Source organism: Nocardioides xinjiangensis, from assembly GCF_017916455.1.
Classification (GTDB): Bacteria; Actinomycetota; Actinomycetes; order Propionibacteriales; family Nocardioidaceae; genus Nocardioides; species Nocardioides xinjiangensis.
The window spans coordinates 967,170-1,192,636 of the sequence record NZ_JAFMSY010000001.1; the positions used below are offsets into that span (position 1 = coordinate 967,170).

General features: G+C 72.6%; 213 protein-coding genes, 2 tRNA genes, 1 pseudogene and 1 riboswitch (2 of these 217 cut by a window edge). Of the genes and pseudogenes, 91 read left to right on the top strand and 125 right to left on the bottom strand.

All coding sequences use genetic code 11. The annotated features are described in order from the left end of the window. The 3 genes from J3P38_RS04585 to J3P38_RS04595 all read right to left on the bottom strand — a co-directional run. Positions 1-76, bottom strand: partial view of a MoxR family ATPase gene (locus J3P38_RS04585; protein WP_210502813.1) — the beginning only. The gene continues 1,322 nt to the left of window position 1, outside the view; 76 of the gene's 1,398 nt are visible here — the first part of the coding sequence; its start codon is at positions 74-76; its stop codon lies beyond the left edge, outside the window. 75 nt (positions 77-151) lie between these two features. Continuing rightward, complete coding sequence (locus J3P38_RS04590) at positions 152-679, bottom strand: DinB family protein (RefSeq protein WP_210502814.1); 528 nt, start codon at positions 677-679, stop codon at positions 152-154. 23 nt (positions 680-702) lie between these two features. Next, entirely contained in the window at positions 703-1,311 is a 609-nt protein-coding gene (locus J3P38_RS04595; RefSeq protein WP_282595332.1) for a hypothetical protein, read from the bottom strand. A gap of 71 nt (positions 1,312-1,382) precedes the next feature. Between J3P38_RS04595 and J3P38_RS04600 the strand changes: the two genes are divergently transcribed. Continuing rightward, complete coding sequence (locus J3P38_RS04600) at positions 1,383-1,748, top strand: YchJ family protein (RefSeq protein WP_307807712.1); 366 nt, start codon at positions 1,383-1,385, stop codon at positions 1,746-1,748. Here the strand turns inward: J3P38_RS04600 and J3P38_RS04605 are convergent. From J3P38_RS04605 to J3P38_RS04625, 5 genes are read right to left on the bottom strand one after another with little or no spacing between them, the layout of a single operon-like run. Next, a complete protein-coding gene (locus J3P38_RS04605) occupies positions 1,745-2,380 on the bottom strand; it encodes a YigZ family protein (protein ID WP_210502815.1) in 636 nt (211 codons plus the stop codon). The two genes, J3P38_RS04600 and J3P38_RS04605, sit on opposite strands and share 4 nt — an antisense overlap. Next, positions 2,377-3,408: a YihY/virulence factor BrkB family protein gene (locus J3P38_RS04610; RefSeq protein WP_307807713.1), complete on the bottom strand. Its 1,032-nt coding sequence runs from the start codon at positions 3,406-3,408 to the stop codon at positions 2,377-2,379. Before J3P38_RS04610 ends, J3P38_RS04605 begins: the two co-directional genes overlap by 4 nt. Before the next feature lie 45 nt (positions 3,409-3,453). Further along, the gene (locus J3P38_RS04615) at positions 3,454-4,233 is read right to left on the bottom strand and encodes a TSUP family transporter (protein WP_210438664.1); all 780 of its coding nucleotides are present in this window, start codon (positions 4,231-4,233) and stop codon (positions 3,454-3,456) included. Between the two features lie 3 nt (positions 4,234-4,236). Next, positions 4,237-4,704, bottom strand: coding sequence for a hypothetical protein (locus tag J3P38_RS04620; RefSeq protein WP_210502816.1), 468 nt, complete (start codon positions 4,702-4,704; stop codon positions 4,237-4,239). After that, a complete protein-coding gene (locus J3P38_RS04625; RefSeq protein ID WP_210502817.1) occupies positions 4,701-6,095 on the bottom strand; it encodes a cystathionine beta-synthase in 1,395 nt (464 codons plus the stop codon). Before J3P38_RS04625 ends, J3P38_RS04620 begins: the two co-directional genes overlap by 4 nt. A gap of 40 nt (positions 6,096-6,135) precedes the next feature. Between J3P38_RS04625 and J3P38_RS04630 the strand changes: the two genes are divergently transcribed. Beyond that, complete coding sequence (locus J3P38_RS04630; RefSeq protein WP_210438667.1) at positions 6,136-7,161, top strand: SGNH/GDSL hydrolase family protein; 1,026 nt, start codon at positions 6,136-6,138, stop codon at positions 7,159-7,161. 259 nt (positions 7,162-7,420) lie between these two features. On the opposite strand, the gene J3P38_RS04635 is transcribed toward J3P38_RS04630, so the two are convergent. After that, a complete protein-coding gene (locus tag J3P38_RS04635) occupies positions 7,421-8,287 on the bottom strand; it encodes a Bax inhibitor-1/YccA family protein (protein WP_210502818.1) in 867 nt (288 codons plus the stop codon). A gap of 212 nt (positions 8,288-8,499) precedes the next feature. Between J3P38_RS04635 and J3P38_RS04640 the strand changes: the two genes are divergently transcribed. Then, positions 8,500-8,652, top strand: coding sequence for a hypothetical protein (locus J3P38_RS04640; protein ID WP_210502819.1), 153 nt, complete (start codon positions 8,500-8,502; stop codon positions 8,650-8,652). A gap of 55 nt (positions 8,653-8,707) precedes the next feature. On the opposite strand, the gene J3P38_RS04645 is transcribed toward J3P38_RS04640, so the two are convergent. The 8 genes from J3P38_RS04645 to eno all read right to left on the bottom strand — a co-directional run bounded on the left by J3P38_RS04645 (position 8,708) and on the right by eno (position 14,173). Then, positions 8,708-8,781: transfer RNA gene (locus tag J3P38_RS04645), tRNA-Leu, on the bottom strand. Between the two features lie 25 nt (positions 8,782-8,806). Beyond that, complete coding sequence (def, locus tag J3P38_RS04650) at positions 8,807-9,364, bottom strand: peptide deformylase (protein WP_210502820.1); 558 nt, start codon at positions 9,362-9,364, stop codon at positions 8,807-8,809. A gap of 11 nt (positions 9,365-9,375) precedes the next feature. After that, positions 9,376-9,894 (bottom strand): glycine cleavage system protein R, encoded by a 519-nt coding sequence (locus J3P38_RS04655; RefSeq protein WP_210502821.1) that lies wholly within the window; start codon positions 9,892-9,894, stop codon positions 9,376-9,378. Continuing rightward, positions 9,891-10,715, bottom strand: coding sequence for a uracil-DNA glycosylase (locus tag J3P38_RS04660; protein WP_210502822.1), 825 nt, complete (start codon positions 10,713-10,715; stop codon positions 9,891-9,893). Before J3P38_RS04660 ends, J3P38_RS04655 begins: the two co-directional genes overlap by 4 nt. 7 nt (positions 10,716-10,722) lie before the next feature. Beyond that, complete coding sequence (locus J3P38_RS04665; protein ID WP_210502823.1) at positions 10,723-11,670, bottom strand: Ppx/GppA phosphatase family protein; 948 nt, start codon at positions 11,668-11,670, stop codon at positions 10,723-10,725. 16 nt (positions 11,671-11,686) lie between these two features. Continuing rightward, positions 11,687-12,220 carry a DUF501 domain-containing protein gene (locus J3P38_RS04670; protein ID WP_307807714.1) on the bottom strand — a complete coding sequence of 178 codons (534 nt, stop codon included), beginning with the start codon at positions 12,218-12,220 and terminating at the stop codon, positions 11,687-11,689. Beyond that, a complete protein-coding gene (locus tag J3P38_RS04675) occupies positions 12,217-12,696 on the bottom strand; it encodes an FtsB family cell division protein (protein ID WP_307807715.1) in 480 nt (159 codons plus the stop codon). Before J3P38_RS04675 ends, J3P38_RS04670 begins: the two co-directional genes overlap by 4 nt. Before the next feature lie 199 nt (positions 12,697-12,895). Beyond that, positions 12,896-14,173 (bottom strand): phosphopyruvate hydratase, encoded by a 1,278-nt coding sequence (eno, locus tag J3P38_RS04680; protein ID WP_210502825.1) that lies wholly within the window; start codon positions 14,171-14,173, stop codon positions 12,896-12,898. A gap of 125 nt (positions 14,174-14,298) precedes the next feature. On the opposite strand from eno, the gene J3P38_RS04685 reads away from it, so the two are divergent. Beyond that, positions 14,299-15,102, top strand: a complete 804-nt coding sequence (locus tag J3P38_RS04685; protein WP_210502826.1) for a helix-turn-helix domain-containing protein — start codon at positions 14,299-14,301, stop codon at positions 15,100-15,102. A gap of 37 nt (positions 15,103-15,139) precedes the next feature. Here J3P38_RS04685 and J3P38_RS04690 read toward each other — a convergent pair whose 3' ends face one another. The 3 genes from J3P38_RS04690 to mfd are packed head-to-tail and all read right to left on the bottom strand — an operon-like array spanning position 15,140 to position 19,767. Then, positions 15,140-15,535 carry a MazG nucleotide pyrophosphohydrolase domain-containing protein gene (locus J3P38_RS04690; RefSeq protein WP_246849873.1) on the bottom strand — a complete coding sequence of 132 codons (396 nt, stop codon included), beginning with the start codon at positions 15,533-15,535 and terminating at the stop codon, positions 15,140-15,142. A 9-nt stretch (positions 15,536-15,544) separates the two neighbouring features. Next, on the bottom strand, positions 15,545-16,213 hold the full coding sequence (locus tag J3P38_RS04695; RefSeq protein ID WP_210438677.1) for a hypothetical protein: 669 nt from the start codon (positions 16,211-16,213) through the stop codon (positions 15,545-15,547). 5 nt (positions 16,214-16,218) lie between these two features. Then, on the bottom strand, positions 16,219-19,767 hold the full coding sequence (gene mfd / locus J3P38_RS04700) for a transcription-repair coupling factor (RefSeq protein WP_374222506.1): 3,549 nt from the start codon (positions 19,765-19,767) through the stop codon (positions 16,219-16,221). A 217-nt stretch (positions 19,768-19,984) separates the two neighbouring features. On the opposite strand from mfd, the gene J3P38_RS04705 reads away from it, so the two are divergent. The 3 genes from J3P38_RS04705 to J3P38_RS04715 all read left to right on the top strand — a co-directional run bounded on the left by J3P38_RS04705 (position 19,985) and on the right by J3P38_RS04715 (position 22,502). Continuing rightward, positions 19,985-20,707 carry a hypothetical protein gene (locus J3P38_RS04705; protein ID WP_210502827.1) on the top strand — a complete coding sequence of 241 codons (723 nt, stop codon included), beginning with the start codon at positions 19,985-19,987 and terminating at the stop codon, positions 20,705-20,707. Between the two features lie 84 nt (positions 20,708-20,791). Continuing rightward, positions 20,792-21,460 carry a hypothetical protein gene (locus J3P38_RS04710; RefSeq protein WP_210438679.1) on the top strand — a complete coding sequence of 223 codons (669 nt, stop codon included), beginning with the start codon at positions 20,792-20,794 and terminating at the stop codon, positions 21,458-21,460. 67 nt (positions 21,461-21,527) lie between these two features. Then, positions 21,528-22,502, top strand: coding sequence for a lytic transglycosylase domain-containing protein (locus tag J3P38_RS04715; RefSeq protein WP_210502828.1), 975 nt, complete (start codon positions 21,528-21,530; stop codon positions 22,500-22,502). A 4-nt stretch (positions 22,503-22,506) separates the two neighbouring features. On the opposite strand, the gene J3P38_RS04720 is transcribed toward J3P38_RS04715, so the two are convergent. Next, complete coding sequence (locus J3P38_RS04720) at positions 22,507-22,911, bottom strand: VOC family protein (protein WP_210502829.1); 405 nt, start codon at positions 22,909-22,911, stop codon at positions 22,507-22,509. 87 nt (positions 22,912-22,998) lie between these two features. Continuing rightward, positions 22,999-23,065: riboswitch (guanidine-III (ykkC-III) riboswitch) on the top strand. Between the two features lie 11 nt (positions 23,066-23,076). Between J3P38_RS04720 and J3P38_RS04725 the strand changes: the two genes are divergently transcribed. Beyond that, on the top strand, positions 23,077-23,391 hold the full coding sequence (locus J3P38_RS04725) for a DMT family transporter (RefSeq protein WP_210502830.1): 315 nt from the start codon (positions 23,077-23,079) through the stop codon (positions 23,389-23,391). A gap of 12 nt (positions 23,392-23,403) precedes the next feature. On the opposite strand, the gene J3P38_RS04730 is transcribed toward J3P38_RS04725, so the two are convergent. Together J3P38_RS04730 and J3P38_RS18275 are read right to left on the bottom strand one after the other, a co-directional pair. Further along, complete coding sequence (locus J3P38_RS04730) at positions 23,404-24,174, bottom strand: 3'(2'),5'-bisphosphate nucleotidase CysQ (RefSeq protein WP_210438683.1); 771 nt, start codon at positions 24,172-24,174, stop codon at positions 23,404-23,406. 38 nt (positions 24,175-24,212) lie between these two features. Then, positions 24,213-24,833: a helix-turn-helix transcriptional regulator gene (locus J3P38_RS18275; RefSeq protein WP_210502831.1), complete on the bottom strand. Its 621-nt coding sequence runs from the start codon at positions 24,831-24,833 to the stop codon at positions 24,213-24,215. Between the two features lie 543 nt (positions 24,834-25,376). Between J3P38_RS18275 and J3P38_RS18280 the strand changes: the two genes are divergently transcribed. The 5 genes from J3P38_RS18280 (at position 25,377) to J3P38_RS04760 (ending at position 33,281) form a co-directional block, all read left to right on the top strand. Beyond that, on the top strand, positions 25,377-26,825 hold the full coding sequence (locus J3P38_RS18280) for a sensor histidine kinase (RefSeq protein WP_210438685.1): 1,449 nt from the start codon (positions 25,377-25,379) through the stop codon (positions 26,823-26,825). Then, positions 26,822-27,505 carry a LuxR C-terminal-related transcriptional regulator gene (locus tag J3P38_RS04745; RefSeq protein ID WP_210502832.1) on the top strand — a complete coding sequence of 228 codons (684 nt, stop codon included), beginning with the start codon at positions 26,822-26,824 and terminating at the stop codon, positions 27,503-27,505. The genes J3P38_RS18280 and J3P38_RS04745 overlap by 4 nt, the downstream gene beginning before the upstream one ends. 13 nt (positions 27,506-27,518) lie before the next feature. After that, positions 27,519-29,342 (top strand): asparagine synthase (glutamine-hydrolyzing), encoded by a 1,824-nt coding sequence (gene asnB, locus J3P38_RS04750; RefSeq protein ID WP_210438687.1) that lies wholly within the window; start codon positions 27,519-27,521, stop codon positions 29,340-29,342. Between the two features lie 374 nt (positions 29,343-29,716). After that, positions 29,717-31,240, top strand: a complete 1,524-nt coding sequence (locus J3P38_RS04755) for an exopolysaccharide biosynthesis polyprenyl glycosylphosphotransferase (protein WP_210502833.1) — start codon at positions 29,717-29,719, stop codon at positions 31,238-31,240. 160 nt (positions 31,241-31,400) lie between these two features. Continuing rightward, the gene (locus J3P38_RS04760; protein ID WP_210502834.1) at positions 31,401-33,281 is read left to right on the top strand and encodes an ABC transporter ATP-binding protein; all 1,881 of its coding nucleotides are present in this window, start codon (positions 31,401-31,403) and stop codon (positions 33,279-33,281) included. Positions 33,282-33,305: 24 nt separating this feature from the next. Here J3P38_RS04760 and nadE read toward each other — a convergent pair whose 3' ends face one another. From nadE to J3P38_RS04815, 11 genes are all read right to left on the bottom strand, one after another. Continuing rightward, the gene (nadE, locus tag J3P38_RS04765; RefSeq protein WP_210438690.1) at positions 33,306-34,295 is read right to left on the bottom strand and encodes an NAD(+) synthase; all 990 of its coding nucleotides are present in this window, start codon (positions 34,293-34,295) and stop codon (positions 33,306-33,308) included. After that, complete coding sequence (gene asnB, locus J3P38_RS04770; protein WP_210438691.1) at positions 34,286-36,286, bottom strand: asparagine synthase (glutamine-hydrolyzing); 2,001 nt, start codon at positions 36,284-36,286, stop codon at positions 34,286-34,288. Before asnB (J3P38_RS04770) ends, nadE begins: the two co-directional genes overlap by 10 nt. After that, positions 36,286-36,495 (bottom strand): hypothetical protein, encoded by a 210-nt coding sequence (locus J3P38_RS04775; protein ID WP_210438692.1) that lies wholly within the window; start codon positions 36,493-36,495, stop codon positions 36,286-36,288. Before J3P38_RS04775 ends, asnB (J3P38_RS04770) begins: the two co-directional genes overlap by 1 nt. Positions 36,496-36,497: 2 nt before the next feature. Continuing rightward, the gene (locus J3P38_RS04780) at positions 36,498-37,526 is read right to left on the bottom strand and encodes a phosphoenolpyruvate carboxykinase (ATP) (protein ID WP_210502835.1); all 1,029 of its coding nucleotides are present in this window, start codon (positions 37,524-37,526) and stop codon (positions 36,498-36,500) included. Further along, on the bottom strand, positions 37,526-37,960 hold the full coding sequence (locus J3P38_RS04785; RefSeq protein WP_210438694.1) for a lasso peptide biosynthesis B2 protein: 435 nt from the start codon (positions 37,958-37,960) through the stop codon (positions 37,526-37,528). Before J3P38_RS04785 ends, J3P38_RS04780 begins: the two co-directional genes overlap by 1 nt. After that, positions 37,957-39,144, bottom strand: a complete 1,188-nt coding sequence (locus tag J3P38_RS04790; protein ID WP_210438695.1) for an asparagine synthase-related protein — start codon at positions 39,142-39,144, stop codon at positions 37,957-37,959. The genes J3P38_RS04785 and J3P38_RS04790 overlap by 4 nt, the downstream gene beginning before the upstream one ends. Positions 39,145-39,246: 102 nt before the next feature. Further along, entirely contained in the window at positions 39,247-39,420 is a 174-nt protein-coding gene (locus J3P38_RS04795) for a lasso RiPP family leader peptide-containing protein (RefSeq protein ID WP_374222507.1), read from the bottom strand. Between the two features lie 137 nt (positions 39,421-39,557). Next, complete coding sequence (locus J3P38_RS04800; protein ID WP_210438697.1) at positions 39,558-39,809, bottom strand: PqqD family protein; 252 nt, start codon at positions 39,807-39,809, stop codon at positions 39,558-39,560. Beyond that, positions 39,806-40,264: a holo-ACP synthase gene (locus tag J3P38_RS04805; RefSeq protein WP_210502836.1), complete on the bottom strand. Its 459-nt coding sequence runs from the start codon at positions 40,262-40,264 to the stop codon at positions 39,806-39,808. The genes J3P38_RS04800 and J3P38_RS04805 overlap by 4 nt, the downstream gene beginning before the upstream one ends. A 31-nt stretch (positions 40,265-40,295) precedes the next feature. After that, the gene (locus J3P38_RS04810) at positions 40,296-41,129 is read right to left on the bottom strand and encodes a hypothetical protein (protein ID WP_210438699.1); all 834 of its coding nucleotides are present in this window, start codon (positions 41,127-41,129) and stop codon (positions 40,296-40,298) included. Beyond that, positions 41,122-42,675 (bottom strand): class I adenylate-forming enzyme family protein, encoded by a 1,554-nt coding sequence (locus J3P38_RS04815; protein ID WP_246855627.1) that lies wholly within the window; start codon positions 42,673-42,675, stop codon positions 41,122-41,124. The genes J3P38_RS04810 and J3P38_RS04815 overlap by 8 nt, the downstream gene beginning before the upstream one ends. A 97-nt stretch (positions 42,676-42,772) precedes the next feature. Here J3P38_RS04815 and J3P38_RS04820 point away from each other — a divergent pair, with 97 nt between their 5' ends. From J3P38_RS04820 to J3P38_RS04835, 4 genes are all read left to right on the top strand, one after another. Next, complete coding sequence (locus J3P38_RS04820; protein WP_210438700.1) at positions 42,773-43,066, top strand: acyl carrier protein; 294 nt, start codon at positions 42,773-42,775, stop codon at positions 43,064-43,066. Positions 43,067-43,068: 2 nt separating this feature from the next. Beyond that, positions 43,069-43,737, top strand: coding sequence for a CatB-related O-acetyltransferase (locus tag J3P38_RS04825; protein ID WP_210502837.1), 669 nt, complete (start codon positions 43,069-43,071; stop codon positions 43,735-43,737). A gap of 104 nt (positions 43,738-43,841) precedes the next feature. After that, entirely contained in the window at positions 43,842-46,022 is a 2,181-nt protein-coding gene (locus J3P38_RS04830) for a fibronectin type III domain-containing protein (RefSeq protein ID WP_307807717.1), read from the top strand. A 59-nt stretch (positions 46,023-46,081) separates the two neighbouring features. After that, a complete protein-coding gene (locus J3P38_RS04835; RefSeq protein WP_210438702.1) occupies positions 46,082-47,167 on the top strand; it encodes a hypothetical protein in 1,086 nt (361 codons plus the stop codon). On the opposite strand, the gene J3P38_RS04840 is transcribed toward J3P38_RS04835, so the two are convergent. Then, positions 47,164-48,435: an O-antigen ligase family protein gene (locus J3P38_RS04840; RefSeq protein ID WP_210502838.1), complete on the bottom strand. Its 1,272-nt coding sequence runs from the start codon at positions 48,433-48,435 to the stop codon at positions 47,164-47,166. The two genes, J3P38_RS04835 and J3P38_RS04840, sit on opposite strands and share 4 nt — an antisense overlap. 227 nt (positions 48,436-48,662) lie before the next feature. Then, positions 48,663-49,547 carry a YveK family protein gene (locus tag J3P38_RS04845; RefSeq protein WP_210502839.1) on the bottom strand — a complete coding sequence of 295 codons (885 nt, stop codon included), beginning with the start codon at positions 49,545-49,547 and terminating at the stop codon, positions 48,663-48,665. A gap of 206 nt (positions 49,548-49,753) precedes the next feature. Between J3P38_RS04845 and J3P38_RS04850 the strand changes: the two genes are divergently transcribed. From J3P38_RS04850 to J3P38_RS04870, 5 genes are read left to right on the top strand one after another with little or no spacing between them, the layout of a single operon-like run. Next, a complete protein-coding gene (locus J3P38_RS04850; RefSeq protein ID WP_210438705.1) occupies positions 49,754-51,079 on the top strand; it encodes a polysaccharide pyruvyl transferase family protein in 1,326 nt (441 codons plus the stop codon). Beyond that, positions 51,072-52,316: a Coenzyme F420 hydrogenase/dehydrogenase, beta subunit C-terminal domain gene (locus J3P38_RS04855; protein ID WP_210438706.1), complete on the top strand. Its 1,245-nt coding sequence runs from the start codon at positions 51,072-51,074 to the stop codon at positions 52,314-52,316. The genes J3P38_RS04850 and J3P38_RS04855 overlap by 8 nt, the downstream gene beginning before the upstream one ends. A 1-nt stretch (position 52,317) precedes the next feature. Beyond that, positions 52,318-53,163 (top strand): glycosyltransferase, encoded by an 846-nt coding sequence (locus tag J3P38_RS04860; RefSeq protein ID WP_307807719.1) that lies wholly within the window; start codon positions 52,318-52,320, stop codon positions 53,161-53,163. Beyond that, on the top strand, positions 53,157-54,191 hold the full coding sequence (locus J3P38_RS04865) for a glycosyltransferase family 2 protein (RefSeq protein WP_210502840.1): 1,035 nt from the start codon (positions 53,157-53,159) through the stop codon (positions 54,189-54,191). The genes J3P38_RS04860 and J3P38_RS04865 overlap by 7 nt, the downstream gene beginning before the upstream one ends. Beyond that, positions 54,188-55,351, top strand: a complete 1,164-nt coding sequence (locus J3P38_RS04870) for a glycosyltransferase family 4 protein (RefSeq protein WP_210438708.1) — start codon at positions 54,188-54,190, stop codon at positions 55,349-55,351. The genes J3P38_RS04865 and J3P38_RS04870 overlap by 4 nt, the downstream gene beginning before the upstream one ends. A gap of 6 nt (positions 55,352-55,357) precedes the next feature. On the opposite strand, the gene J3P38_RS04875 is transcribed toward J3P38_RS04870, so the two are convergent. The 10 genes from J3P38_RS04875 to J3P38_RS04920 form a co-directional block, all read right to left on the bottom strand. Then, positions 55,358-56,401 (bottom strand): phosphotransferase enzyme family protein, encoded by a 1,044-nt coding sequence (locus J3P38_RS04875; protein ID WP_210438709.1) that lies wholly within the window; start codon positions 56,399-56,401, stop codon positions 55,358-55,360. Further along, positions 56,401-58,254, bottom strand: a complete 1,854-nt coding sequence (locus tag J3P38_RS04880) for an ABC transporter ATP-binding protein (RefSeq protein WP_307807721.1) — start codon at positions 58,252-58,254, stop codon at positions 56,401-56,403. Before J3P38_RS04880 ends, J3P38_RS04875 begins: the two co-directional genes overlap by 1 nt. A 115-nt stretch (positions 58,255-58,369) precedes the next feature. Further along, on the bottom strand, positions 58,370-59,551 hold the full coding sequence (locus tag J3P38_RS04885) for a nucleotidyltransferase domain-containing protein (protein ID WP_210502841.1): 1,182 nt from the start codon (positions 59,549-59,551) through the stop codon (positions 58,370-58,372). 70 nt (positions 59,552-59,621) lie between these two features. Next, the gene (locus J3P38_RS04890) at positions 59,622-60,338 is read right to left on the bottom strand and encodes a right-handed parallel beta-helix repeat-containing protein (RefSeq protein WP_210438711.1); all 717 of its coding nucleotides are present in this window, start codon (positions 60,336-60,338) and stop codon (positions 59,622-59,624) included. 395 nt (positions 60,339-60,733) lie between these two features. Continuing rightward, a complete protein-coding gene (locus tag J3P38_RS04895; RefSeq protein WP_210438712.1) occupies positions 60,734-62,041 on the bottom strand; it encodes a right-handed parallel beta-helix repeat-containing protein in 1,308 nt (435 codons plus the stop codon). Between the two features lie 499 nt (positions 62,042-62,540). Further along, the gene (locus J3P38_RS18285) at positions 62,541-63,521 is read right to left on the bottom strand and encodes a glycosyltransferase (protein WP_210438713.1); all 981 of its coding nucleotides are present in this window, start codon (positions 63,519-63,521) and stop codon (positions 62,541-62,543) included. Further along, positions 63,518-64,393: a glycosyltransferase gene (locus J3P38_RS04905; RefSeq protein ID WP_210502842.1), complete on the bottom strand. Its 876-nt coding sequence runs from the start codon at positions 64,391-64,393 to the stop codon at positions 63,518-63,520. Before J3P38_RS04905 ends, J3P38_RS18285 begins: the two co-directional genes overlap by 4 nt. 160 nt (positions 64,394-64,553) lie before the next feature. Next, entirely contained in the window at positions 64,554-65,231 is a 678-nt protein-coding gene (locus tag J3P38_RS04910) for a hypothetical protein (protein ID WP_210502843.1), read from the bottom strand. A gap of 129 nt (positions 65,232-65,360) precedes the next feature. After that, on the bottom strand, positions 65,361-65,963 hold the full coding sequence (pth, locus tag J3P38_RS04915) for an aminoacyl-tRNA hydrolase (protein WP_210502844.1): 603 nt from the start codon (positions 65,961-65,963) through the stop codon (positions 65,361-65,363). A gap of 127 nt (positions 65,964-66,090) precedes the next feature. Next, a complete protein-coding gene (locus J3P38_RS04920) occupies positions 66,091-66,750 on the bottom strand; it encodes a 50S ribosomal protein L25/general stress protein Ctc (protein ID WP_210438717.1) in 660 nt (219 codons plus the stop codon). 270 nt (positions 66,751-67,020) lie between these two features. Here J3P38_RS04920 and pepN point away from each other — a divergent pair, with 270 nt between their 5' ends. Further along, positions 67,021-69,432 carry an aminopeptidase N gene (gene pepN, locus J3P38_RS04925; protein ID WP_246855807.1) on the top strand — a complete coding sequence of 804 codons (2,412 nt, stop codon included), beginning with the start codon at positions 67,021-67,023 and terminating at the stop codon, positions 69,430-69,432. Between the two features lie 138 nt (positions 69,433-69,570). Here pepN and J3P38_RS04930 read toward each other — a convergent pair whose 3' ends face one another. The 3 genes from J3P38_RS04930 to glmU all read right to left on the bottom strand — a co-directional run bounded on the left by J3P38_RS04930 (position 69,571) and on the right by glmU (position 73,092). Continuing rightward, the gene (locus J3P38_RS04930; RefSeq protein ID WP_210438719.1) at positions 69,571-70,542 is read right to left on the bottom strand and encodes a ribose-phosphate diphosphokinase; all 972 of its coding nucleotides are present in this window, start codon (positions 70,540-70,542) and stop codon (positions 69,571-69,573) included. A 164-nt stretch (positions 70,543-70,706) separates the two neighbouring features. Continuing rightward, positions 70,707-71,537, bottom strand: coding sequence for an FkbM family methyltransferase (locus J3P38_RS04935; protein ID WP_210502846.1), 831 nt, complete (start codon positions 71,535-71,537; stop codon positions 70,707-70,709). A 118-nt stretch (positions 71,538-71,655) separates the two neighbouring features. After that, positions 71,656-73,092 carry a bifunctional UDP-N-acetylglucosamine diphosphorylase/glucosamine-1-phosphate N-acetyltransferase GlmU gene (gene glmU / locus J3P38_RS04940; RefSeq protein WP_210502847.1) on the bottom strand — a complete coding sequence of 479 codons (1,437 nt, stop codon included), beginning with the start codon at positions 73,090-73,092 and terminating at the stop codon, positions 71,656-71,658. A gap of 41 nt (positions 73,093-73,133) precedes the next feature. Between glmU and J3P38_RS04945 the strand changes: the two genes are divergently transcribed. The 4 genes and pseudogenes from J3P38_RS04945 to J3P38_RS18510 all read left to right on the top strand — a co-directional run. Beyond that, on the top strand, positions 73,134-73,760 hold the full coding sequence (locus J3P38_RS04945; RefSeq protein ID WP_210438722.1) for a TetR/AcrR family transcriptional regulator: 627 nt from the start codon (positions 73,134-73,136) through the stop codon (positions 73,758-73,760). Positions 73,761-73,836: 76 nt separating this feature from the next. Next, positions 73,837-75,354 (top strand): flavin-containing monooxygenase, encoded by a 1,518-nt coding sequence (locus tag J3P38_RS04950; protein WP_210502848.1) that lies wholly within the window; start codon positions 73,837-73,839, stop codon positions 75,352-75,354. Continuing rightward, on the top strand, positions 75,351-76,190 hold the full coding sequence (locus J3P38_RS04955) for an SDR family NAD(P)-dependent oxidoreductase (RefSeq protein ID WP_210502849.1): 840 nt from the start codon (positions 75,351-75,353) through the stop codon (positions 76,188-76,190). The genes J3P38_RS04950 and J3P38_RS04955 overlap by 4 nt, the downstream gene beginning before the upstream one ends. 191 nt (positions 76,191-76,381) lie before the next feature. Continuing rightward, positions 76,382-76,975: pseudogene (locus J3P38_RS18510) on the top strand (alpha/beta fold hydrolase); the annotation flags it as partial. A gap of 164 nt (positions 76,976-77,139) precedes the next feature. Here the strand turns inward: J3P38_RS18510 and J3P38_RS04965 are convergent. Then, positions 77,140-77,221: transfer RNA gene (locus J3P38_RS04965), tRNA-Gln, on the bottom strand. A 307-nt stretch (positions 77,222-77,528) separates the two neighbouring features. Here J3P38_RS04965 and J3P38_RS04970 point away from each other — a divergent pair. The 6 genes from J3P38_RS04970 to J3P38_RS04995 are packed head-to-tail and all read left to right on the top strand — an operon-like array spanning position 77,529 to position 82,753. Next, on the top strand, positions 77,529-78,488 hold the full coding sequence (locus J3P38_RS04970) for an ABC transporter ATP-binding protein (protein ID WP_307807723.1): 960 nt from the start codon (positions 77,529-77,531) through the stop codon (positions 78,486-78,488). Then, positions 78,481-79,377 carry an ABC transporter permease gene (locus tag J3P38_RS04975; RefSeq protein WP_210502850.1) on the top strand — a complete coding sequence of 299 codons (897 nt, stop codon included), beginning with the start codon at positions 78,481-78,483 and terminating at the stop codon, positions 79,375-79,377. The genes J3P38_RS04970 and J3P38_RS04975 overlap by 8 nt, the downstream gene beginning before the upstream one ends. Continuing rightward, positions 79,374-80,288 carry an ABC transporter ATP-binding protein gene (locus J3P38_RS04980; RefSeq protein ID WP_210438726.1) on the top strand — a complete coding sequence of 305 codons (915 nt, stop codon included), beginning with the start codon at positions 79,374-79,376 and terminating at the stop codon, positions 80,286-80,288. The genes J3P38_RS04975 and J3P38_RS04980 overlap by 4 nt, the downstream gene beginning before the upstream one ends. A 13-nt stretch (positions 80,289-80,301) precedes the next feature. Continuing rightward, the gene (locus J3P38_RS04985; RefSeq protein WP_210502852.1) at positions 80,302-81,000 is read left to right on the top strand and encodes an ABC transporter permease; all 699 of its coding nucleotides are present in this window, start codon (positions 80,302-80,304) and stop codon (positions 80,998-81,000) included. Between the two features lie 41 nt (positions 81,001-81,041). Next, positions 81,042-82,163, top strand: a complete 1,122-nt coding sequence (locus tag J3P38_RS04990; RefSeq protein ID WP_210438728.1) for an ATP-dependent DNA ligase — start codon at positions 81,042-81,044, stop codon at positions 82,161-82,163. Beyond that, positions 82,160-82,753: a hypothetical protein gene (locus J3P38_RS04995; protein WP_210438729.1), complete on the top strand. Its 594-nt coding sequence runs from the start codon at positions 82,160-82,162 to the stop codon at positions 82,751-82,753. Before J3P38_RS04990 ends, J3P38_RS04995 begins: the two co-directional genes overlap by 4 nt. Here the strand turns inward: J3P38_RS04995 and J3P38_RS05000 are convergent. Then, positions 82,740-83,849 carry a sulfotransferase family protein gene (locus tag J3P38_RS05000; protein ID WP_210502854.1) on the bottom strand — a complete coding sequence of 370 codons (1,110 nt, stop codon included), beginning with the start codon at positions 83,847-83,849 and terminating at the stop codon, positions 82,740-82,742. The genes J3P38_RS04995 and J3P38_RS05000 overlap by 14 nt on opposite strands. 98 nt (positions 83,850-83,947) lie before the next feature. Here J3P38_RS05000 and J3P38_RS05005 point away from each other — a divergent pair, with 98 nt between their 5' ends. Beyond that, positions 83,948-86,728 (top strand): stealth conserved region 3 domain-containing protein, encoded by a 2,781-nt coding sequence (locus J3P38_RS05005; RefSeq protein ID WP_210502855.1) that lies wholly within the window; start codon positions 83,948-83,950, stop codon positions 86,726-86,728. A gap of 436 nt (positions 86,729-87,164) precedes the next feature. Here J3P38_RS05005 and J3P38_RS05010 read toward each other — a convergent pair whose 3' ends face one another. Then, positions 87,165-88,247 carry a DNA polymerase domain-containing protein gene (locus J3P38_RS05010; RefSeq protein WP_210438732.1) on the bottom strand — a complete coding sequence of 361 codons (1,083 nt, stop codon included), beginning with the start codon at positions 88,245-88,247 and terminating at the stop codon, positions 87,165-87,167. Between the two features lie 51 nt (positions 88,248-88,298). Here J3P38_RS05010 and msrB point away from each other — a divergent pair, with 51 nt between their 5' ends. Then, complete coding sequence (msrB, locus tag J3P38_RS05015; RefSeq protein ID WP_210438733.1) at positions 88,299-88,694, top strand: peptide-methionine (R)-S-oxide reductase MsrB; 396 nt, start codon at positions 88,299-88,301, stop codon at positions 88,692-88,694. 3 nt (positions 88,695-88,697) lie between these two features. Here msrB and J3P38_RS05020 read toward each other — a convergent pair whose 3' ends face one another. From J3P38_RS05020 to hemG, 3 genes are read right to left on the bottom strand one after another with little or no spacing between them, the layout of a single operon-like run. After that, entirely contained in the window at positions 88,698-89,561 is an 864-nt protein-coding gene (locus J3P38_RS05020; protein WP_210502856.1) for a hypothetical protein, read from the bottom strand. 54 nt (positions 89,562-89,615) lie between these two features. After that, complete coding sequence (gene hemQ / locus J3P38_RS05025; RefSeq protein WP_210502858.1) at positions 89,616-90,332, bottom strand: hydrogen peroxide-dependent heme synthase; 717 nt, start codon at positions 90,330-90,332, stop codon at positions 89,616-89,618. 4 nt (positions 90,333-90,336) lie between these two features. Then, positions 90,337-91,695, bottom strand: coding sequence for a protoporphyrinogen oxidase (gene hemG, locus J3P38_RS05030; protein ID WP_307807724.1), 1,359 nt, complete (start codon positions 91,693-91,695; stop codon positions 90,337-90,339). Positions 91,696-91,718: 23 nt separating this feature from the next. Between hemG and J3P38_RS05035 the strand changes: the two genes are divergently transcribed. Beyond that, positions 91,719-92,531, top strand: coding sequence for an NYN domain-containing protein (locus J3P38_RS05035; RefSeq protein WP_210502860.1), 813 nt, complete (start codon positions 91,719-91,721; stop codon positions 92,529-92,531). A gap of 90 nt (positions 92,532-92,621) precedes the next feature. On the opposite strand, the gene J3P38_RS05040 is transcribed toward J3P38_RS05035, so the two are convergent. The 6 genes from J3P38_RS05040 to J3P38_RS05065 form a co-directional block, all read right to left on the bottom strand. Continuing rightward, positions 92,622-93,962, bottom strand: a complete 1,341-nt coding sequence (locus J3P38_RS05040; RefSeq protein ID WP_210502861.1) for an MFS transporter — start codon at positions 93,960-93,962, stop codon at positions 92,622-92,624. Beyond that, on the bottom strand, positions 93,959-94,591 hold the full coding sequence (locus tag J3P38_RS05045) for a flavin reductase family protein (RefSeq protein WP_210502862.1): 633 nt from the start codon (positions 94,589-94,591) through the stop codon (positions 93,959-93,961). The genes J3P38_RS05040 and J3P38_RS05045 overlap by 4 nt, the downstream gene beginning before the upstream one ends. Continuing rightward, a complete protein-coding gene (locus J3P38_RS05050) occupies positions 94,588-95,118 on the bottom strand; it encodes an NADPH-dependent FMN reductase (RefSeq protein ID WP_210502863.1) in 531 nt (176 codons plus the stop codon). The genes J3P38_RS05045 and J3P38_RS05050 overlap by 4 nt, the downstream gene beginning before the upstream one ends. Next, the gene (locus J3P38_RS05055; protein WP_210502865.1) at positions 95,115-96,257 is read right to left on the bottom strand and encodes an LLM class flavin-dependent oxidoreductase; all 1,143 of its coding nucleotides are present in this window, start codon (positions 96,255-96,257) and stop codon (positions 95,115-95,117) included. The genes J3P38_RS05050 and J3P38_RS05055 overlap by 4 nt, the downstream gene beginning before the upstream one ends. Beyond that, complete coding sequence (locus J3P38_RS05060) at positions 96,254-96,481, bottom strand: hypothetical protein (protein WP_210502867.1); 228 nt, start codon at positions 96,479-96,481, stop codon at positions 96,254-96,256. The genes J3P38_RS05055 and J3P38_RS05060 overlap by 4 nt, the downstream gene beginning before the upstream one ends. A 182-nt stretch (positions 96,482-96,663) precedes the next feature. After that, positions 96,664-98,010, bottom strand: coding sequence for an acyl-CoA dehydrogenase family protein (locus J3P38_RS05065; RefSeq protein WP_210502868.1), 1,347 nt, complete (start codon positions 98,008-98,010; stop codon positions 96,664-96,666). A gap of 163 nt (positions 98,011-98,173) precedes the next feature. Here J3P38_RS05065 and J3P38_RS05070 point away from each other — a divergent pair, with 163 nt between their 5' ends. Then, the gene (locus J3P38_RS05070; RefSeq protein WP_210502869.1) at positions 98,174-99,157 is read left to right on the top strand and encodes a LysR family transcriptional regulator; all 984 of its coding nucleotides are present in this window, start codon (positions 98,174-98,176) and stop codon (positions 99,155-99,157) included. Here J3P38_RS05070 and hemE read toward each other — a convergent pair. Beyond that, positions 99,123-100,169, bottom strand: coding sequence for a uroporphyrinogen decarboxylase (gene hemE / locus J3P38_RS05075; protein WP_307807725.1), 1,047 nt, complete (start codon positions 100,167-100,169; stop codon positions 99,123-99,125). The two genes, J3P38_RS05070 and hemE, sit on opposite strands and share 35 nt — an antisense overlap. A gap of 71 nt (positions 100,170-100,240) precedes the next feature. On the opposite strand from hemE, the gene J3P38_RS05080 reads away from it, so the two are divergent. Next, positions 100,241-100,861 carry a DUF3000 domain-containing protein gene (locus tag J3P38_RS05080; protein WP_210502870.1) on the top strand — a complete coding sequence of 207 codons (621 nt, stop codon included), beginning with the start codon at positions 100,241-100,243 and terminating at the stop codon, positions 100,859-100,861. A gap of 4 nt (positions 100,862-100,865) precedes the next feature. Further along, positions 100,866-102,134 carry an HRDC domain-containing protein gene (locus J3P38_RS05085; RefSeq protein WP_210502871.1) on the top strand — a complete coding sequence of 423 codons (1,269 nt, stop codon included), beginning with the start codon at positions 100,866-100,868 and terminating at the stop codon, positions 102,132-102,134. Positions 102,135-102,517: 383 nt separating this feature from the next. Here J3P38_RS05085 and J3P38_RS05090 read toward each other — a convergent pair whose 3' ends face one another. From J3P38_RS05090 to J3P38_RS05105, 4 genes are all read right to left on the bottom strand, one after another. Beyond that, positions 102,518-103,957, bottom strand: coding sequence for an extracellular solute-binding protein (locus tag J3P38_RS05090; protein ID WP_210502872.1), 1,440 nt, complete (start codon positions 103,955-103,957; stop codon positions 102,518-102,520). A gap of 211 nt (positions 103,958-104,168) precedes the next feature. After that, positions 104,169-104,762, bottom strand: coding sequence for a hypothetical protein (locus tag J3P38_RS05095; protein ID WP_307807727.1), 594 nt, complete (start codon positions 104,760-104,762; stop codon positions 104,169-104,171). A gap of 9 nt (positions 104,763-104,771) precedes the next feature. Next, positions 104,772-108,647, bottom strand: coding sequence for an ATP-dependent RNA helicase HrpA (gene hrpA / locus J3P38_RS05100; RefSeq protein WP_210502873.1), 3,876 nt, complete (start codon positions 108,645-108,647; stop codon positions 104,772-104,774). Positions 108,648-108,719: 72 nt separating this feature from the next. Next, positions 108,720-109,148, bottom strand: coding sequence for a hypothetical protein (locus J3P38_RS05105; RefSeq protein WP_210438747.1), 429 nt, complete (start codon positions 109,146-109,148; stop codon positions 108,720-108,722). 163 nt (positions 109,149-109,311) lie between these two features. On the opposite strand from J3P38_RS05105, the gene J3P38_RS05110 reads away from it, so the two are divergent. From J3P38_RS05110 to J3P38_RS05130, 5 genes are all read left to right on the top strand, one after another. Next, complete coding sequence (locus J3P38_RS05110; RefSeq protein WP_210438748.1) at positions 109,312-109,716, top strand: YciI family protein; 405 nt, start codon at positions 109,312-109,314, stop codon at positions 109,714-109,716. A gap of 11 nt (positions 109,717-109,727) precedes the next feature. After that, positions 109,728-110,885 carry an RNA polymerase sigma factor gene (locus J3P38_RS05115; protein WP_210502874.1) on the top strand — a complete coding sequence of 386 codons (1,158 nt, stop codon included), beginning with the start codon at positions 109,728-109,730 and terminating at the stop codon, positions 110,883-110,885. 168 nt (positions 110,886-111,053) lie between these two features. Next, positions 111,054-111,773: a response regulator transcription factor gene (locus J3P38_RS05120; protein WP_210502875.1), complete on the top strand. Its 720-nt coding sequence runs from the start codon at positions 111,054-111,056 to the stop codon at positions 111,771-111,773. Then, entirely contained in the window at positions 111,770-113,206 is a 1,437-nt protein-coding gene (locus J3P38_RS05125) for a sensor histidine kinase (RefSeq protein ID WP_210502876.1), read from the top strand. Before J3P38_RS05120 ends, J3P38_RS05125 begins: the two co-directional genes overlap by 4 nt. 380 nt (positions 113,207-113,586) lie before the next feature. Beyond that, a complete protein-coding gene (locus J3P38_RS05130; protein ID WP_210502877.1) occupies positions 113,587-114,153 on the top strand; it encodes a DUF402 domain-containing protein in 567 nt (188 codons plus the stop codon). Here J3P38_RS05130 and J3P38_RS05135 read toward each other — a convergent pair. Further along, entirely contained in the window at positions 114,131-115,531 is a 1,401-nt protein-coding gene (locus J3P38_RS05135; protein WP_307807729.1) for a threonine/serine exporter family protein, read from the bottom strand. The two genes, J3P38_RS05130 and J3P38_RS05135, sit on opposite strands and share 23 nt — an antisense overlap. A gap of 79 nt (positions 115,532-115,610) precedes the next feature. Between J3P38_RS05135 and J3P38_RS05140 the strand changes: the two genes are divergently transcribed. Continuing rightward, positions 115,611-116,744, top strand: a complete 1,134-nt coding sequence (locus J3P38_RS05140; protein ID WP_210502878.1) for a glutamate--cysteine ligase — start codon at positions 115,611-115,613, stop codon at positions 116,742-116,744. Between the two features lie 74 nt (positions 116,745-116,818). Here the strand turns inward: J3P38_RS05140 and J3P38_RS05145 are convergent, their stop codons facing one another. Continuing rightward, positions 116,819-118,078, bottom strand: coding sequence for a site-specific DNA-methyltransferase (locus J3P38_RS05145; protein ID WP_307807730.1), 1,260 nt, complete (start codon positions 118,076-118,078; stop codon positions 116,819-116,821). 101 nt (positions 118,079-118,179) lie between these two features. Between J3P38_RS05145 and J3P38_RS05150 the strand changes: the two genes are divergently transcribed. Then, a complete protein-coding gene (locus J3P38_RS05150) occupies positions 118,180-119,544 on the top strand; it encodes a phosphodiester glycosidase family protein (protein ID WP_210502879.1) in 1,365 nt (454 codons plus the stop codon). Between the two features lie 56 nt (positions 119,545-119,600). Here the strand turns inward: J3P38_RS05150 and J3P38_RS05155 are convergent, their stop codons facing one another. Continuing rightward, entirely contained in the window at positions 119,601-120,242 is a 642-nt protein-coding gene (locus J3P38_RS05155; RefSeq protein ID WP_210502880.1) for a hypothetical protein, read from the bottom strand. A 99-nt stretch (positions 120,243-120,341) separates the two neighbouring features. Between J3P38_RS05155 and J3P38_RS05160 the strand changes: the two genes are divergently transcribed. Both J3P38_RS05160 and J3P38_RS05165 read left to right on the top strand, forming a co-directional pair. Continuing rightward, entirely contained in the window at positions 120,342-121,349 is a 1,008-nt protein-coding gene (locus tag J3P38_RS05160) for a GTP pyrophosphokinase (protein WP_307807731.1), read from the top strand. A 24-nt stretch (positions 121,350-121,373) separates the two neighbouring features. Continuing rightward, entirely contained in the window at positions 121,374-122,510 is a 1,137-nt protein-coding gene (locus J3P38_RS05165) for a calcium:proton antiporter (RefSeq protein ID WP_210502882.1), read from the top strand. A gap of 80 nt (positions 122,511-122,590) precedes the next feature. On the opposite strand, the gene J3P38_RS05170 is transcribed toward J3P38_RS05165, so the two are convergent. The 8 genes from J3P38_RS05170 to J3P38_RS05205 form a co-directional block, all read right to left on the bottom strand. Beyond that, on the bottom strand, positions 122,591-123,406 hold the full coding sequence (locus J3P38_RS05170) for an ABC transporter substrate-binding protein (protein WP_210502883.1): 816 nt from the start codon (positions 123,404-123,406) through the stop codon (positions 122,591-122,593). Positions 123,407-123,410: 4 nt separating this feature from the next. Continuing rightward, a complete protein-coding gene (locus J3P38_RS05175; protein WP_056906137.1) occupies positions 123,411-124,007 on the bottom strand; it encodes a GTP-binding protein in 597 nt (198 codons plus the stop codon). Then, on the bottom strand, positions 123,988-124,356 hold the full coding sequence (locus tag J3P38_RS05180) for a DUF742 domain-containing protein (protein WP_210438758.1): 369 nt from the start codon (positions 124,354-124,356) through the stop codon (positions 123,988-123,990). Before J3P38_RS05180 ends, J3P38_RS05175 begins: the two co-directional genes overlap by 20 nt. A gap of 13 nt (positions 124,357-124,369) precedes the next feature. Then, complete coding sequence (locus J3P38_RS05185; protein WP_210438759.1) at positions 124,370-124,801, bottom strand: roadblock/LC7 domain-containing protein; 432 nt, start codon at positions 124,799-124,801, stop codon at positions 124,370-124,372. After that, the gene (locus tag J3P38_RS05190) at positions 124,798-128,151 is read right to left on the bottom strand and encodes a sensor histidine kinase (protein ID WP_210502884.1); all 3,354 of its coding nucleotides are present in this window, start codon (positions 128,149-128,151) and stop codon (positions 124,798-124,800) included. The genes J3P38_RS05185 and J3P38_RS05190 overlap by 4 nt, the downstream gene beginning before the upstream one ends. A 305-nt stretch (positions 128,152-128,456) precedes the next feature. Then, positions 128,457-129,140, bottom strand: coding sequence for an AIM24 family protein (locus tag J3P38_RS05195; protein WP_210438761.1), 684 nt, complete (start codon positions 129,138-129,140; stop codon positions 128,457-128,459). Between the two features lie 73 nt (positions 129,141-129,213). Continuing rightward, positions 129,214-129,426: a hypervirulence associated TUDOR domain-containing protein gene (locus J3P38_RS05200; protein WP_210438762.1), complete on the bottom strand. Its 213-nt coding sequence runs from the start codon at positions 129,424-129,426 to the stop codon at positions 129,214-129,216. Positions 129,427-129,467: 41 nt separating this feature from the next. Continuing rightward, positions 129,468-130,028: a helix-turn-helix domain-containing protein gene (locus J3P38_RS05205; protein ID WP_210502885.1), complete on the bottom strand. Its 561-nt coding sequence runs from the start codon at positions 130,026-130,028 to the stop codon at positions 129,468-129,470. A gap of 66 nt (positions 130,029-130,094) precedes the next feature. Between J3P38_RS05205 and J3P38_RS05210 the strand changes: the two genes are divergently transcribed. Together J3P38_RS05210 and J3P38_RS05215 are read left to right on the top strand one after the other, a co-directional pair. After that, positions 130,095-131,663 (top strand): bifunctional NAD(P)/FAD-dependent oxidoreductase/class I SAM-dependent methyltransferase, encoded by a 1,569-nt coding sequence (locus J3P38_RS05210; RefSeq protein WP_210502886.1) that lies wholly within the window; start codon positions 130,095-130,097, stop codon positions 131,661-131,663. Between the two features lie 39 nt (positions 131,664-131,702). Beyond that, complete coding sequence (locus J3P38_RS05215) at positions 131,703-132,191, top strand: TspO/MBR family protein (protein WP_307807734.1); 489 nt, start codon at positions 131,703-131,705, stop codon at positions 132,189-132,191. 444 nt (positions 132,192-132,635) lie between these two features. Here J3P38_RS05215 and J3P38_RS05220 read toward each other — a convergent pair whose 3' ends face one another. The 7 genes from J3P38_RS05220 to J3P38_RS05250 all read right to left on the bottom strand — a co-directional run bounded on the left by J3P38_RS05220 (position 132,636) and on the right by J3P38_RS05250 (position 137,931). Next, entirely contained in the window at positions 132,636-133,154 is a 519-nt protein-coding gene (locus tag J3P38_RS05220) for a gluconokinase (RefSeq protein WP_210438765.1), read from the bottom strand. After that, on the bottom strand, positions 133,151-134,518 hold the full coding sequence (locus J3P38_RS05225) for a GntP family permease (RefSeq protein ID WP_246850652.1): 1,368 nt from the start codon (positions 134,516-134,518) through the stop codon (positions 133,151-133,153). Before J3P38_RS05225 ends, J3P38_RS05220 begins: the two co-directional genes overlap by 4 nt. Before the next feature lie 214 nt (positions 134,519-134,732). Next, the gene (locus tag J3P38_RS05230; protein WP_210438767.1) at positions 134,733-135,263 is read right to left on the bottom strand and encodes a Dps family protein; all 531 of its coding nucleotides are present in this window, start codon (positions 135,261-135,263) and stop codon (positions 134,733-134,735) included. A gap of 96 nt (positions 135,264-135,359) precedes the next feature. Then, a complete protein-coding gene (locus J3P38_RS05235) occupies positions 135,360-136,835 on the bottom strand; it encodes a cryptochrome/photolyase family protein (protein ID WP_210502887.1) in 1,476 nt (491 codons plus the stop codon). A 43-nt stretch (positions 136,836-136,878) separates the two neighbouring features. Beyond that, the gene (locus tag J3P38_RS05240; RefSeq protein ID WP_210502888.1) at positions 136,879-137,379 is read right to left on the bottom strand and encodes a mycothiol transferase; all 501 of its coding nucleotides are present in this window, start codon (positions 137,377-137,379) and stop codon (positions 136,879-136,881) included. A gap of 4 nt (positions 137,380-137,383) precedes the next feature. After that, the gene (locus tag J3P38_RS05245) at positions 137,384-137,623 is read right to left on the bottom strand and encodes a hypothetical protein (protein ID WP_210438770.1); all 240 of its coding nucleotides are present in this window, start codon (positions 137,621-137,623) and stop codon (positions 137,384-137,386) included. A gap of 86 nt (positions 137,624-137,709) precedes the next feature. Continuing rightward, entirely contained in the window at positions 137,710-137,931 is a 222-nt protein-coding gene (locus J3P38_RS05250) for a hypothetical protein (protein ID WP_210502889.1), read from the bottom strand. Between the two features lie 160 nt (positions 137,932-138,091). On the opposite strand from J3P38_RS05250, the gene J3P38_RS05255 reads away from it, so the two are divergent. The 3 genes from J3P38_RS05255 (at position 138,092) to J3P38_RS05265 (ending at position 143,484) form a co-directional block, all read left to right on the top strand. Further along, positions 138,092-139,921, top strand: coding sequence for a glycosyltransferase family 2 protein (locus J3P38_RS05255; protein WP_210502890.1), 1,830 nt, complete (start codon positions 138,092-138,094; stop codon positions 139,919-139,921). A 263-nt stretch (positions 139,922-140,184) separates the two neighbouring features. After that, complete coding sequence (locus tag J3P38_RS05260; RefSeq protein ID WP_210438773.1) at positions 140,185-143,103, top strand: HYR domain-containing protein; 2,919 nt, start codon at positions 140,185-140,187, stop codon at positions 143,101-143,103. Positions 143,104-143,190: 87 nt separating this feature from the next. Then, entirely contained in the window at positions 143,191-143,484 is a 294-nt protein-coding gene (locus J3P38_RS05265; RefSeq protein WP_210438774.1) for a DUF6907 domain-containing protein, read from the top strand. On the opposite strand, the gene J3P38_RS05270 is transcribed toward J3P38_RS05265, so the two are convergent. After that, positions 143,462-144,106 carry a response regulator gene (locus J3P38_RS05270; protein ID WP_210438775.1) on the bottom strand — a complete coding sequence of 215 codons (645 nt, stop codon included), beginning with the start codon at positions 144,104-144,106 and terminating at the stop codon, positions 143,462-143,464. The two genes, J3P38_RS05265 and J3P38_RS05270, sit on opposite strands and share 23 nt — an antisense overlap. Beyond that, complete coding sequence (locus tag J3P38_RS05275; protein ID WP_210502891.1) at positions 144,103-145,545, bottom strand: sensor histidine kinase; 1,443 nt, start codon at positions 145,543-145,545, stop codon at positions 144,103-144,105. Before J3P38_RS05275 ends, J3P38_RS05270 begins: the two co-directional genes overlap by 4 nt. 170 nt (positions 145,546-145,715) lie before the next feature. On the opposite strand from J3P38_RS05275, the gene J3P38_RS05280 reads away from it, so the two are divergent. Beyond that, positions 145,716-146,903 (top strand): zinc-dependent alcohol dehydrogenase, encoded by a 1,188-nt coding sequence (locus J3P38_RS05280; RefSeq protein ID WP_210438777.1) that lies wholly within the window; start codon positions 145,716-145,718, stop codon positions 146,901-146,903. Between the two features lie 37 nt (positions 146,904-146,940). Here J3P38_RS05280 and J3P38_RS05285 read toward each other — a convergent pair whose 3' ends face one another. From J3P38_RS05285 to J3P38_RS05305, 5 genes are all read right to left on the bottom strand, one after another. After that, positions 146,941-147,480, bottom strand: a complete 540-nt coding sequence (locus J3P38_RS05285; protein WP_210438778.1) for a DUF488 domain-containing protein — start codon at positions 147,478-147,480, stop codon at positions 146,941-146,943. Positions 147,481-147,529: 49 nt separating this feature from the next. Continuing rightward, complete coding sequence (locus tag J3P38_RS05290; RefSeq protein WP_210502892.1) at positions 147,530-148,306, bottom strand: DeoR/GlpR family DNA-binding transcription regulator; 777 nt, start codon at positions 148,304-148,306, stop codon at positions 147,530-147,532. 26 nt (positions 148,307-148,332) lie between these two features. Beyond that, positions 148,333-149,370 (bottom strand): 4-hydroxythreonine-4-phosphate dehydrogenase PdxA, encoded by a 1,038-nt coding sequence (gene pdxA / locus J3P38_RS05295; RefSeq protein WP_210438780.1) that lies wholly within the window; start codon positions 149,368-149,370, stop codon positions 148,333-148,335. A 93-nt stretch (positions 149,371-149,463) separates the two neighbouring features. Further along, positions 149,464-150,783: a four-carbon acid sugar kinase family protein gene (locus J3P38_RS05300; protein ID WP_210502893.1), complete on the bottom strand. Its 1,320-nt coding sequence runs from the start codon at positions 150,781-150,783 to the stop codon at positions 149,464-149,466. A 1-nt stretch (position 150,784) separates the two neighbouring features. Then, positions 150,785-152,269 carry a GntP family permease gene (locus J3P38_RS05305; protein ID WP_210438782.1) on the bottom strand — a complete coding sequence of 495 codons (1,485 nt, stop codon included), beginning with the start codon at positions 152,267-152,269 and terminating at the stop codon, positions 150,785-150,787. Between the two features lie 319 nt (positions 152,270-152,588). Between J3P38_RS05305 and J3P38_RS18290 the strand changes: the two genes are divergently transcribed. The 10 genes from J3P38_RS18290 (at position 152,589) to J3P38_RS05355 (ending at position 161,866) form a co-directional block, all read left to right on the top strand. Further along, complete coding sequence (locus tag J3P38_RS18290; protein WP_210438783.1) at positions 152,589-153,134, top strand: TasA family protein; 546 nt, start codon at positions 152,589-152,591, stop codon at positions 153,132-153,134. A gap of 103 nt (positions 153,135-153,237) precedes the next feature. Continuing rightward, entirely contained in the window at positions 153,238-153,867 is a 630-nt protein-coding gene (locus tag J3P38_RS05315; RefSeq protein ID WP_210438784.1) for a signal peptidase I, read from the top strand. A 184-nt stretch (positions 153,868-154,051) separates the two neighbouring features. After that, complete coding sequence (locus J3P38_RS05320) at positions 154,052-155,866, top strand: Ig-like domain-containing protein (protein WP_210502894.1); 1,815 nt, start codon at positions 154,052-154,054, stop codon at positions 155,864-155,866. Then, the gene (locus J3P38_RS05325) at positions 155,866-156,258 is read left to right on the top strand and encodes a hypothetical protein (protein WP_210502895.1); all 393 of its coding nucleotides are present in this window, start codon (positions 155,866-155,868) and stop codon (positions 156,256-156,258) included. The genes J3P38_RS05320 and J3P38_RS05325 overlap by 1 nt, the downstream gene beginning before the upstream one ends. 1 nt (position 156,259) lies before the next feature. Continuing rightward, the gene (locus tag J3P38_RS05330) at positions 156,260-157,090 is read left to right on the top strand and encodes a response regulator transcription factor (protein WP_246849889.1); all 831 of its coding nucleotides are present in this window, start codon (positions 156,260-156,262) and stop codon (positions 157,088-157,090) included. A gap of 56 nt (positions 157,091-157,146) precedes the next feature. Beyond that, positions 157,147-158,403, top strand: a complete 1,257-nt coding sequence (locus J3P38_RS05335) for a sensor histidine kinase (RefSeq protein WP_210502896.1) — start codon at positions 157,147-157,149, stop codon at positions 158,401-158,403. Positions 158,404-158,440: 37 nt separating this feature from the next. Next, a complete protein-coding gene (locus J3P38_RS05340; RefSeq protein WP_210438789.1) occupies positions 158,441-159,640 on the top strand; it encodes a sensor histidine kinase in 1,200 nt (399 codons plus the stop codon). A gap of 227 nt (positions 159,641-159,867) precedes the next feature. Continuing rightward, positions 159,868-160,413, top strand: coding sequence for a TasA family protein (locus J3P38_RS05345; protein WP_210438783.1), 546 nt, complete (start codon positions 159,868-159,870; stop codon positions 160,411-160,413). Between the two features lie 198 nt (positions 160,414-160,611). After that, complete coding sequence (locus J3P38_RS05350; RefSeq protein ID WP_210438790.1) at positions 160,612-161,001, top strand: DUF2237 family protein; 390 nt, start codon at positions 160,612-160,614, stop codon at positions 160,999-161,001. Positions 161,002-161,032: 31 nt separating this feature from the next. After that, positions 161,033-161,866 (top strand): alpha/beta hydrolase, encoded by an 834-nt coding sequence (locus tag J3P38_RS05355; protein ID WP_210438791.1) that lies wholly within the window; start codon positions 161,033-161,035, stop codon positions 161,864-161,866. A gap of 16 nt (positions 161,867-161,882) precedes the next feature. Here J3P38_RS05355 and J3P38_RS05360 read toward each other — a convergent pair whose 3' ends face one another. From J3P38_RS05360 to J3P38_RS05375, 4 genes are all read right to left on the bottom strand, one after another. Continuing rightward, entirely contained in the window at positions 161,883-162,653 is a 771-nt protein-coding gene (locus tag J3P38_RS05360) for a hypothetical protein (protein ID WP_210502897.1), read from the bottom strand. Positions 162,654-162,714: 61 nt separating this feature from the next. Then, a complete protein-coding gene (locus tag J3P38_RS05365; protein ID WP_210502898.1) occupies positions 162,715-163,887 on the bottom strand; it encodes a hypothetical protein in 1,173 nt (390 codons plus the stop codon). Continuing rightward, complete coding sequence (locus J3P38_RS05370; protein WP_210502899.1) at positions 163,877-164,167, bottom strand: hypothetical protein; 291 nt, start codon at positions 164,165-164,167, stop codon at positions 163,877-163,879. Before J3P38_RS05370 ends, J3P38_RS05365 begins: the two co-directional genes overlap by 11 nt. Next, positions 164,160-164,399 carry an SAV_915 family protein gene (locus J3P38_RS05375; protein ID WP_210502900.1) on the bottom strand — a complete coding sequence of 80 codons (240 nt, stop codon included), beginning with the start codon at positions 164,397-164,399 and terminating at the stop codon, positions 164,160-164,162. Before J3P38_RS05375 ends, J3P38_RS05370 begins: the two co-directional genes overlap by 8 nt. Positions 164,400-164,609: 210 nt before the next feature. On the opposite strand from J3P38_RS05375, the gene J3P38_RS05380 reads away from it, so the two are divergent. Next, a complete protein-coding gene (locus J3P38_RS05380; RefSeq protein ID WP_210502901.1) occupies positions 164,610-165,260 on the top strand; it encodes a nucleoside/nucleotide kinase family protein in 651 nt (216 codons plus the stop codon). A gap of 81 nt (positions 165,261-165,341) precedes the next feature. On the opposite strand, the gene J3P38_RS05385 is transcribed toward J3P38_RS05380, so the two are convergent. The 3 genes from J3P38_RS05385 to J3P38_RS05395 all read right to left on the bottom strand — a co-directional run bounded on the left by J3P38_RS05385 (position 165,342) and on the right by J3P38_RS05395 (position 170,099). After that, positions 165,342-166,709: an FAD-binding oxidoreductase gene (locus tag J3P38_RS05385; protein WP_210438797.1), complete on the bottom strand. Its 1,368-nt coding sequence runs from the start codon at positions 166,707-166,709 to the stop codon at positions 165,342-165,344. A 90-nt stretch (positions 166,710-166,799) separates the two neighbouring features. Then, the gene (locus J3P38_RS05390; protein ID WP_210438798.1) at positions 166,800-168,203 is read right to left on the bottom strand and encodes an FAD-dependent oxidoreductase; all 1,404 of its coding nucleotides are present in this window, start codon (positions 168,201-168,203) and stop codon (positions 166,800-166,802) included. Positions 168,204-168,212: 9 nt separating this feature from the next. Further along, positions 168,213-170,099 (bottom strand): BTAD domain-containing putative transcriptional regulator, encoded by a 1,887-nt coding sequence (locus J3P38_RS05395; RefSeq protein WP_210502902.1) that lies wholly within the window; start codon positions 170,097-170,099, stop codon positions 168,213-168,215. A 157-nt stretch (positions 170,100-170,256) separates the two neighbouring features. On the opposite strand from J3P38_RS05395, the gene J3P38_RS05400 reads away from it, so the two are divergent. From J3P38_RS05400 to J3P38_RS05410, 3 genes are all read left to right on the top strand, one after another. After that, the gene (locus J3P38_RS05400; protein ID WP_210502903.1) at positions 170,257-170,661 is read left to right on the top strand and encodes a hypothetical protein; all 405 of its coding nucleotides are present in this window, start codon (positions 170,257-170,259) and stop codon (positions 170,659-170,661) included. Between the two features lie 80 nt (positions 170,662-170,741). Then, complete coding sequence (locus J3P38_RS05405; RefSeq protein WP_210502904.1) at positions 170,742-171,152, top strand: (deoxy)nucleoside triphosphate pyrophosphohydrolase; 411 nt, start codon at positions 170,742-170,744, stop codon at positions 171,150-171,152. After that, a complete protein-coding gene (locus J3P38_RS05410) occupies positions 171,149-174,040 on the top strand; it encodes a DUF3427 domain-containing protein (RefSeq protein ID WP_210502905.1) in 2,892 nt (963 codons plus the stop codon). Before J3P38_RS05405 ends, J3P38_RS05410 begins: the two co-directional genes overlap by 4 nt. A gap of 262 nt (positions 174,041-174,302) precedes the next feature. On the opposite strand, the gene J3P38_RS05415 is transcribed toward J3P38_RS05410, so the two are convergent. Next, the gene (locus J3P38_RS05415) at positions 174,303-177,227 is read right to left on the bottom strand and encodes a vitamin B12-dependent ribonucleotide reductase (protein ID WP_210438816.1); all 2,925 of its coding nucleotides are present in this window, start codon (positions 177,225-177,227) and stop codon (positions 174,303-174,305) included. Positions 177,228-177,363: 136 nt separating this feature from the next. Further along, entirely contained in the window at positions 177,364-177,849 is a 486-nt protein-coding gene (gene nrdR, locus J3P38_RS05420) for a transcriptional regulator NrdR (protein WP_210502906.1), read from the bottom strand. 345 nt (positions 177,850-178,194) lie between these two features. Between nrdR and J3P38_RS05425 the strand changes: the two genes are divergently transcribed. Continuing rightward, complete coding sequence (locus tag J3P38_RS05425; RefSeq protein WP_210502907.1) at positions 178,195-178,527, top strand: hypothetical protein; 333 nt, start codon at positions 178,195-178,197, stop codon at positions 178,525-178,527. Positions 178,528-178,611: 84 nt separating this feature from the next. Here the strand turns inward: J3P38_RS05425 and J3P38_RS05430 are convergent, their stop codons facing one another. The 3 genes from J3P38_RS05430 to J3P38_RS05440 all read right to left on the bottom strand — a co-directional run bounded on the left by J3P38_RS05430 (position 178,612) and on the right by J3P38_RS05440 (position 180,456). Continuing rightward, positions 178,612-179,202: a hypothetical protein gene (locus J3P38_RS05430; RefSeq protein ID WP_210502908.1), complete on the bottom strand. Its 591-nt coding sequence runs from the start codon at positions 179,200-179,202 to the stop codon at positions 178,612-178,614. Between the two features lie 185 nt (positions 179,203-179,387). Next, a complete protein-coding gene (locus tag J3P38_RS05435; protein ID WP_210502909.1) occupies positions 179,388-179,891 on the bottom strand; it encodes a hypothetical protein in 504 nt (167 codons plus the stop codon). Between the two features lie 205 nt (positions 179,892-180,096). Then, positions 180,097-180,456 (bottom strand): LysM peptidoglycan-binding domain-containing protein, encoded by a 360-nt coding sequence (locus J3P38_RS05440; RefSeq protein ID WP_210502910.1) that lies wholly within the window; start codon positions 180,454-180,456, stop codon positions 180,097-180,099. 353 nt (positions 180,457-180,809) lie between these two features. Here J3P38_RS05440 and lexA point away from each other — a divergent pair, with 353 nt between their 5' ends. Together lexA and J3P38_RS05450 are read left to right on the top strand one after the other, a co-directional pair. Then, positions 180,810-181,532 carry a transcriptional repressor LexA gene (gene lexA / locus J3P38_RS05445; protein ID WP_210438822.1) on the top strand — a complete coding sequence of 241 codons (723 nt, stop codon included), beginning with the start codon at positions 180,810-180,812 and terminating at the stop codon, positions 181,530-181,532. 67 nt (positions 181,533-181,599) lie between these two features. Further along, positions 181,600-182,319 (top strand): sulfotransferase family 2 domain-containing protein, encoded by a 720-nt coding sequence (locus J3P38_RS05450; RefSeq protein ID WP_210502911.1) that lies wholly within the window; start codon positions 181,600-181,602, stop codon positions 182,317-182,319. Between the two features lie 5 nt (positions 182,320-182,324). Here J3P38_RS05450 and J3P38_RS05455 read toward each other — a convergent pair whose 3' ends face one another. The 10 genes from J3P38_RS05455 to miaA all read right to left on the bottom strand — a co-directional run bounded on the left by J3P38_RS05455 (position 182,325) and on the right by miaA (position 194,604). After that, on the bottom strand, positions 182,325-184,331 hold the full coding sequence (locus J3P38_RS05455; RefSeq protein ID WP_307807735.1) for an ATP-dependent DNA helicase: 2,007 nt from the start codon (positions 184,329-184,331) through the stop codon (positions 182,325-182,327). A gap of 56 nt (positions 184,332-184,387) precedes the next feature. Continuing rightward, a complete protein-coding gene (locus J3P38_RS18010) occupies positions 184,388-184,519 on the bottom strand; it encodes a hypothetical protein (RefSeq protein WP_282595333.1) in 132 nt (43 codons plus the stop codon). Between the two features lie 113 nt (positions 184,520-184,632). Beyond that, entirely contained in the window at positions 184,633-186,918 is a 2,286-nt protein-coding gene (secD, locus tag J3P38_RS05460) for a protein translocase subunit SecD (RefSeq protein WP_210438824.1), read from the bottom strand. A 93-nt stretch (positions 186,919-187,011) separates the two neighbouring features. After that, positions 187,012-188,541 (bottom strand): GTPase HflX, encoded by a 1,530-nt coding sequence (gene hflX, locus J3P38_RS05465; RefSeq protein WP_246855632.1) that lies wholly within the window; start codon positions 188,539-188,541, stop codon positions 187,012-187,014. Between the two features lie 79 nt (positions 188,542-188,620). Then, positions 188,621-189,253 carry an NYN domain-containing protein gene (locus J3P38_RS05470; RefSeq protein WP_210438825.1) on the bottom strand — a complete coding sequence of 211 codons (633 nt, stop codon included), beginning with the start codon at positions 189,251-189,253 and terminating at the stop codon, positions 188,621-188,623. A gap of 209 nt (positions 189,254-189,462) precedes the next feature. Further along, a complete protein-coding gene (locus J3P38_RS05475; RefSeq protein ID WP_210438826.1) occupies positions 189,463-190,239 on the bottom strand; it encodes an SDR family oxidoreductase in 777 nt (258 codons plus the stop codon). A gap of 80 nt (positions 190,240-190,319) precedes the next feature. Next, positions 190,320-191,117, bottom strand: a complete 798-nt coding sequence (gene dapF, locus J3P38_RS05480) for a diaminopimelate epimerase (RefSeq protein ID WP_210502912.1) — start codon at positions 191,115-191,117, stop codon at positions 190,320-190,322. 37 nt (positions 191,118-191,154) lie between these two features. Next, entirely contained in the window at positions 191,155-192,996 is a 1,842-nt protein-coding gene (ggt, locus tag J3P38_RS05485) for a gamma-glutamyltransferase (RefSeq protein WP_210502913.1), read from the bottom strand. A 91-nt stretch (positions 192,997-193,087) separates the two neighbouring features. Next, complete coding sequence (locus J3P38_RS05490; RefSeq protein ID WP_210438829.1) at positions 193,088-193,606, bottom strand: dihydrofolate reductase family protein; 519 nt, start codon at positions 193,604-193,606, stop codon at positions 193,088-193,090. 68 nt (positions 193,607-193,674) lie between these two features. After that, a complete protein-coding gene (gene miaA, locus J3P38_RS05495; protein ID WP_210502914.1) occupies positions 193,675-194,604 on the bottom strand; it encodes a tRNA (adenosine(37)-N6)-dimethylallyltransferase MiaA in 930 nt (309 codons plus the stop codon). Between the two features lie 87 nt (positions 194,605-194,691). Here miaA and J3P38_RS05500 point away from each other — a divergent pair, with 87 nt between their 5' ends. The 3 genes from J3P38_RS05500 to J3P38_RS05510 are packed head-to-tail and all read left to right on the top strand — an operon-like array spanning position 194,692 to position 195,752. Further along, on the top strand, positions 194,692-194,910 hold the full coding sequence (locus J3P38_RS05500; RefSeq protein ID WP_210502915.1) for an antitoxin: 219 nt from the start codon (positions 194,692-194,694) through the stop codon (positions 194,908-194,910). A gap of 21 nt (positions 194,911-194,931) precedes the next feature. Beyond that, positions 194,932-195,462: an NUDIX domain-containing protein gene (locus J3P38_RS05505; protein ID WP_210438831.1), complete on the top strand. Its 531-nt coding sequence runs from the start codon at positions 194,932-194,934 to the stop codon at positions 195,460-195,462. Beyond that, positions 195,459-195,752 (top strand): hypothetical protein, encoded by a 294-nt coding sequence (locus J3P38_RS05510; RefSeq protein WP_210438832.1) that lies wholly within the window; start codon positions 195,459-195,461, stop codon positions 195,750-195,752. Before J3P38_RS05505 ends, J3P38_RS05510 begins: the two co-directional genes overlap by 4 nt. Before the next feature lie 80 nt (positions 195,753-195,832). Here the strand turns inward: J3P38_RS05510 and J3P38_RS05515 are convergent, their stop codons facing one another. Both J3P38_RS05515 and J3P38_RS05520 read right to left on the bottom strand, forming a co-directional pair. Then, entirely contained in the window at positions 195,833-196,912 is a 1,080-nt protein-coding gene (locus J3P38_RS05515) for a glycerate kinase (protein WP_210438833.1), read from the bottom strand. After that, positions 196,909-197,943 (bottom strand): LacI family DNA-binding transcriptional regulator, encoded by a 1,035-nt coding sequence (locus J3P38_RS05520; protein ID WP_210438834.1) that lies wholly within the window; start codon positions 197,941-197,943, stop codon positions 196,909-196,911. The genes J3P38_RS05515 and J3P38_RS05520 overlap by 4 nt, the downstream gene beginning before the upstream one ends. Positions 197,944-198,080: 137 nt before the next feature. On the opposite strand from J3P38_RS05520, the gene J3P38_RS05525 reads away from it, so the two are divergent. From J3P38_RS05525 to J3P38_RS05570, 10 genes are all read left to right on the top strand, one after another. Further along, positions 198,081-199,310 carry an amino acid ABC transporter substrate-binding protein gene (locus tag J3P38_RS05525; protein WP_210438835.1) on the top strand — a complete coding sequence of 410 codons (1,230 nt, stop codon included), beginning with the start codon at positions 198,081-198,083 and terminating at the stop codon, positions 199,308-199,310. An 83-nt stretch (positions 199,311-199,393) separates the two neighbouring features. Next, positions 199,394-200,272 carry a branched-chain amino acid ABC transporter permease gene (locus J3P38_RS05530; protein ID WP_210438836.1) on the top strand — a complete coding sequence of 293 codons (879 nt, stop codon included), beginning with the start codon at positions 199,394-199,396 and terminating at the stop codon, positions 200,270-200,272. A gap of 4 nt (positions 200,273-200,276) precedes the next feature. Next, on the top strand, positions 200,277-201,413 hold the full coding sequence (locus tag J3P38_RS05535) for a branched-chain amino acid ABC transporter permease (protein WP_307807737.1): 1,137 nt from the start codon (positions 200,277-200,279) through the stop codon (positions 201,411-201,413). Then, positions 201,410-202,177 (top strand): ABC transporter ATP-binding protein, encoded by a 768-nt coding sequence (locus J3P38_RS05540; protein WP_210438837.1) that lies wholly within the window; start codon positions 201,410-201,412, stop codon positions 202,175-202,177. The genes J3P38_RS05535 and J3P38_RS05540 overlap by 4 nt, the downstream gene beginning before the upstream one ends. Continuing rightward, positions 202,167-202,937 carry an ABC transporter ATP-binding protein gene (locus tag J3P38_RS05545; RefSeq protein ID WP_210438838.1) on the top strand — a complete coding sequence of 257 codons (771 nt, stop codon included), beginning with the start codon at positions 202,167-202,169 and terminating at the stop codon, positions 202,935-202,937. Before J3P38_RS05540 ends, J3P38_RS05545 begins: the two co-directional genes overlap by 11 nt. Before the next feature lie 39 nt (positions 202,938-202,976). After that, on the top strand, positions 202,977-204,116 hold the full coding sequence (locus tag J3P38_RS05550) for a Gfo/Idh/MocA family protein (RefSeq protein WP_210438839.1): 1,140 nt from the start codon (positions 202,977-202,979) through the stop codon (positions 204,114-204,116). Then, positions 204,113-205,276 (top strand): dihydrodipicolinate synthase family protein, encoded by a 1,164-nt coding sequence (locus J3P38_RS05555; protein ID WP_210502916.1) that lies wholly within the window; start codon positions 204,113-204,115, stop codon positions 205,274-205,276. The genes J3P38_RS05550 and J3P38_RS05555 overlap by 4 nt, the downstream gene beginning before the upstream one ends. Continuing rightward, positions 205,273-206,178 (top strand): sugar phosphate isomerase/epimerase family protein, encoded by a 906-nt coding sequence (locus J3P38_RS05560; protein ID WP_210438841.1) that lies wholly within the window; start codon positions 205,273-205,275, stop codon positions 206,176-206,178. Before J3P38_RS05555 ends, J3P38_RS05560 begins: the two co-directional genes overlap by 4 nt. Positions 206,179-206,213: 35 nt before the next feature. Then, a complete protein-coding gene (locus J3P38_RS05565) occupies positions 206,214-206,921 on the top strand; it encodes a hypothetical protein (protein ID WP_210502917.1) in 708 nt (235 codons plus the stop codon). Positions 206,922-207,045: 124 nt separating this feature from the next. Continuing rightward, a complete protein-coding gene (locus tag J3P38_RS05570) occupies positions 207,046-209,337 on the top strand; it encodes a PQQ-dependent sugar dehydrogenase (RefSeq protein WP_210502918.1) in 2,292 nt (763 codons plus the stop codon). A 148-nt stretch (positions 209,338-209,485) separates the two neighbouring features. Here the strand turns inward: J3P38_RS05570 and miaB are convergent, their stop codons facing one another. Then, complete coding sequence (miaB, locus tag J3P38_RS05575) at positions 209,486-210,991, bottom strand: tRNA (N6-isopentenyl adenosine(37)-C2)-methylthiotransferase MiaB (RefSeq protein ID WP_210502919.1); 1,506 nt, start codon at positions 210,989-210,991, stop codon at positions 209,486-209,488. A 270-nt stretch (positions 210,992-211,261) separates the two neighbouring features. Between miaB and J3P38_RS05580 the strand changes: the two genes are divergently transcribed. From J3P38_RS05580 to J3P38_RS05605, 6 genes are all read left to right on the top strand, one after another. Continuing rightward, positions 211,262-212,503 (top strand): glycoside hydrolase family 16 protein, encoded by a 1,242-nt coding sequence (locus J3P38_RS05580; RefSeq protein ID WP_210502920.1) that lies wholly within the window; start codon positions 211,262-211,264, stop codon positions 212,501-212,503. Between the two features lie 48 nt (positions 212,504-212,551). Next, positions 212,552-213,049 (top strand): hypothetical protein, encoded by a 498-nt coding sequence (locus J3P38_RS05585; protein WP_210502921.1) that lies wholly within the window; start codon positions 212,552-212,554, stop codon positions 213,047-213,049. A gap of 100 nt (positions 213,050-213,149) precedes the next feature. Beyond that, on the top strand, positions 213,150-213,926 hold the full coding sequence (locus J3P38_RS05590) for an amino acid ABC transporter ATP-binding protein (RefSeq protein ID WP_210438847.1): 777 nt from the start codon (positions 213,150-213,152) through the stop codon (positions 213,924-213,926). A 48-nt stretch (positions 213,927-213,974) separates the two neighbouring features. Next, a complete protein-coding gene (locus tag J3P38_RS05595) occupies positions 213,975-214,865 on the top strand; it encodes a glutamate ABC transporter substrate-binding protein (RefSeq protein ID WP_210502922.1) in 891 nt (296 codons plus the stop codon). 80 nt (positions 214,866-214,945) lie between these two features. Beyond that, positions 214,946-215,635 carry an amino acid ABC transporter permease gene (locus J3P38_RS05600; protein WP_210502923.1) on the top strand — a complete coding sequence of 230 codons (690 nt, stop codon included), beginning with the start codon at positions 214,946-214,948 and terminating at the stop codon, positions 215,633-215,635. Further along, positions 215,632-216,486 (top strand): amino acid ABC transporter permease, encoded by an 855-nt coding sequence (locus J3P38_RS05605; protein WP_210438850.1) that lies wholly within the window; start codon positions 215,632-215,634, stop codon positions 216,484-216,486. The genes J3P38_RS05600 and J3P38_RS05605 overlap by 4 nt, the downstream gene beginning before the upstream one ends. Positions 216,487-216,520: 34 nt before the next feature. Here J3P38_RS05605 and J3P38_RS05610 read toward each other — a convergent pair whose 3' ends face one another. From J3P38_RS05610 to J3P38_RS05620, 3 genes are all read right to left on the bottom strand, one after another. Further along, on the bottom strand, positions 216,521-216,997 hold the full coding sequence (locus tag J3P38_RS05610; RefSeq protein ID WP_210438851.1) for a hotdog fold domain-containing protein: 477 nt from the start codon (positions 216,995-216,997) through the stop codon (positions 216,521-216,523). A gap of 119 nt (positions 216,998-217,116) precedes the next feature. Continuing rightward, positions 217,117-217,503: a VOC family protein gene (locus J3P38_RS05615; RefSeq protein WP_210502924.1), complete on the bottom strand. Its 387-nt coding sequence runs from the start codon at positions 217,501-217,503 to the stop codon at positions 217,117-217,119. Beyond that, entirely contained in the window at positions 217,500-218,303 is an 804-nt protein-coding gene (locus J3P38_RS05620; RefSeq protein ID WP_210502925.1) for a trans-aconitate 2-methyltransferase, read from the bottom strand. Before J3P38_RS05620 ends, J3P38_RS05615 begins: the two co-directional genes overlap by 4 nt. A 172-nt stretch (positions 218,304-218,475) precedes the next feature. Here J3P38_RS05620 and J3P38_RS05625 point away from each other — a divergent pair, with 172 nt between their 5' ends. Next, complete coding sequence (locus tag J3P38_RS05625; RefSeq protein ID WP_210438853.1) at positions 218,476-218,961, top strand: MarR family winged helix-turn-helix transcriptional regulator; 486 nt, start codon at positions 218,476-218,478, stop codon at positions 218,959-218,961. 13 nt (positions 218,962-218,974) lie between these two features. On the opposite strand, the gene J3P38_RS05630 is transcribed toward J3P38_RS05625, so the two are convergent. The 6 genes from J3P38_RS05630 to rsmI all read right to left on the bottom strand — a co-directional run. Then, positions 218,975-220,822, bottom strand: a complete 1,848-nt coding sequence (locus J3P38_RS05630; RefSeq protein ID WP_210502926.1) for an ABC-F family ATP-binding cassette domain-containing protein — start codon at positions 220,820-220,822, stop codon at positions 218,975-218,977. Further along, a complete protein-coding gene (locus tag J3P38_RS05635) occupies positions 220,822-221,712 on the bottom strand; it encodes a 4-(cytidine 5'-diphospho)-2-C-methyl-D-erythritol kinase (RefSeq protein WP_210502927.1) in 891 nt (296 codons plus the stop codon). The genes J3P38_RS05630 and J3P38_RS05635 overlap by 1 nt, the downstream gene beginning before the upstream one ends. Then, positions 221,709-222,578, bottom strand: coding sequence for a 16S rRNA (adenine(1518)-N(6)/adenine(1519)-N(6))-dimethyltransferase RsmA (gene rsmA, locus J3P38_RS05640; protein WP_210502928.1), 870 nt, complete (start codon positions 222,576-222,578; stop codon positions 221,709-221,711). Before rsmA ends, J3P38_RS05635 begins: the two co-directional genes overlap by 4 nt. An 80-nt stretch (positions 222,579-222,658) precedes the next feature. Further along, positions 222,659-223,798: a transglycosylase family protein gene (locus tag J3P38_RS18015; RefSeq protein WP_307807738.1), complete on the bottom strand. Its 1,140-nt coding sequence runs from the start codon at positions 223,796-223,798 to the stop codon at positions 222,659-222,661. Positions 223,799-224,074: 276 nt separating this feature from the next. Then, positions 224,075-224,980 (bottom strand): TatD family hydrolase, encoded by a 906-nt coding sequence (locus J3P38_RS05650; protein WP_210502929.1) that lies wholly within the window; start codon positions 224,978-224,980, stop codon positions 224,075-224,077. Further along, positions 224,967-225,467 carry the 3' portion of a 16S rRNA (cytidine(1402)-2'-O)-methyltransferase gene (gene rsmI / locus J3P38_RS05655; protein ID WP_210502930.1) on the bottom strand. 330 nt of this gene lie beyond the right edge of the window, so 501 of the gene's 831 nt are visible here — the last part of the coding sequence; its start codon lies beyond the right edge, outside the window; the stop codon is at positions 224,967-224,969. Before rsmI ends, J3P38_RS05650 begins: the two co-directional genes overlap by 14 nt.

The following is a 225,467-nucleotide window of genomic DNA, read 5'->3' on the forward strand; positions in this document are numbered from 1 at the left end:
GCGTCTTGAGCTGGTGCCCGCTGTCCCGGAGCTGGCCGAGGGTGCTGGGCGCGGGGTGCTGGGTCGGGTCCGTCACGTCCTCCACGCTAGACCGGCGGGTCAACGTGGAGCGCGCTCGAAGGCCGTCGGCGGCGGCGTGACGACGGGCGCGCTACAGGTCCGTCGCACCGTCGACGGACTCCCGGACGAGGTCGGCGTGACCGCAGTGGCGGGCGTACTCCTCGATCATGTGGACCAGGATCCACCGCAGGCTGGCGACGCTCCCGTCGCCCCGCGGACGCGCGGCGAGCCGGTCGAGGCCGCCGTCGGCGAGGGCCTCGTCGATCGCGGCGTCGGCGCGCGCGATCTCCTCGGCCAGCAGGGCGTGCAGCTCCTCGGGGCTGTCGTCGGCGGCGCTGTGCCAGTCCCAGTCGGCGTCGGCCTCCCAGTCGACGTCGGCCCACACCCCGGCCGCCGGGCGGCCGTGCAGCACCTCGGTGAACCACCACTCCTCGACGTAGGCCAGGTGCTTGAGCAGCCCGCCGAGGGTCACGGTCGACGGGGGCAGGGCCTGTGCCAGCTGCGCGGCGTCGAGGCCCTGGGCCTGGCGACGCAGGGTCGCGCGGAAGTAGTCGAGGAACGAGCGCAGCGTCGTGACCTCGTCGGCGGTGTACGGCGGCGGGGTGCGGTCGATCGTCATGCGGGTCAACCTAGCCGCGGGCGTCAGAGGGCCGGGCCCTCCGCGCGCAGCTTGTCGACCTCGGCCATCGCGTCGCGCAGCTGCCCGAGCCACTCCTCGGCGTGCTCGCCGACGAGCCGGACCGACCACGCGAGCGCGTCGGAGCGCGACCGGGCGACACCGGCGTCGACGAGGGTGTCGAGCACCTGCCGCTCGGGCTGGCGCAGCCGGGTCATGACCGGCGCGGCGACGTGGGTGAACAGCGCCTCGGTCACGCCGAGCCGCACACCCCACGACACCTTCCGCTGGTAGCGCGCCTGCGCCTCGAGCGCGATCTCGATCCGCTCGGCCTTGGTCTCGGAGCGGAACCTGTTGATGCGCCCCTCCGTCTCGGCGCCCGCGGCCGTCTGGTCGGCCAGGGTGCCCAGCACCGTGATCTCCTCGCGGTCGGTGCGCACCTCGATGTCGCTGAACCACCCCTCGGGCAGCCTCCCGCGGAACCAGTCGCCGGCGTCGTCGGCGGGCGGCAGGTCGGCCACCTGCCAGCCGCCGCGGCGCCCACGGCCCTCCCCCGGCGCCGCCCGGCGGCCACCGCGCCGCGTGGACTCGCGACGGCGACCTTCGTCCTCGTCTGGAGCATCCTGTTGTGTCATCGCTGACCTCCTATCAGTGCTTACATGATTACACCGCATGCAAAACGATCGCGGCCGGCTAAGCTGTGCCCGTGGACTCACTGCGCGCGCCGTGCCCGTGCGGCACCGGGGCGGCGTACGACGCGTGCTGCGGACCGTTGCTGGCCAACACCGCGCAGGCCGGCTCGCCCGAGCAGCTCATGCGCTCGCGCTACACCGCCTTCGTCACCCAGAACGCCGACCACCTGTTCCGCACCTGGCACCCTCGGACCCGCCCTGACGACGTCAGCCCCGATGCCACCACTTCGTGGACGGGCCTGCGGATCCTGGCCGCCGCCGGGGACACCGTCGAGTTCGTCGCCACGTGGGAGGGCGGCAGCATGCACGAGGTGAGCCGCTTCGAGCAGCGGGCCGGGCGGTGGGTGTACGTCGACGGGGACGTCACCCCTCGCGGCTAGCCCGCCGGGCCGTCCACCCAGCGCTCCCCCACCGCCCGCGGCCGCGACCGGCCCGACGTGGCGGCAGCGACCACGTCGCCCACCCGCTGGACCTCGTCGGGGGCGGCTGCGAGCACCATCCGCACCCGGGCGTCGTAGGCCACGTCCAGCACGGTGACGCCGCGCGTGCGCAGCTCGCCCTCGACTCGGCCGGCGTCGGCGTGGTCGAGGTCGACGGCCAGCTCCGTGAGCAGCGAGCGGCGGAGCGTCCCGGCCTCGGCGAGCCCGGCGCGGACGGCGTCGCCGTAGGCGCGCACCAGCCCTCCGGCGCCCAGCAGCGTGCCGCCGAACCAGCGCGTCACGACCGCCGCCACGTCGCTGACGCCCGCTCCCCTGAGCACGTCGAGCATCGGCGCGCCGGCGGTGCCGGCGGGCTCGCCGTCGTCGGAGGAGCGCTGCAGCTCGCCGCGCGGGCCCAGGACGGCGGCGAAGCAGTGGTGACGGGCCTCCGGGTGCGCGCGGCGAAGCGCGGCGACCACGGCGCGGGCCTCGTCCTCGCCCTCGACGCGTCGCAGCGTGCACCGGAAGCGGGAGCCCCGGTCCTCCACCTCGGCGGTGGCCGGTCGCGCGACGGTGAGGTACGTCGTCGTCACCCGGGGGTCCCGGGCGCGGGCCGGTCGGGCTCCGACGCGGCAGGCTCGCGCTCAGCGGGTCCCGGCTCCCACACCACCGACACCTGCTCGAAGCCCTTGTGCCGCTGCATCCGGGCGTACAGCGCGTACGCCTCGCGGTCGGCGTCGGTGAGCTCGACGTTGTCGGTGAACGGCGTGAGCAGCGCGCGCGGCCACAGCCGGCGGGCCGCGACGACGTTGATCTCCATCGCCAGCACGGCCATCACCGCGCCGATCCACAGGAAGCCGATGAGGCCCAGGACCAGGCCGAAGGTCTTGGTCATCGAGGAGGTGTCGACCAGCACGTTGTCGACGTAGGCCGCTCCGCCGAGCTGCAGCACCTGCCACATGACCGCCAGGGAGTAGCCACCCGGTGCCGCGCGCCGGAAGGAGTGCTGGCCCGTGGCGGCGAAGCGGAACAGCAGGGTGAGGCAGGAGCCGACCACGAGGATCGTGAGCACAGGGAGGAACAGCTGGAGCGACTCGCCGAGCACCTCGGTGAACACGTCGGTCGTGCTGGCCACGGTCGACACGATCGACACGGCGAGCAGCGAGAACCCCGCAGTCACCAGCAGGATCAGCGTCTTGAGGCGCGCGTAGAAGGGGTTCGGCCGGCTGTTGCGGGGCACCGACCAGGCGACGTGCTGGGTGTTCTGCAGGGCCTGACCGAGGCCCATGGCCCCGTAGAGGGCGGCGATGCCGCCGACCGCGACACCGGCGACCGATCCCTGCAACCCCTCGGGCCGGCCGAGCTCGTCGCCGATGATCGGGAACTGGGCCAGCGCGGAGTCGAGGATCGCCTCCTGCCAGTTGGGCTCCCCCCGCAGGATCAGGCCCAGGATGGAGGTGCCGAGCAGCATCAGCGGGAAGATCGCGATGAAGGCGTAGTAGGTCAGCGCCGAGGCGAGGTAGGGGCCCTGGTCGTCGAAGTACTTGTAGACGACCGCCAGCGGGAATCCCAGGACGGGATGGCGGCGCTGGAACGCGTCCACTGATCCCACGGCTCCCACGACGGGGAGGCTACCGGGCGCTCCCGCCCCGGCACGGGAGCCTCGTCACCACCAGCCGAGGAGCTGCCCGCCGAGGCGCACGACGAACCCGGACACCACGACCAGGAAGAAGGCCCGGACGAAGCGGGCTCCGCGCGCCATCGCCAGCCGCGCGCCGAGGTAGCCGCCCGTGACGTTGGCCGCGGCCATCACCAGTGCGAGGTCCCAGATCACCGCGCCCTGCGGCACGAAGACCACCAGCGCGGCCAGGTTGGTCGCCCAGTTGGCGAGCTTGGCCTTGGCCGAGGCCTCGAGGAAGTTGTAGCCCAGCACGCCGACGAGGGCGAAGACGAGGAACGAGCCGGTGCCGGGTCCGATCGCTCCGTCGTAGAAGCCGATCGTCACGCCGGTGAGCACGACGGCGGTGAGGTGCTGCCCGCCCTGGAAGCGCAGGCTGGTCAGCTCGCCGACGCTCGGCCGGAACCAGACGTAGCCGCCGACGAGCACCAGCACCGCCAGGATGATCGGGTCGAACGCGCTGCGCGGGAGCAGCGAGGCCACGAGCGCGCCGCCCGCCGACCCGAGGAACGCCGCGAGCATCAGCGGCAGGAAGGTGCGGGGATCGGGGCGGATGCGCCGGACGTACGTCGCCGCGCTGATCGACGTGCCGCAGAAGGACGCCAGCTTGTTGGTGGCCGCGATCTGCACCACGGACGCACCGGGGAGGCCGACGAGCAGGGCGGGCAGCTGCACCAGGCCCCCGCCGCCGACCACGGCGTCCACGAACCCGGCCACCAGCGCCGCGAGGACCAGGAAGACGACGACCTCGGCGGAGAGGTCACCCATCGCTCAGCCGGAGCCGGTGTCGGCGCCGGAGGCCCCGTCGCGGACGAACTCCCGCACCACCACGGCGTCGTAGTCGGCGGGCATGGTGGCGCTGAGGCCCGGGCAGACGAGCTGCTGCGACTGGCCCTCGACCATCTCGGCGGCCGAGCAGTTGAGCGTCGCGACGGCGTCGCCGCCGGAGGAGAACACCATCTGGAAGATCGCGGAGCGCGTCTCGTCGGACTCGTTGGTGATCGTGCCCCTGACCTCCGGCGTGACCACCTGCTCCATGTTCGCCGAGCGCTCGATGCCGTTGAGCTCCCAGCCCTTGTCGACGACGAAGGCGTTCCACTCGAAGGACTCGCCGACCTCGACCTCGACGGGCTCGGCGCTGGTGTCGACCTCCTCACCGCCACCGCCACCGCACGCGCCGAGCGTGCCGAGGCAGGCGAGGACGCCGACCGCGCCGGCGAGGCGCCTGACGCGCCTCACGATGCCGCCACGAAGGTCAGCAGGTCCTGGCGGGTCAGCACGCCGATGGGCTTGCCGTCCTCGTGCACCAGCACCGCGTCGGCCTTCTCCAGCAGCGTCACGGCGTCGGCCGCGGGCTCCGTCGAGCCGACGGTCGGCAGGGGCGGCGACATGTGGTCCTCGACCGCGTCGTTGAGCCGCGCGGTGCCCGTGTAGAGGGCGTCGAGCAGGGCGGACACCGACACCGACCCGGCGACCTCGGCGGCCACGATCGGGGGCTCGGCCCGCACGACCGGCATCTGGCTCACGCCGTACTCCTGGAAGATGTGGACCGCCTCGGCGATGGTCTCGCCGGGGTGGGTGTGGACGAGGTCGGGCAGCTGGCCGGACTTGCCGCGCAGCACCTCGCCCACGGTGCGGGCGTCGGCCTGCGCGCCGGTGGCGAAGCCGTACTGGCCGAGCCAGTCGTCGTTGAAGACCTTGGTGAGGTAGCCGCGGCCGGAGTCGGGCAGCAGCACCACGACCACGGCGTCCGTGCGCCCCTCGGCAGCGAGCTCGTGCGCGACCTGGCGCGCGGCGAAGGCCGCCATGCCGGCCGAGCCGCCGACCAGCATCGCCTCCTCGCGCGCGAGGCGGCGGGTGAAGGCGAACGAGTCGGCGTCGGTGACCTCGATGACGCGGTCGGCGACGGTGCGGTCGTAGGTCTCGGGCCAGAAGTCCTCGCCGACGCCCTCGACCAGGTAGGGGCGTCCCGTGCCGCCGGAGTAGACCGAGCCCGCCGGGTCGGCGCCGATGACCTGCACGTCGGGGTTCTGCTCCTTGAGGTAGCGCCCCACGCCGCTGATGGTGCCGCCGGTGCCCATGCCGGTCACGAAGTGGGTGATCCGGCCCTCGGTCTGCTCCCAGATCTCCGGGCCCGTGGTCTCGTAGTGCGAGCGCGGGTTGTGCGGGTTGGAGTACTGGTCGGGCTTCCATGCGCCCGGCTGGGCGGCGAGGCGGTCGCTCACGTTGTAGTAGGAGTCGGGGTGCTCCGGCGCCACGGCGGTCGGGCACACCACGACCTCGGCGCCGTAGGCCTTGAGCACGTTGCGCTTGTCCTCGCTGACCTTGTCGGGGCAGACGAACACGCACCTGTAGCCCTTCTGCTGGGCCACCATCGCCAGGCCGACGCCGGTGTTGCCCGAGGTCGGCTCGACGATCGTGCCACCCGGCTGGAGCTCGCCGGAGGCCTCGGCCGCCTCGATCATCCGGCTCGCGATCCGGTCCTTCACCGAGCCGCCGGGATTGAGGTACTCCACCTTGGCGAGGACCAGTGGGCCCTCGCCGGACCCGTCAGGGAGGTCGAGGGTGCGACCCAGCCTGACGAGCGGGGTGTTGCCGATGAGGTCGAGGAGCGAGTTCACGTACTGCACCCCATCAATCTACCGACCCACCGATCCGTAGCATGAGGCCGTGGGGGCAACAGGAGCAGCACGCAAGCTGGCATCGGCCGCCGCCCTCGGCGGGGGCGGCCTCTCGGTGCTCGGCGCCGGGCTCTACGGGGTGCTGGTCGCCGAGGCGAAGATCGCCCGCAAGGTGATCGGCACGACGAGCGCCGTACCGCCCGACGCGACGGGCTGGTACGGGCGCGGACGCCCCGCGCCGGCGATCAGGATCGCGCTGCTCGGCGACTCGAGCGCCGCCGGCTACGGGGTCGACCGCGTCGAGGAGACCCCCGGCGCGCATCTCGCCACCGGCATGGCGGCACAGGCGGACCGGCGCGTGCACCTGCGGTCGTTCGCGGTCGTCGGCGCCCAGTCCAGCGCGCTGGCCCAGCAGGTCGACGCCGCCCTCGGCACCCACCCCGACCTCGCCGTCGTCCTCATCGGCGCCAACGACGTGACGCACACCGTGCTGCCCTCGGCGTCGGTGCGCCACCTCGCCGAGGGCGTACGCCGGCTGCGCGAGGCGGGCGTCGAGGTCGTGGTCGGCACCTGTCCCGACCTCGGCACGATCCGGCCGATCCCCCCGCCGCTCAAGCAGGTGGCGCGTGAGTGGTCGCGCCGGCTGGCCGCCGCGCAGACCATCACCGTGGTGGAGAACGGCGGCCGATCGGTCTCCCTCGGCGACGTCCTCGGCCCCGAGTTCGACGCCGCGCCGGCCGTGCTGTTCGGCCCCGACCGGTTCCACCCGTCGGCCGACGGCTACAAGCAGCTGGCGGCGGTGCTCGTCCCGTCCTGCCTGGCCGCCCTCGACCTGCTCCCCGAGGACGAGGCGCTGCCGGAGCCGCGACGCCGCGAGGGCATCCTGCCGGTCGCGGCCGCCGCCGTGCGCGCGGCTCGCACGCCCGGCACCGAGGTCGACGGCACCGAGGTCGCCGGCAACCAGCGCGGCCTGCGCGGCCGCTGGGTCGAGCTGCGCCACCGCCGGCGCCGCCCCTCCACGGCCGCGGAGTCGCCGGACGAGCACGAGGAGGCGCCGGTCGCGGTGCCGGAGTAGGGGGTCGGTGCTTGTTTCGAATCCCCCGCTTAAGCGGGGGATTGCGAACTTCGGGGGGCATGCAGACCCCCGGAAGTTCGGACAAGCCCCGGGAAGTCCGCCTCGGGCGCCGCCGCGGCCCGGGCCCCGGCCGGACGCCGACGCGGGCGCCTCGTCGGCCGCGCGTCGTACGCCGTACGCCGTCCGGCCCCGGCGCGCGAAACGACGTCGGCCCGCCCGAGCTGAGCTCGAGCGGGCCGACGATCAGTGGTTCAGCGGGTCACTCGCTGCGCAGGATCGCCAGGATCCGCAGCAGGTTGGTGTAGATCCACACCAGGCTGACGGTCAGGCCGAAGGCGGCCCGCCACGACTCGCGCTCCGGGAGACCGGCGGCGACGCCGTTCTCGACGAAGTCGAAGTCGAGGATCAGCATGAGGACACCCAGCACGAGACCGGCGAGGGCGAACACGAAGCCGAGGCCGCCCATGCCGTAGAGGCCGGTGTTGATGCCGAAGAAGCTCAGCACCAGCGACAGCAGTCCCAGGCCCACCATGCCGAACATGGCGGCCACGACACCGCGTCGGAACTTGTCGCCGACCCGGATGTTGAGGAACTTGTACGCGGCGAGCGTGCCCACGAGGGCACCGAAGGTACCGATCACCGCGCTCGTCACGACGCCCTCGAACTGGGCCTCGAACACCTTGCTGACAGCCCCCAGCGCGACGCCCTCGGCGGCGGCGAACGCCAGCACCAGCGCCGGGCTGATGACCCGCTTGAAGGAGTTCACCAGCGAGAGGAGGAAGGCCGCTCCCGCGCCCAGGCCGGCCAGCGTGAGTGCACGGGACGCAGCGGCGTTCGCCTCGGCGTCGGTGCCGGTGAAGTCGCCGATCCACCACCAGGTGACGATGGCAGTCGCGAAGATGACGGCGACGGAGATCGCCGTCTTCTGGATGACCGAGTCGACCGTCATCCGCCCCTGGTCCACCTGGCCGGGGGTGCCGGTGCCCCAGGTCGACGGGTCGCTCGAGCCGTCACCGTAGCCGGGGTAGGCCGCGCCGCCAGCGGCGTACGTCTGGTTCCCGTAGGCGTTCGACGAGGCCCGGTTGAACTCCTCGGAACGGTTGAAAACAGGATTGTTGCTTCTCATGGTCTCTCCTTGGAGGCCACCTCCGGAGCTTCCGGAGGGTGCGACGCCGTCGCGGTGACGGCGCCTGTCGTGTCACTCCACTGTAGCCGGGGTGACATCTGTTCAAACGCGCGTGGAGGGGATGCTGTTCCCGTCACAGCAACTTCGCAGGTTGCGCGCATCCGCAGGTCCCCCGCGGGTACCGCGCCGGTTAGACCTGAGGAGGCGAGGCGATGAGCACCCACCCGAACGACCCCGACAAGGGACCGGAGGGCGAGGACGCGACCGGGCAGGAGCAGGACCCGGTCGGCGTGGAGATCGGCATCACCGACGGCGAGGGCAGCACCTTCGAGCCCGAGGAGGACCCCGAGGCCCAGGGCACCTGAGCCCTGCGGCCATCACCCAGCGGGCGGCGGCGGGCGCCTCCGCTGGACGACGCGGTGCCCCGGCTGGGGTTCGAACCCAGACTGTGCGGTTTTTAAGACCGCTTCCTCTACCGGTTGGGATACCGGGGCGGGTCCCTGACGGCCGCGAGCGGCGTCAGAGGTAGGTCTTGCGAGCGTAGACGGCGTGCGCGCCGGCCGCCCGGTCGAGGAAGAGCAGGCCGTCGCAGTGGTCGATCTCGTGCTGCAGGGCCCGCGCCTCGAACGCCTCGGCCTCGAGCTCGACGTCCTCCCCGGTGCCGGGCAGCTGGCCGCGTACGACGATCCGACTCGGCCGCTTGACGTCACCGGTGAAGTCGGGGACCGACATGCAGCCCTCGCGGGCCTTCTCGTTGCGGCTGCCCGAGACGACCTCGGCGTTGCACAGCACGAACGTCCCGTGGTGGTCGCGGGTCTTGGGGTGCGCGGAGACGTCGACGCAGAAGACCTTCGCCCCCACGCCGACCTGAGGTGCGGCGAGCCCGACGCAGCCGGGCGAGACGCGCATGGTGGCGACGAGGTCCGCAGCGAGGCGCACGACGTCCGGCGACGTCGGGTCAACGGTGTCGCCGACCGTCGACAGCACGGGCGCGGGCGCGCGTACGACCTCGCGCAGCGTCCCGGCCACGCCGAGGTCGGACTCGGTCCACTCCAGGACCCGGGTGTTCACGGTCATCGGCCGGGTGCTCAGAGCTCGTCGGTCTCGGCGGCGCGCAGGCTGACGCCCACGCCGAGCTCGGCAGCCACCGAGGCCAGCTCGCGCTCCACGGCGGCGACGTCGGCGGCCGGGGGCAGGTCCACCTCGGCGACCAGCAGGTAGAGGTCGCCGGCGAGCCGGGTCGTGAGGTCGGTGATGTTGCCTCCCACGCCGGCGACGACCCCGACGACGGCGGAGACGATGCCCGGCCGGTCGCCGCCGTGGACCGAGAGGATCCACGACGTGCCCTCAGCGGCCTGCGTCTCCTCGGTGGGCACCTCACGGACCGTGACGGTGAGGCTGCCGTCGGCGGTGAGCGGCGCGAGCGCCGACTCGATCTCGGAGTCGGCGGCGTCGCCCTCGCAGACGAGCATCATGGCGAAGTGACCGCGCAGCAGCGTCATGGTGGAGTCCTCGAGGTTGAGGCCCAGCCCGGCCAGCTTGCCGGTGGTCTCGGCGATGATGCCGGGACGGTCGTGGCCGAGGACGGTGATCGCGTGGAGGGTCACCTGCCCCATTCTGTCAGCGCGCGCGCCCGCTCGAAGACCTCGTCCGTCATCTCGCGCGTGAGCCGCCGGGTGTAGGTGTTGTGCGGCGAGGGGTGGTAACAGCCGACCACCGTGACGCCGCCGAGCACCACCTCCGCGCCGTGGGCGAACTTCGGCCGGCGGGCCGGGGCCTCCGCGCCCGCCGCCACCAGCGAGCGGACCGCGCCGTCCCAGCCGAACGACCCGAGCGCGACGACCACGCGGACCGTCGGCAGCAGCCCGAGCTCGGCGGCGATCCACGGCGCGCAGGTGTCGCGCTCGGCCGGCGTCGGCTTGTTGTCCGGCGGTGCGCAGCGCACGGTCGCGACCATGCGCGCGCCGACGAGCCGCTGGCCGTCGCCGGCGTGCTCGCTCGTGGTCTGCGCGGCCCAGCCGGTGCGGTGCAGGCTCGCGAACAGCCAGTCGGCGCTCGGGTCGCCGGTGAAGATGCGCCCGGTGCGGTTGCCGCCGTTGGCCGCCGGCGCCAGGCCGACGACGAGCAGCGACGGCTCGGGGTCACCCCAGCCGGGGATCGGCCGGCCCCAGTAGGGCTGGTCGGCGAACGACGCCCGCTTCTGAACCGCGACGTCCTCGCGCCAGGCCACCAGCCGCGGGCAGGCGGCGCACACGCTGACCCGGGCCTCGAGCTCCGGCAGCGTCCCGGCCTGCGCGAGGCGGCGTACGTCGTCGGCGTCGCGGGCGACCGGCGTGTCGCCCGCGCCGGGGTCGTCGGGCCAGCCCGTCCCCGGCGTGACCGGGCTGGTGAAGAGGTCGCCGGTCAGGGGATGGGGCAGGAGCGTCATCGCCGGCTCACCGCGCGATGGCAGCGGCCATGCCGTGCAGGATGTCGGCCTCCGAGACCACGTGCTCGCCCACCGGCACCCGGTCGAGGATCCGGCTCCAGATCAGCGCGCCCGCGCCGATGACGTCCGCCCGGCCGGGGTGCATGTAGGGCAGCGCCCGGCGCTCGTCGACCGGCATCGCCACGAGCCGCTCGACGAAGGCCGCGGTGGCGTCGTTGCCGAGCACGGCCCGGTCGAAGGCCTGGCGGTCGTAGGAGTCCAGGGCGAGGACGCCGCACGCGATCGTCTTGATGGTGCCGGAGGTGCCGATGACGGTGCGGGTGCGCTCGAGCGCGACGCCGCAGCGGTCGAGGTGCTCGTCGATGTCGGCGACGCAGGCCCGGACCTCCGCGGCGGTCGGAGGGTCGCCGTGGAGGTGACGCTCGTGCAGGCGCACCGAGCCGATGTCCATCGAGACGGCCTGTCGGTCCCCGTCCGCGCCGAGCACCAGCTCGGTCGAGCCGCCGCCGATGTCGACCACCAGCACGGGCTCGGGCGGCATCGGGTCCTGCGCGGCGATGGCGCCCGCGAAGACCAGCGCGGCCTCCTCGTCGCCCGACAGCACCTCGGGCTCGACGCCGAGCCGCCGACGCACGCCGTCGGCGAAGACCGCGGCGTTGCTGGCGTCGCGGGTCGCGGAGGTGGCGCAGAACCGGACGCGCTCGGGCGGCACGGCGTGCCGGCGGATGACCTCCGCGAACTCGTCGACCGCGGCGAAGGTGCGCGCCAGCGCCTCCTCCGCCAGGACGCCGGTCTCGTCGACCCCCTGCCCGAGCCTCACCACCCGCGAGTCGCGCAGCACGACGTCGAGCGGTCCTCCGCCTGCGGACGCCGACGGGCTGCCCACCAGGATCTTGATCGAGTTGGTGCCGCAGTCGATGGCCGCGACGAGGCGGGACGCGGGCTGGTCGCTCATGCGGCCATTGTGGCGCTCACTCGGCGGCGACCGTCACGCACGGTCCCGACTCCCACCACGCACCGAGCAGGTCGAGGACCTCGTCGCCGAGCGGGTTCACCCCGCGGCCCATCGCGAGGGACTGGCCGGCGAGGACGTGCAGGCACTTGACGCGGTCGGGCATGCCGCCGGCCGAGATGCCGTCGATCTCGGGGACGTCGAGCCCGGCCCGCTCGCCGACCTCGGCACGGAAGGCGAGGTAGCGCTCGTGCGCGCGGCGGTAGGCGTCGGCGAGCTCCTCGTCGGTGCCCAGCCGCGCCTGCATCTCCTTCATCAGGCCGGAGCCCTCGAGGGTGCCGATGCGTGAGGCCGCCCGGGGGCAGGTGAGGTAGAACGTCGTCGGGAACGGCGTGCCGTCGGGCAGCCGGGGCTCGGTCGTCACCACGTCGGGGTTGCCACAGGGGCAGCGGTGGCCCACCGAGTCGATGCCGCGCGGCCGGCGCTTGAGCTGGGCCCGGATGGCGGCCTCGTCGACCGGGTCGATCCCCTGCGCGGCGGGAGTGTCGCTCACTGCTGGGTCCCCTCCACCGCGCCGCTCCTCGTCCCGTCGACCAGGTCGACCGGCTCCTCCGCCGGCGGGGGCGGGTTGCCCGCCAGCTCCATCGACTCCCAGGCCGCTGTCCACCACGCCTTCGGCACCTCCTTGATCACCTCGTCGGGGTCGTTGAGGGACGCCTGCGCCTCCAGTGGCTTGCCGTCCGCGCCGATGACCTCGAAGCCGGACTCACCGGGCATCAGGTACCCGAACCGGGCGCGCGCCTGCGCCTTGACGTACGCCGGGTCCTCCCACCGCTTCTTCTCGCGCTCGAGCGCGTCGATGCTCGCCTCGCGCTCCGCGATCTGCGACTTGAGGTCGCCGATGTGCGAGCGCTGCTGGAGGTAGGCACGCAGCGAGGAGGCGTACGACACGGTGAGCACCGCCAGCACCAGCACGAGCACCGCGGCCCGCCCGGTGAAGCGCGGACGACGCGCGGCAGCCCGGGGCACGGCCGGACGCGTCGCGGTGTCGGACCCGGAGCCGGCCGCCGGGTCCGGCCGGGGCGACGGCGGCCGCGCGCTCGTCACCCGCGGCCGCGGGCCGCGCGTGCCCGGGTGCGAGCCGCCGCCTGGCCGTGGTCCGCGCGGTCCGCCGGGCCCAGCCCGAGGAGTACGGCGCTGGGAAGGCATGCGGTCCAGTGTGCCTGCTTCAGCCGGTGAAACGCGGGAAGGCGCCCCGCCCGGCGTAGCGAGCCGCGTCGCCGAGCTCGTCCTCGATCCGCAGGAGCTGGTTGTACTTCGCCACCCGGTCCGAGCGGGCCGGCGCACCGGTCTTGATCTGGCCGCAGTTGGTCGCGACCGCGAGGTCGGCGATGGTGGTGTCCTCGGTCTCGCCGGAGCGGTGGCTCATCATGTTGCGGAACCCGGCGCGGTGCGCGAGGTCGACCGCGTCGAGGGTCTCCGACAGCGAGCCGATCTGGTTGACCTTGACGAGCATCGCGTTGGCCTGACCGCCGTCGATGCCGCGCTGAAGACGCTCGACGTTGGTGACGAAGAGGTCGTCGCCGACGAGCTGGGTCCTGGCGCCGAGGGCGTCGGTGATGGCCTTCCAGCCGGCCCAGTCCTCCTCGTCGAGCGGGTCCTCGATGGAGACGATCGGGTACGACGCGACGAGGTCGGCGTAGTAGTCGACCATCTTGTCGGTGCTGGTCGCCGCGCCCTCGAAGGTGTAGCTGCCGTTGTCGTGGAACTCGCTGGCGGCGACGTCCATCGCGAGCGCGATGTCCGTGCCGAGCCCGAGGCCCGCGGCCGTGACGGCCTCGGCGATCAGGTCGAGCGCGGCACGGTTGCTCTCGAGGTTCGGGGCGAACCCGCCCTCGTCGCCGAGGCCGGTCGAAAGTCCCTTCTTCTTCAGCACCGACTTGAGCGCGTGGTAAACCTCGGCGCCCTGCTGCAGGGCCTCGGCGAACGTGGCCGCACCGATCGGGGCGATCATGAACTCCTGCACGTCGACGTTCGAGTCGGCGTGCGCCCCACCGTTGAGGATGTTCATCATCGGCACGGGCAGCAGGTGGGCGTTGGGGCCGCCGACGTAGCGGAACAGCGGCAGGCCCGCAGACTCGGCAGCCGCCTTGGCGGTGGCGAGCGAGACACCGAGGATCGCGTTGGCACCGAGCTTGGCCTTGTTGGGGGTGCCGTCGAGGTCGAACATCACCTGGTCGACGAGGCGCTGGTCGTCGGCGTCGAGACCGACGATCGCGCCGGAGATGGTGTCGACGACGCCGGCGACGGCCTTCTGCACGCCCTTGCCGAGGTAGCGCTCACCGCCGTCGCGCAGCTCGACCGCCTCGAAGGCACCGGTGGAGGCGCCGCTGGGCACCGCCGCGCGACCGAACGCGCCGTCCTCGAGGAGTACCTCCACCTCGACGGTGGGGTTGCCGCGCGAGTCGAGGATCTCACGGGCGCCGACAGCAGCGATGATCGACATGGCAGGGCTCCTGGTGCAGAAAGTCGTGGGCAGCCGCCACCCTATCGACGTGGGGCCCGTCCGTCGCCGGGTGTCCGTGCCGGCTGTCCGCGCCGGGTGTCCGTGCCGGTGGCTAGCGTGACCGTGTGCCCCGCCCCGCCGACCACCTCCGCGCGCTGGTCGAGCGGATGAGCGGCGGCGAGCCGGCCGACGCGACCGCCGCCCGCCTGGCCGGCGCCGTCGGCGGGGAGTCGCCGGCGCGGTTCCACGGCCGCGTCGTCATGGAGCGTGCGGCGTGGTTCGTGTCCCGGACCGACCGGACCCTCCACGCGATCGCCGAGGACTGCGGCGCCAGCGCCGAGGTCTTCGCGCGAGCCTTCCGCCGCGAGTTCGGGGCCCTGCCGTCGGCCTGGCGCAGGGATCCGACGTCCTTCCTCCTCGACGCGCCCAACGACGTCCACTTCCACCCGCCGGGCGCGCTGCGCCTGCCGGCACGCGAGCGGTCCGGCCCGGCAGAGCTGGTGGTCGACATCGTCGGACACCACGTCGACCTCGTCGGCAACCTGCTCGACCGGGCGCTGGTCACGACGGGGGCGGAGCGCGGCACCTCCTCGCAGCACGAGGCGACGAGCACGCTGGCCGAGCTGGTGCAGCGGATGGAGTCGTTCGTCCTCCTCGTCCACGGCGCCGAGGCGGACGTCGTCGAGACGGAGCCCGCCTCGGTCGCGTCGCTGCGCGAGCGCCTCGACCGAACCGGTCCGGCGTACGTCGACGCGGTCGCCCTGCTCGCCGCGACCGGTCGCCTCGACGAGGCCCTCGTCGACGCGTTCTCGCCCGAGCCCTCCGTGCTGACCTTCGGCGCGATGGTCGTCCACGCCGTGACGGACGCCGACGGGCTCCGGGCGGCGGCGGCACGCCACCTGGACACCCCTCAGGACATTTCGCGCTGACCGCGCGTCCACGCCGGCTCGAGCGAGCCGACGTTCGTCACGACCCCTCGGACGCGGCCTTCTCCGCCGCCTTGGCGGCGTTCCACAGCCGCAGCACCTGCGCGGCGTCCGTGGCGACCGCGTCGCCGAAGACGTGCGGGTTGCGTCGCTCCATCTTCGCGATCACCCCGCGCGCGACGTCGTCGAGCGTGAAGTCACCGGCCTCCTCGGCGATAACCGCGTGGATCACCACCTGGAGCAGCAGGTCGCCCAGCTCGTCGCACAGCGCTGCCGGGTCGCCGGACTCGATGGCCTCCACGACCTCCTCGGCCTCCTCGCGCACGAAGGGGACCAGGGACGTGTGCGTCTGCTCCCGCTTCCACGCGCACTCGCGTCGCAGCAGCCGCATCTGGTCGGCGAACGCCTCGAGCGGGGAGCCCTCCGACGCTGTCATCGGACTGCCTCAGCCGCAGCGGTGGTGAAGCGGGAGGGTCGCGGCGAAGGCCGGGTCGGGCTCGGCGGACATCCCCGACCTGGCCTGCTCGCTCACCGCCACGGAGGTGTTGGTGTCGACCGGGGTCAGCACGCCGTCGACGGTGTCGAGCCCGTAGCGCGGGTCGACCTCGACGCCGTGCGCGTCGGGCCACTGGTTGAAGACGTCGATGCCGGCCTGCGTCGCCTGCTCGGCGGTGGCGTCGGCGACCCCGGCCTCCTCGAGCTCGATCCGGCCGACCTGGTCGACGATGTCCTGGGCGTAGGCGGTCGCGGAGGCGAGCTCCACGTAGTCCTCCCGCACGTCCGCCGGCTCGCCTGCCACGGTGCTCTCGCGCTGCGCGAGGTCGTTGCGGTAGGCCGACCCCGGCTCGACGCCGTACTCCTCGGCGATCTGCGAGGCCTGCGAGCGCAGGGTGAGCAGCTGCACGACGTACTGCCGCACGAAGCTCATCGGCACCTCGGACTCCAGGTCGCCGACCGCGGTGCAGTAGTTGGCGGCCACCGCGTCGACGTGGCGCACCGAGAGCTCCTCGTCGCCGACCTTGACCGCGACGCCCGGCGACGCGCTGCCGCAGCCGGTCAGCAGGAGTCCGGCGACCGCTGTCGTGGCGGCCGTCGTCAGTCGGGTCTTGCTCACTCTCGTCACTCCTGGGTCGCTGCGGCTGGGCTCGGTGCCGGGACGTCGATCACCTCGTCGATGACACCGCGCGCCCATTCAAGCAGGGCGACGCCGGCCACCGGACGGACCGGGAACCCCGCGGTCTGCGGGCGCGGCACGAGGATCGTACTGACCGGCGCCTTGACGATGCTGCGCGGAAACAGGCGGTCCAGGCGTACGACGCGCGAGTCGGGCAGGTCGACCGGCGCGAACCGGACGTACTTGCCGGCCACCGTCACCTCCCCCACCCCGGCCTGGCGGCACCGCGCGCGGAAGCGGGCGACGACGAGCAGCGACTCCACCACCTCGGGCGGGGCCCCGTAGCGGTCGAGCAGCTCGGCACGCACCTCGTCGACGTCGGCGTCGGTGCGCACCTCGGCGAGGCGCTTGTAGATCTCGAGCCGCAGCCGCTCGCTGGGGATGTAGTCGTGGGGCAGGTGGGCGTCCACCGGCAGCTCGATGCGGACCTCCGCCAGCTCCTCCTCGGCGCCGCCCTTGAAGTCGGCGACGGCCTCGCCGACGAGGCGGACGTAGAGGTCGAAGCCGACGTCGGCGATGTGCCCGGACTGCTCGCCCCCGAGCAGGTTGCCGGCCCCCCGGATCTCGAGGTCCTTCATCGCGATCGCCATGCCGCCGCCGAGGTCGGAGTGCTGGGCCAGCGTCGCGAGCCGCTCGTGGGCGGTCTCGGTCAGCGGCTTCTCCGCCGGGTAGAGGAAGTAGGCGTAGGCGCGCTCCCGCGACCGGCCGACGCGACCCCGCAGCTGGTGCAGCTGGGACAGGCCGAGGGTGTCGGCGCGCTCGATGATCATCGTGTTGGCATTGGACACGTCGAGCCCGGACTCGACGAGGGTGGTGCACACCAGCACGTCGAAGCGCTTCTCCCAGAAGTCGAGCATGACCTGCTCGAGCTGGCGCTCGTTCATCTGCCCGTGGGCGGTGGCCACCCGCGCCTCCGGCACGAGCTCGCGGATCCGGGCGGCGGCCTTCTCGATCGAGTTCACCCGGTTGTGGATGTAGAAGACCTGGCCCTCGCGCAGCAGCTCGCGACGCACGGCGGCGACGACCTGCCGGTCCTCGTAGGCGCCGACGTAGGTGAGGACCGGGTGCCGCTCCTCCGGCGGCGTCGTGATGGTCGACATCTCGCGGATGCCGGTGACCGCCATCTCCAGCGTGCGCGGGATCGGCGTCGCGCTCATCGACAGCACGTCGACCGAGGTGCGCATCCGCTTCATCTGCTCCTTGTGCTCGACGCCGAAGCGCTGCTCCTCGTCGACGATGATGAGGCCGAGGTCCTTGACCTTGATGTCGGGGTTGAGCAGGCGGTGCGTGCCCACGACGATGTCGATGGAGCCGTCGGCCAGGCCCGCGACGACCTCCTTGGCCTCCTTGTCGGTCTGGAAGCGCGAGAGGCCCTTGATGACCACCGGGAAGCCCGACATCCGCTCGGTGAAGGTCGACAGGTGCTGGGTGACGAGCAGGGTCGTCGGCACCAGCACCGCCACCTGCTTGCCGTCCTGCACGGCCTTGAACGCCGCGCGCACCGCGATCTCGGTCTTGCCGTAGCCCACGTCGCCGCAGACCAGCCGGTCCATCGGCACGATGCTGCGCATGTCGGCCTTGACCTCGTCGACGGTGGTCAGCTGGTCGACGGTCTCGGTGAACGGGAAGGCGTCCTCGAGCTCGCGCTGCCACGGGGTGTCGGGGCCGTAGGCGTAGCCCTGGGTGGCCTGCCGCGCGGCGTAGAGCTTGATCAGCTCGGCGGCGATCTCGCGCACCGCGCGTCGCGCCTTGTTCTTGCGCTTGGTCCAGTCGCCGCCGCCGAGGCGGTCGAGGCTGGGGTTCTCGCCGCCGACGTAGCGGGTGACCTGGTCGAGGGTGTCGGCCGGCACGTAGAGCATGTCGTTGGGCCCACCGCGCTTGCTCGGGCCGTACTCCAGCACGAGGTACTCGCGGACCGCGCCGCTGATCTCGCGCTGCTTCATCTCCACGAAGCGGCCGACGCCGTGCTGCTCGTGGACGACGTAGTCGCCGGCCGTGAGCTCGAGCGGGTCGATCTGCCGCTTGCGGCGCGCCGGCATCTTGCGCATGTCGCGGGTGGAGGACTTCTGCCCCGACAGGTCGTCGCCGGTGAGCACCGCCGCGCCCGCCTCGTCGTCGACGATGCCGTGCACGAGGTGGCCGCACGTCACGGTGACGACGCCGGGTCCGGCCGTCTGCCCCTGCTCGACCAGGCGCGCCGCGATGTCGTTCTCGCCGAGCAGCTCGACGAAGCGCTCCGCGGGGCCGTGGCCGGCGTGGACCACGACGACGTCCAGGCCGTCGGTCACCCAGCCGCGGATGTCGTCGACCGCCTGCTGGAGGTCGCCGCGGTAGGCCTCGGCCGCGTGGGTGGGCAGGGTGAGCGACTCGCCGTCGGTGTCGATGCCGAACGGGCTCACCGACCACCAGGCGAGGCCGAGGCCGAGCGCGTGGGTGCGCACGTCGCCGATCTCCCGGTAGGACGCCGCGCCGAGGTCGATCGGCGCGGTGCCGCCACCGGCCGCGGCGGCCCACGACGCGCTGAGGAACTCCTCGCTCGTGGCGACCAGGTCGTGCGCACGGGTGCGCGCGCGCTCGGGGTCGAGCACGAGCACGGTGGTGTCGGCGGGCATGAGGTCGACGAGCAGCTCCATCGAGTCGACGAGCACCGGCGCGAGGGACTCCATGCCCTCGACCGCGATGCCGGCGGCCATCTTGTCGGTGAGCTCGAGCAGCTGCGGGTGGGCCCGGCCCAGCTCGGCGGCGCGCCGGCGTACCTCCTCGGTGAGGAGGAGCTCGCGGCACGGTGGCGCCCAGAGCCGCCGGACCGTCTCGAGGGTGCGCTGGTCGGCGACGGAGAAGGCACGGATCTCCTCCACGTCGTCGCCCCAGAACTCGACGCGCAGCGGGTGCTCCTCGGTCGGCGGGAAGACGTCGACGATGCCGCCGCGCACCGCGAACTCGCCGCGCCGCTCGACCATGTCGACGCGGGAGTACGCCGCCTCGGCGAGCCCGCGGACGACGTCGTCGAGCGAGCGCGAGTCACCCGGTGCCAGCTCGACCGGCTCGATGTCGGCGAGGCCCGGGACCTGCGGCTGCAGCAGGCTGCGGATCGGCGCGACCACGACCTTGAGCGGCCCGTTGGCCGCGTCGGTGCCGGGGTGCCGCAGGCGCCGCAGCACCGCGAGGCGCCGACCGACGGTGTCGCTGCGCGGGCTGAGCCGCTCGTGCGGGAGCGTCTCCCAGCTGGGGTAGTAGGCGACCGAGTCGGGGTCCACGAGGTCGGCGAGCTCCTCGACGAGGTCCTCGGCCTCGCGCGAGGTGGCGGTGACCGCGAGGACGGTGCGCCCCCGCTCGACGAGGCCGTGCACCACGAAGGGCCGGATGGCTCCGGGCCCGGTCAGGTCGAGGGCGGACAGCACCGCGGCGTCGGCGAGCGCGCCACCCAGGGTGGGTGCCGAGACGAGGCGTCGGGCGACGGAGAGGAGGGGTGTGCGGAGGGGTGTGGAGGACACCGGGATCCCTTCGAGAGCACGCAGAGCGACCCCGAGCGCCGAGCGACCGGGGGGTTTTGAGAGTCTACGGGGGCTGTCCGACACCGACGCACGTGGGATTGCGGGACCGGCCCCGGTCACGACCGGGTTTGTCCCGTGCGTCGCGGGGTAGCAGACCACCGCAACGCCCGGCGGACACCTGCCGGGCGACCAGACTCCTGAGAGGAACAACGGGGACATGCGCATCACGCGTCTCATCGCCGGCACCGTCTCGGCCGGACTGCTCGGCATCACGCCGATCGCCCTGGCCGCACCGAGCAGCGCCACCGACAACCTGATCAGCACCACGACGCTCGAGCTGCCCTTCATCGAGCCCGGCGAAGCCGCCACCTACGGCGACACCGTCACGATCCGTGGCGCCGTCACGGGCAACGACGGGTCGACGGCCTACGACGGCACCGTGACGCTCTACCAGATCACCTCCGCCAACCCGGCCGGCGTGCCCGTCGCCACCGTGCCGGCCAGCGGCTACCTCTCCTTCCCCGACATCAAGGCCACGGCCAACTCCGTGTTCCGGGCCGTGTACTCCGGGTACACCGCGACCAACACGTACGAGGACAACTACACGCCCAGCACGTCGGCCGACGTCGCGCTCCCGGTGCAGCGCAAGGTGTCGATCGACAACGCCAAGGCGCGCCTGACCATCAAGGGCAAGGTCGCCCCGAAGTACGCGAAGAAGAAGGTCAAGGTCCAGATCAAGAAGGGCAAGCGGTACGTCAAGTTCAAGACGATCAAGACCGACAGGAAGAGCAAGTTCCAGGTCCGCCTTCCGGCTCCCCGCCGCGGCAACCGGCTCTACTTCAAGATCACCGTCCCCGGCAACGCTGACTTCGTCTCCTACAGCGAGGTCTGGTACACCTACAGCTACCGCGCGCCGCTGGCGCGTGCGGCTGCCCGCTGAGCCGCTCTGAGCAACGGACGGGCTTCGCCGCAGGTGCGGCGGGGCCCGTCCTCCGCTTTTCCGTCCCGGACGACAAGGACGACGATGAGCACCACCCGCACCGTTCCCGCCCTGGCGGCGGGACTGCTCGGCATCGCCACCGTGATCGGCCCAGCGCCGGCCGGCTCGGCCCGCGACACGTGGACGACGACGACCGACGCGGTGCCCGACTCGACGGTCGTCGAGTTCGGCGAGGTCATCGACATCGCCGTCGACGTCGACAGCCAGGGTGGCGACGCCCCGGGAGCCGGCACGACGACGCTGTACGCCCGTGAGGGAGCGTCCACCACGTGGCGGCGGGTCGCCACCTCGACGGCGTCCGCGGACTTCCTCGACGTGAGACCTCGCATCAGGACCGCCTACAAGGTCGTCTACGGCGGCCACGCTCCGGAGTCGCCGCAGCAGGACACCTACGAGCGCAGCGAGTCGGACCCGTTCACGGTGGAGGTGTCGCGGACCATCACGCGCCCGAAGGGCGGCTTCACGCTGAAGGGCCGCGTGAGGCCTCGCTTCGCCCGCCGGACGATCATCGTCAAGGTGTCGTCGGAGCAGGACACCGGCTACAGGCGGTTCACCACAATCAGGACCGACCGACGCGGCCGCTACCGCATCGCCCTCCCGAGGCGCACCGGCACGTGGTACTGGTCCCTCGTCGTCCGGGCCGACGCGAACTACCTGGGCACCGGCTACAAGTGGGAGACCTGGGTCTCCTGACCCGTCGCGGCCGACCCCGCCCCGGCAGCCCTCGACACGAGCCCCCCACGTCGTGTGACAGTGGGGCATGACGCTCGCGCCGCTGGTCTCCGCGCTGCTGGTCGGCCTCGTCGCAGTCACGACGGCCTGCTCGGAGGCGCCGCGCCCGCCCGCCGACGCCGACGTGCGACCGGTCGAGGCCCCGGTGGCCGATGCCCCGGACGACTCGGCGCCGCCCCCGCCCACCGAGCTCGTCCCCGCCCTCGCCGGAACCCCGCGCCGCCCTGCGGCGCCCGCGGAGGCGGCGGCGATGGTGAGGGCCGCCCAACGCGTGGTCCGCTCGCCGGCCCCGGAGCCGGACCTGCTCGCGGCTGCGGGCCACACCGCGCAGCTGGCGGTGCGCGAGGTCGCGGCGCGCCGGACGTGGCTGCCGCGGGTGCTGGGCGACCTGGGCCGCGCCGACCGGCGGTGGCTGCGCGCCAACGTCGCCGCCCGGCGGGAGTTCCGCTCGATGCACCCCGGCGCCACCGCCGACCTCGCCGACGAGCTGCCGGCCTGGCGGATCGTGCCGCCCGCGCCCGCTCGTACGCTCCTGCGCAGCTACCGCGAGGCCGAGCGCCGCTTCGGCGTGGACTGGGAGTACCTCGCCGCGATCAACATGGTCGAGACCCAGTTCGGGCGCATCCGGGGCACCTCCGTCGCCGGAGCCCAGGGACCGATGCAGTTCATCCCGACGACGTGGGACATCTACGGGGCGGGCGGCGACATCCAGGACGCCCACGACGCGATCCTCGCGGCCGGCCGGCTGCTGCGCGCCAACGGCTTCGCCCGGGACAAGGGGGCGGCGCTCTGGCGCTACAACAACTCCTGGGCCTACGTCCGCGGCGTCACCCACCACGCCGAGGTGATGCGCCGCGACCCGCGCCAGCTGCGCGGCTACCTCGCGTGGGAGGTCTACTACCTGACCCGGCTCGGCGGCGTGTGGCTCCCCGAGGGCTACGACCGCCGGCGGCCCGTGCCCGTCCGGGCGTACGTCGAGGCGCACCCCGAGCGACTGCCCTGACGGGTCAGCCGGCCGAGCCGGCGTCGATCTCCGCGGGTGAGCGCAGGATGCAGAACTGGTTGCCCTCGGGGTCCTCGAAGACCACCCACCCGGTGCCCGGACCCCACTCCCCGCGGTGGTCGGCGACCTCGCGGGCGCCGAGCGCCCGCACCCGCTCGACCTCCTCGTCGCGGCTGCCCTCGCGCGGGCGCAGGTCGAAGTGGATGCGCTTGGCCGGGAGCTCGGCGTCCGGCACCTCGAGGAACAGGATGCTGTGGCCGGTGCCGGGGTCGACGATCGTGCACTCCTCGTGCCCCGGCTCGTTGGGGTCGTCCTCGACGTCGACGTAGCCGAGCAGGGCCTTCCACCACTCCGACAGCTCGTAGGCGTGGTGGCAGTCGACGGTGGTGTGCGAGACGAAGGAGGTCATGCGGCCACGCTGGCAACGCGAGCCCCGCCGCGCAAGCCGTTTGTCGACGGGGCCGACTTGCCGGCGTCGCGGCGACGTGGCACGGTCGGCGTGCCCGGCCACCGGGCGACCGGACGAGGGAGCCGTACCCGGCGTGCGACAAGACGGCCACGAAGGAGTGCCGTCATGGCCTGGTTCGTGCTGGTGCTGTCCGGTGTCCTCGAGGCGGTGTGGGCGACGGCCTTGGGCCGCTCGGAGGGCCTCACGCGTCCCGTTCCCACCGCGACCTTCCTCGTGGCGCTGGCGATGAGCATGGCGGGCCTCGGCTACGCCATGCGCACCCTGCCGGTCGGCACGTCGTACGCCGTGTGGGTGGGCATCGGCGCCGTGCTGACCATCGCGATCGCGATGGTGACGGGCACCGAGTCGTTCTCGGTGGTGAAGGGACTGCTGATGGTCGGCCTGGTCGGCTGCATCGTCGGCCTCAAGCTCGTGCACTGAGGCGCGGCGGCGTCACTCCGTGCCGTTGCGCCGCACGAAGTCGACGATCTGCTCGGCCAGCTCGGGACGGCACACGATGAGGTCCGGCAGCGAGGTGTCGTCCTCGTTGTAGACCAGCGGCGAGCCGTCGACGCGGCTGCAGTGCAGGCCGGCGGCGCGCGCGACGGCGACCGGTGCGGCGTTGTCCCACTGGTACTGACCGCCGGCGTGGACGTAGGCGTCCGCGACGTCGCGGACCACGCTCATCACCTTCACGCCGGCACTGCCCATCGGGACCAGCTCGGCTCCGAGCTCGGAGGCGAGCGCCTCGACGAAGGCCGGCGGCCGGCTGCGCGAGACGGCGATGCGCGGGCGCTCGGAGGTGCGCGGCGGCACCACGCTCGGGCGTCCGGTGCTGAAGGTCTCCCCGAGCGCCGGCTGCGCGACGGCTCCCGCGACGAGGTCGCCGTCCTCCCAGAGCGCCACGTGGACGGCCCAGTCGTCGCGCGGCGGCTCGGAGAACTCGCGGGTGCCGTCGAGCGGGTCGATGATCCACACCCGGCGCGCGGACAGCCGCGACTTGTCGTCGGCGGCCTCCTCGGAGAGGACCGCGTCGCCCGGCCGGTGCGCGGTGAGGACGCGGTCGAGCTCCGCCTGCGCGGCGGCGTCGCCGGCGTCCTTGAGGGCCCTGCCCTCCAGCCCGTCGGCGGCCGCCCCGGCGCGCACGTCGAGGAGCACCGCTCCGGCTCGTTCGGCCGCCCAGACGGCGAAGGCGTGGTCGTCGAGCGTCGTCGGGTCGATCATGGGCGGCAGCCTATCGAGGCACCCTCACCGCCGGGTCGTCACCGTGAGTCGTCGCTCGCCGCACGAGGCATCGGCACCAGGTCGGCGGGCCGGTCCTGACGCACCTGCCGCAGCATGGCCACCGCCTCGAGCTGCGTCCTCGCCCCGAGCTTGGCACGCAGGCTCTTGATGTGGCTGCGCACGGTCCCGTCGGCGATGCCGAGCTGGTCGGCGACCTCGTGCACCCGACGTCCCGACGCCAGCAGCTCGAGGACGCGCATCTGCTGGCGCGACAGCGCCCCGAGCTGCGCGGCGAGGTGCTGCCTCTTGTCAAGGGCCTCGGACCACGCGGTGCTCAAGGCTCTTCGACGTTCCTGCTCCATGAGGAGGTCGCCCCCGGTGAACCGGTCGATGACCTCGCGCAGCTTCGCCAGCGAGGTGGTCATCGTGACGAGGTCCACCGCCGTGCCCTCGAGGAGCCCGCCCCACCACAGGGCGTCGGGCGCGGAGGTCACCACCGCGACCCGCACGTCGCCCACCGCCACGAACTCGCGGATGTCCTCGACCGCCTCCGACGTGCCCTCGCCGTCGAAGACCGCGACGAGGTAGCGGACCCTGCCCGGGACCCTCGACGGCTCCACGAGGTCCGCCATCACGTGCTCCCACGCGTGGAACTCCACGCGTGCGTCCGTAGAGCGCAGTGCGGCAACCACCGCCTGCGCGACCAGTCTGTGTGGTGAGACCACCCATGCCGTCGCTCGCCCGAGGACGGCTCGCGGCGGGCTGCCGCGATCGTCGAGCGCCAAAGCTTCCATCTGCCCTCCCGCGGCTATGGTCACTGCGACGAACCTTGCCCGGCGCGCGGCGCAGGGTGCTCCGGAAGCGCCCAATGTGCACCGAATTGGGGAAGGGTCCGGCCAGACGGGAGGCGTGTTGGCGCCTAGCCGGGGCAGCCGCCCTTGTCCGGATCTTGCGGCGTGCTGGCGGAGCGCTTGGCAGACCCTGTGCTTGGGCTTGACCGAAATTCGGCCATGCCTGAAAGAGGCGGATCAGACCGGCTTTGCCCGGTCTGGGGGATGCGTCGCACACTCGCCGGGTCCGGGACCGTAGGGGTCTCGTCAGCGTTCGGGTCTCTCGTCCGACGAGGGGTCGCGGCCGGCACTGGGCGGGCCGGTCGTGCCTGCCGGGCGTGGTCAGCGCAGCTGTACGACAAGGGGGTGGCCGTGCGCGAACCGTTCGAGGGGGAAGTGCGTCACTGGTCGGTGATCGCGATCGCATGGGCGGTCCCGTTCCTGGCACTGGTCTGGGTCGGCTCGGACGCCTGGACGTGGCAGTCGCCGACGGTCCACGTCGCCGCCCCGCACCTGGGCCACGGCGTGCTCGGGGGTGTGTTCGTGGCGGGCACCGTGTGCGCCGCCGCGGTGACCTGGCGCCGACACGCCAGCCGGGTGACCGGCTGGGCACTGGCGGCGGGTGCGCTGGTCGCCGGGCAGGCGCTGCTGGTGACGACGATGGCCCTGCGGGGCACGCCGCCGAGGGGCCCGGTGGAGTTCGCGGTGCTCGTGCTGGTCGCGCTGGCCGGGCTCGCCGCGGTGGTGGCGCCTTGGCGCGGGCTCCGCGACGCCGACCGGGTGGTCGACCAGGGCTTCGCTATTGGGCTCGGCATGGGGCTGACCGCGGCCGGCCACATGCTCCTCCAGGTACAGGTCGCCTCACCCCCGGCGGTGGCGATGCAGGTGCTCGTCGGCGTCCTCGTCCTCACCCACGCGGCAGCAGCCGCGGTCGTCCTGCGCCAGGATGCGCTGCCCCGGTCGGTCAAGTGCCTGACGGTGGCCACGGTCCTCGCCGTCGGCGCCGGCCAGCTGGTGCACCTGTGGGGACTCGGAGGTGTGGCCGGTGAGCTGGCCGACCTGGCCCGCGCCGCCACCGGGGCTGCATGGCTCAGCATCACCTGGGTCGGCCTGCGGCGCGTTCTCGAGGAGGACCGGCGTCGCATCGACACGTTCGAGCACCTCCTCGTGAGCACGACCCGTGACCAGCGAGAGCGCCTCCACGAGCTGCGCAGCACGATTGCCGGCCTGGTCTCCGGGTCGGACCTGCTCGACCGTCCCGACGTGCCGGCCGAGGCGCGCGAGCGCCTGTGGTGCTCGCTGCGACGCGAGCTCGACCGCATGGAGCGCCTGCTGTCTCAGCAGGACGACCCCGTCACCAACATCGACCTCGACGAGGCGCTCGGCCTGATCCTCGATCTGCAGCGGCTCAAGGGTCGCCGAGTCGAGTTGCGGAGCACGGGCGGGGTGGTCCGTGGCCGCTTCGACGCCCTCGCGGAGGTGGTGAACGTGCTGATCGACAACGCGGTGAAGCACGGCGGCGCCGACTCCAGCCTGGTCGAGGTCGTACGGCGCGACGAGGCGCACGTCGACATCCGCGTCACCGACTACGGCCGGGGCATCCCGAAGGACCGGCGAGCCACCATCTTCGCCTGGGGCGGACGCGCGAGCGACGCTCCCGGGGAGGGAATCGGCCTCAGCGTCGCCCAGCGGCTGATGAGCGAGGACGGCGGCTCGCTGCGACTCGCGGAGGACCAGGGTGTCGGCTCCTCGTTCGTCATCAGCCTGCCCGCCGTGCGGCGGTCGCAGGAGGACGAGCTCGTGCTGGGCGGCGCGCAGTGAGCGGCGCCGCGCGTGCCGAGCACCGGGTGCTGATCATCGACGACCACGTCCTGTTTGCGGAGTCGCTGGAGCTCGCGTTGTCCCTGGAGGGCTACGACGTACGCCGGCTCGAGCTGCCCGAGGAAGGCGGGTCGATGGCGACCATCCGGTCCCTGGCGCTGCGGCGCAACCCGCGCACCGTCCTCCTCGACCTCGACCTCGGCCGGTTCGGGGACGGCATGAACCTCATCGCGCCCCTGGCGAAGGCCGGCATCAACGTCGTGGTCCTCACCGCCTCCGAGGAGATCGGGCGGTGGGGCGGTTGCATGCGCCTCGGAGCCCGTCGGGTGCTGCCGAAGAGCGGCGCGCTGCAGCAGGCCCTGGCCACCGTCCGGCGGCTCCACCAGGGTCTCCCGGTCATGAGCCCCGACGAGCTCGAGACCCTGCTGGACGCCTGGGCGCGGGAGCGCCGTAACCACGACGAGGTCCGCCAGCGCCTGGACCGTCTCACCCCGCGCGAACGCCAGGTCCTTGGCTCGCTCATCGAGGGACGCACGGTCAGGATGATCTCCGAGGACAGCGTCGTGTCCGAGGCGACCGTGCGCACGCAGGTGAAGTCCATCCTCAACAAGCTCGAGGTCTCCTCGCAGCTGGCGGCCGTGGGGCTGGCCCACCAGGTCGGCTGGCAGCAGGGCGTGTGATCGGAGTGGACCCGTGAGCGGAATCGGCGGACTGCGCGCCTTCTCACCGGGGATCCTCTTCGCCGAGGTGCTGCACGACATGGCTCGACTCCTGGAGCACCGAGGCCCGGACGACGCTGCGGTCTGGCTCGGAGCGGACGTCGGTCTCGCCCACACCCGGCTGGCGGTCGTCGACGCCGTGCACTCGCGGCAGCCAATGCACTCGGTGGACGGGCGGTGGGTGCTCGCCCTCGACGGCACGATCACCAACCACGTCACCCTGCGCACCCACCTGGACTACCCGTTCCGGACCCGAGGCGACACCGAGGTGGTGCTCGCCGGCCTGGCCCTGCAGGGCATCAGCTTCGTGGAGCGGCTGGAGGGGCACTTCGCCCTCGTGGCCCACGACCTGCGCACCGACACCACCCACCTGGTGCGTGACCGGTTGGGCGTGCGGCCGCTCCACTACCGCCACGTCCCGGGGGGCATCGCCTTCGGGTCGGAGATCCAGGCGCTGCTCACGGTCGGTCCGCCCGCGCAGGTGGACGCGCGGAGCCTGGACGCCTACCTGGCCTATGGCAGCGTCGCCGCGCCGCACACACTGTTCGAGGGCGTGAAGAAGGTGCTGCCGGCCCACCGCGTTTCGATCATGCCGGGGGGGCACCTCGAGGAAGCGCACTACTGGGTCCCGCCGGAGTGCGACGCCGACGGCACCTGGACCGCCACTGACGCGGTCGAGGCGGTCGGCGACGGCGTGCGCGAGGCCGTCCGGGCGGCGCTCGTCACGGACGTCCCGGTCGGCGCCCACCTGTCCGGCGGCCTCGACAGCAGCCTGGTCGTGGCGCAGGCACAGCAGCTGCGCGGCGACGAGGCCCTGCACACCTTCTCCGCCGCCTTCGGCGACACCTCCGACGACGAGCCGTCGTGGGCGCTCGCGACCAGCAGCCTGCTGGGGACACGGCACCACGAGGTGCGAGTGCGCGACACCGACGTCCGCGACAACTGGGCGTTGCTGACGCGGCACCTCGACGCTCCGGCGTCGGACCCGGTCGCCATCGCGCTTCACAGCCTGGCCCGCACCGCAGGCGACCACGTCCGTGTGGTGCTGTCCGGCGACGGTGCCGACCAGCTCTTCGCAGGCTGCGCCCGCCACCGGCACGCCCGTCTCTCCGAGCGCTCGGCCCGCATGCACGCCCGCCTGGGCGCCGGCCTCGCCGGTCCGCTCGAGCGACGCCTCGTCCCCGCGTTGTTCAGCGCGTCCGAGCGAGAGCGACTGCTCGGCAGCCCGGCGCCTCCCGAGCGGCGTACGGCGGCGGCGCCCGGAGCCGACGCGGTCGACCGGATGCTGCGCCACGAGCTGCGCCGAGCGCTGCCCGACGCGGTGCTCGAGCCTGCGGACCGGCTGACCATGGCGGCATCTCTGGAGCTGCGGCCGGCGTTGCTCGACCACCACCTGGTCGAGCTCGCCCTTCGTCTCCCGACATCGGTCAAGTTGCGGTCCGGCACCACCAAATGGGTCCTCCGGGAGGCGGCGCGCCGCCTCCTGCCCGACGACGTCGCCAACCGCCCCCAGCAGTCCGTGCGCGTCCCCCTGGACGCCTGGCTCCGGGCGGGCCTGCGCGAGCCGGTTCAAGACCGGCTCACGGGGGACGGCTCGTGGGTCTGCAGCACGTTCGACCGGTCGCTGGTCCGCGACGTCGTGGAGCGTCACGACCGCGGCGCGGACGGTGCCGAGCGCCTGTGGAGACTCGCGTGTCTGGAGATGTGGCACGAGTGCTTCATCGGCGCCGTGCCACTCGTGCCCCGCCCGCGCGGTGTGGCCGCGGACCGGCCGCTCGCCGAGGGCCCCCACCGATAGGGGTTGCGGCGGCCGAGGAGGGGGGCCTCGGCCGCCGCACCGGGTCGCCTCGTCCGGATGGACGAATCGTGGGGGTTACGTCTTCCGTACGGCGGTGAGCAAACCAGCAGGAGCGGGCTTCCGCCAGCCAGGCGACCCGGCGGTGTGGTGCACCCCTTCGAGGGTAGGCGTCGCCCTGGACGGTGCCCATCCCACGGACTAGGTATCTCGTCCGCGGCCTGTCGAAGCTCGCCTCCAGCGCCGTGGAAAACCCCCACTGTGCAGGCCTTTCGCTCATTTGCGGCATGCCTCTAAACGACGCTCGTCCTAGCCTCGCAGGACGGCCGGCAGAGGTGGTCGTCGATCGGTCCGGAAGGGGAATGAGGATGACAGAGGTGTCGGCGAGTGCCGTCACGTCGGCGCCGTCGTTGACCACCACCATCCCTCGTCCTCGCGAGATCGACGCACCCCTGCCGGCCGCCCAGACCGTGGCGGCACCGACGCCGCTCGCACCGGTCGCGCTCGCCGCACCGGTCGTGCCCGTCCCCGCAGGCACGGGAACCGACCGGCTCGTCGTCTGTGGGTCGTCGGTAAGCCGCCGCCGGGCCGTCGGACCCGCCGTGGCCGTCGACTCGGCCGTCGCGCTCGCCGTCGCCGCAGCGGCGGTCTGGTTCGACGTCCTGCCACTGGAGGTGTCGCTCGCCGCAGCCGCGGTGTGGCCGCTGGCCCTGCTCGCGGCGGGTCACTACCGCCGCGCGTCGCTGGGCGAGAGCGGCTCGAGGCGCGCCCTCCGGAGCCTCGGGCTGGCCGCGAAGGCCTCTGTGGTCGCGCTCGCCTTCTCCCCGTGGGCCTCGGCGCACGAGCCGGTGGGGTTGGCGCAGGTGCTCCTCGCCCTCGGGGCCGCGGCGGCCGTGCACTCCCTGCTCGGCGCACGCCGTCGCCGGTTGCGCGTCGTCCTGGCCGGCCGCCCCCGCGACGTCCGCGAGGCCGTACGCGAGCTTCAGGACGCCGACGGCCACGACGTCGTCGCGGTGTGCCTGACCAGCGCGTCGCGCACGCCGTTCGCGGACGTCCCCGTCCACGTCGGGCTGCACACCTCGGTCGAGGTCGCCGCCCGGCACCAGGCAGACGCCCTGGTCGTGCTGCCCGGCGCTCGGCTGTCCTCCGTTGAGCTGCGCCGCCTGCACTGGAGCCTGGCGGGGCACGGCGTGGAGCTGTGCGTCGGCACCGGCCTGCTCGACCTGGCGCCGACTCGGACCAACGTCTTCTCCACCGGCGGGCTTACCCTCGTCCGGGCGCTCCCACCGTCCCTGCGCGGACCACGACGGTGGGTCAAGGCCGCCGTCGAGCAGACCTTCGCCGCGCTCGGGTTGCTGCTGCTGCTGCCGCTGCTGCTCGCGGTCGGGCTGCTCGTGCGGCTCGACTCGGCGGGGCCGGCGCTCTACCGCCAGCAGCGTGTGGGGCGCGACGGCCGCCTGTTCACGATGTACAAGTTCCGGTCGATGACGACCTCAGCGGACGCCGAGCGCACCGGGCTGCTCGACCGCAACGAGTCCGACGCCGTGCTGTTCAAAATTCAGCACGACCCGCGCATCACCCGGGTCGGCAAGTGGCTGCGCCGCACGAGCATCGACGAGATGCCTCAGCTGTGGAACGTCGTCCGCGGCGAGATGTCGCTCGTCGGCCCGCGGCCCGCCCTGCCGCAAGAGGTCGCGCAGTACGGCGTCGACCCGCAGCGCCGCCTCGTGGTCAAGCCGGGCATGACCGGGCTGTGGCAGGTCTCGGGTCGCTCCGACCTCACCTGGGACCAGTCGGTGCGGCTCGACCTCCGCTACGTCGACAACTGGTCGCTGCGCCTCGACGCCTTGATCCTGGCGCGCACGGTGCGCGCGGTCCTGACCTCTCGCGGGGCGTACTGAACGCCCGCTCGCACCGACCCCTCCCGTCGTGGATCGTGCAGACCAAGAGGGGACCTCGTTCGGATAGGTTGTCGCGCATGCCACCCACCGCCGCCGGCGCGGATGTGTCCCCTCCGGGGGCGGCGGGCCCCGGCGCGCTCCCCGGCAGGAGAGGCTGAGCGTGGCAGCGGACCCGACGGACCCCCTGGCCCTGCGCCTCGAGGCCCGATCGCAGCGCAAGTCGCTCGGGCGGCTCACCCGGTTGCTGCGCTCGAGCTTCGCACTCGTGTGGAAGGCGGGCCCGCGCCCCTTCTCGGCCCTCCTGGTTCTGCAGATGGTCGCCGCAGCGGCGCTCGGCCTGCAGGTGCTCGCGGTTCAGCTGGTCCTCGCCGCCGTGCTCGACGCCGAGGGCGGCTCGGGCTTCGAGAGGGCCGTGGGACCGGTGCTCCTGCTCGCCGGCCTGACCGCACTCACCGCCGTGACCGGCGCGGTGCAGGGCCAGCTGCAACGCCTCCTCGGCGAGATGGTCGCCCGGTCGATGTGGGCCCGCGTGCTGCACGTGGCCACCGGCGTGGACCTGCGCCACTTCGAGTCGCCGGAGTTCTACGACCACCTCAACCGGGTGCAGACCAATGCCGTGACCCGCCCCTACCAGGTCACGCAGGGCCTGCTGTCGATGGGGGGCGCCGCCGCGGCGAGCCTCGGGCTCGGCCTCGCGCTGGCCAACGTCTCCCCCGTGCTGCTGCTGCTCGTCATCGTCGGCGGCGTGCCCTTGCTGCTCACCAGCCGGCGCGAGTCCCGCCTCGAGTTCGGCTTCGCCGTTGCCCAGACTCCCGTGCTGCGCGAGCGGACGTACCTCTCGATCCTCCAGACCGGTCGCGAGGAGGCCAAGGAGGTGCGCGCCTTCGGCCTTGGCGGATGGCTGCACGACCGGTTCGACGCCCTCTACGACGGCTACCTCCGCGACCTGCGGCGCCACACCCTGCGCCGGGCCCTCCTCAGCCTCGTCGGGCAGCTCGGCTCCGCGCTCGTGCTGGGCGGCACGCTGCTGTTCATCGTGTGGCTCATCTCGCGCGGCACCATCGGCGTGGCTGGCGCCGGCGCCGCGATCATCGGCGTGCGGATGCTCGCCACCCAGGTCCAGGCCGTGTTCCGCGGGGTGCAGGTCATCTTCGAGTCCGGCCTCTTCCTCGACGACCTGGACTCCTTCCTCGCGCTCGGCGCGCCCGCGCTGGAACAAGGCGGAGGAGCGAAGGCGCCGACGTCGTTCGAGACGATCCGCGTCGACGACGTCCGGTTCCGCTACCCCGGTGCCGACCTCGACGCCCTGCAGGGAGTGGACCTCGAGCTGCGCGCGGGCGAGATCGTGGCCCTGGTGGGCGAGAACGGGTCGGGCAAGACCACGCTCGCCAAGTTGCTCGCCGGCCTCTACCAGCCCGACGGCGGCCGGATCTGCTGGGACGGTGCCGACATCGGCGACTTTCAGCCGGCGAGCCTCCGTGAGCGGGTGAGCGTCACGTTCCAGGACTTCGTGCGCTACGCCTTCACCGGCACCGAGAACATCGCGGTGGGCCGGGTGGACGCGCCCGCCTCGCCCGAGGCGGTGCGGGCCGCGGCTCGGGCCGCGGGCGCCGACACAGTGCTCGACGCGCTGCCGGCCGGCTTCGACACGGTGCTGTCGCGGCTCTTCACAGGAGGCGTCGACCTGTCAGGCGGCCAGTGGCAGCGCGTGGCCCTGGCGCGGTCGTTCTTCCGCGACGCTCCGCTGGTCATCCTCGACGAGCCGAGCTCGGCCCTCGACCCGCGGGCCGAGCACGCGCTGTTCGCCACGCTGCGCGACGTGCTCGGCGGACGCACGGCCCTGTTCATCTCGCACCGCTTCTCGACCGTGCGAGGAGCCGACCGCATCGTCGTCCTCGACGAAGGCGCCGTCGTCGAGGAGGGCACCCACACCGACCTCATGGCCGCGGGCGGGTTGTACGCCGACCTCTACCGCCTGCAGTCCGACACCGACATCGCCGTCGACAGGATGCCGCGTAGTCCCGGCACCCTCGGGGACTGAGCGCCGCGCGGGCCGGTCGACCGCTCAGTGGTGGCCGACCTCCTCGATCGGAGCGGCCAGCGCCGGCGGCTCGTGCATGTAGGCGGTCGTGCGTCGCTTCTGCTCGATGTCGCGGAAGACCCGCTCGACCTGCTCGGTGGTGAGTCCGGTTGCCTCGGCGACCGACTTCGTCGGCACCCCGTGGTTCAGGGCGTACAGGCACAGGTCCATACGTGGGTAGGGCAGGGAGAAGTAGAATTCCTCCTGCGACTGGGGCAGAGAGTAGGTGTCCGTCGTGGATGGCCGCTCCTGGATCTCCTTCGGCACCCCGAGGTACGCCGCCAGCGCGTAGACCTGCGTCTTGTAGAGGTGCGCGATCGGCTTGACATCGGCCGAGCCGTCACCCAGCTTCACGAAGAAGCCCTGGTCGTACTCCAGCCGGTTCGGCGTGCCCGCGACGACGTAGTTCAGCCGGTCGGCGTGGAAGTACTCCAGCATCTTGCGCGTGCGCTGCTTGAAGTTCGTGGCGGCGACGATCTCGAGGTAGGCGTCCACCGTCAGCCGGTGCGTGCTCCGGGTGCCGTCCGGGGCCTGCACGACCACGGAGTAGAGGCGCAGTGAGTCGGAGTCCACGACGCTCGGCAGCACGATCTTGGACTTGTGGTCGGGGCCGTAGTCGGGGACGACGCGGCGGATGGCGTCGTCGCGCCGCCGGTAGCACCCGGCCGCCTCGAGGATCGGCGAGATGTCCTCGTGCACCGAGTCGATGCCGAGGGCGTCGGTGAGGCTGGTGCTCAGCTCGAGGGTCTCCTCGGCGGACTCGGCCTCGGGCATGTGCAGGCCGAAGACCCGCTCGGAACCGAGCGCGCGCACGCAGAGGGCGGCGACGACGCTCGAGTCGATGCCACCGGACACCGCGACGACCGCACCCTTGCGCTTGTTGCGCACCAGGTAGTCGCGGAGCATCACCGTGACGCGGGCGACCTCGGCCTCCTCGTCGAAGTCCAGGACGTCGGGTCCGAACGCTAGCGCCATGCTGTTCTCCTCTGGGGATCCGCCCGGTCGAAGGCGGTCGTGGGATGGGGCGGGCGGGCCAGGACGCGAGCGCGTCCGTGCCCCAGGAACTGGTCGTGCAGCAGCTGGGCCGAAAGCACGGCGGCGAGCCGCATGCTGTCGGTGTGTGACAGGGCACGGCCGCGCGAGCGCCGTGCCTTCTCCAGGAGGGAGTGGACCACCCCCGGCTTGAAGAGGCCGGCCGCCTCGACGGCCTCGGGCGAGGTCACCTCCGCTACCCAGTCGGGTGCGTCGGCACCGACGAAGCCAGAGGCGTCCGGTGCCCGGTAGGGCTGCTTGGGCCGGGCCACGATCTCCGGGGGAAGGAGGTCTCGGAAAGCGCGCTTGAGCAGGTGCTTCTCGTCGAGTCCGAGCATCTTCTGCCGTGCGGGCAGCTGCCCGGCGAGCTCGAGCACGCCGGCGTCCAGGAACGGGAAGCGTCCCTCGACCGAGTTGCCCATGAGCATCCGGTCGCCCTGCGAGGCGAGGATGTAGCCCGGCAGGAGGGTGGTCATCTCCAACCACTGCGCGCGCGAGAGCCCGTCCCACCCGGCGGCCGCGGCGGGCATCTGCTCGACCAGGCCAACGGCCGCGTCCGGCGCGGCGCCGGACCAGTCCGGGGCCAGCATCGCCTTCAGAGCGGACGTGCTGTCCCACCTCGGCCGGTGCGAGAGCGCCGGGTCCGCCGCGTCGAGGTTGCGCCCGAAGAAGCCGCGCGCGAACGCGGGCGCCTGGTTGGGGTTGCGGCCCAGCCACGGATAGAGCAGCTCGATCGCGCGGGCGCGCTGCGGCGAACCCGGGTCCCGCGCCCAGAACTCGCGCACCTTCGCCTCGCGGAAGATGTCGTAGCCCGCCAGCACCTCGTCTGACCCCTCTCCGGTCACGACCACCTTGTAACCGGACTCGCGCACCAGGCGCGACAGCAGGAACATCGGAGCGGGCGCGGTGCGCAGCAACGGGGTCTCGGCATGCCGCACGACCTCGGGGAACACCTCGCCGATGTCGCGGTGCGAGACGACGACGTCGCTGTGGGTCGTGCCCAGCCTCCGCGCCATGGTCGCCTGGTGCTGACCCTCGTCGTACTCGGTCTCGGCGAAGCGGAGCGAGAAGGTGTGCAGGTCGGCGTCGGTGAACTCCCTGATGATGCCGGCCGTGACCGCTGAGTCGATTCCGCCGGAGAGGTAGGCCCCGACGGGAAAGTCGCTGCGCTCGAAGCGGAGCTTCGTCGCGTGGATGAGACGCTCGCGCAGAGCTGCGGCGTTGTCGTCGAGGCCGGACGACGTTCCGCCGCCGCGAACCGGGAACGACGGCGCCCAGTAGGTCCGCGGCTCCCCAACCACCCCGTCACGGCACACCACGTAGGTGCCTGGCAGGACCTGGGAGACGCCGGCGAACACGGTGCGGGGGGCGACGGTCGACCAGAAGGTGAGCACCTGGTCCAGGCCGACCGGGTCGAAGGCGCGCTCGACCTGGGGGTCGGCGAAGAGCGCCTTGACCTCGGAGGCGAAGAGCAGCCGGTCGCCCACCGACGCGTGATAGAGCGGTCGGACGCCGAGCCGGTCGCGGCACAGCACCAGCTCGGAGGTACGCCGGTCCCAGATCGCGAGCGCCCACTGGCCGTTGAACCGCTCGAAGCAGCCCGGTCCCCACTCCTCCCACGCGTGCACGATGACCTCGGTGTCGCTGTGGGTCCGGAAGTCGTGGCCGCGGTCCAGCAGCTGGGCGCGTAGCTCGACGTAGTTGAAGATCTCCCCGTTGAAGGTGACCCACACGTCCTCGCGCTCGCCGCACATCGGCTGCACCCCGAGCGCCGGGTCGATGATCGCCAGGCGGGTGTGGCCGAGGGCCACCGTCTCGTCGCGGTAGTAGCCGCTGCCGTCCGGGCCGCGGTGGCTGAGCGCCGTCATCATCCGCAGCAGCGTGTCGGTGTCCGGGACGGCCGTGGGCGCCTGGATCCCTGCGATGCCGCACATCAGGGACCAGCCACCAGCCGACGTACCGTCCGCTCGAGCGCGGCCGGGGGAACCAGGTGCGCGGCGTCGAGCAGGTCGGCGGGGACCGTGACGCCCAGGGCCTCCTCGAGGTGCACCGCGATCGCGACGGCCGCCAGCTCGGCGTCGCCCGGCGCGACCGGCACCTCGGCGAGCTCGCCGAGCACCTGGTCGATCGTCGTTGCGTCCACGTTCAGCATCGTGCACCCAGCTCTCGGTCGGCGTCCTCGGTTCGGCGATGTCCCCGGACGTCGTCGAGCGCGTCGTCGAGCGCGGTCAGGAGGCGGGTCGCGAGATGGGGCTCGAACGGCGGGCCCCACGGGACGTCGGCGACGAAGACCGGGACGCGCGCCGCGAGGTCGGTCACCTGCGCGAACTGGCCGGCCAGCATGCGCTGGTCGCGGATCCCGAGGATCCGTGGGAAGGACAGCAGACTCAGCGCCGCCGCGGCCGGCGGCACGCGCGTGAGCGCGAGCCCCGAGCCGTGGCGGTCGGGCCGCGGGATCAGCAGCGCGGCCAGGGGGAGGTCATCGTCGGTGGCCGCGGGCACGCTGAGCGCCCGCCGCTCGTCGGCCGTCGGGCGGTGCGAGCCCCCCTCCGCGAAGGCGTCGGCCAGTCCGGACGCCGAGGCGCGCAGCCGCAGCTCGGTGGCCCCGAGAGCGCACCGGGGGTCCCCCGTCGTGTCACCGGCCACCTGCAGGACGTCGTCGGTGACGAGCAGGGCGCCGTCGCGGCACATGAGGGTGGCCAGGGTGGTCTTGCCCATGCCAGAGGACCCGACGAACCCGATCGCTCGGCCCCCGACGTCGACCGCGCTGGCGTGCAGGACCAGGTCGCCGCGAAGCATCAGCAAGTAGGACAGGACCGTTCCGCCGACCAGCACCCCGCCCATCGACTCGGGCACCCCCTCGACCATGTGCACGGTGATCCGGTCGGTCCCCTCGGCGATCACGACGTCGCACGTCGACTCGAACCGGAGCAGGTGGCTGCCGTCCCGCCGACGTACGAAGCTCGCGGTCAACCCAGAACCGGTCGTCCACTGCGCCGAGAGCTCCCCCTCGGGGACCACGCGCGTGGCGGGCACGCTCTCCCCCACGCGGACGGTGACGGGAAGCGCGGTCGCGGTCCGCGGCCGTCGGGCACAGAGGTCGATCTCGGAGACGATGTCGAGGCCGTAGAGCCGGCACTCGAAGCGCGCGGCTTCCTCCGCGGTGCGACTCATCACCGCACGCTCTCGAAGGGTGCGAAGTCGACCGAGCCCGGGTCCAGGCTGAGGCCGCCGATCTCGAGCCAGGCGTGGGCCTTGACCTCGCCGTCGTGGCTGGCCACGCCGATGCGCAGCACCGGGTCGAGGTCGCGAACCAGGAACCCGCCGACGAGGGCGACCCGCAGGCAGCTGTCACCGAACGGCCAGTGCTCGAGGGCACGCCGGGTGGCGGCGAGCCTGCGCCGCGCCCGGTGCGGAACCACGACGACGCCGGGGGTTCGGGGATCGCGCCGGGCTGCGGTGTCCAGCGGGACGCCGAGCAGGCGGGACAGGCGCGGCAGGCGGAGCGACCGCAGGCCCACCTCGACCACGGCGGCCAGGACGAAGGCGACTGCGGTCCGGACTAGGTCTGCCGGGCCGACGCCGTGGACGGACAGCCGCGCGGTCACCGGGCACCGTCCTGGTGCGCGGGGGTCGCGGCCAGCCACGCGGCGTGCAGGAGCGGGGTCGCGATCGCGGAGGGGAAGTCCGAGAGCCACTCCGCGCGGAGGACCTCCACGTCGACGAGCTCGGGATCCAGCCCCGAGCCGTCCCACTGCTCGGCGAAGGCCCTCGTCGCCTGGCCCATGAAAGCGCGGTTGAAGTAGGCCTTGCTCCTCCGGGACAGGATTGCCTCCGGGAGGACGTCGGCGAACAGCGAGCGCATCGCGTCCGTGCGCGAGGCGTAGCCCCACGTACCCGCGGCACGGGCGAGGGTGCGCACGAAGCGCGGCTCGAGCAGCGGCTCGTGGAGCACCAGGCCGTGGTCGGCGGCGAGCACCGCGTAGTTGTGCGACGCCATGGCCGCTGCGCGGCGCGTCACCAGCCACTGCAGCGACCGGGCCGTCGACAGCGGCTCGGTGGTGAGGTCCGCGGCCAGCAGGCGGTGGTGCTGCTCCCGCGCCTCCGGGCGCAGCCAGGGCTGCCAGTCGGCAGCGTCGAGCCGCGCGCGCTCACGCGAGCAGCGGAAGGCACGAGGGGCGAGGGCGGAGCCGGCCGAGCGCAGGTCCGCCGGCCGCAGCCGACGTACTCCGCGTCGCCACAGCCGGCTGACCTGGGCCCCGCGCCGCCGGCCGAGGACCTCGTCGCCACCCTCGCCGGTGAGGTAGGAGCCCGTGCCGCCCAGCCGGCGCAGGACCGCGGGCTTGGAGTGCAGTGCGACCGGCCAGAGGAGCCCGCGCGAGCGAAGGGACTCCTGCGCCTCCGCGCCCACCAGGTCGTTGCCGTCGGGGAACTCCAGTCGCACCCACTCGCGCAGCCGGAGGTGCGACATCACGAGCTCCTGCCACTCCGACTCGTCGGACTCCGGGACGCCGGGGTAGATCTCGGTGACCGGGACGGGCTCGGGCAGGCCGTGGCGACGCGCAAGGTGGGTGGCGACGGCGAGGACGGCGGACGAGTCGCGGCCCCCAGAAAAGGCCACGAAGCACGGGGCCTGGCGGAGCGCGGTCAGCACGACCGCCTCGAACGCTCCGCGCGGCGAGTCCGCGAGCGAGGCGTCGCGATCGCGGACGGCGGAGAGCCCGTGCACCCAGCTCGTGGCCACCTCGAACGACGTGGGCCGCCAGTAGTCGGCGGCGAGGAGTGAGGTCATCGCGTCAGCTCGACGTCGACTTCGTCCCGACCATGTCGTGCTCGCAGGTCCGAGCGCGACGGACTGGGGACCGGCCGGGCCGGCCCCCAGTCCTCGTGGCCGTCAGGAGCCGAAGCCGCCTCCGTTGCCGCCCCCGTGTCCGCCACCGTTGCCGGTGAACGGACCGCCGATCGGGATCCACTGGTTGTTGTCATGGCCGCGCTGGAAGATGTTGCCCTGGGTCAGCTCGGCGACCGTCCCCACCTTCGTGATGCTCGGTGACTCGTATGCCTCCACTTGTCATGCCCCCATTCCCTCGGTGATGTGGCTCCGAAGATAGGTGCGGCGCTCGGCTCGGACGACGCGTCCCAGGTGGAATGACCAATTGGGGGTATGGGCTGCTCGGCGCGTGAGGAACGTGTCGCCGCGCGGGCTCAGACCAGCAGGTCCTGCTCCCGCAGCGCCGTCAGGAAGGCGTCGGTGTCCGCCGCGGCCTGGTCGTCGCCGAGCTCGAACTGGCGGGCCAGGGCGTCCACGAGCGACTCGCGGTCCTGGTCGTCCCGGAGCAGCTCGAGCAGGAAGGTCCCGGTCCGGTTGACCGCGAAGTACGTCGAGCCGGCGAGGTCGAGCAGCACCGTCTCGCCGTCGATCTCCCGCAGCACCAGGTCGTGGTCGCGCAGCCTCATGTGTCCCCCTGTGCGTCCGGCGTGGATGATGAAGCGTAGACGGGCGCGTGTCCGGCGCGGCCGGGATCGCGCGAACCGCCCTCGGCGATGACCGTCGCCAGGACCCGGCCGCCCGTGCGGCAGGTGGAGACGTGGAGCCGCTGGACCCCTGCGGCCACGGCTGCCGCGGCGACGTCGCCCCGTAGCGTGAGGCGCCAGGCGGGCTCCCGCCCGAGCACCTCGATGTCGCGCCACCGCATCATGTCCGCAAAGTGGGCGCCCACCGCCTTGTAGGCGGCTTCCTTCACCGCGAAGCGCAGCGCCGCCGCCGTCCCGGGGCGGCTGTGCGCCAGGCACTCCCGCGCCTCGGCCTCGGTGTACCAGTGGGCCCACACCCGGTTGCTCCCACGCCCGACCAGCCGCTCGAAGCGCCGGGCGTCGGCCACGTCGACGCCCACACCTACTACGCCTGCCACCCCGACCACGCCAGCCGCGGACGACCCGAGGTTAGGCAAGGGCGTCGGCGAGCACGGCGACGAACGCTGACGCCGCGACCTCGGCGCCGTCCGGGTTCAGGTGACCCGGGTCGGAGGCGTACGCCTGCTCCATGGCGTAGTAGTGCTCGCCATCGCGCTCGTAGCTGACGCGCGCGCCGGAGGCATCCGTGGACTGGATCGCCGCGATGTCGAACAGCGTCCCGGGCTCGGTGTACTCGGCGCGCATCAGCGCGTTGAACCGCTCGCGGACGACGTTGTGCTCAGGACCGAGGGTGTCGCCCCGGCCGAGCGCGGCCTTCACCTTGCCCAGCGGACCGCGTTCGGTGGTCAGCGGCGACGTCGCAGCGACGAAGGAGGTGCCGGGGTAGTCCCGCGACAGCCCGGCCAGGGTGTCGCGGTAGGCAGTGAACACCTCCTCGACGTCGACCCGGCCCTCCCGGAAGTCGACGTAGCAGAGCTTGACGATGGCGACGTCGACGGCGTCGGCCATCCCGTCGCGCATGATCCGGTCGAACTCCGCGATCTTCTCGAGCGGATGTCCGTTCTCGCCGATGGGGGTGTGCACGATGGCAGGCTCCAGAGGCGCCTCGCGCGACTCGACGACTTTGGGCGCCGCCACCCCCCGCTCCTCGTAGAGGCGAGGCAGGGCGTCGAGGATGTTGTAGCCGACGGACTTGTGGCCGAAGAAGACCCGGTGCCCGGCGACATCCTCGAGGTCGGCTGACGTGGCGTCGGGTGTCTCGAACGGGTCGCCCTCCGCGGGGTCGGCCCAGAGGACCGCCCCGAGTCCGAGCGCGGCCAGCAGCCCCAGGGCGCCGACGGCGGCGACGAGTGCCTTAAGCATGGTGTCCTCCCAGTTCGACGAGCTCTGCGCCGGCGGGCGGCGCCTCCGCGGCCACGCGCGCCCAGGCGCGCAGCTCGGTCTTGACGACCTTGCCGTTCTGGTTCAGCGGCAGGTGGTCGAGGATCCGGACCTCGTGCGGCACGAGGTGCTTGGCGAGTCGCGCGCGCAGGTGCGCCTCGATCTCCCCGACGCCGAGGACGGCGCCGGGGCGCAGGGTGGCGAAGAGCACGACCGCTTCGCCCGCGTCGGGGTCGGGGCGGCCGACAGCCGCCGCCTGCGCCACCGCGCCGACCTCCAGGGCCGCGTCCTCCACCTCGTGGCTGGAGACCCGGTATCCCCAGGACTTGATGAAGTCGTCGCGCCGGTCGACCACGTAGAGGAAGCCGTCCTCGTCGATGCGGCCGAAGTCGCCTGTCAGCAGCTCGCCGTCGACGTACCTGCCGGCCGTGCCCTCCGCGTCCTCCCAGTAACCCTGGGTGACGTTGGCGCCGCGGGCCCGGATCTCGCCCACGGCGCCGGGCACGACGTCGGCCCCGCACTCGTCGGCGATCCGCAACGACACTCCCGGGATCGCCCGGCCGACCGAGCCTGCCTTGGCGGCGAGCATCTCGGGCGGGAGGTACGCCAGCCGCGCGGTGGCCTCCGTCTGGCCGTACATCACGAACAGCCGGGCGTGCGGCTGGGCGGCGGCGATCCTCTCTACCTGCGCGCTCGGTAGTCGCCCACCGGCCTGCTGCAGGTGGCGCAGCGAGGGCAGCTGGCGCGACTCGAACGAGCTCGCCCGCAGGAGCTGCTGGTAGGACGACGGCACGCCGGCGAACCCGGTGCACCCGTCGTCGTCGATCGCCTCGACGATGGTCTCGGGGAAGGCTTGGGTCTCGCAGATGCGCAGGCTCGCGCCGACCGCGAGGTGCGTGTGCAGCAGCGAGGCGCCGAAGCAGTAGGAGAACGGCAGCACCACGAGCATGCGGTCGTCGCGTCGGAGACCGAGGTAGTCCACGATCGAGGCGGTGTTGGCTAGCACGTTGTCGTGACCGACCATGACCGCGCGTGGGCGGCTCGTCGTGCCCGAGGTGAAGACCAGCACGGCGGACGCAGCCGGTGGACGCGCGTCCGGGAGCGCGCAGGCGGCGCCGCTGGCGAGCAGCTCCCGCACCCCGGTGCTGGCGGCCGCGCGCTCGGACGCCGTCGTCACCGCGGGGAGCCGCCGCGACGAGATCTCGTCGATGAGCAGGCCCGCGCACCCGACGTGGGCCATCTTGCTGCGGATGTCGTCGGCCGTCAGCACGGGCGCCAGCGGCACGGCCGTGTGGCCGGCGCGCATGATCGCGAGGTAGCTGGCAACCCAGGACGCGGAGTTGCCTCCGACCAGCGCGATCCGTGAGCCCAGAGGCAGGTCCCAGTCCAGCAGGAGCTGGGTCTGGTGCCCCACCGCGCGGCGCAGGTCGGCGTAGGTGTGACGGCCGGCGGCGTCCACCAGGGCGACGTCGCCGGGGCGTCCTCGGGACAGCAGGACCTCGCTCGCGTTGGCAACCTGCCGATCCATCAGCCCCCCCTGTACAGCGTCGCCTTCTGGCGTCATCCTTACGCCAGCCTAGGCGGGCCGACGGTCGGCAGTCATCGCTGAAATGGGGGTTGCGGAGATGGATCAGCAGCACGAGCAGGACGTTCTGGACCAGGGTGTTCTAGACCAGGTGCGGACCTTCATCGTCACGAATTTCCTGTTCGGCGACGACTCGAGGTTGCCGGGCACGAGCGACTCCCTGCTGGAGTCCGGCTTGGTGGACTCGACCGGCGTCCTGGAGATCGTGGACTTCCTCGAGACCGACATGGGCGTGACCGTCGCTGACGACGAGACACTGCCCAGCAACCTCGACAGCATCGAGAACCTGACCCGGTTCGTCGCCCGCAAGCGGTCCGCCGCCGCGGTCGGCTGAGCATGACCGCAGTCACCCGCGTGCGATCGCGGCTGCGGGGGCTGGCGCGGCGCGTGGCGGGACCGGCACCCGGTCAGCTCCCCTCGGCCACGCGACTCGACGAACGGGCCGACCTCCGGCAGTACGACATCGGGCGCTACTCGTGGGGGCACCTCACGGTGTCCAGCCGCGGCCCAGGCACCATGCTGACCGTGGGGCAGTTCTGCTCCTTCGCCTACGGGACGCACATCGTCCTCGGCGGCGAGCACCGCGCCGACTTCGTCTCGACCTACCGGTTCCCGGCGTACCCACCCTTCAACGAGACCCACCGCCACCTGGCGGAGGACACGTCGGTCACCCGGGGCGCGGTCGTCATCGGCAACGACGTGTGGCTCGGGCACCAGACGCTCGTCCTTTCCGGCGTGACGATCGGCGACGGGGCGATCATCGGCGCCGGCAGCGTGGTGCGGCACGACATCCCGCCCTATGCCATCGTGGCCGGCAACCCGGCGCGTGTCGCGGGGTTCCGGTTCCCGCCCGAGCAGATCGCCGCACTGCTGGAGCTGAAGTGGTGGGACTGGCCGGTCGATCGCATCGGCAGGCACCTCGGCACGTTGCTGAGCGACGACGTGGCCGGCTTCGTGGCAGCCGCGACGCAGGACCCCGTGCACACCGGCGGCTCCAGCGGCTGAGATACCCCAGTCAGGGGATTCGGCGCCTCCTTTCCCACCCTAGCGTCGCGGGTGGTGCCTGCGCGTGTCGTCGCGACCGGCGTCACTCACACCTAGGGGATGCCGTGCGCACTGTCTCGTCCACGTACTCGTCCGGGCGCGTGCGCCGTCTGCCGCTGCTCGCCGCCTGCCTCGTGGTGGCGTCCGTCTGCGCGGCCGTCGTGCCGGCGTCCGGCGCGCCCGGGGACCCTAGGACCATCATCGGCTGGGGTCGCAACACCTGGGGCGAGGCCGACGTGCCGCTCGGAATGGCGCACGTGAAGCAGGTGTCGGCCACCGCGCACAGCATGGTGCTGCTGGAGGACGGCACAGTCCGCTCCTGGGGTCACGACCGCTACGGCGAGGCCACCGTGCCGCCGGGGCTCGCCGACGTCACGCAGATCGCCGCCGGCGGCTTCCACAGCCTCGCCCTCACGCGCGACGGAGCGCTGGTCGCGTGGGGGCAGAACGACGTCGGGCAGACCGACGTCCCGCCCGGCCTCCACGACATCGCCTCCATCTCCGGGGGGCGCTACCACAGCCTCGTGCTCCACGGCGACGGGACAGTGACAGGGTGGGGCGGCGACGCCGACGGCCAGTCCACCGTCCCCGCAGGCCTGCACGACGTCGTCGCCGTCGACGCCGGCGGCTACCACAGCCTCGCCCTGCGCAGCGACGGCACGGTCGTGGCGTGGGGCGACGACACGTACGGCCAGTCGGCCGTCCCCGCGGGCCTGCACGACGTCGTCGCCGTCGCGGCGGGGTGGAACCACAGCCTCGCCCTCAGGAGCGACGGCACCCTCGCCGCGTGGGGAAGCAACGAGCACGGCCAGGCGACCGTTCCCGCCGGGCTTCCGCCGGTCGCGAGCATCACGGCCGGCGCAATGCACACCCTCGTCGCGCTGCGGGACGGCACGGTCGCCACGTGGGGCGACAGCGCCTACGGCGTGACCACCGTGCCGCCGGGCATCACGGGAGTCACTCAGGTCTCGGCCAAGGCGATGCACAGCATGGTGCTCGCCGACGACCCGCCGCCGACCCAGGTCACGGGACTCCTGGCCTCGGTCGTGACGAACGCCAAGGTGACCCTGAACTGGGCCTACCCGGCCACCGACACCGACCACGACGTCGCGCGCATCATCGTCCGAGGCGCGCCCGGAGCGGTCCCACCCGCCACCGTGGCCGACGGCGTTGAGGTCCCCACCGGTCGACCGATGCAGCAGTACGCCACCCACGTCAACGACCTCGCGGTCGGTGAGCGCTACTCGTACTCGGTCTTCACCCAGGACGCGGCGGGCAACGTCGGCGCCGCGGCCAGCATCACGGTGCCGACGAGCTTCCCCGCGCCGGTGACGCAGGCCGCTCACACGGTCGACAGCCCGAGCAGCGTCACGCTGACGTGGACCAACCCCGACAACGACCAGCTCAAGAGGATCATCGTGCGCCGCGCCGCTGGCACGACACCGCCCGCCACGGCGGCGAGCGGCAGCAACGTGACCCTCGCCGCGCCGGTGACGCAGACCGTCACCAACACCGGCCTGAGCCCGGGCACGACGTACAGCTGGTCGATCTTCGCCCAGGACCGGATCGGCAACATCAGTCCTCTCGGCAGCGGCAGCACGGTGACCGCGAACCTCAGCGGCGCCGTGCAGCCCCCCGCAGGAGGCGCCACGGCGAGCCCGGTGACCAACCTGCAGGCGCCCATCGTCACGAACGCGAAGGTCAACCTCACCTGGCAGTACCCGTCGGGCACCGTGCGCGTCGTCGTGCGCGGCGCCCCGGGCACGACGCCCCCGGCCACCGTCACAGCGGGCGTCGAGGTGCCGACCGGGCGTCCGGTCACCACGAGCGCCACGGACGTCACTGGCCTCGAGGTCGGGCAGCGCTACTCCTACTCCGTCTTCACCCAGGACGCAGCCGGCCGCACGAGCGTGCCGGTGAGCATCACAGTGCCGGTCACCATGCCGGCGCCCGTCACGCAGGCGGTGGCCACCGTCGACGGACCCACCAGCGTGACGCTCACGTGGACCAACCCGGTCAACGACCAGCTCAAGACGATCATCGTGCGCCGCGCCGTCGGCGCCACGCCACCGGCGACGCACACCAGCGGTACGACCGTGAGGCTCCCCGCAGCGCTAGCGCAGGGCGTCACCGACAGCGGACTGACCGCGAACACGACCTACAGCTACTCGATCTTCGCCCAGGACCGCGTGGGCAACATCAGTCCGCTCGGCGCCGGGAGCGTCGTGACCACCAGGACCGGCTGAGCCGGGCGCGCGTACGTCCGGCGGCCGGAGTCTCGAGGGAACAGATGTCACCCAGACCGATGACCGCGCCCAGCCGACGAGGTGTCCTCGTCGCACTCGCCGCCGCCGCGGCGTGCGGTGCGTCGGCGTGCAGCGGCGACCGCGCCGCCGGCGCGCGCGAGCGGCGTCCCAGCGCGTCCGCGCCGGTCGACGGCCGGATGGTCGAGCTGCACGTCGACGGGCCGACGCTGCGACCCACGGTCGAGCTGGCGCCGGGCAACGACGCGATCTCCGGGGCGGAGATCGCCTGGGTCGACCTCGACACCGGGGCAACGCTCGGCACCGGACCGGCACCCACGCTGTCCGTGGGCGACGTCAAGAGGGTCGGCCTGCAGGTGACCGGCTCCGACGGAGCACCGGCCTTCGACCAGGTGCTGACGCTCAACCTCGGCTTCAACCGCGGCGACGACTACGGCCGGCTGTCGCTGCCTGCGACCTACGAGCACGACCCCCAACCGGTGACGGCGATCACCGGCCTGTCGCTGCTCTCCGAGCTCGTCCGGTTCTGCGCCGGTCGCACGCCCCTGTCCGGCCGCCTAGACCTCAGCGGGCTGTCACGGCTCGAGCACGTCGAGTGCTACCGCACCGAGATCGACGCCGTCGACCTCAGCGGGTGCTCGGCACTGCTGCGGTTGGTGGTCGAGGACTCCCGGCTGACCGAGCTCGACCTCCGCCCCGTCCGCCGTACGCTCCAGGACTTGCGCGCCGCGATCATGCGCTCCGACGGCCTGACCTTCGCGCCGCTCGACGGACCGATGGAGGCGCTCTACCACTACTGCGTCCGCGAGCAGCCGGTCCACGGCTCGATCCCGCACAGCCAGCTCCCGGTCGTGGAGGAGTACTGGGTGTGGGCGACCGGGCAGCGGACGTGCGACGCGCCCACCTCGGCTGCCCTCACCTCCTACCTCGCGCGGGAGAACCCGCTCGACCAGCAGTCCGTCGACGCCGTGCTAGTCGCGCTCGACACGCTTGTGGCCGACGACGACGGCCGCGTCGACGTGGGTGGTCGTACTCCGGACGGCGTGCCGGCGGCCACGCCCTCCGCCGCAGGTTCAGCCGCCGCGGCCGCACTGAGCGCCAGGGGCTGGGGGGTGTCCACGAACTAGCGGAGCGCCGGGGGGCCTGCCGTGCTGGCCCATGCCTCGTGGATTCGGCCTCGGGCACTCGCCATGACCGGTGGGGCCACGTAGCGGTCGGAGGGGTCCCCGAGCTGCAGGGGCCGGGACGGGGTGGCTCCGTCCAAGCGCCACAGCGCCCCCGCCGCGCCCACGAAGATGCTCATCACGCCGACCCAGGTCGGGAAGCCGAACGCGTCGAAGGTCCCCGCGCTCAAGACCGCGGCTGGCATGGTGACCGCCAGGGCCTGGGCGAGGTGGCGCGTCTCCTGGTCCTGGCCCCGCACGCGCACGCTTCGCGCGATGCCGTAGGGGGCCCCGAAGTAGAGCAGCGTCATGACGACGCCGAACAGCCCGCCCGCGAGCAAGATCCCGAACCATTGGTTGTCCAGCAGGATGTACTGCTCCGGGATGATCATCCCCGCTCCCCGGCCGAACCAAGGACGACTGCTCCACAGCTCCAGCACGTAGTCGGTGCGTGCGATCCGGTCCTGCACGCTCGGATCGTTGCCCGCGTTGGTGAACAGCGAGCGGATGGTTCCGAGCACCCCGGGATTGATCACGCGGAACGCCGCGAGGGCCACGATGCCGACGACGAACGCGTTGTAGCGGTGCCGCCACGGCCAGATCACGGACAGCAGGAGGAACGTGACGGCCACGGTGAGGATGGCGGACCGGGAGATCGAGAGCGGGATCGCGAAGGCGATCGCCGAGGCCTGCAACCACTGCCATCGTCGCGCCCGCCCCGGCGCGGCGAAGTAGGCGTAGTGCAGGGCGATCGGCAGGACGAGCGCCAGGACGACGCCGAACTCGATGTAGTGGCTCGCCGTCCCGGCCACCCGGGCCAGGGCCGTGTCACCTCGCGTGCCTACCACGATGAGGCTGTTGTTGAGGCGCAGCCCGGGGATGCGGATGAGCTGCGCGATGTCGACGAGCCGGAAGAACTGCAGCGTCCCCACCAGGGCCATCAGCGCCGACATGCTGACAACCAGCCGTAGCACCCGGTCCAGGTCGGCCCGCGTCCGCATCCCGTCCGCGACGGTCAGGGTGATCCCTGCCATCGCGAAGATGAGGATCAACCACCGGTCCGCCGCACTTGCCTCGATGGCTGAAGGGAACCGGTCAAACCCGATGACGTACCCCACCAACTGCGTGGCCACGAACAGGCCCACGACCCAGCGCACGGGTTGGCGGCCAGCCGGGAGTTGGTGTGCGCGGACTGCGGAGAGCAACCACAGGAACAGCAGCAGGATGCCCACGGCGACCGACGGGCGCCCCGCGGCCCCCATGCCACTGATGACGAGGCGAGCAGGAATGAGGAACTGCAGGACCAGGAACGCCGCCAGGAGGGCGAACGTCGTGATCCTGCGCGGCCGCAGGAGGACCGGCAGCCGCTCCCGGGCAGCCACCATGACGACGCGCGGGACCCTGAGTAACGACGGTCGCCACTCGTCCGATCCCGCGGCTGGGACCGTCCAGCGACCGCTCATCGCGCGTCGCTGGCCGCCATGCTGCGCGGCTGACCAGCCGAGCGGCCCTGCCCCTCGGGGTCGCTGCCGTGCGGCGAACGCTCGGGCTTCGACCTGCGCAACCGGGGGGCGTCGGCGTCAGCATCAGCGGATGGCGGCGTCGCAGCTGCGACGGCCGCATGGGTCGGACGCTGGTCGCTGGGAACGTCGACGGCGTGGTCGGCCGCCTGCCTCTCGGACGCGCCCTTTACCGGGTCCTTCGCCGGGCCTCTGGCCGAGTCCTTCGACGAGTGTCTCGAAGGGTCGTGGCCACGATCCGACTCATGCCGCCGCCGACGGCGGCGCCGCAGCAGCCCGACCACGTCGTCGAAGAACACGGCAATCGCCAACGACAGTGCACCTCCGAGGACACCGACGACCGCCATGTTGCGGAGCTTGCCGTCGGTCACTGCAGCCGAGACCGACGGGGCCTGCAGCACGTCGATGCTGTACTGCTGGCTCAACCGGATGCCGGCCGCGTTCTGCCGGTCGCGGAGCTCCTTGGCCGCCTGCTCGAAGACGGCGACGCCCGTCTCGATGCCTGCCTCCGGCGTGTCGCTGCGGACCTGGAAGTTCATGACGGTGCTCCGCGACTGCGGCGCCACCTCGTAGGACGCGACGAGGCCCTGGTCGGCGATCGCCTGCCGGACCTCCGGGCTGTTCAGCACGATGCCCACCGCGGCGTTCGCCTCGGCCGGCCCCCCGTAGGGGTTCGGCACATCCGGCACGTCCCGCCCCGGCACCAGCATGGTCGCACCGGTCACGTCGTACTCCGGCTGCACTCCGCGCCCCGCCGTCAGCACCAGCAGCACCGTCACACCGAGCAGCGGCAGCAGCACGTACCACCGGCGCAGCGCGGCCACCGTGATCCGCCAGACATCCATCAGTCGACCCCCCACATGTCACGAGAACCTTCTCCCGGGGGGCGGCAGCGACGCCTCCCCAAATTGGGGCATATCCCCCGTCGAGGCGCGGACGGCCACGTGGTCGTCGCGCACCGTTCTGACGGACTCCCCACGGCGGGAGTTGGTGAGGCGTGACCAGACGCCGGAGCTGGGGGTGGAGTGCGATGGGTATCGCAGCGGGGGCGGCGCGCCAGGAGGCGCCGGAGGAGCCGGCGCGGTTCGTCCTGGCCGGCGCTCCGATCGGCAACGGCAACCGCGGCGTCGAGGCGCTGGGCCGGTCGGTCGTCGACGCGGTGCAGCGCGACGCCCCGCTTGCACACCTGACGATCCTGGACGACGAGTGGGGCATCCGAGCTGAGACGAGCGGACGCTACGACCGCATCTCCGTCGAGCTCGCCGGTGTCCGGCGCTCCCGGCGTTGGCACCGGCCCGAGTCCTGGGCTCACATCCGCTTCGCGCAGGCCGTCTCGACCCGGCTCAACCCCGTGGCGCAGCGGTTCGCGGAGGCCGACGTCGTCCTCGACGTCAGCGCTGGCGACAGCTTCACCGACCTCTACGGGACGGCGCGTCTGCACGCCGTCTGCGCGCCCAAGGCCGCAGCCGTGCGGGGCGGGCGACCCCTCGTGCTGCTCCCCCAGACCTACGGACCGTTCCGGTCCTCAGAGGCACGCGCCCTCGCCGGGCGGTTGATCAGGGCGGCCACCGTCGCCTACGCCCGGGACCCGTGGAGCCATGCACAGCTGCTGGAGCTCGCCGGACCCGACGCCGACCCGACTCGTCTGCGCGACGGGGTCGACGTCGCCTTCGCGCTCGAGCCGCGCCGTCCCGCTGACCGCCTCGCCAGCGAGCTGGAGGAGCTCGCCGGCGAGGACACTGCCGGCGTCAACGTGAGCGGCCTACTGCAGGGCCCCGAGGCGCACGCGCGGTTCGGGCTGGCCGGTGACTACTTCGAGACCGCGATCCTCTTGGTGCGTCAGCTCGTCGGAGCCGGGGCTCGCGTCGTGCTCGTCCCGCACGTCCACGGCCACGGCGGTGAGGGCGAAAGCGACATCCACGCCATCCACCGGGTCCTCGACGCCCTGACCGACGCCGAGCGTGATCGGACCTGCGTGCTGCCTCCCGAGCTGGACGCCTCCGAGCTCAAGTGGTGCATCGCGACACTCGACTGGTTCGTGGGCAGCCGCATGCACGCGACGATAGCGGCGCTGTCGACGACCACGCCGGCGGCCGCCTATGCCTACAGCGACAAGACGCGGGGCGTTTTCGAGACCTGCGGCCTCGGTGACCAGGTGGTCGACGCGCGCGCGTGCTACGGGCACGAGGCGGTCGAGAGGCTGGTGGCCGGCTGGCACGACCGGGCACACAGCCGTGCCGTCCTCGCCGACCGGGGCGCGGCCACGGTCGAGCGCTCCCGCACCCAGCTGCAGGAGGTCCTGCAGCTGGGTGCCCGAGCGCTCCCGCCGGCTCGGAGGGTCCGGGTGCATGAGTAAGCACGATCTCGACTCCATCGAGGGCATCGTCGATGCCCGACTGTGCACCGGCTGCGGCGCGTGCGCGTACCTGCATCGCGACCGACTCCGGATGGCCGATGTGCCGGGCGTCGGTCGCCGGCCGCTGCCCATTGTCGGGATCACGACGCGCACCACGGGCGAAGGCGTCGACGCCTGTCCTGGAAGGGCGCTGAGCCACCCGCCCGGGCTGCTCGACGACGCCCCCTTCCGGGGTGAGTGGGGCCCGATCCTCGGGCTCTACGAGTGCTGGTCCACCGACAGCGACCTGCGGCACCGCGGATCGTCGGGTGGGGTGGTCAGCGCCCTGGCCGCTCACGCGGTCGACGCCGGCTTCGCCGTGGGTGCGCTCCAAGTGCGAGCGTCGCGCACCGACCCCCTCCGCAATGAGACGGTGCTCAACCGCACCTGCGAGGACATCGTGGCGGCGGCCGGCTCCCGCTACGCTCCGGCCAGCCCGTGCGAGCGCCTCGACCTGGTGGAGGAGGCCGAGGGCCCATGCGTCGTCGTCGGGAAACCGTGCGACGTCGCGGCCGCACGACGGGCCGCGGCGGCGCGGCCCCGCCTCGAGGAGAGGGTGGCGGTGACCCTGGGGATCTTCTGCGCGGGTACCCCGTCCACGGAGGCGACGGTGGAGGCCATCGAGCGGCTCGGTGTCGACCCGGCGGAGGTGACTCGCGTCGACTACCGAGGCGAGGGATGGCCCGGGGAGTTCCGGGTGGAGACCACGGCGGGCGACCGCGCCTCGATGAGCTACGCCGAGGCGTGGGGCGGCCTGACCAAGAAGCGCCAGTGGCGATGTCTGGTGTGCCCGGACCACACCGGCGAGTTCGCCGACCTCTCCGTCGGGGACCCGTGGTACCGCCCGGTGCGCGACGGCGAGGCAGGCCGCTCGCTCGTCGTCCTGAGGACCGAGCGCGGCCGGGACCTCCTCGAGTCGGCGTTCGCGCACGGGGCCCTCGACGGGGTCGAGCTGCCACTCGAGCGGCTGACGGAATCGCAGCCGAGCCTGGGGGCGACCCGGGGGGCGGTGTGGGGCCGGCGGCTGGCAATGCTTGCCATGCGCATGCCCGCGCCCCGCTACCGCGGGATGCCGGCGTTCCGTCTCTGGTGGCGGCTGCCGGCGCGCGCCAAGGCGGGGTCGACCCTCGGGACCGCCCGCCGGATCGTCGTGCGCGACCTGCGTCGGCCCGAGCTCGAGTCGAGCGAGGTGGGCTGAGGTGGCGCCGCGTGCCGACATCGTGATGATCACCTACCGCAGCGCCGGCTACGTGCACCTGTCCCTGCCGCGACTGCTCGAGACACTTGGGCCGGACGATCGGGTGTGGCTCTGGCACAACGGTGACGACGAGGCGACCATCGAGGCCGTCCGGCCCTTCCGGAAGGACGACAGGGTCGCCCGCTACCACCACAGCCGGGACAACGTCAGGCTGAGAGAGCCCACGAACTGGCTGTGGGACGGCTCCGACGCACGCTTTGTCTCCAAGGTCGACGACGACTGTTTGGTGGCATCGGGCTGGCTCGACACGTTCACCGCAGCCCACGACGCCAACCCGCAATTCGGGGCGATCGGCAGCTGGCGCCATCCGGAGGAGGACCTCCGCCCCGAGCTCGCGCGTCACAAGATCCAGTCGTTCGCCGGCGGTCACTCGCTCCTGCGAAACCTCTGGGTCCAGGGCAGCGGGTACCTGTTGCCCCGCAGTCTCGTGCAGGCCCACGGACCCCTGCGGCCCAACGAGTCGTTCACCGCCTACTGCATCCGGCTGGCCCGGGCCGGGGCGGTCAACGGGTTCTATCACCCGTTCGTGCCCGAGGACCACATGGACGACCCGCGCTCGCCCCACACGTTGATTCGGGAAGATGCCGACCTGGCGGACCGCATGCCTCTCTCAGCGAGGGCCAACGGTGTGACCACGGTCGACCAGTGGGTGGCGCAGCTGCGGCAGAGCGCACTCGTGCTGCAGACTGCCTCGCTCGATCCTTGCGCGTACGCCGGCTGGCGGCGACGTTGGTCGGGCGTGCGCCGCCGGGCGCGCTCGATCGCCGGACGGCCCGCACGATGGTGACCGTCGTAGGGGCACCCGCGGGACTGGTCCGCGACACTGATGGGGCCGACGTCGTCGTCGCGGTCGTCACCTACAACAGCTCCCGTGTCATCGGAGCGCTGCTCGCGGCGCTGCCTGCGGCACTGGCGTCCGTGCGCCGCTGCCTCGTCGTCGTCGCCGACAACGACTCGGCGGACGGCACGCCCGACCTAGTCCGGGCGTCCGCACCGTGGGTCCGGGTGATCAATGCCGGTCACAACGCCGGCTACGCTGGCGGCATCAACCTTGCGCTCCGTCGGTACCCGGCGGCGCGGGCGGCGTACGTCCTGAACCCGGACGCAGTCCCGTCCCCGGGAAGCGTGTCGACCTTGCTCGATGTGGTCTCGCGCGACCCGTCGATCGGCATCGCCGTGCCGCTGATGCTAGCGTCCGACGGGACACTGTGCTGGTCCCTGCGTCGCGAACCGAGCGTCCCCCGGGCGTTGGGAGAGGCGCTGCTCGGGGGGCGCCGGGCCGGACGTGTCGCCCTGCTGGGCGAGACCGTGCGCGACGCGACCCGCTACCGCGACGGAGCCGTGGCCGACTGGGCCACGGGGGCGGCGATGATGGTCACCCGGGCCGCCATCAACGCCGTCGGCGAGTGGGACGAGCGCTTCTTCCTGTACTCGGAGGAGACCGACTACTGCCTGCGCGTACGTGACGCCGGCTACCGTCTGCAGCTCGTCGAGGCTGCGCAGGTCGTCCACCAGGGAGGGGACCAGGCGACGTCGGCCGACCTCTGGGCCCTCGCCGCGGTGAATCGCACCCGGCTCTACCGCAAGCGCCACTCGCGTCCCGCCAGCGCGGCGTACTGGGCGGCCGTGCTCCTCAACGAGGCCATGCGAGCGCGCGCCGGAGAATCGCGGCACCGGACGGCCGTGCGCGCACTGCTGGGGGCCGGACCCGACCAGAGGAGCGCCCGGGCGACCCCCGCCATCTTGTCGGGCAGCACGCTCGAGGGCGGTGCACGACCGTCTCCTGCATCGGGTCCCCCGGGCGTGGGCACGTGAGGATTCTCTACAGCTTCCCTCACCAGGTCGGCGTTCCCGGCATCGGCACGACCGCGCTGAACCAGGTGCTCGCTTTGTCGGAAACCGGTGCTGACGTCACCCTCGTCTGCACCTCCCTCCACGCCGCCCTGCCCCCAGCGGTGCGCGTGCATGAGACGCTTCGACTGCGGGGCCGGCGGGTGCCGCACCGGGCGTTCGGGTCGCCCCTGCGTGCGCGGAACTTCCACGACGCGGCCGCCGCCCGCTTCCTCCGCACGGGCGGGGAGGCGTTCGACGTGGTGCACACGTGGCCACAAGGTGGCCTCCGCACAATGCGCGCGGCTCGCATGCACGGCGTCCTCGCCTCGCGCGAGGTGCCGAACACGCACACCGCCAACGCCTTCGAGGAAGCCGCGCGGGAGGCGGCGACGGTGGGCGTCGGCCTGCCAAGGGGGCACTCCCACCGGCCCGACGCTCACCGGCTTCGCCTGGAGACCGACGAGTACGACGCGGCTGACCTGCTGATGGTCCCGTCGGCGCACGTCGCCCGAACGTTCCGCGACCGCGGCACGAGCGTGGAAAAGCTCCGACGGCACCAGTACGGCTACGACCCGTCCCGCTTCCACACCGTGGGCAGGACCGAGACTCCGGCACGGCCGTTCACCGCGGTCTTCGTGGGTCGCGCCGAGCCGCGGAAAGGTCTGCATTACGCCCTGCAGGCCTGGTCCGCCGCCCGCCCGCCCGCCGGGGCGAGGTTCCTGGTCGCCGGCGGGTTCGCCGACGGCTACCGCGAACGCCTCGAGCGCCACCTCGGTCGCGACAGCGTCGAGGCTCTGGGATTCGTGGACGACGTACCTGGACTGCTGCGGCGCAGCGACGTGCTGCTGCTGCCCTCTGTCGAGGAGGGCAGCGCACTGGTGACCTACGAGGCGCAGGCATCAGGCTGCATACCCTTGGTGTCGACCGCGACCGGCGCCCTCCTGCCGCCCGGCCTGAGGGACCTGGTGCACGAGCCTCGCTCCGTCGGCACGCTCACCGACCACCTCGCGCGGGTGATGCACGGTGAGACCGAGCGCCGCGAGCTGCGTGAGGAGTGCGTCACCTGGTCCGCCGAGCTGACCTGGCGTCACGCTGCACGGCGAATGGTCGACATCTACCGAGCCGAGCTCGTCGGCAGCTGAGTCCGTTCAGCGGGCGACTGTCGTCCCGGCAGCCGGGCTGAGCGGCGGCAGCTCGCTCCAGCAGACCGCCAGGTGCCGGCACCACGCCGCCACGAGGTCGACGTCGGCCACCCGGCCGCTGACGTAGGCGTCCACGGACCACAGGATGGAGCGCACGCACTTCCACCGCATGCCCAGGTGTACCGCGCTCCGACCGACCGCGGTCCCGAAGGCCAAGGCGTACGCCTCCAAGAATCGGTGCAGCCGCTCCTCGTCCGCCCCGACGAGCACAGCGGCTGCTGCGCCGACGTCCAGGGCCCTCGGCAGCGGCGCGGCGTTGTCGAAGTCGAGGAGCGCGAGGACGGCGAAGTCGCGGTCGAGGACGAGGTTCTCCCAGTTCACGTCGTTGTGGGCGAGGATCACGTCGCCGGGGTCGAGGATCGCCGCGACCCGGGGCGAGGCGAGGAGCGCGGCGTCCCGGAACAGACCCGGGAGGACGCTCAGGACCCAGCGGTCGAACGCGCCGCCGTTGCGGCGCAGCCGCGCCGTCTTGCGGAACCGGTGCGGTCGTCCGTGACGGATGCTCGCGACCGTCCTCGCCGGCGCGGACAGCAAGGACTCGACCGGGACGCCCGCGTCGGGATCGGCGAGCGCCTGGCGTCCCTCGCGGTGCAGGTCGCCGAGCAGCTGACCGAGGTCGCGGACCAGGTCGGGATGGCTGGCGTGGACAGCGTCGCGCTCGCCGATCGAGATCTGGTGGCCGTCCACCCAGCCGTGGAGGGTGAAGGTCCCGGCATCGGTCGCGACGAACGTGCCGCCCGCTGCCGGCCGGTGCAAGCGGGCGACGGGGAGGCCCGCCTCGACGAGACACGTCTCGAGCCGGTGCGTCAGCATCAGGCGCTCCGCCGCGCCGGGCGAGGCGTGCAGCTTGAGGACCCAGTCGCGGTCTGCGGCCCGCACCCGGAAGTTGACGTTCTTGACCCCCTGCGGCAGCTGCTCCAGGCGCTCGACGTCACGGCCGTGGAAGCCGAACTGCGCGAGCGCCTGCCTGGCAGCGTCCTCGAGGGCCATCAGTGCTGCCGCTGCCGCTGCGTGATCTCGTAGACCTCGCGGAAGAATTCGTCGTGGTCGACGAGGTCGTCGTGCGAGCCGACCGCCGAGACCCGGCCGTCGACCATCACCACGATGCGGTCGCACATCGACAGCGTCGACAGCCGGTGGGCGACGAGCACCAGGATGGTGTCGGCCTTGAGCTCGTGCAGTGACGCCGCGACCGCGTCCTCGGAGCGGACGTCGAGGGCGCTCGTCGGCTCGTCCAGCACCAGCACCTGCGGTTCGTCAGCCAACGCCCGGGCCAGGCAGATTCGCTGGCGCTGGCCGCCGGACACGGCACCGACCCGCTGGCCGACCCGGGTGGCGTAGCCGTCGGGCCAGGACATGATGTCGTCGTGTATGTGCGCGCGCCGCGCGGCGCGCTCCACCTGGTCGTCGTCGATCCAGTCACGGTAGAAGCGGATGTTGTCGCGCACGGTGCCCCACACGAGCTGGGACGTCTGCGGGACGTAGGCGACGCCCCGGCGCCACTGGTCGCGCCGGACCTGCGCGACGTCACGGTCGTCGACCAGGACGGCCCCGGCACTCGGCTCCCGCAGCCGCAGCAGGAGCTGGACGATGGAGGACTTGCCGGCGCCCGAAGGCCCGACGATGCCGATCGCCTCGCCCCTGCGGACCTCGAAGCTCACGTCTCGCAGGACCTCGGTGCCGGGTCGGTAGGAGAAGCAGACCTCTTCCATCCGCAGCGACCGGACCTCGCCGAGCTCCTCCGGACCGTCCTGCTGCGGGTTGCCGCGATAGCGCTCGAGCGCATCGGCGATCTGGTCCATGAAGGGGATGCGCTCGTCGATGTTGGTCACGGCGGTCTGGATCTGCTGCGCGTAGGTCAGCGCGCGGATGAGCAAGAGGATGACTGCCGCCAGAGCGGCGAGGTCGGTCGCGCCGGAGAGGGCGACCCCGATCAGGGCCACGACCAGCATGATCAGCGCGACGCTCTGGTAGAGCGCGGGCAGCGCGCCGGACAGGAAACGGGTGCGCGCGTGCGGCCGCCGAACGGCGTCGACCTGGCGGTGGAAGCCGGACACGTAGGTCGGCGTCGCCCCGAACACCTCGGTCTCCTCCGCGACGAGGACGACGTCCTGCACCCTCTCGGTGAAGCTCATGGCCTCGCCGCTCAGCCGCTTGGCGTTGCGCCGCAGGACGCGCGCGAGCGGACGCAGTGCCGCGAACAGGACCACCGCCGCCACCGCGAGCACCCCGGCCGCCAGCGCGTTCTGGAGCAGGGCGACGACCACCATCATCACGAACATGATCGTGGCCGTGAGCCCGTTGCCGAGGCCGATGACGGCGGACGCCACGTTCGTGACGTTCTGCGTCATCAACGTCTGGAAAGCGCCGTCCCGCTCGCGCGCCTTCGTCGACCACGCGGTGCCGGCGAAGGCGTCGAAGAGGTCAATGCGCAGGTCCGCCATGACCTGTGCGCTCATCCGTGCCGGCAGGTAGGCGAGCGCGAGCTGGAGCAGCGTGCGCGCAACGGTGAGCGAGATGGCGACGACGAACGTCACGGTCTGCGACATCCCGACGCCCACCGGGCCGATGCTCAACGAGGTCCTCGCGCTGCCCTCGGAGAGGGAGACCGCCATGGCCGCGATGAGCGCCAGGACCGACGCCTCGAGCAGTCCCGCCGACACGGCCAGGACCACGAGCAGCGCGAGCCAGGCGCGAGAGCCGCGGAAGAACGGCGAGAGGCGCCGCCAGGCCCTGCGGACGCTTCCCAGGGCGCCGAACCTCCTGGTGCCGACCCGGTGGCTCGATCGCGCACCGACGCGGGTCACCCGTCCGTCCAGGTGCGCGGCTCCACCTTGGTCCACGGCCCACCTCCCCCCACCGTGGCCACGCTAGACGAGGACCTACCACGCCGGAAGGTTTCAGGCCTCGAGCCACTCACTGGACCAGACCCCTTCCACCGGTCGGCGCAGCCGGCGGTCAGGCGCCCGAGCGGCGGGCCGCGGATGGGGGCGGCCCCAGGCCTACCGAGGCGCGGGCGGCAGACTCCACGGCGGCGAGGTAGACCTCCAGCGCGGTCTCGTCGGCTCCGCGGCGCGGGCCCTCCCCGTGCGCGGGGGTAGAGCGCCGATCGCCCAGCCACCGCGTCGCGTTGCGGCCGGCGGCGGCGAGCGTCGCAGGTCCGCTCGCGCGGACGGCTCGGGCGACGAACCTGTTCAGGCCCGCATTCGTCCGTCCGTGCGGCACGGGCGCGACCCGGTCGGTCAGCACCATGGCCGCCTGAAGCGACCGCGGCACGCGCAGGCGCGACGGCAGATCTGTCGGGAACGTCGTGCCCAGCACCCGCTGCGACCGCCCCAGCACGAGGGCCACCTGCACCTGCGCGCGCCACTGCCGCGCTCGGTCCGCCAGGTCGTCCCAGTCGGTGATGGAGCGGCTCAGCCGGTCGACGTCGACGAGGTAGATCAACTTGTTCGCGCCAGACAGCGCTGCGTGCAGGCACGCGTGCACGAGCGTGTCGGCCGGGTCCAGCGTCCAGGCCTCTTGCGTCCCGAGCAGCACCGGCACGCGCCGGTGCAGCAGGTCTGCGGTGGGCACGTCGAAGAGTCGGCGACGCGAGGCCATGTTGATCATCGACCAGTGAAGGTCGACGAGGACTCCGGAGGTGCTGACCCAGTGCATCTCGCCGGGCACCGCCCGGTTGAGCAGCATGTCCTCGTAGTCCGCGATGCGCCAGCCGGCCTCGCCCAGCCTGCGGCTCACCGCACGGAGGCGTGAGGGGTCCACCAGCACGTCGACGTCGTTGTAGGTGCGCAGGCCGGGGACCGGGTGCGCGTGCTCGGAGTAGACGGGGCCCTTGAACGTCACCCACTCGACGTCGCCGAGCGCGGAGCTCAGCTGCTGCAGGGCGGCACACGAGCGCAGGTGCATGGTGATCGCCCGCATGCGGTCCTCCCGGAACAGGCGCGCGACGTCCGGTGCCGCGTCCCGGTGCGCCACGTGCACGAGTGGAGCGATCCGGTGGAAGCGAGCCGCCTCCACGAGGTCGGGGTGGGCGTGCGCCGCCACGGGCGGCAGCACCTCCGACTGGCGCACGACCTCGACGAGGAGCTCGTCGACGTCGTCCCTGGTGGACTGCGCTGGTCGCGTCCGGAGCCCCATGAGCCGACCTCCCCTGGTGACCGATGCGCCTGCAGGGACAGTACGCGACGCGCGGGGCGGGCGGTCCGGATCAGCGAGCCGGATCGCCGGTGTCGTCGAAGACGTTGGAGTCGTCCCACGTGCTTGCGGCGTCCATGTTGCCGACGACGCCGTAGCGGTAGTCGCGGCCGAACCGGTTGCCGCTGTAGAAAGCGCTGTCGACGATCCCCTCGCTGCCGCCGTTGATCGTGTAGTTGCCGCCGTTCATGTAGTTGTCGATGACGCGCAGGTTGGAGATCCGGTCGTCACCCAGGAGGGAACCGATCTGGAGGGCTGCGTTCATCGGATCGCCCGTCGACTCGTCGTAGGGCAGCAGCGTGTTGCCCTCCAGAGTGACGTTGTCCCCGCTACGGATTTGGATGGTGTCGTGGTGCCCGCCCGACTGGCGCTGCAGGTCGTGGACATAGGAGTCCTCGATCGTCACGTCATCGCCCTGGATGCGGATCCCGTCCTCGGCGGAGTGGATGTCGGCACGCCGGATCGTGGCGGTGCTGCCGCTCGAGATGAGGATGCCGATCCCAGTGCCACCCAGGTTGTCGACCTCGACGTCCTCGATGAGGACGCCGGTCGCGTCGTCGGTCACGTGAATGGGATAGGTCGAGGTGTCCGTCTGCACCAGGGACTCCCGCAGGATGACGTCGTCCGCCGCGATGGTGACTCGACCCTGGATATGGAGCCCCTCCAGGACGGTGGCGTCCTTGGTGACGGTCAGCCCCTCCGAGGGACGCAGCGTCCTGCCTGCCGGCACCCCGGTGCTCGACTCGCCAGGACGCTCGGACGAGCGATCGGCCGGACCCTCAGAAGCCGGGCCCGACCACGGGCCGGAGGGCGGGCGCGCGGTCGAATCGGGGGCAGACTTCTCGGTGGACGGCGTAAACGGCGTGGGTGAGGGTGGGGGTCCCGCGTCGGGCCTCGGGTCGCTGCAGGCCGGGAGGGCGAGGACGCCGACGAGGGCGACCCAGGACGCGCGACCCGGCCGGCGCCCGGTGGGGCGTGCCCGCCGGCAACGCGGCGTGCTCGACGGGGCTTCCATCGCACCTTCACCTCCCGGACCCGCGCCCGTACAGGATGATAACGCGACGGACCCCGTCGACTGCCGGAGCAGCCGACGAGGTCCGAAGGCGTAACGGTGCAACGGTGTCGTCAGCGCGCCGGGCTGCTGCTGTCGTCCCACACGTTGGTGTTGTCCCACGTGCTCGCACCGTCCATGTTGCCGACGACGCCGTAGCGATAGTCGCGACCGAACCGGTTGCCGCTGTAGACAGCGCTGTCGACGATGCCGTCGCTGCCGCCGTTGATCGTGTAGTTGCCGCCGTTCATGTAGTTGCCGACGACGCGCAGGTTGGAGATCTGGTCGTCACCCAGGAGGGAACCGATCTGGAGCGCCGCGTTCATCGGGTCACCCGTCGACTCGACGTACGGCAGCAGCGTGTTGCCCAGCAGGGTGATGTTGTCCCCGCTGCGGATCTGCACCGTGTCGTGGTGCCCACCGGGCTGCCGCTGCAGGTCGTGGACGTAGGAGTACTCCAGCGACACGTCATCGCCCTGGATGCGCACTCCATCCTCAGCAGAGTGGATGTTGGCACGCCGGACGGTGCCGCTGCTGTCGGTGGAGAAGAGGATCCCGATGCCGGTGCCGCCCATGTTGTCGATCTCGACGTTCTCGATCAGGGCACCGGTCGCGCCGCCGTCGACGTGGATCGGGTACCCGTCGGTGTCGGTCTGGATCAGGGAGTTGCGGATCGTGACGTTGTCAGCCTCGATGGTGATCGAGCCCTGGACGTGGAGCGCGTCGATGACCGTCCCGTCCTCGGTGATCGTCATGCCGCCGGACGGACGCAGCTTCGTCCCCGCCGGGACGCCCGTGTTGGACGCGTTGGGCCGGCCGGTCGAGGGCGGCGGGGGCGGGGTGAGCACCGTGGTCGTGGTGGTCGGCGCCTTGATCTCGAACGGCTTGCCGTCGACCCAGCTCTTGAGCACGACGGCCGGGTTGCGCTTGCTGCTCATGAAGTCGTTGCGGCAGTCGTTCACCCGGACCTTGCGGGCGAGGTAGTTGCCGAAGACGATGCCGTTGGTGCGGTTGGCCCGGCACTTGATCGTCGTGCGGAGGATCTTCGTCCCCTCCGCGCCGGGGAAGATGCGGATGCTGTGGTAGCCACCGAACTTCACGGTGGTGTCCTTGATCGTGACGTTGTCCGCCTTGACCGAGATCGATCCGTGGACGCGGGCTCCATCGACGACGGTGCCGTCCTTCGTGATCGTGAGGCGCTTGCGCTCCTTCGACTCGGACTTCGATCCCGCGGCGGGCTTCGCAGCAGCCGTGGCGTCTGCCCCGCGATCAGCGCCACTGCGGTCTGCGCTGTCGAGGGCTCCGGCGCTCGACTGGAGCGCACCGAGGCTCATGGCGGTGCCGACTGCGGCAACGAGGACTCTGGTCAGGGACGTGCTCATGATGTTCGACAATTGAGGGTTCTCCGCTCGGGGGGTCGGCGCACGCCGAATGAGGGCGCGCGCCACGGGCATCGAGACCCAACCTGGGGGCTGGACCTGCAGGAACGGAGGGCCCGGCACGTGTCAGGTGACTTTCAGGAGGCGGACCCGTCCGCTCGTCGCTCGCCGCGTAGTGGTGCTGATCTCACACGTTAGGGGCACCGGCGAGCGACCGCAGGGAAACTAGCAGAACGGCGGAGGGGCATAAAACCTGCGCGCTACCGGACGGTCCGTTCATGCCGTCGGCGAGGGGTCGCGGGGACGCGCGCCGCCGGACGCTGGTGCTGCTACTTGGGGCGTTCGGCCAACGGCGGATCACGCGTGGAACTGCCTCATCTGCGGTATGAGTGAGCGCCGGCGTCCGAGGCGTCGTGACGAGCGGCCATGTCACCGCGTACCCCAAATCGGGTAAATTGAGAATCCGGCAGAAATGGGTGGCGCTTCGTGACGAAGTGAGCGCCTAGCCGACGGGGGCCGGCACTGGGCCCGCGACGGTGCGTCTCGGGCGCGGCACGAGGTCCAGGACGGACGCCGTCGCGGACTTCACGACGCGCCGAGCAGCGGCGTGCTCGAGGTCGGAGAGCTTGAGGCTGTCAGCGTCGCGTGAGACGCACAGGTCGCGCAGGCTGAGCTCGAGCGCGATGGTCAGCTGGTGGTCGTCGACGTGCTCACCGTGCCGGGCGCGGCGCGGCACGAGCACCGGGAACGTGCCGTTCTCGAGCGCCATCAGCGCGATGCCGGTGCCGGCGTGCGCGACCACGACGTCAGCCTCCGCTATCGCGGCGGCCATCTCGGCGGACGGCACGGATGGGCGTGCGTCGATGCCGAGGCCGCTGACGTCGGTGGCTCCGGTCTGCCAGAGCACCTCGGTGCCGGCCGGCACCAGCGGCACCAGGCGCTCGACGAGGCGGCGGAACCCGTAGCCCTCCTGCGTCCCCAGGCTCACGACCATCCGCGAGACCGGCCGCGGTGCCTGCTGGACGGACTCGTAGAGCTCCCACGGCGACGCGAGGTAGGTCCAGCGGCGCGTGTGCAGCGCCGTCGACTGGCTGAAGGTCCGCACGCCCGGCATCATCGCCAGCATCCGACCCGATAGCGACGGCGCGTCGTACCTCGTCGCCGACTCGATGTAGACCGTCTCGATGTTGCGCATCCGGGCCTGCGGCAGCACCGCCAGGGCCAGGGCGGCGCCTGTGCTGACCACCAGCGTGACGGCGTACTGCTCGAACAGCACGCGGCACCGGGCGGCGTTGTGCATCACCGCGGCCGGGTCGCGTGGCGGGCAGGGCTCGGTCCAGTGCACGACCTCGCCGGCGAGCAGCGACTCGGTCTGCGGGGTGCGCGGCGTCACCCACACGACGTCCTCGACGTCCAGGCGCGGGCGCAGGGTGTGCAGCTGCATGATGTGGCCGCCGTCATTGGCGACAAGGAGCACGGTCACGCTGACCTCCCGGTAGCACTGGTCGGATCGAGCGGCACGCGCGAGCTCTCGTCGCGCTGCCAGGTGGTGTCGCCGGTCCGAGAAGCGCGCTGGGCGCCGATGGTCGCCGCCACGTGCACGGCGAGGAACACGATTGCCGGGCCTGCCAGCCGCGGCTGTCGCAGCACGAGTCGCGCCAGCGTGCCCGGGGTGGTGCGGGACGTCGCGCGACGCGTGCCGTTGGCGTCGGCCTCCCGGTTGCCGGTCACGATGCGGATGCGCCGGCGGACGAGGTCGGCGAGGGTGCGCGGCGGGCGGACGACGGCGACCGCCTCCTCGACCACGAGCCGCTCGCTGTCGTCGAAGGCCTCGGACATCGCGAGGTCGTCGCCCAGCGCGGGCGGCAGGGCATCGAGACGGCGCTGGCCCTCCGCGGTCACGACCACGACGCCCCGGCCGAAGAGCCCGCTCGCGACCTGCGGGAGCTCCTCCCACACGTCGTAGAACCAGCGCACCGGCCACGAGCACCCTTCGCGCGGCACGACCCGGCGGGGCGCTGCGGCGAGCGCCTCACCGGAGCTGAGCACTCGGACCAGGTGCAGCACGTCCTCACCGCTCAACTCGATGTCCGCGTCGAGGTGGACCCGGGGGAAGACGTGCACCGCCGCGTTGCCCACGCGGACGGCCTCGACCTTCGACGGCTGCGCAATCTCCAGGACCCGCACGGGCGGCTCGCAGGCGCGTGCGCGCCCGGCGGTGTCATCGGTGCACCCGTTGGCGACCACGACCACGTCGAGCCGACCGGCGTCGACGCCGCGCCTGAGCGCAGCCAGGGTCCGGCCGATCGTCGCGGCCTCGTTGTGCGCCGGGATGACGACGCCGACCTCAGCCATCCATCACTCCGCTCCCCCGTGCGGACGGACCGCCCGTCCGTCGGTCATCGTGGTGCGCCGCGTCCGCCCGTTGACGCGCCGGCGGGGGCTTTGCCACATATTGGTGAGGCTGCCGGCGGCCGCCCGTCTGCGCTGGCGGCCTCGGCGTCGCGCCGGGCCGTCAGGTCGGGTCGGCCGTGCTGAACGTGATGTCGGCCGAGCGCAGGTCGCGCAGCGAGAGCAGCAGCGCGTGCAGCTCGAGGAGCGACCACGTGTCGTCGAGGGCCGTGCCGCCCGAGGCGGCCCGAAGCACCTGGTAGACGTTCCAGGGCTCACGGCGCATCTCGGCGTGCAACGTGTTCCTCAGCACGGGCTGCAGGAAGTCCTGCTGCTCCCCGGGCGACGACCCGTACCGGTAGTGCAGCGGCGTCCTGCTGCGGTAGCCCAGCTCGCGCAGCATCTGCCAGTCGACCGCCATGACATGATCGACGCGACGGTCCGTGCCGGTCTCGACCGCGGCGACCGACGTACGGGCGGCCGCACCGACGGCGTCGACGAGCTCCTCCTCCAACGGGAGGGACACCACCTCGACGCGGCGACGGTCGTCGGCGATCTCGACGAGCATCACCGACTCCACGGCTTGCTCCCCCGGCAGCCACGACACGTCGCCGCCGGCCGCGTCGGCCGACGCGGGGTTGGCCTGCAGCGGACGGGTGCCGACCATGAGCACCGTCTCCCCCGCTGCTGCGGGCGGCCGAGCGCCGAGGTCGGCGAAGGCGCCCTCGATGCGGTCGAGCCGCCCCACCACGCTGACCTCCAGCGCGGCGACCACCGCGACCAGCACGACGACGGTGCCCACGAGCAGCCTCCGTGTCGTCCGGCCATGGGCGCCAGCAGCCACGTCGTCCCCCTCCGCCGATGCCTCGACGCTAGGGCGCCGGGCCTGCCACTACATGCCCCATACGGGGGAGGCTGCTGGGCGCGTGGATCAGGAGTTGAAGCGCTGCTGGGTCTTCTCGAGGCCGTCGGTGATCAGCGACTCGACCGCGTCGGCGGCGTCGGACACCTGGAACGGCAGCTCCTTGCGCTCGGCTGCGGAGTAGTTGGACAGCACGAAGTCGGCGACGTCCTGGCGGCCCGGCGGGCGGCCGATGCCGGCTCGCACGCGGTAGAAGTCGCCGGTGCCCAGCGAGGACCGCATCGACTTGAGCCCGTTGTGGCCGTTGTCGCCACCGCCGAGCTTGATCCGCAGCGTGCCGAAGGCGATGTCCAGCTCGTCGTGGATCGCGATGACGTGGTCGGGCTCCACCTTGTAGAAGGTGGCGAGCGCCTTGACCGGGCCGCCGGACTCGTTCATCCAACCGCGGCCGCGGGCGAGCACGACGCGGGGCCCGCCCAGCGACAGGCGGCCCTCGACGACGTCGGCGCGGCCCGTCTTGTGCGCGCGCCAGCTAGCCTTCCCCGGCGGTGAGCCCATCCGCCGGGCGAGCTCGTCGGTGACCATGTAGCCGATGTTGTGCCGGTGACCGGCGTACGCCGGGCCGGGGTTGCCGAGGCCGACGACGAGCCACACGTCCGAGGCGTCACTCACGGCACTCATCCAATCAGTCGACTCGGCGCTGGTGCGCACCGAAATGGCGTCGAGTCGGCGCTTGTGTCCGGATCCCGCTGGACACAAGCGCCGACTCGACGGGGTCAGCAGGCGCAGATGCGCCGGGTCACTCGGAGTCGGTGCCCTCGGCGTCGGCCTCGGCGTCCGCGGACGCCGGGGCGTCGTGCTCGATGCCGGCGTCGGCCTCGGCGCTCTCCAGCTCCGCCTCGAGGGCCTCGGCGGAGATCTGCTGGGTCACGTTGACGATGAGCAGCTCGTCGTCGGCGAGCAGCGTGGTGCCCGAGGGGAGGGCGAGGTCCTTGGCGAGGACCTGGGTGCCGACCTCGGCGCCCTCGACCGACACCTCGAAGAACTCGGGGATGTGGGTGGCCTCGGCCTCGACGGACACGACGGCGTTCTCGTTGACCACGAGGGTGTCCGCGGCGGCCTCGCCCACGACGTGGATCGGGACCTCGACGGTGACCTTCTCGCCGCGCACGACGGCGACGAAGTCGATGTGCTCGATGACACGGCGGATCGGATCGACCTGGACGTCCTTGGTCAGCGCGAGCTGCTCGGAGCCGTCGACGTCGAGCGACAGCAGGGCGTTGGCGCCGCCGTGCTTGAGGGCCATCATGGTCTGGTGTCCCGGCAGGATGAGGTGGACCGGCTCGTTGCCGTGGCCGTAGATGACGGCGGGGATCTTGTTCGCGCGGCGGATGCGGCGAGCCGCGCCCTTGCCGAACTCGGTGCGCGACTCGGCGGCGATCTTCTCGGGGGCAGACATCATGTTCTCCGTACGTGGGGCTGGTCAGGTCGTCGGCCCCTGCGTCGTGGGGCCCGGTTCGCGGGCCTCGGGGGCCGGAGACGACGAACGCCGCGCTCCGGATCGTGGGCGCGGCGCGGTGAGGCGTTCCGGCCCAGTCGATCACGGAGTCCCGGTCGTGCGGGCTCCCTCGCCGAGGCAACCCCGGAACTCTAGACCCGCACGAGGCGCCGGGTCGAATCCCGGGTGCTCGACCCGAGGAGCGACGCCTAGGGTGTCCCGGTGCCCCTGATGCTGCCCGAGGCGCGTGAGCGCGCCGACCTGCTGACCGACGTCCACACCGAGCTCCACCTCGACCTGACCTCGACCGAGGACTTCGCCGTCGAGGCCACCATCTCGTTCCGGTGCACGAAGCCGGGCGCGTCGTCGTTCCTCGAGCTCACCGGCGGCACGGACGTCACCCTCGACGGCCGCCCGGCGCCGTACGCCGACGGGCGCATCGCGCTGACGGACCTCGCGGAGACCAACACGGTCCGCGTCACCGCGCGGATGCCGTACGTCCACGACGGCGACGGCATGACCGAGACGATCGACCCCGCGGACGGCGAGCGCTACGTCTGCGCGCACACCTCGATGGACATCACCCAGAAGGTGATCCCGTGCTTCGACCAGCCCGACATCAAGTCGACGTTCTCGCTGTCGGTGACGGCCCCCTCGCACTGGACGGTGCTGGCGAACGGCGCGCTGGCGTCGCGCTCGACGGGCGGGACGGCCGACACGTGGGTCTTCGAGCAGACGCCGCCGTTCTCGTCCTACCTGTTCACCCTCGTCGGTGGACCGTGGGTGTCGGTGACCTGGGACGAGCCGTACGCCCCGGCGCCGGGCGGCACGCTGCCGTTCGGCTGGCACGCGCGCGCCTCGCAGGAGCGCGAGCTGCGGCGTGACGCCGAGGAGCTGCGCCGCATCACCAGCGCGTGCTTCCAGCACTACACGACGGTCTTCGAGCCGGAGTACCCCTACGCCGACTACCAGCAGGTCTTCGCGCCCGGCCTCAACTGGGGCGCCATGGAGTTCCCCGGCTGCGTGGTGTTCCGCGACCAGGCGCTCGTCCAGGGCACGCCGACCGAGCTCGAGCGCGAGTGGATGGCCTCCGTCATCGCCCACGAGATGGCCCACATGTGGTTCGGCGACCTCGTGACGATGAAGTGGTGGGAGGACTCCTGGCTCAACGAGTCCTTCGCCGACTTCATGGGCTACGACGTCGCCGGCGTCGCGGCCGGATACACCGACACGTGGACGTCCGCCGCCATCACGCGCAAGCCCACCGGCTACCGGGCCGACCGACGCCGCTCGACGCACCCCATCGCCGAGGACACCGAGAAGATCGTCGACGTCGACACCGCGTTCGCGAACTTCGACATGATCACCTACGCCAAAGGCAACGCGGCGCTCGCCCAGCTCGGCCACTGGCTGGGCGAGGAGGACTTCCTGGCCGGCGTCAACAGGCACCTGTCGTCCCACGCGTTCGGCAACGCCGACCTGGCCGACTTCCTCGACTCCCTCGACGCGGCCAGCGACCTCGACGTCCGCGCGTGGGCGGCCGCCTGGCTGCGCACGACGGGCTTCGACACCCTGGTCGTGACCAGGGACGGGGACGTCCCGGTGCTCACGCGCGAGGGCTCGCGACCGCACCGCCTCACCGTGTCGGCGTACGACGACGCGATGCGCCTCGTGGACTCCCGCGACGTGCACCTGGGCGCCGAGCCGGTGCGGCTCGAGGACTTCGCCGGGCGCGTCGTGGTGCCCAACTCCGGCGACGAGACGTTCGCGGTGATCCGCCCGGACGAGCAGTCCTGGGCCGCGATCACGGCAGGGTTGTCGTCGGTGGAGTCGCAGCTGACCCGGGCGATGCTGTGGTGGACCGCCGTCGACCTCACCGAGTCCACGGTCATCGGGGTCGGCGAGCTGGTCGCCCTGGCCGACCGGCACCTGCGCCCGGAGCGCCACCCGCTCGTCTTCGAGGGCGTCATGAAGGCCCTCCAGGCGGTCGTGCGGCGCTACGACGAGCCGGCCGAGGTCGCCGCCCACCTCGCGGTGGTGGCCGACATCGCGCGGGGCGCCGTCGACGGCGGTGACCCGGCCCTCGCGCCCGGCGCCTCCCGCGTGCTGGCGCGGCTCAGCGCGGACCGCGACTTCCTCGTCGGCTGGCTGGCACGCGACGGCGTGGACCCGAGCGTGCGGTGGGCGGCGGTGCACCGGCTCGCCGAGCTCGGCGACCCCTCGCACATCGACCCCGAGTCCGAGCGCGACAAGTCGGTCGCGGGCCACCACGCCGCCCTGACGGCTCGCGCCGCGGTGCCCACCGAGGCGGCCAAGGCGGAGGCCTGGTCCCGCCTGATGAGCGGCGAGCTCGGCAGCCACGAGTTCGACGCCGTGGGCGCGGGCTTCTGGGGCTGGGAGCAGGGCGACCTGCTGCGGCCCTACCTCGACCGCTACGTCAGCGACGGCCTCGACCTCGCGCGCCGGTCGGGCCAGGCGATGGGCGACGTCATCGGCGACGCCTTCCCGCGGCTGCCGCTCACCGAGGGCGTACGCCGGGAGCTGCGCGCCGCGGTCGCCGCCGCCCTCGCGACCGGCGACGTGCCGACGGTGCTGGCGCGGTCGTGGAACGACTCCCTCGACGACCTCGACCGCACGCTCTGAGGTCGGGGGCTCGGGGCTCTCGCGAATCCCCCGCTTAGGCGGGGGATTGCGAACTTATGGGGGCGTGCAGACCCCGGGAAGTTCACGATCCCCCGCTCAAGCGGGGATTCCTGGGGCGGGTGGGGCGACGGCCGGGGGTCAGGCGTGGCCGTCGAACATCGACGTCACGGACCCGTCCTCGAAGACCTCGCGGATGGCCCGGGCGATGAGCGGGGCGATCGAGAGGGTCGTCAGCTTGTCGAACTGCTTGTCCGCGGGGATCGGCAGGGTGTTGGTGACGACAATCTCCGTGGCGGAGGAGTTCTTGAGGCGGTCGACGGCCGGGTCGGACAGGATCGGGTGGGTCGCGGCGATGATGACGCCCGCGGCGCCCGCGGCGACGCACGCCTCGGCGGCCTTCACGATCGTGCCACCGGTGTCGATCATGTCGTCGGCGAGGATGCAGATCTTGCCTGCCACCTCACCCACGACGCGGTTGGCGACGACCTCGTTCGCCACGTCGATGCGGCGGGTCTTGTGGATGAACGCCAGCGGTACGCCGCCGAGGCGGGCCGACCAGCGCTCGGCGACCTTGATCCGGCCGGCGTCGGGCGAGACGACGGCGATGGGCTGGTCGCCGTACTTCTCCTTGACGTAGTCGGTGAGGATCGGCAGCGCCATCAGGTGGTCGACGGGGCCGTCGAAGAACCCCTGGATCTGGTCGGCGTGCAGGTCGACGGTGATCAGCCGGTCGGCGCCGGCGGTCTTGAACAGGTCGGCGACGAGGCGGGCCGAGATGGGCTCGCGGCCGCGGTGCTTCTTGTCCTGGCGGGCGTAGCCGTAGAACGGCATGACGACCGTGATCCGCTTGGCCGAGGCGCGCTTGAGCGCGTCGACCATGATCAGGTGCTCCATGATCCACTCGTTGATCGGAGCCGTGTGGCTCTGGATCACGAAGGCGTCGCACCCGCGCACGGACTCCTCGTAGCGGACGTAGAGCTCGCCGTTGGCGAAGGCCCGCGCGTCCTGGGGGACGAGCCCGGTCTCGAGGAGGTCGGCGACCTCCTGGGAGAGCTCCGGGAACGCCCGGCCACTGAAGACCATCAGGTTCTTCTCGGTGGTCCGCTTCATTCCGGTCACGCGACGCGACTCCTGGCTCGGGGGATCGTTCGGAGGTGCTGGGAAGAAGTCTGACCCACGGTCGCGCCTCGTCCCAACCCCGGGGGTCACCCGTGGAACGAATCCGTCCCGTTCACAGGCCGTTCAGATGGCCACAACCTGGCGGACAGACTCCGTCAGGAGAGCGGGTCGGAGGATGTCCCGACCCGGCGCGCGGTCACCACGCTGAACCCCCATCCCGGCTTCTCGTCGAGGTCGGTGACCTCGAACCCCGCACCGCCTCGCTTGCAGTCGGCGAGGAGCTGCTCCACGTCATAGCCGCCATGGCACTCGACCACCATCCAGCGCACTCGGTCGATCCACCCGGCGCAGTCTGCGAAGAGCTCGGCCTCGGCGCCCTCGATGTCCACCTTGAGCAGGTCGATCGAGGGCAGGTCGCCCACGGCGAGCACGTCGTCCATGGTGACGACCTCGACCGGGATGCCTTGACCGGCAGTGCCAGTGATGGTGAAAGCGAACTCGCCGTTGGTCGTGGTGAGCTGTGCGGTACGCCGCGTTCCCCCCACGGCGTGGGGGACGATCCGGGCGTCGAGATCCTGCAGGTTGGTCCGCAGAGTCGCCACGTTGCCGACCTCTGGCTCGACGCAGACGACGTGGGCGTCGGGCCAGCGGCGCAGGAACCACAGCGCCGCGAGGCCGGTGTTCGCCCCGAGATCCAGCACGGTGCGCGGGGCGGGCATCGGCGCGACCGCCCGCTCGTAGCCGTCCCAGACGAGCAGCTCGCCCAGCACCGAGATGTCCGTGGTGTGGGACCTCAGCACCGCCTCGCCCAGCGCGCGCGTACGCACGCGGCGCACCACGGGGCGCGGACAGACGACCGGGCCCGCCTTGGACTGGGACAACCGCACCTGCATCACCCGGGCGAAGTCCCTGACCGAGGCCGACTCTCGGCCGTAGCGAATCACCTCCCGCGTGTAGCGGGCCACGCGCTGCTGGACTGCACCCATACCGGCCTCCCCCTCCGCTGCGCGGCGCAGGGCGCCGGCGCACTCACTGCAGTGTGACGGCGGGTGGCGCCCGCGAGGCCACCAATAGTGATGAGATCGGTGCGACCGACAGAAGCGGTCAGCCCTCCAAGTCGCGCTCGACACGCTCACGTGCCGTTCGCGCCGCCTCCGCCTGCGCCGTCCCGGCCCGCTTGGACTCCGTCCAGCCCTCGAGGTTGCGCTGCGGCGCGCTGCTCACGGCCAGCGCGCCGGCCGGCACGTTGCGACGTACGACGGTGCCGCCCGCGGTCCCGGCGCCGTCGCCCACCTCGACCGGGGCGACGAAAGTGTTGTTGGACCCGGTCTTGGCGTGCCGGCCGATGACCGTGCGGTGCTTGGCGACGCCGTCGTAGTTGGCGAAGATGGTGCCGGCGCCGATGTTGGCGCCCTCGCCGATCTCCGCGTCGCCGACGTAGGACAGGTGCGGCACCTTGGCGCGCTCTCCGATCGTCGAGTTCTTGGTCTCCACGAACGTGCCGATCTTGCCCCCGGCGCACAGCCGGGTGCCGGGCCGCAGGTAGGCGAACGGCCCGACGCTCGCCCCGTCGCCGACCACGGCGAGCTCGGCGTGGGTGCGCACCACCCTCGCGCCGACCCCGACCTCGCAGTCCTTGAGCGTCGTGTCGGGCCCGACGACCGCGTCCTCGCGCACGACGGTCGCCCCGAGGAGCTGCGTGCCGGGCAGGATCGTGGCGTCGGGCTCGATGACCACGTCGGCCTCGATCCACGTGGTGGCCGGGTCCATCACCGTGACGCCGTCCTTCATCCAGCGGGTCACGATGCGGCGGTTGAGCTCCTTGCCGAGCTCGGCGAGCTGCGCACGGTCGTTCGCGCCCTCGGTCTGCGCGACGTCGTCGATGAGGTGGGCGCCGACGGTGAGGCCGTCCTCGCGGGCGATGCCCACGACGTCGGTGAGGTAGTACTCGCCGTTGGCGTTGTCGTTGCTGATCCGCGGCAGCGCCGAGACCAGGAACTCGGCGTCGAAGGCGAGGATCCCCGAGTTGATCTCGTCGATCTCGCGCTGCTCGGGGGTGGCGTCCTTCTCCTCCACGATCGCCTCGACGTCGCCCTCGTGGTTGCGCACGACGCGGCCGTAGCCGAACGGGTTCGGCACCCGCCCGCTCAGGATGCTCACCGCGCGCTGCGCCGCCTCGTGCTCGGCCGCGAACGCTCGCAGGGACTCGCCCTCGAGCAGCGGGGTGTCGCCCGCCGCGACGATCACGGTGCCGGTGGTCGTGCCGCACGCGTCCATGGCGATGCGCACGGCGTGCCCCGTGCCCTCCTGCGTCTCCTGGACCGCCAGCACGGCGTCGGGCAGCAGCTCGGTGATGTGCGGTGCGACCTGTTCGCGCTGGTGGCCCACGACGGCGACGACGCTCGTCGGCTCGACGGCCTGCACGGCACGCAGCACGTGGCCGATCATGGAGCGCCCGGCGACGGGGTGCAGCACCTTCATGGTCTTCGACTTCATGCGGGTGCCGCCGCCGGCGGCGAGGACGATGACGGTGAGGTCCATGGGCGCAGTCTGTCATCACGGCGCTGTGGTCCAATGCCCCCGTGAGCGGGCGGACCTACGGCGGCGAGTCGGCGACCGACCGGCTGACCCGGCGCCGCCGGCAGCTCCTCGACGCGGGCCTGGAGCTCTTCGGCACCGCGGGCTACCGGGCGACGACCGTGCGCCAGCTGTGCCGGGAGGCCAAGGTCAGCGACCGCTACTTCTACGAGCAGTTCGACTCCACCGAGGACCTGCTGCTCGCCGTGTACGACGAGTGCACCGGCCGGCTCGAGGAGGCGGCCCTCGCCGCGCTCGGCGAGGGGGACGGCGAGGTCCGCGAGCTCGCGCACCGGGGGCTCGACGCGTTCCTCGCCGTGGTGGAGTCCGACCCCCGGCTGGCGCGGGTCGTGTGGTTCGAGGTGCTCGGGATCAGCAGCCGGGTCGAGTCGACGTACCTCGCGCGGATGCAGTCCTTCGGCCACCTGATGCTGGGCGTGCTGCCGCAACCGCGGGCCGCGGGCATCCCCGACGCCGCGCGCGAGCTGCTCGCCAGCGCCACCGTCGGCGCGGTCAGCCACACCGTGGTCACCTGGACCAGTGCGGGCTTCACCCCGGCACGCGCCGTGGTGAGCGACGCCCTCGCGCGGTTCCTCGCCGGAGCGGCGTCCGCCATCTCCCAGCCGGCGTGACCTGCGTCACCCGCTGATGCGGAATCGCCTGTCGCCACTTTAGTGTGACGACGTCTGATTCCGGATCGGAGGCGCCGTGGAGCCACCCCTCACCGTGCTTGTCGTCGGCAGCGGCTTCGGCGGCCAGGTCGCCGCCATGAACCTGCTCCGGCGAGGCATCACGGACTTCCAGATCCTCGAGCGGCGCGACTTCATGGGTGGCACCTGGTGCCAGAACTCCTACCCCGGCGCCGCGGTGGACGTGCCGTCCCCGCTCTACTCCGTCGCCGGCGAGCCCTACCCGTGGAGCCGGATGTACGCCGGCCAGGCGGAGCTGCGTGCCTACACCGAGCACCTCATCGAGAAGTGGTCGCTGCGCGAGCGCACGGTGCTCGGTGCCGAGGTCGTGGGCGCCGACTGGGACGGGGAGACGTGGTGCGTCCGCACCAGCGACGGCGTCGTGCGCCGGGCCCGCTTCCTCGTCAACGCGTCGGGCCCCCTCAGCACGCCCGTCGTCCCGCCGTTCGAGGGTCTCGGCGAGTTCTCGGGCGCGACGTTCCACACCAACGGCTGGGACCACGACGTCGACCTCGCCGGCAAGCGCGTGGCGGTGGTCGGCTCGGGCGCGAGCGCCGCCCAGGTCATCCCGGCCATCCAGCCCGAGGTCGCCGAGCTGCACGTCTTCCAGCGCAGCCCGCACTGGGTGCTCCCCCGGCACGACCGCACCTTCACCCCGCTGCAGCGCCGCCTGCTGCGCCTGCGCCCGCTGCAGCGGCTGCTCCGCTCCGCCATCTACTGGAAGCTCGAGACGCGCGTCGTCGGCTTCAAGCACAGCCGGCGGCTGCTGCGCCTCGTCGCCCAGCGCGACGCGCTCGAGCACCTCCGGGCGCAAGTCCCCGACCCCTCGCTCCGGGCCGCCCTCACCCCCGACTACACGATCGGCTGCAAGCGGATCATCCTCTCGAGCACGCTCTACCCGGCCCTCTCGGCGGGCAACACCACGCTGCACGACCGGCACGACGGCATCGACCACTTCGACGCGACCGGCGTCGTCACCGCCTCCGGCGAGCACCTCGACCTCGACGTCGTCGTCTTCTCCACCGGTTACGACGCCACGGACGGGCTGATCCCCTACGAGGTGCGCGGCCGCGACGGCGTCCGGCTCGCCGACTTCTGGCAGGACTACCCGCGGGCGTACCTGGGCACCACCGTGCCGGGCTTCCCCAACTTCTTCGTCGTCACCGGGCCGAACACCGGCATCGGCCACACCAGCGCGATCTTCGTCATCGAGTCCCAGATGGAGTACCTCCTACGCGCCATCGGCACCGTCCTCGACACCGGGGCGCGCAGCGTCGAGGTCACGGCGGAGGCGGAGGACGCCTACACCCGCGGCATCCACCGCGAGATGGAGCGCACGGTCTGGCACGACGGAGGCTGCACCTCGTGGTACCAGTCGCGCTCGGGCAGGGTGACCGCGATGTACCCGGGGTTCTCCTTCTCCTTCCGCCGCCTGGCGCGGCGCTTCCGCCCCGAGCACCACGTCGTCGACCGGCCCACGCCGCACGCGACCCCCGCCGGCGCACCCGGCACACCCACCGAGAGGACGTACGCATGAAGGACCTGGACGACAAGGTCGCCGCCATCACCGGAGCGGGCTCCGGCATCGGCCGCGCCCTCGCCCTGCACCTGGCCGGGGAGGGCTGCCGGCTGGCGCTGTCGGACGTCGACGGCGAGGGCCTCGCCGAGACCGAGCGCCTGCTCGAGGGGCGTGCGCGCGCGGTCAGCACAGCGGTCGTCGACGTCGCCGACGAGTCGGCCGTCCTCGCCTGGGCGGACGCCGTCGTGTCCGACCACGGCCGCGCGAACCTGGTCTTCAACAACGCCGGCGTGGCGCTGTCCGGCACCGTCGCCTCGCTGACGACCGAGGACTACCGCTGGATCATGGGCGTGAACTTCTGGGGCGTCGTGCACGGCACCAAGGCGTTCCTCCCCCACCTGGAGCGCTCCGGATCGGGACACGTCGTCAACATCTCCAGCGTCTTCGGCCTCACCGCCCAGCCGCTGATGAGCGGCTACAACGCCAGCAAGTACGCCGTGCGCGGCTTCACCGAGTCGCTGCGCCAGGACCTCGAGCTGACCGGGTCCTGCGTGAGCGCCACGTGCGTCCACCCCGGCGGCATCAAGACCAACATCGCTCGCTCCGCCCGGGTCGACGACAGCGTCGCGGGCGCCACCGGCAAGCCGTCCGAGGCCGCCACGCGCGAGTTCGAGAAGAGCTTCATCACCTCGCCGGCGAGGGCGGCCGAGGTGATCGTCGACGGGGTCCGCACGAACCGCAGGCGCGTCCTCATCGGCCCCGACGCCCGGGTGCTCGACGCGATGGGCCGCATCGCCCCCGCCGGCTACCAGCGCCTGGTCACGGCCGTCGTCCGGTCGCGGGGCCGCAGGTGAGCGCGTCGTGGTCGGACCGGCTGGCCGCTCGGCTGTACGCCGCCGCGACCGGCGCGGAGGCGAGGGCGTACGGCCTGCGTGAGCGCCGCGTCGCCGTCGGCGACGCCACGCTCGCGGTCCTCGACGGCGGCCCGCGGGATGCACCGGTCGTGGTGCTGCTGCACGGCTACTCGGCCGACCGCGTGGTGTGGGTGCGCTTCGCGCGGCACCTGCTGCGCGACCACCGCGTCGTCGTGCCGGAGCTCGCCGGGCACGGCGCGTCCGGCTTCGCCGCCGGTGCCGACTACTCCGCCGCCGCCCAGGCCGACCGGGTCGCGACGCTGCTCGACCGGCTCGGCGTCGAGCGTGCGCACGTCGCGGGCAACTCGATGGGCGGCTTCGTCGCCGCGACCCTGGCGGTGGCCCATCCCCAGCGGGTCCGGTCGCTGCTGCTGAGCGACGCCGTCGGCGTCGCGTCGCCCGAGCCCAGCGACGCCGAGCTCGAGCTCCGCGCGGGCCGCAACCCGTTCCTGCTCGACGACGTGGACGACTTCGCGGACTTCTACGCGATGACGATGGCGCGCCCCCCGTTCCTGCCCGCCTTCCTGCGCTCCGCCGTGGCGACGCACCACGTGTCGCGGCGCGACCAGCTCGAGGAGATCTTCGCCGGCTTCCACGGCGTCGGCACCCTCGACGACCGGCTGCCGGAGATCACCGTGCCGACCCTCGTGATGTGGGGCGACCAGGACCGGCTGGTGCACGTCAGCACGGCCCGCACCTGGGCCGACGGCGTCCCCGGCGCCGAGATCGTCGTCTACCCGGGCATCGGGCACATGCCGATGCTCGAGGTCCCGCGCCGCAGCGCCGCGGACTACCGGGCGTTCCTCGAGCGGGTGAACGCGTCGGGCCTGAGGACGGGGACGGGGGCGCGGTCGCCTGCTCCCCGCGCCGCCGTGCTCCGACGAGCGGCTGGCTCCCCGGGTAGGAGTCGAACCTACGTCGCTAGTCCTGATTCAAAGTCAGGCGGGCCCTGCCGGCAGACCAACCGGGGATAGGTGCCACAGCCTAGGGCCAGCCACCGGGCGTCATACGAACCCGCACCCATACGTCCCGCTCCGTATGACGCAGCCCCCCGCCGCCCCGGACGTCATACGAACCCGCACCCATACGTCCCGCTCCGCATGACGCACGCGGCGCCCCGGACGCGGCGCCACGCACGTGGCGCCCCGCGCCGGCAGGCCCGAGCGACGCAGCAGCGACGGCGTACGCCGACCGGCCACGCCATCTTCACCACACCTCCACACGGATCCGGGCGATCCCTGATGCCGGACGACGGCGCCGGCCGCTAGCGTGACCGTCGTGACGGGGGAACTCACCGGGCCGCTGCCGGTCATCTCGACCGCTGGCCTCACCAAGCACTACGGGACGGTCCACGCCCTGACCGACCTCACGGTCGACGTCGGGGACGGCGTGACCGGGCTCGTGGGCGCCAACGGGGCGGGCAAGTCGACGCTCATCAAGATCCTGCTCGGGCTCCTCGAGCCGACCGCCGGGCACGCGCACGTGCTCGGCCACGACATCGAGGAGCACAGCCAGGAAATCCGGCGGCTCGTCGGCTACATGCCCGAGCACGACTGCCTGCCGCCCGACGTCAGCGCCAGCGACTTCGTCGTGCACATGGCGCGGATGTCGGGGCTGGGCGCCTCGGCGGCCCGGGAGCGCGCGGCCGACGTGCTGCGCCACGTAGGGCTCGACGAGGAGCGCTACCGGCCGATGGGCGGCTACTCCACCGGCATGAAGCAGCGCGCCAAGCTCGCCCAAGCGCTCGCCCACGACCCGCGGCTGGTGTTCCTCGACGAGCCGACCAACGGCCTCGACCCGGCCGCCCGCACCGACATGCTGCGGCTGGTGCAGCGCATCGGCAACGACTTCGGGATCGCCGTCCTCGTCACCTCGCACCTGCTCGGGGAGCTCGAGCAGGTCAGCGACCACGTCATCGTCCTCGACGGCGGCCACCTGCTGCGCAGCAGCGCGACCGGCGAGTTCCTCGAGCGCACCGGCAGCCTGCTCGTCGAGGTCGTCGGCACCGAGACCGAGCGCGACCGGCTCGGCGAGGCGCTCGCGCGCCACGGGCTCACCTGCCGCCCGCGCGGCACCATGGTCGCGGTCGACCCGCCGCCTCCCGGGCTGGCCGAGGGCGGCGCCGCGCACGACCTCATCCGCGACGTGGCCGCCGAGCTCGGGCTGGGCCTGATGCGCCTCCAGCCCGACCGGCGCCACCTCGAGGACGTCTTCCTCGAAGGAGGCACCCGTGCCTGACCAAGCCGCCACCCCGGGTCGTCCCGGTGTCATCCACGACCTCGGCTACCGCCACTTCGAGGGCGTGCGCGAGGGCACCGCGACGATCGCGCGCACGCTGTTCGTCACCGGCCTGCGCCACGCGTACGGCCTGGGCCGCTCCGGCAAGTCGAAGGTCATGCCCTTCGTGCTGCTCGCGATGTCGCTGCTCCCGGCCGCCATCGTCGTCGGAGTCGTCGTCCTCACCGGCCTGGGCTCGCTGCCGGTGTCCTATGCCGACTACACCAACCAGACGCAGCTGCTCGTCAGCCTCTTCGCCGCCTCGCAGGCGCCCGTGCTGTTCTCCCGCGACCTGCGGCACCGCTCGATCGTGCTGTACCTCGCCCGTCCGCTGTCGTCACCGGTGTTCGCGCTGATGCGCTGGCTCTCACTGACCGTGGCGATGTTCGTCTTCACGGCGGTCCCGACGGTCCTGCTCTTCGCGGGCGCGATGCTGGCCGGCCTCGACAAGAGCGACCAGACCAGCGCCGTGCTCAAGGCGCTCACCCTGCAGGTCCTGCTCGCCGCCATGCTCGCCGGCGTGTCCGGGCTGATCTCCTCGGTCTCCCTGCGCCGCGGGTTCGCGGTGGTCGGCTCCGTGATGGCGCTGATCGTGCTGACGGGCGTGGTCACCGTGATGCAGAACATCGCCTACTACGACGGTGACAGCGAGTCGGTCTCCGTGGGCGTCGGCCTGCTGTCGCCGTGGTCGCTGCACAACGGCCTCGGCAACGCGTGGGACGCGGGCATCGACACCCCGGCGCCCGTCGACGGCGCCTGGGTCCCGGCGTACGCCATCGTGGCGCTGCTGCTGGTCGCCGGCTGCCTGCTCGGGCTGGTCGCCCGCTTCCGGAAGGTGGCCTCGCGATGAGCACCCTGGTCCTCGACTCGACCTCGCGCTGGTTCGGCAACGTCGTCGCTGTCAACGACGTGTCGCTCTCCATCGGCCCCGGCGTGACGGGCCTCCTCGGCCCCAACGGCGCCGGCAAGACGACGCTGATGGCGATGATGGCGGGCTTCCTCGCCCCGTCGGCCGGGCACGTCACGCTCGACGGGCAGCCGGTGTGGCGCAACACCGAGACCTACCGCCGGATCGGGCTGGTGCCCGAGCGGGAGCTGAGCTTCGGCTACCTGACGGGGCGCCAGTTCGTGCGGGCCAACGCCGACCTCCACCGGCTCCCCGACGCGGCCGCCGCGACCGAGCGCATCCTCGAGGTGGTCGACATGGTCGAGCCGGCCGGGCGCCGGCTCGACACCTACTCCAAGGGCATGCGCCAACGCGTCAAGATCGCCGCCGCGCTGGTGCACGACCCGGCCGTCCTGCTGCTCGACGAGCCCTTCAACGGCGTGGACCCGCGCCAGCGCATGCACCTGATGGACCTGCTGCGCCGCCTCGGCGACGAGGGCCGCACCGTGCTGTTCAGCTCGCACATCCTCGAGGAGGTCGAGCGACTCGCCCGCCACATCGAGGTCGTGGTCTCGGGCCGGCACGCCGCCTCGGGCGACTTCGGCGCGATCCGCCGGCTGATGACCGACCGGCCGGTGCAGTACGCCATCCAGTCGAGCGACAACCGCTCCCTCGCCGCCGCGCTGATGGCGCAGGACTCCGTCCGGGCGGTCAGCCTGCGCGCCGACGGCCACCTCGACGTCCAGGTCGGCGACCTGGGCAGCTTCGCGGTGAGCCTGCCCGCCCTGGCCCGGCAGCACGACGTGACCCTGTTCGAGCTCTCCCCCAGCGACGAGTCGCTGGAGAGCGTCTTCGCCTACCTGGTGGCCCGATGATCAAGGACCCCGCATGAACGCGACGATCGCCAAGCTCGCCCTGCAGGCCCTGCTGGGCCGGCGCCGCTTCTTCCTGCTGCTCGCCTTCCCGGTGCTGCTCATCGGGCTGGTGGCGCTGGTGACCGCCCTGGTCGACGGCGAGGCGGCCTACGAGATCCTGCCCGGTCTGGGCTACCCCCTGGTCCTGCCCCTGGTCGCGATCCTCGCGGCGTCGTCGGTGCTCGGGCCGGAGGTCGACGACGGGTCGATCGTCTACCTGCTCTCCAAGCCGGTGAACCGCTACGCCGTCGCGGCCAGCAAGTGGGTCGTGGCGCTCGCCGCGACGCTGGCCGCCGGCGCGCTGCCGGTCCTGGTCGCCGCCCTCGTCACCGGCGACAGCACCCGGGCGGGCGCGCTCTTCCTCGGCGCCGCCGTCGCCGGGACGGCGTACTCCGCGCTGTTCCTCGCGATCTCCGCGGTCACCCGGCACGCCGTCATCGCGTCGCTGATGTTCGTGCTGATCTGGGAGAGCCTGCTGGGCAACCTCTTCACCGGCATCGCCTGGCTCAGCATCGGGCAGTGGGGCCTGCGCGTCGGCCACGCCGTCTCCGACGAGCTGCCCGACCCGGCCAACCTGCCCTACGCCGTCATCGCCAGCGCCGTCGTGACGGTGGTCGGCGTGTGGTTCGCCGGCGACCGCCTGCGCTCGTTCTCCGTCAAGGGCGACGACTAGCCACCGGTCCGGGGAGGCGCTGCGGCACTAGGCTCTGCGCTGTGGACCTCCCCGTGATGCCGCCCGTGCAGCCGATGCTGGCGAAGAGCGTGAGCGGCGTGCCGGACCCGGCCAGGCACGGCGGGCTGAGCTTCGAGCCGAAGTGGGACGGGTTCCGCTGCCTGGTCTTCAAGGACGGCGACGAGGTGGAGCTCGCCAGCCGCAACACCAAGCCGCTCACGCGCTACTTCCCCGAGGTCGTGGACGCCGTACGCCGGCAGCTGCCCGCACGCGTCGTCCTCGACGGCGAGATCTTCGTCGGCCTGCAAGGCGCCGCCGGCTGGCGGTTGGAGTTCGAGACGCTGCAGGAGCGCATCCACCCCGCGGCGAGCCGCGTGGACAGGCTCGCGGCGGAGACACCGGCCGGGTTCGTCGCCTTCGACCTGCTGGCGCTCGGCGACGAGTCCTACCTGCGGCGACCCTTCGCCGAGCGCCGTGCCGCGCTCGTGGAGGCGCTCGGACACCTCGACGGCACCGGCCCGTGCTTCCTGACTCGCACGACCGAGGACCCCGCCGAGGCGGAGCGGTGGTTCGAGGAGTTCGAGGGCGCCGGGCTCGACGGGGTCGTCGCCAAGCCGCTCGGCGCGGCCTACGAGCCCAACAAGCGCACCATGCTCAAGATCAAGCACGAGCGCACCGCCGACGTCGTGCTCGCCGGCTACCGCGAGCACAAGACCTCCACGCCCGAGAACCCGCTGGTCGGATCCCTCCTGCTCGGGCTCTACGACGACGACGGCGACCTGCAGCACATCGGCGTCTCGGCGAGCTTCACCGCCAAGCGCCGCGCCGAGCTGTGGCACGAGCTGCAGCCGCTGGTGTGCGACGTCGCCGACCACCCCTGGGGCCGCTGGACGGAGTTCCTCACCGCCAACCCCGACCGGATCCCCGGCACCCAGAGCCGCTGGAGCGCCGGCAAGGACCTCGGCTTCACCGCCCTCCGCCCCGAGCGCGTGCTGGAGGTGAAGTACGACCACATGGAGGGTCGCCGCTTCCGCCACACCGCGCACTTCAAGAGGTGGCGCACCGACCGCGACCCGGAGAGCTGCGGCTACGCCCAGCTCGACGAGCCCGCGGGCTACGACCTCACTAGAATCCTTAGCACCGAACCCGGAGGCGAGTCATGACCGAGAACAGCTCCGACCACCTTCCTGCGAACGACTCCATCCACGACGGGCAGGGCACCTACGACGTGGTGCTCCTCGTCGAGCAGGCCCTCACGCCCGCCGACGCGCAGCAGGTGCGGTCGTTGCACGCGGAGATCCAGGACCCCGTCGTCTACCACGTCCTGCTCCCGCTCGAGGACGCCGCGGCCCGCATCGAGGCCTCGTTGGGCACCCTCGGCGCCGGCGACCTGATGGCCGCCCCGGCCCTCGCCATGAACGACGTCGACATCGAGGCGCTGCGTCGCGAGTGCCAGGAGAACTCCTCCTCCGACCTGCAGAGAACCCTTGCCGCGCTGGCCGCCGCAGGCGGCACGGCGCACGGCAAGGTGACGTCCGAGCCCCCGGTCGACGCGCTCGCCGCGATGGTGACCGCGGTCGACGCCCGCGAGGCGATCATCCTCACCCGGCCGCACGTCGTGGCCGAGTTCTTCCACGTCGACTGGACTTCCCGCGCCCGTCGCAGGCTCGGCGTGCCGGTGCTGCACCTCATCGAGCACGAGAACTTCGACGAGCAGGCCTCCGGCGCGGGCGAGGGCGTCAGCGGCGTGTGACGCGGCGTACGACGGCCCGGCGCAGGATGGCGGCTGCCTCCCGGCCGCCCACGGCGGGCGGCTGAGCGGCGCGCACCGCGGCCAGCTCCCGGCGCAGCTGCTGCACGGTGGCGCGCTGCGCGTCCCGGGCCTCGCGCGCGGCCAGCGTCGCCTCGGCCTTGGTGTGGTCGAAGGTCAGCGCGACCGCGTCGGCGTACCGGGCCTGGTAGTCGGCGTGGATCCGGTCGAGCGCCGCCAGTGTGTCCGCGTCGTGCGGCGTGGTGGTCAGCACGCCCAGCAGCTGCCAGACCTCCTCGGCCATGTCGCGCAGCCAGTCCGGGGTGCGCACGTCGTCCCAGGTCAGCTGGGACTTGCGCATGGACGGCTCGATGAAGTCGTCGACAGCGTGGTGCTCGCTCGAGGACAGGTCGGCGTCGAACTCGAGCTCCAGCTGCTGCTGCACCGGTGCCAGGGCGGCACGCCAGTCGGCCAGCAGGTCGACGTACCTCACGAACGACCGCTTGCCCCCGCGCCCCGCCTTCTCGGTGAGCAGGGCGGCGTGCACCCACCCGGCGACGTTGGAGGTCTCCTTGGTGAGGCGCAGCTCCTCGGACTGGCTCGAGAGGTACGCGATGTCACGCGACCCCACGACCTCGGCCGGGTGGCGCAGCGCGGTGAGCCAGCGGAGGTCGGCACCGAGCTCCTCGGACACCTCCTGCCACACCTGCGCGAACCAGAAGGCGTGCGGGTCCTTCACCACGACCTGGGCGTCCCCCCGCTCCGACGCCGCGAGCTGCCCGGCCAGCCACTCGCGCAGCTCCGCTGCCGGCAGGCCCTCGGCGACGTGGGCGGCCACCAGGTCGACCGCCGAGGGACGGCTGTCGATGTTGAAGAGGGCGAGCTCGCGGAGGTGCCGCTTGTGGAAGTCAATGACCCACTGCGGCTCGTAGAACCCCCGCGGGTTGGTCTCCGACGCCTCCACCTCCGGCTGCGGCACGTGCAGGCCGAGCCGCTTCAGGGTGCCGGCGAGCGAGCTGGTGCCGCTGCGGCCGGAGCCGGAGACGAGGACCAGCGGGACGGCCGGCTGCGCGCCTAGTCGGGCGGGGGAGGTCGGCATGCGGCTCAGCCTATCGGCCGCGCACCCGGCCTCCGGAGCCGTCACCAGTATCGTGGCGACCCGACCGGCGACCCTCCACCGACAGGACTGAGGCACACGTGGCACTGACCGACCGACTCGGGGGCAAGGTGCGCTCGGCGGTGCGCCGCGTACGCCGGGACGGCCCGCTCGACGTGGTCCTCGTCCTGTTCAACGCCGACGGCATGGGCGGCACGGCGCGTTCGGGGATCGAGCAGGCCAACGCCCTGCACGCGCTCGGAGAGGGGCACCGCGTCCGGATCCTCAGCGTCACCCGCAGCGGCTCCTCGACCCACTACCCGCTCGCCGACGGGGTCGAGGTCACCTACCTCGTCGACGTCCGCGGGGAGCGCCCGGTCGCCGTCAGTGGCACGCCCGCGGCGGAGGTCGCCCGCGAGCTCGCGGCGCGGGAGTCGGTGATCGTGCCCCGCAGCTGGGACGCGCTCTACAACGGCCTCACGGACGCGACCCTGCGCGACGCCCTCCGCGGCATGGCGACCGACGTCCTCGTCACGACCACCCCCGAGCTGCTCGCGGTCGTCGCCCAGCTCGCACCGGACGACGTGGCGCTGGTGCACCAGGAGCACCGTGCCTCCTCCAGCCGGGTCAACGACCTCGGCGCGCTGCTGCAGTTCGCCCCGCGCGCCGACGTGGTGGTGTCGCTGACCGAGTCGATGTCGCGCTGGCTCGCCGGCCGCCTCGGCGGCGCCGCGCCCGAGCTGCAGGTCGTCCCCAACCCGCTCCCCGCACACCCGCAGGCGCGGTCCCCGCTGGACCAGCGGACCTTCGTCACTGCCGGGCGGCTCGCTCCGGAGAAGCAGTTCGAGCACGTCGTGGACGCCTTCTGGTGCATCCACGAGCAGCTGCCGGACTGGACGCTCACCATCTGGGGCGACGGGCCGCGGGCCGACAACCTCGCCGCGCAGGTGCGCAAGCTCGGCCTCGAGGACCGGGTGCGGCTGCCCGGGTCGACGCAGGACCTGGCCGCGGAGTGGGCCCGCACCAGCGTCGCCGTGCTGGCCTCGCGCGGCGAGGGCTACCCCCTCGTGCTGCAGGAGGCGATGTCCGCGGGCGTGCCGCCGGTGTCGTACGACTGTCCCTCCGGCCCCCGCGAGATCATCACCCACGACGTCGACGGCCTGCTGGTGCCGCCGGGCTCCAAGGCCGCGCTCGCCGCCGCCATGCTGCGCACCGCCACCGACCACGACCTCCGCGCCCGCCTCGGCGCCGCGGCCCTCGAGCGCTCGCGGGAGTGGGACGGGCAGGCGCTCGCCCGCCGGTGGGTGCAGGTCTTCCGCGCCGCGGTCGCCCGGCGGGCCGATCCGCTCGCCCCGCGCCGGGTGCTGCACGGGATGCGGCCCGGACCCCTCGGCGACCTGCCCGAGACCACCGGAGCCGCAGGAGTCACGCCCGCGCAGGCGCGTACGACCGCGCTGACGGCCCTCACCTCCGCCGCCGCGGCCACCGGGGACGGGTGGTTCGTGGTGCCCGCGCGCGGCCTCGACGCCCACCCGCTGGTCGTCGTGCCGTCGTCGCGCCGGGAGGCGTTCCTGGCGGCGCTCGCCGCCGGGCCCGTCCCCGACTGGCTCTCGGTCCGCGACCCCGCCGAGCGCGGCTGGCACGAGCGCCGGGGCACGGTCGCCGCGATGACCGACGACCTCGCCCGGACGCGTACGGCCTCGCTCTTCCTCGAGCCGTGGCCTATGCGCGGCGGCCACGACGGCCTGCTGGGCGAGGGCGCCGAGGTGGGCGTGCAGTTCTGGGAGGAGTCGCCCGAGGGCGACCTCCTGGCGCCGGCCCTCAACCGCTACGGCGACCGGGTCCCCGCCGGCACGCCCCGCACCACCATCACGGTCGAGGGCGTCGAGGTGCCCACCCTCGAGGTGATGGCGCTGCCCACGGTCGACGACTGCCGCTTCGACGTGGACGTCGTCTACACGTGGGTCGACGGGGACGACGAGGCCTGGCTGGCGGCGCGCGACGCGCGCATCACCGCGCTCGGCGGCACGCCGAGCGACCGTGCCGGCGGCGCCTCCCGCTACCGCAGCCGCGACGAGCTGCGCTACTCGATGCGCAGCATCCACCTGTTCGCGCCGTGGGTGCGCCGCATCCACCTCGTCACCGCCGGACAGGTGCCGTCGTGGCTCGACACCTCGCACGAGAAGGTGCGGCTCGTCGACCACCGCGACATCCTGCCGGAGTCGGCCCTGCCGACGTTCAGCTCGCACGCGATCGAGACCCGTCTGCACTGCGTGCCCGAGCTGGCCGACCACTTCGTCTACGTCAACGACGACGTCTTCCTCGGCCGGCCCCGGCGCCCGGAGCACTTCTTCACCCCCGGCGGCCAGTACGCCGCCTTCGTCGCCGAGCACCGCGCGGTCGGGCTGCCCGGCACCGACGACCGCCCCTACCTGTCGGCCGCGCAGAACAACCGCCGCGTGCTCGCCGAGGCGTTCGGCGTCGCGCTGACCACCACGATGATGCACAGCCCGCACCCGCAGCGGCGTACGACGCTGGAGGAGATCGCGGCCCGCTTCCCCGCCGAGGTCGACCGCACGACGCACGCGCCCTTCCGCTCCCCCACAGACCTGTCGCTGCTGTCGTCGTTCGCGCAGAACTACGGCCTGGTCACCGGTCAGGCGTTCCGCGCCGCGGCCCACCACGGCTACGTCGACCTCGGCCACCAGCAGCTGCCGGTGCAGCTCAAGCAGATGCTCCGGCGCGACCGCGACTTCTTCTGCATCGCCGACAACCTCGTCGCCGCCTTCGACGAGGAGCGCGCCGGCGCCCTGCTGCACGACTTCCTCGAGCAGTACTTCCCGATCCCGGCGCCCTGGGAGCTCCCGCCGAGCGGTGCGTGAGGCAGGTTCTGCCGCCTCGGAAGCTGCCCCACTCACCGCCGCCTGCCCGAGCCCCCGCGGAGCGGTGCGTGAGGCAGGTTCTGCCGCCTCGGAAGCTGCCCCACTCACCGCCGCCTGCCCCGAGCCCCCGCCGAGCGGTGCGTGAGGCAGGTTCCGCCGCCTCGGAAGCGGCCCCACTCACCGCCGCCTGCCGGAGCCCCCGCCGAGCGGTGCGTGAGGCAGGTTCTGCCGCCTCGGAAGCTGCACCACTCACCGCCCGCCTGCCCGGGACCGCGCGGAGCGGTGCGTGAGGCAGGTTCCGCCGCCTCGGAAGCTGCCCCACTCACCGCCGCCCGCCCGAGGCCCGCGGAGCGGTGCGTGAGGCAGGTTCCGCCGCCTCGGAAGCTGCCCCACTCACCGCCGCCTGCCCGAGCCCGAGCGCCGGGCAGCGGGCGCCTCAGTCGGCGATCCGGTTCCCCTCGGCGTCCCAGTGCGACTCGACCTTCTTCGACGGCTGCACGCGCGGCGGCTCGCCGGGCATCTTCGGGTGGTCGGGAGGGAAGTTCAGCTCGACGGGGTGCTCCTCCCACAGGTCGAGCAGCGGCTGCAGCGAGTGGTGGACGTCGTCGATGGCCGCCCACGGGTCGCCGTTCGACGCCAGCCGCTCGGGCACCGTGAAGAGCGTGAAGTCGCGCGGCGAGGCGAGCGCGGCCAGCTCGTCCCAGGTGACCGGTGTCGAGACCGGGGCGCCGGGGATCGGCCGCAGGGAGTACGCCGACGCGATCGTGCGGTCGCGGGTGTTCTGGTTGTAGTCCACGAAGATCCGCTCGCCCCGCTCCTCCTTCCACCACGCCGTCGTCACGCCGTCGTCGCGCTTCTCCAGCTCGCGGCCGAACGCGATGGCGGCGTGCCGGACGGCGGCGAAGTCCCACCGCGGCTCGATGCGCACGTAGACGTGGACGCCGCGGTTGCCGGAGGTCTTGGCGAAGCCGGTCATGCCGAGGTCGTCGAGCAGCTCGCGCGCGACCCCCGCCACGCGTACGACGTCGGCGAAGTCCGTGCCCGGCTGCGGGTCGAGGTCGATGCGCAGCTCGTCGGGGTGGTCGACGTCGTCGCGCCGCACCGGCCACGGGTGGAAGGTGAGCGTGCCCATGTGGGCGCACCACACCGGCACGGCGATCTCGGTGGGGCAGATCTCCTCCGCGGTCCGGCCTGACGGGAACGTGATCTCGACCGACTCGAGGTAGTCCGGAGCGCCCTTCGGCACCCGCTTCTGGTAGAACGCGTCGGCGTTGCGGTCCTGCGGCCCGGTCGCGAGCCGCATCCCCGGCCGGACGCCCGACGTCCACCGCTCCAGCGCCGTCGGCCGGTCGCGCAGCGCGCGCATGAGGCCGTCCTCGACGCTCGCGAAGTACTCCGCGACCATCAGCTTGGTCACCTCGGGGGTGGAGTCCGTCGCCTCGTAGATCACGCGCTCGGGGGACGAGACGCGGACCTCGCGCTCCCCCGCCCGGACGTACGCCTCCGACGCCTTCGCCATCCCCCGACCCTAGCGGCAGGCGACGCTGGAGCGCGGCCGTAAACTCGGGGCATGGCCTACGACGTGCAGAAGACCGACGAGCAGTGGCGCGAGGAGCTCACCCCCGAGGAGTACGCCGTCCTGCGGCAGGCCGGCACCGAGCGCGCCTTCACCGGCGAGTACACCGACACCGAGACCGAGGGCACCTACTCCTGCAAGGCCTGCGGCGCGGAGCTCTTCACCAGCGACACCAAGTTCCACTCCGGCTGCGGCTGGCCGAGCTTCTACCAGCCGATGACCGACACCGTGGAGTACATCGAGGACAACTCCCACGGCATGAAGCGCGTCGAGGTGCGCTGCGCGACCTGCGGCTCGCACCTCGGCCACGTCTTCCCCGACGGCTTCGGCACTCCCACCGGCGACCGCTACTGCATCAACTCGATCGCCATCACGCTCAAGGAGAAGTGACGCTCAGGCGACGGGCTCCAGCGCGGAGCTGACCCGCACCAGGCCCTCGCCCCAGGTGGCGTCGGCCCACTCCTGGATCGACCCGTCGTCGAACACGACGTGCGCGTCGAGCGAGTCCGGCGCGAAGGACCCGCTCGTCAGCAGCTGCTCGCCGAGCGCGGCCTGCAGCTCCCGGTTGATCGCGTCGAGGTCGGCCTCGGTGCGATCGACCGTGGTCACGCACAGCATCCCGCCCCACGTCCTGCGCAGCTCGGCCTCGGCGCCCTCGGGGTCCCCGGTGACGGCGACGTTGATGGTGTTGCCGCTCAGCCAGGCGGTGGCGTACGTCGGCAGGGCGGAGGCGGCGGCCAGCGTGGCGTCCATGTCCTCGGGGGTCGCCTTCGCGGTGTCCGTCGTCGTCGCGTCGTCGCACGCCGCGGCGAGCGGCTCCTCCTGCGGCTCGGCCACCGTGTCGTACAGCGCCGCCGGGATGGCGTCCGTGACCGTGAACGTCGTGCCGTCGAAGGTGCCGGTCAGAGCGTACTGGCCCCACGTCACGCCCGACGCCTGCTCGGCGCCGACGTCGCCCCACTCGAAGTCGGCGACGGCCGGGCCGCCGCACTGCGGCGGCAGGGACTCCGCGACGGCACCGAGGCAGAGCTCGGGGCCCTCCCCGCTGTCGAGCACCGTCACCAAGCCGGTGGTCCGGACCGGGCCCTCGGGGACCGGACTCGGCGCCCCGTCGGAGGGAGCGCCCGAGGAGTCGTCGGAGGTGGACACGTCCCCCGCGGCGGCGTCGTCGACGGCGCGCATGTCGTCCTCGGTCGAGCAGGCGGTGAGGGCGCCCAGCACGGTGAGCGCGGCGGCAGCAGCAGCGAAGGTCTTCATGGTGGTCCGACGCTACTGCCCGCGACGCCGTTCCCCGCTGGCTCGCCGGACCGGTCAGGGCAGGCGAGCGAGCAGCTCCGAGGGCGTGACGCGGGCGCCGGTGTAGAACGGCACCTCCTCGCGCACGTGGCGTCGCGCGTCGGAGGCGCGCAGGTCGCGCATGAGGTCGACGATGCGGTGCAGCTCGTCGGACTCGAAGGCGAGCAGCCACTCGTAGTCGCCCAGCGCGAACGACGCGACGGTGTTGGCGCGGACGTCGGCGTAGCCGCGCGCGAGCTGTCCGTGCTCGGCGAGCATGCGGCGACGCTCGCCGTCCTCGAGCAGGTACCACTCGTAGGACCGGACGAACGGGTAGACGCAGACGTGGGCGCGGGGCTCCTCGTCGGCGAGGAACGCCGGGATGTGCGACTTGTTGAACTCGGCCGGCCGGTGCAGCGCCATCTGCGACCACACCGGCTCGAGGCGGCGGCCGAAGGAGGTGCGCCGGAACGCGTTGTAGGCCTGCTGCAGCTGCTCGGAGTCGGGGGCGTGCCACCAGACCATGAGGTCGGCGTCGGCGCGCAGGCCGCTCACGTCGTAGAGGCCCCGGACCGCGACGTCCTGCTCGCCAAGCACGTCGAAGAGCGCCTGGACGTCGGTCGCCTCGGCGTCGCGGTCGGCGTCGCCGAGGACGTCACGCAGCCTGAAGACCGACCACATCGTGTAGCGGATGGTGTCGTTGAGCTCGCGCGTGCGGGCGGCGTTGGTCTTCGTGTCGTCGTTCGTGCTCATGACGTCATTCTGCCTGCGTGAGCGAGGCCACAGCGCGCCGGGCCGAGCCGATCACGGCGGGGACGCCGACACCGTCGTACGTCGCCCCGCACACGGCCAGCCCCGGCTGGTCGGCGAGCGCCGCGCGGATCCGCGCCACGCGCTCGGCGTGGCCGACGACGTACTGCGGCAGCGCGCCGCCCCACCGCTGGACGTGGGTGTCGACCGGGCGCGCCGTGATGCCGGCCAGGGCCGCGAGGTCCGCCAGCGACGCGCGGACCAGCCCCTCGTCGGAGGCCTGCAGGGTGACCTCCTCGCCGTGCCTGCCGAGCGAGGTGCGCAGGAGCACGATGTCGGGGTCGAGGTCGCGCACCCAGCCCCACTTCGCGAACGAGAAGGTCGACGCCTTGATCGCACGCTGCTCCACCGGCGGCACGAGGAAGCCCGAGCGCTCGAAGAGCGCGTCCGGGACGTCGGCGGCCCGGAAGGCGAGCGTCACGACCGCGACGCTGGCGGCCTCCACGCCGGCCAGCTCGGCCGCCGCTGCCGGCGCCACGTCGGCGAGCAGTCGGGACGTGGCCGCGGCCGGCGTGGCGAGCACGACCGAGCGGGCCCGGACCGTCTCCGCCCGGGTCGTGGGTCCGACCGTGAGCGCCCACCCGCCCGGCGTTCGCCCCAGCGCACGGACGGTGGCCGAGGTCCGCACCTCGAAGCCACCGGCGTCGCGGACCAGCGCGGGGAGGCGTCCCATCCCTCCCGGGAGCCCGGCGAAGACCGGACCGGTGGCCGCCGGGAGGGCCGCCGCCTGGTCGAGGAGGCGCCCGCGCCGGGCCATCGCGAGCAGCTGCGGCACGGCCGCGGCGGCGGAGAGACGGCGGGCGTGACCGGCGTACACACCGCCCAGGAGGGGCTCGACGAGGCGGTCGACCAGCTCGTCGCCGAGACGGGCGGCCACCAGGTCGCCCACGGACACGTCGCCGTCGACGGCGCTGTCGCTCTCGGTGCTCGCGCGCGCCAGGCCCTCGGGGCTCAGCACACCGCTGCGGGCGAGCTGGTCGAGGTCGAGCGGCACGCCCATCACGGAGCGCGGCAGGTCCCGCAGCGCCCCGCGGGACCAGACGGCGGAGGCGGCGCCGGTCGGGTGGACGACCGCCGCGCCCAGCTCCTGGGCCAGGGCGACGCCCTCGGGGCGGCGGGCGAGCATCGCCTCGGCGCCGACGTCGACGCTCAGGCCGGCCACCTCCGCGGTGCGCAGCTTGCCGCCGACCTGCGGTGACGCCTCCAGCAGCAGCACGTCGCGGCCGGCCGCCGCGAGGTCGCGGGCGGCCACGAGACCCGCGATCCCGCCACCCACGACCACCGTGTCCCACGCGTGCCCCACCACACGGTCAGCCTAGGCTGCACGGCATGGAAGCCAATGGCGGTGCCGACCGCATCGCGGTGATGATCGACGCCGACAACACCAGGGCCGCGTTCGCCAACGAGGTGCTGAGCGAGGTCGCCAAGTACGGCAACCCGACCATCCGCCGGGTCTACGGCGACTGGACCAACCCGCACCTCAGCAGGTGGGCGCGGATCCTCAACAGCCTCGGCCTGCGCGCGATGCACCAGAACGCCTACACGTCCGGGAAGAACTCCACCGACCTCGCGCTCGTCATCGACGCGATGGACCTGCTCTACGACGGCAACGTCGAGGCCTTCGCCCTCGTCACCAGCGACAGCGACTTCACCAGCCTCGCGCACCGCCTGCGGGAGTCGGGGAAGACGGTCTACGTCCTGGGCGAGAACAAGGCGCCGGAGTCGCTGCGCAACGCCTGCGACAAGTTCATCGACCTCGCGGTGGTCGCCGACCGGCAGGACGACGACGACACCGACGACGACGACGCGCACGACTCCGCGGAGCCGGCCTCGGTCGAGATCAACCTGGAGAGCGCCCTCACCCGCGCCGTCAACGCCGTCTCCGACGACGAGGGCTGGGCGATGCTGCCGGCCCTGGGCAACCAGCTGATCCGCACCCACCCGTCGTTCGACGCCCGCAACTTCGCCGGCCCCGGGGCCCGCCTGAGCACGCTGGTCACCGCGCAGCCCTACCTGGAGACGGCGGGCACGGGCAACCAGCTGCGGGTGCGGCTCAAGGGCGGCAGGCCCGCGGCGAAGAAGGCGGCCCAGAAGGCGGCCGCCCGGAAGGCACCGGCCCAGAAGTCCCTGGCGAAGTCCTGACCCTCCCTCACGCGTCCTGACGCGTCCTGACGCGTCCTGACGCGTCCTGACGCGTCCTGACGGAGCCCGCCGGGGCCCCGTCAGGTCCGCTCAGGCGGGCACCTGCTCGCGCACCGGCTCCGTCTCGGGGTCGGCGCGGTCCAGGCCCCGGCCCCGGGTCTCGGGCAGGAACCGGGCGCAGACGAGCGAGATCGCCGCGACGAGCACGTTGTACGCCGCGACCCACCAGAGGGTCCCGTCGCCGCGGGTGACGAGCCACGCCGCGATCAGCGGGGTCAGCCCCGAGGCGAGGATGCCGGAGATCTGGTACAGCGTGCTCAGCGCCGTGTAGCGGTAGCGCGTGTCGAACAGCTCGGACCAGAAGGCCGCCAGGGGGCCGTAGACCGTGCCGTAGACCAGGCCGAGCCCCACCACGAACACGACCGAGATCGCCCACCTCTCCTCCGTCTGCACGAGGTACGCCGCCGGGAAGGCGAAGAGCAGGCCGACCCAGGCGCCGACCCGGTAGACCGGCTTGCGGCCCACCCGGTCCGACACGGCCCCCGCGACCGGCACCAGCACCACGCCCAGCACGGCGCCGACGAGGATCGCGTCGAGGGCCCAGCTGCGCGGCAGCGCGAGGTTGGTCGCGACGTAGGCGAGCAGGTAGACGGAGAACAGGTTGAAGGTGAAGCCCTCGATGAATCGCGTGCCCATGCCGAGCAGCAGGGGCCGCGGCTGCTCGGCCACGAGGTCGCGCAGCGGGAGCCGCGAGATCTCCTTGCGCTCCTGCACCTTGGCGAACTCCGGCGTCTCCATCACCGAGAGCCGGATGTAGGCGCCGATGCCGAGCAGCACGATGCTCACCAGGAAGCACGCGCGCCAGCCCCAGGCCAGGAACGCCTCCTCCGGCAGCAGGCCGGCCAGCGAGAACGCGCCGGCGGCGAGGGCGAGGCCGCCGGGTACGCCGATGTGGGCGAAGCTGCCGTAGAAGCCGCGGCGCTCGGCCGGGGCGTACTCGACGGCGAGCAGCACGGCACCGCCGTACTCACCACCGACGCCGATGCCCTGCAGCACGCGCAGCACCACCAGGGCGACGGGCGCCCACACCCCGATCGCGTCGTAGGTCGGGAGCAGCCCGATGAGGGCCGTGCCGATGCCCATGATGACCAGGGTGAGGAGCAGCATCTGCTTGCGCCCGACCCGGTCGCCGAAGTGGCCGAAGACGAGCCCACCGACCGGGCGGGCGAGGAAGCCCACCGCGAAGGTGGCGAACGCCGCGAACTGGGCGGCGGGCCCGTCGAGACCGTTGAAGTAGAGCTTGTCGAACACGACGGCGGCGGCGGTGCCGTAGAGGAAGAAGTCGTACCACTCGATGGTCGCGCCGACAGCCGAGGCGAGCGCGACGCGGCGCGGCGTGGGGGCCGCCTGGACCGTGCTGAGGGCGCTCATGCCGCGTCCTCGGCGTCCGTGCCGGGGGCGTCGTGGGACGTCGCACCCGCCGGGTCCTCGCCGTCGCGCACGCCGCGGTCGACCGCGGCGCCGTTGATGCGGCCGTCGAGGCGGGCCGGGTCGAGGTCGTCGCGGTGCAGCTTGGCGAAGGCCGAGCGGTGGAAGACGAGCGGGTGCTCGCCGTCGCCGGCGCCGACCTCGTGGACCTCGAGCAGGACGATGAGGTGGTCGCCGGCGACGACCTCCTCGTGGAGCGAGCAGTCGTAGGTCGCGACGGCCTCGTCGAGGAGCACCGCGCCGGTGCCGGTCACCTTGAACGGCAGCCCGGTGAACCGCTCCTCGCGCGGGCCGGCGAGCTGGCGGCACACCACGTCGTGGTGGTCGGCGAGCACGCTGATGCCGAGGTGGTCGGCCTCGCGCAGGAGGGGCCAGGTCGAGCTGGTCGCCGCGATGGAGAACGACACCAGTGGCGGCTCGATGCTCACGGACGTGAACGACGACGCGGCGATGCCGGTGAGCTGGCCCCTTACCGAGGCGGCGACGGCGACGACGCCGGAGGGGAAGGCACCGAAGGCGTCACGGAGCGTGCGCTGGTCGATGGCGGGGGCGGACGGGGCGTGGACGGTCATGCTGACGTCACCTCGGGGATGTGGACGGGGGCCGGGAGGGCGGGAAGGAGCTGCTGTGCGGTGGCGAACCAGGCGTCGTAGGGCTCGGGCCGGTCGTGCTGCGCGTCGAGGACGTAGAGGCCGCGCGTGGGCACCGAGGCGCCCAGCTCGACGAGCAGCGGCCGCAGGCCGTGCTCGGTGGCGAGCGAGTGCGCGGGCGAGGCGCCGAGCATCAGCGGGACCGCGGTGACGCCGCTGAGCCCCTGGTGCGGGAAGCGGTCGAGGAACGCCTTGAGCAGGCCCGTGTAGGTCGCCTTGTAGGTCGGGCTGGCGACGACCACGACGGAGCTGCCGGCCACCTGCTGGACGAGGTCGCCGACGCTCTCCGAGCCCCAGTCGAAGAGCTCGGAGGCGTGGTCGGCCAGGTCGACGACGAGGTCGGCTCCGCCCAGCCGGTCGGCGAGCGTCAGGGCCGCCTCGTAGGTGCGCGAGCGCGGCTTGGGGTTGCCGACGACGACGGCGACACGGGCGGCGTGGGCGGTGCTCATGACGCGGCCCGCTGGCCGCCGAAGGGGACCGACGCCCGTCCGGTCACCGGCACCGGGCTGGTCCAGAGGCCGCGCTTCTCGAGCACCGGCAGGACGCCCTCGCCGAACTCGTACGCGCCCTCGAGGTGCGGGTAGGCGGAGAGCACGAGCTCGTCGATGCCCACCGAGTGGTACTCCTCGATCAGGTCGGCCACCTCCTCGTGGCTGCCGACCAGCGCGGTGCCGGCGCCGCCGCGGACCAGGCCCACGCCCGCCCAGAGGTTGGGGTGGATCTCCAGGCCGTCGCGGCTGCCGCCGTTGAGGGCGAGCATGTTCTGCTGGCCCACCGACTCCGAGCGCTTGAGGCCCTCCTGGACGCGACGGACGTCCTCGTCGGAGATGCCGGCGAGGAGGCGGTCGGCCTCGGCCCAGGCCTCCTCCGAGGTGTCGCGCGAGATGGTGTGCACGCGCAGGCCGTAGGTCAGCTCCCGGCCCCGCTGCTCGGCCAGCTCCCGGATCCACGCGATCTTCTTCGCCACCGCTGCGGGCGGCTCACCCCAGGTGAGGTAGACGTCCGCGTGCTCGGCGGCGACCTCGCCGGCGGCCGGCGAGGAGCCGCCGAAGTAGATCTGGGGCACCGGGTCGGGCAGCTGCTGCAGTCGCGCCTGGTCGACGCGGAGGTGGCGCCCGGCGAAGGTGACCTCCTCGCCCGCCCACAGCCGACGGACGATGGAGAGGAACTCGCCGCAGCGCTCGTAGCGTGCGTCCTTGTCGAGGAAGTCGCCGTAGGCGCGCTGCTCGTGGGACTCGCCGCCGGTGACCACGTTGAGCAGCAGCCGTCCGCCCGTGAGGTTCTGGAAGGTGGCCGCCATCTGCGCGGCCAGCGTCGGCGAGGTGAGGCCGGGACGGAACGCGACGAGGAACTTCAGCCGCTCCGAGAGCGGAGCGAGCATCGCCGTGGTCAGCCAGGCGTCCTCGCACCAGGCGCCCGTGGGCGTCAGCGCGGCCTCGAAGCCGAGCTGCTCGGCGCTGCGCGCGACCTGCCCCAGGTAGGGGACGCTGGCCGGCCGGCCGGCGGCGCCGTGCTCGACGCCGTGGCCGCCGCTGACGACGTGGCGGCCGTCGCCTCCGTTGGTGGGCAGGAACCAGTGGAACTTCATGGGGTCGGTGTGTCCTTTCGAGGGTGCAGGTCAGAGCTGGCCGTGGTCGGGCAGCGGCGTGCCGTCGACGACGTACCTCCGATCACGCCCGAGCGACGTCGCGGCGAGTCAGCGGCGACGTCCGCCGCGACCGCGACGGCCTCGTCGGAGGTGAGCACCGGCACCGTCGCCGCGGCGACCCGGAGCCGTGCCGGCTCGCGCACGGGGGCGGACGTCGTGCTCACGGCTGTCCTCCTCGGGACGCTCTGGTTAATCTTTATCGATCTTGTAGACAAACATAGCAAGCAGTCGCCACCAGTCCGCGCAGGACCGGGGCCGGGGATGTCGAGGGGGTGGCAGGCAGCGCCTTGCAGGCGGAACGAGGCACCCGCCCGCGAGCCGCGACCGGCCGGGTCCGGGCGACGGGTCAGCCGGCGCGGCCGGGCGCGGGGCCCGGCCCGATCCACTCCTGGCGCCGGCGGGTGGCGCCGATCGACCAGGCGTACGGCGGCGGTGTGCCGTTGACGGCGTGGGCGCCGACCACCCGCGCCTTCAGGACCCGCGGGTCGTGCGAGGCGACGGTCCGCGCGTTGCGCCAGTGGCGGTCCAGCGCCAGCGGACGCGCGGTGGCCGAGCCGCCGAGGGCGTCGAAGATGTCGGAGGTGGCGCGGAGCACGAGCTCGGAGACCACGACCTGGGCGGTCGAGGACTCGATCTCGCTCGCCTCCACCAGCGCGGCAACCTCCTCGGCACCCGCGCGGGCTGCGTCGGCGACGGCCTGCACGCTGGCGGCGACCCGCAGCGTCGCGGCCTCGGCGGCGTACACCGCGGCCGCGACCTCCCCGACCCGCGCGAGGACCTGTGCGTCGTCGCGCACGCGCGGGGCGTTGGCGTGGGAGAAGTTGCGCGTGCGCTCCCGGACGGCCCCGACCACGTCGGCGAGCGCTGACCGTGCGATGCCGGTCAGCGTCGCGAGGAGGTTCATCTGGTGGAACGCCGTCTGGTAGGGGAAGCGGTCCTCGAAGGGCAGGACGTCCGTGGCGGCCACCCCGACGTTGTCGAAGGTCGTCGTCCCGCTGCCGGTGCCGCGCTGGCCGAAGCCGTCCCAGTCGTCGGTGACGTGGACGCCGGGGTCGCGGGCGTCGACGACGACGATCGCCGTCGGATCCTCGACCTCGTCGGGGTGACCGGGGCGCACCAGCCGGGCGTGCACGTCGACCCACTCGGCGAAGATGCTGCCGGTCGTGTAGTACTTCGTGCCGTCGAGCCGGTACGACCCGTCGGCACGCGGGCGGAGGACGGTGCGCGGCAGGTCGATGTCGGACCCGACCTCCGACCAGGCGTTGCCCACCATCTCGCCGGCGACGAAGCGGTCGAACCAGACCCGTTGGTCGCTGCCGCGGACGTGGTGCCAGCACCGGTCCTCGACGAGGGCGAAGTGCCCGCGGAAGGCCTGGGTCAGGTTCGCGTCCACGGCCGCGAGCTCGATCCAGAGCCGGGACAGGCCCACGACGTCGAGCCCTGCCCCGCCGAAGGCCTGCGGGACACGCAGGGCGCCGAACCCCTCGGCCTTGAGCAGCCGCACGGCCTCCACTGGCAGCTCACCGTCGAGCTCGCGCTGCACCGCTCCCTCCGCGACGGCCTCGAGGACCGGGGCCCACTCGGCGAGCAGGTCGGCCTCGGACCCCGCGGCGGCAGCGGACACGCTGCCTCGGGCCTCGGGGACGGCACGCTCGCCACGCGGGCGGGTCGGCCGGACACGCAGGTTGGTCATGGGTTCCTCCCGTTTTGTAGAGTTATTTAGTAGACTTTAGGGAGTCGGGCCGCCGAACCGGGCACCCCGGCAGCAGGTTTTGCCGACCACCCCGCGAGGGCCGGTCCGGACCGAGGTCCGGTCCCGGCCGGACGCAGGCAGCACAGAGAGCAGGAGCGAACGGGTGCGGATCGAACAGCTGGAGTACCTCGCGGCCGTGACCGAGCACGGATCACTGCGACGGGCGAGCGAGGCCATGCACATCTCCCAGCCGGCACTGAGCGAGGCCGTGACCAAGCTGGAGAAGGAGCTGGGCACCACGCTGCTCGACCGTCGCCGCACGGGCTCGCGCATCAGCCGGCAGGGCCTGGACCTGCTGCAGAGCATGACCGAGGTCCTCGAGGCCGTCGACCGCCTGCGACAGGCCGCCGGCCAGCAGTCCGTACGCCGTCGCGACCTGCGGATCGGCACGGTGAACACCGCGTCGTCCAGCCTGCTCGCTCCCGCGCTGCGCGACCTGCACGCACGCCACGGCTCCGGTGGCGTCGAGGTCGTCAACGGCCGCCAGACCGACATCCAGCAGGGCCTCACCGAAGGCTCCCTCGACCTGGGTCTGGTCAACGTGCTGCCCGGCGACGAGGTGCCGCCCACGCTGGTCGCCGACAGGCTCATCGACGGCACCCCCGTCGCGTGCCTGCGCGCGGACCACCCGCTCACGGCGAAGGAGCGGGTCACCGTCGACGACCTGCGCGCGGAGCCGCACGTGCTCATGCGTCCCGGGTTCGTGATGCACCGGTACGCCCACCGGCTCTTCGCGGGCGCGCTGCCCGGCACCACCTACTCCAACGACGGCGCCGAGATGGGCAAGGCGATGGTCGCCGCCGGTCTGGGCATCTCGGTCCTGCCCGACTTCTCGATCGCGGGCGACCCCCTCGTGCAGGCGGGCGTGCTGACCACCCGCCCGATCCAGACCGACCAGACGACCGTCACGCTGCTGATGCTGCGCCGTCGCGCCGAGCGCGTGCCCGAGCCCCTGCGCGACCTGCAGACGGCGCTCGTGCGGCAGGCGCGGGCCTACGTCGCCTCGCTGGAGCTGCCCGCGGCTGCGCCCGACCTCCCGCCGGTGACGCCGATCAGCAGCCGTGCACGAAGTCGGTCAGCGCCATGAGCTGACCCGGGTCGGTCGACGGGATCACGCCGTGGCCGAGGTTGAAGATGTGCCCCTTGGCCCGTCGCCCGGCCTCGACCACCTCCGCGGCGCGCCGGGTCATCACCTCGGTGGGCGCGAAGACCAGCGTGGGGTCGAGGTTGCCCTGCACGGCGCGGTCCCCCACCAGCGGGATCGCCTGCTCGAGCGGCGTGCGCCAGTCGACGCCGACGACGTCGGCTCCGGCCTCGCCCATGAGCCCGAGGAGGTTGCTGGTGCCGACCCCGAAGTGGATCCGCGGCACGCCGAGCTCTCCGGCCGCCGCGAGCACGCGCTGCGAGTGCGGCATCACCGAGGCGCGGTAGTCGGCGGGGGTGAGCGCGCCGGCCCAGGAGTCGAAGAGCTGCACGGCCGACGCGCCGGCCTCGACCTGGATCCGGAGGTAGGCGGCGGCGATGCCGGCGATCTTGCGCATGAGCGCGTCCCACACGTCGGGAGCGCCGAACATCATCGCCTTGGTCTTCGCGTGCTCCTTCGAGGGCCCGCCCTCGACCAGGTAGGACGCGACGGTGAAGGGCGCGCCGGCGAAGCCGATCAGCGGCGTCGCGCCGAGCTCGGCGACGAGCTGGCGGACGGCCTGCGAGATGTAGGGCACGTGCTCGGGCGTGAGGTCGGGGATCGCCGCCACGTCGTCGAGGGTGCGTACGGGGGACGCCACGACGGGTCCGACCCCCGCCTTGATGTCGAGGTCGACACCGACGGCCTTGAGCGGCAGCACGATGTCGGAGAAGAAGATCGCCGCGTCGACGCCGTAGCGGCGCACCGGCTGCAGGGTGATCTCGGTGACCAGGTCGGCGTCCATGCAGGACTCCAGCATCCCGATGCCTTCCCGCACGGCGAGGTACTCCGGCAGCGAGCGGCCGGCCTGCCGCATGTACCAGACCGGGGTGTGCGCCGGCTCCTGCCCGCGCGCGGCCAGGAGGAAGGGGCTCTCGGCCAGGCCGGGGTGGGGCGGGCGAACGGCGTCGGTCACCCCCGAATCTTCGCAGGTCAGGCGGCGTGGCGGCACATCGACGGAGCCGGGGCCTGGCCTACTCTGAGGCCATGGTGGCCCGTCACGAGACCCACCCGGGCAGCGCTGCCGCGGCTGGGCCCGCGGAGTTCCGCGCGGCCGTGGAGTCCATGCGCCGGGCCTCGCTGCGCCCGGAGGTGCTCTGCGAGGAGATGCCGGCGCCGCAGCGGATCGCGCCCTGGTCCTCCGCGCTCAGCGGCGACGTCACGGTCGACGAGGAGGACCTCGGCACCGGTCGGCTGATCCTCCTGCACGACCCGGCCGGCAACGACGCCTGGGACGGCACGTTCCGCTGCGTGGCCTACGCCCGGGCCGACGTCGACCCCGAGCTCGGCGCCGACCCCATGCTCGCCGCGGTCGGCTGGTCGTGGCTGACCGAGGCGCTCGACGCGCACGGCGCCGGCCACCACGCGGTCTCCGGCACGGTGACCTGCGTGACGACGGAGAGCTTCGGCGGGATGGCCGACGAGCCGGGCACCGCGCAGGTGGAGATCCGGGCGTCGTGGACCCCCGACCTCGACGCCGACGGGAGCCTCGACATGGCGCCGCACGTGGAGGCATGGGGCGAGCTGATGTGCACCGCCGTCGGTCTGGCGCCGGTGCCCGAGGGCGTGACCGCGATCCCGAGCCGACGCGGACAGCGCGGCACCTGAGCCGATGCCCGACAGCCCCGACGATCCCGTCACCGAGCCCGAGGCGGCCGCACCCGAGGAGCCCGCCGCCCCGCTGCTGGAGCTCCGCGACGGCCTCCCGGAGGTCGTGGACACCGATGCGGGACTCGCCGAGGCGTGCGCCGCGCTCGCGGCCGCGACCGGGCCGGTCGCCATCGACGCCGAGCGCGCCTCGGGCTACCGCTACTCCAACCGGGCGTACCTGATCCAGCTGCGCCGCGAGGGCGCGGGCACCTGGCTGGTCGACCCCATCTCGATGACCATGCTGGCGCCGCTGCAGGAGGCGCTCGCCGGCGCGGAGTGGATCCTCCACGCCGCCACCCAGGACCTCCCGTGCCTGCGGGAGGTCGGCCTCACCCCGGCCAGCCTGTTCGACACCGAGCTCGCCGGCCGGCTGCTCGGCTACCCGCGGGTCGGGCTCGCGACGCTCGTCGAGACCGTGCTGGGACAGCGGATGCGCAAGGAGCACTCCGCCGCCGACTGGTCGACCCGACCCCTGCCGAAGCCGTGGCTGGAGTACGCCGCGCTGGACGTCGAGGTGCTCATCGAGCTGCGCGCGCACCTGGCCGCCGAGCTCGAGGAGGCAGGCAAGACGGAGTGGGCCCGACAGGAGTTCGAGCACCTCCTCGGGTTCGAGCCGGCCGTGCGGGTCGACGCGTGGCGGCGTACGTCGGGGGTGCACCGGCTGCGCGGCCGACGGGCCCTCGGCGCGGCGCGGGCGCTGTGGGAGGCGCGCGACGCGATCGCCGCCGAACGGGACGTGACCCCGGGGCGGATCCTGCCCGACTCCGCCATCGTCGCCGCCGCCACTGCGATGCCGGCCGACCGGCGTGCGCTGCTGGCGACGCAGGGCTTCCACGGTCGAGGTGCCAGCCGCTACGCCACGGCCTGGGTCGAGGCGCTGCAGCGCGTGCGTGCGATGTCGGAGGACGAGCTGCCCTCGCGCGCGCCTCGCGGCGACGGCCCGCCGCACCCGCGCACGTGGGCCGACCGGGAGCCGGTGGCCGACCGCCGGTTCAAGGCGGCCCGCGAGTCGATGCTCAACCTCGCCGAGGTGCACCACCTGCCGGTGGAGAACCTGCTGACGCCCGACTACCTCCGTCGCCTCATGTGGGCGCCGCCGGCGACCCGTGAGCCGGCCGAGCTCGCCGAGGCGGTCCGCGCCCAGCTGGCGTCCTACGGCGCGCGGCCTTGGCAGGCCGAGCTCGTCACCGGCGCGCTGGTGGGCGCCATCCTGGGCGCCGAGCAGGAGTAGCGCCCCCCTCCCCCTTCCTCCCGGCTGGCGCCGGCGTGCGTCATGCGTTTTGGGGCCTACGGCGACCGGCTCGTATGACGTCGCTGCGCCGGGCTGGCTGGGGCGTACGTCATACCGAGCCGCACCTATGACCGCCGGTTCGCACGACGCAGCGGGGCGGCCGGCGCGTACGTCATACCGAACCGCACCTATAGCGGCCGGTTCGCATGACGCAAGCGGGCCCGCCCGACGCACGTCATCCCGAACCGCACCTATGCCGCCGGTTCGCATGACGCAGCGGCCCAACCCGCATACGTCATGCCGAACCGCACCAACAGCCGCCGGTTCGTATGACGCAGCGGCCCCGCCGCCGCCCGCCCGGCCCAGCAAGCGAGGCCCGCCGGCTACTCCCCCGGCGTCTCGCTCGACGTCTCCGACGGGTCCGGGTCCTCGGAGCCGGGCTCCTCCTCGCCCTCCGGCGACAGCACGGTGCGCGACACCTCGTCGATCTGCTCCGTGGTCGACTCGAGGTCCAGCACGCCCGGCGCGGTCACGAGGCTCTCGAGGAGCGGCGTGACCGCCTCGACCAGCTCGACGCGCTGGTCGATGAACGGCGGCACGACCATGTAGCGGATGCTCGCGTTGAAGACGATGGAGCTGGCCGGCTCCTCCTCGGGCGCGAGGAACTCCGGCGAGGCGGCGACCTGGGTGTTGGCCGGCACGATGTAGCCCGTGGCCGCGACGGTCGAGATGGCGGCGTCGGACACGGCGTAGGCGATGAAGTCGGCGGCGTCGCCGGTGAACTCGGAGTCGGCCGACAGGCACAGGCCGCTGATGTCGCCCACCGTCGCGCGGCTGTCGAGCGTGGGCATCGGCAGCACGTCGAAGTCCAGGCCCTCGGCCTCGCGCAGCTCCGGCACGAGGTTGCGGAAGCCGGCGACCATCGCGAGCTCGCCGCGCTTGAACAGCTGCACCGGTGTCGCCCGGGCGAGCTGGGCGTTGGTCGGCGTGAGGGTCGGGTCGCGCAGGATCGCCAGCGTCTCGCTCAGCGCCTCGCGGGTGTCGTCGTCGGAGAAGGCGAGCGAGGTGGGTTCGTCCTCGTCGTCGAACACCTGCCCGTCACCGGAGTAGATGAAGGGCGCCAGGCCCTGCAGGGTCGGGTCGATCCAGACTCCGCGCCGGTCGCCGCGGCGTGCGGCGAACTGTGCGGCCGCGCCGAACTCCGCGAGCGTCCACCGGTCGCGCAGGCCCTCCTCGTCGGCCGTCGGCACGTCGAGGCCGCGCCGCTCCATCTTGTCGAAGTCGACGAGCTCGGTGTTGTAGTAGACGACCATCGGCGAGACGGAGTACGCCATGCACTGGAGCTCGTCGTCCATCGCGAAGGCGTCGACGGCGTCGCGCGAGAAGCGGTCGCCGAAGTCGACGCCCCGCTCGTCGAGCAGCAGGCTGACCGGCTGGAGGGCCTCGGCCTCGACCAGCTGGCCGAGGTCGATGCGGGAAGTGAGGAACACGTCCGGGGCCTCGCCCGCGAGCACGTCGGCGAGGGCCGACTCGTGGTCGGGCCACGACTTGAGCGCGACCTGCCGGGTCGTCGAGGAGGCGTTGAACGAGTCGACGACGCTCTGGAACGCCGCCACCTCCTCCTCGGTGCCGTAGGCGCCGAAGGTGATCCGGCGCGGCTCGCTCGGGCTCGACTGGCCCTGATCGGGCGACCTGGTGGGGCGCGGCTCGGGCTCCGCGTCACCGGTGCACGCCGCGGTCGTCAGGGCCAGGGCCAGGGCGCACGACGCGACCGCGCGTCGACGGAGGGAACGGCCCGCACGGGCGGGGAACAGGGCACGCACGCAGGCGACCCTAACGGTCGCGTCCACGGGTCGAGGTGCGCGGACCCGGCGACAGCGCCCCGACGAGCGGCCGGGGACGCGACGGCGCGGAGCGCCGGAAGCTGGGAGTGCGCCGGACCGGGAGCGCCTCACGGCGCGTGGCCGCTCGTAGCGGCTTCATTTGGGACCCGGGGCTGCCACAGCCCGACGCACTCAGGACCATTGTAAAACCTCAGCCCAGCGTGTGCCGGATTTCCTCGTGACCAGCGGCCTCGAGCTGCTCCGACAGCACCAGCATCCGCGACACCTCCTCGTGCGAGGACTCGAGGCCGGCGCGGCCGGCGGCGACGATGCGGGCGAAGGCGGAGGCGCGGAAGAGCGTGACCGCGAAGTCGCCGCGCGCGATGCCACGCAGCACGTCGTCGACCATGGTGCGCAGCTCGCGCGGCCCGGGCGGGTCGGCGACGCCGGCGACGACCCGGGCCACGTCGACGCGACGCTGGCCGGCCTCGTACTCGGCCGCCACCCGCTCGGGGTCGGCGTACACCCACGAGCGCAGCACGAACAACCGCCACAGGCTCCCGGCGAGCGTGTCGGCCGGCGCACCCGACCACACCTCGGCGAGGGTCTCGAGGCCCTCGGTCTCGGCGAGGTGGACGATGCGCTCGGCCAGGGCGGGGTCGTCGGAGTCGCGCGCGCCGCGCACCAGCACCGTCGCGGCGAGGTCACCCGCCTCGCGGACCCTGGCGGGGTCGGCGCCGCCGGCGATCTCGGCGAAGAACCCGTCGCCGGGGGTCATCGGTCGGTGGTGGGGGCGATCGCTCACCGCACCAGCCTAGGTCGACTGGGTCGCGGTCCCCATCACCTTGCGGATGCGCTGGTCGCTGACCTTCTCGCGGGTGCCGAGCTGCTGGGCGAACAGCGAGACGCGGTACTCCTCCAGCAGCCACCGCGAGTCGCGCAGGTGCTGGGGCACCGGCTGGCCGTCGGGCAGCGCGGCGACCGCGTGCAGCCACGCCTCCTGCAGGCCGGCGACCTGGTCCATCAGCTGGCGGTCGCGCGCGACCTGCGAGTCGAGCCGCTCGCGGCGGTACGTCACCGCGGCGAGGTAGCGCGGGTAGTCGCGAAGCCGCGACACGCCGGCGTCACCGACGAAGCCGGGCGCCATCAGGCGGCCGACCTGGGCGCGCATGTCGGTGAGCGCCGGCAGCGTCGCCAGGTCGGCCCGACCGGAGATCGCCCGGTCGGTCGTCCGCCACGCCTCCAGCACCCGCATCAGGTCGTGGACGGCCGCGCCCAGGCCGGTGGCCACGGCGTCGCGGGAGGCGGCCACCACCGCGGCGAACGCGTCCTCGTCGCGCACGGTGGGCCGCGCGTCGACGACCTCGCCGACGATCCCGGCGCGGACGTCGTCGAGGAGCTCGGCGACCGACGGGTAGGGCGACCCGACGAGCGCCAGCCGGGCGCGCTGGTCGAGCCCCGCCCCGGCGAGCACGTCGTCCACCGGCGGCATCGGCCCGAGCGCGAGGAGCACCAGGCGCCGTACGCCGAGGCGGTGGTGCGCCGCGGCCTCGTCGGGCGTCGCCAGCACCTGCAGGCCGACGGTGGAGCCCTCGTCCACGAGGGCCGGGAAGCCTCGGACCTCGTGGCCGGCGCGGCGCTGCACGAACGACTCCTCGACCGTGCCGAAGGTCCACGACACCTGCCCGGTCGCCGTGACCCCGGAGTCGGCGGCCACGTCGGCCATCGCCTGCTCGAAGGTGGGCCGCAGCGGCTCCTTGAGGGCGTCGAGGTCCTTGCCGCGGGCCGCCTCCGCGCCCTCCTCGGTGACGACGCGGTAGGTGGGGCGGAGGTGGGCGGGAACCTTGGACCAGTCCCAGGCCTCCCGGTCGATGACGAGGCTGCGGGTGCTGCGCGCGAAGCGCTCGAGGGCGTCGAGCAGCGGCTCGGCTCCGGGCGGGGTCGCGGCGAGGAACTCCCGCGCGGTGTTGGGCGCCGGCACCATCGCCACCCGCAGGTTCTTGGGCAGGGAGCGGATCAGCTCGGTGACAAGCTCCTCGCGCAGCCCGGGGACCAGCCAGGAGAAGTCGTCGGCGTCGATGCGGTTGAGGGTCGCGACCGGCACCTCGATGGTGAGCCCGTCGTCGGCGGCGCCCGGCTCGAAGTGGTAGCTGATCGGGAAGGTCAGCCCGGCCTCGTCGCTGTCGTGCCACTCGGTCGGGAAGTCGTGCGCGCGCACCTCGGCGGCGGTGTCGTGGGTGAGCATCGTGGGGTCGAAGGTCAGCAGGTCCGGCGTCTTCTGCCGGGCGCGCCGCCACCACTGGTCGAAGTGCTGCCCACTGACCACCTCGGCCCCGACGCGGGCGTCGTAGAACTCGAAGAGCGTCTCCTCGTCGACGACGATGTCGCGGCGCCGGGCCCGGTGCTCGAGCTCCTCGGCCTCCTCCAGCATCCGCGCGTTGTGGGCGAGGAAGCGGTGCCGGGAGTCCCACTCGCGCTGCACCAGCGCGTGGCGGATGAACAGCTCACGAGCCAGCGGCGGGTCCACCTTGCCGTAGGACACGAGGCGGTCGGCCACCAGCGGCACGCCGTACAGCGTCACCCGCTCGCGGGCCATCACCGCGGCACGCTTGCGCGACCAGTGCGGCTCGGAGTAGGTCCGCTTCACCAGGTGGGCGCCCAACCGCTCGGCCCACTCCGGCTTGATGGCGGCGTTCTGCCGGGCCCACAGCCGCGAGGTCTCGACCAGCTCGGCGCTCATCAGGAAGTCGGGGTTGCGGCCCTTGAGGACACTGCCGGGGAAGATCGCGAAGCGGGCGTTGCGGGCGCCGAGGTACTCCCGCATCGGCCTGCGCTCCCCCGGCCGGGGCTTCTCGCGCCCCTCCAGCGCTCCGACGTGGCTCAGCAGGCCCGAGAGCAGCGCCTGGTGGATGCCGTCCTCGTCGTACGCCGCTCCCCCCTCGCTGCTGCCCGTCCGTCCGAGGTCGAGCTTCATCTCCTTGCACACCTGCCGCAGCTGGGACTCGTAGTCCTGCCACTCCCGGATGCGGAGGTAGTTGAGGTGCTCGCGCTTGCACATCCGGCGGAAGGCGCTCGACGACAGCTCGCGCTGCTGCTGCTTGAGGTGGCGCCAGAGGTTGAGCCAGGTGAGGAAGTCGCTGGTGTCGTGCTTGAAGCGGGCGTGCAGCTGGTCGGCCTGCGCACGCTGCTCCTCGGGCCGTTCGCGCGGGTCCTGGATCGACAGCGCGGCGGCGATGACGACCACGTCGCGCAGGCAGCCGAGCCGTTCCGCCTCGAGGATCATCCGGCCCAGCCGGGGGTCGATCGGGAGCCGGGCCAGGCGCCTGCCGACGCTCGTCAGACGGACGCCGGAGCGGGACGTCATGGGTTTCCCCGCCCGGGGCCGGAGATCCTCCTGACGTCCCGGCTCGGGGGCGGTCGACACCGCGCCGAGCTCCTCGAGCAGGTCGGTGCCCGCCTTGACGTTGCGGCGGTCCGGCGGCTCGACGAAGGGGAAGCGGGCGATGTCGCCGAGCCGGAGCGAGGCCATCTGGAGGATCACGCTGGCGAGGTTGGTCCGCAGGATCTCCGGGTCGGTGAACTCCGGGCGCGCCTGGAAGTCCTCCTCGGAGTAGAGCCGGATCGCGATGCCCTCGGACACGCGGCCGCAGCGGCCGGAGCGCTGGTTCGCCGACGCCTGGCTGATCGGCTCGATCGGCAGCCGCTGCACCTTGGTGCGCACCGAGTAGCGGCTGATGCGCGCCACGCCGGTGTCGACGACGTACCGGATGCCGGGGACGGTCAGCGACGTCTCGGCGACGTTGGTGGCCAGCACGACGCGGCGCACGGTGGAGGGGTGGCTGGAGAACACCTTGTGCTGGTCGGCGGCGCTGAGCCGCGAGTAGAGCGGGACGATCTCGAGCCGGTCGCTGCGCAGCGCCTCGAACGCGTCGGCGGTGTCGCGGATCTCGCGCTCGCCCGGCAGGAAGACCAGCACGTCGCCCGGCCCCTCCGCCGACAGCTCGCGGACCGCGTCGACGATCGCCTCGGTCTGGTCGCGCTGGACGGCCTCGCCCTCCTCGTCGCTCTCCGGGAGCTCGAGGAGCGGGCGGTAGCGGACCTCCACCGGGTAGGTGCGTCCCGACACCTCGACGACCGGGGCCCCGAAGTGCTCGGCGAAGCGCTCCACGTCGATCGTGGCGCTGGTGATGATCACCTTGAGGTCGGGCCTGCGCGGCAGCAGGCGCTTGAGGTAGCCGAGGAGGAAGTCGATGTTGAGGCTGCGCTCGTGGGCCTCGTCGATGATGATCGTGTCGTACGCGCGGAGGTCGCGGTCGCGCTGGAGCTCGGCGAGCAGGATGCCGTCGGTCATCAGCTTCACCCGGCTCGCGCGGCTGGTGCGGTCGGTGAAGCGGACCTGGTAGCCCACGACGTCCCCGAGCTCGGTGCCGAGCTCGTCGGCGATCCGCTCGGCCACCGAGCGCGCGGCGATCCGGCGGGGCTGGGTGTGCCCGATGAGCCCGCCGCCTCCGGCCCGGCCGAGGCCGCGGCCGAGCTCGAGGCAGATCTTCGGCAGCTGCGTGGTCTTCCCCGAGCCGGTCTCGCCGGCGACGATGACGACCTGGTGGTCGCGGATCGCCGCGGCGATGTCGTCGCGGCGGGCGGAGACCGGGAGCTCGGGCGGGTAGGTGATCTTCACAACGGACGCCATTCTCACCCACCCCGGCAACCGGGTTCGCCGCGGCGTGCGGTCCCGGCCGGCGCCGACCGGCCGGGACCGGGCTCAGGAGCTCGAGCCGCTGTCGGAGCCCTCGCCCTCCGGCGGTGTGGTGGGCGGCAGCTGCCCGGGCACGCCGCGCGGGCCGCGCTCCATGCCGCCTCGCCCGTCGGGCCCGGGGGCGCGGTCGTCGCGGTGCACCCAGCCGCCGTGGTCCCGGGGACCGTCGTGGGTGACGGCGTGCACCGCTGCCGTGCCGAGCCCGCCGACGATGACGCCCGCGAGAGCGGAGGCGAGGAGGGCGGCGAGGCCGAACGTCCGGTTGCCGTCGGAGCGCCGCAGGGAGCGCAGCCGCTCGCGGAAGCGGCGGCGGCCGGGAGGCGCCTCGGCCGGCGTCTCTGCGGCGACGCGGGGGGACTCTCGAGGGGCGGGGCCGGCGGCACGCACCGGCTGGGTCTCGTCGGGCCGGGGAGCGGCCTGCTGGTCGTCGTTCATGGGAGCGAGCGTGGTCCGGCTTGCTGTGCCGGGACTGTGCGTGACCTCTGTGTCCGCCCAGACCTCCGAGGGTTCCTGCGGGGCGATGTCGAGAACTGGCGCAGGACTCCGTCCCCGGAATGGAGGCGGCCACAATGGGCTGCACCTCACCAAGGAGACCGACATGCCGAAGTACCTCCTCCTCAAGCACTACCGCGGCGCGCCGACCCCGCTCAACGAGGCGCCGATGGACCAGTGGAGCCCCGAGGAGGTCGATGCCCACATGGCGTTCATGGACGAGTTCGGCAAGCGCCTCGAGGCCAACGGCGAGCTCGTCGACGCCCAGGCCCTCTCGCCGACCGGGGCGTGGGTCAGCGCCGACGCCGAGGGGAGGACCGCGGTCACCGACGGCCCGTTCGCCGAGACCAAGGACCTCATCGCCGGCTGGTACGTCATCGACGTCGACGGCTGGGACCGGGCCGTCGAGCTCGCCACGGAGCTCTCGCTGGCGCCCGGCAAGGACGGCAAGCCCATCCACGAGTGGCTCGAGGTGCGGCCCTTCTACGGCGCGCCGACGGCCACCGACTGACAGCGACGACGATGTCGTACGCCTTCGACGAGGCGACGCTGCGGCCACTGGTGCCGCAGGTGATCGGGGTCCTCGTCCGCCGCGGAGCCGACTTCGCGGCGGCCGAGGACGCCGTCCAGGACGCCCTCGTCGAGGCGTGGCGGACCTTCGGCGACGGTGCGGCGGACCAGCCGCGCGACCTCAAGGGCTGGCTGGTCACGGTGGCGTGGCGCCGGTTCATCGACACCGTGCGGTCCGAGACCGCCAGGCAGCGGCGCGAGCTCGCCGTCGACGCCGAGCCGGAGGTGGGCCCGACCGAGGACGCCGACGACACCCTGCGCGTCTTCTTCCTCTGTGCCCACCCGGCGCTCACCCCTGCGTCGGCGGTGGCGCTCACCCTGCGCGCGGTCGGCGGCCTGACGACGCGGCAGGTCGCCGAGGCCTACCTCGTGCCCGAGGCGACGATGGCGCAGCGCATCAGCCGGGCCAAGAAGACCGTCTCGGGCCAGTCGCTCGACCAGCCGGGCGACCTCGCGACCGTGCGGCGGGTGCTCTACCTCGTCTTCAACGAGGGCTACACCGGCGACGTCGACCTCGCCGCGGAGGCGATCCGGCTGACCCGGCAGCTGGCCACGCTCGCCGCGGACCCGGAGACCGACGGGCTGCTCGCGCTGATGCTGCTGCACCACGCGCGCCGGCCAGCCCGGACCCGCGCGGACGGGACGCTCGTACCCCTCGCCGACCAGGACCGCGGCCTGTGGGACACCGCCCTCGTCGAGGAGGGGGTCGCGGTCCTGCAGTCGGCGCTGGCCTGCGAGCAGCGCGGCGAGTTCCAGCTCCAGGCCGCTGTCGCGGCGCTGCACGCCGACGCGCGGAGGGCCGAGGGGACCGACTGGGTGCAGATCGTGCAGTGGTACGACGAGCTGCTGGCACTCACCGGCAGCCCGGTCGTCCGGCTCAACCGGGCGGTCGCGGTCGGCGAGGCCGACGGCGCCCGTGCCGGTCTCGCCGCGCTCGCCGACGTCGACCCCGACCTGCCGCGCCACCGTGCGGCGTCGGCGTACCTCCACGAGAAGGCGGGCGAGCACGCGGCGGCCGCGAGGTTGTACGCCGAGGCCGCCCGACTGGCGACGAACGTCGCCGAGCGGACCCACCTGACCAAGCAGGCGGCGCGGCTGAACCGGCGCTAGGTCGACCGGATGCGTAGGGGCTCGTGACGCTGCGCGTCCTGGCGACTGCGCTCGGGTGGCTATCTGGTGGCGACGAGCCGACTGGCGCGCCCCGCCGGCGCGGCACGCTGACTCGCAGGACAGGCCGCGCACAGGAAACCCACAGCAAGACTCGGCAGGATGCTGTCCATGCAGCAGCAGCTCGCCCGCCACGACGGCTCCCCCGTGCGCGTCCTGGTCGTCGACGACGAGGTCAACATCGCCGAGCTCCTCGCGATGGCCCTGCGCTACGAGGGCTGGGACCTCCGGATGGCGCACAGCGGGACCCAGGCGGTGGCGGCGGCCCGCGACTTCCGCCCGGACGCGGTGGTGCTCGACATCATGCTGCCCGACTTCGACGGCCTCGAGGTGCTGCGCCGCATGCGCGCCGACGGCAGCGACGTGCCCGTGCTCTTCCTCACCGCCAAGGACGCCGTCGAGGACCGGATCGCGGGCCTGACGGCGGGCGGCGACGACTACGTGACCAAGCCGTTCTCGCTGGAGGAGGTGGTGGCCCGGCTGCGTGGCCTCATCCGCCGCGCCGGCACCGCCGCACAGGCCGACGCCGGCAACGTGCTGGTCGTCGGCGACCTCACGCTCGACGAGGACAGCCACGAGGTGCACCGCGCCGGCACCGGGATCACCCTCACGGCCACCGAGTTCGAGCTGCTGCGCTTCCTCATGCGCAACCCGCGGCGGGTGCTCAGCAAGGCGCAGATCCTCGACCGGGTCTGGCAGTACGACTTCGGCGGGCAGGCCAACGTCGTGGAGCTCTACATCTCCTACCTGCGCAAGAAGGTCGACGCCGGCCGCGAGCCGATGATCCACACCATGCGCGGCGCCGGCTACGTGCTCAAGCCGGCCCCATGAGGCTGCGCCTCCCGGCGACCCTCACCGCCCGGCTGGTGGCCGTGGCGGTGCTGCTGGTCGCGGTGACGGCCCTCCTCATCGGGACCGCGACCACCCTGGCGATGAAGCAGAACCTCGAGACGCAGCTCGACGCCCAGGCCACCGAGTCGCTCGTGAAGACCGTCAACTCCCCCCGCGGCCGGCCCGACGGCGACGGACGCAGCGGCTTCGACCCGTTCCGCGACATCTCCCGGCAGTACGAGGGGGCGCTCGTGGCGGTCCTGCCCGAGCAGGGCGAGGCCACCGGCGCGGTCCGCACCGAGGGGGACGACGAGAGCTGGAGCGTCGCCGAGCCGCTGTCGCAGCGCCAGCTCGACGCCCTCCACGACGACATGCCCTACGCCGAGTACGAGCCGGCCACCCTCCGCGTGCCGGGCCTCGGCAGCTACCGCGTGGTGTGCCACCAGGGCGAGGGCGGCTGGATCGTGGTCGGACTGCCGACCACCGGCGTCACGCGTACGATCGCCGACCTGGTCCGCCTCGAGCTGCTCGCGACCCTCCTCGGCGTGCTGGCCGCGGCCGGCGTCGGCACCTGGGTCGTGCGCCGCCAGCTGGCCCCGCTGCGGGAGGTCGCCGCGACGGCCCACCGCGTGGCCGAGCTCCCGCTCGCGTCCGGGGAGATCGACATGGCCGCGCGGGTGCCCGACCGGCTCACCGACGAGCGCACCGAGATCGGCCAGGTCGGCTCGGCGCTCAACGCGATGCTCGACCACGTCGAGGACTCGCTCGGCCGCCGCCACCGCAGCGAGCAGCAGGTGCGCCAGTTCGTCGCCGACGCCTCCCACGAGCTGCGCACCCCGCTCGCGACGATCGCGGGGTACACCGAGCTCGCGCGCCGACGTCCCGAGACCGGTGGCACGGCGCTCGACAAGGTCGAAGCCGAGTCCGCGCGGATGACCGCGCTGGTCGAGGACCTGCTGCTGCTGGCCCGGCTCGACGCCGGCCGGCCGCTGGAGAGCCGGCCCGTCGACCTGTCGAGGCTCCTGCTCGAGGCCGTCGACGATGCCCGGGTGCTCGACGCCGAGCGCTCCTGGCGGCTGGACCTCCCCGACGAGCCCATCACCGTCACCGGCGACGAGGCGCGGCTGCACCAGGTCGCGACCAACCTGCTCACCAACGCGCGCAAGCACACCCCGCCGGGCAGCACGGTGACCGTGTCCGGCACGACGGCGGGGTTCAGCGTCCACGACGACGGGCCGGGGTTCGCCCCCGACCTCGCGCCCCACGCGTTCGAGCGGTTCACCCGCGGCGACGCCGCCCGGAGCCGGGGCGGCGCAGGCCTCGGCCTCTCGCTGGTGGAGGCGATCGTGGCGGCCCACGGCGGCTCGGTGGCGCTCGAGAGCCGGCCCGGCGACACGACGGTCACCGTCACGCTGCCTGCGCGCGCCTCCTGACCGCCGGCCTCGGGTGTCGACGCGGCGCCCGTGTCCCGCGAGATCCCGTCGAGTGGGCGCCAGTGTGCCGCCACATCGCGTCGAGTGGGCGCCAGTGTGCCGCCACATCCCGCCGAGTGGGCGCCAGTGTGCCGCCACATTCCGTCGAGTCGGCGTCGACGTCCTGGGCTCGGGACATCTGCGCCGACTCGACGCGAGGGCTCGGGACATCTGCGCCGACTCGACGCGAGGGCTCGGGACATCTGCGCCGACTCGACGCGAGATCACGAGACACGTGCGCCTACTCGACGCGTCTGGGTGGCGCTCGAGAGCCGGCTTGGCGACACGACGGTCACCGTCCACCTCCCCTCGCCGCCGACGCCGACTGGTAGAGATGACGCATGGAGCCCGGCACCCCGATCCGCTGCGAGATGACCAAGTGGGGTGACCGTCCGCACTGGCGGTTCTCCGGCATCCTGCTCGGGTCCGACGAGCACGGCGACTGGCTCGGCTTCCCGGAGGGCACGCACAACCACCGGCCCGGCTACGAGTTCCGCTCCGACGTCGACGCCGTCACCCTGGTGCCGGCCGGCCGCTGGTACGTCGCGACCTTCCACGAGCCGGGCGTCTGGTGCGACCTCTACGTCGACATCACCACCCCACCGACCTGGGAGGGCGACGTGCTGCGGGCCGTCGACCTGGACCTCGACGTGATCCGCATGTCCCGCGTGCCGGCCGCGCCTCCGCCGGGGCGGGTCGCCGGCCCCGGTGAGGTCTTCGTCGACGACGAGGACGAGTTCGCCGAGCACCAGGTGGCGTTCGGCTACCCCGCCGAGGTGGTCCAGCAGGCGCAGGCCAGCTGCGACGAGCTCGTCCGGGCCGTCCGCGCGGGGCTGCCGCCGTTCGACGGCGCCCACCGCCGGTGGCTCGCCGAGCTGACCCGGCTCACTCGCTCCCCGTCCTCCTGAGGGCCCGCCGCTCCGCGCGGGTCAGGGCGCGGAAGGGGCCGACCAGGCGGGGGCCGGAGAGCCGGTTCTCCAGCCGGCGCGCCTCCCGCTTGAGCGGCTGGGCGACGTACTCCCCCAGGATGACGCCCGAGGCGAGAGCGATGGCGACCGAGATCGCGGTCATCAGCGCGAAGATGCCCTGCGAGACGAAGGGGCCGCCGTCGGACAGGAACGCCAGCCCGCGGTAGATCGAGAGTCCCGGGAGGAACGGGACGATCGCAGGCACGGCGACGACCAGGGGCGGCACCCGCACCCGCCCCGCGACGGCGTACGCCACCAGGCCGATGAAGAGGGCCGCCGCACCGGCCGAGGCGACCCGGCCGAACCCCGCCAGCGCGACCGCCTGGGAGATCAGCGCCGCGACGCCGGTGGTGAGGGCGATGGGCAGCACCGCGCGGCGCGGCGCGTACGACGCGACGCTGAAGGCGGCGGCCGACACGGCCGCGCCGCCGAGGATCGTAGGGAGGTCCGACACGCCGCGGGCCGCACCCGGCACCAGGTCGCCGAGCCCGAGGCCGACGGCCTCCGCGACCGAGATGCCGAGCGCGACGCCGGCGATGATCCCCGCGGTCGCCATCATCGCCTCGATCAGGCGTGCGCTCGCGGTGAGGTAGAAGCCGGTGAGGGCGTCCTGGACCGCGCCCATCAGGCCGATCCCCGCGAGCAGCATGATGATGTTGGCAGTCACGACCAGCGACGGGTCGACGTCGACCGGTGACGCGGCGACGGCGCCGGCGAGGAGGGTCGCGATCGCCCCGCCGGCCACCTGGAGGTAGAAGAACGGCAGCCGGCGCCGGGCGAGCACCAGCTGCACGCGGTCGATGAGGGCCGCGGCGAGCGCCGCGACGGCCGAGACGACCAGACCGCCGCCGAGGAAGACGCCGACCGCAGCGGCCATGACCATCCAGGCGACGGTCACCGCCCACCGCGGAAAGGCGTGCCCGAGCGAGACGATCGTGGCCATCCGGGAGCGCGCGAGGTAGAGGTCCGCCCGGTCGGTGAGGACGTCGCGCACAAGGTGGTCGACCGCGGTCAGGTCCTCGTAGTCGATGTCGCGCTGCTGGACGTGGCGCATCATCAGCGTCGGCACGTCGTCGCCGGGGCCCTGGTGGCTCATCGACAGCGCCGTGAACGTCACGTCGATCTCCGCCGTTCGCAGCCCGAGGTGGTCGGCGACCGACCGCATCGTCGCCGTCACGTCGGCCGCCCCGGCGCCCGAGGACAGCAGCATCTCGCCGATGCGCAGGCACAGGTCCATCGTCAGGTGGACCTCACGGGCCCGCTCGGCCGCTGCCTCGCGCTCGTCGTCGTGCTGGTCGGTCCGGTCGTGCTGATCCACCTGTCCATGGTGGCAAAGGCGGGACAGGTTCCGTCACAGGGGTGATCCCGCCCGAGGCGGCGCTCCCTAGACTCGGCGCATGCGCATCGACTTCCACGCGTCGGAGCGACCGACCCTCGGCGTGGAGTGGGAGCTCGCGCTCGTCGACCGCGCCAGCCGGGACCTCGTCAGCGTCGCGTCCGAGCTCCACGAGCTGGCGGCCGGGCGGCTGGACACCCCGGACCGGCTGCACAAGGAGCTGCTCCGCAACACGATCGAGGTCGTCACCGGCATCTGCGGCACCGCCGGCGAGGCGGCCGAGGACCTGCGCAGCACGCTGGCGGTCGTCGCCCCCGCCGCCCGCGAGCTCGGCGTCGACCTCCTCGGCGCCGGGTCGCACCCCTTCGCCGACTGGTCGCACCAGCAGCTCACCGAGGGCCACCGCTACGCCGAGCTGATCAACCGCACGCAGTGGTGGGGCCGCCAGATGCTGATCTGGGGCGTCCACGTGCACGTGGGGATGCCCGAACGGGACCGGGTGATGCCGGTGCTGGCGTCGATGCTGACGACGTACCCCCATCTCCTCGCGCTGTCCGCGAGCTCACCGATCTGGGCCGGCCAGGACACCGGGTACGCCTCGAACCGGGCGCTGATGTTCCAGCAGCTGCCCACTGCGGGACTGCCGTTCGCCTTCGACACGTGGGCCGAGTTCGAGAAGTGCATCGAGGACCAGACCACGACGGGGATCATCGACTCGATGGCCGACGTGCGGTGGGACCTGCGGCCCGCGCCGCACCTGGGCACGCTCGAGCACCGGGTCTGCGACGGCATGTCCGACCTGCGCGAGCTCGCCGCGCTCACCGCGCTCGTCCACTGCCTCGTCGTCGACCTCGACACCCGGCTCGCGGCCGGCGAGGACCTGCCCACGATGGCGCCGTGGCAGGTGCAGGAGAACAAGTGGCGCGCCGCGCGCTACGGCCTCGACGCGATCGTCATCCTCGACGACCGCAACCGCGAGCGGCTGGTCACCGACGACCTCGCCGACCTCCTCGACCGGCTCTCGCCCGTGGCACGGCGGCTCGGCTGCGAGGCCGAGCTGCGCGCGGTCGCCGACATCCCCACGCGCGGGGCGTCCTACCAGCGGCAGCGAGCCGTCGCGCACGAGTCGGGCGGCGACCTGGTCGCCGTCGTCGACGCGCTCGTCGACGAGCTCGAGCACTCCCTCAAGGCCTGACCCGCCGCACCGCGCGCCGTCGTCGCTGGCCGCGGGGAGGCACGCACCTCACGCCTCGCGCCGCGGCCTCCGCGTCACGGGAGCGGTGGGTCCACCTCGAGGCCTCCGCCGACCTGCTCGGCCACCGCCGCCAGCCGGGCGCGGGTGATGTCCGCGACCGTGGCGAGGCCCGCGAGGCCGGCGTTCGAGCCCTCGCGGGTGGGCTCCGCGGAGTTGATGCTGATGCAGCGGCGGGTGCCGCCGTCGGCGGCGTTGGCCAGGGCGACCGCGTGGCCGGTGGTGCCACTTCCCGCGAACGGGTCGAGCACCACGACGTCGCCGGGCAGCGTCGAGAGGATCCGACGCACCAGGCCGGTCGGCTTCGGCGACTCGAACACGTGACCGACCAGCGCCTTGAGCTCGGCGACGGCGGTGTCCGTCGAGCCGATCTCCTCGGCGAGCCAGATGGTGCGCAGCTTCTTGCGTCGACCGCCCTCCCGGTGGAGCCAGTCCCGCTGGAAGACGTCGGCACGCTCGCCGGAGCGACCACGGATCACCCGGCACTCGAGGTCGTCGGGGCGCTCGTCGACCCGGGCCCGGGACCAGCGCCACACCGCCGGCCGGCCGTCGCCGAAGACGGGCGTGAGCTCGACGCTGCCGGCGAACGCGGTGGTCGAGACCCGACCGGTCCCGGGGTCGCCGTGGAGCGAGAAGTGCAGTGTCGGCGTGGTGAGCGGGTTGAACTTCTTGTTGGTGTTGCGCAGGGGCAGGTAGCGGAACCGGCGGCCGTCGGCGGCGGTGAGGGGGAAGTCCGCCTCGTCGACCGACTCCGCGCTGCTGCCGTCGACGGCGCAGCCCGGCAGGTGGCGGGCGTAGGCCAGCACGTACTCGTGGCTGGTGGCGAAGCCGCGGCCGAGCTGGCGTCCCTTGGGGTTGAGGTTGACCACCACCTGCGCCATGAAGTTCGCCTCGCCGAACACCTCGTCCATCAGCAGCCGCAGGTGCGCCACCTCGTTGTCGTCGATGCTGACGAAGACCGCACCGTGCGGGGCGAGCGCCTCGCGCACGGCGTCGAGCCGGGGGCGCATCATCGCCGTCCAGGCTGCGTGCCGGCCCGCGTACGGGTCCGCGTGGGAGCCGTCGCGGAAGCGGTCGGCGTACGCGAAGTCGTTGCCGGTGTTGTAGGGCGGGTCGGTGTAGACGACGTCGACCGACCCCGGCGCGAGCCGCGGCAGCACGTCGAGGTTGTCGCCGACGTGCAAGGTGTTCCAGGCCCGGCCTCGCGCCAGCTCGTCCGCCGGACCGCCGGCCGCACCCTCCGCACCGCCGGCTGCGGGCGCGGGCTGGTCGGGCACGGACGGCAGCCTAGGCGCTGGGGAGGAGCCCGGCGACGGACCGACCGGCCCCGAGCATCAATTGTCCCACCAGTCCCACGACGTCCTTTACTCTGGAGCGCGTGCCTTCCTCCACGCGCCGCCTCCTGACCGCCACACCGCTGACCGTCGCCACCGCCGGCGTGCTCGTCGCCGGCCTCGCCCTCAACGTCGGTGCCGGCCCCTCCGCCGCCGACGCGGGCGACGCTCGCGGCCGGAGCCTGGCGTACGACACCCAGAGCGGGTACCGCGGCCGCAACCAGACCTCCGACGGCAAGCCGGGCGTCGTGGTCGGGCCCCCGGTGAGCGCCCGGGGCCGCACGGCGCAGGTGCGGAACGACGTCAGCTACCAGATCGCGCCCGGCGTCGTGCTGCGCGAGTGGGACCAGGTGGACGGCCGGCAGCCGGTCGGGCAGGTCCGGATGAACCTCGTGACGGTCGACCTCGACGCCGCGAACATCACGTTCGAGGAGCTCTCCCCCACCTACGTCACCAGCCGCAAGAAGGTCAGCCAGCTCGGCGGCTGGAACGACGCGCTCGCGGCGATCAACGGCGACTTCTTCGACATCGGCAACACCGACGCCCCGCTGGGCGTCACCGTGAACCGGGAGCGCGGGATCCTCGGTGGCTCCCGCGAGGGCTGGATCCCGGGCGTCAACTCGACGCTGTGGTTCGACGACTCGGGCCCGCACGTCGGGCCGCTGAGCCTGCAGTACACGATCAGGCAGCGGAGGGCGTGGACCGTCAGCGGCATCAACCACCCGCGCATCCCGGCGGGCCAGATCGGGGTCTTCACCTCCGACTGGCACCGCACCGAGGGCTACCGCGTCACCTCGGGCAAGAAGCGCGCCCGCGAGGTGGTCCTGCGCAACAACCGCGTCGTCTCCAACCGCCCCAAGCTGTCGAGCGGCCGGAAGATCCACAAGGAGGAGCGGGTGCTCGTCGGCACGGGCAGCGCCGCGGGCAAGCTGGCCACCCTCAAGCGCGGCAAGAAGATCACGCTGTCCAAGCGCATCGAGGGCGGCCGGCCCACGGTGGCGATCAGCGGTGACCGGCCGCTGCTGGTGAACGGCGTGCGCACCGTCATCAACAACACCATCGCGCACCCGCGCACCGCGGTGGGCATCGACGCCGACGGCCGCCAGCTGTTCATCCTCGTGGTCGACGGGCGCTCCTCGGCCAGCCGCGGGTACACGATGGTCGAGCTGGCCGACATGATGACGGCCCTCGGCGCGGAGAACGCCATCAACCTCGACGGCGGCGGCTCCTCGGCGATGTACAGCCGCACCGGCACCGGCGAGATGGGCGTGGTCAACGAGCCCTCCGACGGCGGCGAGCGCCTCGTGCCCAACGCGTTCGGGGTGGTCTACCACGCCGAGCTGCCGCCGGTGGTCCCGATCGTGCCGACCCCCACCCCGGTGCCCCCCACCACGACGCCGACGCCCTGACCGGACGGGACGACCCGAGGAAGATCCAGCGACGACCCGGCGGACGGGGCGGCGGCTCAGGCGTCCGGCGCCGCGAACACCACGACGTAGGTGACCGGCGCCAGGCACTGCACCGTGCTCTTCGGCAGCTGCGCGACGACCTCGAAGCCGGCCTCGCCGGCGTCGACGGTCACGCTGCGCGGCGGCTCGCACCCGGTGGCCGCCACGGCGCCGTAGGGCGTCGCGCCCGGCCCCTCGACCTCCGCGACCGCCGACGCGACCTTCTCGGGCAGCCCGTTCTGCAGCCCGACGACGAAGTCCTGCACGGCCCGGTCGCCGTCGAGGGCGAACGCCAGCGTCGAGGGCGACCCGCCGCCCTCGGTGGCGTCCACCACCACGGCCTCGGTGACGCCGGCGGTGCCGGTGGCCGGGATCGTCGCCGGGGCGACCGGCGCGGCAGTGGGCGTCCCGGACGGTGACTCGGACGGTGACTCCGACGACGTCCCGGCCGGGCTCGACGCCCCCTTCGAGCCCGCCGGGTCGGTGGCGGAGCCGCCGTCGGAGCCGCAGGCGGTCAGCCCGGCGGCCAGCGCCAGCCCGAGGACGGGGCCGACGACGCGCGCCGGGGTCGGGCGGGGACGGGCGCCCGAGCGGCGCAGGAAGGTGCCCGAGGAGCTGTCCGTGGAGGTGTCCGTGGAGGTGTCCGTGGAGGTGCGCATGGCCGTTGGACGGCAGCCATGCCTCGCCGGCTCCCTCCTGCGGGCTCGGCTGCGGACGCCGCGTCGACGGGGCGGGGCCGGACTGGCAGGCTGTGCGCCGTGAGCGAGGCAGGGGTCCCGGCGGAGCCGGTGCGCGAGGCCGTGCGGGCGTACGCCGCGCGGCAGCCGCAGATCGCCACGGCCACCGCGGCGTGGGTCACCCGGATCCGGACGCTGCTCGACGACGCGGGCATCGACTACCTCAGCGTCACCGGCCGCACCAAGAGCGTGGCGTCGTTCGCGGCGAAGGCCAACCGCACCGTCGAGGGACGCCTGCTCTACCCCGATCCGCTCGAGCAGATCACCGACCAGGTCGGCGTCCGCGTGATCACCTACGTCCACAGCGACGTCGCGGCCGTCGCCGAGCTGCTCGACGACGAGCTCGTCATTCTCGACGACCGCGACCTCGGCGAGGAGACCGCACGCTCCGGCCGCTTCGGCTACGCCAGCCGCCACCTGCTCGTCCGGGCCGGCGACGACGGGCACGAGGACCTCGCGAGCGAGCGGGCGAGCGTGCAGGTGCGGACCGTGCTGCAGCACGCCTGGGCGGAGTTCGAGCACGACATCCGCTACAAGGGCAATGTCCCCGACGACGCCGCCGCCGACCTCGACCGCCGCTTCACGCTTGCCGCCGGCCTGATCGAGCTGGCCGACCGGGAGTTCGCCACGATCCGCGAGCGGATCCAGGCGGCCGCACCGGGTCGGGCCGCCGAGCCGGAGGCCGACCACATCGTCGGCCAGGACCTCGCGACGTTCCTCGCCGGGCACTACAGCGACGCCGGCTGGTCGCACACCGACCACTACGACTGGATCGCGGGCCTGCTCGCCGAGCTCGGCATCGACAGCGTCGACGACCTCGCCGACCTGCTGACCTCCGTCGACGCCGACGCGGTGATCCGCCGGATGGGCTACCGCTACCCGGCGGGGGCCGTGCGCCGGCTGGACGACGCGCTGCTGGCGATCTTCGGCGAGCAGTACGTCACCCTGGAGGGCAACCGGCACCGCGTGCCGCTCCTGCGGGCCCGGATGGAGAAGCTCACCACGCCCGAGAGCCGCGACCCGCGGTAGGAGGCGGCCCCTAGGGTGGGCGCCATGAGCCGGCCGTCGTGGACCACCGTCGCCCCCGTCCTGGCCGCCGTGGCGCTGGTGCCGGCCTGGTTCACCCACCCCGAGGGGATCGTCCTCGGCGTCCTCGCCGTGCTGCTGGTCGGTGCGGTCCTCGCCGCGGTCCACCACGCCGAGGTGGTCGCCCACCGGGTCGGGGAGCCGTACGGCTCACTGGTCCTCGCGGTCGCGGTGACCATCATCGAGGTGGGCCTCATCGTCACGCTCATGGTGACCGCCGACAAGGACGCCTCCGGCCTGGCCCGCGACACGGTCTTCGCGGCGGTGATGATCACCGTCAACGGCATCGTCGGCCTGTCGCTGCTGGTCGGCGCCCTGAAGCACCACCTCGCCGTGTTCAACCCCGAGGGCACCGGCGCCGCGCTGGCCACCGTCATCGCCCTGGCCGTGCTGTGCCTGGTCGTCCCGTCGGTGACCACGTCGCAGCCGGGCCCGGAGTTCACGGGAGCGCAGCTGGCGTTCGCCGCGATCGCGTCGCTGGCGCTCTACGGCATGTTCGTCTTCACCCAGACCATCCGGCACCGTGACTTCTTCCTGCCGGTCAGCCACGGGCAGCACTCGCCGGTGGTGACGTCGGCCGGCGGCGGCGACTCCTTCGAGCACGAGCCGGTCGACCTCGACGACGACGGCCACGCCGACCCGCCGAGCAACCGCGCCGCCCTCGGCAGCCTCGTCCTGCTCGTCGTCTCGCTCGTGGCGGTCGTCGGCCTCGCCAAGATCGAGTCCCCGGCGATCGAGTCGGGCGTCGCCGCCCTGGGCTTCCCGCAGGCCGTCGTCGGCGTGGTCATCGCCCTGCTGGTGCTCGCGCCCGAGACGATCGCGGCGGTCCGCGCGGCGGCCCGCAACCGCGTGCAGGTGAGCCTGAACCTGGCGCTTGGGTCGGCGATGGCGTCGATCGGGCTCACGATCCCCGCCATCGCCGTCGCCGGCATCTGGCTCGACGGCCCGCTCGAGCTCGGCCTCAACCAGCTCCAGACGGTGCTGCTGGCCCTCACCGCCGCGGTCGCGATCCTCACCGTCGTCCCGGGTCGCGCCAAGCCGCTGCAGGGCGGCGTCCACCTGGTCCTGCTCGCGTCGTTCCTGTTCCTGACGATCGCCCCGTAGCCCGCGCCGGTCGCCCACGGGGCCCGGACACGACGACGCCGGCCCCGGGCGTGGGCCCGGGACCGGCGTCGGAGCGGTGGTCAGCCGAAGTACTTGGCGTAGATCTTGTCGTAGGTGCCGTCCTCGCGCAGGTCGGCGAGCGCGCTGTTGATGGTGCGCAACAACGGGATGTTGCCGTCCTTCTTCACCGCCATGCCGTACTGCTCGCCGGTGTCGAACTCCCGGGCGGTCTTCAGCCGCGGGTTGTCCGCCACGAACTGGCCGGAGACGGTGTTGTCGAGCATCGCGGCGTCGAGCTCGCCGGCGTCGAGGGCGGCCTGCAGGCCGGCCGCGTCGTCGTACGCCCGCACCTGCGTGGTCTCCGGGGCGAAGTCGCTCAGGTAGGTCTCGCCGGTGGTCTCCTTCTGGACGCCGACGCGTTGCCCGGCCAGCTCCTCGAGCTCGTCCAGGCCGGAGCCGCGCGGCGTGATGAGCGCCTGCTTGGCGTCGAAGTAGGGGCTCGAGAAGTCGAGCACGCGGGCCCGCTCACCGGTGATCGTCATCGCCGAGATGGCGAGGTCGCAGACGTCGCTGTTGAGCGACTCGCCCGAGGTGATGTCGTCGAACGACACGTCGACGACGTCGAGCTCGGCGTCGAGGTCCTCGGCGACCTCGCGCACCAGGTCGATGTCGAACCCGGTGGGCTTGCCGCCCTTCAGGTACTCGAACGGCTCGTAGGGCATGTCGGTGCAGACGGTGAGCGCGCCGCCGAAGACCAGCGACACCTCGCTCAGGGAGTCGGCCTCCTGGCCCTGCGCGCTGCCACCGCAGCCGCTCAGCGTGGCCAGCAGAGCCACGGAGGACAGGGCGGCAGCCGCGACGCGGGCCGGGTTCGTGCGCAGGATCGAACGGGTCATGGCGTCAGTTCGCATTCACGGTGAGCGACTCGCGCAGTCGCATGAGGGCGTATTCGGTGATCTTCACGAGGGCACCCTTGGCCTGCTCGCGGTCGCGGGCGTCGAGGCTGATGATCGGGACGTCGGCGGGCAGCGCCAGCGCGGCGGCGATCTCCTCCGCGGGGTATCGCGGGACGCCGTCGAACTCGTTGACCGCGACGATGAACGGGATGCCCTTGGACTCGAAGTAGTCCAGCGGCGAGAACGACTCGTCGAGCCGCGCGACGTCGACCAGCACGATGGCGCCGATGGCGCCGCGGCACAAGTCGTCCCACATGAACCAGAACCGACGCTGGCCGGGGGTGCCGAAGAGGTAGAGGACCAGGTCCTCGGCCAGGGTGAGGCGGCCGAAGTCCATGGCGACCGTGGTGGTGGCCTTGGTCGGCACCGCGGCGAGGTCGTCCACGCCCTCGGACTCGTTGGTCACGAGTGCCTCGGTGCGCAGGGGGTCGATCTCGGAGACGGCGCCGACCAGCGTCGACTTGCCGACGCCGAAGCCGCCCGCAATGACGATCTTCGTCGACGCAGCCGCACGCTGTGCCTTAGTAGTTTCGAAGTCCACGGAGGGTCCTTTCGATGAGCTCGAGACGCTCATCTGTCGACGTCTTCTCGGTGATGGTGGCCTGGATGCGGATCAGGCCCTGGTCGATCAGGTCACCCAGCAGCACCCGGGTGACGCCGATCGGCATCTTGGTGAGGGCCGACACCTCGGCCACGGAGCGCCGGTCGCAGACCTCGAGGACCTGCGCGGCGGAGGGAGTGAGGACGGGCGCCTCTGCACCGGGCTGGAGGCGGAGCGTCGCCTCCATGGCCAGGTCGACCGTGGCGGCCGTCCGACCAGCCGTGATGGTGTAGGACCGGATGAGGCGGGGGCGGTAGTCCTCGTCCTCCGGGTCGAGTGGCGGCGTCACGGCACGGGACCGGTCAGCCGCTCGTACCGACGCGGGCCTGGGCCTCGACGGTACGTCCCACGCGGTCCACCAGGAGGGCCATCTCGTAGCCGACCTGCCCGATGTCGGCCTCCTCGGTGGTGAGCACGGTGAGGTTCGACCCGTCACCGACGCTCATCAGCATGAGGAACCCCATCTCCATCTCGACGATGGTCTGCATCACCGAGCCACCCTCGAAGAGGCGGGCGGCGCCGACCGCGAGGCTGGCGAGCCCGGAGGAGACGGCCGCGACCTGCTCGGCGCGCTCACCGGGGATGCTGGTGCTCGAGGCCATGAGGAGGCCGTCGGCCGACACGAGGATGGCGTGCGCGGCGTCGGGCACGTCGTCGACGAAGCGCGACATCACCCAGTCGAGGTCGCGGTCGTCAGTGGTGCTGGCGGGGGCGGCGGAGAATTCGTGCGTCATGCGGGGCCTGCTTCCGTGTGCTGAGTGGAACTTCTGGCTGCTCGTCGACCGCGGGACACGCCCGCGGTGTGGGCCTGGAGCCGGCGACGGATGGCCTCGGGGTCACGCGTCTTGGCTGCCGTGGGCGGGGTGACGCTACCGGGGACGAGGCGCTCCCCCGGGGCTCGTCGGGGAAGACCGACGGGCGTCGACTCGACGGCCGGCGACTCCTCGGCGACCTGCTCGGCGATCTCCCACCCGCGGTCCACCTCGGTCTCGCGGATCTCGCTCGCGTCGCCGCTGAGCCAGCCCGAGCGCATGGACTTGAAGATGGGCGACTCGGCACGGGCGGGCTGCGCCTCGGAGCTGCTGGAGCCGTTCGAGGCGGCGGACCCGTACGTGCCGTTGAGGCCGTCGAGCCCGTCGAGGCCGTCGAGGCCGTTGACCGCGGTCGCACCGTTGTCGGCCGCGTACGCGGCGGGGGCGTCGTACGAGCGCTGCGGCTCGGGGGCCACGACCGGCTCCGGCGCGCGGACGACGGGCTCGGGGCGGCGGAACGGCGCGCCGAGGCCCAGCGGGTCGTCGTGGTCGACCTCGACCTCGGGCTCCTCGAACCGGTGTGCTGCCGCCGGCTCGACCGGGGCGGCCACCTCGGCGGCGGGCTCCGGCCGGGGCTCGCGCACCGGCGCGGCCTCGGGCTCGGGCGTCACGTGCGCCGCGGGCTCGTCGAACGCGTCGGCGGGCAGCGGGTCGGACAGCGGGTCGGACAGGGGGTCGGACAGCGGCGCGTACGCCCGGGCGGTCTCGACGGGAGCGACCTGCTCCTCGACGGGCCCGGCCTCGGCCACCGGCTCCGGCGTCGGCTCCTGCGTCGGCTCGGGACCGGCGTCACCGATCCTCGCCTCCTGCTCGGCCTGCGCCCGCTGCCGCGAGGCCAGGGCCGTGATGGGGACGACGCGGGCGACCTTCTCGGCCGGTCGCGGCGCCGCGGCGGCGTCGCCGTCGGCTGCCGCTGCGGCCGGCTGCTCGCGCCTGCCGAACAGCGGACCGGTCGCGCCGGAGGTCTCCGGGGGCAGGAACGCCTCGGCACCCGTGCGGGGCATGTTGGCGCCCGGGTCGCGGCGCGGCAGGAGGCCGCCGAGCGGCGGACGGTCGGGCGTCGGCACGGGGGCCGACGCCGCAGCCGGAGCTGCCGGCGCCACCGGGGCCTGGGCCGGGGCAGCGGGGGCCGGCTGGGCCGGGGCGGGCTGCGCCTGGTGAGGCGGGACGGGCTGGGACTGCGCAGGCGCGGCGGCGGCGGAGTCGGTCGGCAGCGGCTCGAGGTCGGCCTCCGCGCGGTCGGCCCTCGCCTCGGCGGCGTCCTTCTGCGCGGCCTTGGCCTGTGCCGCGGCGGCGCGCTCGGCGGCCTTGGCCTCCGCCTTCTGCGTGCGGGCCAGGTTGCGGGCCTCGCGCTTCGACAGCACCGGGGTCGCGAGCGAGCCGGTCTCCAGCACCTCGGTGCTCGGGGCCGGCGCCGCGACGGACCTGCTCGCCGGCGCGGGCGCGCCGGTCTGCGCGAGGTCGGGCAGCACCGCCGGCGGGAGGAGGACGGTCGCCGTCATGCCGCCACCGGGGTTGCGCGACAGGTGCGCGTGGATGCCGTGGCGCTCGGCGAGGCGGGACACCACGAACAGGCCCATGCGACGAGCGGTGTCGGGCGTGGCCTCGGCGCCGTGCTGGAGGTCGCGGTTGAGCTGCTCGAGCTCGGCCGGCGGCACCCCGAGACCGGCGTCGGTGATCGTCACCGTCACGCCCTCGGCGCCGAGCTTGGCGGCCAGGCGCACGGGCTCGGCGGGCGGCGAGAAGGTCAGCGCGTTGTCGACGAGCTCGGTGAGCAGGTGGACCACGTCGGCCGCGGCCTCGTCGCCCACGCGGGTGGTGAGGTGCGACAGGATCTGCACGCGCTGGTAGTCCTGGACGCCGGAGGTCGCGGCCTGGAGGGCCTCGCCCACGGTGAGACTGAACTGCCCGGCCGCACGGTTCGGGGCATCGGCGAGGATCAGCAGCGAGTCGGCCGTACGACGCATCCGTGAGGCGAGGTGGTCGAGGCGGAACAGCGACTCGAGGCGCTTGGGGTCCTCCTCGTCGTGCTCGAGGCGCTCGATCTGCGCGAGCTGCTGGTTGACCAGCGAGGTCGAGCGGCGCGACAGCGTCACGAACATCGCGTTCACGGTCTGGCGGAGCTGCGCCTCGCCGGAGGCGAGGTGGATGGCCTGGCGGTGGAGGTCGTCGACCGCGCGGGCGACCTGGCCGATCTCCTCGTTGGTGGTGACCTCGATCGGCTTGATCGGCTCGGGCTCCTGGCCGGCCCGGATCCGTGCCACGGCGTCGGGCAGGCGGTGGCGAGCCACGGCGAGCGCGCCCTCGCGGACCTTGCCGATCGGGCCGAGGAGGCTGCGGGCGATGAAGAAGGCGAGCGCGATCGCGGCAGCGAGGGCCAGCAGCGTCAGCACCGCGCCGACGAGGGCGTTGCGCTGGGCGTCGGAGGCGGCCTCGTCGAGCGACTCGCTCACGCCGCTGACGAGCGTCGTCGTGATCGCGTCGTAGGGCGCGTAGGCGTCCCGGCCGTCGAGGTCCGTGGCGGCGTCGTCGCGGATCTGCCCGGCGTGGCGGGTGTTCTGCGTGCGCAGCTCGGCCGTCTCGGCCTCGGCGCCCTCGACCGAGCCCGCGAGACGGTCGATGGCCGCCGCCTCCACGCCGATCTCGGAGAAGAGCTCCTGCGAGCTGGACTGGGACAGCGTCGAGGCCAGCAGGCCCTGCTGCAGCGCCAGCGACAGGCGGCCGCTCATCGCCTGGGAGAGCTGCTCGAGGCGCGGCTCGGGGGTCTCCTGGGCGGCGTTCACGCTGGTGATGAGCTGCGAGACGCTCGACTCGAGCTGGCGGACCAGGGCGATCCACGTGGCCGGGCCGAGGTTCTCCGCGCCCTCGCCGCGCATGGCCTGGCTCAGGTCGAGCAGCGCGTTCACGTGTGCCGTCTGCAGCTCGTCGAGGTCGGCCTGGTCACGGACCTGCGCGAGGCTCTCGGCGTTGGTCGAGATGTCGTCGATGGAGTCGATGAGGTCGCCCTGGCTGGCGGCGCTGTCGGACTGGGCCGCCACCATCGCGGCCTCTGCGGCGGTGAGGTAGTCGATGGCCGGCTGGAGGATGGCGACCTGCTGGGCGCTCCGGGCAGCCTGGCGCGAGTCGCCGTAGTCGCCGGCCACGCGCAGCCCGCCGAGGACGGCGGCGAGCAGCAGCGGGATCGCCAGGGCCAGGGCCATCTTGCGGCCCAGCGGCCAACCGGCGACCGAGAGGGCCGCGCCCTTCCGGGGCTGGGCTGCATCCTGAGTCATGTGTGCCTCGCGTGAGAGTGAGCTGCTGCGACGTCGAAAGCGCGCCGGGGGACCGGAGCAGACTCAACTTAAGGATTGCCGCGACATTCCGTGGCGTTTTCGCAGAACTGTGTCGCGACGGTGTAAGGGAAGGTGTCGCGCGAGGCCCGGGCCGCTCGCTCAGCACCACCCCTTCGGGCTGCGGCGACCCCGCAGACGAGCGCACCCGGAACACCGGGAAGGCACGCCGGCACGACCCGTCCGTCACGCGCGGACGAGGCCGACCTGCCGGCGAGCTGCCTGCGCCGTGTCGGGCGGGCGCGCGCTCAGCCGGCGGACCCGTGGCTGTGCGGCGGCACGACCGGGCCCTCGGACGGCTGGACGACGACGAACCCGGGCCCCTGGAACGCGTACTGGAACGCCTCGCCGGTGCCGCCGCGCAGCATCGAGCGCATGTTCATCGAGCTGACGACCTGCGGCACCAGGTTGGCCGACCAGCAGACGGCGGCGTTGATGTCGACGTAGGTCGGCGACTGCGAGCAGTCGAGGATCAGGGGTTGCCCGTCGCTGGTCAGCGCGACGGTGCCCGTTCCCTGGACCAGGGTGTTGAACATGCCGCCGCTCATCATGCCGGCGCCCTTGACGCGGTGGACGTCGTAGTCCAGCGTCGCGTCCATCGCCAGCAGGGCGCTGCCGTTGACCGAGAGCCCGTCGCCCTCGAGCCGGACGAGGAAGACGTCCTTGGCCGTGTCGGCGAAGAACACCTCGCCCTGGCCGGAGACCGTCATCAGCGGCGTGTCCTCCGACGTCACCAGGCGGCGCATCATCTTGCCGAGCGAGCCGGCCGACTTGTGCTCGAAGGACACCTGGCCCTGGAAGGCGACCATCGACCCCTTGGCCGCGAGCACGGGCTCGCCCAGCACCACTCGCAGCGTCTTGCGGTGGTGGAGGCTGAACCGCTCGGCGGTCGGGTTCTCCTCGTTGGCCTGGTCGAACAGCTCGCTGCGCATGGTTCCCCCCTCGTCGTGGCGAGCCGGTCGGCCCGCGGTCCGCGGCGAGCCTAGCGAGCCGGGCGGCGCGCGATCAGGCGCGCTCGACCTCGCTCTGCAGCTTGAGGACCGTCGTGCCGTCCTCCTGCTCGATGACGTACGCCGGGTTGTCCTCGCTGCCGTGCCGGGTGACCTCCGACCCCTTGGTGGTGCGCGACACGTCGCCGTGGTGCACCTCCTTCACGGTGCCCTCGGCCCACGACGAGCCCCACTTCCACTTGACGGTCGTGCCCTTCCGGATGGCCATGGCACCACCGTGCCACGCGGCCCGCCGCGCGGGACCACCCTTCAGGAGCGGACGTGCATCCGCTCGCCCTGCGGACCGAAGATCGCCAGCACCTCGGCGGGCGTCGGCCCGGGGTTGCCGACCCAGTGCGGGGTGCGCGTGTCGAACTCGACGACCTCGCCCGGCACCAGGGTGAGGTCGCGGTTGCCGAGGAGGAGCCGGACCCGGCCGCTGAGGACGTAGAACCACTCGTAGCCCTCGTGCGTCTGCAACGTCGGCGCGGGGTCGCGGTCGACGGGCAGCACCAGCTTGAAGGACTGGAGGCCGCCCGGCCGGCGGGTCAGCGGGATGTGGGTGCGGCCGTGCCGGACGACCGGCTTGAGGCGCACGCGCGGGTCCCCCGTCTCCGGCGCGTCGACCAGCTCGTCGAGCGCGACGCGGTGAGCGCGCGCCAGCGGCAGCAGCAGCTCCAGGGTCGGCTTGCGCTGGCCGGACTCCAGCCGCGACAGGGTGCTGACGGAGATCCCGGTCTCCTCCGCCAGGTCGGTCAGCGTGGCCTCGCGCTCGAGGCGCAGCTGGCGCAGCCGGGGGCCGACCCCCCTGAGCACTCCCTCGTCGTCCATGGTGGCAGTTTGCCATTGCAGCAAGAATGTTTGTCAATGTGGCGACCACCTGCGCATCATCGATCCATGAGTGAGAACGAGACCTTTGACGTGGTGGTCGTCGGCGGCGGCGCGGCCGGGCTGAGCGGCGCGATGGCGCTCGGCCGGTCGAGACGGTCGGTGCTGGTCATCGACGCCGGCGAGCCCCGCAACGCTCCCGCCGACCACGCGCACAACTACCTGGGCCGCGAGGGCGTGCCCCCGAGGGAGCTGCTCGAGACCGGCCGCGCCGAGGTGGCAGCGTACGGCGTGGAGGTGCTGGCGGACCGGGTCGTCGGCCTGTCCGGCGAGGTCGACGACTTCCTGGTGACGACCGAGGGCGGACGACGCTTCCGAGCGCGTCGCATCCTGGTCACGGGCGGGGTCGTCGACGAGCTCCCGGACGTCCCCGGCCTGGCCGAGCGGTGGGGCGTCGACGTGCTGCACTGCCCCTACTGCCACGGCTGGGAGGTCCGCGACCAGGCGATCGCGGTGCTGGCGACCACACCCCTCGCCGGCCACCAGGGCCTGCTGTTCCGGCAGCTGTCGGACGACGTCGTGGTGGTCGTGCACGACGGCGTCGAGCTCCCCGACGAGGAGGTGGAGAAGCTCGGGGCGATCGGCGTCCGGTTCGCCCACGGCACCCCCCGGGAGGTCGTCATCGACGGCGACAGGCTCGTCGGGCTGCGGCTCGCCGACGGCTCCGTGCTCGAGCGGCAGGCGATCGTGGTCGCCTCGAGGCCGCGCGCGCGCATCGACTACCTGGGCCCGCTCGGCATCAAGCCGAAGCCGTTCGAGGTGAACGGTGTCCCCTTCGGCTCCGTCGTCGAGGTCGAGCCGACCGGCGCGACCGCGGTGCCGGGCATCTTCGCCGCCGGCAACATCACCGACGTCGCGATGACCCTGATGGCCTCCGCGGCGCACGGCATGCGGGTCGGGGCGTGGATCAACGCCGAGATGGCCGGCGCCGACGCCGAGCGCACGGTCCGGGCGCGGCGCGAGGAGTTCTTCGAGCGGCCCGCGTGGGAGGAGCGCTACTCCGGCGACCGCGTCTGGAGCGGCCGCGTCAACGTCCAGCTCGCCGCCGAAGCGGCGTCGCTGGCACCGGGCCGGGCCCTGGACGTGGGCTGCGGCGAGGGCGGCGACGCCGTGTGGCTGGCCGAGCGCGGCTGGGACGTCACGGCGGTCGACTTCGCCGACGCCGCCCTCGTGCGCGTCGCCGAGCGCGCCCGGGAGGCCGGGGTCGACGACCGGGTGGAGACCCGCCGCGTCGACGTACGCACCTTCGACCCCGCGGGCGAGACCTGGGACCTGGTGACCTCGCACTTCTTCCACCTGCCCGACGGCGGCATGCCCGACGTCGTACGCCGCCTCGCCTCGGCGGTGGCACCCGGTGGCACGCTGCTCGTCGTGGGGCACCACCCCGACGACCTGGCCACCGGCCTCCGGCACGGGCACACCACCTTCATGTTCACCGCCGACCAGCTGCTGCCGGCCCTGCCCGACGACTTCGTCGTGGAGGCCTGCGAGGCCCGGCCGCGCACCCAGGCCCACCCGCACACGGGCGAGGAGATCGCGGTCGCCGACGCGACGCTGGTGGCCCGCCGCAAGGGCTGAGCCCGATCCCGGACGGGGGCGGGTCGGCATGATGGAGACGTGAGCCCACCGGACGCCTCCGTCGTGCCGCCCGCCCGCCGGTGGTGGACGCTGCTCCCCTTCCTGGCCGCGGTGGTCGCCGTGGCCGGGATCGGCGGGCTGGCCGCCTCCGGCTCGCGGGAGACCTACCGGGCGCTCGACCTGCCGCCCTACGCGCCGCCGTCGTGGCTGTTCGGTCCCACCTGGTCGGTGCTCTACCTGCTCATCGGCGTCGCCGGCTGGCTGCTGTGGCGGGCCGGCGGCTGGGACCGCGTCATGTCGCTGTGGGTCGTGCAGCTCCTGCTCAACCTCGCGTGGACGCCGCTGTTCTTCGCCGCCGGCCTCTACACCGTGGCCCTGGTGGAGATCGTCGCGCTGGCCGCCGCCGTCGCGCTGCTCGTCGTGTGGTCCTGGCGCCGCTCGCGGACCGCCGCCTGGCTGCTCGTGCCCTACCTGGCGTGGGTGTGCTTCGCGACGGCGCTCAACGCGGGGATCGTCGTCCTGAACTGAGCGCCTCTCGGTCTCGCGCTCTGGCCGAGCGGTGAGTGGGACAGGTTCTGCGGTCGGGGAATGTGCCTCACGCACCGCAGGTGCCGAGCGGTGTGTGGGACATGTTCTGCGGCCCGGAAACCTGCCTCACGCACCGCAGGGGTGACGAGCGGTGAGCCGAGCGGTGAGTGAGACGTGTTCTGCGACCCGTGAATCTGCCTCACGCACCGCAGGTGCCAAGCGGTGAGTGAGACATGTTCTGCGGCGCGGGAACCTGCCTTACGCACCGCGGGGGTGCCGAGCGGGGTGCCGAGCGGTGAGTGAGACAGGTTCCGCGGCCCGGAAACCTGCCTCACGCACCGCAGGTGCCAAGCGGTGAGTAAGACATGTTCCGCGGTACGAGAACCTGCCTCACGCACCGCCCCCCGGCGCACGCCCGGGGCGCCCCGCCGGCGAACGGGACCGTCAGGCCAGGTCGAGCCGGGCCAGCACCATCGCGGCGATGCGGTCGACCGGCAGCGCGGGGTCGACGTCCATGCCCTCCTCGCCGGGCTGCAGCGGCTCGAGGGTGTCGAGCTGCGACTCCAGCAGGCTCGGCGGCATGAAGTGCTCGCGGGCGTTCATGCGCTGCAGGAAGAGGTGCTTGTCACCGGTGCAGTGCACGAAGAACGTGTGCTCGCCGCCGCGGCGCAGGACGTCGCGGTACGCCCTGCGCAGCGCGCTGCAGGTGATGATCGTCGGCTCGCCACGCCGGTCGCGCTCGGCGGTCCAGTCGGCCAGCGACTCGAGCCAGCCCCAGCGGTCGGCGTCGGTCAGCGCGATGCCCTTGCTCATCTTCGCGACGTTCTCCGGCGGGTGGAAGTCGTCGCCCTCGGCCATCTCCCAGCCGAGGCGCTCCTGCACGGCGACGGCCGCGGTGGACTTGCCCGACCCGGAGACGCCCATGAAGACCAGGTGGAACGGCGGGGTCGCCGCGGTGCTCATCCGATCGCCCACACGCCGAGCGCGAGCGCGAAGATCGTGACGCCGAGGGTGGTCTCGAGGACCGTCCAGGTGCGCAGCGTCGTCTTGACGTCCATCCCGAAGAACCGGCTGACCAGCCAGAAGCCGGAGTCGTTGACGTGCGAGAGCACCGTCGCGCCGGCGGCGATGGCCAGCACCAGGGCCACGAGCTGCAGCGCAGAGGGGTCGGCGTCCGCCACGCCGGCCGACAGCAGGCCTGCCGTGGTGGTCAACGCGACGGTCGCCGAGCCCTGCGCGACGCGCAGGATCGTGGCGATGACGAATGCGCTGACCACGAGGGGCAGGCCGAGGTCCTGCAGCGAGTCGGAGAGGGCGTCGCCGATGCCGCTGTAGCGCAGCACGCCGCCGAACATGCCGCCCGCTCCGGTGATGAGGATGATCGCGCAGATCGGGCCGAGTGCCTCGTTGAGCAGCGTCTCGACCTCCTCGCGCGAGTGCCGGCGGATCGCGAGGGTGTAGGTCGCGACGAGCAGAGCGATCAACAGCGCTACCGGCGTCTGGCCGATGAAGATGACGATGTCGGCGATCGTGCCGTCCTCGGCGATCGAGCCGTTGGTGCGCAGCGTGGTGAGCACGGTGTTGGCGCCGATCAGCACCAGCGGCAGGAGCAGGATCCCGAGCACGTGGGTGAACGCCGGCGGATTCTCGGTGTCGGCCTCGCGGCCGCCGGTGAGCACCGAGTCGTCGATCGGGACGTGCACCTTGCCGAGCCACCCGATCGTCACGGCGTACACGCCGACGAACCACGCGACGACCGCGACCACCACGCCGACGAGCAGGGTCAGGCCGATGCTCGCGCCGAGCTCGGCGGCCGCCGTGACCGGCCCGGGGTGCGGCGGCACGATGGCGTGCATGCTGGCGAAGGCGCCGGCGGCGGGGAGCGCGTAGAGCAGCACGGAGCCGCCGAAGCGCTTGGCCACCGAGAAGATGATCGGCAGGAAGACCACGAGGCCGGCGTCGAAGAAGATCGGCAGCCCGAACAGCAGCGAGGCGATGCCGAGCGCCAGCGGAGCCCGCTTCTCCCCGAACCGGCTGACGAGCGTGTCGGCGAGCACCTGCGCGCCGCCGGTCACCTCCAGCAGCCGGCCGATCATCACTCCGAGTCCGACGAGCAGCGCCACCGTGCCGAGCGTGCTGCCGAACGCCGCTATCGCGACCGTCGGCACGTCCGCGACCGGCACGCCCGCGGCGATCGCCGTGCCGAAGCTGACCAGGACCAGCGCGACGAAGGCGTGCATCCGCAGGACGATGATGAGCAGGAGCAGGACCGCCACAGCGAGCGCTGCGATGGTGAGGAGCGTGCCTGAGCCGTAGGCGGGCGCCATGTTCTCCACGAGAGACCTCCAGGGTGGGGGGTGCGCCCCACCCTAGAGCGCTGCGTCGGCGGGCGCGCGCACCTGCGAGCTGCGGCAGGGTGCCGCCGGGGCGGCCGCCCGAGATCAGGCGTTGGTGTACGCAGCGCGCCTGCGCTTCCCCTGACGGACGGACGGGGGCCGACCCTGTGGGCCGACCCCCGTGCGGGGCTCTCGCTGCTGGCGCTCACTCGCTCCAGGAGCGCGGCAGGCTGCTGTTCGCGACGCGGTTCTCGGCGTCGATCATCCACGCGAGCTGCTCGAGGCGCTCGAGGATCGTGTGGATCAGGTCGGCCGAGGTCGGGTCCTCCTCGTCGACCTCGTCGTGGATGCGCCGACCGGTGCCGGTGACGGCGTACAGCGCCGCGACGATCAGGTCCACGCAGTCGCCGGTGTTGACCTCGTCGGCGGGGAACTGCGCCAGCGACGACTGCTCGGCCACGGTCCTCGAGCGGGCGTCGGGCGTCGCGTAGATCGCGCGCATCCGCTCGGCCACGTCGTCGGAGAACCCGCGCGCGGCCTCGACCACCTCGTCGAGCACGAGGTGCAGGTCGCGGAAGTTCTTGCCGACGACGTTCCAGTGGGCCTGCTTGCCCTGGAGGTGCAGGTCGGTGAGGTCGACGAGCAGCTGCTGGAGGTGGCCGGCGAGGCGCTCGGAGGCCTGGAAGGCGGGGTGCGCCGTGCGAGCGGTGCGGGTGGGAGCTGCGGTCTCGGTCATGGGCTCTTCCTCTCTGTCGGTACCTTGCCTACTCAACACCCTTTTCTTGAATGATTCCAGTAAGGAGAGGCTGACCTACGAGGCGCGGCCCCGCCGTCACGGCGCCTGGTCGCCCCGGGCCTCCTCCTGCGCCACCAGCGCCGGGAGGTCCGGGAGCCGGTCGAGCCCCATGAGGGCACGCGACATGCGGCGGTTGCCGGCGAACGTCTCGCGGTGCCGGTCGAGGAACCACCAGTAGCCCGCGCTGAACGGGCAGGCGTCCTCACCGACCCGCACCTTCGGGTCGAAGCGGCACGACCCGCAGTGGTCGCTCATCGTGTTGATGTACGCGCCGCCGGAGGTGTACGGCTTGGTCATCATCTGGCCGCCGTCGGCGTGCTGGGACATGCCGACGATGTTCGGCACCATCACCCAGTCGTAGCCGTCGACGAACGCGCGGTGGAACCAGTCGGTCACCTGCGCCGGCGCCCATCCGCGCTGCAGGGCGTAGGAGCCCAGCACCATCAGCCGCGGGATGTGGTGCACCCAGCCGTGGTCGGCGAGGCGGCCGAGGGTGTGCGAGAGGCAGCGGGCGTCGGTGGCCCCGGCGTCGAGCTCGGCGAACCACTGCGGGATCGGCTGCTGCGCGCCGAGGGCGTTCTCGCGGCGGTAGTCGTCGCCCATGTGCCAGTAGACGTGCCAGACGTAGTCGCGCCAGCCGATGACCTGACGGACGAAGCCCTCGACGCTCGCGATCGGCGCGGCGCCGCTGCGGTACGCCGCCTCCGCGCGCTCGACGACCTCGAGCGGGTGCAGCAGGCCGAGGTTCTGCGGTGCGCTGACGAGGCTGTGGGCCATCCACGGGTCGCCCTCGAGGATCGCGTCCTCGTGGGCGCCGAACGCGGGCAGGCGGTGCTCCACGAAGTGGTCGAGCGCCGTCAGCGCCTCTCGCCGCGTCGCCGGGAAGAGGCGCCGGCCGTCCCGGCCGAGGAACGTCACGTCGCCGTCGCGCTCCCACTTGTCGAGGTCCTCGCGGACCTGCGCGTCGACGTCGTCCTCGCCCGGCCACCAGGGCTCGGTCACACCGAGGGTCTCGGCGCCCCTGGGCGGCGGCTGGCGGTTGTCGTGGTCGAAGTTCCACCGTCCGCCGACCGGCTCGCCGCCGTCCACCAGCACGCCGTGCGCCAGCCGCGCGCGACGGTAGAAGTCCTCCATCAGCAGCCGCTTGCCGCGACGACCCTCGGTCCAGCGCTCGAAGTCCTCGCGGGCCGTGGCGAAGCCCCGCGCCGGGAGCACCCGGCACCCGAGCCGCTCGACCAGGCCGAGCGCGGCGTACGACGTCGGGTGCACGACCTCGACGTCGTCGCCCAGGTCGCGCACCACCTCGGCGTACGTCTCGGCCTGCACGTAGGCCAGCCGCTCGCCGAGCTCCGCGGCCCGGTGGCGCATGGCGCTGAGCACTAGGTGCGCCTTGGCCCGGTGGAAGCGCCGGCGGCGGAAGACCGACTTCGCCTCGACCATCAGCAGCGGCCCGCGGTGGTCGTCGACGAAGTGCGGACCGAGCTGGTCGCCGAAGAGCCACCGGGTGGTCATGCCGCCACCCTAGGCACGCCGGACCACCACGCCGCCTCGCGCGTCAGTGCGGCAGCAGGCCCTTGACGTAGGCCGCCTGGCCGAGGTGCTGGAGGCAGTCGCCGATGATGCTGACCAGCCGTACGCCGGCGGTGACCGGCGGGTCCCAGCTCTGGTCGACCTCCCGCTCGAGCTCGCGCTCGTCGACGGTCTGCAGGTAGCGCGCGGTCGCGAGGGTGACCTCGCGGTGGTAGCCGGTCAGCAGCGCCGGGTCGGCGATGCGGATCGCGTCGACCTGCTCGGAGGTGTGGCCGTACCCGATGTCGTCGGTGCCGTTGGGCAGGCCGAACCGCTCCTGCCACTGCTCCCAGACCTGCGACTCGCGGGCGAGGTCCGCGACGTGGTCGTCCTGCACGCGGGCGAGGTGCCAGAGCAGCCAGCCGATCGAGTTGCCGGTGCCGCCGGGCCGGTGCGCCAGCGCCTGCTCGTCGAGGCCGTCCGCGACACCGTCGTACAGCTCGGTGACCCGGCCGAAGGCCTCCGTCAGCACTCCTCGGACGTCCACCGGGTCACTCCACCGGCTGCGCGGAGCGGACCTGCGGCGCCGTCGAGCTCTCGTCCTTCATCGCGTCGATCTCGGCAAGGATGCGGCTGCGCTCGTCGTCGTCCAGGCGGACGCCCGCCTTGCGGAGGCCCTCGTCGAGCTGGTCGGCGATCATCGGGTCGTCGGCGCTGTACTGCCAGGAGCTGACCTCCTCGACCACGCGCTGCGCTGCCTCGGTCGCTGCCTGCTGCTTCTCGTCGGTCATGCGCCCACGCTAACCGCGGCCCGCAGCGGCACCACGCCCGTCGGGGTGGACGCCCGCGGGTCAGCGTCGGGGGTGCCGACGCCGGCTCAGAGGTGGTGGAGCTTGGCGTAGGGCGGGGTGATCCGCACGACCTTCGCGCCGAAGTCGACCGTGGCTGCGTGGCTGTCGACCTTGACGACCTTGCCCAGGCCGTAGAGGTCGTGGCTCACGCGGTCGTCGACCTCGAAGACCTCCACCACCGGCTCGGGGGCGGGAGCGAAGGGGCTGCTGGGGAGGTGCTTCGGCCGGGATCCGTAAGAGGTAGCCATCCCTCGAGTATGCGCGCTGCCCCCCGCTTTCCGGGGTGGAACGTTCACATCCCTCCGTGTCGCCGGCCACACCCGGGACGTGAAAACGGCGCTTCCGGGGTACCTGTCCGATCCAGGCATCGCCACAGAGAGTGAGGCCCAGCGCGAACGGAGCGTCGGGATGGCCGACACAGCACAGGTCACCGTGGTGGTCCCGGTCCACGCCCAGGAGGCGTGGCTGCCCGCCGCCCTCGACAGCCTCACCCGCCAGACGTGCACCTCGTGGGAGTGCGTCGTCGTCGACGACGGGTCGCCGGGCGACGTGGCCGCCGCGATGGGCGAGCTCGTCGACGACCCGCGCTTCCGCCTCGTGCGGCACGAGCGGAACCGCGGCCTCGGGGCCGCCCTCAACCGCGGCCTCGACCTCGGGACCGCGCCGTACGTCGCCTACCTGCCGGCCGACGACGTCGTGCACGCCCACCACCTCGAGTCGCTGCTGGCGACGCTCGCCCGGCACCCCGAGGCGGCGCTGGCGGTCGCCGGCGTGCGGCACGAGCACGGCGTCGCACCCGGCCGCATCGAGGGCGAGCCCCTCCAGCTCGTGCAGGTCATGCACCGGCGCACCGACGAGCGCTGGCTCGAGCGCAGCGAGCTCACCACCGACGACCTGGGGCGGATGCTGTGGGACCGGCTGCTCGCCGGCACCGATCCCGTGGAGACCGGACAGGTCACCTGCTCCTGGGTCGCGCACCCCGGGCAGCGGCACCGCGCCATGCGCGAGCCGTGGGGCGGCCTCAACGTCTACCGCAGCAGGTACGCCGTCCAGGAGCCGCTGCGCTTCCACAGCTCGGTCGGGCACCTGCACGACGAGGTCGCGCACTACCGCCAGCTCCGGGAGCGGCCGGCCACGCCGCGCGCGGCCGACGGGCTGCGGATCCTGCTCGTGGGCGAGCTGGCGCACAACCCCGAGCGCATCCTCGCGCTGCACGAGCGCGGGCACGAGCTCTACGGACTCTGGACCGGCACGCCCGTGTGGTTCAACACCGTCGGGCCCGTGCCCTTCGGCCACGTCACCGAGGTGCCCCGCGAAGGTTGGCAGGCGGCCGTCCGCGAGCTGCAGCCCGACGTGGTCTACGCGCTCCTGAACTGGCAGGCGGTGCCGTTCGCGCACGAGGTGCTCGCAGCCGACCTCGGCATCCCGTTCGTCTGGCACTTCAAGGAGGGCCCGTTCTTCAGCCGCGAGCACGGGCACTGGGACCGCCTCGTCGACCTCCACGTGCGCTCGGACGGAGTCGTCTACTCCTCCCCCGAGCTGCGGGACTGGTTCGCGGTGACCGTGCCCGCGACCGCACGGCGGCGCCGCATGGTGCTCGACGGCGACCTGCCGCGCGCGGAGGGCATGGTGGGGGAGCAGTCCGACCTGCTGTCCGCCCGGGACGGCGAGGTGCACACCGTGATCGCCGGACGGCCGATGGGGCCCCCGCCGGAGGTCGTCGGGGCGCTCGCCGAGGCCGGCATCCACGTGCACGTCTACAGCGAGAAGGCGCACCACCAGATGCGGTCGTGGGTCGAGGAGTGCCGGCGCCTCGCCCCGGGGCACCTGCACCTGCACCCCCAGGTGAACCAGTCCGACTGGGTCGGCGAGTTCTCGCAGTACGACGCCGGGTGGCTGCACGACTTCACCAGCACCAACGGCGGCGACCTCCACGCCGCGACCTGGGACGACCTCAACGTGCCGGCCCGGATGGCCACGCTGGCCGCCGCCGGCGTCCCGATGATCCAGCGCGACAGCGCCGGGTCGGTCGTGGCCACGCAGACCGTCGCCCGCGACCGCGAGCTCGGCATCTTCTGGCGCACGCCGGACGACTTGGTGGCGCAGTTGCGCGACGGCGGACGGCTGGAGGAGCTGCGCAAGAGCGTGTGGTCGCAGCGGGCGCTGTTCACCTTCGACGCCTGGGTCGACGACCTCGTCGACTTCTTCCGGGAGTGCATCGCCGAGCGCCGGGGGTGACGCCGGTCCCCCGCCCGTCGTGACGAGCGGCCGGCGGCGTTCAGGTCCTTGAACGCGCCGTTCAGGTCTCTGAACGCCCGGACCCCTGTTGCCCACGCCTCGCGCGCCACACCCTTCTTGTGGGAGTCGCCCGCCCGGGGCGACCAGCACAGTGGGGAAGGCAAGTCATGAGTGGTGCAAGCGGGTCGGCGCAGGCGTCGTCGAGGAGAGCCGTACGTCCGAGGCGGTCGGCGCAGGCGCCCGGGGGGTGGCGTCGCGCCGTCGTGCTCGCGACCGCCACGGTGCTGGCCGTGCTGGCCGCGCCGACCGGCGCGTACGCCGACATCGTGTCCAACACCGTCGTCGCGGGCGGCAGCCCGTCGGTCGCGGCGGGCGACACGACGACGATCGGCTACACCATCCGGAACCAGAACGAACGCGCCGGCGACCCGCAGGGCAACTGCAATCCCGCCGACAGCACGCCTGCGACCGTGAAGGTCAACGTGCCCGCGGGTGTCACCGTCGCGCCGGCCAGCCGGACGTTCACCAGCTGTGACACCACGCAGTTCTTCGACTTCACCTCGGCCACGCCGGGGACCTACTCGATCTCGGTGTCGGTGACCGACTCCGGCACCGGCACCTACACCACCAGCGGTGCCGCCTTCAGCCTGACCGTCACCAAGCCGGTCGTGGTCAACACCGCCCCCTCCGTGGCGGTCAAGGGCGTCGCCAACGGCGCCTCCTACGAGCTCGGCAACGTCCCGGCGGCCACCTGCTCGGTGACCGACAAGGAGGACGGCAGCAGCAGCTTCGACGCCGGTCTGGGCCCCGTCACCGGCGCCCGCGCCGCCGACGGCCTCGGCACCCAGACCGCGTCCTGCAGCTACGACGACGCCGGCGGCCTCAACGCGAAGGCATCGGCCACCTACTCCATCGTCGACACCAGCAAGCCGCTGGTGAGCGCCACCGCCCCGGCCCCGACCGAGGCGACCGGTCCGCTCACCCCGGTCACCTTCGCGGCGAGCGCGTACGACGCGGTCGACGGACCCCGTCCGGTGACCTGCACGGCCGGCGGCGCCGCGTACGCGTCCGGCGACGGCTTCCCCGTCGGGACGACGACGCTCACCTGCTCGGCGACCGACAAGGCCGGCAACACCGGCGCCGGCGACCCGATCGCCGTCGTCGTGCGGGACACCTCGGCACCCGAGGTCTTCACCGCGGCCAACAAGGTGGTCGGCAACAACGCCCCGCAGGTGACGTACGACGCCGCGACCGCCACCGACCTGGTCGACGGCACCGTCGCCGCCACCTGCACCCCGGCGTCCGGCAGCACCTTCGCGCTGGGCACCACCACCGTCACCTGCACCGCCACCGACAAGGCCGGCAACAAGGGCGTGGGCACGTTCACCGTGGAGGTCCAGGACACGACCAAGCCGGTCGTCTCCGTGCCGGCCGACCGCACCGCCGAGGCGACCGGCGCCGCCGGTGCCGCCGTGAGGTGGGACGCCGCCACCGCGGTGGACGACGTCGACGGTGCTGTCGCCGTCAGCTGCAGCAGCGCGCCGGGCTCGGTCTTCCCGATCGGCACGACCACGGTCACCTGCTCGGCCGCCGACAAGGCCGGCAACCTCGGCGACAGCTCCTTCACGGTGACCGTCCGGGACACCACCGCCCCGGCTGTCCGGGTGCCGGAGGGCGTCGTCGAGGAGGCGACCTCCGCCGCCGGCGCCGCCGCGTCCTTCACCACGTCGGCGCACGACGCCGTCGACGGTGCGGTCACCACCACGTGCACCCCGGCCTCCGGGTCGACCTTCGCCCTCGGCACCACGACGGTCATCTGCTCGGCGACCGACAAGGCCGGCAACTCCGGCAGCGACAGCTTCGGCGTGACGGTGCGCGACACCAGGGCTCCGGAGGTCAAGGTGCCCGCGGACGTCGTGGCGGAGGCCACCGGTGCCGACGGCGCGGAGGTCGCGTACGGCGACGTCGCCGCCAACGACGTGGTCGACGGTCCGATGAACCCCAGCTGCTCCAAGGCCTCGGACACCACGTTCCCGCTCGGGACCACCACGGTCACCTGCACGGCCACCGACGCGGCCAACAACACCGGCACCGGCTCGTTCACCGTCAAGGTCGTCGACACCACCGCACCCGAGGTGACCACGTCGGCCAACCTCTCGGTGGGCAACGACTCCCCGACGGGGGCCAGGGTGACCTACACCGACGCCGGCGCCAAGGACCTCGTGGACGGCAAGGTCTCGGCGACCTGCGACCCGGCGTCGGGCAGCGCGTTCCCGCTCGGGAGCACCACCGTGACCTGCACGGCGACCGACAGGGCCGGCAACACCGGCCGTGCGAGCTTCACCGTCGAGGTGCAGGACCGGACCAAGCCGGTCGTCACCGTCCCGTCCGCCATCGTCAAGGAGGCGACCGGCCCGAGCGGCGCGACCGTCGCCTACATGGGAGTCACCGCCTCCGACGACGTCGACGGTCCGCTCACGGCGTCCTGCGACAAGGCGTCCGGGACGGTGTTCCCGGTCGGCACGACGAAGGTCACCTGCTCGGCCAAGGACGGGGCCGGCAACGTCGGCGACAACTCGTTCGACGTCACCGTCGAGGACACGACCGCCCCCAACGTGACGGTCTCCTCCGCGAGGAGCGCCGTGGCGACCTCGGTCAACGGGGCCGTGGTCTCCTACGCCGCCGCGACCGCGACCGACCTCGTCGACGGCAACGTCGCCGCCGCCTGCGACAAGCCGTCGGGCACCGTGTTCCCGCTCGGCACGACCACGGTCACGTGCACCGCGAAGGACAAGGCCGGCAACACCGGCACGGAGCGGTTCACCGTCACCGTGACGGCGGCCTGGTCCGGGGTGCTGCAGCCGGTGAACACCGACGGCAGCTCGGTCTTCAAGCTCGGCAGCACCGTCCCGGTGAAGTTCCAGCTGACCGGCGCGAGCGCGGGCATCACCACCCTGCCCGCCCGGCTCTACCTGCAGCGGCTCGGGTCCGCCGCGACCGGCACGAGCATCGAGGCGGTCTCCACCTCGAACGCCACCACCGGGAACCTGTTCCGGTACGACGCCACCAGCGGCCAGTACGTCTTCAACCTCAGCACGAAGACGCTGTCCTCCGGCTCCTACCAGCTCAGGATCGACATGGGCGACGGCGTGACCCGCACCGTCAACGTCTCGCTCAGGTAGCCAGGCACCCGCTCGGACGAAGTCGCCCCCAGGCCACGTCGTGGCCTGGGGGCGAACGAGCAGCACCGCACAGGGAGGTGGACGGCGATGGACACGGTCCCACCGTCGGATCGACCCGGGACGTGCCCGACCTGGTGCACCCTCACCCACGGCCGGCACCGGGGCGAGGACGACACCGTGCACGTCAGCGGCTCGCTCGTGGTGCGCCACACGGTCCTCCGGCTCTGCATGACGGTCGACCCGGGCACCGGCGCGCAGGAAGGGCCCTTCGTGCTCGTGGGCGCGGAGGAGCTCACGCTCCACGAGGCGGAGGCGCTGATCGACGCACTGACCCAGCTGGTCGACCGGGGCGCCGAGGTCAGCCCTCCCGCAGGAGCCTGAAGGCGCTCTCGCGGTCCTTGACCCGCAGCTTGCGCAGGACGCCGGACACGTGGACGCGCACGGTGGTGGGTGACACGAACAGCCGCTGGGCGACCTCGTCGGTCGACAGCCCCTCCCCGAGCAGCTCCATCACCTCCCACTCGCGGGCGCTGAGCCGGGCCGACGCCCTCGAGCGGCGGCTGAAGCGCGGCGTGGCCGGCGAGCGGAACTCGTCCATGATCCGGGCGACCAGCCGCCGCGACATCGCCCCCTCCCCGTCCAGCACGCCACGCAGCGCGTCGACGAGCTGGGTGGGCTCGGTGTCCTTCAGGAGGTAGCCGGAGGCGCCCGCCCGTAGGGAGTCGAAGAGGTCGTCGTCCTCGCCCGAGGCTGTGAGCATCACCACCGCCGTCCCGGGCAGCGTGCGGGCGATCTCCCGAGCGGCCGTGATCCCGTTGCCGGGCATGTGCACGTCGAGCAGCGCGACGTCGGGCCGGTGCTCGAGGGCCAGGGCGACCGCCTCCTCGGCGGACGCGCCCTCGCCGACGACGACGCAGCCGCCGGCCTCGAGGGCCTGCCGTACCCGGGTCCGCATCCGCGCGTGGTCGTCGGCCATCACCACGCTCATCGCACCGTCGCTCACCAGTCCACCTCCACCGTCGTCCCCTGTCCCGGCGCCGACTCGAGGACGAACGTCCCCGGCAGCGCCTGCGCCCGAGCGCGCATGCTCGTCAGCCCGTAGCCCGAGCGCGCGGTCGCGCCCTGCACGTCGAAGCCGCACCCGTCGTCCTTCACCACCAGGCGTCCGCCCGAGGCCGTCGCGTCCAGCGTGACGCGTACGCACGAGGCGCCACCGTGACGCAGGGCGTTGCCCACCGCCTCCCGCGTGATGCGGGCGAGGTGGTGCCGCTGGGTCTGGTCGGCACGCACCGAGTCGTCGAGCTCGACGACGACGCGCGCACCGTGGCGCTCCGCCACGTCGCGCGCGGAGCGGTGGAGGGCGTAGCCCAGCGGCTCGTCGGGGCCGGTGCCGAGGGCGTCCACCGCCGCCCTCGCCTCGTCGAGCGCACGGTCACTGGCGTCGAGGATCGACTGCACTGCGGTCTCGCTCTCGGCGTCCTGGGCCTCGTGGATTCGATGGGACAGGGTGCGTGCCTCGGACCTGATCCACGCCAGCTCCTGCAGCACGCCGTCGTGCAGCTCCCGCGCCAGGCGACGGCGGTCCTCGACGACCGCGAGGTCCGCTCGCGCGGCCCAGTACCGCCGGATCTCGCGCGCGGCGCCGACCAACAGGCACGCGTAGCCGCCGGTCCGCAGCAGGTCGCCGGTGTAGAGCCAGCCGGAGTAGAGCGAGGGGAACACGAGGTAGTTGATCCGCGCGAAGCCGAGCAGCGCGCAGCCGGGCCCCAGCCAGGTCAGCAGCTCCTCCCCGCTCTTCCTCGCCTGCGCGGTGAAGCGCACGGAGGCGTAGAGGAAGCAGCCCGCGACCAGCGCCTGCGCCGCCACCAGGACGGCGTGGCCCCGGATCGCGGGTCGGTCCGAGAGGGGGTGGTCGCGCACGGTGACGGCAGTGGGCAGGCTGTCGCGCAGCACCACCACGAGGGCCGCCGCGAGGAGCAGCGCGAGCAGGGGCGTGACCAGGCCCCACTGCAGCCGCTGCGGCGGCACCGGCCTGTCGCCCACCGACGCCGCCGCGGCGATGAGCAGCGCCGCAGCGGTGCGGAGGGTCACCGGGAGCCAGACGCCGATGGTGGAGCGTGCCTCGACGGGGAGCAGGTGCACCGACAGCGCCACCCCGAGGCCAACGACGGCCAGGACCACGAGGCCGACGGCCAGCAGGAGGTCGCGCCAGCGCCGGGTGCGGCGCAACCGGCCGGCGAGGAGGTAGGCGAGCAGCAGCGCCACACAGGCGTCGACCGAGTCCAGCACGAGGTGGAGCTCCGGGCTGCGGTAGCCGAAGCGGAGGTACGGCGTCCCGAGGATCGCCGCCGTGCACCCCACACCGGCGGCCCAGCCCGCGACCGTGAGCGCGGTCGCGCTCTCGCGTCCCACGTCACGTGTCTGGAGCCGCCCCACCGGCATGCGGGGACTGTAGGGCGACATGGCGCTCCGTCACGGCGATCTTGACGAGATCTTCGATCTCGGTCGACGGTTCCTAGCAGGTCGTCCACCCGTCCGGGCGGGCGGTATGCCCCATCGGCGCCCGGGTACGGGACCGCTTCGACGACCCCGACCGAAGGCGGTACAGCGGAATGAAGGCAGTCACCTGGCAAGGCGTCCACGACATGCAGGTCACCGAGGTCCCCGACCCGCGCATCGAGGAGCCGACCGACGCGATCATCAAGATCACCTCCACCGGCCTCTGCGGCTCCGACCTGCACCTCTACGAGACGCTCGCACCGTTCATGGAGGCGGGCGACGTCGTCGGTCACGAGCCGATGGGCATCGTGGAGGAGGTCGGCCCGGACGTCTCGTCGCTCCAGGTGGGCGACCGGGTGGTGGTGCCGTTCAACGTCTCGTGCGGCTCGTGCTTCATGTGCGACCAGCACCTCTACAGCCAGTGCGAGACCACGCAGAACCGCGAGCACGGCACCGGCGCGAGCTTCTTCGGCTACAGCAAGCTCTACGGCCAGGTGCCGGGCGGCCAGGCGGAGTACCTGCGCGTCCCCTTCGCTGACTTCCTGCCCGTCAAGGTGCCGCACGAGCACCCCGACGACCGCTTCCTGTTCCTCTCCGACGTCCTGCCGACGGCCTGGCAGGCGCTGCAGTACGCCGACGTCCCGCCAGGCGGTACCCTGCTCGTCCTCGGCGCCGGTCCGATCGGCGACATGAGCGCCCGCATGGGCGTCCGTGCCGGTCTCCGCGTCATCTCGGTGGACCGCGTGCCCGAGCGGCTGGCCCGCGTCGAGGCCTTCGGGGCCGAGCCGCTCGACCTCGACGACGCGATGGACGTGGGCGGCGTGGGCGACGTGGTCCGCGAGTCCACCGGTGGCCGCGGACCCGACGCGGTCATCGACGCCGTCGGCATGGAGGCGCACGGCTCCCCCGGCGCCCAGGCCGTGCAGAAGTTCGCCGGCATGCTGCCCGACGCGGTCGCGGAGCCGGTCGTCAAGAACGCCGGCCTCGACCGCCTCGCCGCACTGCACACCGCCATCGACGCGGTGCGCCGCGGGGGCACGATCTCGATCTCGGGCGTCTACGGCGGCTCGGCCGACCCGATGCCGATGATGCAGCTCTTCGACAAGCAGGTCCAGCTGCGCATGGGCCAGGCCAACGTGCGCCGGTGGACCGACGAGCTGCTCGCGATGCTGGTCGAGGACGACCCGTTCGGCGTCGACGCGTTCGCCACCCACCACCTCCCGCTGAGCGAGGCGCCCAGCGCCTACGAGCACTTCCAGAAGAAGGAGGAGGGCATGGTGAAGGTGGTCTTCCAGCCCTGAGCCGGCGCGGTCCCGGCGCCCGTCCCGTCCATGCCGCTCACCCGTCGGCGTCGGCGTCGTAGCGCAGCAGCCCGTCGACGACCCGGGCGCCGGCGGACGGCTCGTGCGGCGTGGTCCTCCCGGTGTGGGCGAGGTGGGCGACGTCCAGCCCCGCGAGCAGCGCGGCCGCGTCGGCGACGAGCCGGCGGTGGCAGCGCCACCACACGCTCTCGCTGCACATGACGACCGTCGTGTCCTGCGCCTCGACGTCCCGCGCCAGGTCCTGCAGGGCCGCGCGGAACTCCGGCGTGCGGGTGTGGGCGGCATACGCCCGGAACGCCTCGACCCGCCACCAGCCGTCGGCGTCCTCACCGCCCCTCGGCACCCGCCGCCGGCCGCCGAGGCGCTCGTCCCAGCGGTGGCCGATCCCGGCCTGCGGCAGCCACGCGGCCATCGCCTCGCCGCTGACGTCCGGGTTGTGCCGGCTGTTCGGGAAGCGCCGGACGTCGACCAGCAGGTCGGCGCCGGCACCCGTCAGGAGCTCGGCGAGGGCGTGCCGGTCGAGGGTGCCGTGCCCCACGGTGAGCAGCCGTCCCATGCCTGCCTCCTCCCGCTCCCCGCCCCTCCGTGCTCGGACACCGCCCCGCTCACGCGACCACGACCTCCACGCCGCGCTCGCGCAGCTGGGTCACGGCGGCCTGCGGCGCGGCACCGTCGATCACCACCGTCCAGCTCGGTCTCACCGGCAGCCAGGCCGGGGCCGGCTGCTCCAGCTTCGACGCGTCGGCGAGGAGCACCACGCGGTCGGCCACCGCGGCCGCCCGCTCCTTGACCCACGTCTCGTCCACGGTCGGCTCGCCCAGACCCCGCACGGGGTCCACCGCGTCCGCACCGAGGAACGCCACGTCGAAGTGGTAGCGGTCGAGCGCCAGCGAGGACAGCGGACCCGTCACTCCGTGGCTGAGCGGCTGCACCCGCCCGCCGACGATCACCACGTCCACCCCGCCGGTTCTCGACAGCAGGAGCGCCGCCTCGAGCCCGCGCGTCACGACCGTCAGCGGGCCCCGGTCCACCAGCAGCTGCGCGAGCGCCAGGCAGGTCGTCCCGGCGTCGACGAACACCGTGCCCCCCTGGGGCACCAGGTCGGCCGCGGCCGTGGCGATCGCGGACTTCGCGGCGAGGTTGAGGCGCTCGCTCTCGGTGAACGACCGCTCGTGGAAGACGTCGCGCGCCAGCGCGCCGCCGTACGTCCGGGCGAGCCGCCCGCCGCGCTGCAGCGTGGCGAGGTCGCGGCGGACCGTGGACGCCGAGACGCCGAGCCGCTCGGACAGCACCTCGACGCTGTCCACCCCCGCGCGCACGAGGTCGACCATCGCGTCGTGGCGCGCCTGCGTCGCGCGTCGGACCCGGGTGTCGCCGGCCACTGGTCTCCCACCCCGGCGCCTGGTCCTCAGGAGCCGTACGTCGAGCGGATGTTATCGACGTACGGCGCGTAGTCCACCGCCGCCAGGTAGGCCGAGAGCATGGTGCCGTGACCGGCCTTCCCGGACCCGGCGATGTCGAAGGCGGTGCCGTGGTCGACCGAGGTCCGCAGGATCGGCAGCCCCACGGTGACCGAGATGGTGCCGTCGAAGTCGAAGGTCTTGGCGGGGATGTGGCCCTGGTCGTGGTAGTGCGACAGCACGCCGTCGTAGCGGCCGACGAGGCCCTGGTGGAACACCGAGTCGGCCGGGACCGGCCCAGCGACGTCCAGCCCGGCGGCCCGGGCGTCCTCGACCGCGGGAGCGAGGTGGACGATCTCCTCGTCGCCGAAGGCGCCGTTCTCGCCGCCGTGGGGGTTGATCGCGGCGATGGCGAGGCGAGGCCGGTCGACGCCGAACACCTCGAGCGCGGTGTGGGCCTTGCGGATCGACTCGCCGACGGACTCGCGAGTCACCTGGTCGAGCGCCTGGCGCAGCGAGACGTGGCGGGTGGTGAAGAAGATGCGCAGGTGGTGGCCGCCGGCGGCGTCGTTGCGCACCACGAACATCGTGTCCTGCTTGGTCACGCCGGTGAGGGCGCCGAGCATCTCGGTGTGCCCGAGGTGCTCCGAGCCGGCGGCCCAGATCGCCTCCTTGTTGATCGGACCGGTGACGATGCCGGCGACCTTGCGGTCCATCGCCGCCTGGGTGGCGACCTCGATCGAGCGCACGGCGGCGAGGCCGGCGCGCTTGTCGACGACACCCCACTCGGGCACGTCGTCGCCCAGCACGCCGGTGTCGTAGCAGTCGATGACACCCTCGGCCGGCTCGACGTCGAAGTCGTCGACGACGCGCACCTCGACGTCGAGGCCCATCGCCTGCGCGCCGCGGCGCAGCGCGGCGGGGTCGCCCACGGCCACGCCGTGGTGGTCGGTGGCGCCGGCCTGGTCGACGAGGGTCTTTGCGGTGATCTCGGGTCCGATGCCCACGGGGTCTCCGAGGGTCAGGGCCAGGACGTGTCGGGGCATGCGGGCTCTCCTTGGGTGCGGGATGTGCGGGGCGTGTGGTGGGTGCGGTGTGGGTGCCGGGTTCGGTGCGTGCGGGTGCGCTGGCTCGGGCGGTCAGGTGCGGGCGCGCGACTCGGCCGCGGTGACCTGCTTGCGGTGCGTGTCGACCTGGCTGCGGAGGTGGTCGAGGCAGGCGATGGTGGTGCGCGCGTCACCGATCAGTCCGCCCTTCGTGACGATCTGCAGGCCGTCCCACGGACCACCGACGAGCGACCCGGAGACGGCCAGCGGCTCGACCTCGTCGGAGACCTCGAGGCCGTGCGAGCCGAGCTCGGCGAGGAGGGCGGCGGTGACGTCGCCGCCGGTGGTGAAGACGCCGTCCACGCGACGCGACTCCAGCGCGCGGCGCGTGGCACGGGCCAGGGCGAGCGGGATCTGCATCGCCTCCTCCGGTGTCGGCGACCAGAGGTCCGACTCGTCGAGGACCGTGGCCAGCACGACGATGCCTCCGCTGCCGGCGTCGTCCAGGGCGTCGTGGAGGACGGCGACCGTGGCGTCCACGTCGGGCACAGCGTGCGTTCCGGGGGTGCGGAACGCCTGGGCGCCGCGCTCGGCGACGAGCTGGCGCAGCTGCAGCCGGGTCAGCTCCGTGGCCGAACCGGAGACGACGAGCAGCGGAGCGCCGGGCACGTCGTCGGCCAGCCCCATCGCGCGGGCCAGCGCCACGGAGGCCGGGCCGGGGTCGCTCGTCGTCCACACCGTGTCGGTGCCGGCGGTCGCCGCGACCGCGGCGGTCGCGACCCGGTCGAGGTGCTCGGTCGTCGTCGCGTCGGCGACGATGACCTCCGCTCCCCGCTCGAGGTGCTGCCTGAGCGTGTCGGCGAGAGCGTCCAGGTCGCCGGTGATGTCCTCGAGGTGCACCGCGACCACGTCGAGGTCGGCCTGCTCGACCAGGAGCGTGACGACGTTCGACGTGCGTACCGGGGTCCTGGCGTCGCGCGCCACCTCGGTGTCCTCGAGGCGGCGCCCGTCGAGGAGCTGGATCGCGCCGATGGTCTGCCGCGCCGCGGCGGGGTGCGCCGGCGCGCAGAGCACCGCCACCCGCGCACCGGTCAGCTCGCGGACGCGCTCGAGCACCTCGCGGGTGGTCGCACCGACGTTGCCGCGCAGGGTGGTGTCGATGCGGTTGCAGACCAACCGCGCGGGCCAGCCCGCGCGGACGACCCGGCCCACGCGCTCGCGCGCCCGGGCCGGGTCCAGGTGGCGGCTGTCGGTGGTTGCCACGACGACGTCGAAGCGCGAGACCATCTCGGCGACGACGTCGGCGTGCTCGCCGGCGCTGGCGGTGGCGGCGCGGAAGCCCGCCCGGGCGAACCCGGCCGCGGCGGCGTTCGCCCCGGTCAGGTCGTCCGCGACGACCAGCACGCCTGCCACGTCAGAGCACCGCGCCCGCGATGAGCACGAGGGGCAGCGACCCGAGCCAGACGGCCGTCGTGATCCCGGACCAGCCGCGCAGGGCCGCCGTGCCCTCGAGGCCGGTGAAGCGGGTGACGACCCAGAAGTAGGAGTCGTTGAAGTAGCTGAACACCATGGACCCGGCGCAGCAGGCCAGCGCGGCGGCGAGCGCCGACAGGCCCAGGCCGTCCACCAGCGGGGCGCTCACCGAGGCCGCGGTGATCATCGCGACCGTGCCGGAGCCCTGGGCCAGCCGCACGAGGCTCGCGATGAGGAACGGGACGAGCACGCCCGGCAGGCTCAGGTCGGCGATCGCCTCGGCGAGCGCGTCACCGACCCCGGAGTCGCGGAGCACCTGGCCGAGCGCGCCACCGGCGCCGGTGATCAAGATGATGAGCCCCGCCGAGGCGGCGGCGTCCGCCATCCAGCCGTGGACCTGCTTGCGCGGCGTCCACCGCGGGAGGAGGACGTAGACGGCGAGCACGATGCCGATGATGAGGGCGACGACGGGGTTGCCGATGAAGGCCAGCACCTCGGCCCACGCGGCGGGGGTGTACTCGTCCTCCGGGCCCAGCGCGCCCTGGCTGTTGCGGTCGACGGCGGTGGCGACCGTGTTGAGCACGATCAGCAGCAGCGGCACGAGCAGCGGCAGGGCGGCGAGCCCGAACGAGATCGTGTGCGGCTTCCCGCCCGCGGGGGGCTCGCCGAGCTGGTGGACCGGCGGCTCGTCGGCGACCGGCGTCCCGGGACCCTCGTCGGTCACGGTGGCCGTCGCGGTGCCCCCCGAGCGCGACGAGCCGTGCACGGCCGCCGTGCCGTAGACGGCCTCGCGGACGTTGTCGTTGAGCTCGCTCTCGAGCTTCGGCCCCATCCACGCGGCGTAGAGGACGACGATCGGCAGCAGGACGATCGAGAAGACCAGCCCGGCCAGGATCAGCCCGCCGAGGTCGGCCCCGAGGATGCCGGCGACGCCGAGGGGCCCGGGGGTGGGCGGCACGAGGTGGTGGGTCAGGGTCATGCCGCAGCCGAGGGCCAGCGCCAGCGTGACGTAGCGGCCCTTGAGCCGGCGGGCGATCGAGCGCGCCAGCGGGTTCATGATCACGTAGCCGGAGTCGCAGAAGACGGGGATCGACACGACCGCACCGGTGCCGGCCATGGCCCAGTGCTCCCGGCCGCGGCCCAGCGCCCGGACGAAGGTCTTGGCCAGCGCGTCGGCGGCTCCGGAGACCTCGAGGATCTTGCCGATCGCGACACCGAGGCCGATCACGATCCCGATCGAGGCGAGGGTGTTGCCGAACCCGGTCGTCATCGAGGTGATCGTCTCGAGCGCCGGCGAGCCGGCGACGAAGCCGGTGACCAGGGCGGCGATGAGCAGCGCCACGAAGGCGTCGATGCGGGTGCGCAGGACCAGGAAGATGATCGTCCCGATGCCGAGCACGAGGGCGAGCAGGAGTTGTGGATCCATCGATTGCCTCCAGATGGCGTGGCTCGCCGGTCGGCGGGCTCACCTCATCCTGACCTGTGGCGACCGTCACAGGCAAGAGTTCTGCGCAACTAAGTTGCGCAATGTGCGCAGTTTATCCGCACCACGCGTGGCTCAGCCCCGGTGGTCGCGATGCGCCACTGGCCCCGGTGCGTGCCGGGGCTCGGGAGTGCGCGACCGTAGCGAACTGTGCGGTTCGCGTGGCGCACGAGCAGCCTCAGCGCGACGTGCGCGTGGAGCGGCGCTCCGTAGCGTTCTTCTCATCAACCACCGATCCCCGCACACGCCCCAGGAGCACCCCGTGACCACCACCGCCGCCGCCACCCGCCGCAAGGTCCTCATCCCCCTCGCCACCCTCGCGGCCGCCGGCGCCATCGCCGTGGGCTCCGGCGCCACCTTCACCTCCACCACCGGCAACACCGCCTCCGCCGTCACCTCCGGCACCCTCAAGCACACCAACTCCAAGGACGGCAAGGCCGTCTTCGACCTCACCAACCTCAAGCCCGGCGACACCCTCAACGGCACCCTGACCCTCACCAACACCGGGTCCCTTCCCGCCGCCTTCACCCTCACCGAGGTCTCCTCCACCAACGCCTTCACCGGCGCCAACCTCAGCCTCGCCATCACCGACACCACCACCGGCGCCACCGTCTACACCGGCACCTTCGGCGGCCTCGTCGACGGCACCAAGACCGCCCTCGGCACCTACGCCGCCGGCGACGCCCACACCTACACCTTCACCGTCAAGCTCGCCCAGGACACCCCCAACGCCGACCAGGGCAAGAGCGCCAACGCCGTCTACCAGTGGGACTCCGTCCAGCTCGACGGCACCACCTACAACCAGTGAGTCGCGGCGGGAGCGCTCCGAGCACCCGGCCGCTCCCGCCCACCTCCCGCCCCCGCCGCGCCCCGACGCCCCCACCGACCCCCCTCGAGAACGGAACCGCCCGATGAGCACCGGAGCCTCCCGCTCGGTGACCGCCACGCTGACGCAGTGGACGGTCAACCTCGTCCTCGTCGCCGTCACGCTGGTGTCGGCGGCGTACCTCCTGCCGAGCCTGATGGGCTACGAGCGGTACGTCATCACCGGGGGCTCGATGTCCGGCACGTTCGAGAAGGGCTCCATCGCCATCGAGAAGCCCGTGGACGTGGCGGACCTCGCCGTGGGGGACGTGATCACCTACCTGCCTCCAGCCGACAGCGGCGTGGGAACCCTGGTCACCCACCGCATCGTCAAGGCCGGCCGCAGCGACACCGGGGCCCGCGTGTTCCGGACCCAGGGTGACGCCAACCCCGACCCCGACCCGTGGAAGTTCACCCTCGACGAGGGCACCCAGCCCGTCGTGCAGCTCACGGTCCCCTACGTCGGCTACGCGCTCATCGCCCTGGCCGACCGCGAGACCCGGATGCTCGTCATCGGCGTGCCGGCCGGGCTGATCGCCCTGCTCAGCCTCGTCGAGCTGGTCGGCGCCCTCCGCCGACCCGGCGACCGCGAGGCGCCCGCGCCCGCGCTCCTGCCCGCGGCGGACGGCCACCCGACGGACGTCCCGGCGCGGGTGGCGTCGCCGGTCGCGGCCTGACGCCGCACCGGGCACCCACCGCCCGTCCGGGCCCGTCCGGGCCTGTCCCGGACCCCGCCCCCGGGTCCACCCCAGGGTCCGCCCCGGGTCTCGGACCCGTGCCGCGCGAACCGTGCGCAACCGTGTACCTGGAGGAGGAATCGTGTCGAAGAGGCGTAGCGTGCGCTTGCCTAGCGTTGGTGTCGTGACCAGCCGCTCGAACCTCCTGCTCGCGATGGGCCTCCTCCTGGCCGTCGCCGGCTTCTTCGCGCCCGGCACCTCGACCGCCGCGTTCACCGCCGGCAGCCGCAACGCCGCCTCGAACGTCACCGCCTCGCCGGACTGGACGCCGCCGACCGTGTCGCTGCAGAACCCCGGAAGCCCGGTCAAGGACACCGTCACCCTCACCGCCGCCGCGAGCGACGGCGAGACGGGCGTCAAGGCCGTCGTCATCTCCTACCTCGCGCCGGGCGCCTCCAGCTGGGTCGACGTCTGCACCGCCACCACCGCGCCGTACAGCTGCGCCTGGAACACCAAGGCCCTCGCCGACGGCTCCTACCAGCTGCGCGCCCGCGCCACGGACAACGCCGGCTACGCCACCACCTCCGACGCGGTCACCACCACGGTCGCCAACACCACCCTGGTCACCCTCGGCGACCCGGGCGAGGTCGTCCGCGGGACGGTGCCGCTGACCACGACGATCCACAACGGCGGACTGCTCCCCTACACGGTGCGGGTGGAGTACGCCGTCGCCGGCAGCGGCAGCTGGAAGCAGCTCTGCACGTCGCTGACGGCACCGCACACCTGCTCGTGGAACACCACCACGCTCGCCAACGACTACTACGACCTCCGCTCGGTCGCGACCTCCGGCACCACGACCTACACCTCCGCCGTCCTCGCCGACGTGCTGGTCGACAACCTCGCGCCGACGGTCACCATGACCGACCCGGGCTCGCCGCTGAGCGGCACCCGCACCTTCGAGGCGACCGCCTCCGACGCACACTCCGGCATCGCGTCGGTCGTGCTCCAGTACGCCGCCACCGGCAGCACGACGTACCGCACCCTGTGCACCACCACCGTGGCGCCGTACTCCTGCCGGGTCGACACCACCACGCTCCCCGACGGCAGCTACACCCTCCGCGCGGTCGCCACCGACGTGGCCGGCAACGCCACCACCTCGGCGCTGGTGACGAGCCGCGTCGTGGACAACACCGTCTCCTCGGTCTCCATGGAGGACCCCGGCGCCTTCCTGACCGGCACCGTCGCGCTGACGGCCTCGGCCAGCTCCACCGCGGGCGTCACCTCGGTGCGGATCCAGCGGGCCCCGAGCGGGACCACCACCTGGACCGACGTGTGCACCGACACCGCCGCGCCGTACACCTGCTCGTGGAACACCACGACGGTCGCCGACGGGCTCTACGACCTGCGCGCCGTGCTGCTCGACGGGACCGGCAAGGTCACGACGTCCGCGACGCTCGGCGCCCGGCGGGTCGACAACGCCCCGTTCCGCGGGGTGGACGTCCAGACGGCCAACGGCGGCACCTCGGCCGGCCGGCTCGAGGCGGCGGACACGATGACCTACACCTTCAGCGGCCAGCTCAACCACGGCACGGTGACGTCCGGCTGGACCGGCGCCGCGCTCCCGGTGACCGTCCGGGTGCGCGACGGCAACCTCTACACGCCGTCGCGCGGCAACACCGGCGACACCCTCGAGGTCCTCCGCAACGGTGTCGCGGTCAACCTGGGACAGGTCGTCCTGCGCGGCGAGCACGTCCGGTCGAGCCGGAACGTGACGTTCAACGCGACGATGACCGCGGGCACCGTCACCGTCGACGGCGTGGTGCGCAGCACCGTCACCCTGCAGCTGGGCACCGTGGTGAGCGGCAGCAGCTCCATCCGGACCTCCAGCGCCGGCGGCACCATGTCGTGGACGCCGTCGAACCTGGCCACGGACGTCGCAGGCATGGCCTGCTCGGTCGCCCCGGTCAGCGAGACCGGCGCCCTGGACCGGGAGTTCTGATGGGCACCACGCACACGGCGCTCTCCCGGGCCGCGACCGCCGCCCTCGCGACGCTCGCGATGGTGCACCTCGTGGCCGCGCTGAGCCACGACGTCGTCCCGGCGTACGCCCGCGTCATCCTCCTCGGGACCGGCTGCGCGACCGCGGCGGCGGCGGTGCTGCTGCGGCACGACACCTTCGGCTCCCGCCTGCTCGTGTGGGTCGTCACCGTCCTGTCCGCGGCCGGCGCCGTCCTCGTCGGCACCGTCGGGCTCCCCGGCAGCGTCTCCACCGGCCTGTCCGGCACCGAGGTGCTCGTCGTCGCGCTGGCCTTCGCGACGGGAGCGTTCGCGCTCCTCGACATGCGGCTGCGGCAGGCGTCGGTGGGCGATCGGCCGCCCTATGCTCTGTGAGATGTCACCGCGAGTGCTGCTGGTCGAGGACGACGACACCATCGCCAGGCCGCTGGTCCGGACCCTCGAGCGTGAGGGGTACGCCGTCGAGCGGGTCACCGGCGGGCTCGCCGCCCTGGAGGTGGTGACCTCGGCGCCGCCCCAGCTCGTGATCCTCGACCTGGGCCTGCCGGACATCGACGGGCTCGACGTCTGCCGCCGCGCCCGGGAGGGCGGCTACCCGGGCAGCATCATGATCCTCACCGCGCGCGGCGGCGAGCTCGACCGCGTGGTGGGGCTCGACATCGGCGCCGACGACTACCTCGCCAAGCCGTTCCCGCTGTCGGAGATGTTGGCCCGCGTGCGGGCGCTGCTGCGCCGCAGCGGCGTCGGCCAGGACGGGGCGGCTGGCACCCCGGGAGCGACCCCCGAAGCCACCTCCGCGCCCGCGGCCGCCGTCCCCAGCGCGGCGCCGGCTGCGCCGCCGGTCCCGCCGGCTGCCGCGTCGCCTGCCGCTCCGCCTGCCGCGGAGCCCGCGCCCCGGGCCGCGGCCACGGAGGGGTTCCGCGTCGACACGCGCGCCCGGCGCGTCTGGGTCGGCTCCCGCGAGATGCCGGTGAGCGCCAAGGAGTTCGACGTGCTGGCCCTGCTCGACGCCGAGCCGGGCGCGGTCGTCACCCGCGAGCTGCTGATGGACCGCGTCTGGGACGAGAACTGGTTCGGCTCCACCCGCACCCTCGACGCCACCATCGGCCGGCTCCGCCAGAAGCTCGAGGACCACCGGGCGCCCGCGCGCATCGACACCGTCCGGGGCGTCGGGTTCCGGATGGAGCGGGAGGCTCCCGATGCGTGACCGGCTCGATGCGTGACCGGCCCGACGGATGACCGATCCGATGAGTGACCGGTCCGATGCGTGACCGGCTGCTCGCGCTGCTGGTTGGCGGCACCGTCGCCGTGATCGCGCTGTACGGCGTCCCGCGGGCGTACGTCCTGGCCGACCTCGTGGAGCACCAGCAGGAGCACGAGATGCAGCGGGTCGTCGACACGATGGCCGCCGTCCTCGCGGTGCAGGAGGAGCGCGACCTCCCGGTCGCCCGGTCGTCCCTCGAGCAGGCGCTCGGCGAGGCCGAGAGCATCGTCCACGTCGCGGCCGACGGCACCACCACGCGCGCCGGTGACTCCTTCGAGCCCGACGACTCGGACCTGGTCGTCACCGCCTCGGTCGACGGCGGCGGCCGGCTGACCCTGACGCGGTCGGGGACGGTCGTCGAGGAGGGCGTGGCGGACGCGATCATGCCGCTGGTCCTGCTCGGGGTCGCGCTGCTCGCCGCGTCGGCGGTCGCCGCGCTGTTCCTGGCACGCCGGCTGTCCCGCCCCTTCCAGGAGCTCGCCGGCGTCGCCACCGCCCTGGGCCAGGGGCGCTTCCACCAGGACGTGCCGCACTACGCCGTCCCCGAGGCCGAGGCCATCGGCACCGCCCTGCGCCGCAGCGCCGCCCAGCTCGACGCCCTCGTCCAGCGCGAGCGCGAGTTCGCCGTCAACGCCTCCCACGAGCTGCTGACCCCGATCACCGGGCTCAACCTGCAGCTCGAGGACCTGCGGCACTGGCCGGAGACCGCGCCCGCGGTCGCAGAGGAGCTGGCGACGGCGCTCGAGACCATCGACCGCCTCGGCTCGACCATCCAGGAGCTGCTCGCGCAGGACCGCGACACGCGCCGCACCGGCACGCTCGACGTCGACCTCGCCGCCCTCGTCCGGCACGTCATCGCGGACTGGCGGCAGACGGAGACAGGCCAGCGGCGGGAGGTCAGGTTCGAGTCGTCGGGCACCGTGCCGGCCCGGGTGGCGCCGGAGGAGCTCACCGAGCTGCTCGAGATGCTGCTCGACCACGCGGCGCGGCACACGCCCGGCGTGATCGTGGTGGACTGCGCCGAGCTCGACACCCACCTCCGGGTCCGGGTCGGGGACGCCGACCAGCCGACCGCCGGCAGCGCGGCGACGCACCGGCAGCTGCAGGGCGCGCTGCCCGCCGGCGACGACGTGGAGCAGGGGCTGGAGAAGGCCGCCGAGCTGGCGGAGGCGCTGGGCGGCTACCTCGTGCGCGACGAGAGCGGCAGCTCGCGGTTCCTGCTGATGCTGCCCCGGACCGCCGCGTCCGCGGGATAGGCTCGTCGCACCGCACCGCACCGCGAGAGGACGAGGCTTGGACGACGTCGAGCGCCTGAGCCAGGACAAGGTCGAGCAGTACGACGTCCTGCACGCGCCGCCGAGTGCCGACCTGCAGGCCCTGGTGGACCTGGCGGCGCAGGTCGCCGGCGCGCCGATGGCCGCCATCAACCTGCTCACGAGCACCGAGCAGCACATGATCGCGACGTCCGGCATCGGGCCGTCGGTCTGCGCCCGTGAGGACTCCATGTGCGCGGTCGTGGCCACCGATCCCGGCCCGGTGGTCGTGCCGGACGCCACCGTGGACGACCGGTTCTCGTCGAACCCGTTCGTTACCGGCGTGCTGGACCGGTTCCGCTTCTACGCCTCCGCACCCCTCGTCGCTCCCGACGGCGTGCCCGTGGGTCGGCTCTGCGTGTTCGACCACCAGCCCCGCGAGCTCGACCAGCGGCAGCAGGAGACGCTGGTGGTCCTGGCGGACCGCGTGATGGACGTCCTGGAGCTGCGGCTGCGCACCCGCCAGCTGGAGGCGTCCCTCGGCGAGCTGACCGCCGTGCGCGACGAGCTCCGGCGCTCCAACCGTGACCTCAGCAACTTCGCCCAGCAGGTCAGCCACGACCTGCGCACGCCGCTCACCGGCATCCTGGCCAACGCCGAGCTGCTCGCGGGCGAGCCGGTCGTGCAGGCCGACGACGACCTCCGCGTGGTGGTGGACGACATCCTCCTCAGCGGCCGCCGGATGAACGACCTCATCGGCCAGGTGCTGGCGTACGGCCAGGAGGGCGGGCGCCTGTCGGTGCGCCCGACGTCGTTGCGCGAGGTGTTCCACCGCGCGCGCGCCGACATCGGCCGGCTCGTCGCGGAGCGTGGTGCGGTGGTGGAGCTCGGCGAGCTGCCGGTCGTGCCGTGCGACCCCGACCTCGTCTACTCGGTCGCGCTCAACCTGCTCGGCAACGCCGTGAAGTTCGCTCGCCCGGGCGTCGCCCCACGCGTGTGCGTGTCGGCGGAGCGGTCGGCGGACCGCGTGCGGGTGCGGGTCAGCGACAACGGCATCGGGATCCCCGCCGACCGCGTGGACGACGTCTTCGGTTTGTTCGTGCGGGGCGGCTCGGAGGCCGAGGGACACGGGATCGGGCTGGCGACGACCGCGCGCATCATCGAGGCGCACGGCGGCCACGTCGGCGTGGAGGCCGGCGACGGGCCGGGCACGACGGTCTGGTTCGAGCTGCCGGCCTGAGCTCGCCGGCCGGAGCTCGCCGACCGGCGCCCTCCGACCGGGCCCCCCCGACCGGGACCCTCCGACCGGGGGCCTTCCGGGGTCGGTGCAGGGGTGTGCGCGACCGTAGCGAACTGTGCGGTTCGCGTGGCGCACGAGCAGCCTCAGCGCGACGTGCGCGTGGAGCAGCGCTCCGTAGCGTTCTTCTCATCAACCACCGATCCCCGCACACGCCCCAGGAGCACCCCGTGACCACCACCGCCGCCGCCACCCGCCGCAAGGTCCTCATCCCCCTCGCCACCCTCGCGGCCGCCGGCGCCATCGCCGTGGGCTCCGGCGCCACCTTCACCTCCACCACCGGCAACACCGCCTCCGCCGTCACCTCCGGCACCCTCAAGCACACCAACTCCAAGGACGGCAAGGCCGTCTTCGACCTCACCAACCTCAAGCCCGGCGACACCCTCAACGGCACCCTGACCCTCACCAACACCGGGTCCCTTCCCGCCGCCTTCACCCTCACCGAGGTCTCCTCCACCAACGCCTTCACCGGCGCCAACCTCAGCCTCGCCATCACCGACACCACCACCGGCGCCACCGTCTACACCGGCACCTTCGGCGGCCTCGTCGACGGCACCAAGACCGCCCTCGGCACCTACGCCGCCGGCGACGCCCACACCTACACCTTCACCGTCAAGCTCGCCCAGGACACCCCCAACGCCGACCAGGGCAAGAGCGCCAACGCCGTCTACCAGTGGGACTCCGTCCAGCTCGACGGCACCACCTACAACCAGTGAGTCGAGGCGGACGACCGAGCGCTCTCCCCCGACGCGTTCCTCGTCCGCTGACGAGCTGGTGTGAGGGGCGTCCCGTCCCCCGCGGGACGCCCCTCTGTCTGTCTGCACCACCGCTCGTGCCCGACGTCGCGATCCAGCACCGGGCTCGGGCGCGCGGGTCGACGACGATCCGCGGGCCGCTCGCGCGATGATCGCTTCATGACGGAGCGCAACGTCCTCGGCGGCGACCTGGAGCCCTGCGGCACCGACCCCCTGACCGGCTTCCACCGCGACGGCACCTGCACGGTCGGCCCGCAGGACGTCGGCCTGCACGCGATCTGCGCGGTGATGACCGAGGAGTTCCTCGCCCACCAGGCGTCGGTGGGCAACGACCTGTCCACCCCGCGCCCCGAGTGGCACTTCCCGGGCCTCGTGCCGGGCGACCGCTGGTGCGTGGTCGCCGTCCGCTGGGTCCAGGCGTACGACGCCGGGGTCGCGGCGCCCGTCGTGCTGGCGGCCACCTCGGAGCGCGCCCTCGACGTCGTACCCCTCGAGGTGCTGCGCACGCACGCCGTCGACGTGCCGCCGGACCTCAGCTCTCTGGACTGACCCTCGAGTCGTCGCGTGCCACCATGAGGCGGTGGCCCGATCAGGCGTCAGGAGGCTCGTCGTGGCGCTCGTGGTCGTGGTGGTGCTCCTCGCGCTGGCGCTGGCGGCCGTGTGGGGCCTGCAGCGGCAGCTCATCTACTTCCCCGACACGAGCGACGTACCGCCGGCCGGCGAGGTGCTGCCCGGGGCGCGCGACGTGACGCTGGAGACGGCCGACGGCCTGGAGCTGGGCGCGTGGTACCTGCCGGCCGACGCCGCGACCGACACCGGCATGGCGGTGCTGATGGCTCCCGGCAACGGCGGCAACCGCGCCGGACGGACCGGCCTCGCCCGCCTGCTCGCCGACCGCGGGTTCGGCGTGCTGCTGATGGACTACCGCGGCTACGGCGGCAACCCCGGGAGCCCCACCGAGGACGGCCTGGCTGCCGATGCCGACGCGGCGGTGCGGGCGCTCGCCGACCTCGGCCATCCCCTCGACCGCACGATCTTCTTCGGTGAGTCCCTCGGCACGGGCGTCGTCGCCGGGCTGCAGGAGCGGCACCGTCCGGCCGGAGTCGTGCTGCGCTCGCCGTTCACCGAGCTGGCCGACGTCGGCGCGCACCACTACCCGTGGCTCCCCGTGCGCACGCTGCTCCGCGACCGGTTCCCCGTCCTCGACCCGCTCGCCGCGAGCGACGTGCCCGTCACCGTGGTCTACGGCGACCGTGACGGCGTCGTACCCACCGAGCTCAGCGACCGAGTCGCCGACGGCGTCCGCTCGCTGGTGGAGCGCGTCGTCCTCCGCGGCGCTGACCACAACGACCCGGTGATGTTCGGTCCGCGGGTGGCCGACGCGGTCGCGCGGCTGGCGCGCGAGGTGCGCTGACGGCCGTCGCGGGGGCTCAGGCGGGCGGCAGGCTGTCCCGCGTGCCGAGCACCGGGCGGGAGGCCGGCTCGGCGACCGCCTTCGCGATGACGTACGACGCCAGGGTGCTGCCGCCGGCCAGGTACCGGGTGTCGACCCGCAGCGTGCCGCTGTCGGTCACCGGCTTCCAGGCGCGGCCCCGCGGCCCCGTGCGGGTCGTGGTCGGGGTGCGGTCCGGCCGCACCAGCACGGGCATCGGCTGCTGCGGCACGACCCCCGTGACGTCGTCCCACGGCACCTCGACCGCGACACCGCGGTCCTCGTGGCGCAACCGGGTCGGCGTCAGCCAGAGGCCCCCGGCGAAGCGGCCCCCGAGGTGGATCGCGCTGCTCCAGCCGAGCCACGCCGCGACCAGACCGAGCGCGATCGTCCAGAGCCAGCCCTCGTCCAGTGCGGCGAAGACGGCACCGAGGGCGGCGACGGCGGCCAGGCCGGCCAGCAGCCCCGACGACACCAGGGTCGGTCCGGTGGCCCGGGGCAGGTGGAGGGCGCCCTCCCCGTCGAGGGTCGCCAGCCGGGCGCGGGGCGGGTCGCGCCGCACCTGGAGCTCGACCACCTCGCGGGCCACTCCGCCGACGGCCGCCACGAGGAGGACCAGCCCGGCGCACAGGAAGCCCCGGCCCAACGTGGTGTGCAGGCCGAGCAGTCCCATGCCGGTCAGCGGCACCCCGAGGCCGAGCAGCACGACGATGCCGAACCAGCTGAGAATCCGCATGCCGGCGGGCCGCACCTCCGTCGTCGTCGTCACGGCAGCACCCTCTCATCCGGCGCCTCGGGCACCCTCCGGCGCATCAGGCTCATCGTCGTCGTCAGTCGAACAGTCCGCCGATGCCGTCGACGATCGCGCCGCCGACGTCCGCGATGGCCTCGCCGGTCTCGACCACCGCGTCGACGCCGGCGAGGACGGCGTCGCCGACGTCTCCGCCGTTCTCCCAGAGCTCGTCGATCATGCCGGAGGTGAAGATGCCGACGCCGGCACCCACGACGGTGCCCACGACGGTGCCGACCGGTCCGCCGATCGCCGTGCCGACGAGCGCGCCGGTGCCCACGGACGCGGCGAAGCCTCCGAGGTTGGAGGTGACGGCCTGCTCGGCACTCTCCTGGTTGGGGCCGTGCATGTCGTAGAAGATGCCGCCGACCGCGAGGACGCCACCGAGCGCGACGGGAGCGAAGCGGGCCGCGTTGGCCAGCCGGGAGGCTCGCGCCAGGTCGTCGGCGGCGCCGGCAGCGGTGCTGCGCCAGTGGTCGAGGTCGTCGTAGAACTGCGCGGCGTTGGACACCCGGCCGGTGTTGCGCAGCCGGTCGAGGTAGTCGGCGGAGAGGTCGGCGAAGTACTGCGCGTTGCCGCGCAGCGCGCTGGCCTGGACCTCCGTCAGGGCGCCGGCGAGGCCGCCCGCGACGGAGGTGAGGTTGAACGCCCACGTCGGCGCGTCCATCGCCCGATTGGCTGCGGACACGCGCTCCCACGCGCGCTCGATGTCGGACCACACCTCCTCGGCGCGGGTGACGAGCTCGTTGTAGGCGCGGATCCTGTCCTGGTGGGCGTCGTACGCCGCCACGTCGGCGTTGTGGGCGTCGACCTGCCCCGGCGACGCGTCGACCGGCGGCTCGCCGGGACGGGCCGGTCCTGCGCCCGGCGACTGGATGACGAAGCCCGACACCGTGAGCCCGGCGCCGCGGGCATCGGCCCGGATGCCCTCCATCCGCTGCTGGCAGCCCTCCAGCGACCCGGCGTACTCGCGGAAGGCGGTGCACACGCTGGTGGCGCCCTCACGCAGGTCCTCCGCGACCCGGACGGCCCGTCCCATCGCCCCCTCGAACGCCGCGCCGGCCTCACCGCGCCAGTCACCGCCGGCCCCGGTGCGGGAGTCGGCGAACGCGTCCACGCCGGCCCGGATGGCGGGGCGCAGGGTGTCGCCGACCCAGTCGGCGCCGGCGCGGATGGACGCCGGCGAGCCGGTGATCTCGGTGTCAATCGACACGGGGACCTCCGCCCGCGAACGTGGACGCGACGTCGGCGTCGCTCGCCCAGAAGTCGGCGTCGGTCGCGCCCACCTGCGAGCTGGTGACGCTCAGGCCCTCCGACATCGAGGCCGCGCTGTCGACCAGCTTCGAGAGCATCGCGGTCAGCAGCGGCGTCATGTCGCCGCCGTCGACGCTCGTGGGCGCGGACCCGGCGGTCTCCTCGACGTCTGCCGCCGCCGCGTCGAGGTGACCCCGGATCGCGCCGAGGGTGGCTGGTGGGACACGGACCTCACTCACCGCGGGCCCCCTCCGGGTGCAGCTCGCGGTCGAGGAAGAGCAGGTCGTAGGGCACCTGCTCGAACGCGTGCTGCAGGTCGTCGACCCCCAGGAGGACCCAGCGGGCGTCGTCGCCGTACTGCTCCTCGAGCCGGTCGATGGCGGAGTAGACGAACAGTGCGGTGCGGCCGTCGCGCATCTCGTGCATCCGGATCCGGGTCGCGCCGTCGAGGTCGATCGTCGGTGCGTACACGACCGGTGGAAGGGTGGGCTGTCCCATGAGGCGGAATGTTCCCACCACGTCGATCGGCAAACCCGGGCGGTGCGGGCTGTGGACGACCACCGCCTCTGGCTAGCCTGCTGCAACGCCGATCTCGGAGGATCTCGTGCTCAAGACCGTCTCCCGCCCGCCGCTCGGCACGATCATGCTGCCGGCGTCGTCCTGAGCTCGCCGAGGCAAGCCGTGTCGTCGCCCCTCCTCCCGCTCGTCGACCGCGCCGCGCGCCTGCTGGACCGGCCGGGGCGGGTGGTGCTGGGGATCGTCGGTCCGCCCGGCGCGGGACAGTCGACACTGACCTCGCTGCTGCTCGCCTCGTTGGCCGCTCGCCTCGGCGAGGACACCCTGGGCCACCTGCCGATGGATGGCTTCCACCTCGCCGACGTCCAGCTCGACCGGCTCGGCCGCCGCGAGCGCAAGGGTGCGCCGGACACCTTCGACGTCGACGGCTACGTCGCCTCGCTCGCGCGGTTGCACGACTTCCCCGACCGGACGCTGTACGTCCCCGGCTTCGAGCGGGACCTCGAGCAGCCCGTCGCCGCCGCGATCGCGATCGAGCCGTCGGTGCGGCTCGTGGTCACCGAGGGCAACTACCTGCTGCTGCCCGACGGCGGCTGGGAGCGCGTGCGCCCGCTGCTGGCCGAGGCGTGGTTCGTCGAGGTCGACGACGGCGTGCGCCGCTCGCGCCTGGTCCGGCGGCACGAGCAGTTCGGGAAGTCACCGGCCGGCGCCCGGGCGTGGGTGGAGGCCGTCGACGAGCCGAACGCCCGGCTGGTGTCAGCGACGCGGGACGCGGCCGACGTCGTGGTGTCGCCGGGCCTGGGCGCGCTGGCCTGACCGGACATCCCGCCTGCCGGCGCACGACGACCCGAACGACTCGTGGCCCCCGCGACCGGGGGCCACGAGCCGAGGCGGGGCTCAGCCCAGCACGCCGCCGATCCTGAGCACGCCCTCGGGGTCGTAGGTCCGCCGCGCCCGCCGCAGCCGGGCGAGGGTGACCTCGTCGTAGGCGTCGACGTACTCCTCCGGCGTGAACGTGAAGTTCGGCAGCCGGTGCGCGCCGGTCCACGGCGCCATCGCGTCGAGGATCGCCCGCGCGTGGTCCTCCACGCCCGGGACCTCCGAGATGCCGACGACCAGCAGCGAGTACGCCGCGTCGCGCGAGGCGAAGGCGCTCGGGTGCTCGCCGGGGCGGGCGAAGGCGCCGCCGAGCTGGCGTACCTCCACCAGCACCTGCGGGGAGCCCACTCCCGGTCCGGTGAGCGCGAGCAGCGCGTCGGCCGCCTCCGCGGGGAAGTCGGCGAGCACGCCGCCGGCCTCGTGGGCGGGAGTCGGGTCGAGCGGGTCGGTGTGGACCGAGTCGATCGCGGTGTAGGGCCTCTCGGACACGTCGTCGAGGATCGCCGGAGCAGCGGCCCGCATCGCGGCGAACCAGCGCTCCCCGTCCTCGGCGGAGCCCGTCCAGACGAAGCGCACCGACAGGCTCAGGCGGCCGGCGAGCATCGGCGGCACGCCGTCCATGTCGGGCAGCTGGAAGAGCGCGAAGGACGTCGTGCCCTCCTCGGGCAGCTCCGCCGACCAGGAGCGCCAGGCGGCGATGACCGCGGACGCGTCCGCGCCGTCGAACCACAGCGATCCACCGTAGAACCGGGGCTGCTGCACCAGGTCGAACTCGATGGCCGTGACGATGCCGAGCATCCCCTTCGCGCCGCGCAGGGCGAAGAAGAGCTCGGGGTGCTCGGTCGGCGTGGCCCTCCGCAGCACGCCGTCGCCGGTGACGACCTCGATGGCGCGCACCTTGTCGATGGCCAGGCCGTAGGTGCGGGCCATCGGCCCGAGCCCACCGCCGGTGGTGTAGCCGACGATGCCCACGTCGGTGATCGAGCCCGACAGCGGCGCCAGACCGTACGGCGCGGCGGCCTCCACGACCGCCAGCCACTTCACACCGGCGCCGGCGCGGGCCCAGCCCTCCTCGGGGTGGACGACCACCTCGTCGAGCCCCTTGGTGGTGACGAGCAGCTCGGTGGTCAGGTCGGCCATCGGGCCGTGGCCGGTGGCCTGCGGCGTCACGCGGATGCCGTGGCGGGCCGCGAACTGCACGGCCTCGACGACGTCCTGGGCGTCGTGCGCCGCCAGGACGGCGGCGGGCCGGACCGGGACGGCGAAGTTCCACGGCGAGACGAGGGCGTCGTACGTCCTGTCGCCGGGCACCGCGACGGTGCCGATCGTGAGGGCGTCCAGCTCGGCGAACGGTACGGCCGCGGTGCTGGTCTGTGCGATGGTCATGCTTCCTCCGTGTGAAGTCGTCGTTGACGTCACGACGGTGCGCCCGGGCACTTGCGGCCCGCTTGAACGCGACTTGAGCCCGGTCGCGGATCAGCTGCCTGCGGCGGCCTGGGGCGCCACGAACACGCCGTCGGGGTCGACCGTCCGTCGGATCCGCACGAGTCGCTCGTAGGCCGCTGCCGCGAACCCGCGGCGGGCCGCGGCCTCGTAGGCCATCGACAGGTACGACGCCCGCGACGACCACGGCGCCAGCGAGTCCAGGATCCGCATCGCGTCCGCGCGCACCGCGCCCCACCCGGTGCCCACGTCGAGCCCGACGCCGAGCACCAGGAACGCGGCGGGCAGGTGGTCGAGGGCGCCACCGCGGGGCGCGGGCCGCGCCAGCGCACCGGCCAGCTGCCGCAGCTCCACGAAGAGCAGGTTGCTGCCCGAGCCCGGGCCGGCCGCCGCGACGAGCGCGTCCACCGCGTCCGCGGGGAAGCCGTGGACGAGCACGCTGTTGGCGTAGACGGCCGTGGGCTCCTGGGGGTCGAGCTGCAGGTGGGCGATGTCGGCGGCCGGCATCTGCGCGAACGTGTCGATCTCGGGGCGCAGGGCACGCAGTGGTGCGATGGAGCGCGCACCCGCCTCGGCGTCGCCGAGGGCCACGGCGTCGATCATCACCATCTTCCGCCCGCGCAGCTGCCCCGGCAGCGACGCGACGTCGGGCACCTGGAAGATCCGCGCCACGCTCGTCACCGACTCGGGTGCGTCGGCCGTCCACTCGCCCCAGGCGGTGAGCACGCGCCGCGTGTGCCGCCAGTCCCACGCCAGCATCCCGGCGTACGCCGTCCGCACCGGCAGCAGGTCGAACTCGAGCGCGGTGACGACCCCGAACCCTCCGGTGCCGCCCCGCGCCGCCCACAGCAGCTCGGGGTCCTGGTCGTCGGTGGCGCGGACGAAGGTGCCGTCGGCGAGCACCACCTCGACGGCCGTGATGGCGCTGCACTGCAGCCCGTGCTGGCGGGAGTACCAGCTGACCCCGCCACCGAGCGAGGAGCCGACGACGCCGACGCCCGGGCTCGACATGTGCATCCCGGCCAGGCCCACGCGCGCCGCCCGGGCCACGACGTCGCCCCACAGCACGCCCGCCTCGGCGCGCGCCGTGCGCGTGGCGGCGTCGACGCGCAGCCCGGTCATCGCCGAGGTGCGCAGCAGCACCGCGTCGCCCAGCCGGCCCGCGAGCGGCGGGGCGCCGTGGCCGGTGCCCTGCGGCGCGACCTTGAGGCCGGACTCCGCGGCCGCCCGGACGATCCGCGCGACCTCGTGCGGGTCGGCCGGGTAGGCGACCGCGGCCGGGTGCTCGTCGACCTGGAGGTTCCACGGCATCCGCGCCTCGTCGTAGAGCGGGTCGCCGGGCAGGTGGACGGCGCCGCCGGCCAGCCCGCGGAGCGCCGCAGCGTCCGCGGTGCCCGCGGCGGGGAGCGGCGTCGACTCGGGCATGGTCTCTGGCACGTCAGCACCTCACGGGGTCGGCACCCCAGCGTGAGCGGGGCGACTTGAGGATGACTTGAGCCGGCGCTCCATCCGCGCGTGGAGCAGCGCGCGCTCGCCCGGCGGGATGTCGGCGTGGATGGCGTCGCGCACGAGCGGGTTGACGAAGTCGAGCGGCTGCCCGGGCTGCCCGTCGCGCAGGATCTCGCCGCGCGCCAGGACGTCGAGCGCGGCCGCGACCTCCTCCTCCGGGCGCCGCGCGAGGTCGGCGACGCTCCGCAGGTCGGCCGTCGGCCCGAGCACGGCGACGGCGTGCGCGACGATCGAGACCCTTTCCGGCATGCGCCGCAGGCGGAGGGTGACGAGCGAGGTGATCGCCCGCGACCCGACGGCCCGGACGGTGTCGACGTGAGCCGCGTCCGGCGGGACGCCCTGGTCGGCGAGGGCGCGCAGCAGCTGGCGCAGGAGCAGCGGGTTGCCCGAGGTCATCCGGTGGCAGGTCGCGACGAACGCGTCGGCGCCGCGCCCCAGGCGGTCGGCCACCAGCGCGGCGGTGCCCTGCTCGGTGAGCGGCGCGGGGCGTACGACGGTGACCGTCTCGTCGGCGACGAGCTCGACGAGGTCGTCGGCGTGCTGCGGCTCGCCGGTGCGCATCGTGAGGACGATCAGCACGGGCAGCTCCTCCAGGCGCGGGACAAGGTAGGCGAGGAACTGCAGCGACGCCTCGTCGCACCGCTGGACGTCGTCGACGCAGAGCACGAACGGGGCCTGCTCGGCGAGGCGGGTCGTCAGCTCGCACAGCCCGCGGAGCACGGCGAAGCGCTCCGCGCGACCCAGGACGTCGTCCACGCCGGCGCCGAACAGCTGCCGGACCACTCCCCACTCGAAGTCCTGCTCCAGCGCGCTGCTCCGTGCCGACCGCACCCACACGCCGGCGGCGACCGCGAGCCGGCGCAGCTCGTCGAGCAGACGGGTCTTGCCGATGCCTGCGGGCCCCTCGACGAGCACGCACCCGGAGGTCCCGTCGGCCAGGTCCTCGAGCCTCTCCCTCAGGAGGGTCAGCTCGTGGTCGCGGTCGACGATCCCGTCGGGCGTGCGGGGTCGCGGGACCAGCGCGGTCGCGTCCGCGGCCCTGGCGGCCGGCGGGCCGTCGAGGTCGGGCGACTGGGCCAGCACCTCCGCCTCGAGCGCGCGCAGGGCGGGACCGGGGTCGACGCCCAGCTCGTCGGCAAGGACCGTCCTTGCTCTTCTGAGTGCCTCGAGCGCCGCGGCTTGGCGGTGCGCCCGGTAGAGCGCGAGGGTGAGCAGCCGCCAGCGCTCCTCGCGCAGCGGGTCCTCCTTGACGAGCGCCTCGAGGTCGCCGATGACGAGCTGCGCCTCGCCGAGCTCGAGCCTCGCCGCGAGGAGGCGTTCCCGGGCGACCGCGCGCAGCTCCGTGAGCCGGGCGCACTCCGCCTCCACCCACGCCTCGCCCGCGTAGTCGGCGTACGCCGGCCCGCGCCAGGCCTTCAGCGCGGTGTCGAGCGTGCACGCTGCCTCCACGGGCGACTCGCCCGCGGCTGACTCGACGGCCGCCTCGAAGGTCCACGCATCCACGGCGTCGGGCGGGAGCCGCAGCACGTAGCCGGGCCCGGCGCGGGCGATGACGCCCTCGCGCTGCCGGGCGGTCGCGTCGGGCTCGAGCCGCCGGCGCAGGTGGCTGACGTACGCCTGCAGCGCACCGGGGGCGTTGGCGGGCGGCTGCTCGCCCCACACGCACTCGACCAGCCGGTCGGCCGGCACGACCTGGTCTCGGTGGATGACGAGCCCCGCCAGCACGGCGCGCTGACGGCGCCCGCCGAGGTCCACGACCGCGCCGTCGCGCGTGGCCGTGAGCTCGCCGAGCACGTGCAGGTTGAGCTGCGGCTGCCCGTCCACCCCGTTCCCTCGCCTCGAATCTTTCGAGGGTACGGCCGTCCCGAGCCGGGGGCTGCCCCGATTTTGGGCACGCGCGCGCCGGGCCGGGGGCGCGGCCGGTGGACGTGCCGGCGGACCTCGGCGTGCTCGGTCGAGGCGCGTCCGACAGGATGCGGGCGTGCGCATCGGGACCTGGAACCTCGACGGCCGCTGGTCCGACGACCACGCGGCCCTGCTGGCGGAGCAGGACTGCGACGTCTGGCTGCTCACCGAGGTCAACGAATCGACGAGCCTCGCCGGCTTCGCCGTCCACCGCTCGCAGTCGTTGGCGGCTCCGCGACGTCGTTGGGCGGCCGTCGCCAGTCGGCTGCCGATGACCTCGGCCCCGGATCCGCACCCCGCGAGCGCGCAGGCGCAGGTCGGCGCGACGACGTACGTCTCGGTGCTGCCGTGGCGGAGCGTCGACGTGCCCCACTCGCCCGACGTGCCGTTCGGCTTCCGCGCCCGGCCACGGGCGCCGTCCTTACCTACAGCACCTGGCACCGTCGGCCTGAGTGCGGCGCTCACCCGGCTGCAGGTGTGACACGAATCGATGGATTGGATCCCTCGCGCATCTCGGTAACACCAACCCGAGTCACACTTCGGGCTTAAGCTTCCGAACAAATGAGTGGAGCAGCGGGGTTGCGACAGATTGCAGTAGTCGGCGCAGTGATCGTGCGAGATGGCCGCGTGATGGCCGCTCAGCGTGGCGGAAGCGGCGCTCTCGCCGGGTTCTGGGAGTTCCCCGGCGGAAAGGTCGAGGCCGGAGAGTCGGCACGCGATGCGCTTGAGCGCGAGATCGCCGAGGAGTTGGACTGCATCGTTCAAGTGGGTGACGAGATCACTACGACGACCCACGCGTACGACTTTGCCGAGATAACGCTGACGACCTTCTTCTGCGCCCTCGTCGACGGCGAGCCGACCCTCGCGGAACACACAGCGGTGCGCTGGCTCCTCCCTGCAGAGCTCGACTCCCTGGAGTGGGCGCCGGCTGACGTTCCGGCTGTTGCACTGGTGAAGGCCACCGTGGGGTGAACGCCCAGATTGACTGGTCGACGCAGTTCGCGCTCGACATTGACTTTGGCTACGTCCACTCAGCGTCCGAGGGGCCGCGCCACTACAACCCCCGGCTCGTCATGAATGACGCCGGAAGCACGGTGGAGCATGCGCTCGTCCAGGAGCTTGCACTCTGCAACGCCTTCACGTTCTCAGTCGCCTTCATCACGCCTGGAGCCATAGCGCAGCTGAAGCAGCACCTTCACGACTTCGAGGGCAGCGGCACGATCGTCACCTCGGACTTCCTTGGGTTCAATCAGCCGCAGGCATTCGCCGAGCTGCTCAAGCTCAATGAGCTCAAGGGTATCGACGTGCGTCGCCACCCAGCCAAAGGTTTCCACGCCAAGGGCTACGTGTTTGAGCACGATCGAAGCGTCACGGCGATCATTGGTAGTTCGAACCTGACGAGTGCCGCACTCTCAACGAACCACGAGTGGAATTTGCGCGTTTCAGCTGCGCGCGAGGGCGACCTCGCGAGTCAGATCCGTCGCGTCCTCGATGAGCAGAGCTCCGCCTCCGAACCGCTCACCCAGGAGTGGATCGACTCCTACGCCGCGACCTATCTGGCCCCAACGCCGCGGCTAGCTTCATCGACCGCGGTCGGGCTCCACAACGACACCTCCGAGATCCAGCCGAACGCCATGCAACGGGACGCCCTCTTGGCTCTCGACCTTGTGCGGAGCCAGGGCGCAGAGCGCGCCATCATCGTGTCCGCAACCGGCACCGGAAAGACAATCCTTTCCGCACTCGACGTACGACAGATCGCGCCTGAGCGACTGCTCTTCGTCGTCCATCGCGAGCAAATCCTCGACAAGACGATTAGCGAGTACCGAAAGGTGCTGGGCGGATCTGCTGACGACTACGGGAAGCTCACCGGCTCGTTGAAGCAGACCGATCGCCGCTACGTGTTCGCGACAGTTCAGACTCTCTCCAGAATGGACGTGTTGTCGACCGTCGCTCCGGACGCCTTCGACCTTGTCATCATCGATGAGGCACACCGCGCCGGCTCGGCAACCTACCAACGGGTCGTCGCACACCTCACTCCGAAGTTCCTCCTCGGCATGACCGCGACCCCCGAGCGCACCGACGGGTTCAACGTCTATGAGTTGTTCCACTACAACGTCCCTTACGAAATCCGCCTGCATCACGCACTTGAGGCAGGGATGCTGTGCCCGTTCCACTACTACGGGGTCGCCGACGTGACGTACAGCGATGGCACCACGACCACGGAGGAAACGGAGCTCAAACTCCTCATCACCGCGGAGCGGGTTGAACACCTACTATCAGCTCTCGACCAGTACGGACAGGCCGGAGTCGCACCCCGGGGACTGATTTTCTGCAGCCGCAAGGACGAGGCGAACGCGCTCTCAGCTGAGCTGAACCGCAGCACGTTGCGCGGCAAGGCTCTGCGGACCGTGGCGCTGACGGGCGACGACTCGGTAGCTGCGCGAGAGCAGCGTGTCCACGAGCTTGAGGCAGGCGAGCTCGACTACATCCTGACGGTCGATGTCTTCAACGAAGGTGTGGACATCCCCACGGTCAACCAGGTGGTAATGCTTCGTCAGACCCAGTCCGCGATCGTCTTTGTTCAGCAGCTTGGACGTGGCCTCCGTTTGGCTGACAACAAGGACCATCTGGTGGTCATCGACTTCATTGGCAATTACGCCACCAACTTCCTCGTACCCATCGCTCTCTTCGGCGACGAGTCACTCAACCGAGAGTCGCTGCGCGAGAGGCTGAACGCAACGATTGAGGCGGGCGCCCTTCCAGGTCTCTCGAGCGTCAGCTTCGAGGAGGTTGCGCGCGAGCGCGTGCTCCGGTCGATCGCAGAGACCACTCTCGACAGCATGGCCAACCTCAAGACGGCCTTGCTTGCAATGAAGAATCGTGTAGGAGGTATCCCGACTCTCTGGGACTTCTACCGCTTCGAATCCGTCGACCCCATCCTGCTCGCCACCAAGAAGGCTCACTATCCCCACCTCGCGCGCACCCTGTTGCGCCAGGGTCCGGTTTTGGATGATGCCGGCGACCGAGCACTCGAACTCCTCTCGCATGAAGTGTTACCAGCGAAGCGCCTGAGCGAATTCATCTTGTTGGAGCTCCTGCTCGAGCGGAGGATTGCATCGCACGAGGAAATCTCTCGCGCATTCGAAGAGGCCGGGATTTCCTCAGACCATGCCTCCATTCGTGCGGCGGTCGACACTCTCGCGCTTCGCGGGTACTCGCTGGGCGACCAGAAGCGGTACTCGGTGGGGATCGCTGAAGAGGCCGACGATCTCATTGCACTGACGACCGCCTTCATCGACTCGATAACGAGTTCAACTGCCCTTAGAGCCGCCGTCGCTGACCTGATCAATACAGGCAAGGCGCTCACGCAGAGCCGGTATCTGCGTGACAGCCTGTTCACGCCTGGAATGCAGTACTCCCGCCGAGACGCGGCACGCCTGGTGGGCTGGAGTAGGAGCACCGCCTCGACAATCTATGGCTATAAGTCAGACGAGGCCCTCGGTCTGTGTACGGCTTTCACGACCCTGCATAAAGACGAGACCGTGGCTGCAAGCACAGCCTACGAAGACGCCCTCCTCGATCCTTCGACGATGCGCTGGTTCTCGAAGAGCAACCGCACTCTCGAGAGCAAGGACGTCAAGCAGTTCGTTGACCATCGCGTCGACATCCACGTCTTCGTGAAAAAGGACGACGCCGAGGGCAGCGATCACTACTACCTCGGCAAGGCCAAGGTCGCTGAAGCGGTCGAAACGCGGATGGCGGGCGATGGCCTGCCCGTCGTCGCCATGACCCTGAAGTTCGGCGAGCCGATTAAGCAGGGGCTCTTCGACTACTTCCACCCGCTGTCGGCCAAGGTCTAGTGATCGGTAGCCTCAAAACCTTCTTCCCCTCCATGCATCGCCCCGGTTGGAACGTCTGAAGGCGTTGCCTCTGACGCATCGAGGCGACGATTACGCGTCCGTTGGACGCACGGGTGAGCGTGTCCATGGGCTGAACCTCGGCGAGAACGCGAATGTCACATCTCTGTCGCCTAGGCACCAGGCGACGTCCATTAGGACCCCTGCAGAAGCAGAAGGCCCCTGACCTCAGGCGAGGTCAGGGGCCTTCGTGCTACCTAGTTGATCAGCTGCACCCGCTGGTGCTCCCGCAGCCCTCGCAGACGTAGCAGGAGCCAGCCGGCCGCATCTTCGTGCCGCAGGTCATGCAGAGCGGGGAGTCGACGGCGGTGCCGGTGAGCTGCTCGAAGAGCTCGGCCGTGGTCTTGGCCTGGCCGGTGGTGACCTGGGCCGGGACCTCGCGGGCCTCGTTGCCGTGGGTGTCCTTGGTCTCGACCTCCTCGGCCTCGACGACGTCCGTGGAGGACGACGAGGAGGACGACGACGCGGGCTCGACGAGCTCGGCGGCCGAGCCGGTCTCCTCCACGAGCGGCTCGTAGGAGCCGGTTTCGAGGTGGCGCTGGCGCTCCTCGGCCGAGTAGATGCCGAGCATCGACCGCTCCTCGAAGGACAGGTAGTCCAGGGCGAGGCGGCGGAAGATGTAGTCCATGATCGACTGCGCCATCCGCACGTCGGGGTCGTCGGTGAGGCCGGCGGGCTCGAAGCGCAGGTTGGTGAACTTCGAGACGTAGGTCTCCAGCGGGACGCCGTACTGCAGGCCGATCGACACCGCGATCGAGAAGGCGTCCATCACGCCGGCGAGGGTCGAGCCCTGCTTGCCGAGCTTGAGGAAGACCTCGCCGAGCTGGCCGTCGTCGTGGGCGCCGGAGGTCATGTAGCCCTCGGCACCGCCGACGGTGAACGACGTCGTGCGGGAGACGCGCGACTTCGGCAGGCGCTTGCGGACCGGGGCGTAGACGACCTTCTCCACGACCTTCTCGACGACCTCGGCCGCGGCGGAGGCGTCGGAGGCGGCCTTGTCGGCGGCGTCCTTCTTGGCCTTGCCGCCGCCATCGGCGAGGGGCTGGCCGACCTTGCAGTTGTCGCGGTAGACCGCGGTGGCCTTGAGGCCGAGCTTCCAGGACTGCATGTAGACGTCCTCGATCTCCTCGACCGTGGCCGTCTCGGGCAGGTTGACCGTCTTGGAGATCGCGCCGGACAGGAACGGCTGCGCGGCCGCCATCATCCGCACGTGACCCATCGGCTTGAGCGAGCGGGCGCCCATCGCGGTGTCGAAGACCTCGTAGTGCTCGGTCCGCAGGCCCGGGGCGTCGACCACGTGGCCGTGCTCGGCGATGTAGGCGACGATCGCCTCGATCTGCTCCTCCTGGTAGCCCAGCTTCTTCAGGGCCCGCGGAATCGTCTGGTTGACGATCTGCATGGAGCCGCCGCCGACGAGCTTCTTGAACTTCACCAGGGAGAAGTCGGGCTCGATGCCGGTGGTGTCGCAGTCCATCATGAAGCCGATGGTGCCGGTCGGCGCGAGCACGGAGGCCTGCGCGTTGCGGAAGCCATTCTTCTCGCCCAGCTTGATGACGTCGGCCCAGGCCTGCGTCGCGAGCTTGTGCACGCGGCCGTCCTCGGTGTGCAGCACGCGGACGACGTCGTTGGCCGCCTGGTGCTTGCGCATCACGCGCTTGTGGGCGTCGGCGTTGCGGGCGTAGCCGGCGTACGGGCCGACGATGCCGGCGAGCTCGGCGCTGCGCTTGTACGACGTACCGGTCATGAGCGAGGTGATCGCGGCGGCCATCGAGCGGCCGCCCTCGGAGTCGTAGCCGAGGCCCATGGCCATCAGCAGGGCGCCGAGGTTGGCGTAGCCGATGCCGAGCTGGCGGTAGTCGACGGTGGTCTGGCCGATCGCCTCGGTCGGGAAGTCGGCGAAGCAGATGGAGATGTCCATCGCGGTGATGATGAACTCGACGGCCTTGGCGAACAGCGCCGCGTCGAAGGTGTCGTCGTCCTTGAGGAACTTCAGCAGGTTGAGCGACGCGAGGTTGCACGAGGAGTTGTCGAGCGACATGTACTCCGAGCACGGGTTGGACGCGGTGATGCGGCCGGTCTCGGGGTTGGTGTGCCAGTCGTTGATGGTGTCGTCGTACTGCAGGCCCGGGTCGGCGCACTCCCACGCGGCCTGGCTGATCTTGCGGAACAGGTCGCGGGCGTCGACGGTCTCGATGACCTCGCCGGTGCCGCGCGAGCGCAGGCCGAACTCAGTGCCGTCCTCGACCGCGCGCATGAACTCGTCGCTGACGCGGACGGAGTTGTTGGCGTTCTGGTACTGCACGGAGGTGATGTCGGCGCCGCCGAGGTCCATGTCGAAGCCGGCGTCGCGCAGCGCGCGGATCTTGTCCTCCTCACGCGCCTTCGTCATCACGAACTCCTCGATGTCGGGGTGGTCGACGTCGAGGACGACCATCTTGGCGGCACGACGCGTGGCGCCGCCCGACTTGATGGTGCCCGCGGACGCGTCGGCGCCGCGCATGAAGGAGACGGGACCCGAGGCGGTCCCGCCCGAGGAGAGCAGCTCCTTGGAGGAGCGGATGCGGGAGAGGTTGAGGCCGGCGCCGGAGCCGCCCTTGAAGATGAAGCCCTCCTCCTTGTACCAGTTGAGGATCGAGTCCATCGAGTCGTCGACGCTGAGGATGAAGCAGGCCGAGACCTGCTGCGGCGACGGGGTGCCGACGTTGAACCACACCGGCGAGTTGAAGGAGAAGTACTGGTTGACCAGCAGCCAGGTCAGCTCGTGCTCGAAGATCTCGGCGTCGGCGTCGGTGGCGAAGTAGCCGTGGTCGATGCCGGCCTTGGTGTACGTCTTCACGACCCGGTCGATGAGCTGCTTGAGGCTCCACTCGCGGGCGTCGGTGCCGACGGCGCCGCGGAAGTACTTGGTCGTGACGATCGTCGAGGCGTTGACCGACCAGAAGTCGGGGAACTCCACGCCGCGCTGCTCGAAGACGGTCTCGCCGGTCTTCCAGTTCTGCTGGACGACGTCGCGACGCTCCCACGTGATGGCGTCGTAGGGGTGGGTGCCTGCGGTGCTGAAGACGCGCTCCAGCTTCAGGCCCTTGCCCTTCGCCGCTCCCTTGGCGCGGGTGCTCACCGTCTCGGTCATGGGTTCTCCTCGTCGAACCTGGTGGGTGGGTGGTGCTGACTTCTGCGGACCGCGTCCGCGGAGCTCTTCTCGGGGGTGTTCGGAGTTGGTGGGCCCGGCAGGCAGCTTCCCCACTACCTGCCGGGCCGTCTGGGGGTCAGCCCGTCTGCGCGGCCGGCGCGGGCTGATCGTCGGCGGCTCGCTCGAGCCGCAGCATCTTGATCTCGGCGTCGAAGTCGTCGGCGGACTCGAACGCGCGGTAGACCGAGGCGAAGCGGAGGTACGCCACCTCGTCGAGGGCCCGCAGCGGAGCCAGGATCGCGAGGCCGACCTCGTTGGCGTCGAACTCGGCCTGGCCGCTCAGGCGCAGGGCGTCCTCCACCTCCTGGCCGAGGCAGGCGAGCTGGGCGTCGGTGACCGGGCGGCCCTTGCAGGCCTTGCGGACGCCGGCGATCGCCTTGTCGCGGTTGAACGGCTCCGTCGCACCCGAGCGCTTGAGCACCGTCAGCTGCATCTTCTCGACCGTCGTGAACCGGCGGTCGCACTGGGCGCAGGTGCGGCGGCGGCGGATCGAGCCACCGTCGTCGGCGACGCGGGAGTCGAGGACCTTGGTGTCCTCGTTCTTGCAGTACGGGCAGTGCACGGTGGCCCTCCTCTCGCGGCTTTCGGGCGCGCCTCACTCACCCTGCATAACGGGTCGGCGCCTGTGGATCTTCCTGTGGACATCTAGTCTGGACCTGTGCGGTGACATCCCCAGCCTGTGCACCAGATGTGGATAACTACAGCGGTGTAACTACTAGATGTAGTGGTAACCGTACGCCCCGGCCACGAGACTTGGCAAGCGAATGCCGTACCTCGGTGGATCAATTTGCCGGTGCCGGCAAAACCGCAGGTCAGTGGCTCTGCGGCGGGCGACGAGGCGGCGTGTCGCGCGTCTCTCCGGCGTCGTTGCGGCCCTCACTCAGGCCACATCCGACACAATGAGCGGGTGTCCACAGGGAAGCGAGCAGGGTCGCGCAAGGGCGCCCGTCCGCCTCGGACACTGAACAGGGCGGCGCTCGTCCTCGGCGCCGCCATCACCCTCTGCGTGGTGGCCTGGGGCTACCTCGTCTACGCCGCCATCGACTTCGGTACGGCGGCGCGCGGGGGCAGCTCGTCGGCGTGGATGTTCATGGCCCTGGCCTGCCTCGGCGCGATCGCCTGCCTCTTCACCGGGCTGCTGCTGGTCGCGCGGCTGATGCGGGCGCTGGGGATCACCTCGCCGCCGGAGCCCGCGGACGAGGCGCCCCGGCCGGTGGGCGGGAAGCGCGCGGCTCGCTGACCGTGGAAGATCCGAGCCACCTGGTGGCTCGGATCCTCCACCGTCCCGGTCGGGGCGGCGTCCTCGCGCGTCCCCTGCGCCGAGCTACGGCAGGACGAGCTGCGGCAGGGCCTCGACGACCTCGAGGCTCTGGGACGCGCCCACCACCGTCAGGGTGTCCGGGATGGAGATCCACTCGCCGCCGCCGATCCTGTACTCGCCGGCGTACGTCGTGTCGACGCGCACCGCCACCGCCCCGGTCCGCAGGTACTCGTGGGTGACGTCGAGGTCGGGGTGCGGCGCCCCGGGGCTCGAGGTGCGCTCGGTCGTGCCGTCGCCGAAGACGTAGGTGTACTCGACCGGGTGGGCACGGATCTCGACTCGCTGGCCGGCCAGGGTGACGCTGTGGTCGACCGGGCGGTGGTCGGGTGTGTAGAAGTTCGTCTCGAAGTTCACGAGGGTCCTGCCGCCCGCGGGCTGGACCACGAGCCTCGATGCCGGCCAGCCGTACCGTCTGAACTCGCGCAGGATCAGCTGGACGATGTTGACCTGGTCGACCTCGCGCGCCGGCACGCAGACATCTCCCACGTCCGTGCCGTCCATGTACACGTCGTGCACGTAGCCCTCTTCGCCACCCTCGGTGCACTCGACATGCTCGACGCAGATGCCGCCGTTGCCGCACTGGATGGTGACCACCCACGTGTGTCCGTCGCCGGAGTTCGCGCTAGAGGAGTAGTCCGCGTAGGTCCATTGACAGTCAGCGTCGGCTTGCTCCCACCCGACCGCGATGCACGTTGACGCTGCTTCGGCCGGGTCGGGCACCGCCCACAGTGACGACGTGGCCAATCCAGCCGCGAGCGCGCGGGCTAGACGACCAAACATCACAGAATCCCAAAGTGGGTCACGACCCATCGCCGACCGGCCCTGCCGAGCGTCACGCGGATAGTTGTCCGGCCCCCGGGCAGCGTGCGAGTCCCGCCGTCGCCCTGGTTAATGACCGTTTGCGGCAGATCCTTTGTGACGTCATACGTCGGCGGATCGCTACCCACAGGCTTGATCCGCACGACTCGCGACCCCGCGAACTCTGCGCTACCTCCTCCGTCGTAGACCTGGGCCACGTTCTCGACGAAGTCCTGACACGGCGTGCATTCGGGAGTCATCGCGTCGTACTCCGCGGTCTCCCCCGTCACCTGCATCTCGTCGCCGGCCTTGACCCAGCGCCGGATGAAGTCCTCCGGATTCTCCGCCTCAGGCGTCTCGGTCTCGACCGGAGTCGGGGTAGACGCCGAGCTCGACGGTTCCGCGATCTTGGGAGTCGGCTCCGTCGTCGGTTCGCCGCCCGAGCACCCGGCGAGCAGCGGCGGGACCGTGAGGATGAGCGCCAATGCGCGGCGTACGTGCATGTCGTGCCTCCCGAGAACAACGCCTGCACCACGAAACTACCCACCGCGGTGGCCGGTCAACCACCCTCGCAACCCCAGTTGTGGACGACGTCCCGAAATGCGCCGAGGGGCGGGCCCGCAGGCCCGCCCCTCGCCTTCCCCTTGGTCCACCAGCCGGGGTCGAAGCGGCTGGTGGAGGCCTCGCGCATCAGTCGGTGGCGACCGGGACGCGGAGCTTCTGGCCGGCCGAGAGGCCGGCGGACTCGAGGGCGTTGAGCCGCTCGATCTCATTCATCACGGAGCGGACGTCGCCGTCGGTCGCGATCTCGCTCGCGATCCCCCACAGGGTGTCACCGGGCGCGACCTGGACGATCTCGGTCGGGGCGGGCTGCCCGGCCTCGTCGGTGCCGACGGCACCACCGGCGAGCATGAACGCCACGCCGAGGACCAGGAACAGCGAGGTCAGGAAGACGACCAGTCGGCCACGGCGGGTCAGGCGCACCGTCGAGCGGGCGCGGGCCGGGGTGACCGGGGTCCGGAAAGCGGGGGAAAGGCTGAGGGTGCTCATGGTGGCCTCCTGGGGAAGATCAGCCGTGGGTGTCTGTCGAGCGAATGTCTAGTCGGAGCCACCGACAGCGGCTTCTCGCCACCGGCGTCGAGCAGACGTTCGATCGAACGTGTGTACGACGTTAGAGCACGTGTTCGAACAACGCAAGCACCAGATCGAACGAGTGTTCGCCACCCGCCACGCGTCTCTGCACACAAGCCTCGGCACGCGCCCGCTCCGCACTGGTGCCGACCGCGACACGCGGAGTTCGAACAGGTGTTTGATCCCCTCCCGCCGACAGGACTACGGTGAACACACCTGCTCCTGTCCCACCCGAGCCGCGGACGGAGCGGGCAACCCGTAGTGGAGGAGCCATGGCCAAGTCCGACGACAAGAACGTCATCGAGATGCCCGACGGACCCCCGGACGCCACCGGACTGACCCCGCGCCAGCAGCGCGTGCTGGCCACGATCAAGGACTCCATCGAGTCCAAGGGCTACCCGCCGTCGATGCGTGAGATCGGGCAGGCCGTCGGCCTCACCTCCTCCTCCAGCGTCGCCCACCAGCTCCGCGTCCTCGAGAGCAAGGGCTTCCTCAAGCGCGACCCCAACCGGCCCCGCGCCCTCGAGGTGTTCCTGCCCGAGGTGATGGCCGCGCGCCGCTCCATCTCGAGCGCCGACGAGACCAGCATCGACGAGACGGGCATCGGTGACGCCGCCCCGGCCGCGGTCAACATCCCGGTCGTCGGCCGGATCGCCGCCGGCGGCCCGATCCTCGCCGAGGAGCAGGTCACCGACGTGTTCCCGCTCCCCAAGCAGCTCGTCGGCGACGGCACCCTCTTCCTGCTCGAGGTCTCCGGCGACTCCATGGTCGACGCGGCGATCTGCAACGGCGACTACGTCGTGATCCGCCAGGAGCAGACCGCGACCAACGGCCAGATCGTCGCCGCGATGATCGAGGGCGAGGCGACGGTCAAGACGTTCCAGCGCAAGGACGGCCACGTCTGGCTGCTGCCCCACAACGAGGCCTACGACCCCATCCCGGGCGACAACGCCACGATCCTCGGCGTCGTGACCGCGGTGCTGCGCCGGGTCTGAGGCGTCGTACGCCGACCTGCGCGGCGGGCCCGCAGGGCCGCGCGGCCGGCGGTGTAGCCTCGCGCCGATGCCCGAGTTCGCCGTCCCCGACCCGCTGGTCTTCCGCACGCGCCCGGGCAACCGCCGCCGGCTCGTGCCGGAGGCGCAGGCCGCGGTCGACCGGCTGGCCGCGGCGGGCGAGCAGTCCGCCTGGCTCAGCCCGCTGGCGTACAACCTGACGATCAGCCACAGCCACCGCTTCGTCTGGTACCGGGTGGCCAAGGTCGCGACGCGCACCATCCGCCACCACTGCGAGCAGCACGGCGTCAGCATGGACGTCGATCATGCGATGCGGGTGCGATACCCGCTCGCCAGCTTCGCCGACTACTTCACCTTCGCGTTCGTGCGCGACCCGCTGGACCGGTTCGTCTCGGCGTGGCACGACAAAGTCGTCGACCACAACTACTACGACTTCGACGCCGCGACCCACGAGCGGATGCAGACCGTCGAGGAGTTCGCCCGCTGGACCGCTGCACAGGACCTGTCCGCGGTGCCGGGGACCGACCAGCACCTTACGCTCCAGAGCCGGATGATCGACCTCAACCGGGTCGACTTCGTCGGCCGGCTCGAGACCTTCGACCGCGACTTCGCCGAGGTCTGCGAGCGCGTCGGGGCGCCCGCCGTGCCGACCGCGCCGCGGAACCAGACCGCCCCCGGCGGGCGCGACCGCCAGGTCTCCGCCGAGCTGCGCGAGCTGGTGGCGACGATGTACCGCCGGGACTACCAGCTCTTCGGCTACGCGCCCTGACCGGGCTAGGCGGCGCCGAGCCGCGCGAGCGCCTGACGTACGAGCGCCGGGTCGGTGGTCGACCACATCGGCGGCAGCGACGCCTTGAGGAAGCGGCCGTAGCGCGCCGTCTCCAGGCGCGGGTCGAGCACGGCGACGACGCCGCGGTCGGACGTCGTGCGGATCAGGCGACCGGCGCCCTGCGCGAGCAGGAGCGCGGCATGGGTGGCGGCGACCTGCATGAAGCCGTTGCCGCCGGCCTGGTCGGCGGCCTTCTGGCGCGCCGACATCAGCGGGTCGTCGGGGCGGGGGAACGGGATCCGGTCGATGATCACCAGCTGGCAGGTGTCGCCCGGCACGTCGAGGCCCTGCCACAGCGACAGCGTGCCGAACAGGCAGGTGTGCGGGTCATCGACGAACTGCCTGGCGAGCTCCGGCAGCTGGGCGTCGCCCTGCGCGAGCGTCGTGAGGTGCGGCAACCGGGCCCGGACCGCCTCCGCCGCGGCCTCCGCCGCGCGGCGCGAGGAGAAGAGGCCGAGCGTGCGCCCGTCGAGCGCGTCGACGAGGTCGCAGATCTCGTCGAGCTGCGCCGGCCCCAGGCCGTCGCGGCCGGGCTGCGGCAGGTGGCGGGCGACGTAGAGGATCGACTGCTGGCCGTAGTCGAACGGCGACCCGACGTCGAGGCCCTTCCACGGCAGCGCCGAGTCGGGGTCGGGGCTGGCGACCTGCGAGCCCACGCGCTCGGTGGGCTTGAGGCCGAGCGAGGTGGCGACCGCACCGAACTCGCCGCCGAGCATCAGCGTCGCGCTGGTGAAGACGACGGTCTTGTCGGTCAGCAGCCGGTCGCGCATCGGGCCCCACACCTGCAGCGGGGCGACGTGGAGCCGCGCCGGGAACCGGTCGCGGGCCTCGCCCAGCCACAGCACGTCGGCCTGCGAGCCCGCGGCCATCCGCTCGGCGTTGACGTACACCTCCTGCACCATGCCCTTGGCCTGCGTACGCCCGGCGTCGCCGTCACCGTCGCCGCCAGACTCGCGCGGGAAGGCCGACAGGCAGGCGCGGGCCGCGTCGCGCACCAGCACGAGCGCGTCGGAGAGCTGGGTCGACAGCTGGTCGATGCGGCCCGGCGGGGTCGCCTCGATGGCCTCGGCCAGCTGCTGCGCGGCGTCCTCGAGGTCGCCCGCGGGGTCGCCGTCGGCGCCGTCGGCCCAGCGCGACGCGCGCCGGGCGGCGCGCTCGATGTCGGAGACGCCGAGCTCGTCGGTGGCGGCCTGGGTGACACGGGCGGTCAGCTCGTGGGCCTCGTCGATCACGACCGTGTCGTAGTCGGGGATCATCGGCACCTCCTCGATCGCGTCGATCGCGAGGAGGGAGTGGTTGGTGACGATGAGGTGGCTGCGCTGCGCCTTCTCGCGCGCGAGCTCGGCGAAGCACTCCTGCCCGAACGGGCACTTCGCGGCGCCGAGGCACTCGCGGTGGTTGACCGACACCTGGCGCCACTCGCGGTCGGTGTGTCGTGGGGCGTTGTCCCGCTCGCCGCTGCCCCCCTGCTCGGACTCCTCCTCCGCCCATGCGCGCAGCTCGAGGACCTTCTCGGCCATCGAGCCCGTGGGGACGTCGACGAGGGCGCCCTGGTCGTCGGGGACGCCGGCGCGGATCCGGTGCAGGCAGGCGTAGTTCGAGCGGCCCTTCAGCACGGCGTACGACGTGTCGAGGCCGGGCACGTCCTTGACCGCCTCGACCAGTCGCGGCAGGTCGCGCTCGACGAGCTGGTGCTGCAGGGCGAGGGTCGCGGTGGCGACGACGACGCGCTTGTCGTGGAGCAGCGCGGGGACGAGGTAGCCGAGCGACTTGCCCGTGCCGGTGCCGGCCTGGACGAGGAGGTGACGGCCCTCCTCCATCGCCTCGGCGACCTCGGTGGCCATCTGCACCTGGCCGTCGCGCTGCTGCCCGCCGAGGGCCGTGACCGCCCTGGCCAGCACCGTCGGGACCGGCGTGGTCACGGGCGCGGGGGCGGTGTCGGTCGCGGGCACCAGAGCACCTTACGGGGCGGCGCCGACAGCTCGGCGTACCGCGTCCACAGCGGGTGTCAGTAGTTCTTCTTGCGGCCGATCTGGCGCTCGATGCGCCGCTCGGGCTGGCCGAGCACCTTCGCGAGGAGCTTCACGCGGTAGCGGTAGGCGACCACGCCCAGGACGACGATCAGCAGGATCCACAACATGCCAGGCAGCGTACGCCCCGGGACCTCACGAGGGTTGTGCGAACTTCCGGGGGTCTGCACGCCCCCGGAAGTTCGGAATCCCCCGCTTAAGCGGGGGATTCCAAAGCGACCGCTCAGACGACGGCGCCGGAGTCCTCGGGCGCGCGCTCGACCTTCTCCTTCTTGACCCGGCTCATCGGCCACTTCTCCTGGAAGTAGGTCACCAGCGGGGTGGCGGTGAAGATCGAGGAGTAGGTGCCGACGATGAGTCCGATCAGCAGCGCGATCGAGAAGTCGCGCAGCGAGTCGCCGCCGAGGATCGCGAGCGCGGCGAGGATGAACATCGTGCCGAGGCCGGTGTTGACGGTGCGCGGCACCGTCTCGACCGCGGCCTTGTTGGCCAGCGAGCTGAAGTCGTCCTCGGGCTTCGAGCCGAACCACCGCTCGCGCACCCGGTCGAAGACGACGACGGTGTCGTTGACGGAGAGACCGATGATGGTCATCGCTGCCGCCAGGAAGATGCCGTCGATCGGCTTCTGCATCCAGGCGAAGATGCCGACCACGATCAGCACGTCGTGGGCCATCGCGATGACGGCCGAGACGCCGAAGGTCCACTTGAACCGGAAGGCGAGGTAGAGCAGCTGGGCGAGGAAGGCGACGCCGAAGGCGATGAGCGCGTTGTTGCGCAGCTCCTCGCCGAGGGAGGCGCCGATCTGCTGGTCGTCGACCTTCGACACGTCGCCGCCGACCGCCGCGAGCTCGTCCTCGATCCGCTGCTCCTCCTCGTTCGAGATCTCGCCGGTGCGGACGGTGAAGTCGGCGGTGTCGGCGGTCTGCACGACGGCCTCGGGGAAGCCGGCGTCGGCCACGGCCTGGCGGGCCTGGTCGACGGAGATCTCCTCGGACAGGGAGTAGTCGAGCTGGCGTCCGCCGGTGAACTCGACACCGAGGTTGAGGCCCTGGGTGGCGATGCCGGCGATGGCGAACACGGTCGCCGCACCCGACACGGCCAGCCAGCGGCCGCGGTTCTTCATGATGTCGGGGTCCTTGCGGTCCAGCCAGGCCCGCACCTTGCCGACGTCGCCGAGGCCGCTGATGCCGGGCCGGCGCGAGACGCCCTTGTTGGAGACCGCGAGGTCGCACAGCACGCGGGCGATGATCAGCGCGGAGATCATCGACGCGATGACACCGATGGACAGGGTGACACCGAAGCCCTTGATCGGACCGGAGCCGAGGAAGAACAGCAGCCCGGCCGCGAGCAGCGTGGTCACGTTGGAGTCGATGATGGCGGTCCACGCCTTGTTGAAGCCGACCGCGAGGGCGCGGCGCAGCCCGGCGGACGGGTAGGCGGCGTACTCCTCCCGGGCTCGTTCGAAGACGAGGACGTTCGCGTCGATCGCCATGCCGATGGCGAGCACGAAGCCGGCGAGGCCGGGCAGCGTGAGCGTCGACCCGAGCCCGACGAGCATGGCATAGGCGAGCAGGGCGTACGACGCCAGCGCGATGGTCGCCATGAGACCGACGAGCCGGTAGACGATCACGATGAACAGGCCGGTCAGGATGAGGCCGATGATGCCGGCCTCGATCGAGGCGTCGATCGCCGCCTCACCGAGCGACGGGCCGACGAGGCGGTCGGAGATGGCGGTCAGCTCGAGCGGCAGGGCGCCGCCCTCGATGAGCGCGGAGAGCTCGCGAGCCTCCGCCGAGGTGAAGTTGCCGGTGATGTCGGTGGAGCCGCCGCGGATGCCGACGTTGCAGCCGACCCCCGTGTTGACCTCGGGCGAGGAGATGACCTCGTTGTCGAGCACGATCGCGATGCGGCGCTTGGGGTCGCCGGAGGGGTTGCAGGCGGCCTTGCCGGTGATGTCGGCCCAGGTGTCGCCACCCTTGCCGTTGAAGTCGATGGCCACGACCCACTCGACGCTCTGCTCGCGCTGCACCGCGCTGGCGCCGGTGATCTCCTCGCCCTGGATGACCGTCGGACCGACCTCGAGGGTGTCGCCCTGGTCGGAGGGCAGCACGAGGTTGTTCTTCTTGCTGGGCTCGGCGTCGGGCTGGGTTGTCGAGACGACCTCGTGAATGGTCAGCTTCGCCGTCGTGCCGATGCGCTCCTCGGCCTCCTGCGCCTCGGCGTCGTTGGTCACGCCGGGCAGCTCGACCAGGATGCGGTTCTCGCCCTGGCGGACCAGGGTGGACTCGGCGACACCGAGGGCGTCGACCCGGCCGCGGAGGACCTGCAGGGTCTTGTCGACGTTCTCCGCGTTGGCGGGCGTCTGCTCGGTCCCCTCGGCCTCGAAGACGAACTGCGCACCGCCGCGGAGGTCCAGGCCCAGGTTGGGCTTGACGTTGACGGCGAGCGCCGCGCACCCGGCCAGCAGGCCGAGCACGAGGATGAAGCGGATCCAGACACCTCGTGACATGCGCGACATCCTCTACTACGAGACTTCGACGCCCGTAATCGGGCACGGACGGCTCAACGCGCCGCCCCGCTCGAAGGTTCCGCCCGCGCGAGGTCAGCGGGCGTAGGCCGCCAGCTCGCCGGCGAGGTCGGCGTTGGCCCGGCCGACGACGAGCGTGCCGTCGCCGGTGTGCTCCATCGAGCCGATCTCGGCCTCCTGGTGAATGCGGTTCACCAGGTCGCCGCGCTCGTAGGGCAGCAGCACGTCGAACTCGACCTGCGGCCGCGGCAGCTCGGACTCGATCGTCCGCAGCGCCTCCTCGATGCCCTCGCCCGTCTTCGCGCTCACCACGACGCTGTGCGGCTCGCGCGCCCTGAGCCGGCTGATCACCAGCGGGTCGGCGGCGTCGGCCTTGTTGATGACGATGATCTCGGGGACCTTGGTCGCACCGATCTCGGCGAGCACCTGTCGCACCGCAGCGATCTGGCCCTCCGGGTCGGGGTGCGAGCCGTCGACGACGTGGAGCAGCAGGTCGGCGTCGGCGACCTCCTCGAGCGTCGAGCGGAACGCCTCGACAAGGTCGTGCGGGAGGTGGCGCACGAAGCCGACGGTGTCGGACATCGTGTACACCCGCCCGTCCGAGGTCGTCGTACGCCGGGTGGTGGGGTCCAGGGTCGCGAACAGCGCGTCCTCCACGAGCACCCCGGCGTCGGTCAGCCGGTTGAGCAGCGAGGACTTGCCGGCGTTGGTGTAGCCGGCGATCGCAACGCTGGGCACGTGGTTGCGGCGGCGCGACTGCCGCTTGACCTCACGGGTGCCGCGCATCTCCTTGAGCTCGCGTCGCAGCTTGGCGATCCGGGTGTTGATGCGGCGGCGGTCGGTCTCGATCTTGGTCTCACCGGGACCGCGGCCACCGATGCCCTCGCCGCCGGCGGCCCGGCCACCGGCCTGGCGGGACAGGTTGCCGCCCCAGCCGCGCAGGCGCTGCTTCATGTACTGCAGCTGGGCGAGCTCCACCTGCGCCTGGCCCTCCTTGCTCTTCGCGTGCTGGGCGAAGATGTCGAGGATCAGCGCGGTGCGGTCGACCACCTTGACCTTGAGCCGGTCCTCGAGGTTGCGCAGCTGGCTGGGCGCGAGCTCGCCGTCGCAGATGACGGTGTCGGCGCCGGTCGCCTGCACGATCTCGCGGATCGCGTCGACCTTGCCGCGGCCGATGTAGGTGGCCGGGTCCGGCTTCTGGCGGCGCTGGAAGACGGCCTCGAGGACCTCGGAGCCGGCGGTCTCGGCGAGCAGCGCGAGCTCGGCCATCGAGTTCTCGGCGTCGGTGACGCTGCCCTCGGTCCACACGCCGACGAGCACGACCTTCTCCAGCCGGAGCTGGCGGTACTCGACCTCGGTGATGTCCTCGAGCTCGGTGCGCAGGCTGGCGACGCGGCGCAGGGCGTGGCGCTCGGCCAGCTCCTGCGCGCCGAGCGTCAGCTCCTCGGGGTCGGCCTCGTCGTCGTACGCCGTGTCGTCGGCGTAGCCGGACTCGAAGTCGTCCTGGTCGGCGAGCAGCTCGTCGTCGAGCTCGATCGTGTCGTCGTCCCAGCCGCGGGTGGCGTCGAGGGCGTCGCGCAGATTGAAGTCAGGTGCGTTCGTCATATACCAGCAAGGGTAGGTCGCCCGACCTCACCTGCGCGAGCAGTTTCGCGCAGGGCTGACAACGGTGGGGGGCCGATCCTCAGGCGCGGTGCCGCCCGAGCGCGACCGCTCGCTCCTCCGTCAGCGAGTCGAAGTCGATGAACTCGTCGCACGCGGCGCGGACGTCGTGCGCCGTGTGTGCGGGACCCACCACGACCACCCGCACGCCCGCAGAGTGCAGCCGGTGCACCAGGGGCAGCATGCACGTCATGTCGCCGACGATCACCACCTCGTCGACCGCGGCCTCGCGGGCGATGTCGACGGCGTCGATGGCCATCGCCACCAGCGCCTGCTCGCCGTCGGCGGCCAGCTGGTGGAAGGAGGAGAGCCCCTGCGGGCGCAGGCGACCCGCCCACGCGCCGAGGTCGGACCGGCTCCAGTCCGCGTAGGCGCGGCAGACGTCGACCGGCCCCCGCTCGCCCAGCCGTGCGAGCAGCTTGGCAGCGACGTCCTCGGGGATGCGGCGGGTGTCGATGAGCACCGCGCGCCTGGTCGCGCGCTCCGCGTCGACTGCCGCCCCGCGACGAGGCAGGGCACGCCTGCGCGGCGTCGGCCCGAAGGCAGGGTCGTCGGACCCGGCCGACTCGGTCGGGCCGACCAGCGCGGTCTCGTCGACCGCCTCGGTCGCTGCGCGCACCTGGACGTCGCTGCGAGCGCCGACCCAACGTGTCACGAGCGACGCCAGCTCTCCGTCGCCGCCTGCACTGGAGCATCCCCGCGGCTCCGCCATCCTGGTCATCGTGCGCCCCCCACAGGCTGGATGAATCTCGAACTTCAGGGAGACCATCCACCGCGGCGCCGGGACACGGGGCGAAACGCCCAGAATGCGGACAACGGTCTGGACCAGTGGGGACGCGGCTCGCCCCTACGTGGCCCGTCCGGTCACTTCGGTGGCATCCGGATGCCGCCGTCGACGCGGATGGTCTCGCCGTTCATGTAGGAGTTGGTCAGGCACTCCACGACCATGCTGGCCAGCTCGTCGGCACGGCCGAGGCGCTTGGGGAACAGCACGTTGCGACCGAGGTTGGCCTTGAATTGCTCGGGCTCGGGGAACGCGTCGTAGATCGGGGTGTCGATCAGGCCGGGCGCCACGGTGTTGAGGCGGATGCCGGCGGCGGACAGGTCGCGCGCAATTGGGAGGGTCATCCCGACGACGCCGCCCTTGGACGCGGAGTACGACGCCTGGCCGATCTGGCCGTCGAAGGCCGCGACCGAGGCGAGGTTGACGATGGCGCCCCGCTGGTCGTCCTCGTCGGGCTCGTTGCGGCTCATCACCGTCGCGGCCTGGCGGGTCATGTCGAAGGTGCCGATGAGGTTGATCTCCACCACCTTGCGGAACGCGTCGAGGTCGTGGGCCTGCTCGATCAGGCCGTCACGGCCGATGGTGCGCTGGGCCCAGCCGATGCCCGCGGAGTTCACGCAGGCGCGCAGCGGCGCGATCTCGGCGGCCGCCTCGACCGCCGCGGTGACCTGCTCGGTCCGCGTCACGTCGACGGCGGCGAAGACGCCGCCGATCTCCCCGGCGAGCGCCTCGCCCTTCTCGGCGTCGATGTCGGCGACGACGACCGTCGCTCCCCGGGCGGAGAGGGCGCGGGCGACCGCGGCACCGATGCCGCTGGCGCCGCCGGTGACGATGGCGGTGGATCCGGTGATGTCCATGTCGCCGGATGCTATGCCAGTCGAGTGCTGGGCTCCGTGCGGGCTACGACCGCGGCGGCACTCGACCCGACCAGCGGGCCTCAGAGGTCCGTCGTGCCCTCGGCGACGAGCACCGCCGGCCCCGTCAGCAGGACCCGGTCGTCGACGGTCCACTCCACGTGGAGGGTGCCGCCCGGCACGTCGACGCGGTACGTCGTCCCGCGGGGCGCGTCGTCGAGCAGCGCCGCCGCGACGGCCACGGCACAGGCGCCGGTGCCGCAGGAGCGCGTCTCCCCGGACCCCCGCTCGTGCACGCGCATCGCCACGTGCCGCGGCCCGCGGCGCACCACGAACTCGACGTTGACGCCGTCGGGGTAGACCGCCGGGTCGTGGCGCGGCGGCGCGAGGAGGTCCCCGGCGTCGTCGAGGTCGTCGACGAAGGCGACCGCGTGCGGGTTGCCCATCGAGACGTGGTGCGCCGCCCACGTGCGATCGCCGACGGACACCGCGGTCTCGCCGAGGAGGGCGGGCGCGCCCATGTCGGCGGTGAAGCCGGTCCCGGCCCGGTCGAGCACCTTGGTGCCGGCGCGGGTGCCGACCTCGATCGGGAACGGCTCGCCCTCGTGCTCGTGCAGGTAGCGCGCGAAGACCCGGACGCCGTTGCCGCACATCTCGCTGGTCGACCCGTCGGAGTTGCGGTAGTCCATGAACCACCCGCCGTCGCGCCGCACCGCGCGCAGCACCCCGTCGCCGCCGATGCCCGCGCGACGGTCGCAGAGCGCGCGCACCCGCTCCGCGGCCATCTCGCCGTCCGCGTCGCCGTGGACCGAGCCGTCGGGGTCGGGCAGGACGACGAAGTCGTTCTCGGTGCCGTGGCCCTTGAGGAAGCGGTAGCTCACCGATCCAGTGTGGCAGGCGGCGCGAGCTCGTCCGGGCTCAGCGGCGGCGCTTGACCACCTTCGCCGAGCCGCCGCCACGCCGGGTGGGCTCGGCGACCGCCGTCATGCGGCCGCGTCGACCGAACTCGATCGCCGTCGCTGCCCCGATCTCGGCCGCGCTGGTGAACGCGTCTCCCGCCGGCACCAGCCGGTGGCCGAGCGCGGTCAGCGCGGGACCGTAGGCGGTGATGAACTCGGGCTCGGCCGTCGTGTTGGCGGTGTTGCGCTGCGTCGCGCGCGGCGCGGCGATCGCCTCCTGGACGGTCATGCCGAGGTCGATGCGGTTGACGATCATCTGCAGGACCGTCGTGATGATGGTCGAGCCGCCCGGCGAGCCGAGCGCGAGGAACGGCTTGCCGTTCCTGAGCACGATCGTCGGGGACATCGAGCTGCGGGGCCGCTTGCCCGGCTGGATGCGGTTGGGGTCGGCGGGGTCGTAGACCGTCGAGAAGTCGGTGAGCTCGTTGTTCAGCAGGAAGCCGTGCCGCGGCACGACCTGGCCGGAGCCGCCGGTCTGCTCGATGGTGAGGGTGTACTCCACGACGTTGCCCCACCTGTCGGCGACGGTCAGGTTGGTGGTGGAGATGTTCTCGGTGTCGGCGTCGGTGACCCCGTCGGCCTTCGTGGGCGAGCACACGCCGTCGTACGACGTCACGTCGCCGGCGGGGACGGGCTTGGTGGCGGCGCGGGTCGGGTTCAGCAGGCAGGCGCGCTCGGCGGCGTAGCGGTCGTCGAGCAGCCGCCTGACCGGGACGTCGACGAAGGCGGGGTCGCCGACGTACTTGCCGCGGTCGGCGAAGGCGAGCGCGCTGGCCTCGAGGTAGTGGTGGAGCGCCTGCTCCGCGGTCATGCTGGACAGGTCGTAGCGCTCGAGGATGTTGAGCGCCTCACCGACGGTGGTGCCGCCCGACGACGACGGGGCCATGCCGTAGACGTCGTAGCCGCGGTAGTCGACGCGGGTGGGCCGCTGCACCAGCACCTCGTAGGTCTTGAGGTCGCGGCGGCTCAGGTAGCCGGGCGGGACGGGGAGCTCGGTGTTGGCGGTGGTCCGCGGGTGGCGGACGACGTCGACCATGAGCTTGGCGAGCTCGCCGCGGTAGAAGTAGGAGAGTCCCTTGCGACCCAGGCGGGTGTAGGTGCGCGCCAGCTGGCGGTTGCGGAAGACCGAGCCGACCGCGGGCGCGTCGCCCCCGCGCAGGAACAGCTTGCGCGTCGCCTTGAAGGCGCGGAACCTGGTCTCGTTGTCGAGGGTCTGCTGGCGGAAGGTCTCGTCGACGACGAAGCCGCGCGTGGCGACCTTGATCGCCGGGCGGAGCGCCTCGGCCAGGCTCAGCGTGCCCCACTTGTCGAGCGCGCGCTCCCACGTGGCCGGGGTGCCGGGCGTGCCCACGGAGACGCCGCTGGTGACCAGCTCGGGGGTGAAGTTGTACGGCCTGCCCGTCGCCGGGTCGATGAAGGCGTCGTTGGGCATCCGCTTCGGCGCGGTCTCGCGGCCGTCGATCGTGCGCACCTTGCCGCTCTTGGCGTTGTAGTAGACGAAGTAGCCGCCGCCGCCGATGCCGGCGCTGTAGGGCTCCGTCACGCCGAGGGTGGCCGCGGCGGCGACCGCCGCGTCGACGGCGTTCCCGCCGGCCTTCAGCACCTTGAGCGCGGCGGCGCTGGCCTCGGGGTCGACCGTGCTGACGGCACCCCCCTTGCCGATCGCCGTCGGCACCTTGGCGGTCGGGCGGGGCTCCGCCCCGTCCGGGGCCCGTCCGGTCGCGCCGGCGGGCATCGCGACGACGAGTCCGGCGAGCAGGCCGGTCGCGGTCGCAGCGGCAAGAGACGTACGGACGTGCATGGGAGCCTCCCCGGAGTCGGTCTGTTCCACCTTGCTCCTCGGCCGCCCCGTTGTCCACGCCCTCACGGGCGAGCGCCCCCGGGGGCGGGCGTCACCGCACGACGGTGTAGCGCCCGCACATGAAGTCGCGGTTGCGCGCGACCTCCTCGAGCCGGAGCTCGACGTGGCGGGGCAGCACCGGCGCCCCGCTGCCGATGAAGACCGGGGCGTACTGGATCCACACCTCGTCGAGCAGCCCGGCGTCGTGGAGCTGGCCCACGAGGTCGCCCCCGCCGACCACCCAGACGTCCTTGCCACCGGCCGCCTCCGTCATCTCGGCGTGCACGCGGCGTACGTCGTCGCGGTCGAAGCGCACGCTCGGCGGCGCCTCGGGGAACGTGCGGTGCGTCATCACCCAGGTCGGCAGCGGACCCCACGGCTCCTCGTCGTGGTCGAGGATCCACTGCCAGGTCGTCGCGCCCATGACGCACGCCCCGAGCCGCTCGCGGAACGCCGGGTAGCCCATCGGGCCGTCCTGGTCGATGTCGCGCGAGGTCAGCCAGTCGAGCGAGTGGTCGTCGGTCGCGAGAAAGCCGTCGAGGGTGCAGCCGGTGTAGTAGATCGTCGCCATGGCGCCAGCCTCGCACCGGCGTCGGGCCGGCCGCCCGACCGGAATTGCGCTCCTCCGACGGGCTCGGGTCAGCCGTCGGCGTCCGTGGTCACGAGGCGCTCGACCGCCGCCACCGCCTTCGCGACGCGGTCGGGGTCGTCGTGCGCGACCCACACGATCCGCGGGTCCTTGCGGAACCAGGCGTCCTGCCGCCGCGCGAATCGGCGCGTCGCCACGGTGGTCTGCTCGATCGCCTCGGCGAGCGTCCGGTCGCCGGCCAGGAAGCCGGCCACCTCGCGGTAGCCGATCGCCCGGGAGGCGGTGCGACCCTCCGCCAGGCCTCGGGCCAGCAGCCCCTCGACCTCCTCGACGAAGCCGCTCGCGAACATCTCCTCCACCCGACGCGCGATGCGCGCGTCGAGGGTCGGCCGGTCGATGTCGACGCCGACCTGCACGGTCAGCGGGTCGACGTACTCCAGGCGGGGGAGGCTGGCGCTGAACGGCCGGCCGGTCAGCGCGACCACCTCCAGGGCGCGGACCACGCGCCGGCCGTTGTCGGGGAGGATCTGCGCGGCTGCCTCCGGGTCGACGCCCGCGAGGCGCTCGTGGAGCGCGTGGCTGCCGACCCGCTCGAGCTCCGCCTCGAGCTCGCGGCGCAGGGAGTCGTCGGTGCCGGGGAACTCGAAGCGGTCGAGGATCGCGCGGGTGTAGAGCGCGGAACCGCCCACCAGCACCGGCACGGCCCCGCGGCCCCGCACGTCGGCGACGACCTCGCGGGCCCAGCCCTGGAAGAGCGCGACCGTGGCCGGCTCGGTCACCTCGAGCACGTCGAGGAGGTGGTGCGCGATGCCGCGTCGCTCGGCCTCGGGGAGCTTGGCCGTGCCGACGTCCATGCCGCGGTAGACCTGCATGGCGTCGGTGTTGACGACCTCTCCTCCGAGCCGCTCGGCCAGGTCGAGGCTCAAGGCGGTCTTGCCCGACGCCGTCGCACCCACGACGGCGACGACAGGACGAGGCATGCCCCGATTGTCGCAGCGTGGCTACGCTCGATCGCAGCCGGAGTGCCCACCCGCCGGGTGGGCCGGCGCCATCGCGAGGAGGACCCGTTGAGCTTCCTGGACAAGGCCCGGGCGAGGATCACCGAGGTCGTCGACCAGCACGGCGACAAGATCGCCGAGGGCATCGACAAGGCCGGCGCGTTCGCCAACGAGCGGACCGGCGGCAAGCACGCCGACACGATCGAGAAGGCCACCGGCAAGGCGCGCGACGCGCTGGACTCGCTCGACGGCAGGGACGACGACGTCCCGCCCCCGCCCCCGCGCTGACCGGCCCTTAGGTTGGGACGGGTGACCGACCGCTTCGCCCTCGTGCCCGCCTCCTACGTCTACCTGCTGCGTGACGGAGCGGGCGGCACGGAGGTGCTCCTGCAGCAGCGGGGCCCGGTCCCGTACATGCCGGGGCACTGGGCCGCCGCGGCCGCGGGGCACGTCGAGCGCGGCGAGACGGCGTACGACGCCGCGCGCCGCGAGGCGGTCGAGGAGCTCGGCATCACCGGGGTCGACCTCGAGTTCGTCCTCACCATGCAGCGCAGCCAGTTCGGCCCGGCGATCGAGGAGCGGGTGGACTGGTTCTTCACCGCTCGGTCGTGGGTCGGCGAGCCGCGGATCGTGGAGACGGAGAAGGCCTCCGCGCTCGGCTGGTTCCCGCTCGACGCGCTGCCGGAGCCGATGGTGCCGCACGAGGCGCACGCCCTGGCACACCTGTCCTCCGGGGTCGGCTACCTCGCCTACGGGTGGGACGCCCGCCCGGGCGGGGGTGGCCCCGGCGAGGCGGTCAGGGCAGGATCCGACGACCGACCCAAGGGAGGGAATCGATGACCAACGACGACCTGAGCCCCATGCCGACGCCGTTCACCGAGGAGCCGCAGCTGGCACCCGGCGGCGTCGACGCGCTCGAGGACGACCCGGCCGACAACGGCCTGTCCCGCGACCTCGACCCCGACGACAACCCCGCCGTCGACGACGCCGCCCCCGACGAGATCTCGGAGCCCGACGACAAGTCGCAGGCCCCCGACGGCGACACCTCGCACCAGGAGGTCGGCGAGGCGCCCGGCGAGCCGCGGGCCGGCCAGGAGGCCGAGGACGGGTCGCCGGAGCCGCCCGAGTAGGCGACCCGGCGAGCGTCGTGGAGGATCCGGGTCACCTGGTGGCTCGGATCCTCCACGCTCACGCCGCGTGTGGTCGGGCCTCAGCCGAGGTGCTCGCGCCCGATCCGCTCGCCCAGGTCGACCAGCAGTCGGGCGGGCTCGCGGAGGCACGTCGCGACGTCGGGCTCGAGGTCGGTCAGCGCGTGGGCGGCCGCGAAGCCGGCCCCCGTCACCTGGGCGTCGGTCAGGAGCCGGCGGCCGCAGACCGCGACGACCGGCGCGCCGACCCGGGCGGCCGCGGTCGCCACGCCCACCGGCGCCTTGCCGCGCAGGCTCTGCTCGTCGAGCGAGCCCTCACCGGTGAGGACGAGGTCGGCGCCGCGGACCCGATCGGCGAAGCCCAGCAGGTCGAGCATGAGGTCGATGCCCGGTCGCAGCTCGGCGCCCAGCACCGCCACGAGACCGAACCCCACGCCCCCGGCCGCCCCGGCGCCGGCCTCGTCGCGCCGGTCGGCTCCCGTCGCGAGCGCCACCGCGTCGGCCCAGCGGTCGAGCCGCGCGTCGAGCTCGGCCACCTGGTCGGGGGTCGCGCCCTTCTGCGGCGCGTAGACCGCGGCCGCGCCGTCCGGGCCGGTCAGCGGGTTGTCGACGTCGCACGCCACGACGATCCGCGTCTCCGCGAGCGCCGGGTGCAGGCCGCCGAGGTCCACGCCGTCCGCCGAGATTCCGGCTCCGAGCGCGGCCAGCATCCCGGCTCCGCCGTCGGTGCTGGCGCTGCCGCCGATGCCCACCACCAGCTCGCGGCACCCCGCGTCGAGCGCGGCCGCCACCGCCTCGCCTAGCCCGCGGCTGGTCGCCGTCATGGGCGCGAGGACCCCCTCCGGGAGCCGTGCCAGCCCACAGGCGTCGGCCATCTCGACGACCGCGGTCGTCCCCCGGCGGGCGTACGCCGTCGTCACCGGCTCCCCGGTGGGTCCCGCGACGACCACCTCGACCCGCTCGAACCCGCTGGCGACGGCGGCGTCCAGAGTGCCGTCGCCTCCGTCGGCGACGGGCAGGCACTCGATCCGGGCGTCCGGACGGGCCTTGCTCACGCCGTCGGCGAGGGCCCGCGCCACCTCGTGGGCGGGCAGCGAGCCCTTGAACTTGTCGGGCGCGACCAGCACGCGTGGCTCGCTCATGACGGCGGCGGCCCGGAGGAGTCGCGGACGACGAGCTCGGCGTCCACGTGGCGCCGCCGGGGACGGGTCCCCGGCTTCTTGAGCGCGAGCACCAGCGCCTGCTCCCCCATCTCCCCCATCGGCAGCCGCACGGTGGTGAGCGACGGGGCGAGGTCGCCGGCCACGGCGACGTCGTCGAACCCGGTGACCGACACCTCCCGCGGCACCGAGACCCCGCGCGCCCGGAGCGCGGACAGCACGCCGATGGCCATGTCGTCGTTGAGGGCCAGCACCGCGGTGACGCCCGGGTGCTCGGCCAGGATCTGCTCGGCGGCGGCCTTGCCGCCGGCGCGCGTGAAGTCGGTCTCGACCACCGGCACGGCGGCGAAGTCGAGCCCGGCGTCGGCGAAGGCCTGCTGCAGGCCGGCGAGGCGGTCCGCGACGGTCGTGAGCTGCCGGGAGCCGGCCGCCACGGCGACGCGGCGGTGACCGAGGTCGAGCAGGTGCCGGGCCACGGCGCGGGCGCCCTCCACGTTGTCGGGCAGCACCGCGTCGACCCCGAGGTGGTGGCGGCCGATGACCGCGACCCGTCCGCCCGCGCGGCGGAACGTTTGAAGCTCGGCCTTGGCAGGCGCCTGCAGGCTCGGGTCGACCAGTCCCGAACCGGCGATCACGATCGCCCCGACGCGGTTGGCGATGAGCATGCGCAGCTGCGCGAGCTCCCGCTCGGGGTCACGACCGGTGTGGCAGATCTGCACGGTGAGGCCCTCGCGGGCGCCGACGCCGAGGAGGCCGCTCGCGATCTCGGAGAAGTAGGGGTCGCCGATCTCGTGGACGACCAGGCCGACCGTCCGCGTGGGGCCCCCGGCCAGGCTCCGTGCGTGCACGTTGGCGACGTAGCCGAGGGTGGACGCCACCTCACGCACCCGTTCGGCCACCGTCTCGCTCACGCCGGGGGAGCCCGAGAGGCTGCGCGAGGCGGTGGCGATGGAGACGCCGGCCGCCTCGGCCACGTCCTGCAGGCGCAGGGTGGCCGCCCGCCTGGTGCTCATGGCTCTCCTCGCTGCCGGTCCCGATTAGACGATATGTGACCCTTGCCACACCACCCCGGCTGTGCCTACAGTACCCGAAAGCGCTTACGAAAGCGCTTACGCCGCTGAACACGGCATCGCACACCCCGAGGAGTGACATGTTGGTGAAGACCCCCTACCGCGTGGCCGGACTCGCGCTGGCGTCCTGCCTGGCGCTGACTGCGTGCATGAGCTCGGGCGCCGGCGGCGACTCCGCCGAGGACGGCGACGGCCCGATCAAGATCGGCATCTCGCTGCCGCTGACCGGAGACTTCTCCGAGCCCGGCAAGGGCGTGCAGCGCGGCTACGAGGCGTGGGCCGACTACGTCAACGAGAACGGCGGCCTCCTCGGGCGCGACGTCGAGCTCACCATCCTCGACGACCAGTCCAACGCCGACCGCGTCGCGGCCGACTACGAGAAGCTCATCAACCAGGACGGGGTCGACCTCGTCTTCGGGCCCTTCTCCACCCGCCTGGTGGTCCCGGCCGCGCAGGTGGCCCAGGACTACGGCTTCCTCTTCGTGGAGCCGGCCGGTGCCGCCGAGGAGGTCTTCACCCAGGGCTTCGACAACCTCTTCTACGCCGCCCCGGCCATCGCCGACGACCACTACGACTACCTCGCCGACGCCATCGAGGCGCTCCCGGAGGCCCAGCGCCCCAAGACCGCCGCCTACGCCGCGATGGACGACCCGTTCGCCATGGGCACCGCCTACGGCCTGAAGTCCCGGCTCGAGGAGATGGGCGTGGAGACCGTCGTCGACGAGGTCTACCCGCCCAACACCACCGACTTCGGCTCGATCGCGGCGAAGATCGCCGACAGCAATGCCGACGTCGTCGTGGGCGGCACGCAGTACCAGGACGCCGTCAACATGATCGTGGCGCTGCAGCAGCTCGACTACCAGCCCAAGATGGCCGCCTTCTCCACCGCGCCGACCAACCCGGAGTTCCCCGAGGCGATCGGCAGCAAGACCGAGGGCATCCTCTCCCCCACCGGCTACACGCCCGAGGCGGACTACCCCACCAACCAGGAGTTCGTGGAGTACTACACCGAGCGCAACGGCACGCCGCCGGCCGAGGACGAGGCCAACGCCTGGACCACCGGCCAGGTCGTCGCCGCCGCGGTCGAGGCCGTCGAGTGCGCCAGCCCGGACCCCGAGTGCCAGTCCCAGCTCATCGACTGGCTGCGGGAGAACGAAGTGGAGACCGTGGTCGGCCCGCTGACCTGGGACGAGCAGGGCCGGCCCGAGGGCGCCCACCTCATCCAGCAGTACGTCGACGGCAAGATCCGCATCGTGCTGCCCGAGGAGGCCGCCGAGGCCGAGCTCATCCTCGAGAAGCCGGCCTGGTGACCTCCGCCCGCCGACCAGCGCCCGGCGCCCGACCAGCTCGGGCCACCCGACCCACCGACGCCCCCGACCGTTAGGCCCCTGCCATGTCCCTGCTCCTCCAGAGCCTGGTGCTGGGCGTGCTGCTGGGCGGGCTCTACGCCCTCCTCGCAGCCGGCCTCACCCTCTACTTCGGCGTGATGCGCGTGGTGATGATCGCCCACTCGGCGTTCCTGATCCTCGCCGCCTACCTCGCCTGGTGGTTCACCAGCGAGACCGGCCTCGACCCGCTGCTGTCCCTCGTGCTCACCGTGCCGCTGTTCTTCGCGATGGGCGTGCTCATGCAGCGGGTGCTCATCAGCCGGCTGCGCCCGGCGACACTGACGATGATGTCGGTGCTGCTGACCTTCTCGATCGCCCTGGTGATCGAGGGCATGCTGGGCTTCGCCTTCAGCGGCACCCAGCGCCGCATCCGGCTCGACTACGGCGGCGCGAACTTCGAGGTCTTCGGCGCCAACGTCGCGGTGGTCAAGCTCATCGCCTTCGCCCTCGCCGTCGTCTCGCTCGCCGCGCTCTTCCTGCTCATGAAGAAGACGCAGTTCGGCCAGGCGCTGCGGGCCACGATCCAGCACCCCGAGGCCGCCCGCCTCATCGGCATCAACACCGAGCGGGTCGCGGGCTACGGCTTCGGCCTCGGCCTGGCCACGGCGGCGATCGGCGGCACGGCGCTCGCGCTGGACTCGACGTTCTACCCCTCGCTCCACTGGCACTGGATCGGCCCGCTCATGGCGATCATCGTCGTCGGCGGCCTCGGCAGCATCCCCGGCGCGGCCATCGCGGCGATGGTGCTCGGCATGGGCCAGGCCCTGCTCCAGATCCCCCTGGGCACCACGTGGGCCCAGACGTTCTTCTACATCGCGTTGTTCGCCACCCTCATGGTGCGACCGCAGGGATTCTTCGGAGGTCGTCTTGCCCAGCGCTTCTGACACCGTGTCCACGACCGACCGGCGCTCGCGCGGGTCGGTGGCCCTCAAGGCGGTCGGTCTGCTGGTCCTCGCGGCCGCGGTCCTGTCCTTCCCGTCCGTGGCGGCCAACCCGTTCATCCTCTCGGTGGGCGTGGTGATCATGAGCTACGCCGTCCTGGCGACCTCGTGGAACTTCGTCGGCGGGTTCACCGGCTACATCTCCCTCGGCCACGCGGCGTACTCCGGCCTCGGCGGCTACGCCACCGGCCTGCTGGTCATCCACACCGGGGTCAATCCCTGGCTCGGGATGCTGCTCGCCGGACTGGCCGTCGCCGTGCTCGCGGTCCCGATCGGCATCGCCAGCCTCCGGGTGCGTGGCGCGTCCTTCGTGATCGTCTCGATCGCCCTCGTGCTGATCCTGCTGCTGGTCTTCCAGTCGTGGGGCTCGTTCACCGGTGGCTCCAACGGCCTGCGCGTGCCGCGGCCCTTCGGCCCCGAGGTGCTGCGGCCCGAGCAGCACGAGCGGTTCTTCTACCTCCACGCGGCCCTGCTGGCCGTCGCGCTGCTCACGTGGTGGCTCATCGACCGCTCGCGCTTCGGCATGGGCCTCAAGGCCATCCGCGAGGACGAGGACAAGGCGCAGGCCCTCGGCGTCCCGACGTTCACCTACAAGCTCATCGCGTTCGTGGTGTCGGCGTTCTTCACCGCCCTCGGCGGCGGGTTGTACGCCCTGTGGTTCGGCTTCCTCGACCCGATCTTCCAGTTCTCGATCCTGGTCGGCTCCTACATGGTGCTGATGAGCCTGCTCGGCGGCATCCGCAGCCTGTTCGGACCGTTCCTCGGGGCGGTGATCGTGGGCTACGCCGTGGAGTACTTCAAGAACCAGTACGGCGACACGCAGTTCCACCTCGTCGCCATGGGCCTGCTCCTCGGCCTGGTCGTGCTGTTCATGCCCGACGGGATCATCCCCGCCGCGACGAACCTCGTCGACCGGTTCCGGCCGCAGAAGACGTCGATCCGCGAGGTCACCCAGGCCGAGCTCGCCGAGCAGCGGCGCACGGCCGGCCCGGAGGCCGCCCAGGCCGACCAGCAGGCGCGGACCGACGACGGCACCGACATCCCGACCAGCGACAGCACCGTCACCGAAGGAGCCCGCTCATGACCGCCACCGCGGACGCCGCCCCGGCCCAGCAGACCGCGAGCCTGGCGACCGTCGGCCTGACGAAGAGGTTCGGCGGCGTCACCGCCGTCGACGGCGCGTCGGTGACCTTCCACCACGGCAAGGTCAACGCGCTGATCGGCCCCAACGGCTCGGGCAAGACGACGTTCTTCAACTGCGTCACCGGGATGATCAAGCCCGACGAGGGCACGGTGAGCTATCGCGGGGCCGACATCACGGGCAAGGCGCCGCACCGCATCGCCCGCGCCGGCGTGGGCCGCAGCTTCCAGCTCTGCCGCGTGTTCCCGCGGATGACGGTCATGGAGAACATGCTCGTCGCGGTCCGCTCGACGTCGCTGCGGCGCCAGCTGGCCTCGGCGCGCGACGCCGAGGAGCTCGACCGGGCCCGCGGCCTGCTGGCCCGCGTCGGCATCGAGCACCTCGAGCACTCGCTGGCCCGCGACATCTCCTACGGCCAGCAGAAGCTCCTCGAGCTCGCGGGCGTGCTGATGGCCGACCCCGAGACGATCATGCTCGACGAGCCCGCCGGCGGCGTGAACCCGGCGCTCATCGACCGCATCGCCAACCTGGTGCGCTCGCTCAACGCCGAGGGCAAGACGTTCATCGTCGTGGAGCACAACATGGAGCTGGTCATGGGCCTCTCCGACCACGTCGTGGTCTTCGACCGCGGCCGCCCCATCTGCGAGGGCACCCCGACGGTCGTGCAGAGCGACCCCCGAGTCCTGGAGGCCTACCTTGGCATCTGACACCACTCCCCGCGCCTCCGAGCAGTACCTCCTCGAGCTCGACGACGTCGAGGCCGGCTACGGCCGGGCGGCGCTCGTGCTCCGCGGGCTCACCGTCAAGGTCCCGCCGGCCACCGTCGTGTGCCTCGTCGGTCCCAACGGCGCCGGCAAGTCCACGGTCCTCAAGGTCGCCAGCGGCATGCTCACCCCGCGCTCGGGCACCATCCGCGTCGCCGGCAAGGACGTCACGAAGAACTCGCCGCAGCAGATGCTCGCCGCCGGGCTCTCGCACGTCCTGCAGGGCCACAGCGTGTTCAAGGAGATGACGGTCGAGGAGAACGTCCGGCTGGGCGCCTACTCCGTCAAGGACAAGGGCGAGGTCAACGACCGCATCGACTTCGTCAAGACGCTGTTCCCCGTCGTCGCCGACCGGTGGAACGCGCTCGCCGGAGCGCTCTCCGGCGGCCAGCAGAAGCAGGTCGAGTTCGCCCGGTCGCTGATGGTCAGCCCCCAGGTCGTGCTGCTCGACGAGCCGTCCATGGGGCTCGACCCCAAGGCCACCGGCACGGTCTTCGAGCAGGTCGTGCGGATGCGCGACGCCGGCACCGCCGTGCTGCTGGTCGAGCAGAACGCCCGCCGGGCGCTGGAGACGGCCGACCTCGGCTGCGTGCTCGACCTCGGCCGCGTCCACATCTCCGGCCCGGCCGACGAGCTGCTGCGCGACCCGCAGCTCGCCGAGCTCTACCTCGGCGGCCGGCCCGCCGCCTCCCCCGCCACCTGACGTACGCCCACCCGACGACCTCGATCGTGAGGACCCACCATGCCCGACTCCACCACCCGCATCCTGATGAACGGCGTCACCGGCCGCATGGGCTACCGCCAGCACCTGCTGCGCTCCATCCTGGCCATCCGTGACGACGGCGGGATCCCGCTCCCCGACGGCACCCGCCTGCAGGTGGAGCCGGTGCTCCTCGGTCGCAACGCCGACAAGCTCGCCCGGCTCGCCGACCAGCACGGCATCGCCGACTGGTCCACCGACCTCGACACCGTCCTCGCCGAGGACCCGGCGCCGGTCTACTTCGACGCCCAGGTCACCAGCGAGCGCAAGAAGGCGATCCTCAAGGCCGCCGCCGCGGGCAAGCACGTCTACACCGAGAAGCCGATCGCCGAGACCGTCGCCGAGGGCCAGGAGCTGGTCGACGCGGCGGAGAAGAGCGGCATCATCAACGGCGTCGTGCACGACAAGCTCTACCTGCCGGGGCTGATGAAGCTCAAGCGGCTGGTGGACTCCGGCTTCTTCGGGCGGATCCTCTCGGTGCGCGGCGAGTTCGGCTACTGGGTCTTCGAGGGCGACTACCTGCCCGCGCAGCGCCCGAGCTGGAACTACCGCGCCGAGGACGGCGGCGGGATGGTCCTCGACATGTTCTGCCACTGGAACTACGTCCTGGAGAACCTCTTCGGCGCCGTGGAGGCGGTCACCGCCAAGGCGGTGACCCACATCCCGGAGCGCTGGGACGAGAACGGCGAGCGCTACGACGCCACCGCCGACGACGCGGCGTACGCCATCTTCGAGCTGGCCGGCGGCGTCATCGCCCAGGTCAACTCCTCCTGGGCGGTGCGCGTCGAGCGCAAGGAGCTCGTCGAGTTCCAGGTCGACGGCACCCACGGATCGGCGGTCGCCGGGCTGTTCAACTGCCGCATCCAGCCTCGCGAGGCCACGCCGATGCCGGTCTGGAACCCCGACCTGCCGACCACCGAGGACTTCCGCGGCCAGTGGCGCGAGATCCCCGACAACCAGCAGTTCGGCAACGGCTTCCGCGCCCAGTGGGAGCAGTACCTGCTCGACGTCCACCACGGCCGCCCCCACCGCTACGACTTCGCCGCCGGCGTGCGGGGCCTCGAGCTGGTCGACGCCGGTCTCACGTCCTCCCGCGAGGGCCGGCGGGTGACCCTGCGATGAGCCCGACCTCGGTGGACGTGCCCCTCGCCGACGGCGGGTGGGAGACGGTCACCCTCCACGAGCCGCGCCAGTGGAAGGACCACCCGCGCCCCTACGAGCAGCGGGTCGCCTTCGCCGCCGCCCACGTCGTGGCCGACCCGCGCGGCGAGAACGTCCCCGGCGCCCCCGCCGTGGTCGACTGGGAGTCGACGCTGGCCTTCCGCCGTGAGCTGTTCCGCTACGGCTTCGGCGTCGCGGAGGCGATGGACACCGCGCAGCGCAACATGGGGCTCGACTGGCCGGCCGTGCAGGAGCTCGTCCGGCGCAGCGCGCAGCAGGCGCAGGAGTACGACGCCCGCATCGCGTCGGGCGCCGGCACCGACCACGCTCCCGCCGCGGCCACCCTCGAGGAGGTCCGGGCCGCCTACGAGGAGCAGGTCGCCTTCGTGGAGTCCACCGGCTCCCAGGTGATCCTCATGGCCTCGCGCCAGCTGGCCGCCGTCGCCGCCGGACCCGACGACTACCTGGCGGTCTACTCCCGGCTGCTCGAGCAGGTGCGCGAGCCGGTCATCCTGCACTGGCTCGGCGAGGCGTTCGACCCGCAGCTGCGCGGCTACTGGGGCTCGAGCGACGTCGACGCCGCCACGGCGACCTTCCTCGACCTGGTGCGGGAGCACGCCGACAAGGTCGACGGGGTCAAGGTCTCCCTGCTCTCCGCCGAGCACGAGACCGGGCTGCGCGCCGCCCTGCCCGAGGGCGTGCGCCTCTACACCGGCGACGACTTCAACTACCCCGAGCTCATCCGCGGCGACGGCACGCACCACTCCGACGCCCTGCTCGGCGCGTTCGCGGCCGTCGCCCCGGCCGCCTCCGCCGCGCTCACCGCGCTCGACGAGGGCGACCTCGACGCCTACGACGCCGAGATGGCGCCGACGCTGCCGCTCTCGCGGCACGTCTTCGAGGCCCCGACCTACCACTACAAGACCGGCATCGCGTTCCTGTCGTGGCTGTGCGGCCACCAGCCGGGCTTCACCATGGTCGGCGGCCTGCAGTCGGCGCGCAGCGCGGTGCACCTCGGCCGGCTCTTCGCGCTCGCCGACGAGGCACGGCTGCTCCCCGACCCCGAGGTCGCCGCGCACCGGATGCGCGTGTGGCTCGACGGAGCGGGACTCGCCCGATGACCACCGTCGACGTGGCCCTCGACGTCCCCTCCGGCGCACCGGCGCGGGTCGAGACGCCGGCGCCCGGCGACCCCCGGCTCGCGCGCCTCTCGCTCAACCAGAAGACGGTGGACGGGTGGGGCCTGCGCGAGGTGATCGACGGCTGCGTCGCCGCCGGGCTGCCGGCCATCGGCGCCTGGCGCGAGCCGGTCGCCGAGGTCGGTCTCGCGACCGCGGCTCGATGGGTCTCCGACGCCGGCCTCCGCGTCTCGTCGGTGTGCCGCGGCGGGTTCTTCACCGGCGCCGGCGACCTCTCCCGGGCCGAGCGCCACGACGACAACCGGCGGGCCCTCGACGAGGCGGCGGCCCTGGGCGCCCCCTGCCTGGTGCTCGTCCCCGGCGGCCTCCCGGCCGGCGACCGAGACCTGCCCGCGGCGCGGGCCCGTGCCGCCGAGGCCATCGAGGCCCTCGTGCCGCACGCGCTCGAGGTCGGGGTGCGGCTCGCGATCGAGCCGATGCATCCGATCTTCGCCGCCGACCGCGGCGTCGTCTCCACCCTCGCGCAGGCCCTCGACATCGCCGAGCCGCTGCCCGCCGAGGCGGTCGGCGTCGTCGTCGACACCTTCCACGTGTGGTGGGAGCCCGGGGTCGAGGAGCAGATCGCCCGCGCCGGCGCGCGCATCGCGTCGTACCAGGTGTGCGAGTGGATCACCCCGCTGCCGCCCGACGCGCTGCTCTCGCGCGGGATGATGGGCGACGGGCACATCGACTTCGCCCGCCTGACCTCCCTCGTCGCAGCCGCCGGCTACACCGGCGACGTCGAGGTGGAGATCTTCAACGCCGACGTGTGGGCCGCCGACGGCCGCGACGTCGTGGACACGCTCGCGCGGCGCTACGTCGAGCTCGTGGAGCCGCACCTGTAGACACCCACCCTCCAACCCCGAAAGGCACGTGGACCATGCACCGCAGAAGGATCACCACCGCCCTGGTCGCGAGCGCGGCCCTGGCCGGGCCCGCCGCCGTCGCAGCGCCCGCCCCGTCCGCACCGGACGACGTCCGCACCACGCGGGTGGTCGCCCCGGCGACACCGCAGCACTGGGACCCCCTCACCGACGACCTGTGGTCCTTCGAGGGCAACCAGGTGGTCCTCACCCGCCCCGGGACCAACCCGAACGACGGCGTGCGGAGGCCCTTCGAGTACGCCGTCGTGACGAAGGGGCCGCGGCTCTCCGACGTCAGCGTCGAGGCCGAGGTCCGGCTCGACGAGTCCGTCGCCGTCAGCAACCGCGACGTCGTCGTCATCTGGAACTACCAGGGCCCCAGGCGCTTCTACTACGCGCACTTCTCGCAGGACAACACCATCTACCCCCACAACGGCATCTTCGTCGTCGACAACGCCGACCGGCGCCGCATCGACGACCAGTGGACCGGGTCGGTGGGCGCACCGCCCGCCGTCACCGACGCCGACTGGCACGACGTGCGCGTCGACTACGACGCCGGCTCCGGCGAGATCGCGGTGTACGTCGACGACGCGGCCGAGCCGCTCATGACGGCCACCGACACGACGTTCAGCGGGGGCCGCGTGGGATTCGGCTCCTTCGACAACTTCGGCCGCACCCGCCACTTCCGCGCGACCGGCACCCCCGTCGAGGGCACGACGTCGTGACCTCCCCCTGATCCCCGTCGGCCCCCCGGCCGCGCCGGGGAGCCGACGGAGGCTGCCACGGGCCCCGGCAGAGGAAGACCGCGGCAGCAGTTGTCTCCAACCACTTCAACAGTAGGGACACCCCATGCGAAAGACACGCTGGTGGGTCGCCGCCGTCTCCACGTCAGTGGCGGCCGCAGCCCTTTCCCCCGTCGCGCTCCCCGCCACGGCCGGCGGGGCCGGATCGGGGTCGGTAGCACCTCCGATCCCGCCCGACCCCTCCCCCTCCACGCTCGGGCTCGTGCTCGAGGAGTACGCGCAGCTGCCCGCGTCGACCCCCAACGGCCCGTGGACCGACGTCCGCATCGGCACCCGGCACAACCGGATCAACCACATCGGCGAGCTGCCCGACGGCTCGGGCCGGCTCTACGTCCCGGACCTCAACGGCAACCTGTACTTCCTCGAGGACCGCGAGCCGTCGGTCTACCTCGACGTGAAGGCGCGGTTCCCGGAGTTCCTGGCCTGGCGCGGCCTCGGCTCGGGCTTCGGCTTCGTGGCCTTCCACCCCGAGTTCGAGGACAACGGGAAGTTCTACACCACCCACACCGAGAACCCGACGGCTCCGGGCGCGCAGACCTACCCGGGCCAGCCGCTGCGCTCCGGCGGCGTCCAGAGCGTCGTCACCGAGTGGACCGCCGACGACCCCTCGGCCGACACCTTCACCGGCAGCAGCCGCGAGCTGTTCCGCTACCGCTTCGCCAGCCAGATCCACGCCATCCAGCAGATCGACTTCAACCCCACGGCGAAGCCGGGCGACGACGACTACGGCCTGCTCTACCTCGCCGTCGGCGACGGCGGCTACGGCGTGGAGACCGACCTCCCGCAGCAGCTGGCCGACCCCTCCGGCAAGATCCTGCGGATCGACCCGGCCGGGACGGACGCCCCCAACGGTCGCTACGGCATCCCCGACAGCAACCCGTGGGTCGGTGAGCCGGGCGCGCTCGGCGAGATCTGGGCCATCGGCATGCGCGACCCGCACCGGTTCAGCTGGGACGTGGCGGGCAAGCACGACATGTTCCTCGGCCACATCGGCCAGCGGGCCATCGAGGCCGTCTACGAGGTCGACGCCGGCGACGACTTCGGGTGGCCCGACGTCGAGTCGCGCCTGGACTACCAGAACGACACCCAGTGCCGCCTCGACCCGATGACCGCGGAGCAGGCCGCCAAGGGCTACGACTTCCCGGTCGCGTCCTACGCCCACGAGACCCCGGCGAACTGGAGCTGCAACGCCGACTCCGGCCACGCCATCTCCGGCGGCCACGTCCACCGGGGCCACCTGCCCGGCCTCAAGGGCAAGTACGTCTTCGGCGACCTCGTGAAGGGCGAGGTCTACTACGCCACGGCGGCGCACATGCGCGACGACTCCGAGCGCGAGGCCGAGGTCCACGAGCTGCAGCTCTACGACGCCTCGGGCACCCGCATGCGGATGTCGGACTTCGTCGGCGACGGCCGGGTCGACCTCCGCTTCGGCACCGACTCCGAGCGCAACCTCTACCTGCTCGCCAAGGCCAACGGCATGATCTGGAAGGTCAGCGACACCGTGCGGGCCCCGGTCGAGAAGGACATCGAGCCCGCCCTGGCGGACGACGTCGTGGCGGCGTACGACTTCGAGCACCCCTTCGCCGCGAACGACTCCTATGAGGTCGACCAGGGGCCCAGCCGCACCCTCATCCGGCTGGTCAACGGCGGCGACCGGATGCGCGTCGACGACGGCGCCTACCCCGGCTCCAACAACGCCCTGCAGGTGCACAGCGCCGCCGAGTCGCCGACCGGCACCGCCTGGAAGGCCGGCGTCTACGAGTCCGACGCCGACGGCGTCGCCTCGCTGTCGCGGTTCAGCAACGCCGACGGCACGACCGTGATGGGCTGGTTCAAGATGACCGGCCAGAACCCGACGCCCGGCTACAACGCGATCGGCCTCGCCGGCGTGCTCGCCGGCAACTCCGACGGGCACGGCGTCCGAGCCCTCCTCGAGCTGATCCAGGTCAACGGCGAGCTCAAGCTCGTCGCCCTGGGCCGGCGCCTCGACAACGGCAGCTCGTGGACGTACGCCGCCTCGCAGCCGTGGCAGGAGCTGCTCCCGCAGGGCGAGTGGGTGCACCTGGCGGCGACGTTCGACTTCGACGACGGCTCGATGGCGCTCTACCGCAACGGCAAGGCGGTGGACGGCTTCTACACCGCCACCAACGACCCGTGGAAGGTCGACGGCACCGGGACGTCGGCGACCAACCCCCGCGGCATCAAGATCGGTGGCTCGTTCCCGCAGAACGGCACCGAGCGCAACCCGTGCAACTGCCGCATGGACGACCTGGTGTTCCTCGACGACGTGGCGTCCGCGTCCGAGGTGGCGCGGCAGTACCGCCGGTACCTGCGCTGATCACGCACTGATCACGCACTGATCACCCACTGGGCAGGGGCCCGGTCGCCGAGAGGCGGCCGGGCCCTTCGTCGTGCCGGCGGACGACGTGGAGGATCCGGGTCACCTGGTGACCCGGATCCTCCGCGTCGTCGTCCAGAGTCCGGCCTCAGCCGCAGACCGGCGCCGGCGGGAGCGGCGCAGGCACCCCGATCGAGGGCATCCCGAGCCCCACCGAGGCGGACGGCGAGGCGGGCGCCGACGTACGCCGCTCCCACGCGTCGCCGGCGCGCGTGCGGCGCACGGACCTGATCGCGCCGTCGGCGACGAGGTGGTGCGGGGCGGCGTAGGTGATGTCGACGGTCACCATGTCGCCGGGGCGCACCGAGTCGGCGTCGACGCCGGAGAAGTCGGCGGCGAAGTGGACCAGCCGGTTGTCGCGGGCGCGGCCGGACAGCCGCTTGGTCGCGACGTCCTTGCGGCCCTCGCCCTCGGCGACCATCAGCTCGACGGTGCGACCCACGAGGGCCTTGTTCTCCGCCCAGGAGATCTCCTCGACGACCTCGACGAGTCGCTGGTAGCGGTCCTTCACGACCGCCGGGTCGACCTGGTCCTCCAGCGCGGCCGCCGGGGTGCCGGGGCGCTTGGAGTACTGGAAGGTGAACGCGGCCGAGAACCGGGCGGCCCGGACCACGTCGAGCGTGGCCTGGAAGTCCTCCTCGGTCTCACCGGGGAAGCCGACGATGATGTCGGTGGTGATCGCGGCGTCCGGGATGGCGGCACGGACCCGCTCGATGATGCCGAGGTACTTCGACCGGCGGTAGGACCGGCGCATCGCGCGCAGCACCGAGTCCGATCCCGACTGCAGCGGCATGTGCAGCGACGGCATCACGTTGGGCGTCTGGGCCATCGCCTCGATGACGTCGTCGGTGAACTCGGCCGGGTGCGGCGAGGTGAAGCGCACCCGCTCGAGGCCCTCGATGTCTCCGCAGGCGCGCAGCAGCTTCGAGAACGCCTGGCGGTCGCCGAACTCGACGCCGTAGGCGTTGACGTTCTGGCCGAGCAGGGTCACCTCCGTGACGCCCTCGGCGACGAGCGCCTCGACCTCGGCGAGCACCTCACCGGGCCGGCGGTCCTTCTCCTTGCCGCGCAGCGAGGGGACGATGCAGAACGTGCAGGTGTTGTTGCACCCGACCGAGATCGACACCCAGGCGGCGTACGCCGACTCCCGCTTGGTCGGCAGCGTGGAGGGGAAGACCGACAGCGACTCGAGGATCTCGACCTGCGCCTCCTCCTGGACGCGTGCCCGCTCGAGCAGGACCGGCAGCGAGCCGATGTTGTGGGTGCCGAAGACGACGTCGACCCACGGCGCGCGCCGGGTGATCGTCTCCCGGTCCTTCTGCGCCAGGCACCCGCCGACAGCGACCTGCATGCCCGGCTTCTGCGCCTTGACCGGGGCGAGGTGGCCGAGGTTGCCGTAGAGCTTGTTGTCGGCGTTCTCCCGCACCGCGCAGGTGTTGAAGACGACGACGTCGGCCTGCGCGTCGTCGGCGGCCCGGACATAGCCCGCGTCCTCGAGCAGGCCGCTCAGCCGCTCGGAGTCGTGGACGTTCATCTGGCACCCGTGGGTCCTGACCTCGTAGGTGCGCGCAGGGGTCTCGACGGCAGTGTTCATGACCGGTCAAGGGTACGGCGGTCCGCGGGGTCGCCCGAATCGCACGTCGTCGGCGCTCACGGGCAGCCGCCGCACGTGGGGCTGTCGGACGGACACTCGCCTGGCCCGATCGGGCCATCCGGGTAACTCGTTGAGGTGGTTGTTCCTCACAAGTCCCACGGCTGCGCCTCGAACAACTCAAGATCTCCTCAGACATCCACAAATGGGTAACGTCGCGTGCCGCGGAATCCGCGGCGGGTCCCCTGGGACCATCCACGAGGAGGACGGACCGTGCAGCTCGACAGCGTGGTTGATGGCCGGGCGGGACAGGCGGGGAACCGCATCGCGCTGCTCGTGGCGGTTGTTACCGTCCTGTTGTTCAGCGGTGTGCCCCAGGGCCACGCCGCGGACGGTCCCGCGGGCCGCGAGCGCGGCGCTCGCACCGCGGTCACCGCCACCCTCGCCTCGCTGCCCCCGATCGTCGCGCCGGGGACCACGCCCCAGGCACCGAGCTCGACCGGCAGCCTGCTGGCGACCTTCGCCCCAGCGGCCCCCGGCCGGCGGGTCGTGCTGGAGAGGAGGACCGGGCGCGGCTGGCGGGCCGTCGCAACCACGACCGAGGACGCCTGGGGCTCCGCTGCGTTCTCCCCCGGCGCCGGCACCTACCGCGCCCGCGCCGTCCGCGCCGGCCACACCTGGACGACCCGCGCGGTCACGACCTCGGCCTGGACGCCCGAGTTCGAGGACACCTTCTCCGGCTCGTCCCTCGACGCGTCGGTGTGGAACGACCAGCGCCGCGAGCACGAGAGCGTCTACGCCCCGCGCACGTGCGCCCGGGTGGACGCGGCCGCCCGTCGCGTCGAGGGCGGCGTGCTGCACCTCGGCGTCGCCGCGGACCCGCAGCGCCTCGGCAGCCCGTGCAGCTACACCAGCCGGGGCACGAGCGGCACCAGCCCGTACCTGCTCAACAGCCAGGTGGCCACGGAGCACACCCGCGCCTTCCGCCACGGCATCGTCGCCGCCCGGATCAAGCCGCAGCGAGCCAAGGGGATGCACTCCGGCTTCTGGCTGCTGCCGCAGGGCACGACGTACGTCGACGGCGTGCCGGCCGGCGGCACCGAGATCGACGTCATGGAGTTCTTCGGCGAGAACGGCCGCGGCAACGAGACCATCGGCTCGCACGTGCACTACTACGAGGCGGGCTGGGACAAGGTGAGCCTGGGCGACCTGTTCCCGGCCGCGCGCCGCTCGCTCGACGGCCGCTCGTGGTGGCAGGAGTTCCACGTCTTCTCGGTCGAGTGGACCCCCCGCGAGTACGTCTTCCGCATCGACGGCCGCGAGTACTACCGGGAGACGAAGGCCGTCTCGCAGGTCCCGCAGTACCTCGTGCTGTCCAACCTCACCTCCGACTACGAGCTCGACGACCTCTCCCCCGACGAGCTCGGCGACACCGCCCAGGTCGACTGGGTGCGGGTCTTCGACGCGACGTCGCGCCAGACCTCCCGGGTCACCCAGGGCCGCAGGACCTCCTGACCCCGGCTCGGGCGCGCGACCGGAGCACCCCACGCCTAGGCTCGCCGCATGCCCCGCATGCACGCGCTCGAGCTGCTGCCGGACGCGTCCGGCTGCGAGGTCGTACGCCGGGACTGGCAGGCGCTGCACGACGCGGGGCTGCCGTCCCAGCTCGACCACCGCGGCGCCACCAACAGTCCCCACGTGACGGTCGCCGCCGCGCCTGCCCTCGGGCCCGCCGAGGACCGGCGTGCCGTGCGGCTGCTCTCCCCGCTGCTGCCGGTCGAGGTGCGCGCCGCCGGTGTCGCCCTGCTCGGCGGCAACCGGGTGTCGCTCGTGCGCATCGTCGACGTCCCCGACGCGCTCGTGCGGGCGGTCCTCGACCTGCGCGTCGGCGTCGCCGACGTCCAGCACTCGGGGTGGCTGCCGCACGTCACCCTCGCGCGGCGCATCCCGCGCGCCGACGTGTCGCGAGCACTCGAGGTGCTCGGGCACGAGGACGTCGTCCTCCGCCTCACCACCCTGCGGCGGTGGGACCCCGAGGCAGGAGTGGTGCACGTCCTCTGAGGTGGCGGGTGCCGGCCGGCGGGTCACGAAACGGTGACGGTGGCCCGACGAGGCCCGGCGCCGATGGCCCGCCCCGGTCACCTGCCGATAGGTTGCGCCTATGACCGCGCAGGGAACGGCCACCGTCAGCGCCGGCCGGGGCGAGCCCCTCGTCGTGCTGAGCGGCGTCCAGAAGCACTTCGGGCAGCTCCACGCCCTCAAGGACATCGATCTCACCGTCAAGCGGGGCGAGGTCGTCGTGGTGATCGGCCCCTCCGGCTCCGGCAAGTCCACGCTCTGCCGCACGATCAACCGCCTCGAGACCATCGACGAGGGCACGATCACCCTCGACGGCAAGGCCCTGCCCCAGGAGGGCAAGGCGCTCGCGGCGCTGCGCGCCGAGGTCGGCATGGTCTTCCAGAGCTTCAACCTCTTCGCCCACAAGACGATCCTCGAGAACGTCACCCTGGGCCCGATCAAGGTCCGCGGGACGGGCCGGTCCGAGGCGGAGAAGAGGGCGCGTGAGCTCCTCGACCGCGTCGGCGTCGGCCACCAGGCCGAGAAGTACCCCGCCCAGCTCTCCGGCGGGCAGCAGCAGCGCGTGGCCATCGCCCGCGCGCTGGCCATGGAGCCGAAGGTGATGCTCTTCGACGAGCCGACCTCCGCGCTCGACCCGGAGATGATCAAGGAGGTCCTCGACGTCATGGTCGACCTCGCCGAGCAGGGCATGACGATGATCGTCGTCACCCACGAGATGGGCTTCGCCCGCACGGCCGCGCACCGCGTCGTCTTCATGGCCGACGGCGCGATCGTCGAGGAGAACACCCCCGAGGAGTTCTTCACCAACCCGCGCTCGGACCGCGCCAAGGACTTCCTCGGCAAGATCCTCAAGCACTGAGAGTTCCGCGACCCACGAGTTCCCGCACCACAGACAAGGGAGAAGCAGATGCGATTCATCCGTACGAAGGCCGTCGTGGCGACGGTCGGGCTGGCGCTCTCGCTGGCCGCCTGCGGCGACGCCGGCGAGGACGGCGGCGAGGCCACCGACGTCGACGTCGCCGAGAACGCGGCCGACGAGTTCGAGGACGGCACGGCGATGAAGGAGTTCGCCGAGTCCGGCAAGATCACCATCGGCGTGAAGTACGACCAGCCCGGCATCGGCTTCAAGGGCGCCACCGACGACATGCCGGTCGGCTTCGACCCCGAGATCGGCAAGATCCTCGCCGGGTCCCTGGGCATCGCCCCGGAGGACATCACCTGGAAGGAGACCATCTCCGACAACCGGGAGCCCTTCCTGCAGGAGGGTGAGGTCGACCTCGTCATCGCGTCGTACTCCATCACCGACGAGCGCCGCCAGATCGTCGGCCAGGCCGGCCCGTACTACGTCACCGGCCAGCAGCTGCTGGTGCGCGCCGACAGCGAGATCGAGACCCTCGAGGACGTCGCGGGCACCGAGGTCTGCTCGGTGACCGGCTCGACGTCGCTGGAGAACATCAAGGCCGAGGGCGCCAAGCCCCGCGGCTTCGACACCTACTCCGAGTGCGTCGACCAGGTCCTCAGCGGCACCGTCGACGCCATGACGACCGACGGCGCGATCCTGCTCGGCTACGCCGCGGAGAACCCCGACGAGCTCAAGGTCGTCGTGGAGCCCTTCTCCGAGGAGCGCTACGGCGTGGGCTACAGCCTCGACAAGCCCGAGATGTGCCAGTGGATCGTGGACACGCTGACGGAGGCCCAGGACAACGGCGACTGGGCCACCGCGTTCGAGGCGACCCTCGGCCAGTCGGGTGTCGAGACGCCCGAGCCGCCCGCGATGGACGAGTGCCCGGCCGCCTGACGGTCGACGACCTCACCACCTGATCGGACGCCGGCGGGCCTCGTGCCCGCCGGCGTCCCGCAGAGAGGAGCCCGCCGCCCATGGACGCGGTGTTCTCGAACTCCGGCGAGTACCTGATGGCGTTCGGCCTGACCATCGGCCTGTTCGTCGTCTCCGGCATCGCCTCGCTGGTGCTGGGAACTCTCCTGGCCGTCATGCGCGTCGGCCCCGTGTCGATCCTCAACAAGGCCGCGGCGGTCTACGTCACGCTCTTCCGCAACACGCCGCTGCTGATGATCTTCATCTTCATCTTCATCGCGATGCCGGTGCTGGGCTACAACTTCAAGTTCGTCGAGGGCGTGGAGATCGCCGGCTACAACGTCTCCGCCTTCTTCTTCCGCGCCTGCCTGGCGCTCACGCTCTACACCTCGGCGTTCGTGTGCGAGGCGATGCGTTCGGGCGTCAACGCCGTCCCCCTGGGCCAGGCCGAGGCCGGTCGCGCGATCGGGCTCACCTTCGCCCAGTCGATGAACCTCGTGATCCTTCCCCAGGCGGCACGGGCCGTGATCCCGCCGCTGACCAGCGTGCTGATCGCGCTGGCCAAGAACACCTCGGTGGCGGCCGCCTTCGGCATCGCCGAGGCGACCGCCACGATGCGCTCCTTCACCAACGACAACGCCGACCAGCGGATCGGCATCTTCCTCGCGTTCGCGATCGGGTACGTCGTCGTCGTCGAGGTGATCTCGCTGTCGTCCTACCTCGTCGAGCGGAAGGTCAAGGTGGCGCGATGAGTGCATCGGTCCTCTTCGACGCCCCCGGGCCCAAGACCGTCGCCCGGCACCGGGTCTACTCCGTCGTCAGCGTCGTGGCGCTGCTCGCCCTGGTCGCCTTCGCGGTGTGGAAGCTCTACGACGCAGGACAGCTCGAGTACGAGCTGTGGGAGCCGTTCGTCACGCCGGCCTACCTCGAGTTCATCCTCGTCGACGGCCTGCTCGAGACGCTCAAGATGGCGTTCTTCTCGGTCATCTTCGCCGTGGTCTTCGGACTGGTCTTCGGCGTGGCCAAGCTGTCGGACCGCGGGTGGGTGCGGTGGCCGGCCTGGCTGGTGGTGGAGTTCTTCCGGGCCGTGCCGGTCCTGCTGCTGATGGTGTTCACGTTCTTCCTGCTGGCCATCGGCGGCGGGCCGCTGACGTCGTTCTGGTGCGTGGTCATCGCCCTGACGCTCTACAACGGCTCGGTGCTCGCCGAGGTGTTCAGGGCCGGCATCAACGCCGTGCCGCAGGGCCAGTCCGAGGCGGCGTACGCCATCGGCATGCGCAAGTCGCAGGTGATGACCTCGGTCCTGCTTCCGCAGGCCGTCAAGATCATGCTGCCCGCGATCATCAGCCAGATGGTCGTCGCCCTCAAGGACACCAGCCTCGGCTACTACATCATCGCTCCCGGCCTGACGGCCGTGGCGAAGCCGATCTACCTCGAGTTCTCCAACCAGGTGCCGACGGCGATCGTCATCACGGCCATCTACGTCGCGGTCAACCTCGTCCTGACCTGGGTGGCCACGATGGTGCAGAAGCGCCTGGTGGGCGAGAAGAACCCGCTCGAGCTGACCCCGGTCGGGAACCTCGACGGCGGCCGCAACGTGTGATCGGGAGCAGCGCCCCCGCGGGGGTCGCTGGTGCCTAGGCTCCGCGCCTCGGCGACACCCAGAGCCGGATCGTGCCCTCGACGACCACGGTGCCGTCGGCGCGGACCCCGCGGACGCGGACCGGCAGCTCGTAGCCGTCGCGCAGCGGGGCGGTCCACTGCTCGGGGTCGGTCTCGGCGATGCAGGTGATGTCGGTGGTCGCCTTGGCGGTGTAGGCGACCTCCATCCCCTTCGGGATCCAGCGCCGCTCACGCGGGATGCTCGCCTCGGCGAGCGCGCCCATCGCCGCCTCGAGCCCGTTGCACAGCGCGATCGCGTGCACGGTGCCGAGGTGGTTCTGCACCGCGCGCCGCTTGCGGACGACCAGCTCGGCCCGGTTGGGCTCGACGACGGTGAACCGCGGCCGGATCGAGGCGAAGTACGGCGCCTTCTGGCTGAACGCGAGGGAGAACACCCGCGCCCCGAGGGGCAGCGCGGAGGTCTTCCTCCAGAGGTCGAGGACGTCAGACATGCGCGGGATGCTACCAGCCAGTAACTTTTGGGGCGCTCCCGCCGCTCGACGATCCCCCGCCTAAGCGGGGGATTGCGAACTTCCGGGGGCCTGCACGCCCCGAGAAGTTCGCACAACCCTCAGGAAGTCCGTGCCGGCGCGAGCACCTCGACCCGGTTGCCGTGGCCGTCGTACGTGTGCAGGCGGAGGTGGCCGGGGAACGACTCGCGTTGGCTGTCGTCGACCTCGAAGCCCAGCTCGCGCAGCCGGGCCGCCACCTCGGCGAGGTCCGCGACCACGAAGGCCGGGTGCGCCTTCCGCGCCGGCGCGAACGGGTCCTCCACCCCGACGTGGAGCTCGGCCGCGACCTCGCCCGCGTCGTCGTACGCCCGGAACCAGCAGCCGCCCCGGCCGGCCAGGCCCGCCGGCTTGTCGACCTCGGTCATGCCGAGCCCGTCGCGGTAGAAGCGGCGCGCCGCGTCCTCGCCTGCCGGCGGGCAGGCCACCTGCACGTGGTGCAGCCTCACCGGACCGCCACCCCCTGCGGCTTGCGCGCGACCACGAAGATGCGGCGGAACGGCAGCAGGACGCGCCCGGCCGCGTCGGCGGGGTACGCCTCGCGCAGCAGCGCCTTGAACTCGTCCTCGAAGCGCGGCCGCAGGTCGTCGGGCAGCGCCTGGAGGGTCGGCCGGGCGCCCGTGCCCGACACCCAGTCGAAGACGGGGTCCGGCCCGGTCAGCACGTGGAGGTACGTCGTCTCCCACGCGTCGACCTCGCAGCCCAGGCCCATCAGCACGCGGGCGTACGTCTCCGGGCTGTGGCTGGCAGGTACGCGCACGTCCCGGACGTGCCGGGCGTACGGCTCCTGCGAGGCGAGCTCGGCGCGCGTGGTGTGGCTGGGCTCGTCGAAGTTGCCGGGGACCTGGAACGCGAGCCACCCGCCCTCGGCGACGCGGTCGACCAGGCCCGGGAGCAGCTCGAGGTGCTCCGGCACCCACTGCAGCGTGGCGTTGGAGACGAGCACGTCGATGGGCGCGCGCAGCGCGAGCGGGTCGGGCCGGGCCCAGTCGCGCAGGTCGCCGACCTCCCACCGCACGCCGCCGAGCGAGCGGGCCGCCTCGATCATCTCCGGACTGCTGTCGACGCCGGTGATCGAGGCGCTGCGCCAGCGGTCGGCGAGGAGGGCGGTGAGGTTGCCCGGCCCGCAGCCGAGGTCGACGACCACCCGCGGGTTCTCGGCGGGTACCCGGGCGAGCAGGTCGACGAATGGCCGGCCGCGCTCGTCGGCGTACGCCAGGTAGCGGTCGGGGTCCCAGGTGTGGCTCATGACGCCATCCTCCACGCAGCGGCGGAGTAGTCCACCGGCAATCGGCTGTCGTCCGGCACGTACGACGACCACTTCCCGGTGGACTACCAGTATCTTGATGTCGAGACAACCCAGCGTGCCGCCCAAACCATCTCGATGTCAAGATTCTCGACCGATCTGGCAGGATGTCGCCATGCGGGACGAGGTGGACGACCTGGTCGAGGCATGGGGCCGCGAGCGCGGGGACCTCGACCTCGCCCCCGTCGAGGTGTTCTCGCGCATCAGCCGCCTCGCCCGCCACCTCGACCTGGCCCGCCGCGACGCCTTCACCGCGCACGGCATCGAGTCGTGGGAGTTCGACGTGCTGGCCGCGCTGCGGCGCGCCGGCAAGCCGTACGAGCTCTCCCCCGGCCGGCTGCTGCGCGAGACGCTCGTGACCAGCGGGACCATGACCAACCGGGTCGACCGGCTCGCGGACCGCGGCCTCGTGCAGCGGCTCCCCGACCCGCACGACCGCCGCGGCGTGCTGGTTCGGCTGACCTCGGAGGGCAAGGCGGCGGTCGACGGGGCGTTCGAGGCACTGCTCGCCGCGGAGGCCGACCTGCTCGCGGAGCTCTCCGACAAGGAGCGCACCCGGCTCGCGGCGCTCCTGCGCTCGCTGCTCGCCCCCTTCAGCTGAGCCGGGCACCGCCCTACTCGACGACCTCGGACACCTCGAGCCACTCCAGCTCGAGCTCCTCCTTCTCCGCCGCGAGCTCGCCGAGCTGGTCGCCGACCCGCGCGAGCAGCGCGTAGTCGGTGAGGTTGGCCTCCATCTCGGCCTGCAGCTCCGCCTCGCGGGCGGCGATGCGCTCGAGCTGCTTCTCGACGCGGGCGAGCACCTTGCGGGCGGCCCGGTCCTCCGCGGAGCCGGGCCGCGCCTTCCCCTGGGCCTGCGGTTGGCCGGCCGGCTGCTCGGCGGGCCCGCGCGCGTCATGCGAAGGCGCACCTGTCGGTGCCGGTCCGGATGACGCAGCGGGCGCCGTCCGGGCCGACGCCTCGGCGGCCTGCATCTGGCTGCGCCGCTCGAGGTACTCCTCGACGCCGCGCGGCAGCATCGAGACCTGCCCGTCGCCCAGCAGCGCCCACACCGAGTCGGTGACCCGCTCCAGGAAGTAGCGGTCGTGGGATACCACGACGAGCGTGCCGGGCCAGGAGTCGAGGAAGTCCTCCAGGACGTTGAGGGTGTCGATGTCGAGGTCGTTGGTCGGCTCGTCGAGCAGCAGCACGTTGGGCTCGCTCAGCAGCAGCTTGAGCAGCTGGAAGCGCCGCCGCTCGCCGCCGGAGAGGTCCCCGAGCCGCGCAGTGAGCCGGTCGCCGGTGAAGCCGAACCGCTCGAGCAGCGAGGTGGCGGTGAGCTCCTGCCCGTCGATCGTCCTGGTGACCCGTCGGATCGACTCGACCGTCGGCAGCACCCGCGCCTCGGGGTCGACCTCGTCGAGCGCCTGGGTGAGGTGCTGCAGCTCGACCGTGCGACCGTGCCGGACACGGCCGACGTCGGGGGCCAGAGCGCCGGAGATCAGCGAGAGCAGCGAGGTCTTGCCGGCCCCGTTGACGCCGACGATGCCGACGCGGTCGCCCGGGCCGATCCGCCACGTGGCGTGGTCGAGCAGCGTGCGCTCGCCGCGCGTCAGGTCGACGTCCTCGATGTCGATGACGTCCTTGCCGAGGCGCTGGCTGGCGAAGCGCTGGAGCTCGAGCCGGTCGCGTGGCGGGGGTACGTCGTCGATGAGCGCGTTGGCCGCCTCGATGCGGAACTTCGGCTTCGACGTACGCGCCGGGGCGCCGCGCCGCAGCCACGCGAGCTCCTTGCGGGCGAGGTTCTGCCGCCGCGTCTCCGTGGCCGCCGCCTGCCGCTGGCGCTCGGCCTTGGCCAGCACGAACGCCGCGTAGCCGCCCTCGTAGGCGTCGACGGCGCCGTCGTGGACCTCCCAGGTCGTCTGGCACACGGCGTCGAGGAACCAGCGGTCGTGCGTCACCACGATGAGCGCGCTCGGCAGCGAGACCAGGTGGGAGGCGAGCCAGGCGACGGCCTCGACGTCGAGGTGGTTGGTCGGCTCGTCGAGCACGACGAGGTCGTGGCGCGAGAGCAGCAGCGCGGCCAGTGCGCAGCGCCGGCGCTCGCCGCCGGAGAGGCCGACGACGGCCCGGTCGAGGGCGACGCCGGCGAGCAGCTCCTCGACGACTTCGCGCGTCGTCGGGTCGGCGGCCCACTCGTGGTCGGCGCGCCCGCGGAGCACGGCCTCGCGGACGGTGTGGCTGTCGACGAGCTCGTCGCCCTGGTGGAGGTAGCCGATCTCGATGCCGCGGGTCCGCGAGACCCGCCCGGAGTCGGGCTCCTCGATGCCGGTCATCACCTCGAGCAGCGTCGTCTTGCCGTCGCCGTTGCGCCCGACGATGCCCACCCGCTCGCCCAGCGAGATGCCCAGGGACACGTCGTCGAGCAGGGGGCGGACCCCGTAGGACTTCGACACCCGCTCGAGGTTGATCAGGTTGGCCATCAGAGGACCTCGACCACGTGGGCGCCGGCGACGGGCCCGACGGCGGGCAGGACGACGTCGTACGACGCCGAGAGCGCGGCCATCACCGCCATGGCGCCCTCCTGGGAGTCGCAGAGGAACACGCAGGTGGGGCCGGAGCCGCTCACCATGCCGCGGAGCGCGCCCTCCGCCTCGCCGCGCTCGATCAGCGCGCCGAGCTCGGGGCGCAGGTCGATCGCCGACTCCTGGAGGTCGTTGTGCAGCGTCCGGGCCAGCCGTACGGGCTCCCGGCTGGCCAGGGCCGCGAGGAGCCCGGTCGGCTCGGCCGGCTGCGCGGGCGCGTCGGGGTGGAGCCGGTCGAAGTGGCGGTAGACGTCGGGCGTCGAGAGCCCGGTGCCGGCCGGGACGACGACCCACCACCACGACCCGCGGTCCGTGACCGGCTCGACGACCTCCCCGCGGCCCCGTCCCCGCGCGGTGCCCCCGACGAGGGAGAACGGGACGTCGCTGCCCAGCCGCGCCGCCTGCGCCAGCAGCACCTCGTCGGGCTGGGCGAGCCCGTGCAGCCGGTCGTGCGCCAGCAGTGCGGCCGCTGCGTCGGCCGAGCCGCCGGCCATGCCGCCCGCGACCGGGATCTGCTTGGTGATCCGCACGTGGTGCGGGCTCCGGCAGGCTGCCTCCGCCAGCGCCCGTACGGCGATGTTGGACGCGTCGCCCGGGACGTCGCGGACGTCGATGTACGGCGACCCCGCGACGCTCAGCGAGTCCTCCTCGGCCTCGGCGACGGTGACGTCGTCGTAGAGCGAGATCGCCTGGTAGACCGTGTCGAGCGGGTGGAACCCGTCCTCACGGGGCGCGCCGACCCCCAGGTGGAGGTTGATCTTCGCGGCCGCCCGGACCGTGGTGCTCAACTCGTGGCCGCCAGTCCCTCGGCGATGCGCGCGAAGTCGCCGACGTCGAGCACCTCGCCGCGCGCGGTGGGATCGACGCCGGCCGCCTCGAGCGCGGCGGTGGCCGCCTCGGCGGAGCCGGCCAGCCCGCGCAGCGCGGCGCGCACCTGCTTGCGGCGCTGCGCGAAGGCGGCGTCGACCACGGCGAAGACCTGCTGACGCGTGGCGGTCGTCCGCGGCGGCTCCCGCCGGGTCCAGGCCACGAGGCCGGAGTCGACGTTGGGGGCGGGCCAGAAGACGTTGCGCCCGATCGCGCCGGCGCGGCGCACGTCGGCGAACCACGCCGCCTTGACGCTGGGCACGCCGTAGGTCTTCGACCCCGGACGCGCGGCGAGCCGGTCGGCGACCTCGGCCTGCACCATCACCAGGCCGCGCTCGAGCGACGGCAGCAGCGTGAGCAGGTGGAGGAGGACGGGGACCGAGACGTTGTAGGGCAGGTTGGCCACCAGTGCGGTCGGGGCCGGGCCGGGCAGCGACTCCACGCGCATCGCGTCGGCCAGCACCACCTCGAGGCCGTCGGCCTGCTCCGGCGCGTACGCCGCGATGGTGGCCGGCAGCCGCTCTGCGAGCAGCGGGTCGACCTCGATGGCGACGACCCGGCGGGCGACCTCGAGGAGCGCGAGGGTCAGCGAGCCGAGCCCGGGGCCGACCTCGACCACCACGTCGTCCCCGGTGATGCCCGACTCCCGGACGATGCGCCGCACGGTGTTGGCGTCGATGACGAAGTTCTGCCCGCGCTGCTTGGTGGGCCGCAGGTCGAGCTCCGCGGCCAGCTGACGCACCTCGGCCGGCCCGAGGAGCCTCGGGCCGGCCGGGTTCGTGGTCATGGTGCGCAAGCCTAGTGGGGCCGCCCCGGCGCGAGCGGGCGCCCGGGAGCCGACGCCGCGGGCGCGGATCCAGCGAGTGGTCAGCGGGGCAGGCCCAGCTTCGCCGCGCAGCCGGGCCAGGAGCCGTAGCCGCCGGTGGCGTCGCGCAGCCGCGTCGCGACGGCGATCTGGGTCTCGCGGGAGGCCTGGTGCGGGTAGCCGGCGCCGCCGTAGGCACGCCAGGTGCCGAGGCTGAACTGGAGGCCGCCGTAGTAGCCGTTGCCGGTGTTGATGGCCCAGTTGCCGCCGGACTCGCACTGCGCCAGGGTGTCCCAGACGGTGCTGCCACCGGCGAAGTTCGCGGCCGGCTCCTCCGGCTCCTCCCGGGTGCCGACCTTGACGATCCTCGCGACGGCCCGCACCCGCACCTCGGCGTCGACCACCTTGCGGGCGACCATCTCGCCGTTGACGAAGCGCATCCGGTAGGTGACGCTCCGGACGCCGTCGCGGCCGGACTGCACGACCTCCTCCTCGCCCTCGTACATGGACGCGTCCTCGCGCTCCACGACGGGAGCGTCCATCACTTCGCGCCGCACGTGGCGCGTGGCCACGCGGATGTCGGTCACGACGACCTTGTCGCCGTCGGAGACCTCGGTGTCGAGCGAGGGCGTGACCTCGTCGTGCCGGTCGAGGTCGAACCCGGCCGACTCGAGCACGTCGGCGACGGTCACCGCGGTCATCGTGCGCTTGCGCAGGTCCTTCGCGCCCAGCTTGAGGTGCACGACCTTGGGCGTGACGACCTCGAGGCTGAGGCCGCTGCGGCCGATGGAGGACCCGCGGCTGGCGGACAGGTCGGCGCCCTCGAAGCGACGGCCGATCTCGCCGAGGGCGCTGGCCACGTCGGTCGAGTTCACCCAGTACGTGTGGGAGTCCCCGTCGACGGAGAGCTCGAGCGGCCGCCCGAACTGCACCGCGATGGCCGAGCCGTCGCTGACGGCCTCGTCGACGGCAGGGGCGACGAGGTCCTTGTCGGTGACCTCGACGCCCTCGGCGGCGAGCACGTCGCCGACGGTGCGGCCGATGGCGCTGACCTGCCGGGTCTCACCGTCGAGGGTGAGGGTCACGTCCTTGGTGAGGGCGGCGTAGCCGACCGTCGTCCCCGCGACGGCCGCGACCACGACCCCCACGAGGGTGCCGAGGACGGCCTTGGACCTGCTGAGCTGTGCGAAACGAGAGCGCACGATTCTCCGAACGTCGTACTCTCCGGGCCTCGGGGCGGCAGCAACCCCCGGCCGAGCGTGCCCGGCGGCCGCGACCGGAGCCGCGAGGAGCCGTACGACGTGCGAGCGGGGGTCTCGCAGGACCGGCCCGATCCGGTCCTCGTGCTGCCGTAGATCGCTCCCGATCCCGGCCAACAATCACAAGACGATAACGATGCCGGGCGGTGATGCAAACTCGAACGCCGGAATCGGTGCGAGATCCGGGTCACCCGCCGGGCGCGGGACCTCCCGGCGGCGTCACCAGGCCCCACCGAAGGCGGCCTCGGTGTTGGCGTCGATCGCCCGGCAGAGCTCCTCCAGGTCGCACCCGAGCACCTCGGCCATCGCGCGCACGGTGAGGGGCACGAGGTACGACGCGTTGGGACGGCCGCGGTACGGCGTGGGCGTGAGGTAGGGCGCGTCCGTCTCGACGAGCACCCGGTCGAGCGGCGTGACGGCCAGGGCGTCGCGCAGCGGCGCCGCGTTCTTGAAGGTGACCGTGCCGGCGAAGCTGAGGTGGGCGCCGCGGTCCAGGCACTCCCGCGCGAACGCCGCGTCGCCGGAGAAGCAGTGCATCACCCAGCGGTCGGGCGCCCTCTCCTCGTCGAGGATCCGCAGCACGTCGTCGTGGGCGTCGCGGTCGTGGATGACGAGGGTCTTGCCGAGCCGCTTGGCGATGTCGACGTGGCGCCGGAAGCCCTCCTCCTGCGCCGCGCGGCCCTCCTCGCCCGTGCGGAAGGTGTCGAGCCCCGTCTCCCCCACCGCGCGCACCTTGTCGTGCGCCCCCGCGAGCCGCTCGATCTCCGCGAGGGCCTCGTCGAGGCGGCCGGCGGCCGCCAGGCGGGGCGCCTCGTTGGGGTGGAGCGCGACGCCGGCGACGAGCGCGTCGTGCTCGGCGGCGGCCTCGACGGCCCAGCGGGCACCGGGCAGGTCGCAGCCGATCTGCACGATGCGCGGCACCCCGACGGCGGCAGCGGCGGCGATCGCGGCGGCGGTGCCCAGCCAGTCGCCGTCGGCGATGTCGAGGTGGCAGTGGTTGTCGACGACCGGGTGCGGCAGCGGCTCCGGCGCCGGCGGGCGCGCGCGGTCGCGCCGGGCGCCCGACTTCTCCTCGGTGCCGGCCCTCGAGCGGGTCGGTCCCGGTCCCTGCTCAGCGGTGGACAACGTCGTACACCTCCCGCTTGGGCAGGCAGGCTCGCCTGGCAACCTCGGCGATCGCCTCCTTGCGCGTCGAGCCGGACGCCTCCAGGTCGGCCACGGCCGCTCGCAGGGAGCCCGCATCGGTCCCGACCGCCGGCGCTCCGCTGGACCCCTCGACCACGATGGTGACCTCACCGCGCACGCCCGCCGCGGCCCAGGCGACCAGCTCGGCGAGCGGGCCGCGGCGGACCTCCTCGTGGGTCTTGGTCAGCTCGCGGCACACGGCCGCGGACCGGTCCTCCCCGAGCGCCTCGGCCATCGCGGCGAGGGCGGCCTCGGTGCGGTGCGGGGCCTCGAAGAACACCATCGTCCGCTCCTCGCCCGCCAGGGCGGCGAGCCGCCGGCCGCGCTCCCCCGCCTTGCGGGGCAGGAAGCCCTCGAAGCAGAACCGGTCGACCGGCAGGCCGCTCACCGCCAGCGCGGTGAGGACCGCGCTCGGCCCCGGGACCGC

What these genes read in the sequence shown, in the direction of transcription:
- J3P38_RS04590 (WP_210502814.1), bottom strand. Translation starts at nt 679, where the DNA reads ATGACGATCGACCGCACCCCGCCGCCGTACACCGCCGACGAGGTCACG.
- J3P38_RS04595 (WP_282595332.1), bottom strand. Translation starts at nt 1,311, where the DNA reads ATGACACAACAGGATGCTCCAGACGAGGACGAAGGTCGCCGTCGCGAG.
- J3P38_RS04615 (WP_210438664.1), bottom strand. Translation starts at nt 4,233, where the DNA reads ATGGGTGACCTCTCCGCCGAGGTCGTCGTCTTCCTGGTCCTCGCGGCG.
- J3P38_RS04635 (WP_210502818.1), bottom strand. Translation starts at nt 8,287, where the DNA reads ATGAGAAGCAACAATCCTGTTTTCAACCGTTCCGAGGAGTTCAACCGG.
- J3P38_RS04640 (WP_210502819.1), top strand. Translation starts at nt 8,500, where the DNA reads ATGAGCACCCACCCGAACGACCCCGACAAGGGACCGGAGGGCGAGGAC.
- def (WP_210502820.1), bottom strand. Translation starts at nt 9,364, where the DNA reads ATGACCGTGAACACCCGGGTCCTGGAGTGGACCGAGTCCGACCTCGGC.
- J3P38_RS04660 (WP_210502822.1), bottom strand. Translation starts at nt 10,715, where the DNA reads ATGACGCTCCTGCCCCATCCCCTGACCGGCGACCTCTTCACCAGCCCG.
- J3P38_RS04665 (WP_210502823.1), bottom strand. Translation starts at nt 11,670, where the DNA reads ATGAGCGACCAGCCCGCGTCCCGCCTCGTCGCGGCCATCGACTGCGGC.
- eno (WP_210502825.1), bottom strand. Translation starts at nt 14,173, where the DNA reads ATGTCGATCATCGCTGCTGTCGGCGCCCGTGAGATCCTCGACTCGCGC.
- J3P38_RS04690 (WP_246849873.1), bottom strand. Translation starts at nt 15,535, where the DNA reads ATGACAGCGTCGGAGGGCTCCCCGCTCGAGGCGTTCGCCGACCAGATG.
- J3P38_RS04705 (WP_210502827.1), top strand. Translation starts at nt 19,985, where the DNA reads ATGCGCATCACGCGTCTCATCGCCGGCACCGTCTCGGCCGGACTGCTC.
- J3P38_RS04710 (WP_210438679.1), top strand. Translation starts at nt 20,792, where the DNA reads ATGAGCACCACCCGCACCGTTCCCGCCCTGGCGGCGGGACTGCTCGGC.
- J3P38_RS04715 (WP_210502828.1), top strand. Translation starts at nt 21,528, where the DNA reads ATGACGCTCGCGCCGCTGGTCTCCGCGCTGCTGGTCGGCCTCGTCGCA.
- J3P38_RS04720 (WP_210502829.1), bottom strand. Translation starts at nt 22,911, where the DNA reads ATGACCTCCTTCGTCTCGCACACCACCGTCGACTGCCACCACGCCTAC.
- J3P38_RS04725 (WP_210502830.1), top strand. Translation starts at nt 23,077, where the DNA reads ATGGCCTGGTTCGTGCTGGTGCTGTCCGGTGTCCTCGAGGCGGTGTGG.
- J3P38_RS04730 (WP_210438683.1), bottom strand. Translation starts at nt 24,174, where the DNA reads ATGATCGACCCGACGACGCTCGACGACCACGCCTTCGCCGTCTGGGCG.
- nadE (WP_210438690.1), bottom strand. Translation starts at nt 34,295, where the DNA reads ATGGCGCTAGCGTTCGGACCCGACGTCCTGGACTTCGACGAGGAGGCC.
- asnB (WP_210438691.1), bottom strand. Translation starts at nt 36,286, where the DNA reads ATGTGCGGCATCGCAGGGATCCAGGCGCCCACGGCCGTCCCGGACACC.
- J3P38_RS04780 (WP_210502835.1), bottom strand. Translation starts at nt 37,526, where the DNA reads ATGAGTCGCACCGCGGAGGAAGCCGCGCGCTTCGAGTGCCGGCTCTAC.
- J3P38_RS04790 (WP_210438695.1), bottom strand. Translation starts at nt 39,144, where the DNA reads ATGACCTCACTCCTCGCCGCCGACTACTGGCGGCCCACGTCGTTCGAG.
- J3P38_RS04800 (WP_210438697.1), bottom strand. Translation starts at nt 39,809, where the DNA reads ATGAGGCTGCGCGACCACGACCTGGTGCTGCGGGAGATCGACGGCGAG.
- J3P38_RS04810 (WP_210438699.1), bottom strand. Translation starts at nt 41,129, where the DNA reads ATGCTTAAGGCACTCGTCGCCGCCGTCGGCGCCCTGGGGCTGCTGGCC.
- J3P38_RS04815 (WP_246855627.1), bottom strand. Translation starts at nt 42,675, where the DNA reads ATGGATCGGCAGGTTGCCAACGCGAGCGAGGTCCTGCTGTCCCGAGGA.
- J3P38_RS04820 (WP_210438700.1), top strand. Translation starts at nt 42,773, where the DNA reads ATGGATCAGCAGCACGAGCAGGACGTTCTGGACCAGGGTGTTCTAGAC.
- J3P38_RS04825 (WP_210502837.1), top strand. Translation starts at nt 43,069, where the DNA reads ATGACCGCAGTCACCCGCGTGCGATCGCGGCTGCGGGGGCTGGCGCGG.
- J3P38_RS04835 (WP_210438702.1), top strand. Translation starts at nt 46,082, where the DNA reads ATGACCGCGCCCAGCCGACGAGGTGTCCTCGTCGCACTCGCCGCCGCC.
- J3P38_RS04850 (WP_210438705.1), top strand. Translation starts at nt 49,754, where the DNA reads ATGGGTATCGCAGCGGGGGCGGCGCGCCAGGAGGCGCCGGAGGAGCCG.
- J3P38_RS04855 (WP_210438706.1), top strand. Translation starts at nt 51,072, where the DNA reads ATGAGTAAGCACGATCTCGACTCCATCGAGGGCATCGTCGATGCCCGA.
- J3P38_RS04865 (WP_210502840.1), top strand. Translation starts at nt 53,157, where the DNA reads ATGGTGACCGTCGTAGGGGCACCCGCGGGACTGGTCCGCGACACTGAT.
- J3P38_RS04875 (WP_210438709.1), bottom strand. Translation starts at nt 56,401, where the DNA reads ATGGCCCTCGAGGACGCTGCCAGGCAGGCGCTCGCGCAGTTCGGCTTC.
- J3P38_RS04885 (WP_210502841.1), bottom strand. Translation starts at nt 59,551, where the DNA reads ATGGGGCTCCGGACGCGACCAGCGCAGTCCACCAGGGACGACGTCGAC.
- J3P38_RS04895 (WP_210438712.1), bottom strand. Translation starts at nt 62,041, where the DNA reads ATGAGCACGTCCCTGACCAGAGTCCTCGTTGCCGCAGTCGGCACCGCC.
- J3P38_RS04905 (WP_210502842.1), bottom strand. Translation starts at nt 64,393, where the DNA reads ATGGCTGAGGTCGGCGTCGTCATCCCGGCGCACAACGAGGCCGCGACG.
- J3P38_RS04920 (WP_210438717.1), bottom strand. Translation starts at nt 66,750, where the DNA reads ATGTCTGCCCCCGAGAAGATCGCCGCCGAGTCGCGCACCGAGTTCGGC.
- pepN (WP_246855807.1), top strand. Translation starts at nt 67,021, where the DNA reads ATGCTGCCCGAGGCGCGTGAGCGCGCCGACCTGCTGACCGACGTCCAC.
- J3P38_RS04930 (WP_210438719.1), bottom strand. Translation starts at nt 70,542, where the DNA reads ATGAAGCGGACCACCGAGAAGAACCTGATGGTCTTCAGTGGCCGGGCG.
- J3P38_RS04935 (WP_210502846.1), bottom strand. Translation starts at nt 71,537, where the DNA reads ATGGGTGCAGTCCAGCAGCGCGTGGCCCGCTACACGCGGGAGGTGATT.
- glmU (WP_210502847.1), bottom strand. Translation starts at nt 73,092, where the DNA reads ATGGACCTCACCGTCATCGTCCTCGCCGCCGGCGGCGGCACCCGCATG.
- J3P38_RS04955 (WP_210502849.1), top strand. Translation starts at nt 75,351, where the DNA reads ATGAAGGACCTGGACGACAAGGTCGCCGCCATCACCGGAGCGGGCTCC.
- J3P38_RS04980 (WP_210438726.1), top strand. Translation starts at nt 79,374, where the DNA reads ATGAGCACCCTGGTCCTCGACTCGACCTCGCGCTGGTTCGGCAACGTC.
- J3P38_RS04985 (WP_210502852.1), top strand. Translation starts at nt 80,302, where the DNA reads ATGAACGCGACGATCGCCAAGCTCGCCCTGCAGGCCCTGCTGGGCCGG.
- J3P38_RS04995 (WP_210438729.1), top strand. Translation starts at nt 82,160, where the DNA reads ATGACCGAGAACAGCTCCGACCACCTTCCTGCGAACGACTCCATCCAC.
- J3P38_RS05000 (WP_210502854.1), bottom strand. Translation starts at nt 83,849, where the DNA reads ATGCCGACCTCCCCCGCCCGACTAGGCGCGCAGCCGGCCGTCCCGCTG.
- J3P38_RS05010 (WP_210438732.1), bottom strand. Translation starts at nt 88,247, where the DNA reads ATGGCGAAGGCGTCGGAGGCGTACGTCCGGGCGGGGGAGCGCGAGGTC.
- msrB (WP_210438733.1), top strand. Translation starts at nt 88,299, where the DNA reads ATGGCCTACGACGTGCAGAAGACCGACGAGCAGTGGCGCGAGGAGCTC.
- J3P38_RS05020 (WP_210502856.1), bottom strand. Translation starts at nt 89,561, where the DNA reads ATGAAGACCTTCGCTGCTGCTGCCGCCGCGCTCACCGTGCTGGGCGCC.
- hemQ (WP_210502858.1), bottom strand. Translation starts at nt 90,332, where the DNA reads ATGAGCACGAACGACGACACGAAGACCAACGCCGCCCGCACGCGCGAG.
- J3P38_RS05035 (WP_210502860.1), top strand. Translation starts at nt 91,719, where the DNA reads ATGGAAGCCAATGGCGGTGCCGACCGCATCGCGGTGATGATCGACGCC.
- J3P38_RS05040 (WP_210502861.1), bottom strand. Translation starts at nt 93,962, where the DNA reads ATGAGCGCCCTCAGCACGGTCCAGGCGGCCCCCACGCCGCGCCGCGTC.
- J3P38_RS05045 (WP_210502862.1), bottom strand. Translation starts at nt 94,591, where the DNA reads ATGACCGTCCACGCCCCGTCCGCCCCCGCCATCGACCAGCGCACGCTC.
- J3P38_RS05050 (WP_210502863.1), bottom strand. Translation starts at nt 95,118, where the DNA reads ATGAGCACCGCCCACGCCGCCCGTGTCGCCGTCGTCGTCGGCAACCCC.
- J3P38_RS05055 (WP_210502865.1), bottom strand. Translation starts at nt 96,257, where the DNA reads ATGAAGTTCCACTGGTTCCTGCCCACCAACGGAGGCGACGGCCGCCAC.
- J3P38_RS05065 (WP_210502868.1), bottom strand. Translation starts at nt 98,010, where the DNA reads ATGACCAACCTGCGTGTCCGGCCGACCCGCCCGCGTGGCGAGCGTGCC.
- J3P38_RS05080 (WP_210502870.1), top strand. Translation starts at nt 100,241, where the DNA reads ATGGTGGCCCGTCACGAGACCCACCCGGGCAGCGCTGCCGCGGCTGGG.
- J3P38_RS05085 (WP_210502871.1), top strand. Translation starts at nt 100,866, where the DNA reads ATGCCCGACAGCCCCGACGATCCCGTCACCGAGCCCGAGGCGGCCGCA.
- hrpA (WP_210502873.1), bottom strand. Translation starts at nt 108,647, where the DNA reads ATGGCGTCCGTTGTGAAGATCACCTACCCGCCCGAGCTCCCGGTCTCC.
- J3P38_RS05105 (WP_210438747.1), bottom strand. Translation starts at nt 109,148, where the DNA reads ATGAACGACGACCAGCAGGCCGCTCCCCGGCCCGACGAGACCCAGCCG.
- J3P38_RS05110 (WP_210438748.1), top strand. Translation starts at nt 109,312, where the DNA reads ATGCCGAAGTACCTCCTCCTCAAGCACTACCGCGGCGCGCCGACCCCG.
- J3P38_RS05115 (WP_210502874.1), top strand. Translation starts at nt 109,728, where the DNA reads ATGTCGTACGCCTTCGACGAGGCGACGCTGCGGCCACTGGTGCCGCAG.
- J3P38_RS05120 (WP_210502875.1), top strand. Translation starts at nt 111,054, where the DNA reads ATGCAGCAGCAGCTCGCCCGCCACGACGGCTCCCCCGTGCGCGTCCTG.
- J3P38_RS05125 (WP_210502876.1), top strand. Translation starts at nt 111,770, where the DNA reads ATGAGGCTGCGCCTCCCGGCGACCCTCACCGCCCGGCTGGTGGCCGTG.
- J3P38_RS05130 (WP_210502877.1), top strand. Translation starts at nt 113,587, where the DNA reads ATGGAGCCCGGCACCCCGATCCGCTGCGAGATGACCAAGTGGGGTGAC.
- J3P38_RS05140 (WP_210502878.1), top strand. Translation starts at nt 115,611, where the DNA reads ATGCGCATCGACTTCCACGCGTCGGAGCGACCGACCCTCGGCGTGGAG.
- J3P38_RS05155 (WP_210502880.1), bottom strand. Translation starts at nt 120,242, where the DNA reads ATGCGCACCTCCACGGACACCTCCACGGACACCTCCACGGACAGCTCC.
- J3P38_RS05165 (WP_210502882.1), top strand. Translation starts at nt 121,374, where the DNA reads ATGAGCCGGCCGTCGTGGACCACCGTCGCCCCCGTCCTGGCCGCCGTG.
- J3P38_RS05170 (WP_210502883.1), bottom strand. Translation starts at nt 123,406, where the DNA reads ATGACCCGTTCGATCCTGCGCACGAACCCGGCCCGCGTCGCGGCTGCC.
- J3P38_RS05185 (WP_210438759.1), bottom strand. Translation starts at nt 124,801, where the DNA reads ATGACGCACGAATTCTCCGCCGCCCCCGCCAGCACCACTGACGACCGC.
- J3P38_RS05190 (WP_210502884.1), bottom strand. Translation starts at nt 128,151, where the DNA reads ATGACTCAGGATGCAGCCCAGCCCCGGAAGGGCGCGGCCCTCTCGGTC.
- J3P38_RS05195 (WP_210438761.1), bottom strand. Translation starts at nt 129,140, where the DNA reads ATGCGCAGCGAGCTGTTCGACCAGGCCAACGAGGAGAACCCGACCGCC.
- J3P38_RS05200 (WP_210438762.1), bottom strand. Translation starts at nt 129,426, where the DNA reads ATGGCCATCCGGAAGGGCACGACCGTCAAGTGGAAGTGGGGCTCGTCG.
- J3P38_RS05205 (WP_210502885.1), bottom strand. Translation starts at nt 130,028, where the DNA reads ATGGACGACGAGGGAGTGCTCAGGGGGGTCGGCCCCCGGCTGCGCCAG.
- J3P38_RS05210 (WP_210502886.1), top strand. Translation starts at nt 130,095, where the DNA reads ATGAGTGAGAACGAGACCTTTGACGTGGTGGTCGTCGGCGGCGGCGCG.
- J3P38_RS05220 (WP_210438765.1), bottom strand. Translation starts at nt 133,154, where the DNA reads ATGAGCACCGCGGCGACCCCGCCGTTCCACCTGGTCTTCATGGGCGTC.
- J3P38_RS05225 (WP_246850652.1), bottom strand. Translation starts at nt 134,518, where the DNA reads ATGGCGCCCGCCTACGGCTCAGGCACGCTCCTCACCATCGCAGCGCTC.
- J3P38_RS05230 (WP_210438767.1), bottom strand. Translation starts at nt 135,263, where the DNA reads ATGACCGAGACCGCAGCTCCCACCCGCACCGCTCGCACGGCGCACCCC.
- J3P38_RS05235 (WP_210502887.1), bottom strand. Translation starts at nt 136,835, where the DNA reads ATGACCACCCGGTGGCTCTTCGGCGACCAGCTCGGTCCGCACTTCGTC.
- J3P38_RS05245 (WP_210438770.1), bottom strand. Translation starts at nt 137,623, where the DNA reads ATGACCGACGAGAAGCAGCAGGCAGCGACCGAGGCAGCGCAGCGCGTG.
- J3P38_RS05250 (WP_210502889.1), bottom strand. Translation starts at nt 137,931, where the DNA reads ATGGCTACCTCTTACGGATCCCGGCCGAAGCACCTCCCCAGCAGCCCC.
- J3P38_RS05255 (WP_210502890.1), top strand. Translation starts at nt 138,092, where the DNA reads ATGGCCGACACAGCACAGGTCACCGTGGTGGTCCCGGTCCACGCCCAG.
- J3P38_RS05265 (WP_210438774.1), top strand. Translation starts at nt 143,191, where the DNA reads ATGGACACGGTCCCACCGTCGGATCGACCCGGGACGTGCCCGACCTGG.
- J3P38_RS05275 (WP_210502891.1), bottom strand. Translation starts at nt 145,545, where the DNA reads ATGCCGGTGGGGCGGCTCCAGACACGTGACGTGGGACGCGAGAGCGCG.
- J3P38_RS05280 (WP_210438777.1), top strand. Translation starts at nt 145,716, where the DNA reads ATGAAGGCAGTCACCTGGCAAGGCGTCCACGACATGCAGGTCACCGAG.
- J3P38_RS05285 (WP_210438778.1), bottom strand. Translation starts at nt 147,480, where the DNA reads ATGGGACGGCTGCTCACCGTGGGGCACGGCACCCTCGACCGGCACGCC.
- pdxA (WP_210438780.1), bottom strand. Translation starts at nt 149,370, where the DNA reads ATGCCCCGACACGTCCTGGCCCTGACCCTCGGAGACCCCGTGGGCATC.
- J3P38_RS05305 (WP_210438782.1), bottom strand. Translation starts at nt 152,269, where the DNA reads ATGGATCCACAACTCCTGCTCGCCCTCGTGCTCGGCATCGGGACGATC.
- J3P38_RS05315 (WP_210438784.1), top strand. Translation starts at nt 153,238, where the DNA reads ATGAGCACCGGAGCCTCCCGCTCGGTGACCGCCACGCTGACGCAGTGG.
- J3P38_RS05325 (WP_210502895.1), top strand. Translation starts at nt 155,866, where the DNA reads ATGGGCACCACGCACACGGCGCTCTCCCGGGCCGCGACCGCCGCCCTC.
- J3P38_RS05330 (WP_246849889.1), top strand. Translation starts at nt 156,260, where the DNA reads ATGTCACCGCGAGTGCTGCTGGTCGAGGACGACGACACCATCGCCAGG.
- J3P38_RS05335 (WP_210502896.1), top strand. Translation starts at nt 157,147, where the DNA reads ATGCGTGACCGGCTGCTCGCGCTGCTGGTTGGCGGCACCGTCGCCGTG.
- J3P38_RS05350 (WP_210438790.1), top strand. Translation starts at nt 160,612, where the DNA reads ATGACGGAGCGCAACGTCCTCGGCGGCGACCTGGAGCCCTGCGGCACC.
- J3P38_RS05385 (WP_210438797.1), bottom strand. Translation starts at nt 166,709, where the DNA reads ATGACCATCGCACAGACCAGCACCGCGGCCGTACCGTTCGCCGAGCTG.
- J3P38_RS05405 (WP_210502904.1), top strand. Translation starts at nt 170,742, where the DNA reads ATGAGTGGAGCAGCGGGGTTGCGACAGATTGCAGTAGTCGGCGCAGTG.
- J3P38_RS05415 (WP_210438816.1), bottom strand. Translation starts at nt 177,227, where the DNA reads ATGACCGAGACGGTGAGCACCCGCGCCAAGGGAGCGGCGAAGGGCAAG.
- J3P38_RS05440 (WP_210502910.1), bottom strand. Translation starts at nt 180,456, where the DNA reads ATGAGCACCCTCAGCCTTTCCCCCGCTTTCCGGACCCCGGTCACCCCG.
- lexA (WP_210438822.1), top strand. Translation starts at nt 180,810, where the DNA reads ATGGCCAAGTCCGACGACAAGAACGTCATCGAGATGCCCGACGGACCC.
- J3P38_RS05450 (WP_210502911.1), top strand. Translation starts at nt 181,600, where the DNA reads ATGCCCGAGTTCGCCGTCCCCGACCCGCTGGTCTTCCGCACGCGCCCG.
- J3P38_RS18010 (WP_282595333.1), bottom strand. Translation starts at nt 184,519, where the DNA reads ATGTTGTGGATCCTGCTGATCGTCGTCCTGGGCGTGGTCGCCTACCGC.
- secD (WP_210438824.1), bottom strand. Translation starts at nt 186,918, where the DNA reads ATGTCACGAGGTGTCTGGATCCGCTTCATCCTCGTGCTCGGCCTGCTG.
- hflX (WP_246855632.1), bottom strand. Translation starts at nt 188,541, where the DNA reads ATGACGAACGCACCTGACTTCAATCTGCGCGACGCCCTCGACGCCACC.
- J3P38_RS05475 (WP_210438826.1), bottom strand. Translation starts at nt 190,239, where the DNA reads ATGGACATCACCGGATCCACCGCCATCGTCACCGGCGGCGCCAGCGGC.
- ggt (WP_210502913.1), bottom strand. Translation starts at nt 192,996, where the DNA reads ATGCACGTCCGTACGTCTCTTGCCGCTGCGACCGCGACCGGCCTGCTC.
- J3P38_RS05490 (WP_210438829.1), bottom strand. Translation starts at nt 193,606, where the DNA reads ATGGCGACGATCTACTACACCGGCTGCACCCTCGACGGCTTTCTCGCG.
- miaA (WP_210502914.1), bottom strand. Translation starts at nt 194,604, where the DNA reads ATGCCTCGTCCTGTCGTCGCCGTCGTGGGTGCGACGGCGTCGGGCAAG.
- J3P38_RS05510 (WP_210438832.1), top strand. Translation starts at nt 195,459, where the DNA reads ATGACCAACGACGACCTGAGCCCCATGCCGACGCCGTTCACCGAGGAG.
- J3P38_RS05515 (WP_210438833.1), bottom strand. Translation starts at nt 196,912, where the DNA reads ATGAGCGAGCCACGCGTGCTGGTCGCGCCCGACAAGTTCAAGGGCTCG.
- J3P38_RS05520 (WP_210438834.1), bottom strand. Translation starts at nt 197,943, where the DNA reads ATGAGCACCAGGCGGGCGGCCACCCTGCGCCTGCAGGACGTGGCCGAG.
- J3P38_RS05525 (WP_210438835.1), top strand. Translation starts at nt 198,081, where the DNA reads ATGTTGGTGAAGACCCCCTACCGCGTGGCCGGACTCGCGCTGGCGTCC.
- J3P38_RS05530 (WP_210438836.1), top strand. Translation starts at nt 199,394, where the DNA reads ATGTCCCTGCTCCTCCAGAGCCTGGTGCTGGGCGTGCTGCTGGGCGGG.
- J3P38_RS05540 (WP_210438837.1), top strand. Translation starts at nt 201,410, where the DNA reads ATGACCGCCACCGCGGACGCCGCCCCGGCCCAGCAGACCGCGAGCCTG.
- J3P38_RS05550 (WP_210438839.1), top strand. Translation starts at nt 202,977, where the DNA reads ATGCCCGACTCCACCACCCGCATCCTGATGAACGGCGTCACCGGCCGC.
- J3P38_RS05555 (WP_210502916.1), top strand. Translation starts at nt 204,113, where the DNA reads ATGAGCCCGACCTCGGTGGACGTGCCCCTCGCCGACGGCGGGTGGGAG.
- J3P38_RS05560 (WP_210438841.1), top strand. Translation starts at nt 205,273, where the DNA reads ATGACCACCGTCGACGTGGCCCTCGACGTCCCCTCCGGCGCACCGGCG.
- J3P38_RS05565 (WP_210502917.1), top strand. Translation starts at nt 206,214, where the DNA reads ATGCACCGCAGAAGGATCACCACCGCCCTGGTCGCGAGCGCGGCCCTG.
- J3P38_RS05570 (WP_210502918.1), top strand. Translation starts at nt 207,046, where the DNA reads ATGCGAAAGACACGCTGGTGGGTCGCCGCCGTCTCCACGTCAGTGGCG.
- miaB (WP_210502919.1), bottom strand. Translation starts at nt 210,991, where the DNA reads ATGAACACTGCCGTCGAGACCCCTGCGCGCACCTACGAGGTCAGGACC.
- J3P38_RS05585 (WP_210502921.1), top strand. Translation starts at nt 212,552, where the DNA reads ATGCCCCGCATGCACGCGCTCGAGCTGCTGCCGGACGCGTCCGGCTGC.
- J3P38_RS05590 (WP_210438847.1), top strand. Translation starts at nt 213,150, where the DNA reads ATGACCGCGCAGGGAACGGCCACCGTCAGCGCCGGCCGGGGCGAGCCC.
- J3P38_RS05595 (WP_210502922.1), top strand. Translation starts at nt 213,975, where the DNA reads ATGCGATTCATCCGTACGAAGGCCGTCGTGGCGACGGTCGGGCTGGCG.
- J3P38_RS05600 (WP_210502923.1), top strand. Translation starts at nt 214,946, where the DNA reads ATGGACGCGGTGTTCTCGAACTCCGGCGAGTACCTGATGGCGTTCGGC.
- J3P38_RS05605 (WP_210438850.1), top strand. Translation starts at nt 215,632, where the DNA reads ATGAGTGCATCGGTCCTCTTCGACGCCCCCGGGCCCAAGACCGTCGCC.
- J3P38_RS05610 (WP_210438851.1), bottom strand. Translation starts at nt 216,997, where the DNA reads ATGTCTGACGTCCTCGACCTCTGGAGGAAGACCTCCGCGCTGCCCCTC.
- J3P38_RS05620 (WP_210502925.1), bottom strand. Translation starts at nt 218,303, where the DNA reads ATGAGCCACACCTGGGACCCCGACCGCTACCTGGCGTACGCCGACGAG.
- J3P38_RS05625 (WP_210438853.1), top strand. Translation starts at nt 218,476, where the DNA reads ATGCGGGACGAGGTGGACGACCTGGTCGAGGCATGGGGCCGCGAGCGC.
- J3P38_RS05630 (WP_210502926.1), bottom strand. Translation starts at nt 220,822, where the DNA reads ATGGCCAACCTGATCAACCTCGAGCGGGTGTCGAAGTCCTACGGGGTC.
- rsmA (WP_210502928.1), bottom strand. Translation starts at nt 222,578, where the DNA reads ATGACCACGAACCCGGCCGGCCCGAGGCTCCTCGGGCCGGCCGAGGTG.